The organism is Pseudomonas sp. Z5-35 (assembly GCF_051131945.1).
GTDB classification, from domain to species: Bacteria; Pseudomonadota; Gammaproteobacteria; order Pseudomonadales; family Pseudomonadaceae; genus Aquipseudomonas; species Aquipseudomonas marvdashtae.
Genome location: NZ_CP071640.1, coordinates 877,645 through 1,108,330, shown reverse-complemented (window position 1 = coordinate 1,108,330; position 230,686 = coordinate 877,645). Strand labels below are relative to the sequence as shown.

The 230,686-nt window shown below is 59.7% G+C and carries 205 protein-coding genes, 3 tRNA genes, 1 other RNA gene and 7 pseudogenes (1 of these 216 cut by a window edge); 88 read left to right on the top strand and 128 right to left on the bottom strand.

Annotated elements, in window-relative coordinates:
* From cyoB to hmpA, 4 genes are all read right to left on the bottom strand, one after another.
* Positions 1-1,652, bottom strand: the 5' portion of a protein-coding gene (gene cyoB / locus J3P95_RS05245; protein ID WP_434578407.1) for a cytochrome o ubiquinol oxidase subunit I. Its footprint begins 379 nt before the window's first position; 1,652 of the gene's 2,031 nt are visible here — the first part of the coding sequence; its start codon is at positions 1,650-1,652; its stop codon lies beyond the left edge, outside the window.
* A 3-nt stretch (positions 1,653-1,655) separates the two neighbouring features.
* Positions 1,656-2,603 (bottom strand): ubiquinol oxidase subunit II, encoded by a 948-nt coding sequence (gene cyoA / locus J3P95_RS05240; protein WP_434561269.1) that lies wholly within the window; start codon positions 2,601-2,603, stop codon positions 1,656-1,658.
* A gap of 784 nt (positions 2,604-3,387) precedes the next feature.
* Positions 3,388-3,897, bottom strand: a complete 510-nt coding sequence (locus J3P95_RS05235) for a disulfide bond formation protein B (RefSeq protein ID WP_186611021.1) — start codon at positions 3,895-3,897, stop codon at positions 3,388-3,390.
* A 227-nt stretch (positions 3,898-4,124) separates the two neighbouring features.
* Positions 4,125-5,306, bottom strand: coding sequence for an NO-inducible flavohemoprotein (hmpA, locus tag J3P95_RS05230; protein WP_434561267.1), 1,182 nt, complete (start codon positions 5,304-5,306; stop codon positions 4,125-4,127).
* Between the two features lie 150 nt (positions 5,307-5,456).
* Between hmpA and norR the strand changes: the two genes are divergently transcribed.
* The 5 genes from norR (at position 5,457) to J3P95_RS05205 (ending at position 10,401) form a co-directional block, all read left to right on the top strand.
* Complete coding sequence (gene norR, locus J3P95_RS05225; protein WP_434578409.1) at positions 5,457-7,010, top strand: nitric oxide reductase transcriptional regulator NorR; 1,554 nt, start codon at positions 5,457-5,459, stop codon at positions 7,008-7,010.
* 157 nt (positions 7,011-7,167) lie between these two features.
* Complete coding sequence (locus tag J3P95_RS05220; RefSeq protein ID WP_030139917.1) at positions 7,168-8,070, top strand: chemotaxis protein CheV; 903 nt, start codon at positions 7,168-7,170, stop codon at positions 8,068-8,070.
* A gap of 97 nt (positions 8,071-8,167) precedes the next feature.
* A complete protein-coding gene (locus J3P95_RS05215) occupies positions 8,168-8,494 on the top strand; it encodes a hypothetical protein (RefSeq protein WP_434578411.1) in 327 nt (108 codons plus the stop codon).
* 83 nt (positions 8,495-8,577) lie between these two features.
* Positions 8,578-9,327: a YkgJ family cysteine cluster protein gene (locus tag J3P95_RS05210; RefSeq protein WP_434578413.1), complete on the top strand. Its 750-nt coding sequence runs from the start codon at positions 8,578-8,580 to the stop codon at positions 9,325-9,327.
* A 102-nt stretch (positions 9,328-9,429) separates the two neighbouring features.
* Complete coding sequence (locus tag J3P95_RS05205; RefSeq protein WP_434561259.1) at positions 9,430-10,401, top strand: 2-hydroxyacid dehydrogenase; 972 nt, start codon at positions 9,430-9,432, stop codon at positions 10,399-10,401.
* Between the two features lie 75 nt (positions 10,402-10,476).
* Here J3P95_RS05205 and J3P95_RS05200 read toward each other — a convergent pair whose 3' ends face one another.
* A complete protein-coding gene (locus J3P95_RS05200; RefSeq protein ID WP_434578415.1) occupies positions 10,477-11,376 on the bottom strand; it encodes a DMT family transporter in 900 nt (299 codons plus the stop codon).
* Between the two features lie 139 nt (positions 11,377-11,515).
* Here J3P95_RS05200 and J3P95_RS05195 point away from each other — a divergent pair, with 139 nt between their 5' ends.
* The 4 genes from J3P95_RS05195 (at position 11,516) to fecA (ending at position 16,412) form a co-directional block, all read left to right on the top strand.
* The gene (locus tag J3P95_RS05195; RefSeq protein ID WP_434578418.1) at positions 11,516-12,391 is read left to right on the top strand and encodes a helix-turn-helix domain-containing protein; all 876 of its coding nucleotides are present in this window, start codon (positions 11,516-11,518) and stop codon (positions 12,389-12,391) included.
* A gap of 127 nt (positions 12,392-12,518) precedes the next feature.
* Entirely contained in the window at positions 12,519-13,007 is a 489-nt protein-coding gene (locus J3P95_RS05190; protein WP_434578420.1) for a sigma-70 family RNA polymerase sigma factor, read from the top strand.
* An 8-nt stretch (positions 13,008-13,015) separates the two neighbouring features.
* The gene (locus J3P95_RS05185) at positions 13,016-13,963 is read left to right on the top strand and encodes a FecR domain-containing protein (protein WP_434578422.1); all 948 of its coding nucleotides are present in this window, start codon (positions 13,016-13,018) and stop codon (positions 13,961-13,963) included.
* Positions 13,964-14,072: 109 nt separating this feature from the next.
* The gene (gene fecA / locus J3P95_RS05180) at positions 14,073-16,412 is read left to right on the top strand and encodes a TonB-dependent Fe(3+) dicitrate receptor FecA (RefSeq protein WP_434578424.1); all 2,340 of its coding nucleotides are present in this window, start codon (positions 14,073-14,075) and stop codon (positions 16,410-16,412) included.
* Positions 16,413-16,495: 83 nt separating this feature from the next.
* On the opposite strand, the gene J3P95_RS05175 is transcribed toward fecA, so the two are convergent.
* Positions 16,496-16,906, bottom strand: a complete 411-nt coding sequence (locus J3P95_RS05175) for an HPF/RaiA family ribosome-associated protein (protein WP_305496719.1) — start codon at positions 16,904-16,906, stop codon at positions 16,496-16,498.
* Between the two features lie 507 nt (positions 16,907-17,413).
* On the opposite strand from J3P95_RS05175, the gene J3P95_RS05170 reads away from it, so the two are divergent.
* Entirely contained in the window at positions 17,414-17,731 is a 318-nt protein-coding gene (locus J3P95_RS05170; RefSeq protein WP_434578426.1) for a DUF3509 domain-containing protein, read from the top strand.
* Here J3P95_RS05170 and J3P95_RS05165 read toward each other — a convergent pair.
* A complete protein-coding gene (locus tag J3P95_RS05165) occupies positions 17,728-18,228 on the bottom strand; it encodes a phosphate-starvation-inducible protein PsiE (protein ID WP_186611035.1) in 501 nt (166 codons plus the stop codon). The two genes, J3P95_RS05170 and J3P95_RS05165, sit on opposite strands and share 4 nt — an antisense overlap.
* Before the next feature lie 294 nt (positions 18,229-18,522).
* On the opposite strand from J3P95_RS05165, the gene J3P95_RS05160 reads away from it, so the two are divergent.
* Positions 18,523-18,783: a YebG family protein gene (locus J3P95_RS05160; protein ID WP_434578428.1), complete on the top strand. Its 261-nt coding sequence runs from the start codon at positions 18,523-18,525 to the stop codon at positions 18,781-18,783.
* 69 nt (positions 18,784-18,852) lie between these two features.
* Here J3P95_RS05160 and J3P95_RS05155 read toward each other — a convergent pair whose 3' ends face one another.
* Positions 18,853-19,872, bottom strand: coding sequence for a Glu/Leu/Phe/Val dehydrogenase dimerization domain-containing protein (locus J3P95_RS05155; protein WP_434561243.1), 1,020 nt, complete (start codon positions 19,870-19,872; stop codon positions 18,853-18,855).
* A gap of 186 nt (positions 19,873-20,058) precedes the next feature.
* On the opposite strand from J3P95_RS05155, the gene J3P95_RS05150 reads away from it, so the two are divergent.
* Positions 20,059-20,862 carry a SirB1 family protein gene (locus J3P95_RS05150; RefSeq protein ID WP_434561241.1) on the top strand — a complete coding sequence of 268 codons (804 nt, stop codon included), beginning with the start codon at positions 20,059-20,061 and terminating at the stop codon, positions 20,860-20,862.
* A 24-nt stretch (positions 20,863-20,886) separates the two neighbouring features.
* Here J3P95_RS05150 and maiA read toward each other — a convergent pair whose 3' ends face one another.
* Genes maiA through hmgA form a run of 3 tightly spaced genes read right to left on the bottom strand, consistent with a single transcriptional unit; the run spans position 20,887 to position 24,144 of the window.
* The gene (gene maiA, locus J3P95_RS05145; RefSeq protein ID WP_434561239.1) at positions 20,887-21,522 is read right to left on the bottom strand and encodes a maleylacetoacetate isomerase; all 636 of its coding nucleotides are present in this window, start codon (positions 21,520-21,522) and stop codon (positions 20,887-20,889) included.
* A gap of 9 nt (positions 21,523-21,531) precedes the next feature.
* Entirely contained in the window at positions 21,532-22,836 is a 1,305-nt protein-coding gene (gene fahA, locus J3P95_RS05140) for a fumarylacetoacetase (RefSeq protein WP_434561237.1), read from the bottom strand.
* Positions 22,837-22,839: 3 nt separating this feature from the next.
* Positions 22,840-24,144 carry a homogentisate 1,2-dioxygenase gene (gene hmgA, locus J3P95_RS05135; protein ID WP_434561235.1) on the bottom strand — a complete coding sequence of 435 codons (1,305 nt, stop codon included), beginning with the start codon at positions 24,142-24,144 and terminating at the stop codon, positions 22,840-22,842.
* A 150-nt stretch (positions 24,145-24,294) separates the two neighbouring features.
* On the opposite strand from hmgA, the gene J3P95_RS05130 reads away from it, so the two are divergent.
* A complete protein-coding gene (locus tag J3P95_RS05130; protein ID WP_434578431.1) occupies positions 24,295-25,116 on the top strand; it encodes an IclR family transcriptional regulator in 822 nt (273 codons plus the stop codon).
* 100 nt (positions 25,117-25,216) lie between these two features.
* On the opposite strand, the gene J3P95_RS05125 is transcribed toward J3P95_RS05130, so the two are convergent.
* From J3P95_RS05125 to J3P95_RS05115, 3 genes are all read right to left on the bottom strand, one after another.
* Entirely contained in the window at positions 25,217-27,772 is a 2,556-nt protein-coding gene (locus J3P95_RS05125; protein ID WP_434578432.1) for a LuxR C-terminal-related transcriptional regulator, read from the bottom strand.
* A gap of 203 nt (positions 27,773-27,975) precedes the next feature.
* A complete protein-coding gene (locus tag J3P95_RS05120) occupies positions 27,976-29,343 on the bottom strand; it encodes a DUF1329 domain-containing protein (protein ID WP_434561229.1) in 1,368 nt (455 codons plus the stop codon).
* A gap of 22 nt (positions 29,344-29,365) precedes the next feature.
* Positions 29,366-31,159, bottom strand: a complete 1,794-nt coding sequence (locus J3P95_RS05115; protein WP_434578433.1) for a DUF1302 domain-containing protein — start codon at positions 31,157-31,159, stop codon at positions 29,366-29,368.
* Positions 31,160-31,807: 648 nt separating this feature from the next.
* Here J3P95_RS05115 and J3P95_RS05110 point away from each other — a divergent pair.
* Positions 31,808-32,572 carry an N-acetylmuramoyl-L-alanine amidase gene (locus J3P95_RS05110; RefSeq protein ID WP_434581294.1) on the top strand — a complete coding sequence of 255 codons (765 nt, stop codon included), beginning with the start codon at positions 31,808-31,810 and terminating at the stop codon, positions 32,570-32,572.
* A 40-nt stretch (positions 32,573-32,612) separates the two neighbouring features.
* On the opposite strand, the gene J3P95_RS05105 is transcribed toward J3P95_RS05110, so the two are convergent.
* The 4 genes from J3P95_RS05105 to J3P95_RS05090 all read right to left on the bottom strand — a co-directional run bounded on the left by J3P95_RS05105 (position 32,613) and on the right by J3P95_RS05090 (position 35,954).
* Positions 32,613-33,524, bottom strand: coding sequence for an SDR family oxidoreductase (locus tag J3P95_RS05105; RefSeq protein ID WP_434561225.1), 912 nt, complete (start codon positions 33,522-33,524; stop codon positions 32,613-32,615).
* A 125-nt stretch (positions 33,525-33,649) separates the two neighbouring features.
* Positions 33,650-34,552 (bottom strand): alpha/beta fold hydrolase, encoded by a 903-nt coding sequence (locus J3P95_RS05100; RefSeq protein WP_434578434.1) that lies wholly within the window; start codon positions 34,550-34,552, stop codon positions 33,650-33,652.
* The gene (locus J3P95_RS05095; protein WP_434578435.1) at positions 34,552-35,334 is read right to left on the bottom strand and encodes a class II aldolase/adducin family protein; all 783 of its coding nucleotides are present in this window, start codon (positions 35,332-35,334) and stop codon (positions 34,552-34,554) included. Before J3P95_RS05095 ends, J3P95_RS05100 begins: the two co-directional genes overlap by 1 nt.
* 164 nt (positions 35,335-35,498) lie before the next feature.
* Positions 35,499-35,954, bottom strand: coding sequence for a flavodoxin (locus J3P95_RS05090; protein ID WP_434561219.1), 456 nt, complete (start codon positions 35,952-35,954; stop codon positions 35,499-35,501).
* Positions 35,955-36,108: 154 nt separating this feature from the next.
* Between J3P95_RS05090 and J3P95_RS05085 the strand changes: the two genes are divergently transcribed.
* On the top strand, positions 36,109-36,585 hold the full coding sequence (locus J3P95_RS05085) for a PAS domain-containing protein (RefSeq protein WP_434578436.1): 477 nt from the start codon (positions 36,109-36,111) through the stop codon (positions 36,583-36,585).
* 38 nt (positions 36,586-36,623) lie between these two features.
* The gene (locus J3P95_RS05080; protein WP_434561215.1) at positions 36,624-37,229 is read left to right on the top strand and encodes a hypothetical protein; all 606 of its coding nucleotides are present in this window, start codon (positions 36,624-36,626) and stop codon (positions 37,227-37,229) included.
* A 7-nt stretch (positions 37,230-37,236) separates the two neighbouring features.
* Here the strand turns inward: J3P95_RS05080 and J3P95_RS05075 are convergent, their stop codons facing one another.
* Positions 37,237-38,196 carry a MerR family transcriptional regulator gene (locus J3P95_RS05075; RefSeq protein WP_434578437.1) on the bottom strand — a complete coding sequence of 320 codons (960 nt, stop codon included), beginning with the start codon at positions 38,194-38,196 and terminating at the stop codon, positions 37,237-37,239.
* 222 nt (positions 38,197-38,418) lie between these two features.
* Here J3P95_RS05075 and J3P95_RS05070 point away from each other — a divergent pair, with 222 nt between their 5' ends.
* From J3P95_RS05070 to J3P95_RS05020, 11 genes are all read left to right on the top strand, one after another.
* Positions 38,419-38,988: an antibiotic biosynthesis monooxygenase gene (locus J3P95_RS05070; RefSeq protein WP_434578439.1), complete on the top strand. Its 570-nt coding sequence runs from the start codon at positions 38,419-38,421 to the stop codon at positions 38,986-38,988.
* Between the two features lie 96 nt (positions 38,989-39,084).
* Complete coding sequence (gene folM / locus J3P95_RS05065) at positions 39,085-39,798, top strand: dihydromonapterin reductase (protein ID WP_434561209.1); 714 nt, start codon at positions 39,085-39,087, stop codon at positions 39,796-39,798.
* A gap of 20 nt (positions 39,799-39,818) precedes the next feature.
* Positions 39,819-40,376 (top strand): GTP cyclohydrolase I FolE, encoded by a 558-nt coding sequence (folE, locus tag J3P95_RS05060; protein ID WP_434561207.1) that lies wholly within the window; start codon positions 39,819-39,821, stop codon positions 40,374-40,376.
* Entirely contained in the window at positions 40,377-40,757 is a 381-nt protein-coding gene (folX, locus tag J3P95_RS05055; RefSeq protein ID WP_186611060.1) for a dihydroneopterin triphosphate 2'-epimerase, read from the top strand.
* 97 nt (positions 40,758-40,854) lie between these two features.
* Positions 40,855-41,151 carry a DUF1244 domain-containing protein gene (locus J3P95_RS05050; RefSeq protein WP_434561203.1) on the top strand — a complete coding sequence of 99 codons (297 nt, stop codon included), beginning with the start codon at positions 40,855-40,857 and terminating at the stop codon, positions 41,149-41,151.
* Entirely contained in the window at positions 41,144-41,482 is a 339-nt protein-coding gene (locus J3P95_RS05045; protein WP_434561201.1) for a HopJ type III effector protein, read from the top strand. Before J3P95_RS05050 ends, J3P95_RS05045 begins: the two co-directional genes overlap by 8 nt.
* A gap of 277 nt (positions 41,483-41,759) precedes the next feature.
* Complete coding sequence (locus J3P95_RS05040; protein ID WP_434578441.1) at positions 41,760-43,010, top strand: 2-aminoadipate transaminase; 1,251 nt, start codon at positions 41,760-41,762, stop codon at positions 43,008-43,010.
* Between the two features lie 132 nt (positions 43,011-43,142).
* Complete coding sequence (locus J3P95_RS05035; protein WP_434578442.1) at positions 43,143-44,117, top strand: amino acid ABC transporter permease; 975 nt, start codon at positions 43,143-43,145, stop codon at positions 44,115-44,117.
* 69 nt (positions 44,118-44,186) lie between these two features.
* A complete protein-coding gene (locus J3P95_RS05030; protein ID WP_434563700.1) occupies positions 44,187-44,915 on the top strand; it encodes an amino acid ABC transporter ATP-binding protein in 729 nt (242 codons plus the stop codon).
* Between the two features lie 45 nt (positions 44,916-44,960).
* Complete coding sequence (locus J3P95_RS05025; RefSeq protein ID WP_434561197.1) at positions 44,961-45,794, top strand: transporter substrate-binding domain-containing protein; 834 nt, start codon at positions 44,961-44,963, stop codon at positions 45,792-45,794.
* A gap of 56 nt (positions 45,795-45,850) precedes the next feature.
* Positions 45,851-47,134: an NAD(P)/FAD-dependent oxidoreductase gene (locus tag J3P95_RS05020; RefSeq protein ID WP_434578443.1), complete on the top strand. Its 1,284-nt coding sequence runs from the start codon at positions 45,851-45,853 to the stop codon at positions 47,132-47,134.
* Positions 47,135-47,203: 69 nt separating this feature from the next.
* Here J3P95_RS05020 and trxB read toward each other — a convergent pair whose 3' ends face one another.
* On the bottom strand, positions 47,204-48,166 hold the full coding sequence (gene trxB, locus J3P95_RS05015) for a thioredoxin-disulfide reductase (protein WP_186615763.1): 963 nt from the start codon (positions 48,164-48,166) through the stop codon (positions 47,204-47,206).
* A 312-nt stretch (positions 48,167-48,478) separates the two neighbouring features.
* Between trxB and cysZ the strand changes: the two genes are divergently transcribed.
* Both cysZ and J3P95_RS05005 read left to right on the top strand, forming a co-directional pair.
* Complete coding sequence (cysZ, locus tag J3P95_RS05010; protein WP_434578446.1) at positions 48,479-49,234, top strand: sulfate transporter CysZ; 756 nt, start codon at positions 48,479-48,481, stop codon at positions 49,232-49,234.
* A 40-nt stretch (positions 49,235-49,274) separates the two neighbouring features.
* Positions 49,275-50,474 carry a glycosyltransferase family 4 protein gene (locus J3P95_RS05005; RefSeq protein WP_434578448.1) on the top strand — a complete coding sequence of 400 codons (1,200 nt, stop codon included), beginning with the start codon at positions 49,275-49,277 and terminating at the stop codon, positions 50,472-50,474.
* Positions 50,475-50,503: 29 nt separating this feature from the next.
* Here J3P95_RS05005 and J3P95_RS05000 read toward each other — a convergent pair whose 3' ends face one another.
* The 3 genes from J3P95_RS05000 to J3P95_RS04990 all read right to left on the bottom strand — a co-directional run bounded on the left by J3P95_RS05000 (position 50,504) and on the right by J3P95_RS04990 (position 52,846).
* Positions 50,504-51,607 (bottom strand): NADH:flavin oxidoreductase, encoded by a 1,104-nt coding sequence (locus tag J3P95_RS05000; RefSeq protein WP_434561189.1) that lies wholly within the window; start codon positions 51,605-51,607, stop codon positions 50,504-50,506.
* 155 nt (positions 51,608-51,762) lie between these two features.
* Positions 51,763-52,245, bottom strand: coding sequence for a glutathione peroxidase (locus tag J3P95_RS04995; RefSeq protein WP_434578449.1), 483 nt, complete (start codon positions 52,243-52,245; stop codon positions 51,763-51,765).
* A 115-nt stretch (positions 52,246-52,360) separates the two neighbouring features.
* Positions 52,361-52,846, bottom strand: coding sequence for an FKBP-type peptidyl-prolyl cis-trans isomerase (locus J3P95_RS04990; protein WP_434578450.1), 486 nt, complete (start codon positions 52,844-52,846; stop codon positions 52,361-52,363).
* Here J3P95_RS04990 and J3P95_RS04985 point away from each other — a divergent pair.
* From J3P95_RS04985 to J3P95_RS04975, 3 genes are read left to right on the top strand one after another with little or no spacing between them, the layout of a single operon-like run.
* On the top strand, positions 52,815-53,153 hold the full coding sequence (locus J3P95_RS04985; protein ID WP_434578452.1) for a DUF3565 domain-containing protein: 339 nt from the start codon (positions 52,815-52,817) through the stop codon (positions 53,151-53,153). The genes J3P95_RS04990 and J3P95_RS04985 overlap by 32 nt on opposite strands.
* Before the next feature lie 49 nt (positions 53,154-53,202).
* Positions 53,203-55,302 (top strand): phosphate acetyltransferase, encoded by a 2,100-nt coding sequence (gene pta / locus J3P95_RS04980; protein WP_434561181.1) that lies wholly within the window; start codon positions 53,203-53,205, stop codon positions 55,300-55,302.
* Positions 55,303-56,211: an acyltransferase gene (locus J3P95_RS04975; RefSeq protein WP_434578454.1), complete on the top strand. Its 909-nt coding sequence runs from the start codon at positions 55,303-55,305 to the stop codon at positions 56,209-56,211.
* Between the two features lie 93 nt (positions 56,212-56,304).
* Here J3P95_RS04975 and cysN read toward each other — a convergent pair whose 3' ends face one another.
* From cysN to J3P95_RS04955, 4 genes are all read right to left on the bottom strand, one after another.
* Positions 56,305-58,203: a sulfate adenylyltransferase subunit CysN gene (gene cysN / locus J3P95_RS04970; RefSeq protein ID WP_434561177.1), complete on the bottom strand. Its 1,899-nt coding sequence runs from the start codon at positions 58,201-58,203 to the stop codon at positions 56,305-56,307.
* Between the two features lie 53 nt (positions 58,204-58,256).
* Positions 58,257-58,598, bottom strand: coding sequence for a four helix bundle protein (locus tag J3P95_RS04965; RefSeq protein ID WP_434563698.1), 342 nt, complete (start codon positions 58,596-58,598; stop codon positions 58,257-58,259).
* Between the two features lie 103 nt (positions 58,599-58,701).
* A complete protein-coding gene (gene cysD / locus J3P95_RS04960) occupies positions 58,702-59,619 on the bottom strand; it encodes a sulfate adenylyltransferase subunit CysD (protein ID WP_434561175.1) in 918 nt (305 codons plus the stop codon).
* A gap of 145 nt (positions 59,620-59,764) precedes the next feature.
* Positions 59,765-60,523 (bottom strand): Nif3-like dinuclear metal center hexameric protein, encoded by a 759-nt coding sequence (locus J3P95_RS04955; protein WP_434578457.1) that lies wholly within the window; start codon positions 60,521-60,523, stop codon positions 59,765-59,767.
* Positions 60,524-60,627: 104 nt separating this feature from the next.
* Between J3P95_RS04955 and algW the strand changes: the two genes are divergently transcribed.
* From algW to J3P95_RS04940, 3 genes are all read left to right on the top strand, one after another.
* The gene (gene algW, locus J3P95_RS04950) at positions 60,628-61,788 is read left to right on the top strand and encodes a Do family serine endopeptidase AlgW (RefSeq protein ID WP_434561171.1); all 1,161 of its coding nucleotides are present in this window, start codon (positions 60,628-60,630) and stop codon (positions 61,786-61,788) included.
* A 236-nt stretch (positions 61,789-62,024) separates the two neighbouring features.
* Positions 62,025-64,127: a TonB-dependent siderophore receptor gene (locus tag J3P95_RS04945; RefSeq protein ID WP_434578459.1), complete on the top strand. Its 2,103-nt coding sequence runs from the start codon at positions 62,025-62,027 to the stop codon at positions 64,125-64,127.
* Between the two features lie 11 nt (positions 64,128-64,138).
* Positions 64,139-64,858 (top strand): DUF4198 domain-containing protein, encoded by a 720-nt coding sequence (locus J3P95_RS04940; protein WP_434578460.1) that lies wholly within the window; start codon positions 64,139-64,141, stop codon positions 64,856-64,858.
* A gap of 47 nt (positions 64,859-64,905) precedes the next feature.
* Here J3P95_RS04940 and hisC read toward each other — a convergent pair whose 3' ends face one another.
* From hisC to J3P95_RS04890, 10 genes are all read right to left on the bottom strand, one after another.
* On the bottom strand, positions 64,906-65,958 hold the full coding sequence (gene hisC / locus J3P95_RS04935; RefSeq protein WP_434561165.1) for a histidinol-phosphate transaminase: 1,053 nt from the start codon (positions 65,956-65,958) through the stop codon (positions 64,906-64,908).
* A gap of 1 nt (position 65,959) precedes the next feature.
* Positions 65,960-67,297, bottom strand: a complete 1,338-nt coding sequence (gene hisD, locus J3P95_RS04930; protein ID WP_434561163.1) for a histidinol dehydrogenase — start codon at positions 67,295-67,297, stop codon at positions 65,960-65,962.
* Between the two features lie 124 nt (positions 67,298-67,421).
* On the bottom strand, positions 67,422-68,057 hold the full coding sequence (gene hisG, locus J3P95_RS04925; RefSeq protein WP_053178222.1) for an ATP phosphoribosyltransferase: 636 nt from the start codon (positions 68,055-68,057) through the stop codon (positions 67,422-67,424).
* A 128-nt stretch (positions 68,058-68,185) separates the two neighbouring features.
* Positions 68,186-69,451, bottom strand: coding sequence for a UDP-N-acetylglucosamine 1-carboxyvinyltransferase (murA, locus tag J3P95_RS04920; protein ID WP_434561161.1), 1,266 nt, complete (start codon positions 69,449-69,451; stop codon positions 68,186-68,188).
* Between the two features lie 22 nt (positions 69,452-69,473).
* Positions 69,474-69,713 (bottom strand): BolA family protein, encoded by a 240-nt coding sequence (locus tag J3P95_RS04915; protein ID WP_434561159.1) that lies wholly within the window; start codon positions 69,711-69,713, stop codon positions 69,474-69,476.
* Between the two features lie 113 nt (positions 69,714-69,826).
* Positions 69,827-70,132, bottom strand: a complete 306-nt coding sequence (locus tag J3P95_RS04910; protein ID WP_434563696.1) for an STAS domain-containing protein — start codon at positions 70,130-70,132, stop codon at positions 69,827-69,829.
* Between the two features lie 8 nt (positions 70,133-70,140).
* Positions 70,141-70,791: an MlaC/ttg2D family ABC transporter substrate-binding protein gene (locus J3P95_RS04905; RefSeq protein WP_434578463.1), complete on the bottom strand. Its 651-nt coding sequence runs from the start codon at positions 70,789-70,791 to the stop codon at positions 70,141-70,143.
* A gap of 11 nt (positions 70,792-70,802) precedes the next feature.
* Entirely contained in the window at positions 70,803-71,270 is a 468-nt protein-coding gene (mlaD, locus tag J3P95_RS04900; protein WP_186613429.1) for an outer membrane lipid asymmetry maintenance protein MlaD, read from the bottom strand.
* A complete protein-coding gene (mlaE, locus tag J3P95_RS04895) occupies positions 71,270-72,067 on the bottom strand; it encodes a lipid asymmetry maintenance ABC transporter permease subunit MlaE (protein WP_434561153.1) in 798 nt (265 codons plus the stop codon). The genes mlaD and mlaE overlap by 1 nt, the downstream gene beginning before the upstream one ends.
* Entirely contained in the window at positions 72,067-72,876 is an 810-nt protein-coding gene (locus J3P95_RS04890) for an ATP-binding cassette domain-containing protein (protein ID WP_434578466.1), read from the bottom strand. Before J3P95_RS04890 ends, mlaE begins: the two co-directional genes overlap by 1 nt.
* Positions 72,877-73,149: 273 nt before the next feature.
* Here J3P95_RS04890 and J3P95_RS04885 point away from each other — a divergent pair, with 273 nt between their 5' ends.
* The 10 genes from J3P95_RS04885 (at position 73,150) to J3P95_RS04840 (ending at position 80,188) form a co-directional block, all read left to right on the top strand.
* Positions 73,150-74,124, top strand: coding sequence for a KpsF/GutQ family sugar-phosphate isomerase (locus J3P95_RS04885; RefSeq protein ID WP_434561149.1), 975 nt, complete (start codon positions 73,150-73,152; stop codon positions 74,122-74,124).
* Entirely contained in the window at positions 74,124-74,648 is a 525-nt protein-coding gene (locus J3P95_RS04880; RefSeq protein WP_434578468.1) for a KdsC family phosphatase, read from the top strand. Before J3P95_RS04885 ends, J3P95_RS04880 begins: the two co-directional genes overlap by 1 nt.
* Before the next feature lie 7 nt (positions 74,649-74,655).
* The gene (gene lptC, locus J3P95_RS04875; protein ID WP_186613420.1) at positions 74,656-75,225 is read left to right on the top strand and encodes an LPS export ABC transporter periplasmic protein LptC; all 570 of its coding nucleotides are present in this window, start codon (positions 74,656-74,658) and stop codon (positions 75,223-75,225) included.
* Positions 75,212-75,760, top strand: coding sequence for a lipopolysaccharide transport periplasmic protein LptA (gene lptA, locus J3P95_RS04870; RefSeq protein WP_434561147.1), 549 nt, complete (start codon positions 75,212-75,214; stop codon positions 75,758-75,760). The genes lptC and lptA overlap by 14 nt, the downstream gene beginning before the upstream one ends.
* The gene (gene lptB, locus J3P95_RS04865) at positions 75,760-76,485 is read left to right on the top strand and encodes an LPS export ABC transporter ATP-binding protein (RefSeq protein ID WP_047228667.1); all 726 of its coding nucleotides are present in this window, start codon (positions 75,760-75,762) and stop codon (positions 76,483-76,485) included. The genes lptA and lptB overlap by 1 nt, the downstream gene beginning before the upstream one ends.
* 196 nt (positions 76,486-76,681) lie before the next feature.
* Positions 76,682-78,175 (top strand): RNA polymerase factor sigma-54, encoded by a 1,494-nt coding sequence (locus tag J3P95_RS04860; RefSeq protein WP_434561145.1) that lies wholly within the window; start codon positions 76,682-76,684, stop codon positions 78,173-78,175.
* A gap of 76 nt (positions 78,176-78,251) precedes the next feature.
* Positions 78,252-78,560 (top strand): ribosome hibernation-promoting factor, HPF/YfiA family, encoded by a 309-nt coding sequence (gene hpf, locus J3P95_RS04855; protein ID WP_039592236.1) that lies wholly within the window; start codon positions 78,252-78,254, stop codon positions 78,558-78,560.
* 12 nt (positions 78,561-78,572) lie between these two features.
* The gene (gene ptsN / locus J3P95_RS04850) at positions 78,573-79,037 is read left to right on the top strand and encodes a PTS IIA-like nitrogen regulatory protein PtsN (RefSeq protein WP_186613414.1); all 465 of its coding nucleotides are present in this window, start codon (positions 78,573-78,575) and stop codon (positions 79,035-79,037) included.
* 2 nt (positions 79,038-79,039) lie between these two features.
* Positions 79,040-79,897: an RNase adapter RapZ gene (rapZ, locus tag J3P95_RS04845; RefSeq protein WP_186638038.1), complete on the top strand. Its 858-nt coding sequence runs from the start codon at positions 79,040-79,042 to the stop codon at positions 79,895-79,897.
* Positions 79,898-79,912: 15 nt separating this feature from the next.
* A complete protein-coding gene (locus J3P95_RS04840; RefSeq protein WP_434561143.1) occupies positions 79,913-80,188 on the top strand; it encodes an HPr family phosphocarrier protein in 276 nt (91 codons plus the stop codon).
* 36 nt (positions 80,189-80,224) lie between these two features.
* Here J3P95_RS04840 and J3P95_RS04835 read toward each other — a convergent pair whose 3' ends face one another.
* The 6 genes and pseudogenes from J3P95_RS04835 to pmbA form a co-directional block, all read right to left on the bottom strand.
* The gene (locus J3P95_RS04835; RefSeq protein WP_434578472.1) at positions 80,225-81,115 is read right to left on the bottom strand and encodes a ZIP family metal transporter; all 891 of its coding nucleotides are present in this window, start codon (positions 81,113-81,115) and stop codon (positions 80,225-80,227) included.
* A gap of 30 nt (positions 81,116-81,145) precedes the next feature.
* On the bottom strand, positions 81,146-81,757 hold the full coding sequence (locus J3P95_RS04830; RefSeq protein WP_434578474.1) for a superoxide dismutase: 612 nt from the start codon (positions 81,755-81,757) through the stop codon (positions 81,146-81,148).
* Between the two features lie 2 nt (positions 81,758-81,759).
* Positions 81,760-82,199: pseudogene (locus J3P95_RS04825) on the bottom strand (hypothetical protein).
* A gap of 27 nt (positions 82,200-82,226) precedes the next feature.
* A complete protein-coding gene (locus J3P95_RS04820) occupies positions 82,227-83,603 on the bottom strand; it encodes a class II fumarate hydratase (protein WP_434578476.1) in 1,377 nt (458 codons plus the stop codon).
* Positions 83,596-83,991, bottom strand: a complete 396-nt coding sequence (locus J3P95_RS04815) for a FagA protein (RefSeq protein WP_434578478.1) — start codon at positions 83,989-83,991, stop codon at positions 83,596-83,598. Before J3P95_RS04815 ends, J3P95_RS04820 begins: the two co-directional genes overlap by 8 nt.
* A gap of 241 nt (positions 83,992-84,232) precedes the next feature.
* Positions 84,233-85,579, bottom strand: a complete 1,347-nt coding sequence (gene pmbA / locus J3P95_RS04810) for a metalloprotease PmbA (RefSeq protein ID WP_434578479.1) — start codon at positions 85,577-85,579, stop codon at positions 84,233-84,235.
* A 108-nt stretch (positions 85,580-85,687) separates the two neighbouring features.
* On the opposite strand from pmbA, the gene yjgA reads away from it, so the two are divergent.
* Positions 85,688-86,212 (top strand): ribosome biogenesis factor YjgA, encoded by a 525-nt coding sequence (gene yjgA, locus J3P95_RS04805; RefSeq protein ID WP_434561129.1) that lies wholly within the window; start codon positions 85,688-85,690, stop codon positions 86,210-86,212.
* 156 nt (positions 86,213-86,368) lie between these two features.
* Here yjgA and tldD read toward each other — a convergent pair whose 3' ends face one another.
* The 8 genes from tldD to mreB all read right to left on the bottom strand — a co-directional run bounded on the left by tldD (position 86,369) and on the right by mreB (position 97,514).
* Positions 86,369-87,811: a metalloprotease TldD gene (gene tldD / locus J3P95_RS04800; RefSeq protein WP_434561127.1), complete on the bottom strand. Its 1,443-nt coding sequence runs from the start codon at positions 87,809-87,811 to the stop codon at positions 86,369-86,371.
* A 5-nt stretch (positions 87,812-87,816) separates the two neighbouring features.
* Entirely contained in the window at positions 87,817-88,680 is an 864-nt protein-coding gene (locus J3P95_RS04795; protein WP_434578482.1) for a carbon-nitrogen hydrolase family protein, read from the bottom strand.
* 44 nt (positions 88,681-88,724) lie between these two features.
* Positions 88,725-92,528 (bottom strand): YhdP family protein, encoded by a 3,804-nt coding sequence (locus tag J3P95_RS04790; RefSeq protein ID WP_434578483.1) that lies wholly within the window; start codon positions 92,526-92,528, stop codon positions 88,725-88,727.
* A 58-nt stretch (positions 92,529-92,586) separates the two neighbouring features.
* Positions 92,587-94,044, bottom strand: a complete 1,458-nt coding sequence (rng, locus tag J3P95_RS04785) for a ribonuclease G (RefSeq protein ID WP_434578485.1) — start codon at positions 94,042-94,044, stop codon at positions 92,587-92,589.
* Positions 94,045-94,100: 56 nt separating this feature from the next.
* Positions 94,101-94,697, bottom strand: coding sequence for a Maf family protein (locus J3P95_RS04780; RefSeq protein ID WP_434578487.1), 597 nt, complete (start codon positions 94,695-94,697; stop codon positions 94,101-94,103).
* Between the two features lie 43 nt (positions 94,698-94,740).
* Positions 94,741-95,229: a rod shape-determining protein MreD gene (gene mreD, locus J3P95_RS04775; RefSeq protein WP_186638006.1), complete on the bottom strand. Its 489-nt coding sequence runs from the start codon at positions 95,227-95,229 to the stop codon at positions 94,741-94,743.
* A complete protein-coding gene (gene mreC / locus J3P95_RS04770; RefSeq protein WP_434626636.1) occupies positions 95,226-96,335 on the bottom strand; it encodes a rod shape-determining protein MreC in 1,110 nt (369 codons plus the stop codon). Before mreC ends, mreD begins: the two co-directional genes overlap by 4 nt.
* Before the next feature lie 141 nt (positions 96,336-96,476).
* Entirely contained in the window at positions 96,477-97,514 is a 1,038-nt protein-coding gene (mreB, locus tag J3P95_RS04765) for a rod shape-determining protein MreB (protein WP_002555108.1), read from the bottom strand.
* Between the two features lie 214 nt (positions 97,515-97,728).
* On the opposite strand from mreB, the gene gatC reads away from it, so the two are divergent.
* The 6 genes from gatC to J3P95_RS04735 all read left to right on the top strand — a co-directional run bounded on the left by gatC (position 97,729) and on the right by J3P95_RS04735 (position 102,990).
* Positions 97,729-98,016, top strand: a complete 288-nt coding sequence (gene gatC / locus J3P95_RS04760; protein ID WP_434561119.1) for an Asp-tRNA(Asn)/Glu-tRNA(Gln) amidotransferase subunit GatC — start codon at positions 97,729-97,731, stop codon at positions 98,014-98,016.
* A gap of 16 nt (positions 98,017-98,032) precedes the next feature.
* A complete protein-coding gene (gatA, locus tag J3P95_RS04755; RefSeq protein ID WP_434561117.1) occupies positions 98,033-99,484 on the top strand; it encodes an Asp-tRNA(Asn)/Glu-tRNA(Gln) amidotransferase subunit GatA in 1,452 nt (483 codons plus the stop codon).
* Positions 99,485-99,494: 10 nt separating this feature from the next.
* Complete coding sequence (gene gatB / locus J3P95_RS04750; RefSeq protein WP_434626358.1) at positions 99,495-100,940, top strand: Asp-tRNA(Asn)/Glu-tRNA(Gln) amidotransferase subunit GatB; 1,446 nt, start codon at positions 99,495-99,497, stop codon at positions 100,938-100,940.
* A 184-nt stretch (positions 100,941-101,124) separates the two neighbouring features.
* On the top strand, positions 101,125-101,502 hold the full coding sequence (locus J3P95_RS04745) for a septal ring lytic transglycosylase RlpA family protein (protein ID WP_434561113.1): 378 nt from the start codon (positions 101,125-101,127) through the stop codon (positions 101,500-101,502).
* A 49-nt stretch (positions 101,503-101,551) separates the two neighbouring features.
* The gene (locus tag J3P95_RS04740; RefSeq protein WP_434563692.1) at positions 101,552-102,613 is read left to right on the top strand and encodes a calcium/sodium antiporter; all 1,062 of its coding nucleotides are present in this window, start codon (positions 101,552-101,554) and stop codon (positions 102,611-102,613) included.
* Positions 102,610-102,990: a carboxymuconolactone decarboxylase family protein gene (locus J3P95_RS04735; RefSeq protein ID WP_434561111.1), complete on the top strand. Its 381-nt coding sequence runs from the start codon at positions 102,610-102,612 to the stop codon at positions 102,988-102,990. Before J3P95_RS04740 ends, J3P95_RS04735 begins: the two co-directional genes overlap by 4 nt.
* 15 nt (positions 102,991-103,005) lie before the next feature.
* On the opposite strand, the gene J3P95_RS04730 is transcribed toward J3P95_RS04735, so the two are convergent.
* The 5 genes from J3P95_RS04730 to kdgD form a co-directional block, all read right to left on the bottom strand.
* Positions 103,006-103,947, bottom strand: a complete 942-nt coding sequence (locus J3P95_RS04730) for an AEC family transporter (protein ID WP_434561109.1) — start codon at positions 103,945-103,947, stop codon at positions 103,006-103,008.
* Positions 103,948-104,051: 104 nt separating this feature from the next.
* Complete coding sequence (garD, locus tag J3P95_RS04725; protein ID WP_434561107.1) at positions 104,052-105,605, bottom strand: galactarate dehydratase; 1,554 nt, start codon at positions 105,603-105,605, stop codon at positions 104,052-104,054.
* Positions 105,606-105,617: 12 nt separating this feature from the next.
* Positions 105,618-106,982: an MFS transporter gene (locus tag J3P95_RS04720; protein ID WP_434561105.1), complete on the bottom strand. Its 1,365-nt coding sequence runs from the start codon at positions 106,980-106,982 to the stop codon at positions 105,618-105,620.
* Between the two features lie 83 nt (positions 106,983-107,065).
* Positions 107,066-108,511 carry an aldehyde dehydrogenase family protein gene (locus J3P95_RS04715; RefSeq protein ID WP_434561103.1) on the bottom strand — a complete coding sequence of 482 codons (1,446 nt, stop codon included), beginning with the start codon at positions 108,509-108,511 and terminating at the stop codon, positions 107,066-107,068.
* A gap of 129 nt (positions 108,512-108,640) precedes the next feature.
* On the bottom strand, positions 108,641-109,552 hold the full coding sequence (gene kdgD / locus J3P95_RS04710; protein WP_434561101.1) for a 5-dehydro-4-deoxyglucarate dehydratase: 912 nt from the start codon (positions 109,550-109,552) through the stop codon (positions 108,641-108,643).
* Positions 109,553-109,924: 372 nt separating this feature from the next.
* Here kdgD and J3P95_RS04705 point away from each other — a divergent pair, with 372 nt between their 5' ends.
* Positions 109,925-110,308 carry a hypothetical protein gene (locus J3P95_RS04705; RefSeq protein WP_186613369.1) on the top strand — a complete coding sequence of 128 codons (384 nt, stop codon included), beginning with the start codon at positions 109,925-109,927 and terminating at the stop codon, positions 110,306-110,308.
* Positions 110,309-110,499: 191 nt separating this feature from the next.
* Here J3P95_RS04705 and J3P95_RS04700 read toward each other — a convergent pair whose 3' ends face one another.
* From J3P95_RS04700 to J3P95_RS04685, 4 genes and pseudogenes are all read right to left on the bottom strand, one after another.
* Positions 110,500-111,246: a FadR/GntR family transcriptional regulator gene (locus J3P95_RS04700; RefSeq protein WP_186613367.1), complete on the bottom strand. Its 747-nt coding sequence runs from the start codon at positions 111,244-111,246 to the stop codon at positions 110,500-110,502.
* Between the two features lie 253 nt (positions 111,247-111,499).
* A pseudogene (locus J3P95_RS04695) lies at positions 111,500-113,227 on the bottom strand (ABC transporter ATP-binding protein/permease).
* 92 nt (positions 113,228-113,319) lie between these two features.
* Positions 113,320-113,880 (bottom strand): response regulator transcription factor, encoded by a 561-nt coding sequence (locus J3P95_RS04690; protein ID WP_003177957.1) that lies wholly within the window; start codon positions 113,878-113,880, stop codon positions 113,320-113,322.
* Positions 113,873-115,135: an ATP-binding protein gene (locus tag J3P95_RS04685; RefSeq protein ID WP_434561097.1), complete on the bottom strand. Its 1,263-nt coding sequence runs from the start codon at positions 115,133-115,135 to the stop codon at positions 113,873-113,875. The genes J3P95_RS04690 and J3P95_RS04685 overlap by 8 nt, the downstream gene beginning before the upstream one ends.
* 195 nt (positions 115,136-115,330) lie before the next feature.
* Between J3P95_RS04685 and J3P95_RS04680 the strand changes: the two genes are divergently transcribed.
* A complete protein-coding gene (locus tag J3P95_RS04680) occupies positions 115,331-116,047 on the top strand; it encodes an SIMPL domain-containing protein (protein ID WP_434578493.1) in 717 nt (238 codons plus the stop codon).
* Between the two features lie 185 nt (positions 116,048-116,232).
* Here J3P95_RS04680 and J3P95_RS04675 read toward each other — a convergent pair whose 3' ends face one another.
* Entirely contained in the window at positions 116,233-116,616 is a 384-nt protein-coding gene (locus J3P95_RS04675) for a DUF6124 family protein (protein WP_434578495.1), read from the bottom strand.
* Between the two features lie 506 nt (positions 116,617-117,122).
* Complete coding sequence (locus J3P95_RS04670) at positions 117,123-117,506, bottom strand: DUF6124 family protein (protein WP_434578497.1); 384 nt, start codon at positions 117,504-117,506, stop codon at positions 117,123-117,125.
* A gap of 627 nt (positions 117,507-118,133) precedes the next feature.
* On the opposite strand from J3P95_RS04670, the gene J3P95_RS04665 reads away from it, so the two are divergent.
* From J3P95_RS04665 to J3P95_RS04625, 9 genes are all read left to right on the top strand, one after another.
* Positions 118,134-119,735, top strand: coding sequence for an ABC transporter substrate-binding protein (locus J3P95_RS04665; RefSeq protein WP_434578499.1), 1,602 nt, complete (start codon positions 118,134-118,136; stop codon positions 119,733-119,735).
* A 255-nt stretch (positions 119,736-119,990) separates the two neighbouring features.
* Entirely contained in the window at positions 119,991-121,616 is a 1,626-nt protein-coding gene (locus J3P95_RS04660; RefSeq protein WP_434578500.1) for an ABC transporter substrate-binding protein, read from the top strand.
* Positions 121,617-121,906: 290 nt separating this feature from the next.
* The gene (locus J3P95_RS04655) at positions 121,907-123,508 is read left to right on the top strand and encodes an ABC transporter substrate-binding protein (RefSeq protein WP_434578502.1); all 1,602 of its coding nucleotides are present in this window, start codon (positions 121,907-121,909) and stop codon (positions 123,506-123,508) included.
* A gap of 169 nt (positions 123,509-123,677) precedes the next feature.
* Positions 123,678-125,099 carry an OprD family porin gene (locus J3P95_RS04650; RefSeq protein WP_434561075.1) on the top strand — a complete coding sequence of 474 codons (1,422 nt, stop codon included), beginning with the start codon at positions 123,678-123,680 and terminating at the stop codon, positions 125,097-125,099.
* 75 nt (positions 125,100-125,174) lie between these two features.
* Complete coding sequence (locus J3P95_RS04645; protein ID WP_434578505.1) at positions 125,175-126,770, top strand: ABC transporter substrate-binding protein; 1,596 nt, start codon at positions 125,175-125,177, stop codon at positions 126,768-126,770.
* 75 nt (positions 126,771-126,845) lie between these two features.
* Complete coding sequence (locus J3P95_RS04640) at positions 126,846-127,856, top strand: ABC transporter permease subunit (protein WP_305496852.1); 1,011 nt, start codon at positions 126,846-126,848, stop codon at positions 127,854-127,856.
* Positions 127,857-127,866: 10 nt separating this feature from the next.
* Positions 127,867-128,778: an ABC transporter permease subunit gene (locus J3P95_RS04635; RefSeq protein ID WP_434578506.1), complete on the top strand. Its 912-nt coding sequence runs from the start codon at positions 127,867-127,869 to the stop codon at positions 128,776-128,778.
* Positions 128,779-128,788: 10 nt separating this feature from the next.
* Positions 128,789-129,757: an ABC transporter ATP-binding protein gene (locus J3P95_RS04630; protein ID WP_434578508.1), complete on the top strand. Its 969-nt coding sequence runs from the start codon at positions 128,789-128,791 to the stop codon at positions 129,755-129,757.
* Complete coding sequence (locus tag J3P95_RS04625) at positions 129,757-130,737, top strand: peptide ABC transporter ATP-binding protein (protein ID WP_434561067.1); 981 nt, start codon at positions 129,757-129,759, stop codon at positions 130,735-130,737. Before J3P95_RS04630 ends, J3P95_RS04625 begins: the two co-directional genes overlap by 1 nt.
* A 183-nt stretch (positions 130,738-130,920) precedes the next feature.
* Here the strand turns inward: J3P95_RS04625 and J3P95_RS04620 are convergent, their stop codons facing one another.
* The 5 genes and pseudogenes from J3P95_RS04620 to J3P95_RS04600 all read right to left on the bottom strand — a co-directional run bounded on the left by J3P95_RS04620 (position 130,921) and on the right by J3P95_RS04600 (position 135,733).
* Positions 130,921-131,172, bottom strand: coding sequence for a hypothetical protein (locus tag J3P95_RS04620; protein ID WP_434561065.1), 252 nt, complete (start codon positions 131,170-131,172; stop codon positions 130,921-130,923).
* Between the two features lie 707 nt (positions 131,173-131,879).
* Positions 131,880-133,136 (bottom strand): annotated as a pseudogene (locus J3P95_RS04615) (IS256 family transposase).
* Positions 133,137-133,239: 103 nt separating this feature from the next.
* Positions 133,240-134,829 (bottom strand): peptide chain release factor 3, encoded by a 1,590-nt coding sequence (locus tag J3P95_RS04610; protein WP_434578510.1) that lies wholly within the window; start codon positions 134,827-134,829, stop codon positions 133,240-133,242.
* Positions 134,830-135,042: 213 nt separating this feature from the next.
* Positions 135,043-135,372 (bottom strand): XRE family transcriptional regulator, encoded by a 330-nt coding sequence (locus tag J3P95_RS04605; RefSeq protein ID WP_186729511.1) that lies wholly within the window; start codon positions 135,370-135,372, stop codon positions 135,043-135,045.
* Positions 135,373-135,376: 4 nt separating this feature from the next.
* Positions 135,377-135,733 (bottom strand): type II toxin-antitoxin system RelE/ParE family toxin, encoded by a 357-nt coding sequence (locus tag J3P95_RS04600; protein ID WP_186612145.1) that lies wholly within the window; start codon positions 135,731-135,733, stop codon positions 135,377-135,379.
* A gap of 418 nt (positions 135,734-136,151) precedes the next feature.
* On the opposite strand from J3P95_RS04600, the gene J3P95_RS04595 reads away from it, so the two are divergent.
* The 5 genes from J3P95_RS04595 (at position 136,152) to J3P95_RS04575 (ending at position 141,262) form a co-directional block, all read left to right on the top strand.
* Entirely contained in the window at positions 136,152-136,868 is a 717-nt protein-coding gene (locus J3P95_RS04595; RefSeq protein ID WP_186612146.1) for an ABC transporter permease, read from the top strand.
* 24 nt (positions 136,869-136,892) lie between these two features.
* Complete coding sequence (locus J3P95_RS04590) at positions 136,893-137,795, top strand: glycine betaine ABC transporter substrate-binding protein (protein WP_434578513.1); 903 nt, start codon at positions 136,893-136,895, stop codon at positions 137,793-137,795.
* 15 nt (positions 137,796-137,810) lie between these two features.
* The gene (locus J3P95_RS04585; RefSeq protein WP_434578515.1) at positions 137,811-138,464 is read left to right on the top strand and encodes an ABC transporter permease; all 654 of its coding nucleotides are present in this window, start codon (positions 137,811-137,813) and stop codon (positions 138,462-138,464) included.
* A complete protein-coding gene (locus tag J3P95_RS04580; RefSeq protein WP_434578517.1) occupies positions 138,461-139,612 on the top strand; it encodes an osmoprotectant ABC transporter ATP-binding protein OsmV in 1,152 nt (383 codons plus the stop codon). Before J3P95_RS04585 ends, J3P95_RS04580 begins: the two co-directional genes overlap by 4 nt.
* A 486-nt stretch (positions 139,613-140,098) precedes the next feature.
* Complete coding sequence (locus tag J3P95_RS04575; RefSeq protein WP_434561047.1) at positions 140,099-141,262, top strand: type III PLP-dependent enzyme; 1,164 nt, start codon at positions 140,099-140,101, stop codon at positions 141,260-141,262.
* A 6-nt stretch (positions 141,263-141,268) separates the two neighbouring features.
* Here J3P95_RS04575 and J3P95_RS04570 read toward each other — a convergent pair whose 3' ends face one another.
* Positions 141,269-141,580: a hypothetical protein gene (locus J3P95_RS04570; RefSeq protein ID WP_434578519.1), complete on the bottom strand. Its 312-nt coding sequence runs from the start codon at positions 141,578-141,580 to the stop codon at positions 141,269-141,271.
* Positions 141,581-141,584: 4 nt separating this feature from the next.
* On the opposite strand from J3P95_RS04570, the gene J3P95_RS04565 reads away from it, so the two are divergent.
* A complete protein-coding gene (locus J3P95_RS04565; protein WP_434578521.1) occupies positions 141,585-141,935 on the top strand; it encodes a hypothetical protein in 351 nt (116 codons plus the stop codon).
* Positions 141,936-142,028: 93 nt separating this feature from the next.
* A complete protein-coding gene (locus J3P95_RS04560) occupies positions 142,029-144,554 on the top strand; it encodes a PepSY domain-containing protein (RefSeq protein WP_434578523.1) in 2,526 nt (841 codons plus the stop codon).
* A 59-nt stretch (positions 144,555-144,613) separates the two neighbouring features.
* Here J3P95_RS04560 and J3P95_RS04555 read toward each other — a convergent pair whose 3' ends face one another.
* The 4 genes from J3P95_RS04555 to ptsP all read right to left on the bottom strand — a co-directional run bounded on the left by J3P95_RS04555 (position 144,614) and on the right by ptsP (position 151,825).
* Positions 144,614-146,155 (bottom strand): alkaline phosphatase D family protein, encoded by a 1,542-nt coding sequence (locus J3P95_RS04555; RefSeq protein ID WP_434578525.1) that lies wholly within the window; start codon positions 146,153-146,155, stop codon positions 144,614-144,616.
* 105 nt (positions 146,156-146,260) lie between these two features.
* On the bottom strand, positions 146,261-148,006 hold the full coding sequence (locus J3P95_RS04550) for a PTS fructose-like transporter subunit IIB (RefSeq protein WP_434578527.1): 1,746 nt from the start codon (positions 148,004-148,006) through the stop codon (positions 146,261-146,263).
* A gap of 13 nt (positions 148,007-148,019) precedes the next feature.
* Positions 148,020-148,961 (bottom strand): 1-phosphofructokinase, encoded by a 942-nt coding sequence (gene pfkB, locus J3P95_RS04545; protein WP_434561037.1) that lies wholly within the window; start codon positions 148,959-148,961, stop codon positions 148,020-148,022.
* Positions 148,961-151,825: a phosphoenolpyruvate--protein phosphotransferase gene (gene ptsP / locus J3P95_RS04540; RefSeq protein WP_434578529.1), complete on the bottom strand. Its 2,865-nt coding sequence runs from the start codon at positions 151,823-151,825 to the stop codon at positions 148,961-148,963. The genes pfkB and ptsP overlap by 1 nt, the downstream gene beginning before the upstream one ends.
* A gap of 289 nt (positions 151,826-152,114) precedes the next feature.
* Here ptsP and cra point away from each other — a divergent pair, with 289 nt between their 5' ends.
* Together cra and J3P95_RS04530 are read left to right on the top strand one after the other, a co-directional pair.
* Positions 152,115-153,110: a catabolite repressor/activator gene (cra, locus tag J3P95_RS04535; protein ID WP_434561033.1), complete on the top strand. Its 996-nt coding sequence runs from the start codon at positions 152,115-152,117 to the stop codon at positions 153,108-153,110.
* A gap of 20 nt (positions 153,111-153,130) precedes the next feature.
* Positions 153,131-153,907 (top strand): TatD family hydrolase, encoded by a 777-nt coding sequence (locus tag J3P95_RS04530; protein WP_434578531.1) that lies wholly within the window; start codon positions 153,131-153,133, stop codon positions 153,905-153,907.
* Positions 153,908-153,932: 25 nt separating this feature from the next.
* Here the strand turns inward: J3P95_RS04530 and J3P95_RS04525 are convergent, their stop codons facing one another.
* From J3P95_RS04525 to J3P95_RS04505, 5 genes and pseudogenes are all read right to left on the bottom strand, one after another.
* Positions 153,933-154,637, bottom strand: a complete 705-nt coding sequence (locus J3P95_RS04525) for a methyl-accepting chemotaxis protein (RefSeq protein WP_434626633.1) — start codon at positions 154,635-154,637, stop codon at positions 153,933-153,935.
* A 153-nt stretch (positions 154,638-154,790) separates the two neighbouring features.
* Positions 154,791-154,994: pseudogene (locus J3P95_RS04520) on the bottom strand (HAMP domain-containing protein); the annotation flags it as partial.
* A gap of 1,267 nt (positions 154,995-156,261) precedes the next feature.
* Complete coding sequence (gene ampE, locus J3P95_RS04515; RefSeq protein ID WP_434561029.1) at positions 156,262-157,098, bottom strand: regulatory signaling modulator protein AmpE; 837 nt, start codon at positions 157,096-157,098, stop codon at positions 156,262-156,264.
* Positions 157,095-157,655 carry a 1,6-anhydro-N-acetylmuramyl-L-alanine amidase AmpD gene (gene ampD / locus J3P95_RS04510; protein WP_434561027.1) on the bottom strand — a complete coding sequence of 187 codons (561 nt, stop codon included), beginning with the start codon at positions 157,653-157,655 and terminating at the stop codon, positions 157,095-157,097. The genes ampE and ampD overlap by 4 nt, the downstream gene beginning before the upstream one ends.
* 64 nt (positions 157,656-157,719) lie before the next feature.
* Positions 157,720-159,930, bottom strand: a complete 2,211-nt coding sequence (locus tag J3P95_RS04505; RefSeq protein ID WP_434578534.1) for a DUF1631 domain-containing protein — start codon at positions 159,928-159,930, stop codon at positions 157,720-157,722.
* 234 nt (positions 159,931-160,164) lie between these two features.
* On the opposite strand from J3P95_RS04505, the gene nadC reads away from it, so the two are divergent.
* Positions 160,165-161,013, top strand: coding sequence for a carboxylating nicotinate-nucleotide diphosphorylase (gene nadC / locus J3P95_RS04500; RefSeq protein WP_434561023.1), 849 nt, complete (start codon positions 160,165-160,167; stop codon positions 161,011-161,013).
* A 132-nt stretch (positions 161,014-161,145) separates the two neighbouring features.
* Here nadC and J3P95_RS04495 read toward each other — a convergent pair whose 3' ends face one another.
* A complete protein-coding gene (locus J3P95_RS04495) occupies positions 161,146-161,451 on the bottom strand; it encodes a DUF6388 family protein (protein WP_434578535.1) in 306 nt (101 codons plus the stop codon).
* 349 nt (positions 161,452-161,800) lie between these two features.
* On the opposite strand from J3P95_RS04495, the gene J3P95_RS04490 reads away from it, so the two are divergent.
* On the top strand, positions 161,801-162,052 hold the full coding sequence (locus J3P95_RS04490; RefSeq protein WP_434578537.1) for a type II toxin-antitoxin system HicA family toxin: 252 nt from the start codon (positions 161,801-161,803) through the stop codon (positions 162,050-162,052).
* Complete coding sequence (locus tag J3P95_RS04485; RefSeq protein ID WP_434561017.1) at positions 162,049-162,390, top strand: type II toxin-antitoxin system HicB family antitoxin; 342 nt, start codon at positions 162,049-162,051, stop codon at positions 162,388-162,390. The genes J3P95_RS04490 and J3P95_RS04485 overlap by 4 nt, the downstream gene beginning before the upstream one ends.
* Before the next feature lie 22 nt (positions 162,391-162,412).
* Here J3P95_RS04485 and J3P95_RS04480 read toward each other — a convergent pair.
* The 16 genes from J3P95_RS04480 to rlmE all read right to left on the bottom strand — a co-directional run bounded on the left by J3P95_RS04480 (position 162,413) and on the right by rlmE (position 177,950).
* A tRNA-Thr gene (locus tag J3P95_RS04480) sits at positions 162,413-162,485 on the bottom strand.
* Positions 162,486-162,611: 126 nt separating this feature from the next.
* On the bottom strand, positions 162,612-164,717 hold the full coding sequence (pnp, locus tag J3P95_RS04475) for a polyribonucleotide nucleotidyltransferase (protein ID WP_434561015.1): 2,106 nt from the start codon (positions 164,715-164,717) through the stop codon (positions 162,612-162,614).
* 194 nt (positions 164,718-164,911) lie between these two features.
* The gene (rpsO, locus tag J3P95_RS04470; protein WP_003177875.1) at positions 164,912-165,181 is read right to left on the bottom strand and encodes a 30S ribosomal protein S15; all 270 of its coding nucleotides are present in this window, start codon (positions 165,179-165,181) and stop codon (positions 164,912-164,914) included.
* A 144-nt stretch (positions 165,182-165,325) separates the two neighbouring features.
* Positions 165,326-166,243: a tRNA pseudouridine(55) synthase TruB gene (gene truB / locus J3P95_RS04465; RefSeq protein ID WP_434561013.1), complete on the bottom strand. Its 918-nt coding sequence runs from the start codon at positions 166,241-166,243 to the stop codon at positions 165,326-165,328.
* A 3-nt stretch (positions 166,244-166,246) separates the two neighbouring features.
* Complete coding sequence (gene rbfA / locus J3P95_RS04460; RefSeq protein ID WP_186612165.1) at positions 166,247-166,648, bottom strand: 30S ribosome-binding factor RbfA; 402 nt, start codon at positions 166,646-166,648, stop codon at positions 166,247-166,249.
* A gap of 159 nt (positions 166,649-166,807) precedes the next feature.
* Positions 166,808-169,336 (bottom strand): translation initiation factor IF-2, encoded by a 2,529-nt coding sequence (gene infB / locus J3P95_RS04455; RefSeq protein ID WP_186639532.1) that lies wholly within the window; start codon positions 169,334-169,336, stop codon positions 166,808-166,810.
* A gap of 27 nt (positions 169,337-169,363) precedes the next feature.
* Positions 169,364-170,845 (bottom strand): transcription termination factor NusA, encoded by a 1,482-nt coding sequence (gene nusA / locus J3P95_RS04450; RefSeq protein WP_047229054.1) that lies wholly within the window; start codon positions 170,843-170,845, stop codon positions 169,364-169,366.
* 59 nt (positions 170,846-170,904) lie between these two features.
* Positions 170,905-171,363 (bottom strand): ribosome maturation factor RimP, encoded by a 459-nt coding sequence (gene rimP, locus J3P95_RS04445; RefSeq protein WP_025211790.1) that lies wholly within the window; start codon positions 171,361-171,363, stop codon positions 170,905-170,907.
* Between the two features lie 139 nt (positions 171,364-171,502).
* Positions 171,503-171,579 (bottom strand) — tRNA-Met (locus J3P95_RS04440).
* A 97-nt stretch (positions 171,580-171,676) separates the two neighbouring features.
* A tRNA-Leu gene (locus tag J3P95_RS04435) sits at positions 171,677-171,762 on the bottom strand.
* A 21-nt stretch (positions 171,763-171,783) separates the two neighbouring features.
* The gene (secG, locus tag J3P95_RS04430) at positions 171,784-172,167 is read right to left on the bottom strand and encodes a preprotein translocase subunit SecG (protein ID WP_025211789.1); all 384 of its coding nucleotides are present in this window, start codon (positions 172,165-172,167) and stop codon (positions 171,784-171,786) included.
* 4 nt (positions 172,168-172,171) lie between these two features.
* A complete protein-coding gene (gene tpiA, locus J3P95_RS04425) occupies positions 172,172-172,927 on the bottom strand; it encodes a triose-phosphate isomerase (protein WP_434578543.1) in 756 nt (251 codons plus the stop codon).
* Positions 172,928-172,993: 66 nt separating this feature from the next.
* Positions 172,994-174,331 carry a phosphoglucosamine mutase gene (gene glmM / locus J3P95_RS04420; protein WP_434561009.1) on the bottom strand — a complete coding sequence of 446 codons (1,338 nt, stop codon included), beginning with the start codon at positions 174,329-174,331 and terminating at the stop codon, positions 172,994-172,996.
* Between the two features lie 16 nt (positions 174,332-174,347).
* Positions 174,348-175,199 carry a dihydropteroate synthase gene (gene folP, locus J3P95_RS04415; protein ID WP_434561007.1) on the bottom strand — a complete coding sequence of 284 codons (852 nt, stop codon included), beginning with the start codon at positions 175,197-175,199 and terminating at the stop codon, positions 174,348-174,350.
* Positions 175,200-175,207: 8 nt separating this feature from the next.
* Positions 175,208-177,118: an ATP-dependent zinc metalloprotease FtsH gene (gene ftsH, locus J3P95_RS04410; protein WP_434561005.1), complete on the bottom strand. Its 1,911-nt coding sequence runs from the start codon at positions 177,116-177,118 to the stop codon at positions 175,208-175,210.
* Between the two features lie 199 nt (positions 177,119-177,317).
* The gene (gene rlmE, locus J3P95_RS04405) at positions 177,318-177,950 is read right to left on the bottom strand and encodes a 23S rRNA (uridine(2552)-2'-O)-methyltransferase RlmE (protein ID WP_434561003.1); all 633 of its coding nucleotides are present in this window, start codon (positions 177,948-177,950) and stop codon (positions 177,318-177,320) included.
* A gap of 108 nt (positions 177,951-178,058) precedes the next feature.
* On the opposite strand from rlmE, the gene J3P95_RS04400 reads away from it, so the two are divergent.
* Positions 178,059-178,367, top strand: a complete 309-nt coding sequence (locus J3P95_RS04400; protein WP_181287543.1) for a YhbY family RNA-binding protein — start codon at positions 178,059-178,061, stop codon at positions 178,365-178,367.
* A 10-nt stretch (positions 178,368-178,377) separates the two neighbouring features.
* Here J3P95_RS04400 and J3P95_RS04395 read toward each other — a convergent pair whose 3' ends face one another.
* From J3P95_RS04395 to grpE, 8 genes are all read right to left on the bottom strand, one after another.
* Positions 178,378-178,782, bottom strand: coding sequence for an MFS transporter (locus tag J3P95_RS04395; protein ID WP_434561001.1), 405 nt, complete (start codon positions 178,780-178,782; stop codon positions 178,378-178,380).
* Positions 178,783-178,810: 28 nt separating this feature from the next.
* Complete coding sequence (gene greA / locus J3P95_RS04390; RefSeq protein ID WP_434563688.1) at positions 178,811-179,287, bottom strand: transcription elongation factor GreA; 477 nt, start codon at positions 179,285-179,287, stop codon at positions 178,811-178,813.
* A 2-nt stretch (positions 179,288-179,289) separates the two neighbouring features.
* Positions 179,290-182,511 carry a carbamoyl-phosphate synthase large subunit gene (carB, locus tag J3P95_RS04385; RefSeq protein WP_434560999.1) on the bottom strand — a complete coding sequence of 1,074 codons (3,222 nt, stop codon included), beginning with the start codon at positions 182,509-182,511 and terminating at the stop codon, positions 179,290-179,292.
* A 105-nt stretch (positions 182,512-182,616) separates the two neighbouring features.
* The gene (gene carA / locus J3P95_RS04380; RefSeq protein WP_434578547.1) at positions 182,617-183,753 is read right to left on the bottom strand and encodes a glutamine-hydrolyzing carbamoyl-phosphate synthase small subunit; all 1,137 of its coding nucleotides are present in this window, start codon (positions 183,751-183,753) and stop codon (positions 182,617-182,619) included.
* 255 nt (positions 183,754-184,008) lie between these two features.
* Positions 184,009-184,815, bottom strand: a complete 807-nt coding sequence (gene dapB, locus J3P95_RS04375) for a 4-hydroxy-tetrahydrodipicolinate reductase (RefSeq protein ID WP_434560995.1) — start codon at positions 184,813-184,815, stop codon at positions 184,009-184,011.
* 9 nt (positions 184,816-184,824) lie between these two features.
* Entirely contained in the window at positions 184,825-185,949 is a 1,125-nt protein-coding gene (dnaJ, locus tag J3P95_RS04370) for a molecular chaperone DnaJ (protein WP_214963795.1), read from the bottom strand.
* Between the two features lie 319 nt (positions 185,950-186,268).
* Complete coding sequence (dnaK, locus tag J3P95_RS04365) at positions 186,269-188,185, bottom strand: molecular chaperone DnaK (RefSeq protein WP_186612177.1); 1,917 nt, start codon at positions 188,183-188,185, stop codon at positions 186,269-186,271.
* A 101-nt stretch (positions 188,186-188,286) separates the two neighbouring features.
* Positions 188,287-188,853: a nucleotide exchange factor GrpE gene (grpE, locus tag J3P95_RS04360; RefSeq protein ID WP_039592327.1), complete on the bottom strand. Its 567-nt coding sequence runs from the start codon at positions 188,851-188,853 to the stop codon at positions 188,287-188,289.
* 242 nt (positions 188,854-189,095) lie between these two features.
* Between grpE and recN the strand changes: the two genes are divergently transcribed.
* Complete coding sequence (gene recN / locus J3P95_RS04355; RefSeq protein ID WP_434560989.1) at positions 189,096-190,769, top strand: DNA repair protein RecN; 1,674 nt, start codon at positions 189,096-189,098, stop codon at positions 190,767-190,769.
* A gap of 75 nt (positions 190,770-190,844) precedes the next feature.
* On the opposite strand, the gene fur is transcribed toward recN, so the two are convergent.
* Positions 190,845-191,249, bottom strand: a complete 405-nt coding sequence (gene fur, locus J3P95_RS04350) for a ferric iron uptake transcriptional regulator (RefSeq protein ID WP_186612180.1) — start codon at positions 191,247-191,249, stop codon at positions 190,845-190,847.
* A 97-nt stretch (positions 191,250-191,346) separates the two neighbouring features.
* Here fur and J3P95_RS04345 point away from each other — a divergent pair, with 97 nt between their 5' ends.
* Positions 191,347-191,874 carry an outer membrane protein assembly factor BamE gene (locus tag J3P95_RS04345; RefSeq protein ID WP_186643933.1) on the top strand — a complete coding sequence of 176 codons (528 nt, stop codon included), beginning with the start codon at positions 191,347-191,349 and terminating at the stop codon, positions 191,872-191,874.
* A gap of 61 nt (positions 191,875-191,935) precedes the next feature.
* Here J3P95_RS04345 and J3P95_RS04340 read toward each other — a convergent pair whose 3' ends face one another.
* From J3P95_RS04340 to J3P95_RS04330, 3 genes are read right to left on the bottom strand one after another with little or no spacing between them, the layout of a single operon-like run.
* Positions 191,936-192,238 carry an RnfH family protein gene (locus J3P95_RS04340; protein WP_434578551.1) on the bottom strand — a complete coding sequence of 101 codons (303 nt, stop codon included), beginning with the start codon at positions 192,236-192,238 and terminating at the stop codon, positions 191,936-191,938.
* A complete protein-coding gene (locus J3P95_RS04335; protein WP_434578553.1) occupies positions 192,235-192,678 on the bottom strand; it encodes a type II toxin-antitoxin system RatA family toxin in 444 nt (147 codons plus the stop codon). The genes J3P95_RS04340 and J3P95_RS04335 overlap by 4 nt, the downstream gene beginning before the upstream one ends.
* A gap of 7 nt (positions 192,679-192,685) precedes the next feature.
* The gene (locus J3P95_RS04330) at positions 192,686-194,089 is read right to left on the bottom strand and encodes a sodium-dependent transporter (RefSeq protein ID WP_434560981.1); all 1,404 of its coding nucleotides are present in this window, start codon (positions 194,087-194,089) and stop codon (positions 192,686-192,688) included.
* A gap of 118 nt (positions 194,090-194,207) precedes the next feature.
* On the opposite strand from J3P95_RS04330, the gene smpB reads away from it, so the two are divergent.
* On the top strand, positions 194,208-194,690 hold the full coding sequence (smpB, locus tag J3P95_RS04325) for an SsrA-binding protein SmpB (protein ID WP_186639510.1): 483 nt from the start codon (positions 194,208-194,210) through the stop codon (positions 194,688-194,690).
* Positions 194,691-194,741: 51 nt separating this feature from the next.
* Here the strand turns inward: smpB and J3P95_RS04320 are convergent, their stop codons facing one another.
* On the bottom strand, positions 194,742-195,509 hold the full coding sequence (locus J3P95_RS04320; protein WP_434560979.1) for an FCD domain-containing protein: 768 nt from the start codon (positions 195,507-195,509) through the stop codon (positions 194,742-194,744).
* A gap of 262 nt (positions 195,510-195,771) precedes the next feature.
* Between J3P95_RS04320 and J3P95_RS04315 the strand changes: the two genes are divergently transcribed.
* The 8 genes and pseudogenes from J3P95_RS04315 to J3P95_RS04280 form a co-directional block, all read left to right on the top strand.
* Positions 195,772-197,466: a lactate permease LctP family transporter gene (locus tag J3P95_RS04315; RefSeq protein ID WP_434578556.1), complete on the top strand. Its 1,695-nt coding sequence runs from the start codon at positions 195,772-195,774 to the stop codon at positions 197,464-197,466.
* 150 nt (positions 197,467-197,616) lie between these two features.
* Positions 197,617-198,441 (top strand): (Fe-S)-binding protein, encoded by an 825-nt coding sequence (locus J3P95_RS04310; RefSeq protein WP_434560975.1) that lies wholly within the window; start codon positions 197,617-197,619, stop codon positions 198,439-198,441.
* The gene (locus J3P95_RS04305; protein WP_434578558.1) at positions 198,438-199,892 is read left to right on the top strand and encodes a LutB/LldF family L-lactate oxidation iron-sulfur protein; all 1,455 of its coding nucleotides are present in this window, start codon (positions 198,438-198,440) and stop codon (positions 199,890-199,892) included. The genes J3P95_RS04310 and J3P95_RS04305 overlap by 4 nt, the downstream gene beginning before the upstream one ends.
* Entirely contained in the window at positions 199,892-200,563 is a 672-nt protein-coding gene (locus J3P95_RS04300) for a LutC/YkgG family protein (RefSeq protein ID WP_434578560.1), read from the top strand. Before J3P95_RS04305 ends, J3P95_RS04300 begins: the two co-directional genes overlap by 1 nt.
* Complete coding sequence (locus tag J3P95_RS04295) at positions 200,560-203,427, top strand: FAD-binding and (Fe-S)-binding domain-containing protein (RefSeq protein WP_434578562.1); 2,868 nt, start codon at positions 200,560-200,562, stop codon at positions 203,425-203,427. The genes J3P95_RS04300 and J3P95_RS04295 overlap by 4 nt, the downstream gene beginning before the upstream one ends.
* Before the next feature lie 97 nt (positions 203,428-203,524).
* Positions 203,525-203,812: a hypothetical protein gene (locus J3P95_RS04290; protein ID WP_039592339.1), complete on the top strand. Its 288-nt coding sequence runs from the start codon at positions 203,525-203,527 to the stop codon at positions 203,810-203,812.
* A 96-nt stretch (positions 203,813-203,908) separates the two neighbouring features.
* Positions 203,909-204,302, top strand: a transfer-messenger RNA (tmRNA) gene (gene ssrA, locus J3P95_RS04285).
* Between the two features lie 186 nt (positions 204,303-204,488).
* A pseudogene (locus tag J3P95_RS04280) lies at positions 204,489-204,851 on the top strand (integrase arm-type DNA-binding domain-containing protein); the annotation flags it as partial.
* 58 nt (positions 204,852-204,909) lie between these two features.
* Here J3P95_RS04280 and J3P95_RS04275 read toward each other — a convergent pair.
* The 4 genes and pseudogenes from J3P95_RS04275 to J3P95_RS04260 form a co-directional block, all read right to left on the bottom strand.
* Positions 204,910-205,182, bottom strand: a pseudogene (locus J3P95_RS04275) (amidohydrolase family protein); the annotation flags it as partial.
* Positions 205,183-205,480: 298 nt separating this feature from the next.
* Positions 205,481-206,083, bottom strand: coding sequence for a gamma carbonic anhydrase family protein (locus J3P95_RS04270; RefSeq protein ID WP_434560967.1), 603 nt, complete (start codon positions 206,081-206,083; stop codon positions 205,481-205,483).
* Positions 206,084-206,107: 24 nt separating this feature from the next.
* A complete protein-coding gene (locus J3P95_RS04265) occupies positions 206,108-206,920 on the bottom strand; it encodes a class I SAM-dependent methyltransferase (RefSeq protein ID WP_434578564.1) in 813 nt (270 codons plus the stop codon).
* Positions 206,904-207,419, bottom strand: coding sequence for a GNAT family N-acetyltransferase (locus J3P95_RS04260; RefSeq protein WP_339437611.1), 516 nt, complete (start codon positions 207,417-207,419; stop codon positions 206,904-206,906). The genes J3P95_RS04265 and J3P95_RS04260 overlap by 17 nt, the downstream gene beginning before the upstream one ends.
* 609 nt (positions 207,420-208,028) lie before the next feature.
* On the opposite strand from J3P95_RS04260, the gene J3P95_RS04255 reads away from it, so the two are divergent.
* Positions 208,029-208,586, top strand: a complete 558-nt coding sequence (locus J3P95_RS04255; protein WP_434560961.1) for a helix-turn-helix domain-containing protein — start codon at positions 208,029-208,031, stop codon at positions 208,584-208,586.
* On the opposite strand, the gene J3P95_RS04250 is transcribed toward J3P95_RS04255, so the two are convergent.
* The 17 genes and pseudogenes from J3P95_RS04250 to J3P95_RS04170 form a co-directional block, all read right to left on the bottom strand.
* Positions 208,542-209,306 carry a thioesterase II family protein gene (locus J3P95_RS04250; RefSeq protein WP_434560959.1) on the bottom strand — a complete coding sequence of 255 codons (765 nt, stop codon included), beginning with the start codon at positions 209,304-209,306 and terminating at the stop codon, positions 208,542-208,544. The two genes, J3P95_RS04255 and J3P95_RS04250, sit on opposite strands and share 45 nt — an antisense overlap.
* A complete protein-coding gene (locus J3P95_RS04245; RefSeq protein ID WP_434560957.1) occupies positions 209,281-210,216 on the bottom strand; it encodes a DMT family transporter in 936 nt (311 codons plus the stop codon). Before J3P95_RS04245 ends, J3P95_RS04250 begins: the two co-directional genes overlap by 26 nt.
* A 13-nt stretch (positions 210,217-210,229) precedes the next feature.
* Entirely contained in the window at positions 210,230-210,886 is a 657-nt protein-coding gene (locus J3P95_RS04240; RefSeq protein WP_434560955.1) for a hypothetical protein, read from the bottom strand.
* Between the two features lie 14 nt (positions 210,887-210,900).
* The gene (locus J3P95_RS04235; RefSeq protein WP_434560953.1) at positions 210,901-211,842 is read right to left on the bottom strand and encodes a chlorinating enzyme; all 942 of its coding nucleotides are present in this window, start codon (positions 211,840-211,842) and stop codon (positions 210,901-210,903) included.
* Between the two features lie 13 nt (positions 211,843-211,855).
* Positions 211,856-212,089 (bottom strand): acyl carrier protein, encoded by a 234-nt coding sequence (locus tag J3P95_RS04230; RefSeq protein WP_434560951.1) that lies wholly within the window; start codon positions 212,087-212,089, stop codon positions 211,856-211,858.
* Positions 212,090-213,640, bottom strand: a complete 1,551-nt coding sequence (locus tag J3P95_RS04225) for an amino acid adenylation domain-containing protein (RefSeq protein WP_434578567.1) — start codon at positions 213,638-213,640, stop codon at positions 212,090-212,092.
* Positions 213,641-213,976: 336 nt separating this feature from the next.
* A pseudogene (locus tag J3P95_RS04220) lies at positions 213,977-214,180 on the bottom strand (hypothetical protein); the annotation flags it as partial.
* A gap of 394 nt (positions 214,181-214,574) precedes the next feature.
* Positions 214,575-214,901 (bottom strand): SMI1/KNR4 family protein, encoded by a 327-nt coding sequence (locus tag J3P95_RS04215; RefSeq protein ID WP_434626630.1) that lies wholly within the window; start codon positions 214,899-214,901, stop codon positions 214,575-214,577.
* Between the two features lie 126 nt (positions 214,902-215,027).
* Positions 215,028-215,474, bottom strand: a complete 447-nt coding sequence (locus J3P95_RS04210) for a hypothetical protein (RefSeq protein WP_434578571.1) — start codon at positions 215,472-215,474, stop codon at positions 215,028-215,030.
* Positions 215,475-216,024: 550 nt separating this feature from the next.
* Positions 216,025-216,483 (bottom strand): hypothetical protein, encoded by a 459-nt coding sequence (locus tag J3P95_RS04205; RefSeq protein WP_434560945.1) that lies wholly within the window; start codon positions 216,481-216,483, stop codon positions 216,025-216,027.
* On the bottom strand, positions 216,483-217,169 hold the full coding sequence (locus J3P95_RS04200) for a hypothetical protein (RefSeq protein WP_434578572.1): 687 nt from the start codon (positions 217,167-217,169) through the stop codon (positions 216,483-216,485). The genes J3P95_RS04205 and J3P95_RS04200 overlap by 1 nt, the downstream gene beginning before the upstream one ends.
* A 261-nt stretch (positions 217,170-217,430) precedes the next feature.
* Positions 217,431-217,772 (bottom strand): DUF6124 family protein, encoded by a 342-nt coding sequence (locus tag J3P95_RS04195; protein ID WP_434578574.1) that lies wholly within the window; start codon positions 217,770-217,772, stop codon positions 217,431-217,433.
* 181 nt (positions 217,773-217,953) lie between these two features.
* Positions 217,954-218,331 (bottom strand): hypothetical protein, encoded by a 378-nt coding sequence (locus J3P95_RS04190; protein WP_434578576.1) that lies wholly within the window; start codon positions 218,329-218,331, stop codon positions 217,954-217,956.
* Positions 218,318-218,827: an HNH endonuclease gene (locus J3P95_RS04185; RefSeq protein ID WP_434578577.1), complete on the bottom strand. Its 510-nt coding sequence runs from the start codon at positions 218,825-218,827 to the stop codon at positions 218,318-218,320. Before J3P95_RS04185 ends, J3P95_RS04190 begins: the two co-directional genes overlap by 14 nt.
* A gap of 213 nt (positions 218,828-219,040) precedes the next feature.
* Positions 219,041-219,466 (bottom strand): hypothetical protein, encoded by a 426-nt coding sequence (locus J3P95_RS04180; RefSeq protein WP_434578578.1) that lies wholly within the window; start codon positions 219,464-219,466, stop codon positions 219,041-219,043.
* Positions 219,453-228,680 (bottom strand): hemagglutinin repeat-containing protein, encoded by a 9,228-nt coding sequence (locus tag J3P95_RS04175; protein WP_434578580.1) that lies wholly within the window; start codon positions 228,678-228,680, stop codon positions 219,453-219,455. Before J3P95_RS04175 ends, J3P95_RS04180 begins: the two co-directional genes overlap by 14 nt.
* Before the next feature lie 24 nt (positions 228,681-228,704).
* A complete protein-coding gene (locus J3P95_RS04170; protein ID WP_434578582.1) occupies positions 228,705-230,411 on the bottom strand; it encodes a ShlB/FhaC/HecB family hemolysin secretion/activation protein in 1,707 nt (568 codons plus the stop codon).
* Positions 230,412-230,686 lie beyond the last annotated feature (275 nt).

The following is a 230,686-nucleotide window of genomic DNA, read 5'->3' as shown; positions in this document are numbered from 1 at the left end:
AACGGTGGTGGCGAAGAAGTCGACCATTCCAGGGTATGGGCATTCCACGGGTCACCGTGTTCGCACATGTTTTCCGGCTTCTTGCGGTCACGCACACTGACGTACAACTGGATCAACTGGCAGGCGATGCCGACCGCGATCATCACCGCACCGAACATGGCGACGTACAGGTACGGCACCCATTCAGGGTTGGTGGTGGCATTCAAGCGTCGGGTCATGCCCATGAAACCCAGTGCATAGAGCGGCATGAACGCGACGAAGAAGCCCGAGATCCAGAACCAGAACGCTGCCTTGCCCCAACCTTCGTGCAGCTTGAAGCCGAACGCTTTCGGGAAGTAGAACGCAAAGCCCGCGATGTAGCCGAACACGGCGCCGCCGATGATCACGTTGTGGAAGTGCGCGATCACGAACAGGCTGTTGTGCAGCACGAAGTCCGCACCCGGGATGGCCAACAGTACGCCGGTCATGCCGCCGATGGCGAAGGTCACCATGAAGCCCAGGGTCCATAGCACGTGGCTGGTGAAACGCAGGCGGCCCTGATAAATGGTGAACAGCCAGTTGAACAGCTTCACACCCGTCGGGATCGAAATCAGCATCGTCGCCAGGCCGAAGAAGGCGTTGACGCTCGCCCCCGAACCCATGGTGAAGAAGTGGTGCAGCCAGACCATGAAGCCCAGCACCGAGATCGCGCCGGAAGCGTAGATCATCGAGTGGTGGCCAAACAGTTTCTTGCCAGAGAACGTCGAGATGACTTCGGAGAAAATACCGAACGCCGGCAGGATCAGGATGTACACCTCAGGGTGACCCCAAGCCCAGAACAGGTTGACGTACATCATCGGATTTCCACCCAGCTCATTGGTGAAAATGTGGAAATCCATGTAGCGGTCAAGCGTCAGCAAAGCCAGGGTAGCGGTGAGGATCGGGAACGAAGCGACGATCAGCACGTTGGCCCAGGTGCAGGTCCAGGTGAAGATCGGCATGTCCATCAGCTTCATGCCCGGGGTGCGCATTTTCAGCACGGTGGCCAGGAAGTTGACCCCCGTCAGCGTCGTACCCAACCCGGATAGCTGTAGCGCCCAGATGTAGTAATCCATCCCCACGCCCGGGCTGTATTGCAGGCCCGACAGCGGCGGATAGGCAACCCAACCGGTCTTGGCGAATTCGCCGACGCCCAGGGAGAGGTTGATCAGCACCACGCCGGACACCAGCAGCCAGAAGCTCAAGGAGTTCAGGAACGGATAGGCCACGTCACGCGCGCCGATCTGCAGCGGCACTGCGAGGTTCATCAGGCCGGTGAAGAATGGCATCGCCATGAAGATGATCATGATCACACCGTGGGCGGTGAAGATCTGGTCATAGTGTTCAGGCGGCAGGTAGCCGGGCGAACCCTCGGTGGCCATGGCCAGCTGGGTACGCATCATGATCGCGTCGGCAAAGCCGCGCAGCAACATGACCATGGCGACGATGATGTACATCACGCCAATCTTCTTGTGGTCGACCGACGTCAACCACTCGGTCCACAGATAGGTCCACTTCTTGAAATAAGTGATACCTGCAAACAATGCCAGACCACCGAGCGCGATGATGGCGAGGGTCACCATGACAATCGGCTCGTGGAACGGGATCGCTTCCCAACTTAATTTACCAAACATCGTTTACTCCTCTGCCCCGGCAGCTGAATGCGAGCTCATGTCCATCCCTTCCATGTTGTGGACCACTTCCTTCTCGTGCTTCTCGTGATGCATCGGCTTGCCCGGATTCATCCCTTCATACTTATCGATGATGGTCTGGAACAGGTTCGGCGTGACCGACGAGTAAAGTTCGACTGGGTTGTTCTGGCTCGGCTTGGAAAGGGCTTCGTATTCAGCTTTTTCAAGCTGTTTAGGTGCCTTCTTCACATCGTTGACCCAGGCGTCGAAATCTTCCTGGGTCGTGGCGATTGCTTTGAACTTCATACCGGTGAAACCCGCGCCGCTGTAGTTGGCGGAGATACCGTCGAGTTCGGCGTTCTGGTTGGCGATCAGGTGCAGCTTGGTCTGCATGCCGGCCATCGCATAGATCTGGCCGCCCAGGCCCGGGATGAAGAACGAGTTCATCACGGTGTCGGAGGTGACCTTGAAGTTGATCGGCGTATGGGCCGGGAACACGATCTTGTTGACCGTGGCAATGCCTTGTTCCGGATAGATGAACAGCCACTTCCAGTCCATCGAGACCACTTCGATGGTGATCGGCTTGACGTCGGAGTCCAGCGGGCGGTACGGATCCAGGGCGTGGGTCGACTTGTAGGTGATGTAACCCAGGGCAATGATGATCAGTACCGGAATGGTCCACACCGCGATTTCGATTTTGGTCGAGTGGGACCATTTCGGGGTGTAGGTGGCACTGGTGTTGGACGCGCGGTATTTCCAGGCGAACAGGAACGTCATGACGATAACCGGCACGACGACCAGCAACATCAGCAGCGTGGCGGTGATGATCAGGTTTCGTTCATCCAGGCCGACCTGGCCCTTGGGATCGAGCAAGGTCATATTGCAGCCTCCCAGCAGCAACGTGCCGAGCAGCGGCAACAAGCCTAGTAATCGGGGGTACCTGTTTTTACTCATCTCACGACCTCTAAAGCAGCTTGCGCAATGCAGTTGGGTTTTGATCGCCAACACTTCACCCTGCCAAGGGTTGGCATTTTCTTGGATTGAATAAGGGCTGCCCTTCGAACGTCAGACGCTGTTCGACACATCCTGGGCCAGCAGTGAGTTCTTATTCGTTGGTCAAAGGCCTAGTTCAAGCCCAATTCCATTTGGTGCGGGTAGTTGGAGGCACCGACACCTGGGGTCGCATGGGGCGCTCGCGCCCTTCGACCACTCTCGTGCTCAAGCCTGAGCCGGGTCGGAAAATCGGTGCGGGCGATTGTAGTGAGCTGGAGCCTTGGAGACCATGTCTTAACCCGAAATAATTTTTATCCGATCCGGCAACAATCTGTCGCCGCTATTGCAACGGGCCAGCATGTTATCGAAATTAATTCTCAACAAGAACCCCAAAAATCGTAGGGCTACTACGCCCGATTTAGACAGCTCCAGGGCATCCCATCGGACCTGAACGCCCTTAATGCGCCCATTTTTCGGGGGCTGTACGGCAGGATGCTTCGCTGTTAAAAATGCCTGCTCCAACAGAGAACTGGCGAGCGAACCAGGGCCAATCCGGCTGTTTTTTTGTTGCAGGATCGGACGCCTATTCACGCCTTGAAAGGTCGCCGGGGGCGAGATATGTGACAACGTGTCGCACGTTGTCGCAGGGCATTCTTGTCCCGGATCAAGGCTGTCTCCCGCTGGGACTGAAATGCAAAACGCCCCGGCTCCTGAAAGAAGAAACCGGGGCGTCTCAAGCGTTTCGTCAGCGAAGCGGCTTGCGATTACGCGACACCAGCAAAGGCACCAGCACCACGGTCAACACGAACGCCACCAGCGCCCATTGCGCCAGCGACAGACCGAGGATCGGTGGATACGGGGTGGAGCAGAAACCATCGACCTGGAAGCCCAGCGGGAAAATCTTCGCCAGCGGCAGGTCGTCCACAATCGGTTGCAGGACGTCGACGCCACAGCTGACCGCGGGGAAAAACTGGGTGTACACGTGATGACCCGCCACGCCTGCCCCGGCCAAGGCACACAGCACCACCAGGCCTTCGAAAATCGTCAGGCTGCGGCGCGTGCGCATGGCGGCACCGATGAAGGCGAAGATGGCGATCAGCAACAACGCATAGCGCTGCAGGATGCACAGTGGGCATGGCGCTTCGCCGAGTACCACCTGCATGTACAGCGCACCGCCGATGAGCCCCAGGCAGATCAGCCCCAGCAGCACGAGGTAGCGCCGTTCTCGGCCTAACCGCATCATTTCCTCACTCATTGCGTTTCCCTTTATAGACATGGATCGACGCGCGACCTGGCGGCACCCGGCGCGCTATCGGATGGCCGAAGTCTACACGCAGACCATGGCCGTGAACGAGCCGCCGTCGGCAACATCAAGGGAATAGACAGGAAGAGAGTTAACTGTGGATTAATTCTGGCTGGGGAAGGCTCTTTGGAATGGGGCCGGACAGTGCCGCCCCCATCGCGAGCAGGCTCGATGCTGTCTTATTCCAGCGCCGCTGCCGGACCAAAGAACTCGTAGCGGCTCTGTTGCGCTGGCACGCCCAAGGCCTTGAGGTGACGCTTGACGGCCGCCATGAAACCCTTCGGTCCAAGGAAGTAGGCATCGACGTCCCGCTGCTCCGGCAGCCATTGCGCCAACTGTTGCTCGCCCAACAACCCGACCTTGTCAGCCACGCGACCGGAACCGTCGTCTTCGTCGTAGCAATAAAAACGCTTGAGTTGCGGGTGACGCGCGGCCAGGTCGTCGATCCAGTCGCGGAAAGCGTGGACGCCGCCGTTGCGCGCACAGTGGATGAAATGCACCGGCCGCTCGGTTTGCAGCGCCGCCTGCAGCATCGCTAGGGTTGGAGTGATGCCAACGCCGCCGCTGATCAACACCAGCGGCTTATCGCTGGCCGTGAGGTAAAAGTCCCCGGACGGCGGGAAGAGCTGGATGCTGCTGCCCACCAGGAAATCGTCGTGCAGGTAATTGGACACGCGACCGCCCGCCTCGCGCTTGACGCTGATGCGGTATTGACCGTTGTCCGCCAGGGCCGACAGCGAATAATTGCGCCGCACTTCTTCGCCGCCCAGCACCAGCTTCATGCCGATGTACTGGCCCGGCTCCGCTTGCAGAATCGGCCCGTTGTCCGCCGGCTCGAAGTAGAACGAGGTGATCTCCGAGCTTTCCGGCACCTTGGCCGTCAGGATGAACTCGCGCTCGCCGCGCCAGCCGCCTGGTGCCGCGGCCTTCTGGTCATACAGCCCGGCTTCGGCGCCGATGAGGATATCGGCCAACTGGTTGTAGGCGGCGCCCCATGCCGAAATCACTTCAGGCGTGGCGATTTCCTCGCCCAGCACCTCGGCGATTGCCCGCAGCAGGCATGAACCGACGATCGGATAGTGTTCCGGTTGAATCTGCAAGGCGACATGCTTGTTGACGATTTTCGCCACCAGGTCGCCCAACTGGTCGAGCTGATCGATGTGCCGCGCATACATCAGCACACCGTTGGCCAAGGCACGCGGCTGGTCGCCACTGGCCTGGTGGGCCTGATTGAACAGCGGCCGCACTTGCGGGTACTCAGCCAGCATCATGCGGTAGAAGTGAGTGATGAGCGCTTCACCACCGCTTTCCAGCAATGGGACGGTGGAGCGGATAATGGTGCGTTGTTCTCGACTCAGCATGGGTGACTCCTCGCTTGGAACTGATAACAGATGCCTAGGTTTATCAGTTTCCGTGCCAATAATTTATTCCTTTAATTTCAATAGATTGAGAACAAGATAGTCATAACGACACGCTACCGTTTATAGTCAATATGACCAGATGGAGTCATTATGACCGCAACCTCCTTGCTCACCTCGCTGCTGCCCCTGGTGGCGGACCTGTCCCGCGAACTGCCGGAGAGCGAGCGCTACCGCCGCCTGCTCGGCGCCTTGCGCGCCCTCCTGCCTTGCGATGCCGCCGCACTGCTGCGCCTGGACGGCGACTGCCTGGTGCCGTTGGCGGTGGATGGCTTGAGCGCCGACACGCTGGGTCGGCGATTCCGCATCAGCGAGCATCCGCGTTTCGAGGCGTTGCTGGCCAGTGCGCAGCCGACTCGCTTCGCCACCGACAGCGATCTGCCCGATCCATACGATGGGCTGGTCGAGGGGCTGGACGAGCATCTCGAAGTCCACGATTGCATGGGGTGCCCGCTGTTCGTCGATGAGCGGCCCTGGGGATTGCTGACCCTCGACTCCCTGGACCCGGAACGTTTCGAGCCCATCGACCTGAGCGCCTTGCAAGCCTTCGCGAGCCTCGCCGCCGCAACGGTCAGCGCGGCCCAGCGTATCGAGCACCTGGCCTTGAGGGCCGAAGACGAACACCACCGTGCCGAGGTTTATCGCCAGGCCAGCGGCCAGCAGCACCGCGACATGGTCGGCCAAAGCAAGGCCCATAAACGCTTGGTGGAAGAAATCAATTTGGTGGGTGGCAGCGACCTGACGGTGCTGATCACCGGCGAAACCGGGGTCGGCAAAGAGTTGGTGGCCCAGGCGATCCACGCCGCCTCCCAGCGCGCCGACCAGCCGCTGATCAGCCTCAACTGCGCGGCCCTGCCGGACACTCTGGTTGAAAGCGAGCTGTTCGGCCATGTACGGGGCGCTTTCACCGGGGCCACGAACGACCGACGCGGAAAGTTCGAACTGGCCGATGGCGGCACGTTGTTTCTCGATGAAGTCGGTGAACTGTCCCTGACCGTCCAGGCCAAGCTGTTGCGTGTGCTGCAGAGCGGGCAGTTGCAGCGGCTCGGCTCGGACAAAGAACACCGCGTCGATGTGCGCCTGATCGCGGCGACCAATCGCGACCTCGCCGAGGAGGTGCGCAATGGCCGTTATCGGGCCGATTTCTACCATCGACTGAGCGTGTACCCGCTGCAGGTGCCACCGCTGCGTGAGCGCGGACGCGATGTGCTGTTGCTCGCCGGGTTCTTCCTCGAACAGAACCGTTCGCGCATGGGCCTGGGCAGCCTTCGCCTGACCAGCGATGCCCAGGCCGCATTGCTAGCCTACGATTGGCCGGGCAACGTGCGCGAGCTGGAACACCTGATCGGTCGCAGCGCCTTGAAGGCACTGGGTCATTGCAAAATACGGCCGAAGATTCTCAGCTTGAGCGCCGGGGATCTTGACTTGCCCCATGCCACCGCAGATAACGTCCCAACGATCAGCCCTGCGCCGCAATCCACGGTGACGGTGTCCGGTGACTTGCGCCAGGCCACGGAAAATTATCAGCGACAAATGATCGGCGCCTGCCTGGAACGCCACCAGCACAACTGGGCCAGCGCCGCCCGGGAGCTGGGCCTGGACCGGGCGAACCTGGGGCGCATGGCGAAGCGCCTGGGCCTCAAGTAGTGGCCGAGGGCGCCACCTTTCACCAGTCCCCGTTATAGCGATCCTTGTTGTCGATGGTTTTCGTCCTAAAGCCTGCCCCCGACAAGTCGATAACCCATTATCAAAGCTGTCTTGGCGATGTTCCCGCTCGCCTCACCTTTTTCCACAGAAGGTTTTTATGTCTTCAAACAAAGCCCGCGCAGATTCACTTTCGCTTCTGCTGTTTACCTTGCGCAGCGGCAAGCTGATGGCGATCAATCTGCTCAAGGTCAGTGAAATCATCCCCTGCCCGCCGCTGACCAAGCTGCCGGAGTCGCATCCGCACGTCAAAGGCATCGCCACGCTGCGCGGGACATCGCTGTCGGTGATCGACCTGAGCCGCGCCATTGGCGAACGGCCGCTGGAAGATCCGGACGGCGGCTGCCTGATCGTCACCGATGTCAGCCGCTCCAAACAGGGCTTGCACGTACAGGCCGTGAGCAAGATCGTGCATTGCCTGACCACTGACATCAAACCGCCGCCCTACGGCTCCGGCGGTGTGCGAGCGTTCATTACCGGCGTGACCTCGGTAGACGGTACGCTGGTGCAAGTGCTGGACATCGAAAAAGTCATCCATGGCATAGCGCCCGCGCAGATCGAGACAGCACCGACCGAGCTGAGCATGGAAGACGCCGAAGTGCTGGGCAACGCGCGCATCCTCGTGGTCGATGACAGCCAGGTGGCGCTGCAACAATCGGTGCATACCCTGCGTAACCTCGGCCTGCAATGCCACACCGCCCGCAGCGCCAAGGAAGCCATCGACTGCCTGTTGGAGCTGCAGGGCACCGCACAAGAGATCAATCTGATCGTCTCCGACATCGAGATGTCGGAGATGGACGGCTACGCCCTCACCCGCACGCTGCGCGAGACGCCGGACTTCGCTCACCTCTACGTGTTGCTGCATACCTCGCTCGACAGCGCCATGAACAGCGAAAAGGCCAGGCTGGCCGGCGCCAACGGGGTACTCACCAAGTTCTCTTCACCGGAATTGACCAAGTGCCTGATCACGGCGGCCAAGGCGGTTGCCGAACAAGGTCGCTGACCGCTGCCCGCTTCGAGGCTGCGGTGTTTGCAGCCTTTGAGCCGGGCCATCCTCAGGCATACTCCAGTCCTTGCCTTCCCAAACAAGGACTTCGCTGATGAAAACCCCGGCCCTGACGCTCTTCGGCCTTATCGCCGCAATGACCCTCCAGGCTCACGCTTCCAGCCCCGACGCCTGGGCTGCCTACGACAAAAAAGTGCTCGCCAGCTGCCTCAAGGCCAGCACCCTGAAAAACCCCGAACCGATCGGCAGCGCCGCGCAATTCGACGACCGGGTGGGCTACACCGCGCTGTTGCTGCAAGGCCAATACCCGCAGGCCCACATGAAAGGCGCGAGCGGCACCGAGCTGTGTCTCTACCGCAAGAAAACCAAGACCGCGTTCGTGACCGAATGGGATTCGATCCGCCCGGCTGGCAATCCATGATGGCTGGCGCATAACTTGCTTCGCAGGGCGCATCGCGGCGCTTTTCTGTCGCTGCTTTCAGCCCATTTGTCTTCGGTCGATCAATGAACACAACGTTTTCCTGTGTAGGGTGCGGCAAATGCTGTACCGGTCATCACGTTCCCCTGACCCTCGACGAAGCCAGGATGTGGGCGAAGGATGGCGGGCAAGTGATCGTCCTGGTCGAGGCCTTCCTGGCCAATGGCCTCGGCCTGCCCGTGGCACAACGCGAGCACGCCGAACGGCGTTCGGCGGTGGTGCGCAGCGGCACGAGCGAGGCCCTCGTGGCGATCACGTTTGCCGCCTACAACGCCGGCCCTTGCCATAATCTGGACGCCGACAACCTGTGCCGCATCTATGAGCGCCGCCCCTTGGTGTGCCGCATCTATCCGATGGAAATCAACCCGCACATCCCGCTCGACACCGCCACCAAGGATTGTCCGCCGGAGTCGTGGGAAACGGGGCCGCAGTTGATTGTCGGCGGTCAATTGGTCGACCAGGAGCTCGCTCGGCTGATTGAGCGCTCGCGCCAGGCCGATCGTCAGGAGATCGGCATGAAGGAACGCATTTGCGTGGCCCTGGGCATTCACACCACTGCGCTCAAAGGTGATGGGTTCACCGCGTACCTGCCGGACATGAGCGCGTTCGCCGCTGCCATCGATCAGGCCCGCTCGCAGCCGCTTGAGCAAGCGGCAGGAGAATGGCAGTTCCATCTGTCCGGTGATGACATCGCCAGCCAGGTCAAAGCCGCCGGCGCATGCGTCGTCACTGAAACGCCGATGAACTACGCCTTTATTTCGCTGCGGGCGGCATAGCCTCCATAGGGAGTTGCGGTGCACCAAAAACACCGCCCCCCTCGCCTAACCCGCGCCAGGAATGTTAGCGTGCTTGGTATTCCCTGCAGAGAGCCTTGCACGATGAAAAAAACCGTACTTGCCTTCAGCCGCATCACGCCGCCTATGATTGAGCGCCTGCGACAGGACTTCGACGTGATTGTGCCCAACCCGTCGAACGGCGACATCAATGCGCAGTTCAATGAAGCCTTGCCCCACGTCCACGGGTTGATCGGTGTCGGCCGCAAGCTCGGCCGCGAGCAACTGCAAAATGCCGCGAAGCTGCAAGTGGTGTCCAGCGTGTCGGTGGGCTATGACAACTATGACCTGGCGTACTTCAATGAACGCGGAATCATGCTCACCAACACACCCGACGTGCTCACCGAAAGCACCGCCGACCTGGCGTTCGCGCTGCTGATGAGCAGTGCCCGTCGCGTCGCTGAACTGGACGCCTGGACCAAGGCCGGACAGTGGCAAGCGACGGTCGCGCCACCGCTGTTCGGCAGCGATGTGCATGGCAAGACCCTGGGTATCGTCGGCATGGGTAATATCGGCGCAGCCATTGCCCGACGCGGCCGGCTCGGGTTCAACATGCCGATCCTCTACAGCGGCAACAGCCGCAAGACTGAACTGGAAACCCAGCTGGGTGCGCAATTTCGCGAACTGGACCAGCTGCTGGCCGAAGCCGACTTCGTCTGCCTCGTGGTGCCGTTGAGCGAGAAGACCCGTCACCTGATCGGCCAACGCGAGCTGGGCCTGATGAAACCCAGCGCCATCCTGGTCAACATCTCCCGTGGCCCGGTGGTGGACGAGCCGGCGCTGATCGAAGCCTTGCAGAACAACCGCATCCGCGGCGCCGGGCTGGATGTCTATGAGAAAGAGCCGCTGGCCGAGTCCCCGCTGTTCCAGCTGAAAAACGCCGTGACCTTGCCGCATATCGGTTCGGCTACCCATGAAACCCGTGAGGCCATGGCCAATCTGGCCGTGGAGAACCTGCGCAGCGCCTTGCTGGGCGAGCGACCAAAGAACCTGGTCAACTCGCAAGTCTGGAAATAACCGCGGACACCACGAGGAACACACCGTGGCGAGGGAGCTTGCTCCCTCCACGGGATTAACGTCAGACGTAATGGCTCAGCGAGCTAGCGAGACTTGCGCGGCCACGGGTCGCGGCTTGCGGAACACCAGCACGTTGCCCAGCATCACCAGCACCAGCCCGACCAACGCTGGCGCCGTCCATTGATAACCCTCGGCAAACGCCGAGACGTTCAATGCCACCACCGGGAACAGCACCGTGCAATACGCCGCCCGCTCTGGGCCCATGCGCCCTACCAGCGTCAGGTAGGCGGTAAAGCCGATGACCGAACCTGGAATGACCAAATACAACAGCGAGCCCACGTAACGCGTGTTCCATTCCATGTCGAACGGGATGCCGTGAAACAGACACCACACGGACAGCATCGCGGCCCCGTAGGCCATGCCCCAAGCGTTGGTCGTCAGCGGCTTCAGGCCGGCTTTCTGTTGCAGGCTCGACAGCATGTTGCCCGCCGAGAAACACAACGTTCCCAAGAGCGCCAATGCCAATCCGAGCAACGTTTGCGGGCTTGCGCTGTGACCGGCCAGCTCCGGCCAGAACAATAGCGCCAGCCCGAACAGCCCCAGCGCACCGCCCAGCAACACGTTACGGGCAATCCGCTGACTGAAGAAAACCCGCGCATTCAGGGCGTTCCAAAGGGTGGCCGTGGAGAACACCACGGCAATCAGCCCGCTGGGAATCCACTGACTGGCGGTCAGGAAACACATGAAGTTGATGCAGAACAGGCACAAGCCCTGGGCGACGCAAATCAGATGGCCGCGCCGGTTCATCACCTGCAAGCGCCGGCTGAGCAAAAGCATCACGAACAGAATCAGCGCCGCGAGGCCAAAGCGATAAACGATCGACACCGGGATGGCGACCACGCCCAATTGCAATTTCAGCGCAATCCACGTGGTGCCCCAGATGATCACGGTAAGCAGGTACAGCGAGAGGTTCATGACGGCGACTCCTGGCAATGGTTCCCAGTGTCACGCCGTCATTGACCTGGCGCTTGCGTAAACTTGCGGTTTTGTCGGCTGGCAGGCTGGCACGGATCGGCCGACGGAGTAGGATGCAAGGCGTTGGAGAGAACCGATCATGTCCACACTGCAAACCTTGCAAGTCTTTCAAGCCCTCAACAGCTCGCCCAACGCTCGCCTTGAGCACAGCGCCGAGCTCGGGGACGGCTTGGCGGCCGCTTTGTGGAGCAATCACCATGACGCCCGTGACTACGAGGCGCCAACCCACCATACGCTGTCGTGCTACATCGCTGGCGGCACCGGCACGTTTCGCCGCGAACGACCCGACGCCACCGGGGCACCAGACAAGCTCTGCGTGCTGCCGGCCGGGCATGAGTCGGCCTGGGTCATCAATGGTGACATTCGCCTCGCCCACCTGTATTTCAGCCCCGAACAGTTCGCCCTCGGTTGCGTCACGTTGCTGGATCGTGAACCTCGGCAAGTGCAATTGCATGAGGCAACGTTTCTCGACGACCCGCAACAGGCCCAGCGCTTTCGCCAGTTGATCGCGCTGAACTGGAACGAACCCGCCGAACGCCTGCTCTGCACCAGCCTGGCCCATGACCTGCTCAGTCATTTGCTGCTGAGTCAGGTCGGCCTGCGCCAGGGGCTTCGCCTCAAGGGCGGCCTGGCTGCCCATCAACGGCGTATGCTGGTGGACTACATCGACAGTCACCTGGCCGAGGGCATCAGCCTTGGGCAACTGGCGGCGCTTTGCGCCTTGTCCGAATACCATTTCGCCCGAATGTTCCGCGAGAGCTTCGGGCTGCCTCCCCACCAGTATGTGCTGGCACGACGCTTGTCACAGGCGCGACACTTGCTGCGCAGCACTTCACAAGCGCTGGGCGATGTTGCGCTGGCCTGCGGGTTCGCCAGCGCCAGTCATTTCGCCAACCGTTTTCGCCAAGTCGTGGGCGCCACGCCCGGGGAATATCGACAGGCGTTTCTGTGCTAGTCGCCGTCGCGCCCCGGTCCAACAAATAAGCAGACACGCATCCCGATTGCCGTAGCCCCCGCCGCACCCCTACAATGCGAACAATTCTTGTTCTCTAGCGCAGCCGATCGCTGTCGGAGTGTTCCTGTTGCCGTCCGCCCCTACCGTCGAAGTGCTTTATATCGCCCATCACAACTGGCTCAACGGCTGGTTGCGACGCCGCCTCGGCTGCCCCGAAAGCGCCGCCGACCTGGCGCAAGACACGTTCATACGGGTACTGGCGGCACGCGATCCCCAGCCAATTCTCGAACCGCGGGCCTTTCTTACCACCATCGCCAAGCGTGTGTTGTTCAACCATTACCGCCGTCAGGACCTGGAGCGCGCCTACGTTGACGCGCTTGCCCAACTGCCCGAACAGGTGGCGCCTTCGGAAGAGGACCGCGCGATCATCCTGCAAACGCTGCTGGAGCTGGATCAACTGCTCGATGGCCTGCCGCGTGCGGTCAAAAAGGCGTTCCTGCTGGCGCAGATCGATGGCCTGACCTACAACGAAATCGCCCTTGAACTGGGTATTTCCCTGGCGACGGTCAAGCGCCACCTGAACAAGGCAGCGATACGCTGCTACTTCGCCCTGTGAACCCGCCGATGCCAAGCGCGCCGAACGTCAGCGCGCAAGTCGCCGAGCAGGCGGTGCACTGGCTGCTGGAAATGCAGCAAGGGCCGCTCGATACGCGCCAGCAGCAAGCCTGGGAACAGTGGCTCAATGCACATAGCGAACATCGCCGCGCCTGGGAGCACATCCAGCGGGTCAACCAGCGGCTGCGCAATGTGTCCGCTCCGTTAGCCCATGCGACGCTCAACACCCCCAGGGCTGCAACGCGGCGTCGGGCGCTCAAGATGCTGTTGCTGCTGGGTGCCGGCTCGGCGGTGACCTGGGGCCTGCGTGAACGCCAATTGTTACCGCCATTGCTCGCCGATTTCCGCAGCCCTGTGGGCGAGCGGCGGCGCCTGGGACTGGATGACGGCAGCCAGTTGCAGCTCAACAGCGGCAGCGCGGTCGATATTCGCTTCGACGCTCAACGCCGCCTGATCCGCCTGCTGGAAGGGGAACTGTTGTTGACCGCAGCCCAGGACCCGCGCCCCCTGCAAGTGCTGACCGCCCATGGCCTGCTGGAAAGCCACGACGCCCGCTTCAATGTACGCGAGTATGCAGACCACACTCAGGTAGCGGTGTTTGCCGGCCAGGTGGACATTCGCAGCGGGCACGGCCCGGCTTTTCTGCTGACGGCTTCACGACAAGCGTCCCTTGGCATCAACGGCACCGGGCCCGCCACCGCGCTGGACGCCAACAGTGGTGCCTGGACGGAGGGCATGTTGGTCGCCGCGCACATGCGCCTGGCGGATTTCCTTGATGAACTGGGCCGCTACCGACGCGGCCAACTGCACTGCGACGAGGCGGTGGCCAACCTTCTGGTCTCCGGGACTTATCCGCTGGACAACAGCGAACGAATCCTCGATCTGCTGGAAATCAGCCTGCCGGTAAAAGTGCGGCGCTTCACTCGCTATTGGGTCACGGTCGAAGCTCGCGCTTGAGTCATCGCCACCCACCGAAAAAAAATGCTGCTCCAGTGAGCCGTTTTCCACACCTCGGGTGACAGAGAAGGAAAGCCACTTCGATATAACCTTCTCGGGACTCCCATCCATGCCGCAGCAACCCACCCGTCTAACCCCGCTCGCTCGCGTCGCGCGTCAACTGCTCCTGGGGGCCAGCTTGAGTTTCGTCGCACTGCCCGCCGTGCTGGCTGCAGAGGCCAAGGCCTATCACATCGCGCCGTCGTCGCTGGAAAACGCTCTCAATCAGTTCGGCCGCGAAGCCGGCGTGTTGATCTCCTTCGGCTCGCAACTGACCGGAGGCCTGCAGAGTCGCGGCCTGGAAGGCAGCTACAGCCCCGAGCAAGGGCTGAGCGCGCTGCTTGAAGGCACAGGCCTGCAAGCCCGGCCCGAGGGGGACAATGCTTTCAGCCTGCAGCCGGTCAGCAGCACCGCGTTGGACATCGGCACCACGACCGTGGTCGGCGACTGGCTCGGCGACGCCGCGCAGACTAATGTGTTCGAGCACCCGGGCGCCCGTGACGTCATCCGCCGCGAAGAATTCGAGCGCCAGGGCGCGACGCAGGCGCGGGACGTGCTCAATCGCATTCCCGGCGTCAACGCACCGGAAAACAACGGCACCGGCAGCCATGACATGGCGCTGAACTTTGGCATTCGCGGCCTCAATCCGCGCCTGGCCTCGCGCTCCACGGTGCTGATGGACGGCATCCCGGTGCCCTTCGCCCCATATGGCCAACCACAGCTGTCGTTCGCCCCAGTCAGCATGGGCAACGTGGACGCGGTAGACGTCGTGCGCGGTGGTGGCGCGGTGCGCTACGGCCCGCAAAACGTCGGCGGCGTGGTGAACTTCGTGACCCGGGCGATTCCCGATGCGCCGACGGTCAAGGGCGGCGTGCAGACCGAGACGAGCCCGTCATCCAGCCACGACGGCTTCAAGACGACTTCCAATCTGCTGGCCGGTGGCACCGCCGACAACGGCTTGGGCGGTGCGCTGCTGTATTCCGGCACCCGCGGCGGCGACTGGCGCGAACACAGCGACACGCAAATCGACGACCTGATCCTCAAGGGCAACTATCAACTGGACGAAGCCAACAGTTTCAGCGCCATGGCCCAGTATTACGAAGGCGAGGCCGATATGCCCGGCGGCCTGAATGTCGCCGACTACGACGCCGACCCATACCAGTCCACTCGTCAGAAGGACCGATTCTGGGGCCGTCGTACCCTGGTCAATTTCGGCTACCGCTACCAGCAGGACCGGCGAGAATTTACCGCCAATACATTCTTCACCAAAACCTTGCGCAGCGGCTATCTGGACCAGGGCACGTTCCTGTCCCTGTCACCCCGCGAATATTGGGTACGCGGCCTGGAAACCCGTTTCGCCCAAGGCTTCGACCTCGGCCCGACCAGCCACGAGGTCGGCGTCGGCTATCGCTATATCAACGAAGCCGGCCATGAACTGCGTTATCGCACACCCATCGCCAGCAACGAGTTGCCGACCACCTCCAGCCGCAACGACCGCGATACCCGTGGCGGAACCGAAGCCAATGCATTTTTCATCGATGACCGGATCGATATCGGCAAATGGACGATCACGCCCGGTATTCGCTACGAAATGATCGAGTCGCAGCAAACCAACAACTTGACCAACGTGAAATACAAGGGCGACTACAACACCGCCCTGCCGGCGCTGAACGTCCTGTATCACCTGACCGATCAATGGAACCTGTACGCCAACACCGAAGGTTCATTCGGCAGCGTGCAGTACAGCCAGATGCCCAACCGCGTCAGCAGCGGCGAAGTGAAGCCGGAGAAGGCCCGCACCTGGGAACTCGGCACTCGCTATGACAATGGCAACCTGCGGGCGGAAATCGGCGCTTTCCTGATCAACTTCGACAACCAGTACGAAAGCAACCAGACCAATGACTCGGTGATCGCCCGGGGCGAGACTCGCCACCAAGGCATCGAAACCAGCATCAACTATGCTCTCGACGGCCTGAGCCCGGCGCTGGCCGGCTTTGATGTGTACGCCACTTATGCGTACGTCGACGCCACCATCCGCGAAGACGGACCGAACAAGGGCAACCGCGTGCCATTTTCCTCCACGCACAAAGGTACGCTGGGCGTGGGCTACACGGACGGGCCATGGCAGCTGAACCTGGACAGCACCTACCAGAGCGCGCAGTTTGCCGACAATGCCAATACCCGCGCTGAAAGCGCCGATGGCAGCACCGGCAATATTCCTGGCTACATGCTGTTCAGCAGCCGCGCCGCCTATGACTTCGGCCCGCAACTGTCGGACCTGAACGTAGCGGTGGGCGTGAAGAACATCTTCAATACCCAGTACTTCACCCGCTCGTTCGACGACAACAACCGGGGCAAGTACGTAGGGGAACCGCGCACGTTGTATGTGCAGACGTCCGTGGCGTTCTGATTCGGGCCACGGTGAATAGCTGAAACAAGACGGGCCTGCGATTGCAGGCCCGTCTGTTTGGTGGGTCATTTCAGTGATCGGGTTTAGCCGTTAAGCGCAGCCCGTTCGTTCTCGAGGAATTCTTCTTCCAGCATGGCATCAGCCAGTGCAATCGACTCGGTCTGGCCGTTGGTGGCGGCGCGCTTGCCGCGCAGTTTGCCAAACAAGTGTTCCAGCGCATGTTCCAGCTTCTCGGCTGCGCCGTCGAGCGCCAGCTCCAGGGTATCCGCCTTGTGCGTCACGGATATTGGTTGATGGCCCTTTGGCCGAGCCTCAATTTGGCAACGCAAGTCATGGGGACCAGGCTTGTCACCGTTCTCATCCCCCAAATGAACCTCGACCCGTGTCAGGTCTTCTTCGTAACGTTCGAGCGTGCTTTCAATGGTAGTACGTACCCACTCCTCCAGTCGGATGCTGCCTTGAATATGGTTATCGCTGTTGACTTGGATTTGCATAGTTCATCCCTTATTTCAGCTAGCTCGCCGGGAGCCGTCGACGTTGATGCAACGGCTCCTTGAATACAGAGTCGGGCTGGCGGAAGAACAATTCAACCCCCGAAAAAAGATAAATATTCATTTGCAAATAAAGCCGGACAACGAGCAATAGCACTGTTAATGTCGGGAGTTGTCTCGCCCCGCTTGTTCATTCCAATCCGCCTGCGTGCCCTGCACCGTCAGCGAACATCGGCCCGCCAGTGCCCCGAAACGGGCCGCCGCCATAACCGCATTCCAGAGCATTGCGCGTCCAGGCGCCGTGATCATTGTCCGACAGTTTTTCCGGCATGCCCCTTGCTACTTCCCTTGCAGGAGGCGCCGCGGGCTGCGATCTGTTGGTCAGCCGCCTGCCCGCCTCGGGAAGCTGGCGATGGATACGATCATGGAATGGCCGATGGTCCGGTGTTGCGAACTAATCCTGATCATGGCCGGTCAACAACTGCACGTTCAATCAGGCGGTGACGCATCATGGACAACCCTTTTCAGATCATTACGGACGCCTTCGCGCCGCAATACCAGATCAACCTGAGCATCCAGGGCCTGGACGGCAGCATCATGCTGACCTTGTCCAAGGCCGGGCGCGTCGTTGCCAAGCGCATGATCAGCGCGCAACAACGCAACGACCCGGAACGGCTCAAGCGCCTGGTGCAGAGCATTCAATTCGGCATTGCCATCGAGCAGGGCCACAGCGCCGTGGCCATCCTCGAAGCCATGACCGGCGGCGACACCATCAAGGTGCCGCCGCTGCAGGTCCAAGGCCAGGCCTGCAGCGCCGCCGGTCTCTAGATTTCGCCCTTTTCCACTTCAGCATGCTCGCTCGAACCCGCGCCGACCTTGCGGTGCGGATGTTCGATCTTCACTGAGGGAAACTGCGAGGACGCATAGCGCACTACCAGGATCGCGAATGCCAGCAGCAGGATGCCACCACACAAGTAGATAATTCCCAGGTCCGGCGGGCTGTGGTGGGAAACATTGGAAATCAGCAGGCGCGTCAGCGCGGTGATTGCCACGTAGATCAGGAACCGCACCGGCATGTGGTTGGTCTTGAAGTAAATCCCGACCATTGCCCCCAACTCCAGATAGATGAACAACAGGAGGATGTCGTCGATCTTGATGTGCCCCTCCTCGATCATCTGCAGGAACTCCATCACCGCCGCCCACGCGGTCACCGCACCAATGGCGAACAGCGCCAGGTAGTGGAAGGTCTCGACGAACAGGTTGCCCAGGGATTCGGCCAGCTGGTGTACGTTCTGGCGCAGGTTCTCGGCCCAGTTGATTTTCACGATGTAGTTTTCCTTAGGTCGGCTCGACCGGATGATGCGGGTTAGACGTGACGGTTGTTCTGCATGCAGAAAAAAGGCCAGCGACCGGAATGAGATGGCACGGGGCTGGCATTCGACACGTGGGCGACATCGAACGGCCTCGTCGCGGACACGTTTGTCCTAGGCGACAAACCTAGAAACCGGTCTACATTAAAAAGCCACTATCCAAAGCATCAGGATTCGCTTATTCTTTTGCCTGTATATAAATACAGTAGTCGCATAGACAAACCAATGTGAAGGCATGTGAGGTGGTGAATGGCCGTCGAAGTGGTATACCGCAGCAGCCGAGATCTGGAGCGCTTGTTCATGGATAAAGCCGAAGCTGACCGTCATGACAAAATGCTGGAACTCGCCGAATTGCTGGCCGAGGTGTTGCAAAAAGCCGTGCCTTCGCTGAGCGAGAAACAAGTGGAAGAAGCCGGGATCTACATGGCGAAGAATCGCGATGTGTTTGCCAAGGCCTTCAAGAGCCAGCCAGACGCGTTATCCGAACTGCTCAATCCGTCGGACGATTGAGCAAAAAGACCGCAGCATGTGACAGCTGATACACGAGGTGTATCAGCTGTCACATGCTGCGGTCTTTTTTTATCGGTACAACAAACGCTCCGCCAACTCATCGGCTACCCGGGCTGGTGAGCGCTTCTCCGCCTGGGCATGGGCGAAGACTTCAGTGAGCCGGGCACCGATCTTCGACAAGTGCGCGGTGATGGTTGGAAGTTCCTCGCCATGATGTTTCAGGGCGACGTAGATCAGCCCGCCCGAGTTGATCACGTAATCCGGCGCATAGAGTATCCCGCGTCTTTCCAACTGATCGGCTACTTGCAGATTGCTCAATTGGTTGTGGGCCGAGCCTGCAACCGCCGAGCAGCGCAGTTGCGCCACGCTCTGGCTGTTGAGCACTGCGCCGAGGCCGCAGGGAGCCAGGATGTCGCAGGGAGTACTGAGCAGCGCGTCGTTGGCGATCGGATGGGCACCCAGTTGCTCCATCGCCAATTGCACCTTGCCAGGGTCGATATCGCTGACCAGCAGTTCGGCGCCCGCCGCATGCAGCTGTTCGGCCAGCGCATAACCGACATTGCCCAAGCCCTGGATGGCCACCCGCAGGCTTTCCAGGTTATCGCTGCCCAGGCGAGCCATGGCCGTGGCGCGAATCCCGGCGAACACGCCCATTGCCGCATGGGGCGCCGGGTCTCCCGCAGCGGTGGTGCTGGTGACATGGCGGGTTTGCTGGGCGATGCAGTCCATGTCCGCTACCGATGTGCCGCTGTCGATGGCAGTGATGTAGCGGCCGTCCAGTTGCTCAACGCAGCGACCGAAGGCTTCGAACAGCGCCGCCCGGCTCTCGACGTGCGCCGGACGCATGATGACTGCCACGCCACCGCCCACTGGCAGGCCGGCCAGGGCGGCCTTATAACTCATGCCTTGGGCCAAGCGCACGGCGTCGGCCACGGCGGCTTCATCGTCGGGGTAGGAAAGATAACGACAACCACCCAGGGCAGGCCCAGGACGGCTGCAATGAATGGCAATCACCGCCTTCAACCCGGTCGCCGGGTCCACGCTCAAGTGCAGCGATTCAAGGCGGGAGCTTTGCATGAGAGCGAACATCGACAGGCTCCCGAATCACTTTTTGTCTGTCTCGCCAGTATAGGCGTGCGGCCGAAAATTGCTGGAGCACGCCGGAATAAGCCTGGGCGGTAGTCAGCTTTTTAGGCATAACCTGTTACTGCGTATTTGCGAGACTGGACGAAAGCCCATGGCAGCGCTAAAACGAGACATAGTCCGGAGACTGTGATGAAGCCGCGCCAAGCCTTTTTTGAATGTCTGCACCGCTCGCCACCGGCGCTCTTCGAAGCCGCGCTGTGGATCGCCGCCGAACATGATCCTGAGGCGGACGTACCGGCGTTGCTCAAGGATTTCAAGGATCTGCAGCAGTTGGTCAGCCACGGCCTGCCGATGTTACCCGTCAGCGAACTGGGCCAACCTTTGCTTCGACGCCTTAATGACCTGGGTTTCGCCCAGGACGACTTCACACCGCTACGCCCTCGCGCGGCGTTGCTGGACAAAGTCCTGGCCCGTAGACGAGGCCAACCCCTGGCCCTTGGCCTGATTGCGCTGGAGCTGGCCCGAGGGCTGGAAATCCCGATGGCCGGCGTCAATTTCCCCGGTCATTTTCTGCTGCGCGTACCCGGCGCCGATCACCTGCTCGACCCGTGCGGTGGCCGTCGGTTGTACCCCAATGACTGCCGGGAGCTACTGCAACGCCAATATGGCTCGAACGTGCCGCTCAAGGCCGAGCACCTGGTCAACGCCGAGCCGATGCAAATGCTGCAACGGCTGTCGCGCAACCTGCGGCAATTGCACCTGGCGAACGATGATTACATTGCGGCGCTGATCGACGCCGAACGGGTATTGGAAATGGGCAACGCCAATGCCGCCGATTATCTGGCCCGCGCCAGCCTTTACCAGCGGCTGGACTGCCCCAACGCCGAACGCTTCGATCTTGAGCACGCCTTGATGCTCAGCGACGATCCGATCCAGCGGATCCGCTTGACCGAGCGACTGGGGCATCTGCCGCCGAACTCCATCGTGCATTGAGCTCCATGCCGCCGACAGACCATTCTAAGGCGTGTCAGACTGATTCGCCGGATGCGCCTGCTGGAACGCAACATGCCCAGCCGCCAGCGCCGCAACCCGACGGATCCGCGGGTACGCTTGCAGCGAAACATTGAACCGCTCGGCGGCGTACAGCTGCGGGATCAGGTAAACATCTGCCACCCCTGGCGCGGCGCCGAAACAATAGCCTTCGTTGCCAATCAACTGCTCCACCGCTGCCAGCCCTTGGCCGATCCAGTGCCCGATCCACTCCGTCACCTGCGTTTCATCGTGGCCCCACTGTCGCAGCTTGTTGAGCACGCTGACGTTATGCAAGGGATGAATGTCGCAACCGATCAGCGCGGCGACGCCACGTTCGTGAGCACGAATCGCGAGGTCACCGCTGAGTAGCGGCATCTGGGGGTAACGCTCCTCCAGGTATTCGATGATGGCCGGTGATTGCACCAGCAACGCCCCCTCCTCGGTGCGCAACGCCGGCACCCGCCCCTGGGGGTTGATTCCCAGGTAGGCCGGCTGGCGATGCTCGCCCCCCGGCGGGGCGATCAGGTTGACCGGCAGGGCCTGGTAATCCAGGCCCTTGAGTGCCAAGGCAATACGCACCCGGTAGGACGAGGTGGAACGGTAGTAGGTGTAGAGTTCCATGCCCCGTCCTCAACGCGCCGGCAGAATCTTGCCGCGGCACTCGCCAAAGCCTATGGACGCGCCCGCCTCGCCTTTGCAACGGGCGCGCAGGATGATCTCGTCGCCATCTTCCAGGAACTTGCGGACCTCGCCGGACGCCAATTGGATCGCTTTTTTGCCACCCTCGGTGATTTCCAACAAGCTGCCGAACTGACCGCTCTCAGGCCCCGACAACGTGCCCGAGCCAAACAAGTCGCCAGACTGCAATTGGCAGCCGTTGACGCTGTGGTGCGCAACCATCTGCGCCACGGTCCAATACATGTATTGGGTATTGCTCAGCGTCAATCGATGGGCCGGCAGGTTCTGCTCACGCATGGCTTCGGTCAGCAGCAGCACTTCCAGTTCGATGTCGAATGCACCGCCAGCCTGGTCGCGCTTGTCCAGCAGATACGGCAACGGTTGCGGATCGCCCTCGGGACGCGCCGGTTGAGGGCGTCGGAACGGTTCAAGGGCCTCGGCCGTCACTACCCATGGCGAGACGCTGGTCAGGAAGCTCTTCGACAGGAACGGCCCCAGCGGTTGGTATTCCCAGGCTTGGATATCCCGGGCCGACCAGTCATTGAGCAGGCAAAAACCGGCTATGTGTTCGGCGGCGTCGCCAACAGCAATGGGCTCGCCCAGTGCATTGCCTTTTCCGATCCAGATACCCAGCTCCAGCTCATAGTCCAGGCGCGCACAGGGGCCGAACGTCGGCTCGGTCTGACCGGCCGGCAAGGTTTGGCCGTTCGGTCGGCGCACGTCGGTGCCAGACGGACGAACCGTCGAGGCACGACCGTGATAGCCAATAGGGACGTATTTGTAGTTCGGAAGCAGCGGATTGTCAGGTCGGAACAATTTACCGACATTTTGCGCGTGCTCGATACCGACGTAGAAATCAGTGTAATCGTTGATCTTTGCCGGCAGATGCATCTGGCAATCGGCTGCCGGAGGCAGCAACGTTTCGCCCTCGGCCTGAATCTTCTCCCGCAGGGGGCTGTCTTCGCGCAGCAGTTCCAGGAGTCGTTCACGCAAGGCGACCCGGGCGGTGCGACCCAAATCGAAGAACGCGTTCAACTGGCCGTTCTGCATCGCCGCGACGGCTTTGCCTGCGGCGCCATCGAACAAGCCGGCTTGCAGCGCCGCCTGTAAATCGAAAATCCGCTCGCCAATGGCCACACCGCTGCGTGGAGCTCCGCCAGCAATACTGAAAATGCCCAGCGGCAGGTTCTGCAGGGGGAAGTCGGTATGGCCGTTGGCGGATTCGACCCAGCTACGGGTGAAGGAAACTTGGGACATGGGTTATCTCCGGGTCGGATCAAAACTGACCGGCAGCGAGGCCCAGCAGGCGTCGTAGTCAGTTTGCAATTGCGGGCAGTCCAAGGCGAAACGGCTCGGACGCAGCACTTGGCTGGTCTCGAACATGAAGGCCATGGTGTTGTCGATTTTTGCCGGCTTGAGCTCGGCATTGATCGCCTTGGTGCAGGTTTCGCCATCAGGACCATGAGCACTCATGCAACTGTGCAACGACGCGCCTCCCGGCAGGAAACCTTCGGCCTTGGCGTCATAGGCGCCCTGGATCAGTCCCATGAACTCGTTCATCAGGTTGCGATGGAACCAAGGCGGACGGAAGGTGTTTTCCGCCACCATCCAGCGGGGTGGGAAGATCACGAAGTCGAGATTCGCCAGGCCGTGAACACTGGTAGGCGATGTCAACACAGTGAAAATCGACGGGTCCGGGTGGTCGAAACTGACCGTGCCGATGGTGTTGAAACGGCGCAGGTCGTACTTGTAGGGGACGTTGCTGCCGTGCCAGGCCACAACGTCGAATGGCGAATGATCCAGCTCGCAGGCCCATAACTCCCCCAAGAACTTCTGCACAAGCGTGGTCGGTTGTGTGAGGTTTTCGTAATGGGCGACCGGCGTCAGGAAGTCGCGTGGATTGGCCAAGCCATTGCTTCCGATAGGCCCTAGGTCCGGCAGCCGCAATGGCGCACCGTGGTTCTCGGCGATATAGCCGCGGGCTTGCGAGTCGAGCAATTCGACGCGAATTTTCAAGCCCCGAGGCAAGACGGCGATTTCCAGCGGCGCCACTTCCAGCACGCCCAATTCGGTGGTGATCCTAAGCCGCCCCAATTGCGGGACGATCAGCCATTCGCCATCGGCATTGAAGAACACCCGCTCCATGGAACGGTTGGCCCGGTAATGATAAATGCTGATGCCAGCCGGTTTGTCAGCGTCAGCATTGGCCGCCATGCGCACCAGCCCATCGATGAAATCGGTGGGCTCGGAAGGGATCTCCAACGGGTTCCAGCGCAGGCGATTAGGCGTGACGTCACCCAGCGGACCACCCGCCAATTGCGCGCCAAGCTTGGCAAACGCTGGATGATGAGCCGATGGCCGGATGCGGTACATCCAGGTCCGGCGCGCTTCGCTGCGGGCCATGGTAAAGGCAGTGCCGGAAAACAGTTCGGCATACAGGCCATACGGAGCTTTTTGCGGGGAGTTCTGGCCGACAGGCAATGCGCCGGGCAGCGCTTCGCTGGCGAACTCATTACCAAAGCCGGACAGATAAGCCAGTTCCGACGCGGTGGAATCGAGGTTCATGGAGCCTCCTGGGATGCGGCCCGTCATTCAACGAAAGCTTGAGGCGCACCGGGTTATTTTTATCGTAATCAAATTACGCATAACGTAATTTGCTCGGCAGCGACCGTCAAGCTATAAAGACGCCCATTCGCCTCTCCGGACCTGCCTTCCATGGAAAACCCGCCCAGCAACGGTAAACAGAAAGTCCGCTCCGCCGAGGTCGGCACCGACATCCTTAAAGCGTTGGCCGAGCTGTCTCCCTCAACGTCGCTATCGCGCTTGGCCGAACATGTGCAAATGCCGGCCAGCAAGGTCCACCGCTATTTGCAAGCGTTGATCGCCAGCGGATTTGCCGAACAAAACACAGCCACCAATCACTACGGCCTGGGCCGCGAGGCATTGCGGGTGGGCCTGGCGGCGTTGAATGGAATGGACGTATTGCAAGTGGCCGCCCTGCCCTTGGCCGAACTGCGCGACGACTTGAACGAAACCTGTTTCCTGGCGGTATGGGGTAATCACGGCGCAACGGTGGTGCGAATCGAACCCGCCGTGCGAGCCGTGACCGTGGTGACGCAACTGGGCTCGGTGCTGCCGTTGCTCAGCTCTTCCACGGGGCTGGTTTTCGCGGCTTATCTGCCAGAACGGGAAACCATCGAGCTGCGTGTGGATGAAGTAAAAAGTACCAGCGGCCATGCACTGGCCGATGACCAGGTCTATGCGCTCTTGTGCGAGCAGATTCGCAGCCGTGGCCTGCATCATGTGCATGGCTTGCTGATGCCCGGTGTAGATGCCTTGTCCGCCCCGGTATTCAACGCCGTCGGCCAGGTGACGGCGGTGATGACCATCGTCGGTCCGACTTCGCTGTTCCACGCCGACGAAAACGGCCCGGCGGCGCAGCGTCTGTTGGCAGCGACCCGGGCCGTGAGTTGGCGGATGGGGTATGAGGCAACGCCCGGATCAGTCCAGGAAGTCCGGGACGATACGTATCACTAGATCATTCAGATGATGGATACCCCACCGCGGATGCAGACCGCGGTCTTCCCTACTGAAGGCAGCCGTATAAATACCAAAGGGCCTCAGCGACCGCTTGTATTCAATTCATGACCCCCATGAGTTTTGCCTTCGCTACCGCTTGAGTACGCCGTTGTACACCCAACTTGCTGTGGATTCGACGCGAGTGTGTTTTTACAGTGTGCAACGAGATGAATAGTTGCTCGGCGATCTGCTGATTCGAATACCCCTGCGCGATCAGCTCAAGCACTTCCAGCTCGCGCTGACTGAGCACGGTTTCTTCAGCCATGGTTATGGGGGGCGCGACTTGCTCTGGGGATTGGATCGCGCCGCGCACCAGGTCAGGTTGGCGCAGACACAGTTCGCGCAGCGCTTGTTGCGCCCGCCAGCAGGCGACACGTTCGGTCCCTTCTTGCAGGAGAGCCCGCGCCTGGGGATGGTCAGCGGACAACCAGACCACTTGCGCCAACACCAGATGCAGTTCGGTTTCCAGGGCATGCATCTCGCAGCGTTGCGCCTGGGCAATCATTTCCCTGAGGCGAGCTTGTGGATCCTGTGCCCGACGCAGGTAGACCTCGGTCAACACCAACAAGTATTCAAGACGCGGAATCAGTTCCAGGGTTGCAGGTGGCGCCTGCTTGGCCTGCGGCCCGCTAAAATGCCGCAACACACGGGTCAAGACTTCATGGGCCAGTTCCGGTCGACCCTGCTGCAACCAGAATTGACAGCTGGTTTGCAGCAATACGCCTCGATATACCGTATCGGGAATATGCCGTTGTTGCATGATCCGCTCGGCGTCACGTAGTTGCATGAACGCCTCGCCGTAGTCACCCTGGTTGGCTGCCAGGCAGGCCTTGCCGAGAAAGCCATAGAGCACCTGTTTGTCATGATTGCGCAGGCCCGCTTCGAGGCCCGCCTGGAAATGCTCGGCGGCCTGCTCGTCAAAGCCCATGCGTAACGCCAAGCGCCCTCGTCGCAAGGCAATCCGCCCCAGCAGCGCGGAAAAATCCTGCCCCGGCTTATCGAGCAATGCCTGGACGGCGTCCAGTAAATGGTCGGCCCGGTGGGGGGCGCCGCGCTGCTCGAGAATCTGGGCGTGATCCAACTCCAGCAGCCCTTCAAACACCAGTGAACCTTGCGCGCGGGCCACGCATAACGCTTGGCGGTTGATCCATTGCGCAGACGTCAAGTCACCTGCCAGCAGCGCCTGTTGCGTCTGTCCGATCAGGCACAGCACTTTCAGGGCCCAGGCCTGCGGATCCAAGTCGATCTGGGCCTGGAGGAAATGTTCACGTGCCTGCCCGCCATCGCCGCGCAGGTGCAACAACCAACCGCGCAAGACCTGCCATCGGGCGATCAGTTGGCGCTGCTGGCAAGCCAAGGGTTGCGGCATGAAGCGGGCCAGCTGTTCGATGCAAGCCTGCGCCTGGTCGAAGCGTCCGGCAAACAGCAAGGCGGTGGTGACCAATCCCACCGACTGCGGCGTCCCGAGTGACAGCGCGTCACCCTGCTGGTCATGCAAGGCCAGCAATAGCTGGGCGTTACTGCCCTGTAGCACATGTTCAAAGTTCAGATGCTGCAAAGAACTGACGGCGGCCTCGAACTCACCGGCCTGCATGGCCTGCGCGAACGCCATTGGCCAGTCCTGCTCGGCGGCGAACCACTGGCAGGCCCGTCGATGCCAGGAACGGCCCTGCGGCCAGGGCTCGTCCCGCACCAGCCGGGCCAGGGGCGGAAAAATTTGCAGCCAGTCCGAGGATTGCTCCCAAGGCTCGATAAAACACCCAAGGTCCAGCAGCAACGGCAGGCATTCGACGCCCACCGTGTCGCCGAACAAATGCGCGCAGAGACGGGCGTTGAAGCGCGGCAGATGCGCCAGCACGCGCCAGGCTTGAGCCAGCTCTGGAGTCAACGTGCCAAACAGTTCGTATTCGAGGTAGTCGAGCAATGTGCCGGCCCGACCCGGCGCAGCGTGCCGACGCGCCCATTCACAGCGCTCGAGCAATGTGATGCGTACCCCGGCACACCAGCCACCGCTGCGCTGTATCACTTCACGAGCCGTACGCGCCGCCAACGGCTCGGGCAAGTGACTGAGCAACTGCTGGACATCAATATCGGTGAACACCAGGGTCTTGGCATCGAACTCGTACAATTCGTCATCGAGCAGCAAGCGCGGCCAATTGCAGTGAGGACGACGGCGGCCGTTCAACCACAGGTGCACCATCGGACTGCTGGCGTTCAACAAACGGTCGAGCAGCTGGTCGAGTTCCGGATTGGGCACCCGGCAATAGTCATCCAGAAACAGCCAGGTAGGCGTCTGCAAACGCGCCAGATGGGCCACCAGACTCGATTCATCCGTGACCGGTAATCCGAGGGCCTGGGCGAGGCATTCACACAGTTGCGCCGCATCCATCGCGGCACCCGCCAACGGCAGCCAATGCAACCGGCACTGCGCTGGTGCCTGCAGGAAACATTCGGCGAACAAGGCGCTCTTGCCACTGCCAGCCGGTGCGCAAAGCAGCTTTACGCGGGCCTCGCAAGCCAGCAAAGGTTCGCTCAACGACTTGCGCGGCACATGCGTCGAAGACAGCCGCGGCAGCAGCCCGGGACGGTCCGGACACGGGGTCATGGCGGTCATTGTGCAAGGTCCCTTTTATTGTTGTTCCTTCACCCTAGCCTGTGTCGACCACCTTAGGAGAAATATTCAGCGCGCTGATTGGCGCCCATAAAAAAATGACCGGCAGCCTGGCTACCGGTCATCGGTTTTCTGATTATCCCTGGCGGCGCTTGGGGCCGCCGCGCGGCCCAGCAGGAGCAAGCTCCCTCGCCACAGGGGACGCCTTAGCGCACGCCACTCGAACGCAACGCCGCCGGGGTGTAGTCGGCTGCCCGTGCCTCGAAACCGTACTCGTAGGCGTGTTTCTCTTCGTTCTTCATGCCCAGCGCGATGTAGCGACCGGCAATGATGTCGTAGAGCGCCTCGAGCGTGTAGCCCGGGTTCTGGTGGTCATAGTAGAACTGGGCATGACCTTCCGCCACGCGCCATAACTGGCCGCGACCGTCATAGTGGTCCACCAGCGCCGCTTGCCAGCTGTCTTCGTCGAAGTACATGTGGCGCTTGGCATAGATGTGCCGTTCGCCGGACTTGACCGTACCTACTACTTCCCAGACCCGATGCAATTCGTAGCGGGTCAAGTCCTGGTTGATGTGGCCGGCCTTGATCACGTCATCGTACTTGAGGCTCGGGGAATCGAGTTTGTAGCTGTTGTACGGGATGTACATCTCCTTCTTGCCGACCAGTTTCCAATCGTAGCGATCCGGCGCGCCGGAAAACAGGTCGAAGTTGTCGGAAGTGCGCAAGCCGTCCGCAGCGGTGCCCGGGCCGTCGTATGCCACTTGTGGGGCGCGACGCACGCGGCGCTGGCCGGCGTTGTAAATCCACGCCAGGCGCGGTTCCTTCACCTGGTCGAGGGTTTCATGCACCAGCAACACGTTACCGGCCAGTCGCGCCGGGGCCGTTACCGACTGTTTGAAATAGGTCAGCACGTTGCTGGCCTTTTCCGGATCGGCGTCCTTGATCAGGAACGGCACGGCGATTTCTTCTTCGAAGCGGATCGGCGTGAAGCCACCGTTGGTTTGCGGCGTGGCCTGGGTGATGATGCGCCGCACGTTGCCGCCGTGATAACGGGTGACGTGGTTCCAGAGCACTTCCACCCCGCTCTTGGGAATCGGGAACGCGTAGTAACGGTTGCCAGTGAAATTGGCCAAGCCGTTGCCTTCGTTGATGGCGTTCACATTGAGCGCACTGCGCTTGGCCGACTCGTAGATTTGCGGCGGCAGGCCAACGCTGCGATGGGTCGGGTAGACCGGAATTTTGTAGGTCTCCGGATAGCGCTTGAACATCGCGACCTGGCCTTCGGACAGCTTGTCCTTGTATTTGTCCACGGTCGCGGCAGTGATGGTGAACAGCGGCTTTTCATTGGCGAACGGGTCAGCCAGGAAGCCTTTGCCGTCCACGGCACCGGCGTTTTTCGGGATACCGCCGGTCCAGGCCGGAATCGAGCCATCGGCGTTGCCGGCCTTTTCGGCGCCCAGCGGCGTGAGGCTGGTGCCCAGTTTGTTCGCTTCCTCCGGCGAAACCGCCGCCATCACATTCGCTGCCAGCAGGCTCAGGGCCAGGGCACCGCACTGCAGGATCATCTTGCGCATTGGGTTTTCCTTGTCAGCCAGATCAGAAGTTCACGCCGAAGCTCAGCGCGAGGAAGTCGCGGTCTTCGAGAACGTTGTAATCGCCGCCGAAGAAATCGGTGTAGCTCAGGCTGGCGGTGTAGGTGTTGCGGTAATCGGCATCGACACCCAAGCTGACCGCCTTGGCGCCTTCGTTGAACAAGCCGTTGGGGCCATAGCCGGCCACGTCATGGGACCAGGACACGTTGGGCTTGAAGTTCACCCCACCGATGACGTTGGAATAATCGAGAATCGCCCGGGCGCGGTAGCCCCAAGAGGTCGAGGTGACGAAACCATCAGTGTCGCCGTTGAAACCATACTGGCCGTAGACCGAATCGCGGCCATAACGCAGTTGGTCTTTCGATTCGAGTCCACCGACATGCACGACTGCCGCCTCGCCCACTACGGTCAGGCGATCGGCGCCCAGTACCTGGTCGAAGAAGTGGGTCAGGGTGCTCTGGACCTGAGTGACTTCCTTGCGGCGGTAGCCGGTGTTATCGGCACCCGGCGAAGTGGCGATGGGTGACGCGGCGCCACCGGCAATCGGATTCACCAATGCGAGGGTCAGGTCGTTGGTGCTGATCTGCACCGGTGCGTTGGGGCGATAGCTGATTTCGCCGGTCCATGCGGTACCGGTGGGCAGCGTGGTGGAGAAACTGGCGCCGTACAGGCGGATGTCTTCAGGGTATTCAAGGTAATACCCACCGCGCCCCAGCATCACGCTTTGCGCCAGGCCGGCGCCGCTGCCAGGGGCGATGGCGTTTGCAGTCGCGACCATCCGTGGCAACGCAGCCAGCGTAGAGAGCCCCGCCGTAGTGGTGCCAACGGTCGGCGTGCGGCTGTGATAATTCATGAAGTACAGGCCGTACTCGGTGTCATCGCCGAGCCAGCGCAACGCCGTGCCCCACTGGCCGGAGTCCCGCGCATCGCGGTCACCGCCACGGGGAATGACCACGCCTTCGCTGGTCACTTGGATGCCCTGGCCGAATGCGGTGGTCAACGGCACGAACGGTGCAATCGCCGGGCTGCCTACGGTATAGCCATCGGTGCAACCATCGGCGACCACGTCGTTACCGAAGAAGGTGCCGCAGTTGTCCACAACCGTCTGGTCCCACTCCAGTTGATAGAAGCCTTCAACGGTAAGCTTGTCGGTCAAGCCCTGGGAGGCGAACAGCATGTTCACCGGAATCAGGCCTTCCTTGATCTCCGCCCCCGGGCGACGGAACGCGGACACGTCCACCGGATTGATGCTGTTGATGGAGTTGCCGATGAAAGTACTCTCACCCCAACTGACCACCTGCCTGCCGGCGCGCACCGTGCCTGGCAAGTCGGCAATGGAGTAGTTGTGATAGACGAAGGCATCGAGAATCTGTGCCCCTGACGACTTGGCGCCCTCCTTGCGATTGCTGTCGCTGATGTCCTTGAACTCGCGGTTTTCATCCTTGAGTTCGAAGTCATACCAATACTTGCCCCGCACGAACACGCCAGTGTCGCCGTACTTGAGTTCCAGGTCATGCAGGCCCTTGAAGATTTTCGAAAAGGTCTCGCCCTTCTTGAAGTTCAACCGCCCATCGTCACCGGTAGAGGACTGGCCCCGACCGCCGTTGACCGTGCCGACAAGGTCACTGTCGGCATCGCGCATGCCCCAGCTCGCGCCAACCGACAGCGAAGAGTCGAACTGACCCTCGATTTCGCCAATATTGAAAGAAACGGCCTGCGCCTGGGCAGAGCAACCCAAGGCCACCGCGACGGCCAGCGCCTGCGGCTTGAAGATGGCGCGCATTGTTATTGTTGTCATGCGTCTTCCCCGGTGAGTGACAGAGGCTTCACCCTACTGCCGCACGCCATGGGCGATAAGCGCACCAAGGAGGTATTCGCGCTGTACCTAAAAAGGATGACAGCCCATGCAGGACTGGCGTCTGCGCGGCGCATGAACGGAACGGATGATGGGTTATCAGCGCCGCGCATAACTGTCGGAGTGCTTGCAACTGTTGCGCGCACTGCAACAGTGCATGTCCGGATCCGGGCTGTTTCCCGAGACACCTGATCCTTATGCTGGCCGGGCTTGCAGGACAACGGGCCTGCAAGTGCCAAGTCGTCATGGCGTCCCTTGCGCCCGGCGCACCGTCATTCGGGTGGATTGCGCATCAATCCATCAGCCCCGTGTTCACTGACGTTGATTTGTAGCTCCTTTACAACGTCACGCTTAGGCCGCTGCTTTTTGCAGCGGCTTTTTTTATGGGCGGGTTATTTAACGCAGGGGAACTCTTCTTTCCTACACGGTTGTCGGAAACGTCCACCGCGCCAGCCACAGCGAAACTTATGGCCTGTTGTATCTTCCTACAACAAAGCCAGAAGCCAACTACGCATGCTTTTAAAACTCACTGTTACGCTGAAATCGTTCGCAGCATTTCGCTTCGATTTAATTACAGCGAGTCGTTTAAAAATGCAGATAAACAACCAAAGCTATCGTTCAAAAAAAGGTTATAACAGCCGCGTTCGTTTTTTGGTCTTCCATTACACCGCCGGCAACTTTGCATCGTCCATCAATGCATTAACCGGCCCTTCCGTCAGTGCCCATTACCTCATCCCGGACTTTGCCGATCCGACTTACCTGAAGGCCTGCTTCAAAGAACCACACATCTTCAACCTGGTGGACGAGAACCAGCGAGCCTGGCATGCCGGCGTGAGCAGTTGGGGTAATCGCAACAATCTGAACGACACTTCGATCGGCGTGGAGATTGTGAACCTGGCCACCGATAACCAAGGTCAATTTACTTTTCCGCCCTACAAGGCCCAGCAAATAGAGGCGATCGAATACCTGGCGGCAGACATTCTCAAGCGATATCCGGACATCAGCCCGGTCAATGTGGTGGGCCATTCCGATATCGCCGCCGGGCGAAAGAGTGATCCTGGCCCGATGTTTCCGTGGCACGTACTGTACCTCAAGGGTATCGGCGCGTGGTTCGATGACGCGACTCAGAAGTCTTTTGAGCAGGCGTACCTGGCCAACGGAATCCCCCTGCGGGAACAATTGCTCGGCCTATTCAAGAGGTATGGCTATGACACTTCGGCTGCCACGACAAGTGCCGGCTTCGAGCGTTTGGTAAGGGCTTTTCAGTTGCACTTTCGCCCGGCCAGGTATGACGGTGTGATGGACATCGAGACGGCCGCGAACCTGGCAGCCCTGGTGAAAAAGTACTTTCCGTGAGCCGATTGCTGCTGGCAGCAACCGGCCTGGGCAATAAGACTTAAATGGCGTGGCGTTGCAGGTTCGCCATCATCTCTTTCAAGGCTTCCAGATTGTCGTTCGGGTGTACCGCATCCTGGAAATCGCAGATCTGCTGCCAATGGGCGGCGACGTCTTCAGGGGAAAAACCTTCGCGCGGATCGAACCCCGCGCCCAGGCTGCGCTCCCAGCGCACCTTGCCCATCCAGCCGCCGCCCACTTCGAACAGCCCGGAGGTTTCCTGGCAGGCCTCACTGGCTAGATACACGACCAGCGGACTGACAAGTTCAGGCTTGAGTTGCTCGAACACCTGCGGCGGGATCAAGCCTTCGGTCATGCGCGTGCCGCCCGTTGGCGCGATGGCGTTGACGAGAATGTTGTTCTTGCGGCCCTCGATGGCCAGGGTACGAGTCAGGCCATAAAGGCCAAGCTTGGCCATGCCGTAGTTGGACTGCCCGAAGTTGCCGTAGATGCCGGAGGTGGAGGCGGTGAAAATCACTCGTCCGTAGTTCTGCTCGCGCAGATGTGGCCAGGCGGCACGGGTGACTTTATAGGCCCCCTCGACATGAACGCGGTAAACCAGGTCCCAGTCGGCATCGTCCATCTTGTGGAACGTCTTGTCCCGCAGGATCCCGGCGTTGTTGACGACCACATCAACCCGACCGAACGCATCCAGCGCGTTCTGCACAAGCTTGTCACCGTCGGTGACAGAGTCGTGGTTGGCCTCGGCGATGCCGCCGGCCTCGCGGATTTCTGAAACCACGCGATCGGCTGCCGAAGCGTTGGCGCCCTCCCCTTGAGCCGAGCCGCCCAGGTCGTTGACCAGTACTTTTGCGCCATGCCTTGCGAACAACAGCGCATGGGCACGCCCCAGGCCACCACCGGCTCCCGTAACGATTACGACTTTATCCTCGAAGCGCACAGACTCATTCATGGAAGAACTCCAGCAGGCCAGTAAGACGATGAACAGGAGTGTCCGGTACAAACCCGCCGGTCACAATCAACTCGGCTGAGAGTGAATAGCGCGCAATAAGGTGAGGGGATGATGCAGGCGATACGTCACGAGCAAGCCATTTGCCTGCAAGTCGCGGCAATGACTTCGCGAAACGCCAGGTAATGCTTGAGGACCTGTACCGGTGCCTCGGTGTGCGGATAGTGACCAATGTCGGGCAGTAGCACCGTGTCGGCATTCGGGATAAGGGCGCGGTAACGCGCGACCATATGCGCACCGGAAATCGGGTCGAACGCGCCATCGATGACCCGCATGGGCACACCACCCCTCTGCATCGCATGGACCCAGCGATCACGCTGCACGCGACGCTCCGGAACATACGTGATGAGTCTGTGCATGATCCGCGGACCGCGATGAGTTTCGACCAGGCTCCAGTAATCATCCAGCTCGCTTTCGGAGGGGCCGGTCCTGGGACCGAAGATCTGCCGGAAGCTTTTAACCAGGCCGTCCCGTGAAAACGCCCGGCCAATCAGCCAACCCAAAGGGCTGAGCAACAGTCTTTGCATCAGCACGGGACGATGGGTTTCCGGGAACAGGCCACCGTTGAGAAACACACAACTGGCGACATCGATGCGCGCCTCGCCATGCCGGGCGATCAACTCTTGGGCCACGCTGTCGCCATAATCATGGGCCAGCACGTGGACCCCTTGCGTCACCTTCAGGTGCGCGAGCAAGGCCTGCTGCAAATCCGCCTGTTCCAGCAGGCTGTAGACGTGATCTGCCGGTTTGGCGGAATCACCAAAACCGAGCATGTCGCAGGCAATCACCTGGTAACGCTGTGCCAGTGGCTGCCACAGGTAATGCCAATCCCAACTGGCGGTGGGAAAGCCGTGAATCAGCAATAGCGGCTCGCCGTGCCCCGCCGTCCAGTAGCGGATCGCGTGGCCGCGAAACATGAACGTCTGGCCGCGCTGACGCCAGATACGCAGGGGAATCTGGACCATGGGCATCAGCTTTTATAACCCGTGTCTTGCTGATCGAGCTTACGCAGCAGCGCCGGCCAGGCCAGCGCGCCGCCCATTCCCTGCGCGCTTTTGGTCACCCCGGCGACCATCGCTCGAGCCCCGGCCAGCACCTGTGGCTCGATGGCGATCAACTCGGCACCACCCGTCTGGGCCAGCACCTGGATATCGCAGGCTCGCTGAAAAATGAACATCATCAGAAAGGTATCGGCGATGGTGCCGCCGCAGGTCAGCAGGCCATGGTTATGCAGCATGAGGAAGTTCTTGTCGCCCAGGTCCGCTTGCAAACGAACCTTTTCTCCAGGATCAAGGGCAACCCCTTCATAGGGGTGATACGCCAGGCTCGACAGCACGAACAGCGACTGTTGGCTGATCGGCAGCACCCCTTGCTTCTGTGCCGAGACCGCGACGCCGGCTGCGGTGTGGGTATGCAGCACGCACACCACATCGTGCCGCACCTCGTGCACCGCACTGTGGATGGTAAAACCGGCAGGGTTGATTTCGTAGGGACTGTCCATCAGCTTGTTGCCGGCCTGATCGATCTTGACCAGGCTCGACGCGGTGATTTCATCGAACATCAAGCCGTACGGGTTGATCAGGAACTCTTCAGTGCCAGGAACCTTGGCGGAGATATGGGTGAAGATCAGATCGTCCCAGCCATGCATCGCGACCAGCCGATAACACGCGGCCAGATCGACCCGTGTTTGCCACTCCGCCGCACTGACCTGATCCTTGATACCGGGTGTCGATTGAATGGGGGTTACGCTCACGGCTATGACCTCTGGCTTCTTTTTATGGAAAAGATATCGACGATTTTCGCGAACAAGAAAACCAGTCTAGTCAGCCCCGGCCAGGTCGGTAGTTGCGTTGGCAGCCAGCTTACTGGCCGAGCGAGTCAGCCCGAGCCTGTTTCACATGCGCAGGCTATGTCCTTTCAACCGCGCAACGCATCGACCAGCTCGCCCAGCCAGGGCTCGGCATCGGTCTCAGGTGTCACGCTTTCGCTGGCATCGAGGCGCAACATTGGCAGCACTTCGCGTATCCCCAACTCGGCGAACAACTCGCGCATCTGCTCGCCACCACCGCAGAACGTATCGCCATAACTGGCATCCCCCAGGCCGATGACGGCGCCGGGCAGAGCGCGAAACGACGCGGGCAATTGGTCGCGAATCGTCGAGTACAGTGGCATCAGGTTGTCAGGCAGTTCACCCATGCCCGTCGTCGATGTCACCGCCACCATGGCTTGCGGTTCGAACGCCTGAATATCCGCCAGTGTCGCCCGAGGATTGTGGAATGTTTCGAAACCGGCATCACCCAGCATTTTGGCAGCATGCCGGGCAACTTCTTCGGCCGTGCCGTATACGGAGCCGGAAAGGATGGCGACTTTCATCAATGTGATCCTGGAACTCAATTCAAAGAGTGCGAATAGTAACAGGGCTGTGCGCTTAAGCTGAGATTGACTCTCGACAATCAATGCTGGCAATTGGACACTCTGCGAGATTCTTCTAGAATGCAGCGCACACGGATGTCTAAGGGGAATTTCCATGATTAACGCGCACCTGATGCAGCTCGTAATCAACGCTTCGAATGACGGCATTGTCATTGCCGAAAAAGAAGGCGATGAAGACAATATCCTGATTTACGTCAACCCGGCATTCGAGCGGCTGACGGGCTATAGCCGCGACGAAATCCTCTATCAGAACTGCCGCTTCCTGCAGTCGGGCGACCGCGATCAGCCAGCTCTGGAACAGATCCGTATGGCCCTGAAGTTAGGAGGCTCATGCCGGCAAATATTGCGGAACTACCGTAAGGACGGTACGCCGTTCTGGAATGAGTTGTCGCTGTCCACTGTCAAGAACGAGGCGGATGGCCACACGTATTTCGTTGGCGTACAGAAAGACGTAACGGCTCAAGTAAAGGCTCAACAGCGCGTCGCTCAGCTGGAATCAGAGCTGGCCGAAGCCCGGGCGACCATCGCGCGACTCAATACGACGAATGGTGCAAACAAAACGGCGAATTAACGGTCAGTCACTACACTCAACCGTGAAAGTGGCACCTTATGCAGCGCGACGCCCTTCTGACCCAGGATGAGCTGGACTTCATCCGGACCATGCAGCACAACCCGCAGCTCAACGAGCGGGATGTCACGTCGAGCTTGCTGGTAAACGGCGGGTCGCAGATCCGGGATCTATTGACGCGCCTGGCGGCGAATGAACAAGTCACTTTGCAGGCGAATTTCGAAAACCAGCAGATGACGTTTCCGTTGCATCTGGTTGAAGATGAATTCCACGCCATGCACCTTCGCCTGGGTGTGCCGAGCATCTATGAGGACGGACCGAAAATCCGCCCCTGGCGCCTGGCGCTCGACGAGCCGGTAGCCTTGGAAAATGCCAAGGGTCAGCCGGGGGCTTTATGGGTGCACGAAGTGTCTTGCAAGGGCGTACTGCTGGAAATTCGCAACCGTACCAAACCACCCAGACAATTCGTCTCGTGGTTCAGCCCGTCAGGCTACGAGAGGATTTCACTGCGCGGTACGTTCGAGCGAGAAACAGACCAAGGAATGTATGCCTACCATCTGAGCCAGCATGATCAGGACGAAACCGAGCGCCTGCGTCAGTACATCCTTCAACAGCATCGCCTGACCCATCCGACGATGCATCTCTAGCGGTGGTTCAAGTGTCCAGGTTGCCGGTCAGGAATTGACACAAACGCTGGCGCATCACCGTACCTTCATTTCCCAGACAAGCGATCGCTGACCCCCCCAGACTTTCCTGCGCCAGGTCGGACGCATCGCCGGCGAGCATGACCGGGCAATCCAGGCTCATCGCCAACCGGTTAAGGCGTTTAGGCAGCTCGGCAACTGGCGCATGGTTGGAAACCAGTACCAGCGCCAAAGGCTGCATTTTCTGGCAAACCAGGGTCAGCTCGTCAAAAGGTTGGCCGACCGTCATGACCCTGACGCCGACCTCAACCTTGGACACATACAGCGCCGTTACCAGCAGCTCCAACTCCCGACACTGGCCCGCGATGGCGCTGACCAGCACACGTCTCGATGAGAAATCTCGCTTGAGCAGCAGTCGCTGCGTTACGCGCGAACGCAGGAAACCATCGAAAAACAGCCATTCACTCGTCTGTCCGAACTCATGTTGGCGTTGCAGTAGCTCTCGCCAGAGCGGCATCAAGATGTCTTGAAATACGACCGGCACGGCATAGCTGGAAAAAATCTGACCGTAGACGCGATCGAGTTCCACGTCGTCAAAGTTACCGACTGCGTCCAGCACCTGGTATTGCCACTGACTATAATCGGCGCGTACCAGATCGGAAGAAATGAATTTGGAAACCGGCTGTGCCGATTCTGCCCTGGCGAGGATTTTTCCTACCTTACTCACGGCTACGCCGCGCTCGATCCAGGCAATGATACGGCGGACTTTTTCGACATCGCCCATGGAATACAAGCGATGGCCGCTTTCGGTGCGAGTGGGTTGGATCAGACCATAGCGTCGCTCCCATGCACGCAAGGTCACTGGATTAACACCCGTCAACCGCGCCACTTCACGGATAGGAACCAGGTCTTCGCGCGCCAAGGCGTCGGACACCTGGAACGCGATGTTATCCTCGGTGTTTACGCTCATTCGCGTCGTTTACCCGACTGGAAAATGGGATCCCATTTTAGCTCCCCCCAAGCACGTCATGACAAGGGCATAACGCGATCAACGCGCGCAATTGTTGTTTTTTACTCGACAGGGAATAATCCTTGCCTACGACTTGCAATCAGACGCTGCCCATTACCCATGGGGCGTATTCCCCGCGAACCTCTTATCCGGAGCGCCGCACTTGTAACATGGAGATACAAAATGTCTACCTCTCCCGTCACGCTAATGGTCGCCCGTCGCGTGGCCCATGGGCGCTACCAGGATTTGATTGCATGGTTGCGTGAAGGCGAGCAATTGGCCACCGATTTCGCCGGTTACTTGGGCTCGGGCGTGCTCGCTCCACCGCCCGGCGACGACGAATTCCAGATCATTTTCCGTTTCGCCGACGAGCAGACCCTGCATGCCTGGGAGTACTCCGCCTCGCGCACGGCCTGGCTGGAACGGGGGAGCGAGCTGTTTGCCCAGCCGTCCGAACATAGGGTGCGAGGTATAGATGGCTGGTTCGGCGCGATCGGCCAACGTCCGCCACGCTGGAAACAAGCGGTGGCTATCTGGCTCGCGTTCTTTCCTGTTTCGTTATTGTTCAATTTCCTCTTGGGACCATTGCTCAACGAACTGGGTTTGCTGAGTCGCGTCTTCATCAGCACCCTTATACTGACGCCGCTGATGGTCTACCTGTTTATCCCGATGTCGACTCATTTATTGGCGAGCTGGCTCACTGGCGCATCGCAACGGCCCTTGCCAACCAAGCCTTCCACGCAGAATCATTGAAGCGACACTAAACCGGTGGGAGCCACCGCGCTCCCACGGACTCGTCGCGGCGCCTCGCCTGAAGACTCCAGCCGCTCGTCATAAAGGAACGTATTCGTGAAACAGGGCACAACCGCTCCGATCCTGATCACTGGCGCAGCCCAGCGCGTCGGCTTGCATTGTGCCCGGCGGCTGCTGGAAGACGGGCACCCGGTGATCGCGACGTATCGCACCGAACGTCCGGGCGTACAGGCGCTGCGAGATTTGGGGGCCACGGTTCTGTTTGCCGATTTTGCCAGTGAATCGGGGATTCTCGCGTTTATCGATCAGCTCAAGCAGCATACCCACCAGCTGCGCGCCATTGTGCACAACGCCTCGGCCTGGCTGGCCGAAGCCCCGGGCGGTGAAGCGGACGCCTTCCACGCCATGTTCGGCGTGCACATGCTCGCGCCTTATTTGATCAATCTGCATTGCGTCCAGTTGCTGGAACGGTCGGTACCGGCGGACATCGTGCACATCAGTGACGACGTGACGCGCAAGGGTAGCAGCAAGCATATCGCCTATTGCGCCACCAAGGCCGGGCTCGAAAGCCTGACCCTGTCCTTTGCGGCCAAGTACGCGCCTGCAATCAAGGTCAACGGTATCGCCCCGGCCCTGCTACTGTTCAATCCCGACGATGATGCGGCCTACCGTGCCAAGGCGTTGGCCAAGTCCGCGCTGGGCATCGAACCCGGCAGCGAAGTGGTTTACCAGAGCCTGCGTTATCTGCTGGATAACCCTTACGTTACCGGCACGACGCTCACCGTGAACGGCGGACGGCACATCAAATAGTCCTGTTTCGAGGAAGCACCATGGCGTTATCGCCCCAGCATTACCGCGAGATCCTGATCGGCCTGGGCGAAGATCCGGAGCGCGAAGGCCTGCTGGACACCCCGGTGCGCGCAGCCAAGGCCATGCAGTATCTTTGCCACGGCTATGATCAGAGCGTCGAGCAGGTGGTCAATGGCGCTTTGTTTGCCTCCGACAGCGATGAAATGGTGATCGTTGCCAATATCGAGCTCTACTCACTGTGCGAACATCACCTGCTGCCCTTCATCGGCAAGGCCCATGTGGCTTATATTCCTACGGGCAAGGTCCTGGGACTGTCGAAGATCGCCCGGCTGGTGGACATGTTCGCCCGCCGCCTGCAGATCCAGGAAAACCTCACCCGGCAAATCGCTGACGCGGTGCAACACGTCACCCAGGCCACCGGTGTGGCGGTGGTGATCGAAGCCCAGCACATGTGCATGATGATGCGCGGTGTCGAGAAACAGAATTCGACCATGAACACCTCAGTGATGCTCGGCGCCTTTCGCGAGTCCAGCAACACCCGCCAGGAGTTCCTGCAATTGATTCGACGGAGCCAATAAATGCCACAACTTCAGCCCGCCATGGCGCGTATCAAGGTCAAGGACCTGCGCCTGCGTACGTTCATCGGCATCAATGAGGATGAGATTCTCAACAAGCAGGATGTGTTGATCAACCTGACCATTCTCTACGCCGCCCAGGATGCGGTGCGCGACAACGATATCGAGCACGCGCTGAACTACCGCACCATCACCAAGGCGATCATCGCCCACGTGGAAGGCAACCGCTTCGCCCTGCTCGAACGCCTCACCCAGGAGCTGCTTGACCTGGTCATGGCCAACGAGTCGGTGCTGTACGCCGAAGTCGAAGTGGACAAGCCGCATGCCTTGCGATTTGCCGAGTCGGTGTCGATTACCCTTGCTGCAAGTCGGACTACTTCGTAGCCGCTACAAGCCTCAAGCTGTAAGCTTCAAGCCTGACCACCGCAAACCCACCTACAGCTTGAAGCTTGCCACTTGAAGCTGTCTCGCAGAGACCTCCATGAACGACCAACAACGCCTCGAACTCGAAGCCGCCGCTTTCCGTCGGCTGGTTGCCCATCTGGACAGCCGCAAGGATGTGCAGAACATCGACCTGATGAACCTCGCCGGTTTCTGCCGCAACTGCTTGTCCAAGTGGTACAAGGCCGCTGCCGACGAGCGCCAGATCGAGGTCAGCCTCGACGATGCGCGTGAGGTCGTCTACGGCATGCCGTACGCCGAGTGGAAAGCCCAATACCAGAAAGAAGCCAGCGTCGAACAGCAGGCGGCGTTTGCCAAAGGAACTCCCGATGCCTGACCTGAACACCTTCCGCGCCAGCCTCAAAAGTGGCGAACATGTCTTTGCCGATACCCTGGCCTTTGTCGCCGATGGCTACGACTACCAGCCCCGGGCTTTCAACAACGGCGGTGTTGAAAACGTCGCCGGGCAGAATGAAGGTTCGTGCAAGACCCTGGGCCTGGCCCTGCTTGAAGGCTTGAGCGATGAAGAAGCACTCCAGGCGTTTGGCGAGCATTACCGCTCGGTGCTGGCCACGCCCGAAGGCAGCGACCACGGCAATATCCGCGCGTTGATGGCCCATGGTCTCGCCGGCGTGAAGTTCGAGGCGCAACCACTACAGCGTCGCTGATCCGCTTTTCGTGGCGAGGGAGCTTGCTCCCGCTGGGCTGCGCAGCAGACCCAAGCAGTCAGATTCAATTTGCCTGACACACCGGGTTGTGAGATTTCGGGGTCGCTTCGCGCCCCAGCGGGAGCAAGCTCCCTCGCCACAGAAGCGGTTCTGGCAAGCTTCGCACTTATCCACATCCCGACTTTTAAGATTGACCCGGCAACTTTATTTCGTTTGCCGGCTCTCCCTGCTCACGGCTTAGATAAAGGACATCTTTCCTCCGCCGAGCCGTCCATCCATGAGCAGCAAAACCATCAGCCAATCGATTTCCTTCGTTCACCCCGTCAGCCTCAGCCACGGCAGGAACGCCGAAGTCTGGGACGTTGACGGCAAGCGCTATATCGATTTCGTGGGTGGCATCGGCGTGTTGAACCTCGGCCATTGCCACCCACGCATCGTCGAGGCGATCCGCGAGCAAGCCACCCGCCTTACCCACTACGCCTTCAACGCCGCGCCCCATGAGCCCTATATCCAGCTGATGGAGCGCTTGGCCGCATTCATCCCGGTGGATTACCCGATCAGTGGCATGCTCACCAACAGCGGGGCGGAGGCTGCAGAAAACGCCTTGAAAATCGTCCGCGGCGCCACGGGTCGCACCGCGGTGATCGCTTTTGACGGCGGTTTCCACGGTCGAACCCTCGCCACGCTGAACCTCAATGGCAAGGTCGCCCCATACAAACAAAAAGTCGGCGTACTGCCCGGGCCGGTTTATCACCTGCCCTACCCCAGCCAGGACAACGGCGTGACGTGCGCCGAGGCGTTGAAAGCCATGGACAGGCTGTTCAGCGTCGAGATCGACGTGAACGATGTGGCCTGCTTCATCGTTGAACCGGTGCAGGGCGAAGCCGGGTTCCTGGCGATGGACGTGAGCTTCGCCCAGGCGCTGCGACAATTTTGCGACGACAAGGGCATCGTATTGATCGTCGATGAGATCCAGTCCGGCTTCGGCCGCACCGGCCAGCGCTTTGCATTCCCTCGACTGGGCATCGAGCCCGACCTGATCCTGCTCGGTAAAAGCATTGCCGGTGGCGTCCCGCTGGGGGCGGTGGTGGGGCGTAAATCACTGCTGGACACCTTGCCCAAGGGCGGGCTCGGCGGCACTTATTCGGGCAACCCCATCGCCTGCGCCGCCGCCCTGGCGACCCTGGACGAAATGACCGATGCGAACCTGCGGGCCTGGGGCGCCCAGCAGGAAGAAGCGATTGTCAGCCGTTACCAGTCATGGCGCAGCCGTGGCCTGTCACCGTACCTGGGCCGGTTGACCGGCGTCGGCGCGATGCGCGGCATCGAGCTGGCCAACGCCGACGGCACCCCGGCGACAGCACAACTGACCCAACTGCTGACCCTGGCACGGGACGCGGGTTTGCTGCTGATGCCCAGCGGTAAGTCGCGGCACATCATTCGCCTGCTGGCGCCATTGACGACTGAGCCGACGGTGTTGAAAGAGGGGTTGGATATTCTGGAGGACTGCCTGGCGAAGCTGTCCTGAAATCCAGGATGCGCTGAGGGACTGACATAACGAATTATGTTCGCTTGTGGTAGCCGATTACGGCTGGCAATACTGGCCAACTGTCCTTGTTGCCGGAAGAGATCGCTGCCACCCCACACGCCCGAGGCATCCATGTATCACGACAATATAATCTATAAGAAAAAGTCCAATGATCCTCGATTCCTGCTGGGTGTAGCCGTGGTGCTGTTCCTGGGTTCATACGTGATGAACCTTGGCAACAGCGCCCTCAGCCACTTTCTGCAACCGCTGCTGGGGAGCGCACCGGACAGCCTCGGCGCGCGCAACATCGCCATCGGCCTGGGGATCGCCCTGCTGGGCACGCTGAATTTCCACGTCCTCGGTCGGCTGAAATTCAAGGTGCAGACCACCGTGGTCTGGGTCGAGTTGCTGGTACTGTTCCTGGCGTTCTTCGACACCTTCAATCTCTCCTACAGTTTCATCCTCGACAAGGTCGGTTTCCTGATCATTCAGGGCGCGGCCACCACCCTCTACATCTCAGCCATCGCCATCGTGATTGCCTTTGTCCTGGCCCTGGTCGGCGCAGTCGCCAAGCTGTCCAACAACGGTCTGGCCAATGCCTTGGCCTCGTTCTATACCTCGTTCTTTCGTGGCGTGCCGCTGCTGATCCAGATCTACCTTATCTACCTGGGCCTGCCGCAACTGGGTTATGTGGTCGATGCGGTGCCCGCCGGCATCCTGGCCCTGGCCCTGTGCTACGGCGCCTACATGACGGAGATCTTCCGTGCAGGCATCCAGAGCATCCCGGTGGGCCAATGGGAGGCCTCGCGGGCACTGGGCATCAGCCCATTCAAGACCCTGAGCCGGGTGATCATGCCCCAAGCCCTGCGCGTCATCATCCCGCCTACTGGCAACCAGTTCATCGCGATGCTCAAGGACAGCTCCTTGGTGTCGGTGATTGGCGTCTGGGAACTGATGTACCTGGCCAAGACCCAGGGTCGCGCGGACTTCCGCCACTTGGAAATGCTGATCACCGCCGCGATGATCTACTGGGCCCTGTCGTTCGTACTTGAACGGGTGCAGGCGCGGATTGAAAAACGGGTCAATCGATCCACTGCAAGGGGTTGATGCGTGATGACTCGAACCGATACCGCCCGGCATCTCGACCCGGCAACCACTGCCCAGGCCGACGCACCGATGATTGCCATCAAGGGGCTGAACAAGTGGTATGGCAATTTCCATGCGTTGCGTGACGTCGACCTGACTGTCGCACCTGGCGAAATCCTGGTGGTCTGCGGCCCGTCGGGCTCGGGCAAGTCGACGATGATCCGCTGCATCAACCACCTGGAAAACTTCCAGAAAGGCCAGATCCAAGTCAACGGCATCGTCCTCACCAGCGAGGCCGAGAGCGTCAGCGCCGTGCGCCGCGAAATCGGCATGGTGTTCCAGAGCTTCAATCTTTTCCCGCACCTGAGCGTCATCGACAACCTGACCCTTGCCCCGCAACTGGTCCAGGGCGTGTCCAGCGCCGACGCGAAAAAACGCGCCCGGGTCTACCTGGAGCGGGTGCGCATCGCCGAGCACGCCGACAAATACCCCTCGCAATTGTCCGGCGGCCAGCAGCAGCGCGTGGCGATCGCCCGCGCGTTGTGCATGAACCCGAAAGTCATGCTCTTCGACGAGCCCACCTCGGCCCTCGACCCGGAAATGGTCCACGAAGTGCTGGACGTCATGGGCGAGCTGGCCGGCGATGGCATGACCATGATTTGCGTGACCCACGAAATGGGCTTCGCCAGCAAGGTCGCCGACCGGGTGCTGTTCATGGACCAGGGCCAGGTGATCGAACAAGCCACGCCCGCCGATTTTTTCAACAACCCGCAGACCGAACGCGCGCAAAAATTCCTGTCGCAGATCATCGGTCACTGAGAACCGCTTTACCCCGCATAACAATAACGAAAAGTGGAGATGCACATGCTCAGTCAAAAACGCGCAATCACCCTGGCAGCCGCCCTGTCCCTGCTGTTCGTCGGCGCCGCCAACGCCGGGGCGGTCCTGGACAAGATCCAGAGCAGCAAGCAAATGACCGTCGCCACCTCGGCGACATGGCCGCCCCAAGGCTTTATCAACGACAAGAACGAAATCGACGGTTTCGACATCGACGTGTCCAAGGAAATCGCCAAGCGCCTGGGCGTCGCGGTCAAGTTCGTGACGCCGGATTGGGACGTCATCACCGCCGGCAAGTGGAACGGCCGCTGGGACATGTCCGTGGGCTCGATGACCGCCACCACCAGCCGTGCGCGCATCCTCGACTTCCCCGCCACGTACTACTACGTGCCCTATGTGTTCGCGGTCCACAACGACTCGACCCTGACTAACCGCCAGGCACTCAACGGCAAGACCATCGGGGTCGAGGGTGGCACAACGTCCGAAGACTACCTGAACCAGCATCTGGCGATCGAAGCGACCGACATGCCGCCGGTCAACTATGACGTGAAGGCCGGAAAGATGAAGACCTACGCCGGCTCCCTTGGCCCGCTGGATGACCTGCGCCTGGGTAACGGCGTGCGCCTGGACGCGATCCTTACCCAGCGCAGCACCCTGGAAGCGGCCGTCAAGAAGAACTACCCGTTGCGGGCCGTCGACGCGACGGCGGTGTTCTACGAACCGCTGGCCATCGCGACCGACAAGGGCGACCCGGAGCTCAAAGCCAAGCTTGCCGAAATCATCGGCCAGATGCACAAGGACGGCACGCTGACACAGTTGTCGACCAAGTGGTACGGCGTCGATTATTCGGTCGTCAAATAACACCTCGTGCGGGAGCGGGCGTGCTCGCTCCCACTCAATGACTTCAAGGATCGATCATGTCCTTTCCCGGCACCTGGTACTCCCAAACCTCGCTGCCCCGTACAGCCAGGCCAGGACTCGGCAGCGCCGAAGCCTGCGACGTCTGCATCATAGGCGCCGGTATCGCCGGCCTCACGGCGGCGCTGGAACTGACGCAGCGCGGCAAACGCGTGATCCTGCTGGAAACCCATCAAGTCGGCTGGGGCGCGTCGGGACGCAACGGCGGCGTGGTGTCGGCGGGCTGGGCCGAAGGCTCGGCGGCCATTCGTAAAAAAGTCGGGCTGGAGCAGGCCAAGGCACTGTTTCAGATGTCGGTGGAAGGCGTGGAGATCGTGCGCCATAACATGACTAGCCTGGCATTGACCGGTTGCGATCCGTCCGCCGGCACGATCCGGGTCAAGCGCTACGATGACAGCGCCGGTGTAAAAGCCCATATCGAAAACATGCGCCGGGATTTCGGTTACGAACTCAATTTTCTCGACGTCGGCCAAGTGCGTGAACGGGCCCACACCCGCCGCTACTTCCAAGGCATCGAAGACCCCAACGCCCTGCATTTTCATCCCCTGAACTATTGCCTGGGGCTGGCTTCGGTCATCGAAGCGGCTGGCGGGCGGATCTATGAGAACACCAAGATGCTCGCCTGGCACCGCGAGGGGGTCGACAAAGTCATCCGCACCGCCCAGGGTTCCGTGCGCTGCCAGGACCTGGTGTTCTGCGCAGGCGGCTACGGCGGCCCGGAACTGCAAAAGCTCAGCCGCGCCTACTTGCCTATCGCGACCTATGTGGTACTGACCGAGCCGCTGGGCGAATTGATCAAACAAGTTCTCAATTGCAGCGCCGCCTTTTCCGACGACCGTCGCGCCTCGGACTACTATCGCGTCGTCGACGGTGATCGCCTGCTCTGGGGCGGACGCATCACCACCCGCAACGAACAGAACGAAACGGCCCTGGCGGCCATGCTCAAGGCCGATATGGTCTCGGTTTATCCGCAACTGGCGTCGGCGAAGATCGAGTTGGCCTGGTCCGGACTGATGGGTTACTCCACCAACAAGATGCCCAACCTGGGCATGCTGGAACCGGGCGTGTGGGCCTGCACATCATTTGGTGGACATGGCCTGAACACCGGCTCCATCGGCGCCCGGGTCATCGCCGAAGCCGTGTGCGGGGAGAGCGAACGCTACAAGGCCTTCAGCCCTTATTGGCTCGACTGGAACGGCGGGCCGTTCGGGCGCGTCGCGGCGAACGCCATCTATCAATCGTTGAAGGTGATGGATTTTGTTCAGGAGCGGTTACGCGGGTGACGGGCCTCGCTCGGTTAACCACCGCCCATGAAAAAACCGGCCGAAGCCGGTTTTTTTGTGCCTGACGGATCAGAACGAAACGTTTTGCAGGCCGTCCAGGTAGCGCTCGGTGTCCAGGGCCGCCATGCAACCGGCGCCGGCCGAGGTGATGGCCTGGCGATAGACGTGGTCGGCCACATCGCCGGCGGCGAAGATGCCTTCGACGCTGGTGGCGGTGGCGTTGCCGTCGCGGCCGCCCTTGACCACCAGGTAGCCGTCCTTGAGTTCCAGCTGGCCTTCGAACAACGAGGTGTTCGGGGTGTGGCCGATGGCGATGAACACGCCGTCGACTTTGATCTCGTCAAAGCTGCCGTCGTTGTTCTTCAGGCGAGCACCGGTCACGCCCATGTTGTCACCCAGCACTTCGTCCAGGGTGGCGTTGAGCTTGAGGATGATCTTGCCTTCGGCGACGCGCGCGTTCAGCTTGTCGATCAGGATCTTCTCGGCGCGGAAGGTTTCGCGACGGTGGACCAGGGTCACGGTGCTCGCGATGTTGGCCAGGTACAGGGCTTCCTCGACCGCAGTGTTGCCGCCACCGACCACGGCCACGGGCTTGTTGCGGTAGAAGAAACCGTCGCAGGTAGCGCAGGCGGAAACACCTTTGCCCATGAACGTTTCTTCCGATGGCAGGCCCAGGTAGCGAGCGCTGGCGCCGGTGGCGATGATCAGGGCGTCGCAGGTGTAGGTCGCGCTGTCACCAGTGAGCGTGTACGGCTTGGCGGCGAAATCGACGGCATTGATGTGATCGAAAACGATCTCTGTCTCGAAGCGCTCGGCGTGTTCTTTCATGCGCTCCATCAAGGCAGGGCCGGTCAAGCCGTGAACATCGCCCGGCCAGTTGTCGACTTCGGTGGTGGTGGTCAATTGACCGCCGGCCTGCATGCCGGTGATGAGCAACGGCTTGAGGTTGGCACGGGCCGCATAGACCGCGGCGCTGTAACCGGCAGGGCCGGAACCGAGAATAATCACTCGCGAATGACGGACTTCAGACATGACCTGCTCCTGTTGACCGGACCTGTGAGGTCCGGAACGCCGGCTGAGCGGCGGGAATAAAAAAGGACTGTTGATGCACTTGGGGAAGGCTTTGGTTCGACAGTCCTGAAAAAGAATGGGTGCAGCGTATCGAGGGAGCGAAGATTAAGGAAATACGGTTTAACAATCCAGCTCATAGGTGAGCTCTATCCGCTGGCGCTTATTCAATAGGTACGATCCTTCAGTAAACCTTGTTACACGTGATGTCGTAGCTTTCCCGCGCCGGGCAAAGCCGGTAAGGTCGGCGCGTCCATCATTCCCTCGGAGCCACCTATGCCCGCCCCCGTCTTGTCCGGTCCGCAATATTTGCGAGAAGGTCTCAAGCTGGTCCTGAGCCCCGGCTTGCGCCTGTTTGTATTGCTGCCGCTGACGATCAACCTGGTGCTGTTCGTCGGGCTGATCTACCTGGCCGGCCACCAATTCAACCTCTGGGTCGACACGCTGATGCCGTCGCTGCCGGAGTGGCTGAGCTTCCTGAGCTACATCCTCTGGCCATTGTTCGTCGTACTGGTGGGGCTGATGGTGTTTTTCACCTTCACCATGCTCGCCAATATCATCGCGGCGCCCTTCAACGGCTTTCTCGCTGAGAAAGTCGAAGTGGTGGTGCGCGGCACTGATGATTTTCCGGCGTTCAGCTGGGGCGAACTGATCGCCATGGTTCCCCGCACCCTGGCCCGGGAAGCGCGAAAGCTCGGCTATTTCGTGCCGCGTGCCCTGGGGCTGTTCGTGCTGTCGTTCATCCCCGTGCTCAATATCGTCGCTGCGCCGCTGTGGCTGTTGTTTGGCATCTGGATGATGGCGATCCAGTACATCGACTACCCGGCGGACAACCACAAGCTGGGCTGGAACGAAATGCTCGCCTGGCTGCGGGAGAAACGCTGGCAGAGCCTGGGCTTTGGCGGCAGCGTGTACCTGGTGCTGCTGATCCCGGTGGTCAACGTCCTGATGATGCCGGCGGCGGTCGCCGGGGCGACGTTGTTCTGGGTGCGCGAGCAAGGTGCCGAGACGGCGTTGGCCCGGCAGGGCTGATCCCGTCACAAATCCGTCATCGTGGCGTCACAACGACGAAATGGCCTCGGTCGACACTGGGGCCATGACCACACTCCTGCACGTCACCCTCGTCACTGAAACCTTTGCACCGGAAATCAATGGCGTCGCCAATACCCTGGGGCGCCTTTACGACGGCTTGCGAGCCCGTGGACACCGCGTTGAGCTGATCCGCCCCCGCCAGGCCGCGGATCAAGGCCAGGCCAGCGACGATCAACTCCTGCTGTGCCGAGGCTGGCCTTTGCCGGGATATCCGGGCTTGCAGTGGGGGCAGGCTTCGATGCACAAGCTGCTCAGGCGCTGGAAACGTCATCGCCCGGACGTCTTGTATATTGCCACCGAAGGCCCCTTGGGCTTGTCGGCGTTGCGGGCAGCGCGGCGCCTGGGTATCTCGGTGGTCAGCGGCTTCCACACCAACTTCCAGCAATACACCCAGCAATATGGCCTCGGCTTGTTGAGTCGGCTGTTGACCCATTACCTACGCTGGTTTCACAACCGCTCGAGCCTGACCCTGGTGCCCAGCGTCAGCCAGCGCCTGGAGCTGGAACGCCGGCATTTTGAACGCGTGGCCTTGTTGTCCCGCGGCGTGGACAGCCGACTGTTTCATCCGGCCAAACGCTCGGCCGCTCTGCGCGAAGCCTGGGGCCTGGACGAAGGTGATATCGCAGTGATCCATGTCGGACGCCTGGCACCGGAGAAAAACCTGGGCCTGCTCACGCGCAGTTTCGACACCCTGTGTAACGCTTTTCCGACACAGCGAATCAAACTGGTGATCATTGGTGACGGTCCGCAGCGGCCTGCCCTCGAACAGCAATCGCCCGGGGCGATCTTCTGTGGCGCCCAGCGTGGCGAAGCGTTGGCGGCCCATTACGCGTCCGGGGACGTATTCGTTTTTCCGAGCCTGACCGAAACCTTCGGCAACGTCGTGCTGGAAGCGCTGGCATCCGGACTGGGCGTGGTGGCCTACGATCAGGCCGCGGCGGCGCAACACATCCGTCACGGTTATAACGGGGTGCTGGCGATGCCGGGGGATGAAGATGCATTCTGCGACGCGGCCCGCTGGCTGCTGGAAGAGCGCGAGGCCTTGCGTTGCGTGAGGCTCAATGCGCGCCAACATGCCAGTCGCCAGGGCTGGGCCTCGATCATCGAGCAGTTCGAGACGCTGTTGCGCGCAGTGTGCGTCGGCGAGCAGGGCCTGCCCGCTGCGCCGACGGTGCGCTGAGTGTTCGGAAAGGTCGGTTCAGGCGCTACTCAAACCAGCGTCATCAACGCCTCGCGGCTGAACGGCAGGATCTCTTGCTCGCGCCCTTCCCGGACTTTTTGCGCCCAGTCCGGATCCACCAGCAATGCGCGTCCCACTGCCACGAGGTCGAACTCTTCGTTGTTCAACCGCTCCAGCAGGTTTTCCAGGCTGGCCGGCTGGGCAATTTTATCGGTGTTGACCATGAACTGGAGGAATTCGCCATCCAGGCCGACGCTGCCGACGGTGATGGTCGGTTTGCCGGTGAGCTTGCGCGTCCAGCCGGCCAGATTCAGCTCCGAGCCTTCGAACTCCGGTTCCCAGAACCGGCGTGTCGAGCAGTGGAAAATATCCACGCCTGCGTCAGCCAATGGCTTGAGGAATTCTCCCAGCGCTTCGGGCGTCAGCACCAGACGCGCTGCGTAATCCTGCTGCTTCCATTGAGAGAAGCGGAAAATGATTGGGAAGCCCTCGCCCACCGCCGCGCGCACCGCGCGAATCAACTCGATCGCAAAGCGCGAACGGTTGGCCAGGCTGCCGCCGTAGCCGTCAGTGCGCTGGTTGCTGCCTTCCCAGAAGAACTGGTCCACTAGGTAGCCGTGGGCACCGTGGATCTCCACGCCGTCCATGCCGATGCTCTGGGCGTCTTTTGCCGCTTGGGCAAAGGCGGCGATGACTTCATTGATGTCCGCCTGGGTCATGCCATGAATCACGACCTGGCCATCCTTGAGTTTTTCGCTCGGACCATAGCCCGGCACGGCGCCATCCGGCTCGGTACCGAGGCGGCGCACATTACCCACATGCCACAGCTGGGGAACGATCTTACCGCCCTCGGCGTGCACCGCATCGACTACTTTTTTCCAACCGGCCAGTGCGGCGTCGCCGTAGAAGTGCGGTACGTTCGGATAGCCGTTGGAAGCCTTGTGGCCGACGGTGGTGCCTTCGGTGATGATCAGGCCGACCCCTGCCGCCGCTCGGCGACGGTAGTATTCGATAACCTTGGAGTTCGGCACGCCGCCCGGTGAAAACGAACGCGTCATCGGCGCCATCACGACCCGGGTCGGCAGTTCCAGCGCGCCGAGATGGAAGGGTTTGAACAGGGCTTTTACAGGCATGGGGCACTCCATGAAAACGAGGTCACAGGTCGGATATGACGACGATAATATGAGGCATGCACAGCGCTGGGTAGCACTATTGATTGGAGTGATTAAGGATCAAAAGGGGACGGTGAGGTTGTGGGTTCAAGCTCCCTTGCCACAAAGGCTCCGTGCTAGGCCAATGCTTTTTCAATCGCCTGGATGACCGAAGGATCATCCGGCGCGGTGCGCGGGGAAAAACGCGCCAGCACGCGGCCGTCCTTGCCGAGCAGGAATTTTTCGAAGTTCCAGGTGATGTCCCCGGGAAACTCCGCGCCTTCGCCCGCCAGCAGGCGGTAAAGCTGGTGACGGTCGTGGCCGTTTACTTCCAGTTTGCTCGACAGCGGGAACGTCACGCCGTAGTTGAGGCTGCAGAATTCCTGGATTTCCTGCTCGGTCCCCGGCTCCTGGCCGGCGAACTGATTGCAGGGCAGGCCCAGCACGCTGAACCCCTTGTCTTTGTATTGCTGATAGAGGTTTTCCAGCGCCGCGTATTGAGGCGTCAGGCCACATTTGGAGGCAACATTGACCACCAGCACGACTTGCCCTTTGAAGGGCGCCAGAGGAAGCTCCTGACCATCCAGCGCTGTCAGTTTAAGGTCGTGGAAAGCACTCATGACGAACTCCAGGGTTTGCGGATCTTTTCGAAACAGCCATGGGTGATGCTAACAGCAAGCGACTAAAAAGGCGCCATAGGGCGCCTCTCCAGTCAATCTGAGCGTAGCGCAGAAATCAATGCTGATGGCCGCCTTCACCATGGACGTGGCCATGGGCGATTTCTTCCTGGCTGGCGTCACGAATGTCGACGATCTTGACTTGGAAGTTCAAGCGCTGGCCGGCCAATGGGTGGTTGCCGTCAACGGTGACGTCGTCGCCTTCCAGGTCGCGGATGGTGACGATCTGCATCTGGCCGTCCGGCGCCGAAGCGTGGAATTGCATGCCCACTTCCAGCTCATCCACGCCTTCGAACATGCTGCGGCTGAGGGTGCTGACCAGTTCGGCGGAATATTCGCCATAGGCGTCTTCCGGCTCAACGGCAACGTTCAGCTCGTCACCGGTGGTTTTGCCTTCCAAGGCTTTTTCCAGGCCCGGGATGATGTTGCCTGCGCCATGCAGGTAGACCAGCGGAGCGCCGCCGGCGGAGCTGTCGATGACCTCACCAGCGTCGTTGGTCAGGGTATAGTCGATGGAGACAGCCTTATTGGCGGCGATCAGCATGGGGCGAGACCTTTTGCATAAGAATGAAGAACGGACAAGTCTAAACAAGGATTTGCCTGAAAGCGAACGGAACCCGGACAAACGGGCCTGCTCGAACAGACCAACGGTCACGGGTTTCCATCAGGATGAGGACGGGCACTGGGTGGCCGAGCTGTCCTGTGGCCACACCCAGCACCTGCGCCACCAGCCGCCGTGGCAATCCCGGGCCTGGGTGCTGGACCCTGCGCAACGTATTGAAAAAATAGGCCAGCCCTTTGATTGTGGCTGGTGCGCCCAAGGCCCGGTTAGCGATAACCTTGACGACTGAATTGATGGTAGACGGCCAGCCATAGGCCGCGCCTTGCTAGGGAAACCGCATGCAAACTTTTTTTATCGCGCCCACCGATTTTGGTGTGGGCCTGACCTCCATCAGCCTCGGGCTGGTGCGTACCCTCGAACGGGCCGGGCTGAAAGTCGGCTTTTTCAAACCCATCGCCCAGCCTCACCCCGGCGATACCGGGCCGGAACGCTCCACCGAACTGGTGGCCCGTACCCACGGCCTCAAGCCGCCACAACCCTTGGGCCTGGCCCATGTGGAACGCATGCTGGGCGACGGCCAGCTCGATGAACTGCTGGAAGAAATCATCACCCTCTACCAGCAAGCCGCCATCGGCAAGGACGTGCTGGTCGTCGAAGGCATGGTCCCGACCCGCAGCGCCAGCTACGCCGCCCGGGTCAACCTGCACTTGGCCAAGAGCCTGGACGCCGAGGTCATCCTCGTGTCAGCCCCGGAAAACGAAGTGCTGACCGAGCTGTCCGGCCGCGTCGAGTTGCAGGCGCAATTGTTCGGCGGGCCGAAAGACCCGAAGGTTCTTGGCGTAATCCTTAACAAGGTCCGCACTGACGAAAGCATGGAAGCGTTCTCCGCACGCCTCAAGGAGCACTCGCCCTTGCTGCGCAGCGGCGACTTCCGTCTGCTCGGTTGCATCCCGTTTCGCCCCGAACTCAACGCCCCGCGCACCCGCGACGTGGCCGACCTGATGGGCGCACAGGTGCTCAACGCCGGCGATTACGAGACCCGGCGCATGAGCAACATCATTATCTGCGCTCGCACCATGCGCAACACCGTGGAGCTGCTCAAGCCAGGCGTCTTGGTCGTCACGCCTGGCGACCGCGACGACATCATCCTGGCCGTGAGCCTGGCGGCAATCAACGGCGTGCCGCTGGCCGGCCTGCTGCTGACCAGCGACACCCTGCCCGACCCACGCATCATGGATTTGTGCCGGGGTGCGCTGCAGGCCGGGCTGCCGGTGCTGTCGGTGAGCACCGGCTCGTACGACACTGCCAACTTGCTCAACAACCTGAACAAGGAAATCCCGATCGACGACCGCGAGCGTGCGGAAATCATCACCGATTTCGTCGCCGGCCACCTGGACGCCAAATGGCTGCACCAGCGCTGCGGCACGCCTCGGGAAATGCGCCTGTCGCCGGCGGTGTTCCGCTATCAACTGATCCAACGCGCGCAGGCGGCGAACAAACGCATCGTGCTGCCTGAAGGCAGCGAACCGCTGACCGTCCAGGCCGCTGCCATTTGCCAGGCCCGGGGCATCGCCCGTTGCGTGCTGCTGGCCAAGCCGGCCGACGTCGAGGCGGTGGCGCGCGCCCAGGGCATCGAACTGCCGCCGGGACTGGAGATCCTCGACCCGGATTCGATTCGCGAGCGTTACGTCGAGCCGATGGTGCGGTTGCGCAAGAGCAAAAGCCTGAACGCGCCGATGGCCGAGCAACAGCTGGAAGACACCGTGGTCATCGGCACCATGATGCTGGCGCTGGACGAAGTGGACGGACTGGTCTCCGGTGTCATCCACTCCACCGCCAACACCATCCGCCCGGCGCTGCAACTGATCAAGACCGCGCCGGGATGCTCGCTGGTGTCCTCGGTGTTCTTCATGCTGTTTCCGGAGGAAGTCCTGGTATATGGCGACTGCGTGATGAACCCGCACCCGAGCGCGACGGAACTGGCGGAAATTGCCCTGCAAAGCGCTGATTCCGCGGCAGCCTTCGGCATCACGCCACGGGTGGCGATGCTCAGCTATTCCAGCGGCGAGTCGGCCAGCGGCGAAGAAGTGGAGAAGGTCCGCGAGGCCACCCTGCTGGCCCACGAGGCACAACATGGCCTGTTGATCGACGGCCCGCTGCAATACGACGCCGCCGCCAACGAAGCCGTGGCGCGGCAACTGGCACCCAACAGCCAAGTCGCGGGTCGGGCGACGGTGTTTATCTTCCCGGACCTGAACACCGGCAATACCACCCACAAGGCCGTACAGCGCAGCGCCGATTGCGTCAGCCTCGGGCCGATGCTGCAAGGCTTGCGCAAACCGGTGAACGACTTGCCGCGCGGCGCCCAGGTCGACGACATCGTGTACACCATCGCCCTCACCGCGATCCAAGCCGCCAACCGACCTCTGGATATTTAAATGCTGGATTTCCTGCCTGCCCACCTGCGTGGCGTCATCGCTTCATTGCTGTTGGCGCTGAACACCATCGCCTGCTGCACACCGCTATTCGTCGTGGCGATTTTCAAGCTGTTGCTGCCCTTCCCCGCCGCCCAGCGCTTCACCGACTGGCTGATGAGCCACATCCACGAAGCCTGGATCAGCAACAATAAGGCCTGGATGAATCTGCTGCGCCGCACGCGCTGGCACCTCAGCGGCCTGGAGGGCCTCGACTACCAGCACTCATACCTGATCACCAGCAACCACCAGAGCTGGGTCGACATCATGGTGTTGCAGTACGTGTTGAACCGGCGCATCCGGCCGTTGAAGTTTTTTCTCAAGCAAGAGCTGATCTGGGTGCCTGTGATCGGCCTGGCCTGGTGGGCGTTGGGCTTTCCATTCATGAAGCGCTATTCCAAGGCATACCTGGAAAAGCACCCGGAAAAGAAAGGCAAGGACTTGGAAACCACGCGCAAGACCTGCGCGAAGTTTCGCAACAACCCCGTGGGCATTTTCAACTTCGTCGAAGGCACGCGCTTTACCGAAGGCAAGCATGCCCAGCAGCAATCGCCGTTTCGCTACCTGCTCAAGCCCAAGGCCGGTGGCATCGCGTTTGTGCTCGACGCGATGGGTGAACAGTTGGAATCGATTATCAACGTGACCATTCATTATCCCGGCGGGCGTCCCGGCTATTGGGACCTGCTCTGCGGCAAGGTCGATGAGGTGGTGGTGCATTTCCAGGAGCTGAAGATCCCCGCGCAATTCATCGGCATGAACTACGACCAGGATGGCGCCTATCGCCTGGAATTCCAGGGCTGGATCAACCAGTTGTGGCAGGACAAGGATGCGCTGCTTGCGCAGATGCATCGCGAGTATCCAGACCGCCACTGATGCCCGTTGACGATTCTGTAGTCACAAAAAGCCCGCCGATGATCACTCATCGGCGGGCTTTTACTTGAAGCTTGAAGCTTGAAGCTGCTCCCCTTATATCACCCCGTGCTTGCGTAGCAGCTCCAGCACCTGCTTGACGCTTTCCTCCAACGTCAGGGACTGGGTGTCGATCACCAGGTCGGCGTCCAGCGGCACGTCGTACGGGAAGGACTCGCCCGGGATGTTATCGCCGGCAGCGGCGTACAGCCCTTGCGGATCGCGTTGGGCGCACACCGCTGGCGACGCCTGGACGTAGACCGTCAGCAGACGCTCCCTGCCGATCAGGTCCTTGGCCTGCTCACGCCCTTCGGCACTCGGCGCAACGAACGCGGCGAGGGTCAGCAGGCCGGCTTCGTTGAACTGGCGTGCGACGTGAGCCGCACGACGCCAGTTCTCGGTACGCCCGGCACGATCCTGCGGCAGGCCTTTGTTCAAGTCATGACGCAGGTTCTGGCCATCGAGCACGAACACCCCACGGCCCTGGTCGAACAGCTTGCGCTCCACGGCGTAGGCCAGCGTGCTTTTGCCCGCGCCGGACAAGCCGCTGAACAACACCGTGGCCGGTTGCTGGCCGAAGCGCTGGGCGCGCTCTTGCACCGACACATGGGCCAGTTTGCCGTGATGCGTGCTGCTGCCATGGGCCAGCGGCTGGGCGACGATCATGCCCGCGCCAACGGTGCCGTTGGTCAGGCGATCAATGATGATGAAGGCGCCGGTGGTGCGGTTGCTCTCGTAGCCGTCCAGGGCAATCGGCGCGTCCAGGGCGATCTTCACCTTGCCGATTTCGTTGAGTTGCAGCGCGCTGGCCGGGCCTTCTTCGAGCGTGTTCACATCGACCTTGTTGACGATGCTGGCAATCGAGCCCGGCACATAACTGGTGGCGCGCTTGATGTCGTATTTCTTGCCCGGGAGCATTGGCTCTTCGGCCATCCACACGAGCATCGCTTCGAAGCTGTCGGTGACCGGCGGGACGTTATCGGCGTGCACCAGCAAGTCGCCACGGGAGATGTCGATCTCGTCTTCCATGGTCAGGGTTACGGCCTGACCTGGACCGGCGTGCTCCAGTTCGCCCTCGAAAGTGACGATGGATTTCACCCGGCTGCTCTTGCCCGACGGCAGCACCACCACTTCGTCGCCCTTGTGCACGACGCCGCTGGCGAGGGTGCCGGCGAAACCGCGGAAGTTCAGGTTCGGACGGTTGACATACTGCACCGGGAAACGCAGGTCGGTGAAGTTACGGTCACCGGCCACTTCCACGGTTTCGAGAATTTCCATCAGCGACTGGCCGGTGTACCACGGCGAGCGCTCGGACTTGTTCACCACGTTGTCGCCCTTGAGGGCCGACATCGGCACGAAGTGCATGCTGGTGGGCTTCAATTTCAAGCCTTCGGCGAACTTCAGGTAGTCGGCCTTGATCGACTCGAACACGCCTTGGTCGAAGTCCTTGAGGTCCATCTTGTTGATGGCGACAACGATGTGCTTGATGCCCAGCAACGAGGCGATGAAGCTGTGGCGACGGGTCTGGGTCTGCACGCCGTAGCGGGCATCCACCAGGATGATCGCCAGGTCACAGGTGGAGGCACCGGTGGCCATGTTGCGGGTGTACTGCTCATGGCCGGGAGTATCGGCAATGATGAACTTGCGCTTGGCGGTGGAGAAATAGCGGTACGCAACATCAATGGTGATGCCTTGCTCGCGCTCGGCCTGCAGGCCGTCGACCAGCAATGCCAGGTCGATGTCGTCACCGGTGGTGCCGACTTTCTTCGAATCGCGGGTGATGGCTTCCAAGTGATCTTCGTAGATCATCTTGGAGTCGTGCAGCAAGCGCCCGATCAGGGTGCTCTTGCCGTCATCGACGTTACCGCAGGTCAAAAAGCGCAGCAGTTCTTTACGCTCGTGCTGGCCCAGGTAGGCGAGGATGTCCTCGCTGATCAAATCAGATTGATGGCTCATTGTGTTCAAGCTCCGAGCTGTAAGCTTCAAGCGGCAAGCTTGTCGGCGTACAGCTAGTCAGAAATTTTGTTGATCAAGCCGCGAAGCATTTTTGAGAGCTCGCGAGTTTCTGCAATCCAGTTATCTGCCAGCGGCTGGGCGATGTAAGCAATGTCGCTGCCGATGAGGATCTGTGTTCGTAACTCTCCACAAGAAGCCTTCGCGATCCAAAGAAAACGTACCTTTTCCTTGGCGCTGTAACGCTCCATGCCTTCTGCGATATTGGAAGGCACCGAAAGTGCGGAACGGGTAATTTGGTCTTTGAAGCCGAAATCCCCACAGCGCGCAAACTCTCTATAAATTCCCACCGCCAAACATTTGCTTCGTTGCCAAACAATCAGCTTCTCGAAATCCATTGCGATCATCCGATGACGGCTCGCAACAACCGGCTGCAAGCACCAAGCTGCAAAATTACGCATACCGCCTTTAACTTGCAGCTTGCCGCTTGTAACTCGAAGCTTAAAAGTACCCCTGACGTTTCTTATCTTCCATCGAGCCTGCGCCATCGTGGTCGATGACCCGGCCCTGGCGCTCGGAAGTTCGCGTCAGGAGCATTTCCTGAATGATGTCCGTGAGGCTTTCGGCCTCGGACTCCACCGCGCCCGTCAACGGGTAGCAGCCAAGGGTACGGAAACGCACTTTCTTCTTGACGATGCGGGCTTTGTCTTCATCGGAGAGGTGCTCGAGGATGCGCTCGTCGTCGATCATGATCAGCGTGCCGTTCTTCTCGATCACTTCACGCTCGGCGGCGAAATACAGCGGCACGATCGGAATGCCTTCGAGGTAGATGTACTGCCAGATGTCCAGCTCGGTCCAGTTCGACAGCGGGAACACGCGAATGGATTCGCCCTTGTTGACCTTGCCGTTGTAGACGTTCCACAGCTCCGGACGCTGGTTCTTCGGGTCCCAGCGGTGTTTGCCGTCGCGGAAAGAGTAGACGCGCTCCTTGGCGCGGGACTTCTCTTCATCGCGACGGGCGCCGCCGAAAGCTGCGTCGAAACCATGCTTGTCGAGCGCCTGTTTCAGGCCCTCGGTCTTCATGATGTCGGTGTGCTTGGCGCTGCCATGGGTGAACGGGTTGATATTCTGCGCCACGCCGTCCGGGTTGATATGGGTGATCAAGTCCAGGCCAAGCTCCTCAACCATGCGGTCGCGGAACTTGTACATCTCCTGGAATTTCCAGCGGGTGTCGACGTGCATCACCGGAAACGGCAGCTTGCCGGGGAAAAACGCCTTGCGTGCCAGGTGCAGCATCACGGCGGAGTCTTTACCGATGGAGTACAGCATCACCGGGTTGTCGAACTCGGCGGCCACCTCGCGGATGATGTGGATGCTTTCCGCCTCCAGCTGTTTCAGATGCGTCAGTTTGTCGACCATGGCTACTCACGAAAACATTCTTATGAACGGCCAGCGGGCCGTGTTCGAGCGGGGAATCCTAGCACAGCGACCTCTTCTAATCAGGGCGCCGGCTAGATCGAAACAGCATATGGATATGCCTGCGGGTTCGGGGGCCGAAGGCGTGTCAAATGGGGTTCGGGCAGTCGATAAAGATGTGTTCCAATGCAAAACGTCGCGCCAGATAGTCGCCCAATGCCTTGACGCCGTAGCGTTCGGTCGCATGGTGACCGGCGGCGATGAAGCTGATGTCGTTTTCCCGGGCGCTGTGAAAAGTCTGCTCGGACGCCTCGCCACTGAGGTACAGATCAACCCCGGCCAGCACTGCCTGTTCGATATAGCCCTGCCCCCCGCCCGTGCACCAGCCAACGCGACGGATCATGTGCTCGCTTTCGATCAACAACGGCTCGCGGCCCATGGCCTCTTGGACCTTGCGGGCGAAATCCCGCGGCGTCATCGGCTCGGACAAGGAGCCGACCAAGCCGACGATTTTCGGGTTATCCGGATCCAGCGGCCCTTCGACGGTGATATCCAACTGCCGGGCCAGTTGCACGTTATTGCCGACCTCGGGGTGCAGATCCAGCGGCAAGTGGTAGGCCAACAGGCTGATGTCGTGCTTGAGCAAGGTTTTCAGGCGCCGCTGCTTCATGCCGGTGATGCACGGGTTCTCACCCTTCCAGAAATAACCATGGTGCACCAACACCAGGTCGGCGCTGGCCTCCACGGCGGCGTCGAGCAGCGCCTGGCTGGCGGTCACGCCGCTGACGATGCGCATCACCTGCGGCGCGCCCTCGACCTGCAAGCCATTGGGGCAGTAATCGGTGACCCGGCTGCTTGCCAGGTATCGGTCCGCTTCTTCAACCAGGGTGCTCAGGGCTACGGCCATAAAAAGACTCCTAAATATCCCGTTCCGAGGCGTGCGCGGCCTCGTATAATGCGCGACATTATGGGCGGTCTCATCCCGCCTGCAACCATCGTAGGACGTGCTTAATGCTCAAGGCGCTGCGTTTTTCCGGCTGGCCGCTATTGGCCGGCGTGCTTGTCGCTCTATTGATTATCCAGCGCTACCCGGAATGGGTCGGGCTGCCAAGCCTTGACGTCAACCTGCAGCAGGCGCCGCAAACCAAGGCCCCGCAGCAGGGGCCGGTGTCCTATGCCGACGCAGTGACCCTGGCCGCGCCGGCGGTGGTCAACCTGTACACCACCAAGGTCATCAACAAACCCAACCACCCGCTCTTCGAAGACCCACAATTCCGGCGTTTTTTCGGCGACAACTCGCCCAAGCAGAAGCGCATGGAGTCGAGCCTGGGTTCGGGTGTGATCATGAGCCCGGAAGGCTATATCCTGACCAACAACCACGTCACCAGCGGTGCCGACCAGATCGTCGTGGCGCTCAAGGATGGCCGTGAGACCCTGGCACGGGTGATAGGCAGCGATCCGGAAACCGACCTCGCCGTGCTCAAGATCGATCTGAAAAACCTGCCGGCGATCACCATCGGCCGCTCCGACAGTATTCGCATCGGCGACGTGGCCCTGGCGATCGGTAATCCGTTCGGCGTCGGCCAGACCGTGACCATGGGCATCATCAGTGCCACCGGGCGCAACCAGCTGGGCCTGAACAACTACGAAGACTTCATCCAGACCGACGCCGCGATCAACCCCGGCAACTCCGGCGGTGCACTGGTGGATGCCAACGGCAACCTCACCGGGATCAACACCGCGATTTTCTCCAAATCCGGCGGCAGCCAGGGCATCGGCTTCGCCATCCCGGTGAAACTGGCGATGGAGGTGATGAAGTCGATCATCGAACACGGCCAGGTGATCCGTGGCTGGCTGGGCATCGAAGTGCAACCGCTGACCCAGGAACTGGCGGAGTCTTACGGCTTGTCCGGGCGTCCCGGGATCGTTGTGGCAGGGATCTTCCGCGACGGCCCGGCGCAGAAGGCCGGCTTGCAGCTAGGCGATGTGATCCTGAGCATCGATGGCGAACCGGCGGGCGATGGCCGCCGCTCGATGAACCAAGTGGCGCGGATCAAGCCCACCGACAAGGTGACTGTCCAGGTGATGCGCAACGGCAAGGAGCTCAAGCTCACGGCCGAAATCGGCCTGCGTCCACCGCCGGCACCGGTGGTGCTCAAGGAAGAAGAATAACTATCCCCCCGTGGCGAGGGAGCTTGCTCCCGCTGGGTCGCGCAGCGGCCCTAAAAACCGTCACCTCGAAAATACCAGACCGACCGCATCCGATCCTGTTGGGGCTGCTTCGCGGCCCAGCGGGAGCAAGCTCCCTCGCCACGAAAACAATCCGCGAATCAGGAAAATCAGAAATAGCATAAATTCTCATTAGTAGTGTTATATTGTTTCAATACTAAAAATTGGAACAACATAACATGTCATCTTTAAAACGGATTTCCCTCGCCAGCCTGGCCCTGGGCCTGCTGGGCGATCCGGTCTTTGCCGAAGAAAACCAGCCCCTGGAGCTGGACGCCATCAACGTCACGTCCAATTACGAATCCCCCACTGGCCCCGTCTCGGGCTACCGCGCCACCCGTTCCGCCAGCGCCACCAAAACCGACACGGCCCTGCGCGACGTCCCGCAATCCATCAGCGTAATCCCCGCCAGCGTGCTCAAGGACCTGGGCAGCACGAGCGTCGAGCGAGCGCTGGAATATGCCGGCGGCGTATCGAAACAGAACAGCTTCGGCGGGCTGACGCTCTACGAATACAGCGTGCGCGGCTTCACCACTTCAGAATTTTACAAGGACGGTTTCAGCGCCAACCGCGGCTATCCCAGCACGCCGGACGCGGCCAATATCGAGCGCATCGAGGTACTCAAGGGGCCTGCGGCCAGCCTCTACGGGCGAGGCGATCCCGGGGGCACGGTGAACATCGTCACCAAGAAACCCCAGCCTAAAGCGTTCACCACATTGCAGACCAGCGCTGGCAGTTGGGATCGCTACCGCACCGCCCTGGACGTCAATACGCCACTCGACGCTGAAGGCAACGTGCTGTCGCGGGTCAACCTGGCGGTCGAGGACAACCACAGCTTCCGCGATCACGTCGACAACAAGCGTGTCTTCGTGGCGCCTTCCATCAGTTGGCAACTAAGCCCAGACACTCGGCTGCTGGTGGAAAGTGAAATCGTGCGTCACAGCTCGACTTTTGACCGCGGCATCGTCGCGCCAAACAATCGCTGGAGCGGCGTTTCCCGTTCGACTTTTTTGGGCGAGCCCAACGACGGCGACATCGACAACCACAACAACATGCTTCAGGCTGCCCTTGAGCATCAGCTCAACGATGACTGGCAACTGCGCCTCGCCAGCCACTACAAGCAGGGCGAACTCTGGGGATTTGCCTCCGAAGCGCGCCCGCTGAACGCCGACGGCCACACCGTGAACCGCCGCTACCGCGAGCGCGACAACAACTGGCACGACAGCATTACCCAGCTGGAACTGCGTGGCCAATTCGACCTCGGGCCTTGGCAGCATGAAGTGCTGATCGGCACGGAATACGAGGACTACCGCAAGAACGAACGCGTGACCACCATCGCTGGCGCTTACCCCATCGACCTCTATAACCCGATCTACGGCCAGCCAAAACCCAACGGCGTGCGCTCCGGCACGGACTTCTTCGAGCATGTCAAGAGCCGGGCCCTGAACCTTCAGGACCAAGTCATCTTCACCGACAAGCTGCGCGGCCTGCTCGGCGTGCGCTATGAGCATTTCGAACAAAGCGTCGACAACCACGTCAACGACGTGACCAGCCGCCAGCGCCATGACGCCCTGACCCAACGCGCCGGGCTGTTGTATCAACTGACGCCTGAAGTCGGGCTGTTCGCCAACGCCTCCACCTCGTTCAAGCCCAACAACGGCCTGGACGCCAACGACAAGACCTTCGACCCCGAGGAAGGTATCGGGTATGAAATCGGGGTCAAGAGCGAGTTGTTCGATGACCGATTGAGCACCACCCTGGCGGCGTTCCACATAGAAAAGGAAAACGTCCTGACTCAGGTTGCCGGAACCGATTTCAGCCGCGCCGTGGGCGAGGCCCGCAGCCAGGGCATCGATTTGCAGATCACCGGCCAGCTGACCGACGCGGTGCGCATCATCGGCGCCTTCGCCTACATCGATGCCGAAGTGACCCAGGGTGACGAGGAAATTCCCACGGGCAGCCGGATCCTCGGCGTCGCCAAGCGCAGCGGCAGCTTGCTGGGCGTCTACGAATTCCAGGATGGGCATCTGCGCGGTTCGGACCTCGGTGCAGCGTTCACTTATGTCGGTGATCGCTCGGGCGAAGCCGGCAAGGACTTCGAACTGCCGGCCTACCACACCGTGGACCTGCTGGCCCATTACAAGGCCAGCGACAACGTCACCGTCGGCCTGAACCTGAACAATGTCTTCGATGAAAAGTACTACGAACGCTCCTTCAGCAATTACTGGGTCACGCCCGGCGACCCGCGCAACTTCACTGTCAGCCTCACCCTCGATCTGTAAAGGAAGTCAGCATGAAATACCCCAAGACCTTCGCCCTTATCGGCCTGTTTCTCGCCACCCAGGCCTCGGCCCATGGCCTGTGGACCGAACAACGACGCGGCAACATTGAAGTGATCTACGGCCACGGCGCCGAGGACAACGCCTTCAAGGCGAAAAAAATCAGCGGCGCCTGGGCCTACGACCTGGGCGGCAAGATGATCCCCGTTACGGTGGAGCGCCTGCCGGACCATGCGCGCCTGCAACCGCTCAAGCCCCCGGCCGTGCTGGCGGTCGCCCTGGACAACGGGATGTGGTCGCAGACGGCTGACAAAAAGTGGATCAACGAAGGCCGCAGCAAGGTGCCCGGCGCGATTGAGTCGACGCAGACGTTCAAATACAGCCTGGCGATCTATGAGCCGGGGGCGAAACTGCCGAAGCTGGATCCGATCAAGTTCGTAATCGTGCCGGAAGTCGACCCGCTGACCGTCGGTCCCGGCCAGTCACTGCCGGTGCGGGTGCTGCTCGATGGCAAACCAGCGGCTGGGGTGAAACTGGTGGGGGACTACCGTAGCGCGCCGAATACCGTGAGCACTGAAACCGATGCCGAAGGCCGGGCCAAAGTGCTGGTGCGCAATGAAGGTTTGAATGTGATCGCCGCGAGCATGGAAATCGCGCTCAAGGACAACAAGGACGTGGCGACGCGCGGCGTGTTCACCTCGCTGACATTCCTCGGCGAACCGCACCACGAATAGGACACCAAGCGCTGTGGGAGCGAGACTCCCACAGCGACCGCAGGTCTTTAGAGTTCGCCCAAGGCTTCGATCAGGGCCTGGTTCTGCTCCGGCGTGCCGATGCTGATCCGCAGGAACTGCGCAATGCGCTCTTGCTTGAAGTGCCGCACAATCACGCCTTGCTCGCGCAATTTCGCCGCCAGCCCCGCCGCGTCGTGCCGGGGATGACGGGCGAAGATGAAGTTCGCCGACGACGGTAGCACTTCAAAACCCTTGGCTGCCAATTGCGTCACCACCCATTCACGGTGCTCGATGACCAACCGACAGGTCCGGTCAAAGTACTCACGGTCGTCGAACGCTGCCGCGCCGCCGACATTTGCCAGGCGATCCAGGGGATAGGAGTTGAAGCTGTTCTTGATTCGCTCCAGCGCTTCGATCAGCTCCGGATGGCCCACCGCCAGCCCCACCCGCAGCCCCGCCAGCGAACGAGACTTGGAAAGCGTCTGGGTGACCAGCAGGTTCGGATAACGATCCACCAGGCTGATGGCCGTCTCGCCGCCAAAGTCGATGTAGGCCTCGTCGACCACCACCACCGAATCCGGGCTGGCCTTGAGGATCTGCTCGATCGCTTCCAGCGCCAACAGGCAGCCGGTCGGCGCGTTGGGGTTGGGGAAAATGATCCCGCCATTGGGCTTGGCGTAGTCCGCCGGGTCGATCCGGAATTGCTCATCCAGCGGCACCGCATCGAACTGGATACCGTACAGCCCGCAATAAACCGGATAGAAGCTGTAGCTGATGTCCGGGAACAGCAACGGCTGATCGTGTTGCAACAAGCCGTGGAAGATGTGCGCCAGCACTTCATCCGAACCGTTGCCCAGGAACACTTGGTTGGTCTGCACACCGTAATACCGGGCCACGGCGCTTTTGAGCAGATCACTGTTGGGATCCGGATACAGGCGCAGATTGTCGTTCAGCTCGGTCTGCATCGCGGCCAGGGCCTTGGGCGATGGGCCGTAGGGATTTTCATTGGTGTTGAGCTTGACCAGCCGGGTCAGCTTCGGCTGTTCGCCCGGCACGTAGGGCACCAGGTTCTTGACGAACGGGCTCCAGAATCTGCTCATTTCAGTTCCCCTGCCGCTCAATGGATGGCTCGTCAAGAATGCGGTACTCGGCGCTACGCGCGTGGGCGCTCAGGGATTCGCCGCGGGCCAGCACCGACGCGGTCTTGCCCAGTTCGGACGCGCCCTGCTCGGAGCAGAAAATGATCGACGAACGTTTCTGGAAATCGTAAACCCCCAGCGGCGAGGAGAAACGCGCGGTGCCGGAGGTCGGCAGCACGTGGTTGGGACCCGCGCAATAGTCGCCCAGCGCCTCGGAGGTGTGACGGCCCATGAAAATCGCACCGGCGTGGCGAATCTTCGGCAACCAGGCTTGTGGGTCGGCGACCGACAATTCCAGGTGTTCCGGCGCGATACGGTTGGCGACCTCGATGGCCTGCTCCATGTCTTCGACCTTGATCAGCGCTCCACGACCATTGATCGAGGTGTTGATGATCTCGGCGCGGTCCATGGTCGGCAGCAGCTTGTCGATGCTCGCAGCGACCTTGTCGAGGAACTCGGCGTCCGGGCTGACCAGGATCGCCTGGGCATCTTCGTCGTGCTCGGCCTGGGAAAACAGGTCCATGGCGATCCAGTCCGGGTCGGTCTGACCGTCACACACCACGAGGATCTCCGAAGGTCCGGCGATCATGTCGATACCGACCTGGCCAAATACGTGGCGCTTGGCGGTGGCGACATAGATGTTGCCCGGCCCGACCACTTTGTCGACCCTCGGCACGCTTTCGGTGCCATAGGCCAACGCGGCGACGGCTTGGGCACCGCCGATGGTGAACACCCGGTCGACGCCGGCAATGCAGGCGGCGGCCAACACCAGTTCGTTGATTTCACCGCGCGGGGTCGGCACCACCATCACCACTTCGGTCACCCCGGCGACCTTGGCCGGGATGGCGTTCATTAATACCGAGGACGGATAGGACGCCTTGCCACCCGGGACGTACAGGCCGGCGCGGTCCAGCGGCGTGACCTTCTGGCCCAGCACCGTGCCGTCGGCTTCGGTGTAGCTCCAGGAGTCCTGTTTCTGCCTTTCGTGGTAGCTGCGAACCCGGGACGCGGCTTTTTCCAGCGCCTCGCGCTGAGGCACGGTGATCCGAGTCAGTGCCAGCTCCAGACGCTCGCGTGGCAGGATCAGGTCGGCCATCGAGGCGACTTGCAAGCCGTCGAACTTCTGCGTGAACTCCACCAACGCGGCATCGCCACGCTCGCGAACGGCCTTGATGATGTCCAGCACCCGCTCATTGACCGAGTCGTCAGACACACTCTCCCAGCTCAGCAGATGATCCAGATGATGCGCGAAATCCGGGTCGGCAGCGTTGAGTCGGCGAATCGAAGTGGGAGCGGTCATAGCGAGGGCCTCATTAATGGCAAATGCTCAGGCGCCCTAAGCTACCAGTCCATTCGCGTGGGCACCTGAGAAAATTGGCTATGACGCGGATAGACGGGCGCGACGCTAAGGTCGCGCAGGTGAATCAGCCGCGGTGTCGCGATTCCACTGCCTTGCGCAGGGTATCGATCAACGCCTGGATACGGGCGTGCTGCATTTTCATCGAAGCCTTGTTGACGATCAGCCGGGAGGTGACGTCCGCGATGAAATCCTGGGGCTCCAGGCCATTGGCCCGCAACGTATTGCCGGTGTCGACGACGTCGATGATCTTGTCCGCCAGGCCGATCAACGGCGCCAGCTCCATCGAACCGTACAACTTGATGATATCGACCTGACGGCCCTGCTCGGCGTAGTAACGCTTGGCAATGTTGACGAACTTGGTCGCCACCCGCAGGCGTCCCTTGGGCTCAGGTGCGCCGACTTTACCGGCGGTCATCAGCTTGCAGCGGGCGATCTGCAGGTCCAACGGCTCGTACAAGCCCTGACCACCGTATTCCATCAACACGTCTTTACCGGCCACCCCGAGATCAGCGGCGCCATGTTCAACGTAGGTTGGCACATCGGTGGCGCGCACGATCAGCAAGCGCACATCGGCCTGGGTCGTGGGGATGATCAACTTGCGGCTCTTGTCCGGATTCTCGGTCGGCACGATGCCCGCTTCAGCCAGAAGCGGCAGGGTGTCGTCGAGGATACGGCCCTTGGACAGTGCGATGGTCAACATGGGAAGCGTCAGTCCTTATCAAGTACTCATGCCTGGTCGCAAACGGCGCCAGACACACATCGAGGGTGGAACCACCCTCGACGTGAAACGAAATCAGAGGGCACCTCCCTGTGCCCGTTCAGCCGGGACTAGCCCGGTACGCGACGGATCTTGGCGCCGAGCATCTGCAGTTTCTCTTCGATGCACTCGTAGCCACGGTCGATGTGGTAGATGCGATCGATGAGCGTATCGCCTTCGGCTACCAAGGCCGAGATTACCAGGCTGGCCGAGGCCCGCAGGTCGGTGGCCATCACAGGCGCGCCCTTGAGCTTCTCGGTCCCGGTAACGATGGCGGTGTTGCCTTCGACCTGGATCTTGGCGCCCATGCGGTGCAGCTCGTAGACGTGCATGAAACGGTTTTCGAAGATCGTCTCGATCACCGCACCGGTGCCTTCGGCAATGGCGTTGAGGGAGATGAACTGCGCCTGCATGTCGGTCGGGAACGCCGGGTAAGGCGCGGTCCGCACGTTGACGGCTTTCGGCCGCTTGCCGTGCATGTTCACTTCGATCCAGTCTTCACCACAGGTGACTTCGGCGCCGGCTTCCTTGAGTTTTTCGAGGACGGCTTCGAGGATGGTTGGATCAGTGTCCTTGACCTTGACGCGGCCACCGGTGACGGCGGCGGCTACCAGGTAGGTGCCGGTTTCGATACGGTCTGGCATCACTTTATAAGTGGCCGAATGCAGGCGCTCGACGCCATCGATGGTGATGGTGTCGGTGCCGGCGCCGGTGATCTTGGCGCCCATGGCGATCAGGAAGTTCGCCAGGTCGACGACTTCAGGCTCGCGGGCGGCGTTTTGCAGCACGCTGCGGCCCTTGGCAAGGGCAGCGGCCATCATGATGTTCTCGGTACCGGTCACGCTGACGGTATCGAAGAAGAAGCTCGCCCCGCGCAGGCCGCCTTCAGGGGCCTTGGCCTTGATGTAGCCGCCCTCGACGTCGATGATCGCGCCCATGGCTTCCAGGCCACGGATGTGCAGGTCCACCGGACGCGAACCGATGGCGCAACCGCCAGGCAGCGCGACTTCGGCTTCACCGAAACGAGCAACCATCGGGCCCAGCACCAGGATCGACGCACGCATGGTCTTCACCAGTTCGTACGGGGCGATCAGGGTCTTGATGGTGCGCGGGTCGATTTCGACGCTGAGCTTCTCGTCGATCACCGGCTCGATGCCCATGCGACCGAACAGCTCGATCATGGTGGTGATGTCGTGCAGGTGCGGCAGGTTGGCCACGGTCACCGGGCCATCGCACAGCAGCGTCGCGGCCAGGATCGGCAGGGCGGAGTTCTTTGCCCCGGAAATACGGATTTCGCCATCAAGACGAACGCCGCCGGTAATAATCAATTTATCCATAAGAATCTCGAGGCCCTTGGGCTCAGGTGCGCTCGGCCCAGGCCGCGCGACTGAAAAATTTCATCGTGACCGCGTGGATGCTGCCATCGGCGATCCATGGGTTCAAATGGGCATAGATGCTCTGCTGACGCTTCACTGGGCTCAACGCCGCCAGTTCATCGCTGATCACGTTCAACTGGAAGTTGCAGCCTTCGCCTTCAACTTCCACGTTCGTACCAGGCAGCTTTCCTTCTAGGAAGCTCTTCACTTCTACAGCCTGCATGCTCAACCTCAATCGGCGCCCTGTGCGCACGGGTCGCACATCATACAAAAAAGCCCCGCGCCTGCGAACCCCGCGAAGCAGGACTCTGACGGGGGGCCTCCAAAGATGTGGGTTCAGTGGTGCGCCAACAGCTCGGTCAATTCGCTGACCTGGGCTATTTCGCGCATGTCTTCGGGCATTGCGCGGATGCTCCACGTCTTGCCGGCTTCCTTGGCGTCCCGCATGAAGCACAGCAGCAGCGACAGGCCGACGCTGCTGGACTTCTGCACGCCTGAGCAATCGATCACCAGCTCGGCGGTCGTGGCGGACTTGATCAGCGCCTGGCCCTGCTTGCGCAAGCCCGGGCCGGTGCGGTAATCCAGCACGCCGCTGAGCAGCAGCTCGCCGGACTCGCCCAGGCGCACGGCCGACTCACTCACCGACTCGTTCATTGCTGCTTCTCTTGGGCATCTTCGGCAACTTCTTTTGCCTTGGCGACCTCACCGGCCCAACCATTGATGGTCTTGTCCAGGTCATTGCCATTGCGCTGCATCGCATCGGCGAACTGATCGCGGAACAGCTTGCCGATGTTGATGCCATTGATGATCACATTGCGTACCTTCCACTCGCCATTGATCTTCTCGAGCGTGTAGGACACCGGGTAGACGGCACCGTTGTTGCCCTTGACCGTCATGCCGACGCTGGTGCGCTCGCCAGACTCATCCTTGGCCGGGTCGACCGTGATGCCTTGGTTGTTGTACTCGAGCAAGGCGTTGCCATAGAACTGGAACAGGCTGCGCTTGAAGTTTTCCTGGAAGCGGGTCATCTGCGCGGGCGTAGCCTTGCGCGAATACTTGACGGTCATGATGCTCTTGGAAATACCGTCGGCATCCACCACCGGCCCAACGATACGGTTCAAGGATTCATAGAACGCGCCCGGGTCCTGCTTGTACTTTTCCTTGTTGGCTGAAAGATCCGCCAACAGCTGGTCAGTCGTCGTCTTGATGATGTCGTGCGCCGAAGGCGCCGCCAAGGCGTTGCCCATCAGCGGCAGCGCCGCCAGCAGGACCAGCAGGCTGCGTCGCAGGATAGAGATCATTCAAAAGCTCCTCATTTGGCGTCTTTGCTAACGGTATTGAGCAGGAATTTACCGATCAGGTCCTCAAGCACCAGCGACGACTGCGTATCGTGGATGGTCCCGCCGTCCTTGAGCAGGGAGTCTTCCCCGCCCACGCTGATACCGATGTATTTCTCACCCAGCAGCCCAGCCGTGAGGATAGATGCAGTGGAGTCGGTCGGCAGGTTATCCACGCGTTTTTCCAACTGCAGCGTTACCCGGCCAGTGAAACTGTCGCGGTCCAGATCGATTGCCGTGACCTTGCCGATGGTCACACCGGCCATGGTCACCTTGGCTCTGACCGTCAAACCGGCGATATTGTCAAAATAAGCATAAAGTTTATAAGTATCGGTGCTCGCGGTCGGCGCCAGTCCACTGACCCGCAGGGCCAGCAGCAGCAAAGCCAGGATGCCAGCCAGCAAGAAAAGGCCGACACCGATTTCCAGGGTGCGGTTTTGCATCAGAAATCTCCAAACATCAAGGCGGTCAGAATAAAGTCAAGGCCCAGGACGGCCAACGAGGCGTAGACCACGGTCTTGGTTGTGGCACGGCTGATCCCCTCTGACGTGGGCTCACAGTCATAACCTTGAAACACGGCAATCCAGGTCACCACGAAAGCGAATACGGCACTCTTGATCACACCGTTGAGCACATCGTCGAGAAAATCGACGCTGTTCTGCATGTTGGCCCAATAGGAGCCTTCATAGACCCCCAGCCAATCGACGGCAACCCATGAGCCGCCCCAGATCCCCACGACACTGAAGATCATCGCCAGCACCGGCAGGGAAATGAAGCCGGCCCACAGGCGCGGGGCAATAATATATTTGAGCGGGTCGACACCAATCATTTCCAGGCTGGACAACTGCTCGGTGGACTTCATGTTACCGATTTCGGCCGTCAGCGCCGAACCGGCACGCCCGGCGAACAGCAGTGCCGTCACCACCGGCCCGAGTTCACGCAGCAATGTCAGCGCAACCATCTGCCCAACCGCCTGCTCCGACCCGTAGCTGGACAAAATGCTGAAGCCCTGGAGTGCCAGCACCATGCCGATGAAGATCCCGGAGACGACGATGATCACCAGGGACATCACCCCCACCGAATGCAATTGCTTGACCAGCAGGCCAAAACCGCCGCCGGTCGAATTACGACCGAGCAAGGCATGCATCAGGAACAACGATGAACGCCCCAGGACTGCCACCACGTCGATGCCCGAGCGACCAAACAGGCGGACTCTTTCTATTAATGACTTCTTGCGCATCAGCGCTTCCCCAGCAGATCGGTACGGTAATCCGTGGCCGGAAAATGGAACGCCACCGGGCCGTCCGGATCACCTTTCATGAATTGGCGAATGCGCGGGTTGTCCGAATCCAGCAACTCCTGGGGCGTGCCCTGCCCCAGCACCTGACCATCGCCTACAACATAGATGTAGTCGGCGATGCTCGCGGTTTCGGCCAGGTCATGGGAGACCACGATGCTGGTGATGCCCAACGCATCGTTGAGCAGGCGGATCAGGCGCACGAGCACGCCCATGGCAATGGGGTCCTGCCCAACGAAGGGCTCGTCGTACATCAGGATTTTCGGGTCGAGGGCGATCGCCCGGGCCAAGGCCACCCGCCGCTTCATGCCGCCAGACAGCTCGTCCGGCATCAGCTCCAGGGCACCCCGCAGCCCGACCGCCTGCAATTTGAGCAGGACGATGTCGCGAATCATCTCTTCCGGCAGCTGCGTATGGACCCGCAGGGGAAACGCCACGTTCTCGAATACATCAAGGTCAGTGAACAGGGCACCGCTCTGGAACAGCACGCCCATATGCTTGCGCGCATCGAACAGGTCGCTGCGCGATAGCTGCGGAAGATTCTGGCCGTTGACCCAGACTTCGCCGGTGCTGGGGCGCAGTTGTGCGCCCATCAGCCGCAGCAGCGTGGTCTTTCCGCAGCCGGAAGGGCCCATGATGCCGGTCACCTTGCCGCGCGGGATACGAATATCGATGTCATTGAAAATACTGCGCGTCCCTCGCTTGAAGGACAGTCCCTTCAGCTCGACCGCGTAGGCGTTGTCGGCACTCATCTAAACTCCTTGCGATGCAGCCTCATATTCGAATGCCCCGGCCAGCCGACAAACGCCGGTACAACCGGGCACACGAACCGGCGGCGAACTATATCACTGCAACCGCCGGGCGCCCAAGGCCAACCCCATGCCCGTTAAGCCAGACCAGCGATAAAACGCCACAATTTATGTCCGACCTTACAACCGTTCGAATAAAGCATGACGAACTAACGTGAGGGATTCGTTCATTGTCGCTATAATCGCCGCCTTTTCATCGGGCTATACGATTCTGACATGAGCCAATCCAGCGACCTGATTCAATCGGCACAACGTACCATCCGCCTCGAGCTCGAAGCCGTGCAAGGCTTGCTGCCTCATATCGACGCTGATTTCGTACGCGCCTGCGAGATGATTCTGGCCAGCAAGGGGCGCGTGGTCGTGGTCGGCATGGGCAAGTCCGGGCACATCGGCAACAAGATCGCTGCCACCCTGGCCAGCACCGGCACCACGGCATTTTTCGTCCACCCGGCCGAAGCCAGTCACGGCGACATGGGCATGATCACCCGGGACGATGTCATCCTGGCCCTGTCCAACTCCGGCTCGACCAATGAAATCCTCACGCTGCTGCCATTGATCAAACGCCTGGGCATCCAGATGATCAGCATCACCGGCAATCCGGACTCTCCCCTGGCCAAGGCCGCCGAAGTGAACCTCAACGTTCATGTCGAGCACGAAGCCTGCCCGCTGAACCTGGCCCCGACTTCGTCCACCACCGCAGCCCTGGTCATGGGCGATGCCCTGGCCGTGGCACTGCTGGAAGCCAGGGGCTTCACCGCCGAGGACTTCGCTTTTTCCCACCCCGGTGGTGCTTTGGGCCGTCGCCTGTTGCTGAAAGTCGAAAACGTGATGCACGCCGGCGAGGCATTGCCGCAAGTACAACGCGGCACGCTGCTCAAGGACGCGCTCATGGAGATGACCCGCAAGGGGCTGGGGATGACGGTGATCCTCGAAGCCGACGGCAAGCTCGCCGGGGTTTTCACGGACGGCGATCTGCGCCGCACCCTCGATCGCGCTATCGATATCCGCAATGCGACCATCGACGAAGTCATGACCCCTCACGGCAAGACCGCTCGCGCCGACATGCTCGCCGCCGAAGCCCTGAAAATCATGGAAGACCACAGGATCAACGCACTGGTGGTGGTGGACGACGAGGACCGCCCGGTTGGCGCCTTCAATCTGTCCGACCTGCTGCGTGCTGGAGTAATGTAATGACGACCGACCTGCTGCTACGGGGCAAGAATATCAAGCTCGCCGTGTTCGACGTTGACGGTGTGCTCACCGATGGCCGCCTGTACTTCCTTGAAGACGGCAGCGAATTCAAGACTTTCAATACGCTCGACGGCCAAGGCATCAAGATGCTGATGGCGACTGGCGTGCAGACCGCTATCATCAGTGGTCGCAAGACCCCGGTGGTCGAGCGGCGGGCGAAGAACCTCGGTATCGCGCATCTTTATCAGGGCCGTGAAGACAAACTGGTGGTACTGGACGAACTCCTGGGCCAACTCAACCTAAGCTATGAACAGGTCGCCTACCTCGGTGACGACCTGCCGGACCTGCCGGTGATCCGCCGGGTCGGCCTGGGCATGGCCGTGGCCAACGCGGCCGCCTTCGTACGCGAGCACGCCCATGGGGTTACCACGGCGAGGGGCGGCGAAGGCGCGGCCCGTGAATTCTGTGAACTGATCCTGCGTGCCCAGGGCCACCTCGAAGCGGCCCACGCCGCATACCTGTGAGCCATTTATGCTAAGCAAGAAGATTCGCACCATCCTGGTGTTCGGCTGTATCGCAGCGATTTTCGCGGCGGTCGGCTACTGGAACATCAGCCCGGAACGCTTCCTTGACCAGCCGGCGGCCAAGGTCGAGGAAAACATCGACTGGTACGCAACCAATACGCATACGCTGCAATACCTGCCCGACGGCAAGCTGCAGTACGAAATGACCTCCGACAAGGTCGATCACGTAAAGGCCAGCGATATCACCCTGGTCACCAAACCGGACCTGAACATGTTCCGGGGCACTGAATTTCCGTGGCACGTCCAGAGCGAGCGCGCCGAGGTCAATCCCGGTGGCACCGAAGTCGAGCTGATCGACTCGGTACGCATCGCCCGGACCGATGAAAAGAACCGTACGACCATCATTACCAGCAGCCGCATGACGGTCTTTCCGCAGCGAGAATATGCGCAGACCGAGCAACCCGTTAGAATCGACGGCGCCGGCGGCGTGTCGACTGGCGTAGGAATGAAGGCGTATTTGAAGGAAAGCAGGATACACCTGCTATCGAAAGTAAGAGGACAGTATGAAGCTCGCTAAAACCCTCCCTATTTTGCTCAGTCTGGGCGCAGCACTGGGAAGCGCGAGCGCCTGGGCCCTCCCCAACGACCGCGACCAGCCTATCCGCATCCAGGCCGACGACGCGCAACTGGACGACAAGAACGGTGTCGCCACCTATAAAGGTGACGTGATCATCACCCAGGGCTCGATGAAGGTGACCGGCAACACCGTGACCATCACCCGCACCCAGTCCGGCGACATCGACGTGGTGACCTCGGTGGGCAACCTGGCCTACTTTGAGCAGATGCAGACCGCGGGCGACACCAAGCCGGTCCAGGGCTATGGCGTCACCATCCAGTATCACGCGTCCCAGGACCGCGTCGTGCTGATCGACCGCGCCAAGGTTGTCGACAAGGACAACAACGTGACTCAAGGCGAGAAAATCGTCTATGACACCAACAAGAAACTGGCCAGCGCCGGTCGCGCCACTGGCAGCAAGGTCACCGAATCGCGCCCGCGTATCGACATGGTGATCCAGCCGAAAAAGAAAACCGACGAGCAGAAGGCCCAGTAATGGCAACTCTGAAAGCCCAGCACTTGGCCAAGAGCTACAAGAGTCGCCAGGTCGTTCGCGATGTCAGCCTGTCCATCGATAGCGGCCAGATCGTCGGCCTGCTCGGCCCCAACGGCGCGGGCAAGACGACCTGCTTCTACATGATCGTAGGCCTGGTCCAGGCCGACCAGGGCCGCGTCCTGATCGATGACTTGGACGTCAGCCACCAGCCGATGCATGGCCGGGCAAAAGCCGGTATCGGCTACCTGCCTCAGGAAGCGTCGATCTTTCGCAAGCTGTCAGTGGCCGACAACATCATGGCGATCCTCGAGACCCGCAAGGAGCTCGACAAGGCCGGCCGTCGCCAGGAATTGGAAAGCCTGCTGCAAGAGTTCCACATCAGTCACATTCGCGACAACCTGGGCATGAGCCTGTCCGGTGGCGAGCGCCGCCGTGTGGAAATCGCCCGCGCCCTGGCCACCGCGCCGAAATTCATCCTGCTCGACGAACCGTTCGCTGGCGTGGACCCGATCTCCGTGGGCGACATCAAGCAGATCATCCACCACCTCAAGGCCAAGGGCATCGGCGTATTGATCACCGACCACAACGTGCGCGAGACCTTGGATATCTGCGAAACCGCCTATATCGTCAATGACGGCCAGTTGATTGCCGAAGGCGACTCCGCCACCATCCTGGCCAACGAACTGGTCAAGGAAGTGTATCTGGGCCATGAATTCCGCCTTTAAGCACAATGTGCCTGGCGAATGCCCGAGCGATGCCGGCGCTTCAATGCCGACGTTGCGGGGACGCGTTCAATTAATTGAGAGTCCCCCCTAGGCAAACACTTCAGTTTCAGGCATATAATTTGCTTAAGTTTGGCGCTCCGGCGCCCTGTAGTGGATGGCGCATGTGCGCCGGCGAATAAGGTGTTAAGCCCCTGCCATGAAACCATCGCTAGTCTTGAGAATGGGCCAGCAGCTGACGATGACACCGCAGCTGCAACAGGCCATCCGCCTGCTCCAATTGTCGACCCTGGACCTGCAACAGGAAATCCAGGAGGCGCTGGAGTCCAATCCGATGCTCGAACGCCAGGAAGAAGGCGAAGACTTCGACAATACCGATCCGCTGGCCGATAACGTAGAGCAGAAAACTCCCGCCGAAATCCCGGAACCGTCCTACCAGGAAGCCGCCCCGACGGTGGACAACCTCGAGGACGGCGAGTGGAACGAGCGTATTCCCAACGAGCTGCCCGTGGACACGGCCTGGGACGACGTATACCAGACCAGCGCCAGCAGCCTGCCGAGCGGCGATGACGACGAGTGGGATTTCACCACCCGCACCTCCGCCGGGGAGAGCTTGCAAAGTCATCTGCTGTGGCAACTGAACCTGGCGCCGATGTCCGATACCGATCGCCTCATCGCCGTAACGCTGATCGATTGCATCAACAACCAGGGCTACCTGGACGAGACCCTCGAAGAGATCCTGGAAGCCTTCGACCCTGAGCTCGACATCGAGCTGGACGAGATCGAAGCCGTCCTCCATCGCATCCAGCAGTTCGAACCCGCCGGCATCGGTGCTCGCAACCTGGGTGAATGCCTGTTGCTGCAACTGCGCCAGCTGCCCGCCAAGACGCCGTGGCTGGCCGAAGCCAAACGGTTGGTGACGGATTTCATCGACCTGCTGGGCGGCCGCGACTATAGCCAACTGATGCGTCGCATGAAGCTCAAGGAAGATGAGCTGCGCCAGGTCATCGAGCTGGTACAAAGCCTCAATCCGCGCCCCGGCTCGCAGATCGAATCCACCGAACCCGAATACGTGGTACCTGACGTGATCGTGCGCAAGCACAACGACCGCTGGCTGGTGGAACTGAACCAGGAATCGGTGCCCAAGCTGCGAGTCAACGCCCAATACGCCGGTTTCGTGAAGCGCGCCGACACCAGCGCCGACAACACCTTCATGCGCAACCAGTTGCAGGAAGCGCGCTGGTTCATCAAGAGCCTGCAAAGCCGCAACGAAACCCTGATGAAAGTTGCTACCCAGATCGTCGAGCATCAGCGCGGCTTCCTGGAGTACGGCGACGAAGCGATGAAACCGTTGGTCCTGCACGACATCGCCGAGGCGGTGGGCATGCATGAGTCGACTATTTCCCGGGTGACTACCCAGAAATTCATGCATACCCCACGGGGCATCTATGAATTGAAATACTTTTTCTCCAGCCACGTCAGCACCTCCGAAGGCGGCGAATGCTCGTCCACGGCTATCCGCGCGATCATCAAAAAACTGGTCGCGGCGGAAAATCAGAAAAAGCCGTTGAGTGACAGCAAGATCGCTGGTTTACTGGAGGCACAAGGCATTCAGGTGGCCCGCCGTACCGTCGCCAAATACCGTGAGTCCCTCGGGATCGCGCCTTCGAGCGAACGCAAGCGGTTGATGTAACAGGCCACGCCACAGCGTTCCAGTGGCAGGTATTTCTACCTGCCGCTTTATGCACTGGCAACGAAGGAGAAGCTGTATGCAAGTCAACATCAGTGGACACCAACTGGAAGTGACCGAACCCCTGCGCACTTACATCGGCGAGAAACTCGACCGATTGGAAAGGCATTTCGACAAGATTACCAACGTGCAAGTCACGATGAACGTCGAGAAACTGCTGCAGAAAATCGAAGCCACGCTGCATATTCCCGGCGGAGAAGTGGTTGCCAACGCAGAGCATTCAGACATGTATGCCGCGATTGACCTGCTGACCGACAAGCTGGATCGCCAACTCAAAAAGCATAAGGAAAAGACCCAGAGCCTCCTCCAGGGCGCAACCGGTCGTTAACCCCCCCAATCCATGATCCGACTAGAAACCATCCTGACCCCCGGCCGTTCCCAAGTGAACGCGCCGGGCGGCAGTAAAAAGAAAGCCCTCGAACAAATTGCCAACCTGATCCACCGCGAGGTACCGGATCTGGAAATGCAAGACGTCTTCGAGGCATTGGTCGCCCGTGAAAAACTGGGCTCCACCGGTTTTGGCAACGGCATCGCCATTCCTCACTGTCGCCTCAAAGGCTGCACCGCGCCAATCAGCGCGTTGTTGCACTTGGAAGCACCTATCGATTTCGACGCCATCGACGGCGCCCCGGTCGACTTGCTGTTCGTATTGCTGGTCCCGGAAGCGGCGACCGACGCGCACCTGGAGCTGCTGCGCCAGATCGCCAGCATGCTGGACCGCAAGGAAGTACGCGAAAAACTGCGCAGCGCCCCGAGCAACGAAGCCTTGTATCAGGTAGTCCTGGACGAGCAGAACGGCCATTAAACATGCGCATGATCATCGTCAGCGGCCGCTCCGGCTCCGGTAAAAGCACCGCCCTCAACGTGCTTGAGGACAGCGGTTACTATTGCATCGACAATTTGCCAGCAGGCCTTCTTCCAGAATTGGCCGAGCGAGCGCTGATCCACACCGAGCTGGCGCAACCACTGGTCGCTGTGTCCATCGATGCCCGCAACCTGCCCAGCCATTTGTCGCGATTCCCCGAATTGCTCGAAGAAGTGCGCAGCCGGCATATCCAATGCGATGTGCTTTACCTGGACGCCGACGAGGAGACGCTGCTCAAGCGCTTCTCTGAAACCCGTCGACGCCATCCGCTGAGCAACGCCAGCCGCTCCCTCGCCGAAGCCATCCATGACGAAAGCCAGCTGCTCGGCCCCATCGCCGACTTGGCGGACCTGAAGGTCAACACCACCAACCTGAACCTGTATCAGCTGCGTGACACCATCAAGTTGCGCCTGCTGAATCAGCCGGAGCCGGGCACGGCTTTCCTCGTGGAGTCGTTCGGCTTCAAGCGTGGCATGCCGGTGGATGCCGACCTGGTGTTCGATGTCCGGTGCCTGCCCAATCCCTACTGGAAGCCGGAACTGCGCGAACAGTCCGGACTCGACCAGCCGGTAATCGATTACCTGGCGGCCCAGCCGGATGTCGAGGAAATGTACCAGGACATCTCTGGCTATCTGCTGAAATGGCTCCCCCGTTTCGCCGCCAGCAACCGCGCCTACGTCACGATCGCGATCGGCTGTACGGGTGGGCATCACCGCTCCGTCTACCTGACCGAGCGCCTGGGTCAGCTCTTGCAACAATCCCTGAAGAACGTCCAGGTTCGCCACCGCGACCTCAGCTAAAGGATTCACATCGCGATGCCTGCTCGGGAAATTGAAATCATCAACAAGCTGGGCCTGCATGCCCGTGCCTCGGCCAAATTCGTGGGTGTGGCGGGCAAGTTTCCTGATACCACGATCCGGGTCGGGCGTACGCCTGATTCGACGGTCGACGGCAAGAGCATCATGGCGATGATGATGCTTGCAGCGGGCAAAGGCACCAAGATCCACCTGAGCACGGAAGGTGAACAGGCTCAGGAAGCGATGGATGCACTGGTGGAACTCATCAATAACTACTTTGATGAAGGCGAATAGCCGCCCCTCGTCCAAAGACGACCTTTACGGGGAGCTTCACGCCAACGCCGTGTCCATCACCATCATCAGACAAAACCCAACCAGCAGCCCCAGGCTCGCCAGCTTCTCGTGACCATTACGGCGCGATTCAGGGATGACTTCATGGGTTACAACCAGCAACATCGCGCCGGCGGCCAACGCCAATCCCAGGGGCAGCAGCGCCTCGGCCAGGCTCACCAGCCAGGCGCACAGCAGCGCGCACACCGGCTCGACCAGCCCTGACGCGGCGCCGATCAAAAACGCCCTGGCACGGGACATCCCGGCGGCGGCCAGTACCAGCGCGATAACCAGCCCTTCCGGCACGTCCTGCAAGGCGATGCCCATCGCCAGGCTGTCGGCATCCGGCATGCCGCCGCCCGCCGAGACACCGACGGCCATGCCTTCGGGAATGTTGTGGGCGATGATTGCGAACACAAACAGCCAGATCCGCGGCGCAATGATCGAATGGCCCGGCGTCACTAACAGCTTTTCGGGGCTGGCAGATACCTTGCGGTCCACCAGATACAACCCGAACGCCCCAAGCAGAATGCCGAAACTGATGAAACCGCTGGCTGCCCAAGGCGTGAACCCCAGGTGCTCGGCCGCGGCAATGCCGGGCACGATCAACGAAAACGCTGTGGCAGCGAGCATCACCCCGGCGCCGAAACCCAGCAGCGAATCACTCACGGCTTGGGGCATGCGCCGGATCACCAGCACCGGCACGGCGCCCAACGCGGTGCCCAGTGCGCAAAGCCCGCCTCCCTGCAATGCCCGCAGCAGTTTCGGCTCCAGGTCCAGCCATGCCAATCCCTGGGCCGTCAATAATGCCATTCCGGCCAACACCAACAGCGATCCCAAGGCGTAGCGGAACATCCGCCCGCCGCCTATCGCCAGCGCTTCAGTGTCCATAGTCAGCCTTGGATTGTTTTCATGAAGGACTCAAGCAAGCGCAGCCTCATAACGTCGTGCGACTTCCGGCCAATTGATCACGTTATAGAAGGCGTTGATGTATTCGGGACGACGGTTCTGGTACAGCAGGTAATAAGCATGCTCCCAGACATCCAGGCCAAGGATGGGCGTATTCCCGCTCATTAACGGACTGTCCTGGTTGCCACTGCTTTCCACCACCAGGGTCTTTTGCGGGGTCACGCTCAACCAGGCCCAACCGCTGCCGAAACGGGTCAGCGCAGCCTTGGTGAAAGCCTCCTTGAAAAGCTCGATACCGCCCAGTTGCGCATCGATCGCCGCCGCCAGGGCGCCCTCGGGCAGGCCGCCGCCCCGGGGCGTCATCACTTCCCAGAACAACGAATGGTTGGCATGGCCACCGCCTTGGTTGATCACCGCGGCCTTCAGGCTGGGCGGCAACTGCTCCACGCTGGACACCAGTTTTTCGACGGGCCAATCGGCAAATTCGGTGCCGTCCACCGCCGCGTTGAGGTTATTGATGTAGGTCTGGTGGTGCTTGGTGTAGTGGATCTCCATGGTTTGCGCATCGATGTGCGGTTCCAGGGCATCGTAGGCGTAAGGCAAAGCGGGCAAGGTAAAAGCCATGTTCAATGAACTCCGTAATGAAGAGTGGCGTTGCGCTGACGAGGCGCGGCGGCATTGCAGTGCAGCAGGCGCTGGGTGCGTGGGTATTCGCCGTGCTCGCTGATGAAATTCAGCAGTTCGACATAGGTCTTGTGGCTTTGGCGCATCGCGGCTTCACGCAACGCCGGCGCCATGCGCTCGTCCTGCAGGGTCTGCAGCAGGCGCTGGTGGATGGCGCATAGGTACTCGGCGCTCTCCTCCGGCTGGTTCAAGCGCAAGTGCAAGTCCGCCAGGTTGTGATGGGACACGACGCAGGCCGCCACGGCCTCATCAGCGTCAGCCCAGCGCTCGAACAACACCTGCGCCAAGGCCAGGGCCTGCAGTAGGCTTCGCGGGCGTCCACCAGCTCGCCTTGCATGAAACAGCGATTGGCCCGTTCGATCGTACGTTTCCAGTGTTCCATGATGAGTCCTCCACACAAGTGTCGGGGTTACACGCCGCCGGCGGTGAGCTTCTCCGGGTCAAGCAGGACCTCCAGCTCGGTGCGAGTCAGGTCGGTGTGTTCCAGGGCGACATCGATGACCGGGCGACCTTGCCGATACGCCTGCTTGGCGATTTCAGCGGCCTTCTGGTAACCGATGATCGGGTTCAGTGCCGTGACCAGGATCGGATTGCGCGACAGCGCCTCCTTGAGCCTGGCTTCGTTGACCTTGAACGTGGCGATGGCCTTGTCCGCCAGCAAGCGGCTGGCAGTGGACATCAGGGTCATACTGCTCAGCAGATTCTGGGCAATGATCGGCAGCATCACATTGAGTTCGAAATTGCCTGATTGACCGGCGAGGGTAATCACCGTGTCGTTGCCCATCACCTGGGCCGCGACCATTGCGGTGGCTTCGGGAATCACCGGGTTGACCTTGCCGGGCATGATCGAGGAGCCCGGCTGCAAGCCCTCGAGTTCGATTTCGCCCAAGCCTGCCAGCGGCCCGGAATTCATCCAGCGCAGGTCATTGGCGATTTTCATCAACGACACCGCCGTGGTCTTCAATTGTCCGGAAACCGCCACGGCGGTGTCCTGGGAACCGATCAACGCAAACAGGTTCTCGCCTGGAGTGAATTGCACTTGGGTCAGTTGCGTCAGTTGCTGGCTGAACAGTTCGGCAAAACGCGGGTGGGCATTGACCCCGGTCCCGACCGCCGTACCACCTTGGGCCAGCGATTGCAGGCTCGGCTGCAAATCTCGCAGATGGCCGATATTGGCCTTGAGCTGCTGCGCCCAACCGCCGAGCACTTGGCTCATGCGCACCGGCATCGCGTCCATGAGGTGGGTGCGGCCGGTCTTGATGAATGGATGGACCTCCCGGCCCTTGCGCTCGATCACCTGCACCAGATGCTCCAACGCCGGCAACAACTGCTCGTGCAATACCAGGGAGGCACTGACGTGAATGCTGGTGGGAATGATGTCGTTGCTGCTCTGGCCGCAGTTCACATGGTCATTCGGATTGACCGCCTCCCCCAGCAGGCGACTGGCCAGGGTCGCGATCACTTCGTTGGCGTTCATGTTGGAGCTGGTGCCAGACCCGGTCTGGAAAATATCCACCGGAAAATGCGTCATGAAATCGCCTTCGAGCAGGCCTTGGGCGGCATCGACGATGGCCTTGCCCTGGGCCGCACTGATTTGCTCCAACTCCACGTTAGCCCGGGCGGCGGCGGCTTTCGCCAGAATCAGGGCGCGAATGAATTGCGTCGGCATGCGCTGGCCACTGATGGGGAAATTATCCACGGCGCGCTGGGTCTGTGCGCCGTAAAGGGCGTCCAGCGGGACGTGGAGTTCGCCCATGCTGTCACGTTCGATGCGGGTATTACTCATCGGGAAGTCCTTGCTCCAGTTCAATAAGGGAAATCGACGGTGCCAGCGCACAAGTCGCCAACGCCCAGGCATGGCTTTGCCAGCGGTCAAGGCGACAGCGGCAGAGCGATTGCCGCTCCAGTTCACGCAAAGGACGCCAGGCTTGATCGAGACAAAGGTTGCGCCAGTGCCAGGGCAGTGCGACATCAGCGGCCGTGTCGAGCAAAAGCCGGAAGGCAGTTTCGCAAATCATCCACGGAGAAGTGGCGGTGCAGCAGGCCAGATAGCGCCCTTCGGCCAAGTAATGATCGATCAGCCGCGGCTCGTCCGGGCTCATTGCGCAACGGATCTGGCGACTCATCCAGCGCCAGCTTTCAAGATAGGGTTGTTCGTGCAAGGCAGAACTCATGACCGGGGCTCACTCGGCGAATGAGATTCATTATTAGATGATAATAAGAAGCAACACAACCGCAACACGATACAAATTCATCGTGGCGAGGGAGCTTGCTCCCGCTCGGTTGCGCAGCGACCGCAAGATTTTGGGGTCGCTGCGCGGCCCAGCGGGAGCAAGCTCCCTCGCCACAGGATATTCGGGCACAAAAAAAGCGCGTCCCCCAATGGATGACGCGCCTCTTTTGTTGCGATGAGCGTTAGCTACCCGCCACCATCATCCGCTCGATCAGGACCGACCCAGTGCGAATGTTGCTACGCAACTCCAGGTCATTCCCCACGGCAACGATCTGCTTGAACATGTCGCGCATATTGCCTGCGATGGTCACTTCCTGGACCGGGAACTGGATCTCGCCATTCTCGACCCAGAATCCCGCTGCGCCACGGGAGTAATCGCCGGTGACCATGTTCAGGCCATGGCCCATCAGTTCAGTCACCAGCAGGCCGCGACCCATGCGTCGCAGCAAGGCCGCCTGGTCTTCTTCGCCGTGAGTCACGAACAGGTTGTGCACGCCTCCGGCATTGGCGGTACTCGGCATGCCGAGCTTGCGACCCGAGTAGGTGCCGAGGATATAGGAGACCAGCTCGCCGTTTTCCACGAACGGCTTGGCGTAGGTGGCCAGGCCGTCACCGTCGAACGCCGAGCTTCCCATGGCTTGCATCAGGTGCGGGCGTTCGTCGATGGTCATCCATTCCGGGAACAGCTTCTGGCCCAGCGAGCCTTCGAGGAACGACGATTTACGGTACAGATTGCCGCCGGACACCGCCGACAGGAAGCTGCCGAACAGCCCACCGGCCAGTTCGGCAGAGAACAGCACTGGCACTTCACAAGTCGGCACGGGCCGCGCGCCCAGGCGACTGGCTGCACGTTGCGCGGCTTTCTGACCGATGCTCACCGGGTCCGCCAGCAAGGTGCCCTGGCGGCTCACGTCATACCAGTAGTCACGCTGCATCTGGCCGTCGGCCTCAGCGATCATCACGCAACTGAGGCTATGGCGGGTCGATGCATAACCGCCGATGAAACCGTGGCTGTTGCCGTAGACCCGGCAGCCCTGGTGGGTATTGAGCGTCGTGCCATCGGCATTCTTGATCCGGCTGTCGGCATCGAATGCCGCCGCTTCGCAACGCAGCGCCTGTTCAATGGCCTGCTCCGGCGTGATGTCCCAGGCATGAAACAGGTCGAAATCCTTCAGTTCCTTGCACATCAGCGCGGCATCGGCCAGGCCCGAGGCTTCGTCTTCAGAGGTGTGCTTGGCGATTGCCAGCGCAGCGGCGACGGTTTCGCGAATGGCCTCCGGACCGCTCGCCGAGGTGCTGGCCGAACCTTTGCGCTGCCCCACATACAGGGTAATGCCGAAACCCTGGTCGCGATTGAACTCAACGGTTTCCACCTCGCGCTGGCGCACCGACGTCGACAGCCCCTGCTCCAGGGATACCGCCACTTCGCACGCGCTCGCGCCCTGTCGCTTGGCCTCGGCGATGATCTGCTCGACTTGTTCTTGCAGTGCCGGCAATGCTTGCGGGCCGACGCTCTGGACTGCACTCATGGGGTTCTCCACTCAAATTCTATTTTCGGTGGTCGCCATCGAGCGACCGGGCCGGACAAGCGGCCCCCGACTGGTTATCATGGCGGCGTTTCTTTGCGGACTGCCACCATGGTTGATTCTTACGACGACTCCCTCTCCGAGGGTGAAAAAAGCAAATCCCAGGTCAAACGCGAGCTGCATGCTCTGGTTGACCTCGGCGAGCGCCTGACAACACTCAAGCCTGACTTGCTGGCCAAACTGCCACTGACCGACGCCTTGCGCCGGGCCCTGGCCGATGCGCCCAAGCACACCGCGAATATCGCGCGTAAACGGCACCTGCAATTCATCGGCAAACTGATGCGCGATCAGGACACTGACGCCATCCTGGTTCTGCTCGATCAACTCGATGCCTCCACCCGGCAGTACAACGAACGCTTCCACGGCCTGGAACGCTGGCGTGATCGCTTGATCGCGGGCGATGACGGCGTATTGGAAAAATTCGTCATCGACTATCCGGAGGCTGACCGCCAACAATTGCGCTCCCTGATCCGTCAGGCCCAGCACGAACTGGCGCAGAACAAGCCGCCGGCCTCGAGCCGCAAAATCTTCAAATACATCCGTGAGCTGGACGAGACTCAACGCGGCCTGCGCTGATCGCAGACAGCTTGCCTCCCCTGCCAGGGGCGGCAGTTATCGTGGCGAGGGAGCTTGCTCCCGCTGGGCTACGCAGTAGCCCCAATGCGGTTGCTACGCAACCGAGCGGGAGCAAGCTCCCTCGCCACAATGACTCACACAAGCCCCTGGATATTCTCATGCGCCCGTGCCACCCACGGTAATCGCATCGATCTTCAGGGTCGGCTGGCCGACGCCCACCGGCACCGATTGCCCATCCTTGCCACACGTCCCCACACCGCTGTCCAGCGCCAGGTCGTTGCCGACCATCGACACCTTGCTCATCGCCTCCGGCCCATTGCCGATCAGGGTCGCGCCCTTGACCGGTGCGGTAATCTTGCCGTCTTCGATCAGGTAGGCCTCGCTCGTGGAAAACACGAACTTGCCACTGGTGATGTCCACTTGGCCACCGCCGAGATTGGCGCAATAAATGCCCTTCTTCACCGACGCGATGATTTCGGCCGGATCGCTCTGGCCGCCCAACATGTAAGTATTGGTCATGCGCGGCATTGGCAGGTGTGCGTAGGATTCGCGGCGACCGTTGCCGGTGCGGGCCACGCCCATCAGGCGAGCGTTGAGCTTGTCTTGCATGTAGCCTTTGAGAACGCCGTTTTCGATCAACGTGGTGCACTCGGTCGGCGTCCCTTCGTCGTCGACGCTCAAAGAGCCACGACGTCCGGCGAGGGTGCCATCGTCGACGATGGTGCAGAGTTTCGAGGCGACCATTTCACCCATGCGTCCGCTGTAGGCCGAGCTGCCCTTGCGGTTGAAATCGCCTTCCAGGCCGTGGCCGACGGCTTCGTGCAACAGCACGCCTGACCAGCCCGACCCGAGCACCACCGGCAAGGTGCCAGCCGGGGCCGGGATGGCCTCCAGGTTGACCAGGGCCTGGCGCAGCGCTTCGCGGGCGTAGCCCATGGCGCGGTCTTCGCTGAGGAAATAACGGTAGTCGGTACGTCCGCCGCCGCCGTGGCCGCCGCGCTCACGGCGGCCGTTCTGCTCGACGATCACGCTGACGTTGAAACGCACCAACGGTCGTACGTCGGCGGCCAGGCCGCCATCTGTAGACGCTACCAGAATCCGTTCCCAGACCCCGGCCATGCTCACCGATACCTGCTGGATACGCGGGTCGAGCGCGCGAGTGGCGACGTCGATGCGCTTGAGCAGTTCGACTTTTTCGGCGCGGCTCATGACTTCCAGCGGATTATCCGGCGCATACAGTTGGGCCACGTCCTGGCTGCTGAACGCCTGGACCGTGCCGTTCTGCCCGGCGCGGGAGATCGAGCGGGCGGCACGGGCCGCAGCGCCGAGGGCTTCGAGGGTGATGGCGTTGCTGTAGGCAAACCCGGTTTTTTCGCCGGACTGCGCACGCACGCCCACGCCTTGGTCGAGGTTGAAACTGCCTTCCTTGACGATGCCATCTTCCAGCGACCAGGACTCGGAAATCTGACCCTGGAAATACAAGTCAGCCGCATCGATGCCCGGGCCGGCCAGGTCGCCCAGCACGTCTTGCAGGCTTTCCAGGGTCACGCCACCGGGGGCTAAAAGATGTTCACTGACTGAGGACAACAACCCGCTCATAAGTTCTACGCCTTGAATTCGTCGTCTTGGACAGGCCGCCGCCGGGCGCCCTGCGAGAAAAAGCGCCGATGGCTCGCCACCGGCATGCGCGCCCGGATGGACGCTTGTTCATTGCTGTCGCGCTCGGCCAACAGCACGGCCTCACCCTGATCCTGTTGTGCCAGCACGCGGCCCCACGGGTCGACAATCGCGGCATGGCCAAAGGTTTCCCGTGGCCCCGGATGCGTTCCGCCTTGGGTGGCCGCCAGCATGTAGCACTGGGTCTCTATGGCTCGGGCGCGAATCAGCACGTCCCAATGGGCGGCGCCGGTCACCGCGGTAAACGCCGAAGGCGCGGTGATCAATTCGGCCCCGGCCGCCCGCAACTCGCTGTAGAGTTCCGGGAAACGCAAGTCGTAGCAAACCGTCAAGCCAACCCGGCCCACCGGTGTATCGGCGACCACCACGTTGCCGCCGTAAGCATAGTCATCGGATTCGCGGTAGCGCCCGCGATTGTCCGCCACGTCCACATCAAACAGGTGCAGCTTGTCATAGCGCGCCACGACCTGGCCTTGATCATCCACCAACAAAGAGCACGCATGGGCCTTGGCCTCAGGCTGGTCTACCGGCGGCAACGGCAACGTCCCGGCCACAATCCATAACCTGAGGTCGCGGGCGACCTGTTTCAACCAGGGCAGGATCGGTCCCTGACCAAAGGCTTCGGCCCGGGCGATGTCGGCAACGTCCCGCCGCCCCATCGCGGCGAAGTTTTCAGGCAGCACCGCCAGCCTTGCGCCACCGGCGGCAGCCTGTTCCAGCAACACGCGGGCACGGGCCAGGTTAGCGAGTACATCACTTTGGCTGACCATTTGAATCACGGCGACTGGCATGACTCCTCCCGCTATTTCGTTTGTCCGGTGTGGTAGGGCATCGATCAGAACGGTTTGTCGAAGGTGATCTTCGGCTCTTTCCACGGCCCCTTGACGTCGTATCTTACGCTGGCAAAACGCGCCACGCGGTCACCGATCAGTTTATCGATCAAAAACAACGCCCCACCCACTGCCGGTGCGCCGACGATCAGCGCGGCGATCGGCAAGTTGTTGGTCACAGGCAAGGTCACCAACAATTTGGCATCGACCCGGTCGGCCACCATGTCCAGCGTTCCGTTGAGTTCCAGGTTGCTCGACGGCCCCGTCAGGGTGATGGGCTCGCGGGTCACATAAACGCCGTTACTCGCCACCAGCAGCCCCTTGACCCGGTCGTAACTCAGCCCCTTGCCGAACAGGTCGGAGAAATCCAGGCGCAAACGCCGGCCAATGGAGTTGAAATTCAATAGCCCAAATACCCGCAGCGCCTGGGCACTGCCCTCGACTTCGACGAACTGCCCTTTGTTGAGGGACGCATCCAGGCTACCGGAAAAACGCTTGGTGGCCACCCAGGCGGGCGAACCGGGCCAGCGGCCGTCGGCATCCAGATGAAATTCCTGGCTGGTCACGCTCGGCGCGAAGCCCCAGCCTTTGAGCACGTCAGCCAGATTCTTGCCCTTGATACGGCCCTTGTACCAACTGTTGGTTGAGCCGGGCAGGCCTTCCCAGGCGCCATTGCCGTTCAAGACCATGCCCTTTAGCCCCATGTCCAGATCGTTCAGCGCAATGCCCTTGCCGGTCGGGCGTACCTTCAGCGACCACGCACCGATGAGATCGGGGCCTTGGAACAACTGGTCGATGGCAATATCCATGGCCGGTATCTTGCTGGGGTCGACCGAGGCCAGTGGATCCGGGGCATTTTCGTCGGCCTGGACCGTCGGGTCGGCGGCAGGTAGCCGGACGTAATCGAGCTTGATGGCGATGGGAGCAGCTTTGGCATCCGGCAAACTGACGCTGCCCTTGGCCTGCTGGCTGTCAAGCCGCATGCCCCAAGCGTCCGGCTTGCGGTCCAGTTGCACCGACGCCTGGTCCAGCGTCGTGCCCATGGCAGTAAGCTTGCCCACTTTCAGGTCGGCGCTGCTGAGCACTTGCCGGGCGCTACCGCCCGGATCCTGACCGGCGTATTTGCCAACCAGTTCCTGCCAAGGACTCACGTCCAGTTCCGACAGCGTGCCGCGCAATCGCAGACCCTTGGCGCCAGGCAGGACCGCATCGCCCACGCCCAGCAACAATTCGCCGCGACCTTCAGCGAAGTTCCCACTCGGCGCTGCGTAAGTAAAACCGGCCAAGTCGCCGTAATTGACCCAATACCGCCGCTCCGGCCCTTGCAAGGTCATGCGAAACACCGTGTCGCGACCAACATCCGCAGCCATGCCGAAAGGTGCCGGCAGGTCTACGGCTACGCCCTTGAGGCTGGAACTGACCGACAACTGGCTGTCGGCACTGTTCAGGATCACTTGCAATTGGTAGGGCACGACACCGGATACCGGCAACGGCTGGGTGACATTCAGCCAATGGGTGAGTTTCTTGATTTCTACCTGCCCGGACGCGGCGACCCGGGTATTGAGCGCACCGGCACGGCCCTCGGCGAAAATCTGCGCGGTCACGGGGCGGTCGAACACCCGGGCCGCGATGTTCTTGCCACTCAACCCCTTGCCGCTGTCGAAGCGGAAATCGCCTTTGAGCTGGGTCAATTCCAGCGCTGGTTCGCTGAGCTTGAGCCGGGCCTTGTCGGTGGAGAAGTCCACCAGGATCTTCGGCTCCTCGCCTTTGACCAGCGGGATATCGAGCTTCACGTTGCCTTGCAGGTCGCCCTCGCCTTCCCAGCCAGCGAACGTCTCGGCCGTGCCGATCGGCGCGGTCTGGAGGATCTTCAGTCCGTCGCCCAACCCGCCGGCGAAACCGCCGTCCAACAGCAGATGAGAACTCTGCCCGCTGGGTACGTGAGGGATGTTCACCGTGATGTCTTTGACCTGGGTGTTCAGCAGTTGCCCTTCGCTGGCGAAGATGCGTACGCCGCTGTCTTCGACGAACACGTCACCGCTGACCTTGCTGACCGAAGGCCAGCCCGGCTGGAACGCCAGCTCGGCGTCATGCACCTTGAAAAACAGGCTGATGCTGCGGTCCGCGTCCCCGGCACTTTTATTCAGCGAGCCTTGGTACTGGAAAAAACCCTCGTCCACCGCGCCCTTGACGATGGCCGTGCGCAACCATTCGTCCAGCGCCGGGCTGAGGACGGCCGGGAGGTACTTGGCGGTGTAGCGCCCATCACCGTCCACCAGGCCGACCCGCAGGTCCATGTAGTCTTCCTGACTTTGGTCCAGATGCAGGCGGATCAGGAAGTCGCCAGCAATTCGGCCTTCCTCGCCCAGCACCTTCAAATACGGCGCGACCAGGGTGAAGGTCTGCTTGTCGAGTTTCCAGGCCAGCCGGGCGTTGGCCTGCAGATACTGCCAGGGCTTGGCAAAGATCGGGTCCAGGTGCAGGGAGAAATCCTTGCTGTCCATGCGCAGCTCGCCACCGCCGAGGTCGCCGCTGAGGCTGCCCGACACGTTGCGCACTGCTGGGGCACCGCGATAGGCGTCAAAGCCGACGGTGTCCAGGTTGGTCGCAAAGCTGATTTTCTGGTCGCCAGTGTTTTGTGGTCGAAAGTCCACCAGGACGTTGCGCAGACCACCGGTTACCTTGAGCCGGTCAATTGTCGTGGCAAGGCCTTCGGGCAATGGCGCCAGGGCATGGAGCAGTGGCGTGAGCGGTGTCAGGTCGAGACGATCGGCCTGCAAATGCCAGCGCTCCTCGGTCTTGTCGGTGGCGTCATTGTGTTGCAGAAGGAGACGCGATTCCCAACGGGTCTCGCCCAGGTTCATTGCCAGCGTGTCGAAGGTCGCGGTGAATCCCTGGCTGCTGCGCTGCAAATAGGCGTTGAGGGCCAGGTTGTGGATCTGCACCGGCTTGCGGTCGGCATAGGCGCCCTGGAGCTGCGGCGCATTCAAGCGCATGGCCGCGCTTTGCACCGTGCCCTGGCCCCAACTGAGCCAGAACTCGCCGCCGGCCTTGATCTGGGAAAAATTCCATTGCCGGGTCAGGCCCTTCGGCAGCCATTTGGACCAGTCGCTTTGCGGCAGGCTCAAGTAGGCATCCACCTCGCCATTCTTCCAGTCGCTGGCACGAATGCGGGTACGCAGGTTGATCGCCACGGGCTGGCCGTCCGGCAAGGTCAGGCGCGCGTCCAGGCGCTGGCGGGCGCCGCCGGTGCGCAAGCTCAGGCCGACGTAGGTCAGGCTCAACGGAGGATGATCCACCGGCTGCAAAGTGACCTGGCTGTCGAGCACCGACAGCTTCGAAACCATCTGCATCCGATCCAGCAACTGCTGTGGATCGAATGGCTGGTCGTCCCGCACCGGCAGGCCTTCCAGCGCCCATGTGCCGTCGGCGCCTTCCTTGAGGTTGATCTTCAGGCCGCTGACTTCCAGATGAGCGATGCGCACCTGGCGCGTCAGCAGGCTGTCCCAGAGGTTTGGCACGGCCCGGACCTGATCGAGGTGCAAGGCATTCGGGCCCTCGCCGACCACCACGTCGCGCGCGGCCAGTATCGGCGCCAGGGCGCTCCAAGTGCCTTCGAGGCTACCGACCTGCACGGGTATGCCCAACGCTTCGCTGGCCCGAGTCTCGACTTCACTGCGGTATTCGGCCACCAGCGGGACCAACTCCCGGCCGAGGCTGACGTATAACGCCAGCACTACCAGCAGCAGCGCGCACAGGCCCAGGCCCCAGCGTGTCAGCGTCGCCAAAAGGCGTGTCAGACGCTCCATGTCAGCAGTCTCCCCTGGCAAAGGCATTCAGTTGCGCGGCCTTGCCATCCATGCGACTTCAGAGCAACACCACATCGTATTGTTCCTGGGAATACATGGTTTCCACCTGGAAGCGAATCGTGCGGCCGATAAAGGCTTCCAACTCCGCGACGTTGCCGGACTCTTCATCGAGCAGGCGGTCCACCACTTTCTGGTTAGCCAACACTCTATAGCCCGTCGCCTGGTAGGCGCGTGCCTCGCGGAGAATTTCCCGGAAGATTTCGTAACACACGGTTTCCGGAGTCTTCAGCTTGCCTCGCCCCTGGCAGCTGCTGCAGGGCTCGCAGAGGACCTGCTCAAGGCTTTCGCGGGTGCGCTTGCGGGTCATCTGCACCAGGCCCAGCTCAGTGATGCCGATGATGTTGGTCTTGGCGTGATCGCGCTCGAGTTGCTTTTCCAGGGTACGCAGCACTTGGCGCTGATGCTCTTCATCTTCCATGTCGATGAAATCGATGATGATGATTCCGCCCAGGTTGCGCAGGCGCAGTTGCCGGGCGATGGCCGTGGCCGCTTCAAGATTGGTCTTGAAGATGGTTTCTTCGAGGTTGCGATGGCCGACAAACGCCCCGGTATTGACGTCGATGGTACTCATCGCCTCGGCCGGGTCGACCACCAGGTAACCGCCAGACTTGAGCGGCACCTTGCGTTCAAGGGCGCGCTGGATTTCATCTTCTACGCCGTACAGGTCGAAAATCGGTCGTTCGCCCGGGTAGTGCTCGAGGCGGTCGGCGATTTCAGGCATCAGCTCGGCGACAAATTGCGTGGTCTTCTGAAAGGTTTCCCGGGAATCGATGCGGATCTTCTCGATCTTGGGGCTGACCAGGTCCCGCAGGGTCCGTAGCGCCAGGCCAAGGTCTTCGTAGATCACGCTGGGCGTGGCGATGGTCTTGATCTGCACGGCGATCTGGTCCCAAAGCCTTCGCAAGTAGCGGATATCCATCAGGATCTCGTCGGCGCCGGCGCCCTCGGCGGCGGTGCGCAGGATGAAGCCACCGGCCTCCTTGATCCTTTCTTTTTCCACGCAGTCGCTGACGACCTTCTTCAGGCGCTCGCGCTCGCCTTCGTCTTCGATCTTCAGGGAAATGCCAACATGCGCCGTGCGTGGCATGTACACCAGGTAACGCGACGGAATGGACAACTGCGTGGTCAGCCGCGCGCCCTTGGAGCCGATAGGGTCCTTGGTGACCTGCACCACCAGGCTCTGGCCTTCATGGACCAGGGCGCTGATGCTCTCCACCGCCGGGCCTTCGCGCATGGAGATTTCCGACGCATGGATGAACGCTGCGCGGTCCAGGCCGATGTCGACGAACGCCGCCTGCATGCCCGGCAACACCCGCACCACCTTGCCCTTGTAGATGTTGCCGACAATGCCACGCTTCTGCGTGCGCTCGACATGGACTTCTTGCAGGACGCCGTTTTCAACCACCGCCACGCGCGATTCCATCGGCGTGATGTTGATCAGGATCTCTTCACTCATGGCAGGGTCTCGTTCAGGCGTATTCACGATTATGGCCGCATCAGGTCAGACGGCGCTCAGCGCGCGCTCAAGGTTTGCCAACAGGGTATGCCGAAATGGCCGAGTAGTTCTGCGGTTTCGCACAGTGGCAGGCCGACCACGGCTGAATAGCTGCCTTCCAGCCCGGCGACGAACACCGCGCCCAGGCCCTGGATACCGTAGCCGCCTGCCTTGTCCCGGGGTTCGCCGCTGGCCCAATAGGCGAGCGCTTCCTGTTCGGTGATGAGGCGAAAGCGCACCCGGCTGCTAACCACCCGGGTTTCGCAGTGCTGGCCGTCCACAACGGCAATGGCGGTCAGCACTTCATGGTCGCGACCGGACAGGCTCAGGAGCATCGACAGGGCGTCAGCCTGATCCACTGGCTTGCCGAGAATTCGTCCCTCTAGCACTACTGCGGTGTCGGCCCCGAGCATGCAACCTTCGACGCCAGACGCCAAGGCGCGTCGCCCGGCCTCGGCCTTGCCACGCGCCAGGCGCTCGACATAGGCCGATGGGGTTTCTTGGTCGAGGGGAGTTTCGTCGATGTCCGCACCGATGGCGGTGAACGGCACGCCGATCTGCGTAAGCAATTCACGCCGACGCGGCGAACCTGAGGCGAGGTAAAGCGGTTTCATCAAGACATCTCCCTTCCAAGGTGCGGGCCAATGCCTGACCGAATCAGTTGATTTTGAAACGCAGGCGCAAGCCACGCAAACCGAAGCTTATCCACGGCCAGAGCAAGGCACTGACCAAGGCCGGTAGCACCAGCGCCAGGGTCGGCTGACGATTGCCGGTCAGCGCGCTGAGCCATAGCTGTACCAGCTGCGCCAGGCCAAAGATCACCAGGATCACCAGGCACTGTTGCCACATCGGGAACATCCGCAGGCGTTGTTGCAGCGACAGCACCAGGAAGGTGATCAGTGTCAGGATCAATGCGTTCTGACCCAGCAACGTGCCGTAAAGCACGTCCTCGGCCAGGCCAAGGCACCAGGCGGTGACCATGCCGACCTTGTGCGGCAAGGCCAGCGCCCAGAAGGCCAGCAACAGGGCCAGCCACAGTGGCCGGAGGATCTCCATGAACTGCGGCAGCGGTGAAATGCTGAGCAGCAGGCCGATGGCAAAAGTCAGCCAGACCATCCAGCCGTTACCGGATCGAGTACTGCTCATTCTTCTCGTGCTCCCCTGGTGGCAGGCGCAGTGGCGGGCGTCGAGGCCGGCGGTTTGGTTGCAGGTCTTGCAGGCTGGGTGGACGGCTGATGGGCGGGGGTCGCGGCAGGTGCGGCCGGAGGCGTCGTGGCTGGCGGCGTGGCAGCGGGCGTTGCCGCTTGAGGCTTGGGCACCGTGGCCGGAACAGGCACAGGCGCTGGCGCGACTGGTGCGGTCGATTCGCCGCCCTGCCGGTCCTGGGCTTCCTGGGCCACCGCCGCATCGTTGGCGCGCTCTTCAGGCGTGCGGTTGTCGCTGAAAACCAGCAGCAGATAGCGACTGCGGTTCAACGCGGCCGTCGGCACTGCCCGCACGATCGCGAACGGCTGGCCGGAATCGTGGATGACTTCCTTGACCGTCGCCACCGGGTAGCCGGCCGGGAACCGCTGGCCGAGGCCGGAACTGACCAGCAAGTCGCCTTCCTTGATGTCGGCGGTGTCCGCCACGTGGCGCAGCTCCAGGCGTTCCGGGTTGCCGGTACCGCTGGCAATCGCCCGCAAGCCGTTGCGATTGACCTGCACGGGAATGCTGTGGGTGGTATCGGTCAGTAGCAGGACACGGGACGTATAGGGCATCAACTCCACCACCTGGCCCATCAGGCCACGGGCGTCGAGCACCGGCTGGCCGAGGACCACGCCGTCTCGCTCACCCTTGTTGATGATGATGCGGTGGGTGAAGGGGTTGGGGTCCATGCCGATCAGCTCGGCCACTTCCACTTTCTCGTTGACCAGCGCGGAGGAGTTGAGCAACTCACGCAGTCGCACGTTCTGCTCGGTGAGGGCCGCCAACTTCTGCATGCGCCCCTGCAACAGCAGGTTTTCGGTCTTGAGTTTTTCGTTTTCGGCGACCAGTTCGGTCCGGCTGCCAAACTGACTGGCCACACCTTGCCACAACCGTTGCGGCAGGTCGGTGATCCAGTAGGATTCCATCAACACCAGCGACATCTGGCTGCGCACTGGCTTGAGCAGCGTGAAGCGGGCGTCGACCACCATCAGCGCGACCGACAGCACGGTCAACACCAGAAGGCGCACACCCAGTGAGGGGCCTTTGGCGAAAAGCGGTTTAATAGGCCGCTCCTCCCAGGCAAATGTTTTCTTTATTCATACGGCATCAAACCGGCCTGGATACGAATGACAGAAGATAAACGCCAACGGGCAGCACTGCAAAGTGCTGCCCGGGCGCAAACAACATAGACCACTCAGCCAGACTTATTCGCTGGAGAGCAGGTCCATGGTGTGCTTGTCCATCATTTCCAGCGCACGGCCACCGCCGCGGGCAACGCACGTGAGCGGGTCTTCGGCAACGATCACCGGCAATCCGGTTTCCTGGGCCAGCAACTTGTCGAGATCACGCAACAGCGCGCCACCACCGGTCAGCACCAGGCCACGCTCGGCGATGTCCGACGCCAGTTCTGGCGGCGACTGCTCCAAGGCACTCTTGACTGCCTGGACGATGGTCGCCAGTGACTCTTGCAGCGCCTCGAGCACTTCGTTGGAATTGAGGGTGAATGCCCGTGGAACGCCTTCGGCCAGGTTGCGACCGCGTACGTCGACTTCACGCACTTCACCGCCCGGGTAGGCCGTGCCGATTTCCTGCTTGATACGCTCGGCGGTGGATTCGCCGATCAGGCTGCCGTAGTTGCGGCGTACGTAGGTGATGATCGCTTCGTCGAAACGGTCGCCGCCCACACGCACGGATTCGGCGTAGACCACACCGTTGAGGGAGATCAAGGCAATTTCAGTGGTACCACCACCGATGTCGACGACCATCGAGCCGCGCGCTTCTTCCACCGGCAGGCCGGCACCGATGGCCGCGGCCATGGGTTCTTCGATCAGGAACACTTCGCGGGCACCGGCGCCGAGGGCCGACTCACGGATGGCACGACGCTCCACCTGGGTGGATTTGCACGGCACGCAGATCAGCACGCGAGGGCTGGGCTGCAGGAAACTGTTTTCGTGAACCTTGTTGATGAAGTACTGCAGCATCTTTTCGCAGACGCTGAAGTCGGCGATCACGCCGTCCTTCATGGGGCGAATGGCTGCAATGTTGCCCGGTGTACGGCCCAGCATGCGCTTGGCTTCCGTACCGACAGCTACGACACTCTTCTGGTTACCGTGGGTGCGGATGGCCACGACCGAGGGTTCATTCAGGACGATACCGCGCTCGCGCACGTAAATAAGGGTGTTGGCAGTGCCCAGGTCGATGGAAAGATCGCTGGAAAACATGCCACGCAGTTTCTTGAACATGGGAAAGGGACCCTAGGCAACGCGTGGGTAAAAAAGTGCGGCAAACTCTAACAACGACAGGGATTTTGGGCAAGGCGCCAATATGTTAAATTGGCCGCTTTTCTGTGCACCAAACCCCACAATCGCGGGTATAGACCCGTAGAAATGCGGTAGTGTTCCGACAATCTAACACACGGACAGACTGCGTCCGTTTTGTTTTCCACTGGAGAATCCCATGGCGCTTGAACGCTCCGACGTGGAAAAAATCGCTCATCTGGCCTGCTTGGGCCTCAATGAAGCCGATCTTCCACACATTACTGCTGCCCTGAACAGCATTCTAGGGCTGGTCGACGAGATGCAAGCGGTCGATACCAACGGTATCGAGCCGCTGGCCCACCCACTGGAAGCCAGCCAGCGCCTGCGCGCCGACGTCGTCACCGAGTCGAATAATCGCGAGGCCTACCAGTCCATCGCACCTGCGGTCGAAAACGGCCTGTACCTGGTTCCGAAAGTCATCGACTAAAGGGAAAGAGCCTCTCATGCATCACATGACCCTGGCCGAGATCGCCCGCGGACTCGCCGATAAAAAGTTTTCTTCCGAAGAGCTGACCAAGACCCTGCTGGCGCGCATCGCCCAGCTCGACCCGCAGCTCAACAGCTTCATCAGCCTCACCGAAGAGCTTGCCCTGAGCCAGGCCAAGGCCGCCGACGCTCGTCGCGCCAACGGTGAGAGCGGCGCCCTGCTCGGTGCGCCGATTGCCCACAAAGACCTGTTCTGCACCCAGGGCATCCGCACCAGTTGCGGCTCGAAGATGCTCGACAACTTCAAGGCGCCATACGACGCCACCGTCGTCGCCAAGCTGGCCGCGGCCGGCACCGTGACCCTGGGCAAAACCAACATGGACGAATTCGCCATGGGTTCCGCCAACGAGTCGAGCTACTACGGCGCGGTGAAAAACCCGTGGAACCTGGAACATGTCCCGGGCGGTTCGTCCGGCGGTTCCGCCGCCGCTGTGGCCGCGCGCTTGTTGCCCGCTGCCACCGCCACCGACACCGGCGGTTCGATCCGCCAGCCGGCGGCCTTCACCAACCTCACCGGGCTCAAGCCGACCTACGGTCGCGTCTCGCGCTGGGGCATGATCGCCTACGCTTCCAGCCTCGACCAGGGCGGCCCGCTGGCGCGCACCGCCGAAGACTGCGCGATCCTGCTGCAAGGCATGGCCGGCTTCGACCCGAACGATTCCACCAGCATCGATGAGCCGGTGCCGGACTACAGCGCCGCCCTCAATGGCTCGCTGCAAGGCCTGCGCATCGGCGTACCGAAGGAATACTTCGGGGCCGGCCTAGACCCACGCATCGCCGGGCTGATCCAAGACAGCATCAAGGCGCTGGAAAAGCTCGGCGCCGTGATCAAGGAAATCAGCCTGCCGAACATGCAGCACGCCATCCCGGCGTACTACGTGATCGCCCCGGCGGAAGCGTCCTCGAACCTCTCGCGCTTCGACGGCGTACGCTTCGGTCATCGCTGCGAGAATCCGCAAAACCTGATCGATCTTTACAAGCGCTCCCGTGGCGAAGGCTTCGGCGCCGAAGTGCAACGCCGGATCATGGTCGGCGCCTACGCGCTGTCCGCTGGCTACTACGATGCCTACTACCTCAAGGCGCAAAAAATCCGCCGCCTGGTAAAAAACGACTTCATGGCCGCCTTCAACGAGGTCGACATCATCCTCGGCCCAACCACGCCGAACCCGGCCTGGAAACTCGGCGCCAAGAACAGCGACCCGGTCGCTGCCTACCTGGAAGACGTCTACACCATCACCGCCAACCTCGCAGGCTTGCCAGGCTTGTCCATGCCGGCCGGCTTCGTCGATGGCCTGCCGGTGGGCGTGCAGCTGCTCGCGCCGTATTTCCAGGAAGGCCGCCTGCTCAACGTGGCGCACCAGTACCAGCTCAATACCGACTGGCACACCCGCACCCCCACCGGCTTCTGAGGAGAAACACATGCAATGGGAAGTCGTGATCGGGCTGGAGATTCACACGCAGCTCACCACCCGATCGAAAATCTTTTCCGGTAGTTCGACCACGTTCGGTTCCGAGCCCAACACCCAGGCCAGCCTGGTCGACCTGGGCATGCCCGGCGTATTGCCAGTGCTCAACGCCGAAGCGGTGCGCATGGCGGTGATGTTCGGCCTGGCGATTGACGCCGAGATCGGCCAGCACAACGTGTTCGCCCGCAAGAACTACTTCTACCCGGACCTGCCCAAGGGCTACCAGATCAGCCAGATGGAATTGCCGATCGTCGGCAAGGGCCACCTGGACATCGCCCTCGAAGACGGCACCGTCAAGCGCGTCGGCATCACCCGCGCGCACTTGGAAGAAGACGCCGGCAAGAGCCTGCATGAAGAATTCAACGGCGCCACCGGCATCGACCTGAACCGTGCCGGCACGCCGCTGCTGGAAATCGTCTCCGAGCCGGACATGCGCAGCGCCAAGGAAGCCGTGGCCTACGTCAAGGCGATCCACGCGCTGGTGCGCTACCTGGGCATCTGCGACGGCAACATGGCCGAAGGCTCGCTGCGCTGCGACTGCAACGTGTCGATCCGGCCCAAGGGCCAGGTCGAGTTCGGCACCCGCTGCGAGATCAAGAACGTCAACTCGTTCCGCTTCATCGAGAAGGCGATCAACAGCGAGATCCAGCGCCAGATCGAACTGATCGAGGACGGCGGCAAGGTCATCCAGCAGACTCGCCTGTACGACCCGAACAAGGACGAAACCCGTCCGATGCGCAGCAAGGAAGAAGCCAACGACTACCGTTACTTCCCGGACCCGGACCTGCTGCCGGTGGTCATCGAGAACTCGTTCCTCGACGAGGTACGCGCCACCCTGCCGGAACTGCCGCCGCAGAAACGCGAGCGCTTCCAGGCGCAATTCGGCCTGTCGAGCTATGACGCCAACGTCCTGGCCACCAGCCGCGAACAAGCCGATTACTTCGAAAAAGTCGTGAGCATCGGCGGCGACGCCAAGCTGGCGGCCAACTGGGTGATGGTCGAGTTGGGCAGCTTGTTGAACAAGCAGGGCCTGGAAATCGATGAGTCGCCGGTCTCGGCCGAGCAACTGGGCGGCATGCTGCTGCGGATCAAGGACAACACCATTTCCGGCAAGATCGCCAAGATGGTGTTCGAAGCCATGGCCAATGGTGAATGCAGCGCTGACGAGATCATCGAGAAGCGCGGCTTGAAGCAGGTCACCGACAGCGGCGCGATTTCCGCCGTGCTCGATGAAATGCTCGCGGCCAACGCCGAGCAGGTCGAGCAATACCGTGCGGCGGACGAAGCCAAGCGCGGCAAGATGTTCGGCTTCTTCGTCGGCCAGGCCATGAAAGCCTCCAAGGGCAAGGCCAACCCGCAACAGGTCAACGAACTGCTCAAAAGCAAGCTCGAAGGCTGATGGCCATGGAGCCAGTCTTGCTGTCTGGCTCGGTCCCCCGTGGCGAGGGAGCTTGCTCCCGTCGGGCTGCGCAGCAGCCCCCTTTTTCTGGCAGCAGATTGTCGGGGGCCGCTTTGCGGCCCAGCGGGAGCAAGCTCCCTCGCCACGATGACCACTACAACCACACTGATGTGGAATCCCTTACATGAAGCGTCTCCTCGGCGCCTGCGCCCTGCTGTCCCTGCTGGCCGGTTGCGCCAGCCAGAGTGGCACCGTCGATCCACACGGCTACGACCAGACCGGCGTCGCCTCTTATTACGGTGCCAGGCACCATGGCAAGCGCACCGCCAGCGGCGAGCGTTTCAACCAGAATGGCCTGACTGCCGCCCATCGCCAGTTGCCATTCGGCACCCGGGTGAAAATCACCAACCTGAAAAACAACGACAGCGTCGTGGTCCGTATCAACGACCGCGGCCCGTATTCACGCGGCCGCCTGATCGATATATCGCGCGCCGCTGCCGAACAATTGGGCATGCTGCGCAGCGGTACCGCGCGCGTGCGCGTGCAAGCCCTCGACGATTGATAGACGGAGCCCGGCCATTTCCCTACTCACCGCCCTACCGCTGCTCAGCCTGATCGAACTGTTCGGCGCCCTGCTGTTGCTGATCGGCGGCGCCGAACTGCTGGTACGTGCCGCCGTCGGCTTGGCGGCGCGCTTGCAGGTTCGGCCGTTGATCATCGGCTTGAGCGTCGTCGCTTTCGGCAGCAGCGCGCCACAGATGGCCGTCAGCCTGCAGGCGACCCTGGCTCAGAACGCTGACATCGCCGTGGGCAGCGTGATCGGCAGCAGCATCTTCAACATCCTTGTGACCCTCGGCCTGTCGGCACTGATCATTCCGCTGCGCGTCTCGCGTCAATTGGTGCGGTTGGACATTCCGCTGATGATCGGTGCGAGCCTGCTGGTCTTCGTGCTGGCCTGGAACGAGGAACTGACCCGACTGGACGGCGTACTGCTGCTGATAGCCCTGGCGGTGTACCTGGGCCTCTTGCTGCGTCAGTCACGGCATTCGGGGCGACCGCACCCGGTGGGGGGCGACGTTGCCCAAATGTCCTGGATCAAGAGTGTGCTGATGATCGTGTCGGGCCTGGCGATGCTGGTGTTCGCCGGGCATCTGCTGTTGGGCGCCGCGGTCGAAGTGGCGACGGACCTGGGACTGTCGGAGCGCATCATTGGCCTGACCATCGTGGCCGTCAGCACCTCGCTGCCGGAACTCGCGACTTCGCTGATCGCGGCACTGCGTGGCCAACGGGACATTGCGGTGGGCAACGTGATCGGCAGCAACCTGTTCAACCTGCTGGGGGTCCTGGGGGTGACCGCCCTCGCCGCGCCCTCGCCACTGTCGGTGTCGCCGAACGCGCTGGATTTCGACCTGCCAGTGATGCTCGGCGTGGCGGTGCTGTGCCTGCCGGTGTTCTATTCCGGTTATCGCGTCACCCGCGCCGAAGGCCTGCTGTTCCTGGGTTTGTACCTGGCCTACGGGCTGCACGTGGTGTCATTCACCACCGGCATGCCCTTGGCCGGCCAACTGGAACGGCTGATGCTGTTCTACGTGCTGCCGGCCCTGCTCGCGTTTCTGCTGTTCACCTCCCTGCGCGCCTGGCGCCGCCAACATCACAAGAGGGATTTGCCATGACCGACATTCCAAAGACCGGCCTGGACATGCGTCGCCAAGTCATGGGCGACGCCTTCGTCGACCGGGCCCTGGGCAACGCCACCGAATTCACCCAGCCATTGCAGGACTTTGTCAACGAACATGCCTGGGGCAGCGTCTGGAGTCGAGAAGGCCTGCCACTGAAAACCCGCAGCCTGATCACTCTCGCCGCGCTCACCGCGCTCAAATGCCCGCAGGAACTCAAGGGCCACGTGCGTGGCGCGCTGAACAATGGCTGCACGGTGGAAGAGATTCGCGAGGCGTTGCTGCATTGCGCGGTGTACGCAGGCGTACCGGCGGCGATCGATGCGTTCCGGGCCGCGCAGGAAGTGATCGATAGCTATCAGAACGCTGAGTGACCGCTTGAATGAAGGCTAGATCCACCCACCCCACTGCAGCACAAAAATCCCCACATTGGTGGTAATCGCCGCCATCAGCGTAGTGATGACGATGATCGCCGCTGCCAGCTCATGGTTGCCATTCGCCGCCCGGGCCATGACGAAGCTGGCGGCGGCGGTGGGGCTGCCGAAGTACAGGAACAGAATCCCCAGTTCCGCCCCGCGAAAGCCCCAGAGCCAGGCGCCCAGCGTGGCCACCAGCGGCAGGCCAACCATTTTCACCAGGCTCGAACTCAGGGCCATCTTGCCGCTCTTGCGCAGGGCCGCCAGCGACAGCGTGCCACCGATGCAGATCAGCGCCAGGGGCAAGGTCATTTGCGACAGGTACTTGGCCGAGGTCTCGAACCAGTTCGGCAGACCGATCTGCCAATAGGCGAACGGCGCGGCGACGATCACGCTGATGATCAGCGGGTTGCTGACCACACTTTTGCAAATGCTCCACGGGTCGGACTTGATCACCGGGCTGTAGACCGCCAGCACGATGGTCGACAGCGTGTTGTAGAACAGAATCACCAACGCTGCGAGGATCGCGCCCAGGGAAATCCCGTAGTCACCGTACATGCTCGCCGCCAGCGCCAGGCCGATCACCCCGTTGTTGCCGCGAAACGCGCCCTGGGTATAGATCCCGCGATCCTCCCGCGGGCAGCGCCAGATCGCCCAGCCCCAGGCCATCGCAAAACTCGCCAGGGTGGCGATCGAAAAATAAATCAGCAGGTCCGGCTGCAACGCCGCGTGCAGGTCGGCATGCAGGATTCCAAGAAACAGCAACGCCGGCATGGTGACGTTGAACACCAGGGACGAGGCAATGTGGATGAAGTTGTCGTTGATCCAGTAGATGCGCTTGAGCAACGTCCCCAGAAACAGCATGGCAAACACCGGCGCGGTGATGTTCAGGGTTTCGAGGAAAATTGCCAGCATGCCGGGGACCTTGAGAGGGGTGTCGTTAGGTGGCTAATGATAAGCCACTTTCCCACTGATCGTTCCCACGCTTTTGCGTGAGAACGATCCACGACAACGCTATATCAGGTAATCGGCGCGGGGTTGAACAACGTGATGTCGTTGTACAACTTGTGCCGCTCGGCCCAGGTTTGCTTCTTGCCGCTGGCCACGTCCAGGTAATAGTGGAACAGCTCCCAGCCCAACTCCTCGATGGTCGCGCGCCCGGTGGCTATACGGCCGGCATCGATGTCGATCAGGTCTGGCCAGCGTTGGGCCAGTTCGGTACGGGTCGAGACCTTTACCACGGGTGCCATCGCCAGGCCATACGGCGTTCCGCGACCGGTGGTGAACACATGCAGGTTCATCCCCGCCGCCAGTTGCAGCGTACCGCAGACGAAATCGCTGGCCGGCGTGGCGCAGAAGATCAGGCCCTTTTGCTTGAACCGCTCGCCCGGGCCGAGCACGCCGTTGATCGCGCTGCTGCCGGACTTGACGATCGAGCCCAGGGATTTCTCGACGATGTTCGACAACCCACCCTTCTTGTTGCCCGGCGTGGTGTTGGCGCTGCGATCGGCCTCGCCCTTGGCCAGGTAGCGGTCGTACCAGTCCATCTCGCGCACCAGCTCCTCGGCGACTTCGCGGGTTTGTGCCCGGGACGTCAGCAGGTAGATCGCATCGCGCACTTCAGTCACTTCGGAGAACATCACCGTTGCACCGGCCCGCAGCAACAGGTCCGAGGCATAGCCCAGGGCCGGGTTGGCGGTGATGCCGGAAAACGCATCGCTGCCGCCACACTGCATGCCCAGGATCAGCTCCGAGGCCGGCACGGTTTCGCGACGGCGCTGGTCGAGCTTCTTCAGGCGGGTCTCGGCCAGCTCCATGATCTGCTCGATCATCTCGGTGAAGCCGTGACTGGAATCTTGCAAGCGATACAGCCATGGCTCGCTGAGGTCCACCGAGCTGTCGCCCTCATGCATCACCTGCCCGGCCTGCAATTTCTCGCAGCCCAGGCTGATCACCAGCGCTTCGCCACCCAGGTTCGGGTTGCGCGCCAGGTTACGTACCGTGCGGATCGGGATGTACGCGTCGGTGGCGGTAATCGCCACGCCGCAGCCGTAGCTGTGGGTCAGCGCCACCACGTCATCGACGTTCGGGTACTTGGGCAGCAATTCGTCCTTGATGCGCTTGACCGCATGGTCCAGCACGCCGGTCACGCACTGCACCGTGGTAGTGATACCGAGGATGTTGCGTGTGCCGACGGTACCGTCGGCGTTGCGGTAGCCCTCGAACGTGTAGCCCTCCAGCGGCGCATCGGCCGCCGGCACGTCGGTTGACAGCGGCAAGCTGTCCAGCGGTGGCGCAGTGGGCATGCGCAGCTGGTCTTCCTTGACCCAGCTGCCACGGGGGATCGGTTGCAGCGCATAGCCAATGACCTGGCCGTAGCGAATCACCTCGCCGCCTTCGGGAATGTCCTCCAGGGTGACTTTGTGGCTTTGTGGCACGAAGTCGACGGTGACCAGGCCGTCCGGGAATTCAGTCCCGGCCGGTACGCCTTGGTCGTTGACGACGATCACCACGTTGTCCCGCCCATGCAGGCGGATGTAACGGGGCGAATCGGCATGTTCAATCAGATTCATCGACGCCGCTCCTCAGGATTTGGCTTCAGACAGACTGGAAAGGTCGGCATCTCTGGCCGTCGGTTCCTTGAGCACCACACGCTTGATCGGGCCCACGATGACCAGGTAGCTGAACACCGCCATCAGCGCGTTGCAACCGACAAACACCAACGCCCATTTGAACGAGCCAGTGGAACTGATGATGTAGCCGATGACGATTGGCGTGGTAATCGACGCCAGGTTGCCAAAGGTGTTGAACAGGCCACCACTCAAACCGGCGATCTGTTTTGGCGACGTATCGGAGACCACGGCCCAGCCCAGTGCGCCGACGCCTTTACCGAAGAAGGCCAGGGCCATGAAGCCCACCACCATCCATTCGATGTCCACGTAATTGCACGCCACGATGCTGCTGGACACCAGCAGGCCGGCGATGATTGGCGCCTTGCGAGCGAAGGTCAGCGAATGGCCCTTGCGCAGCAGGTAATCGGAAATCACCCCACCGAGCACGCCGCCGATGAATCCACAGATCGCCGGCAAGGACGCGATGAAACCAGCCTTGAGGATGGTCATGCCGCGTTCCTGCACCAGATACACCGGGAACCAGGTCAGGAAGAAGTAGGTGATGCCGTTGATGCAATATTGGCCCAGGTAAACGCCGAGCATCATGCGGTTGGTCAGCAGTTGGCGGATGTAATCCCACTTCGGACCGTCGGTTTTCTTGTCCTTGCCCTTGTCCTGGTCCATATCGACCATCGCGCCGTTGGCGGCGATGTGATTGAACTCGGCTTCGTTGATCATAGGGTGCTGGCGTGGGCTGTAGATCACTTTCAACCAGATCAGCGAGAACACGATACCGATCACGCCCATCACGATGAACACGTGCTGCCAGCCGAAGCGATAGACGATCCAGCCCATCAGCGGTGCGAACAACACGGTGGCGAAATACTGCGCCGAGTTGAAAATCGCCGAGGCGGTGCCGCGTTCCGCGGTAGGAAACCACGCGGCGACGATCCGTGCGTTGCCCGGGAAGGACGGCGCCTCGGCCAACCCCACCAGGAAGCGCAGCATGAACAGCGCAACCACGGCCGTGGACATGCCGAATTCACCGACATAGCCTTGCAGCACGGTGAACAGCGACCAGGTGAAAATGCTCAAGGCATAGATTTTTTTCGAGCCGAAACGGTCGAGCAACCAGCCGCCAGGAATCTGCCCGGCCACGTAGGCCCAGCCGAAAGCGGAGAAGATATAACCGAGGGTGACGGCATCGATGCCGAGGTCTTTTTGCAGGCTGGAGCCTGCGATGGCGATAGTCGCGCGGTCGGCATAGTTGATCGTCGTCACCAAAAACAGCATGAGCAGGATCAAATAGCGGACGCGGGTCGGCTTGGTTTCTTGCATGTAATCTACTTCCACTATTTATTCTTATACGGGAAATCAACTTGTGCGGTCGGCGCCGTTGCCCGGCACCGACGTTGTTGCGTTTACGATCCGATGTAGGAGGTCTTCACCACGGTGTAGAACTCTTGCGCATAACGACCTTGCTCACGCGAACCGTAGGACGAACCTTTGCGCCCACCGAACGGCACGTGATAATCCACGCCGGCGGTTGGCAGGTTGACCATCACCATGCCCGCCTGGGAGTGGCGCTTGAAGTGGTTGGCGTACTTCAACGAGGTGGTAGCAATACCAGCCGACAGACCGAACTCGGTGTCGTTGGCCATCGCCAGCGCCGCCTCGTAGTCCGCCACGCGTACGACGTTAGCCACCGGGCCGAAAATTTCTTCGCGGCTGATGCGCATCGAAGCTTCGCTGTCGGCAAACAGCGTCGGCGCCAGGAAGTAACCCTCGGTGTCGCACGTCACCAAACCACCACCGCTCACCAGCCGCGCACCTTCGCTTTGGCCGATGTCGATGTACTTCAAGTCCTGGTTCAGTTGGGCTTCGGAAACCACCGGCCCGATATCGGTACCGGCTTTCAACGCATGGCCAACCTTGATCGATTGCATGCGCTCAGCCATGGCCGCGACGAACTTGTCGTGGATGCCGGCGGTGACGATCAGGCGGCTCGATGCCGTGCAACGCTGGCCGGTGGAGTAGAACGCGCTCTGCACCGCCAATTCGACGGCTTGCTTGAGGTCAGCATCGTCGAGAATGATCTGCGGGTTCTTGCCACCCATTTCCAACTGGACCTTGGCTTGGCGCGACACGCAATTGACCGCGATCTGCCGGCCTACGCCCACGGAGCCGGTGAAACTGATGCCGTCGACTTTCGGGCTGTTGACCAGCACGTCGCCGACCACTCGGCCGCTGCCCATCACCAGGTTGAACACACCGGCAGGGAAACCGGCACGGGAGATGATTTCGGCCAACGCCCAGGCGCACCCCGGCACCAGCTCGGCGGGCTTGATCACCACGCAGTTGCCGTAGGCCAGGGCTGGGGCGATTTTCCACGCCGGGATGGCAATCGGGAAGTTCCACGGGGTGATCAGGCCGATCACACCCAGGGCCTCGCGAGTGACTTCGACGTTGACGCCCGGGCGAACTGACGGCACGTAGTCGCCGGACAGGCGCAGGCATTCACCGGCGAAGAACTTGAAGATGTTGCCGGCGCGGGTCACTTCGCCGATGGCTTCGGGCAGGGTCTTGCCCTCTTCCCGGGCCAGCAGTTGGCCGAGTTCTTCACGGCGGGCGAGGATTTCGCTGCCGACTTTGTCCAACGCATCGTGACGCGCCTGGATGCCTGAGGTCGACCAGGCCGGGAACGCGGCGCGAGCGGCGTCGATGGCGGCGTTGACTTGGGCTGCGTCAGCCTTGGCGTATTCACCGATGACATCGGACAAGTCAGACGGGTTGATATTGGCGCAATAGTCAGCACCGGCCACCCACTGACCGTCGATGTAGTGATCGAAACGCTTTGAATCTGCCATGGAGCTACTCCTTCTACAAAAGCTGTCGAGGAACGCAAGGCGTCCCTGGCTGCATCCCCACGCAGCGCGTGGAAACGATCAAGCCATACGCAAAAAGCCGCTGATTTCTCAGCGGCCTTGTCGGGTCTGTTACTGCTTGCCTTGCTTGTCGATCAGCGCGGCCAGGGCTTCGTATTCTTCTGGCAGCAGATCGGTCAGCGGCGTGCGCACAGGGCCTGCGTCATAGCCCACGATTTTCGCGCCGGCCTTGACGATGCTCACTGCGTAACCGGCCTTGCGGTTGCGGATGTCCAGGTAAGGCAGGAAGAAGTCGTCGATGATCTTGCCGACGGTTTCGTGATCTTCACGGGCAATGGCGTGGTAGAAGTCCATCGCGGTTTTCGGGATGAAGTTGAACACCGCCGAGGAGTAGACCGGCACGCCCAGGGCCTTGTAGGCCGCGGCGTAGACTTCAGCGGTCGGCAGGCCGCCCAGGTAGCTGAAGCGATCGCCGAGACGACGACGGATCGACACCATCAGTTCGATATCGCCCAGGCCGTCCTTGTAGCCGATCAGGTTCGGGCAACGCTCGGCCAGTTGTTCCAAATGGGTGGCGTTCAGGCGGCAGACGTTGCGGTTGTACACCACGACGCCGATCTTCACCGATTTGCACACGGCTTCAACGTGGGCGGCAACGCCGTCCTGGCTGGCTTCGGTCAGGTAGTGCGGCAGCAGCAACAGGCCCTTGGCGCCCAGGCGCTCGGCTTCTTGAGCGTATTCGATGGCCTGGCGGGTGGCACCGCCGACGCCGGCAAGGATTGGCACGCTGGTGGCGCAGGTATCGACGGCGGTCTTGATGACTTGGGAATACTCGCTGGCGGCCAGGGAGAAGAATTCACCGGTGCCGCCCGCTGCGAACAATGCAGAGGCGCCATACGGGGCCAGCCACTCGAGGCGCTTGATGTAGCTGTCGCGATTGAAATCGCCATTGGCAGTGAAATCGGTGACCGGGAACGACAGCAGGCCAGACGAGAGGATGGACTTCAGTTCTTGTGGATTCATTATTCGAACACCCTGGACGCAAATGTTGTGTTGTAGGAAACGGTTCAGCTTCGTTGAGAAGTTGTAAGTCATCGTACAACTTAAAATACGGACGTCAACTGCATTTCGTCTTTTGTCGGGTGCCGGGGTTGGGGTGTTTGGCGCGGAGCCTTGTAGATTGGGGCTTTGGAGGGAATAGGAAGACAGATGAAACTTGTCGGCCGAGCGTCAGGACCGCTCGTCGCCACTGTCAACTCTGCCAGTAGGCGCCGTTGCGGCATGGGGGGATAACCCACGTACGGCCGTGCCATGCCTGGCCGAAGTTCGTTTCTCAATTTTTTTAGCGAGCCGCCCGTACGCGACGATCAGGGCTGCCTCACAGGGAGTGACATCATGGAAACATATGTGGAGCCAACCGTTCAGAACCACCCAAAAGACACATCCACAGGGACAGTCAAAATCAGCCTGTCAGCGCTGCAAGAAAGTGGACTCACCGTTGTGATTGCGGGAAAGCAAACAGTACCTCTATACGACGATGCCTTTTTGATACTGGGTCCCAACGGGGAAAAACCTGAGTGGACGGGGGTACGTGGATCATTGGTAGACATGAAGGACCCTGAAAATCCCCAGCAAAAAACCGAGAACACATTGATGACTTTGCCCAAGGAGGCCTTGAAAAAGTACGTAGGCAAAGAGGTCCAACTACGCTATCAGACATATGGTGAGTCAGAGGAATACAGGTACTCCAAGCCGCTAACGCTGAAGATCCAGCCGTAAGCTCTTGTCTGCATATCTGCACGTCAGATCGGTACAAGGATCCGAAGTCAAACAAAGCGCCTTTGTGGCGAGGGAGCTTGCTCCCGCTCGGTTGCGCAGCAACCGCCATCAATCTGGGGCCGCTTCGCAGCCCAGCGGGAGCAAGCTCCCTCGCCACAACAGCATTCTCGCTACCCAGGCAGTGAGCGCTTTCAGCCCTGCGCCTGCGCCTCTTCATGAGCCTGGCGCAGCCGTTCGCGACTGTTGGTCAGGTGCAAGCGCATGGCCGCACGGGCCGCGTCGGAGTCCTGGCGGGCGATGGCTTCGTAGATTTCCTCGTGCTCGCGGCTCAGGCGATCCATGTAGTGCTGGTGATCGTCGTGGGCCAGGCGCGCCGAGTTCAGCCGGGTGCGCGGGATGATGCTGGTGCCCAGGTGGGTCATGATGTCGGTGAAGTAGCGGTTGCCGGTGGACAAGGCGATTTCCAGATGGAAGGCGAAGTCCGAGGCCACCGCGTCACTGGCGTGGGCCGCGCTTTCGTTCAAGGCGTCGAGGGCGGCGCGCATCGCGGCAAGTTGCTCGTCGCTGCGGCGCTGGGCCGCCAGCCCGGCAGATTCCACTTCCAGGCTGATACGCAATTCCAGGATCGCCAGCACATCGCGCAACGTGACCACCGTCGCCGGGTCGATGCGAAAGCCACTCGGGCTCGGCGTGTCCAGCACGAAGGTGCCAATGCCATGGCGGGTTTCCACCTGGCCGGCCGCCTGCAAGCGCGAGATCGCCTCGCGCACCACCGTGCGGCTGACGCCATGGGCTTCCATGATCGCCGACTCGGTGGGCAGTTTATCGCCGCGCTTGAGCAGGCCGTCACGAATCTGCTCGGACAGCACCGTCACCAGTTCCTGCGCCAGGCTGCGGCGCTTACGAGGAAGACGTGGGACGTCGATCGGGTTTTCCATGGTTTCTGTGTCTCGGCAAGCGGCTGAATGGCACCATCATAGCGCAACGTGGTTGTACGATCACCGTGCTCCTAGGTGGCCTTGTCAAAGATTAGCGTCATGCACCGTTGTGGCGAGGGGATTTATCCCCGCTGGGCTGCGTAGCAGCCCCCTTGGTCTATCGGCAGATTCGATATCGTGACCTTTGATTTGAAAGGGGCGCTTCGCGCCCAGCGGGGATAAATCCCCTCGCCACAACAATGTTCGACTGTTATCAGGCGATGACGGCTTGCTCCACCAGTTGGCCATTTTCAATACGCACATGTCGTGCATGGAAACGTTTCAGACTGCTTCGGTGGCCGACGCTGATGATACTCAAGCCCGGCAACTGGTCGATCAACGCCTGGTACAGCGTCGCCTCGTCCTCTTCATCCATCGCCGACGTCGCTTCGTCCATGTACAACCAGAGCGGTGCATAAAGCAAGGCGCGGGCGAAAGCCAGGCGTTGTTGCTCGCCGGGCGAGAGCATGCGTTGCCAATGGTTGCTTTCGTCCAACCGCGAAACCAGGTGCGGCAGGCGGCAGGTTTCGAGCACCTGTGCATAACGTTCGTTGGGGTAGAGGTCGCCAGCCTGTGGATAACTCAACACTTCGCGCAGGCTGCCAATCGGCAGGTAAGGCTTCTGTGGCAAGAACAGGTAACGCGCCGAAGGCAACAGAATGCTGCCATGCCCGGCAGGCCACAGATGCCCCATCGCCCGCAGCAAGGTGGACTTGCCGCTGCCGGAACGACCGCTGAGCATCACTCGCTCGCCCGGCTCTACATTCAGTTCGGCGTGGGTCAGCAGATGGCGGCCGTCGGCCAGGTCCAGCCCAAGGTCGCGTACCTTCAATTCGTTGCCCTGGTTCTGCACATCGATCGCCGGTACGCGGTCTTCGTTGTCGCTCATCGCCTGGCGGAAACTCAGCAGACGGTCACAGGTGGCACGCCAGGCGGCGAGAGAGGCGTAAGCGTCGATGAACCAACTGAAGTTCTCCTGCACATTGCCGAACGCCGAGTTGATCTGCATAAGCTCGCCCAGCTGGATCTTGCCGGCGAAATAACGCGGCGAGGCGACCATGAACGGGAAGATGATCGCGATCTGCCCATAGCCGGAGGTGAAGAACGTCAGGCGCTTGGACACCCGCATGATGTCCCAGAAGTTATGCCAGACCAGACCAAAACGCTCGCTCAGGCGCCGATTCTCGTTCGGTTCGCCGTTGTACAACGCAATACTCTCGGCGTTCTCCCGCACCCGAACCATGGAGAAACGCAGGTCGGCTTCGAAGCGCTGCTGGTTGTTGTTCAGGCCGATCAAGCGACGGCCGATCAGATGCGTCAGCCAACTGCCCACCGCCGCATACACCAGCGCACACCAGAACATATAGCCGGGGATGGTGTAGCCGAACACCTCGATGCTTCCGGACACGCCCCACAAAATGATCGAGAACGAGGCCAGGCTGACCACGGTGCGCAGCAATCCCAGCCCCAGGCTCAGCGTGCTGCTGGTGAAAGTGTTGAGGTCTTCGGAAATCCGCTGGTCAGGGTTATCGGTGTAGCCGCCCTGCTCCAGTTGGTAGTAATTTTTATCACCGAGCCAACGGGCAAAATGTTGCTCGGTGAGCCAGGCCCGCCAGCGAATGGTGAGCATCTGCGTCAGGTACAAGCGATACACCGCGCCAAGGATGGCCACCGCCGCGATGCCGCAGAATTACAGGATCAACCGCCAGAATGCCTCAGTGTCCTTCTCTTGCAAGGCATTGTAGAAATCCCTGTACCAACTGTTGACCCACACCGAAATCGCCACGCTGAACAGCGACAGCACAATCACAGCGATCAACAGCGTCCAGGCCTTGCCCTTCTCCTCACTGCGCCAGTATGGCGTGGTCATCTGCCAGACACGGCGGAAAAACTGGCCGCGCACCGCGTCATTGACCGCGGAATATTCAGCGTTCTGATTCATGGTTTAAGGCTCGATAAAGGGAAAACTCGGGCCGATCATAAAGCAACGACCCGATGTGTCGCGAGGGTGGACAGCATTCGTTCAGCGCAGGTTCAGCGACGTACCGGGCGCTTCTGCAATTTGCGCTGCAAGGTGCGCCGGTGCATGCCCAATGCGCGGGCGGTGGCAGAGATATTGCCTTCGTGCTCGGTCAGCACCCGTTGGATGTGCTCCCATTGCAGGCGATCCACCGACATGGGGTTTTCCGGCACCAGGGTGTCAAGGTCGGCGTGCTCGGACAACAACGCGGCCAGCACGTCGTCGGCGTCCGCCGGTTTGCACAGGTAATTGCAGGCACCGCGCTTGATGGCCTCGACCGCAGTAGCGATGCTCGAATAACCGGTGAGGATCACCACGCGCATTTCCGGGTCCAGCTCCAGCAGCTTGGGCAGCAGCACCAGCCCTGAGTCGCCATCCATCTTCAGGTCGAGGGCGGCGTAGTCCGGCAGGTCGGCCTGGGCGATGGTCAGGCCCTCTTCGGCGGAGCCGGCGGTGCTGACGCGAAAACCGCGTCGGGACATGGCCCTGGCCATGACGCGGGTGAAGGTGGCGTCGTCGTCCACCAGCAACAGGTGCGGCAGTTCTTCGCCGTCGACTTGGATCTCGTCACTCATATTCGTCTCCTCGGTCGGCATGAGGCAGGCGCAGCTCGGTGAGCGTGCCGCCTTCCTCATGGGGGTAGAGTTTTACCGAGCCGCCGGCGCGTGTCACGCTGGCCTTGCTCAAGAACAGGCCCAGGCCGAAACCCTTGCCCTTGGTAGTGAAAAACGGTTTGCCGATCTGCTCGGCAATCGCCAGCGGCACACCGGCGCCATGGTCGCGGATGCAGATCGTCAGTTCATAATCGTTCCAGTCCAGCGCCACTTCCAGATTGTCGGGACAGGCATCGGCGGCATTGTTCAGCAGGTTCAACAGCGCCTGGGTCAGGTCCGGCGGCGGCGCCATGCGCGGCACCACGCCCTTGCCCAGGCACTGGAAGCGATAACTGGCTTCGGGGCGCATCAGGTGCCAGCGGTTCAACGCATCGTCGAGCCAGAAGGTGACCGCTTGCATGTCGATGTCCAGCCGGCGGTTGGCCTCGGCGGCACGCACCAAGTATTGCAAGGTCTCCTTGCAGAGTTTGACCTGGTCCTGCAGCACGCTGAGGTCTTCCTGCAACGCTGGGTCGTGATGATCCTGGCGCATTTCCTTGAGCAGCACGCTCATGGTCGCCAACGGTGTGCCCAGTTCATGGGCGGCGCCGGCGGCCTGGGTCGCCACGGCCAGCAATTGCTCGTCCCGCAGGCCTTCTTCGCGACGAATCGCCCGCAACTCTTCCTGACGGCGTAGCTCCTCGGCCATGCGCGCGGCAAAAAACGTGATGACCGCCGCGGCCAAGGCGAAACTCAGCCACATGCCATAGATCTGCAGGTTTTCCCGGGCGATGGGGAAGGTTTCCAGCGGATAGAACCGCGCCAGCAGCAAGGTGTACAGCGCCAGGGCGATACCGGAGAGAATCAGCGAAAAGCGCCACGGCAACGTCACGGCGGCGATGGTCAGCGGCACAAGGTAATAAGAGACGAAGGGGTTGGTGGAGCCGCCGGAGAAATACAACAGCGCACTGTGGATAAACAGGTCGCAGGCCAGTTGCACGGCATACTCAAGCTCGGTCACCGGCCACGAGGTGCGCAGGCGAATCGCCGTCAGAGCACACAGTACGCTTGAGCAAGCCAGGGTGATCGCCAGTTGCAGCCACGGCAGCGGCAGCAGGTCGAACCAATAGGCGAGCCCAACGGACCCGGCCTGGGCCGCGAGGACCAGAATACGGATGAACGTCAGGCGCCAGAGGTTCTGGCGCGAAGCGGAAGTCATTTGTAAAGGGGCGAGCATGAGCTCTCCTGATGAGCGCTCCAGGCGAATCGCACGGAGTATAACCAAGGCGCGGCGGGCAGAGGCAGATATGCGGCAAAGAGCCACAGGAGCAGCTGCAAGCTGCAAGCTGCAAGCTAGAGGCTACAGTTACAAGCTTTTACTTGCAGCTTGAAGCTTGTCGCTAGAAGCTGCACTTTTTCCCAAGGAGCTTTCATGCACACGTTCAGTCGCCCCGCCGCCCTGCTCGCCTTAAGCCTCGGCACCGTCGCCAGCCTGCCGGCCCTGGCCGCCGATGAGCTGCACTACAACCAGATCTCCCTGCGCGCCGAGGCCAGCCAGGAAGTGGCCCGCGACCTGATGATCGTCACCCTCTACACCGAGGAACAGAACACCGACCCGGCGAAACTTGCCGCCGCCGTCAGCACCACGCTGAACAAAGCCATCGGCCAGGCCAAGCAAGTCAAGGACATCAACCTGCGCCAGGGCAGCCGCAACAGCTACCCGGTCTACGACAACAAAGGCGGGAAAATCACCGGCTGGCGCGAACGCGCCGAGCTGCGCCTGGAAAGCGCCGACTTTGCCGCCCTGTCCAAACTCACCGGCGAACTGCTCACCGACATGAAAATGGCCGGTATGGACTTCGCCATCGCCACCGCCACCCGCCAGACCAGCGAAGATGCCCTGCTCAAGGACGCCGTCAACGCCTTCAAGGCCCGCGCCCAACTCGCCACCGAAGCCTTGGGCGGCAAGGGCTACAAAATCGTCAACCTGAACTTCAACACCAACGGTTATCCACAACCGTACATGCGCCCGCAAATGATGATGAAAGCGGCGTCCATGGATGCTGAGGCGGTGACGCCTGAGGTTGAAGCGGGCACCAGCAAAGTGACGATGACCGCGGATGGGGTGGTTGAGGTGTTGATGCAATAAAGTTGGCGGGGTTTCAGCCAGTTCGCTACTGGCTGAAACCCCTGGCCTCTGTGGCGAGGGAGCTTGCTCCCGCTGGGCTGCGCAGCAGACCCAAGCCTGTCACCTCGGCGTGTCAGATGGATGCAGTCGCTGCTGTTGGGGCCGCTTCGCGCCCCAGCGGGAGCAAGCTCCCTCGCCACGGGGGATCACGGTGCTGGGCTGGCCTGCGCTTCAAGCTGATCCAACGCCTTGTCCACCAACAGCTGGCACAACTCCACCAACTGATGAATCCCCAACGCCACACTGCGACGCGTGCCCTCCACTTCGAAAGCGAGGTCCTCAGCCATGGCTTTGATCGAGGCCAGGGTTTCGGAGGTGCTGGTCAGCAACGTGTCGGCGTCGGCTTTGGCAGTGACGGAAAACAGGCTGTCGATGCGCGGATCGGTGCTTGATTCTGGAAGTTTTGGGTTGAGGTAATGATTGAGGGCACGCTCGGCGGCGGCGCGGTCTTTGAGTAGGTCTTCGACGGCGTCGAATTCTGCTAGAGGGTTTGTTCGGTTGAAGGGTGGGTCGGGGACTGACTTATCCATTGATTTATACCTATTTAGTGATGAGGACCATCACTTGCCGTTTCTCACTCGGCAAAGTGGTGGCAGCTGTGTGCAGGGGTGAGAAATCCGAGAATAGGTACCCGGCCAGACCGAAGCCTGCCCGCACACAGCCGCCATAACGCATTTACAGGCAGCGGATAAGCTGACGGCAATTATGCAGGTACAGAGGCTGGATGCCTATTATTCGGGTTTCTCACGCCCGGCCGCTGAATGGCAGCGGCAAGCAAAAGGTTAGAGACCGCACTTCCGAGGTACAACCCTAAAAACATGTCGGATCTTTCGTTTCCCAAGCCCGAATGTTCCTACTCTCGTGAAGGACGCCTGCCACCTAACGGCCCGCCACATTCCCGTGGCGAGGGAGCTTGCTCCCGCTGGGCTGCGCAGCAGACCCAAGCCTGACACCTCGGCGTGTTAGATGGATGCAGTCGCTGCTGTTGGGGCCGCTTCGCGCCCCAGCGGGAGCAAGCTCCCTCGCCACGGGGGGATCACGGTGCTGGGCTGGCCTGCGCTTCAAGCTGATCCAGCGCCTTGTCCACCAGCAACTGGCACAACTCCACCAACTGATGAATCCCCAACGCCACACTGCGACGCGTGCCCTCCACTTCGAAAGCGAGGTCCTCAGCCATGGCTTTGATCGAGGCCAGGGTTTCGGAGGTGCTGGTCAGCAACGTGTCGGCGTCGGCCTTGGCGGTGACGGAAAACAGGCTGTCGATGCGCGGATCGGTGCTGGGCTCTGGAGGCTTTGGGTTGAGGTAATGATTGAGGGCGCGCTCGGCGGCGGCGCGATCTTTTAGCAGGTCTTCGACGGCGTCGAATTCGGCTAGAGGGTTTGTTCTGTTGAAGGGTGGGTCGGGGACTGATTTGTCCATATTCAATGCTCCTGCTTAAAAAAGTTGGAGCCATCCCTGTGTCGTTTCCACGCGACATTAGGTGGCAGCGGTACGCGGGGTGGAAATACCGGTTAGCAGGACCCGGCCAGACCGAAGTCTGCCCACGCACAGCCGCCAAGACGCAGTTTGCAGACGAAACGAGACGTCGGCAACACGAGGTTCAGCCATGCCCTACTAAATTCAGGTTTCCACACCCGGTCGCTGGTTAGGCAGCGACATTCAAAGGTTAGAGAGCGCACTTCCGAGGGACAACCCTAAAAACATGTCGGATCTTTCGTTATCCAAGCCCGAACGTTCCTACCCTTCCGAAGGACGCAGCCGCCTGACGTCTCGATACAAGCCCGTGGCGAGAGAGCTTGCTCCCGCTGGGCTGCGCAGCAGACCCAAGCCTGACACCTCGGTGTGTCAGATTTATGGAGTCGCTGCGATTGGGGCCGCTTCGCGCCCCAGCGGGAGCAAGCTCCCTCGCCACGGGTCTGTGATCGGCCAGCAGTTTTGAGAGTGCTATGCCCAAACCCCACGGTCCCCCTCACTTTTCGATATTTCCAACGCCCCCACCCCAACCGCTACTCTCCAAAAAACCCTCACCAAACCCCAAGGGATTTCATGGACAGAACCGCCTTCAAGCTCCTCCCGCTCGCTGTTGCCCTGATCAGCAGCGCCCCAATGGCCCAAGCCGCCACCACCCTGGTCTACTGCTCCGAAGCCAGCCCCGCCGGGTTCGATCCCAGCCAATACACCAGCGGCACCGACTTCGATGCCTCGGCCGAAACCGTCTTCAACCGCCTCACCCAATTCAAACGGGGCGGCACCGAGGTCGAACCCGGATTAGCCACAAGCTGGGACGTATCACCCGACGGCCTGGCCTACACCTTCCACCTGCGCGACGGTGTGAAATTCCATACCACCGACTACTTCATCCCCACCCGCGAATTCAACTCCGACGACGTACTGTTCACCTTCCAACGCCTGCTCGACCCACAACACCCGTTTCGCCAGGCCTACCCCACCGAGTCGCCGTACTTCACCGACATGGGCCTGAACACCACGATCAAAAGCGTCGAGAAAGTCGACGAGCACACCGTGCGCTTCAACCTGAACAACGTCGACGCCGCCTTCGTGCAAAACCTGGCGATGAGCTTCGCCTCGGTGCAGTCCGCTGAGTACGCGGCGCAGTTGTTGAAGGAAGGCAAGGCCGCCGACCTCAACCAGAAACCCGTCGGCACCGGTCCGTTCGTATTCAAGCGCTACCAGAAGGACTCGCAGATCCGCTACGTCGCCAACAGCGCGTACTGGAAACCTGAGGACGTAAAGCTCGACAACCTGATTTTTTCCATCACCCCGGACGCCGCCGTGCGCCTGCAAAAGCTCAAGAAAAACGAGTGCCAAGTCAGCGGTTATCCGCGTCCAGCTGACATTGAGGTGATGGAACAGGACCAGAACCTGCGAGTGCTCAAGCAGCCTGGTTTCAACTTGGGCTTCCTCGCCTATAACGTCACGCATCCGCCGTTGGACCAGCTCAAGGTCCGCCAGGCGCTGGACATGGCCATCGACAAACCAGCCATCATCAAAGCCGTGTACCAGAGCGCCGGGCAACTGGCCCAGAACGCCTTGCCGCCGGCCCAGTGGTCGTTCGACCCGGCGATCCAAGACGCGCCCCATGACGTGACCAAGGCCAAGGCGCTCCTTGAGGAAGCCGGGGTTGCGCCCGGTACTACCATCGATTTATGGGCGATGACGGTGCAGCGTGCCTCCAACCCCAACGCGCGGATGTCGGCACAGATGATCCAGCAGGATTGGGCCAGGATTGGCATCAAGGCCAATATCGTCAGCTACGAATGGGGCGAGTACATCAAGCGCGCCAAGAACGGCGAACACGACGTGATGATTTATGGCTGGACCGGCGACAACGGCGATCCGGACAACTGGCTCGGCGTGCTTTATAGCTGCGCAGCGGTCAAGGGCAGCAACTACGCCAAGTGGTGCGACCCGGCCTACGACCGGCTGATCCAGCAAGCCAAGGTCTCGACCGACCGCCAGCAACGCATTGACCTGTACCGGCAGGCGCAGAAAATCCTCAAGCAGCAGGTGCCCATCACGCCCATCGCCAACTCGACGGTGTTCCAGCCGATACGCAAGGAAGTGGTCGATTTCAAACTCAGCCCATTCGGCCTTACACCCTTCTACGGCGTGGGTTTGAACAAGTAAAACCCGCCCCAGGCCGGTGCGCCGCGCACTCGCGACGCACCGGCACGGAGCGCCTTTTGCCCCAAAAAAGTCGGCGCAAACGATCAAATGCGTCAAAAGTTATAAGGATGCGACATTAAGGTACGTTCGTGCCACTGTTTCAGACTTGAAACCGCTCTGGATCTTGCATTGGGTATGGGGCCTGCATAAGTATCCGCAGGACGACTCACGAGGTCGCCCTCAAATCCAAAAATGACAACAAATCATGAGGCCAACATGCTTAAACAAGCGGTCATTCCGTTTTTAGTCGGCGCAAGCTTACTAGCCAGCGCTCCTTTCGCTTCCGCCGCGACTAACCTGGTGTTCTGCTCCGAAGGCAGCCCGGCCGGTTTTGACCCTGGTCAGTACACCACCGGAACCGACTTCGACGCCTCTGCAGAAACCATGTTCAACCGCCTGACCCAGTTCGAGCGCGGCGGCACCGCCGTGATTCCTGGCCTGGCCACCCAGTGGGACATCACCGAAGACGGCCTGACCTACACCTTCCACCTGCGTGAAGGCGTCAAGTTCCACACCACCCCGTACTTCAAGCCGACCCGTGAATTCAACGCCGACGACGTGCTGTTCACCTTCAATCGCATGATCAACAAGGATGACCCGTTCCGTAAGGCCTATCCGACCGAATTCCCGTACTTCACCGACATGGGGATGGACACCAACATCACCAAGGTCGATAAAGTCGACGACCACACCGTCAAGTTCACCCTGAAAGATGTTGACGCGGCGTTCATCCAGAACCTGGCCATGAGCTTCGCCTCGATCCAGTCCGCCGAGTACGCCGCCCAGCTGCTCAAGGACGGCAAGCCTGCCGACATCAACCAGAAGCCGATCGGCACCGGCCCGTTCGTGTTCAAGAGCTACCAGAAAGACTCGAACATCCGCTACACCGGCAACAAGGACTACTGGAAGCCTGAAGACGTGAAGATCGATAACCTGATCTTCGCCATCACCACCGACCCGTCGGTGCGTATCCAGAAGCTGAAGAAGAATGAGTGCCAGATCACCCTCTTCCCACGCCCGGCCGACCTCAAGGCCCTCAAGGACGACAAAGCGCTGAAGATGCCTGACCAGGCGGGTTTCAACCTGGGTTATGTGGCTTACAACGTGATGGACAAAGTCAAAGGCGACGACAAGCCCAACCCACTGGCTGACCTGCGCGTTCGTCAAGCCTTGGACATGGCCGTGAACAAGCAACAGATCATCGACTCGGTGTACCAAGGTGCGGGCCAACTGGCGGTCAACGCCATGCCTCCGACCCAGTGGTCCTACGACACCACCATCAAAGATGCCCAGTACGACCCTGAAAAAGCCAAGGCGCTGCTCAAGGAAGCCGGCGTCAAGGAAGGCACAGAGATCGTTCTGTGGGCCATGCCGGTTCAGCGTCCGTACAACCCGAACGCCAAACTGATGGCGGAAATGCTGCAGAACGACTGGTCCAAGATCGGCCTGAAGGTCAAGATCACCAGCTACGAATGGGGCGAGTACATCAAGCGTTCCAAGGGCGGCGAGAACCAGGCCATGATCATTGGCTGGAGCGGTGACAACGGTGACCCGGACAACTGGCTCAACGTGCTGTTCGGCTGCGACTCGCTGGCCGGCAACAACTTCTCCAAATGGTGCGACAAGAAGTTCGATGGCCTCGTCAAGGAAGCCAAGCGCACCACCGACCAGGCCAAGCGCACCGACCTCTACAAACAGGCGCAACACGTCCTCAAGGACGCGGTGCCAATGACACCTATCGCTCACTCGACGGTGTACCAACCCATGCGCGCCAACGTGCAGGACTTCAAGATCAGCCCCTTTGGCTTGAACTCCTTCTACGGCGTCAGCGTCAGCAAATAGGCTCCGGAATCGGCGACGTTCTCAACGTCGCCGTTTTTTTGGCTGAAGTATCGGAATTTTCCCACATCGAATCCCGATATCTCACACGGCGGACGGTTAAGGCGTGTTGCCTTTTCCTACAAGTCTTTAGGACTCAGCGCATTTACTGCCAGACAGACGGCCCCTACCGTCAGATTTGACCAGTGTTTGCGTGAGTGCTCGGTCTGCCACTTGCATGGTTTGGAATCAATACAGCCATCAGATCCCGGGAAGGGATCGGCGTATTGCATAACATTAATAGAGGGAGCGTCATGCGCCATACCTTGGTTTTATCCGCATTGCTGGGCACCGGCCTGCTGGCCGCCACATCCGCAGCCCAGGCCGCCGGCGGCAGCCTGGTGTTCTGTTCCGAAGGCAGCCCCGCCGGTTTCGACACCGCGCAATACACCACGGCGACCGACAACGATGCCGCCGAGCCGCTGTACAACCGCCTGGCCGAGTTTGAAAAAGGCGCGACCAACGTCGTTCCTGGCCTGGCGACAAGCTGGGACATTTCCGAAGACGGCTTGAAATACACCTTTCACCTGCGCGAAGGGGTGAAATTTCATACCACCGATTACTTCACGCCGACCCGGGATTTCAACGCTGACGACGTGCTGTTCACCTTCAACCGCATGCTTGACCCGCAGCATCCGTTTCGCAAGGCCTACCCCACCGAGTTCCCGTACTTCAACGGCATGAGCCTGAACAAGAACATCGCCAAGGTGGAAGCGACCGGGCCGTTGACCGTGGTCATGACGCTCAACAGCGTGGACGCCGCGTTCATCCAGAACATCGCCATGAGCTTCGCCTCGATCCTCTCGGCCGAATATGCCGACCAGTTGCTCAAGGGCGGCAAGCCGAGCGACATCAACCAGAAGCCGATCGGCACCGGGCCGTTCGAGTTCAAGAGCTACCAGAAAGACTCGAACATCCGCTATGTCGCCAACGATAAGTATTGGGCGCCGGAACGGGTGCAACTGAAGAACCTGATTTTCTCCATCAACACCGACGCGTCGGTGCGGGTGCAGAAGCTCAAGGCCAACGAATGCCAGATCACTCTGCATCCGCGTCCGGCCGACGTGCCGGCCTTGAAGAACGACCCCAAGCTGCAACTGATCGAGAAGCCCGGCTTCAACCTCGGCTACATCGCCTATAACACCCGCCACAAGCCATTCGACCAGGTTGAAGTGCGCCGGGCGTTGGACATGGCGGTGAACAAGCAAGGCATTCTCAACGCCGTGTACCAAGGCGCGGGGCAACTGGCGCAGAACGCCATGCCACCGACCCAATGGTCCTACGACGACACGATCAAGGACGTCCCCTACAACCCGGAAAAAGCCAAGGAGTTGCTCAAGGCCGCCGGCGTCAAGGAAGGCACCGAGATCACCCTCTGGGCCATGCCCGTGCAACGCCCGTACAACCCCAACGCCAAGCTGATGGCCGAAATGCTCCAGGCCGACTGGGCGAAGATCGGCCTGAAAGTGAAGATCGTCAGCTACGAATGGGGCGAGTACATCAAGCGCACCAAGAACGGCGAGCACGACATCAGCCTGATCGGCTGGACCGGCGACAACGGCGACCCGGACAACTGGCTGGGCACGCTGTACAGCTGCGACGCCATTGGCGGCAACAACTACTCCATGTGGTGTGACCAGGATTACGACAAGCTGATCAAGCAGGCCAAGGTCGTCACCGACCGCGACCAGCGCACCGTGCTCTACAAACAGGCCCAGCAGTTGCTCAAGCAGCAAGTGCCGATCACCCCTGTTGCCCACTCGACGGTCAACCAGCCGCTGAGCACCAAAGTCGAAGGGTTCAAGGTCAGCCCCTTCGGTCGCAACGTGTTCTCGGGCGTCAGCCTGAACCCATAACCGTTAGCCACACAGCGGGGCCTCCTTTGGAGGCCCCACGCCGACGTCTTGCCGTAATTCGCCGATCAGGCGCCAAGCAAACGTTTGCAAGCTGTAGATGAGTTGTAAACCGATAGCCGAATCACCCAAAAAGATCGGCATAAAAAAGAAAGAAAAAGGAGCGTTACCCATGAAACTGAGCAGCACCGCGATATTGGCGTTGGCCATCAGCAGCGTTACGGCCACGGCTTACGCTGAATCTGTCAGCCAGGAATTCGTTCCTACCGCGCTGGCCGACAGCAGCGCCCAGAGCGAAGCAAAAGGCTTCATCGACGGCCAGAGCCTGGGGGGCACGACGCGTAACTGGTACTCCAACGAGTTGAAACGCCGTGACGACCGCTTCAGCTACAAGCCAAACAGCGTAAAAAATGACCCTACCGTGCCAGCTACGCCGATTGCTCGTCGTATCAACTGGGTCCAGGGCACCATCGTCAACTACACCTCGGGCTTTACTCAGGGCACCGTCGGCGTTAGCACCGAGGTCGCCGCCTACAACGCTATCGTGCTGGACCGGGATCGCAAGCACATTGCCGGTGGTTCCAACCGTACTCTGGCCGACTCCAACGGTGACGCCGTGGACCAGTGGAGCAAGCTGGGCCTGGCCAACGTCAAGTTCCGTGCCTCGAACACGACGCTGACCGCAGGTCGCCAGAACTTCAGTACGCCAATCGTTGATGTCATCGGTAACCGTGCACTGCCTTCGAGCTTCGAAGGTATTAGTTTGCACAGTGAAGAATTCAACAACCTCTCGTTCGATCTGGCCGGTTTCGATCGCGTTTCGCCACGGACCGAGCAGAGCCTGTCGAAATTTCGCACCGAGTATTCCGCCACGGGCGTAGAAACCGACAAAGTCTACACCGCCGGCGTGAACTACCAGCCGTTCAAGAGCCTGAAAACCAGCCTGTATGGCGCCAAGGTCGAAGACTTCTGGAATCAATACTACTTCGGCGCCACCCATGAACTGGGCGATAGCCAGGTGCTCAGCCTGACCACCAGCCTGAACTATTACAAAACCGTCGACGAAGGCAAAAAGCTGATGGGGAATATCGACAACGATACCTACTCCCTGTCGCTCGGCCTTGCTCACCAGGCTCATAGCCTGACGTTCTCCTACCAGGAAGTGAACGGCGACGAGTACTTCGACTACCTGCATGAAACCAACGGCATCTACCTGGCCAACTCCCTGCTGTCGGACTTCAACAGCCCGAACGAGAAATCGTTCCAGATCGCCTACGGCCTGAACATGGCCGAGTACGGCGTACCGGGCCTGAAGTTCAACATCTACCAGGCACGTGGCTGGGGCATCGACGGCACGCATTACCGTGGCACGGCCTACACCGATCCGGGCAAGCAGCGCGGCGACCTGAGCCTGATGGACGGCGAAACTCACTACGAATACGGTGTCGGCGCGTCCTACGCCGTGCAGAGCGGCCCGCTCAAGGCCACCGCAATTCGTGCGACCTACACCACTCACCGCGCCAGCGAAAACCAGGCTGATGGCAACATCAACGAATTCCGCCTGGTCACCACCATCCCGTTCAACATTCTCTAACCTTTCCACCGACGGTCGACCCACAAGGTCGGCCGTTCGGTTTTTTGCCGTTCAACCGATTGCAGAGGATTGACGATGAACATGAACCCACTACGCGCCGCCATCGCCGCGGCGCTGCTGAGTGTCGCCGTTGGCGCCACGGCCAAACCCCTGGTGGTTTGCACAGAAGCCAGTCCGGAAGGCTTCGACATTGTCCAGTACACGACTGCAGTCACCGCCGACGCCGCGGCTGAAACCGTTTTCAATCGCTTGGCCGACTTCAAGCCCGGCACCACCGAAGTGATTCCGGCCCTGGCCGAATCCTGGGACATCAGTGACGACGGTCTGACGTACACCTTCCACCTGCGCAAAGGCGTCAAGTTCCACACCACCGATTACTTCAAGCCAACCCGCGACATGAACGCCGACGACGTGGTCTGGAGCTTCCAGCGCCAGCTGGACCCGAATCACCCGTGGCACAAACTGTCGAGCGTGGGTTTCCCGTACTTTGAAAGCATGGGCTTCAAGGAACTGCTCAAGAACGTCGAAAAAGTCGACGAGCACACGGTCAAGTTCACCCTGACCCGCCGCGAAGCACCGTTCCTGGCCGACGTCGCCATGGCTTTCTCCTCGATCTACCCGGCCGAATACGCCGACCAGTTGCTCAAGGCAGGCAAGGCCGGCGACCTCAACAGCAAGCCGGTCGGCACCGGGCCGTTCGTCTTCCAGCGCTACAACAAGGACGCCCAGGTTCGCTTCAAGGCCAACCCGGACTACTTCCGTGGCAAGCCGCCGGCCGATGCACTGGTGCTGGCCATCGCCACCGATAACAATGTGCGCATGCAAAAACTCAAGACCAACGAGTGCCAGGTCGCGCTGTACCCCAAACCCGATGACATCCCCAGCATCAAGAAAGACCCGAACCTGAAGGTCACCGAGCTGGATGCGATGACCGTTTCCTACACCGCCCTGAACACCAGCCACAAATACATGAGCGACGTGCGGGTGCGCAAAGCCATCGACCTGGCCTTCGACAAGGAAGCCTACGTCAACGCGCTGTTCGGCAAAGGTAACGCCACCGCCGCGGTCAATCCGTACCCGCCGACGCTGCTGGGTTACAACCACGACCTGAAGAACCCGACCCGCGACCTCGACAAGGCGCGCCAGTTGCTCAAGGAAGCCGGCGTGCCGGAAGGCACCGTGTTTACCCTGTTCACCCGCAACGGCGGCGGTCCGACCAACCCCAACCCGATGCTCGGCGCGCAGATGATGCAGGCGGACCTGGCGAAGGTCGGGATCAAGGTCGACATCCGCGTGATGGAATGGGGCGAAATGCTCAAGCGCGCCAAAAACGGTGAGCACGACATGGTCTCCGCCGGATGGGCGGGCGACAACGGCGATCCGGATAACTTCCTGACGCCTATGCTCAGTTGCGAAGCGGCCAAGAACGGCGAAAACTATGCGCGCTGGTGCAACGAGAAATTCCAGGCGCTGCTCGACCAGGCACGCGCCACAGTGAACCCCGAGGAGCGCGCCGAGCTCTATGAGCAGGCCCAGGTGATTTTCAACCAGGACCAGCCATGGATCAGCATGGCCCACACCCGGATGTTCACGGCAATGCGCAAGAACGTAGAGGGCTACGTGATTAGCCCGCTCACCACCAATAACTTCGCCACCACCCAGGTGAAGTAGATAAGAAAGCGCCCTTCGACACTTGACCCAAGCGTCGAAGGGCACGCCTAACCGGCTGATGAGGTACACCTGAAGATGTTTAGTTTTATTGCCCGCCGACTGGGGTTATTGATCCCCACGTTCTTCGGCATCACCTTGCTGACTTTCGCGTTGATTCGCATGATCCCCGGCGACCCCGTGGAAGTGATGATGGGCGAACGTCGGGTCGATCCCGAAATGCATGCTCAGGCAATGGAACGCCTTGGCCTCAATAAACCGCTGTATGCCCAGTACCTGGACTACATCGGCAAACTGGCCCAGGGAGATCTCGGCGAATCGCTGCGTACCCGTGAAAGCGTATGGACCGAGTTCAGCTCGCTGTTTCCCGCAACCCTGGAATTGTCCCTGGCCGCGCTGCTGTTCGCCGGCATCCTCGGACTGCTGGCCGGGGTGATCGCGGCACTCAAGCGAGGATCCCTGTTCGACCACGGAGTGATGGGCATCTCCCTGGCGGGGTATTCGATGCCGATCTTCTGGTGGGGCCTGATCCTGATCATGTTCTTCTCGGTGTCCCTGGGCTGGACGCCGGTGTCGGGACGGATCGACCTGCTCTACGACATCGAGCCGAAAACCGGCTTCATGCTGATCGACACGCTGCTGGCCGACGAGCCGGGTGCGTTCCTCGACGCGTTGCATCACCTGATCCTGCCGGCCATCGTGCTGGGCACCATTCCGCTGGCGGTAATTGCCCGCATGACCCGTTCCTCGATGCTCGAAGTGCTGCGCGAGGACTACATCCGCACCGCCAAGGCCAAGGGCCTGTCGCCATCGCGCGTGGTGTTCGTGCACGGCCTGCGCAACGCGCTGATCCCGGTGCTGACCGTGGTCGGCCTGCAAGTCGGCACGCTGCTGGCCGGTGCGGTCCTGACCGAAACGATCTTCTCCTGGCCGGGCATCGGCAAGTGGCTGATCGAAGCCATCGGCGCCCGGGACTATCCCGTGGTGCAGAACGGCATCCTGTTAATCGCCTGCCTGGTGATTCTGGTCAACTTCGTCGTGGACATCCTCTACGGCTTTGCCAACCCACGCATCCGTCACCAGCGCTGAGATCAAAACCATGAGTACTCCAACTACCGCGGTAGCAGTCGATCAAAGCCTGCTGTACCCGTCCCCGTACAAAGAATTCTGGCAGGCGTTTTCCCGCAACAAGGGCGCCGTGGCCGGGCTGCTGTTCATGATCCTTATCGTGTTCTGCGCACTTTTCGCGCCGTGGGTCGCGCCGCACGATCCGAGCGAGCAATACCGCGACTTCCTGCTGACGCCGCCGGCGTGGCTTGAAGGCGGGCAGATCCAGTTCCTGCTGGGCACCGACGAACTGGGCCGCGACCTGCTGTCGCGCCTGATCCAGGGTTCGCGCCTGTCGCTGCTTATCGGCTTGTCGTCGGTGGTGATGTCACTGATCCCGGGCATCCTGCTGGGGCTGTTCGCCGGGTTCTTCCCGCGCATCCTCGGCCCGACCATCATGCGCCTGATGGACATCATGCTGGCCCTGCCGTCGCTGCTGCTGGCCGTGGCGATTGTCGCCATCCTCGGCCCTGGCCTGATCAACACCGTGATCGCCATCGCCATTGTCTCGCTGCCGTCCTATGTGCGCCTGACCCGCGCCGCTGTGATGGGCGAACTGAACCGCGACTACGTGACCGCCGCCCGCCTGGCCGGTGCCGGCCTGCCGCGCCTGATGTTCATCACCGTGCTGCCCAACTGCATGGCACCGCTGATCGTCCAGGCGACGCTGAGCTTTTCCTCGGCGATCCTCGACGCCGCCGCCCTGGGTTTCCTCGGCCTCGGCGTGCAACCGCCCACCCCAGAGTGGGGCACCATGCTGGCCTCGGCCCGCGACTACATCGAACGCGCGTGGTGGGTCGTGAGCCTGCCGGGCTTGACCATTTTGCTCAGCGTGCTGGCAATCAACCTGATGGGCGACGGGCTGCGCGATGCGCTGGACCCGAAACTCAAGAATGCCGCCTGAGGAGATTCCCATGTCACTGCTAGAAATCAAGAATCTCAACGTCCGCTTCGGCGACGCCACCGCCGTGCCGGTGGTCGACGGCCTCGACCTGAGCGTGGAAAAAGGCGAGGTGCTGGCCATCGTCGGCGAATCCGGCTCGGGTAAATCCGTGACCATGATGGCGCTGATGGGCCTGATCGAGCACCCCGGCATCGTCACCGCCGATGCGCTGAACTTCGACGGCAAGAACATGCTCAAGCTGAGCAACCGCCAGCGCCGGCAGATCGTCGGCAAGGACCTGGCGATGGTCTTCCAGGACCCGATGACCGCGCTCAACCCCAGCTACACCGTGGGTTTCCAGATCGAGGAAGTGCTGCGCCTGCACCTGAAGATGTCCGGCAAGGCCGCCCGCAAGCGCGCCATCGAACTGCTGGAAAAAGTCGAGATCCCCGGCGCTTCCAGCCGCATGGACGCCTACCCGCATCAACTGTCCGGCGGCATGAGCCAGCGCGTGGCGATTGCCATGGCGATTGCCGGCGAGCCGAAACTGCTGATCGCCGACGAACCGACCACCGCCCTGGACGTGACCATCCAGGCGCAGATCATGGACCTGCTGCTGGCCCTGCAAAAAGAGCAGAACATGGGCCTGGTACTGATCACTCACGACTTGGCCGTCGTCGCTGAAACCGCCCAGCGCGTGTGCGTGATGTACGCCGGCCAAGCCGTGGAAGTGGGTCAGGTGCCGGAGCTGTTCGACATTCCGGCTCATCCGTACAGCGAAGCGCTGCTGGCGGCGATTCCGGAACACAGCATGGGCGCCGAGCGCCTGGCGACCTTGCCCGGCATCGTCCCCGGTCGCTACGACCGTCCGCAAGGCTGCCTGCTGTCGCCGCGCTGCCCGTACGTGCGCGATAACTGCCGCCAGGAGCGCCCAGCCCTCGATCCGAAATCCAACAGCCTCGCCCGCTGCTTCTACCCGTTGAACCAGGAGGTGGCGTGATGGCCGTCGTACTTACCGCCCGTGACCTGACCCGTCACTACGAAGTGTCCCGTGGCATGTTCAAGGGCCATGCGACCGTGCGCGCCCTCAACGGTGTGTCGTTCGAACTGGAAGCCGGCAAGACCCTGGCCGTGGTCGGTGAGTCCGGTTGCGGCAAATCCACCCTCGCCCGGGCCCTGACGCTGATTGAAGAACCGTCCTCCGGCTCCTTGAAAATCGCCGGCCAGGAAGTGACCGGCGCCAACAAGGCCGAACGCAAGCAACTGCGCAAAGACGTGCAGATGGTCTTCCAGAGCCCGTACGCGTCCCTCAACCCGCGGCAGAAAATCGGTGATCAACTGGCCGAGCCGTTGCTGATCAACACCAACCTCTCGGCCACCGAGCGTCGCGACAAAGTCCAGGCAATGATGAAACAGGTGGGCTTGCGTCCCGAGCATTACCAGCGCTACCCGCACATGTTCTCCGGCGGCCAGCGCCAGCGCATCGCCCTGGCGCGCGCCATGATGCTGCAACCCAAGGTGCTGGTGGCGGACGAACCGACCTCGGCGCTGGACGTGTCGATCCAGGCCCAGGTGCTGAACCTGTTCATGGACCTGCAGCAGGAATTCAACACCGCCTACGTGTTCATTTCCCACAACCTGGCGGTGGTGCAGCACGTCGCCGATGACGTGATGGTGATGTACCTCGGCCGCCCGGTGGAAATGGGCCCTAACGAGAACATCTACAGCCGCCCGCTGCACCCGTACACCCAGGCGCTGCTGTCGGCCACCCCGACCATCCACCCGGACCCGAACAAGCCGAAGATCAAGATCGTCGGCGAACTGCCCAACCCGCTCAACCCGCCGTCCGGCTGCGCGTTTCACAAGCGCTGCCCGTATGCCACCGAGCGTTGCAAGACTGAAGAGCCGGCGTTGCGGCCGTTGGATAACCGGCTGGTGGCGTGTCACTACGCCGAGCGGTTCCTCGACGGCGCGGCGTGAGACTAAAAGGCAGCAAAGCACTTAAGGCAGAAAAGCACTTGTGGCGAGGGAGCTTGCTCCCGCTGGACTGCGCAGCAGTCCCAAAAAGGGCCGCTACGCGCCCCAGCGGGAGCAAGCTCCCTCGCCACGGGCAATAAAAAACCTCCAGTCCGATCAGGGCTGGAGGTTTTTTATGTCGGATATCTACGTCTGGCTATCGCCCTCGGCATCCTCATCGTCATCCGGCGTGTCGATTGGCGAACCATCATCATCCTCGCCATCATCCGGATCGCCTGCATCCGCATCGGTCGCGGCAAGCATCAACTCGCCCTGCGCCACCGATCCGCTCGATGCATGTTTTTCATGCTCATCGCACTCAGCCCAGGCAACCGTTGAACCGAGGGACAGCATCACCAACACCTTCAACAAAAACATCATGCGTAGCAGCTTATTCATGACCAATTCCTTCTTTTCCGGATTAAAGCCGGGGGGCCGACGGCACTCAGGAAAATCTAGTTCTGAACTGCCCGGTTCACCAGATAAGACGCCACCGAACCACCAGAAATGCCCCCGCACGACAGAATGGTTTCGAATAAGCGTTATCTCAAAATCAACTAACACCCAGAAATCCATGTGGGAGCGAGCCTGCTCGCGAAGAGGCCGGCACATCCAACATTCAGGCCAGCTGACCCACCGCTTTCGCGAGCAAGCTTTGCTCCCACAGGTTGGGTCCACGAGATTGGTGTGAAGACCCCGGCCACTTTAACGGCAAGCATCGAGCCTTACAGACAAATCCCCAGGCACACGGAGTGCTAGTCCCGAGGTTACATCGCCTTGCGCCTTTGCCTACAACTAAGCCAGAATCCGCCCGCTTGTGCGCCTGGGGGCGGGACTCTATGGTTACCGGGTCGCTGAAAATCAGCGGTCGGGTTTAGCGACCTGAACCATAGGCACGTAAGCAGCCATGCTTTATTGCGTAATTTCATCGCAATTACGTTATGGCGGCTGTATGTGGGAGACCTTCGGGTCTGCCGGGTGCCTATGTCCGGTTCGCTAACCTGCGTGCAGTCGCCACCTTTCTGTTTAGCGACAGGTCTTGGCGGGGGAGTGTCAGATTTTTTGTGTGCGGGCCGGTAACGGCCTGCCGTTAGGCAGACCTTCATTTACCACGTCGGCCTGATGAACCGATCCCCGTACAGGATCGCGAACTGATTCATGGCGCTTTTCCAGTCATGGGCTGCACTGCCCCAGTTGCGGTTATATTGCGCAAGCCCAGCCAGATTAACTTGGTGGCAGCTTCATCGGTTGGGAAGTGCCCCCTCGTTTTAATGATCTTGCGCAGTTGAGCGTTGATGCTCTCGATTGCATTGGTCGTGTAAATCACTTTCCGGATGGCGGGCGGAAAGACAAAAAACGGGATGACTCGATCCCAGGCGCGTCGCCAGGCAGCTACGATGGTTGGGTACTGTTTGCCCCAGGGGCCATTTTCGAACGAGTCCAAAGCCGCTTCGGCGGCCTCGGCGTTGATCGCTTGATAGATCGGCTTAAGCGCTTTGGCCAGTTCCCGACGTTTGTCCCAGGCTGCATAGTCGAGGCTGTTGCGGATCAGATGTACGATGCAGGTCTGCAAAGTCGTCTCAGGAAACACCGCGCTCAGGGCTTCTGGCATGCCTTTGAGACCATCGGTCACGGCAATCAGCACATCTTCGACTCCGCGTGTCTTGAGGTCATTGAAGACCTTCATCCAGAACTTGGCGCCTTCCGTTGTCTCGATCCAGATGCCCAAGATATCGCGGGTTCCGTCCGGTAATACGCCCAAGGCCAAGTAGATGGCCTTATTGCGGACCAGTCCTTCTTCCCTGATTTTGACCCGCAACGCGTCGAAGAAGATGACCGGATACATCTGCTCAAGCGGTCGTTGCTGCCAGGCGCCGATCTCCTCCATCACCGCGTCGGTGACCGAACTGATGAAGTCGTGCGAGACATCTGTCCCGTACTGTTCCAAGAGAAACGCGCGAATCTCGCGAACCGTCATGCCCCGAGCGTACATGGCGATGATCTTGTCATCGAACCCGGTAAAGCGGCTCATGCTTGGGAATCAGGATCGGCGCAAAGCTGCCATCGCGATCACGGGGAATCTCCAGACGAAGCGGACCGTCGTCTGTCAGAACGGTCTTGCCGCTTTTACCGTTGCGCTGGTTACTCGACTCCTCGGGACGCTCCGCGCCCTGAGGATAGCCAAGATGGTGGCCCAGCTCTGCGCCCAGGGCTCGCTCGATAAGCGCCTTCTTGAAGGCCATCGACGCATCCTGAATCGCCTCGGCAGTCATTGGGCCTTTGACGAACTGATCAATCAGCTCCTTCGGGATCGAAGGGAGCTCGGCTTTGGCCTCCAAGGCCGTCTTCTTTTTGGTTGGCATACATGCACCTCTTCAGCATGTTATGCCCGAACACAAAATTTCTGACAGTCCCATGAGGGTGGTCTTAACGACCACCCTTTATACATATCCCAACGCTCAGCGCTTAATGATGCTCCCGCGTCGCGCGGAATTTCACGTCCGGCCAGCGCTCTTCCATCAACGCCAGGTTGACCCGGGTCGGCGCCAGGTAGGTCAAATGCCCACCGCCGTCCAGCGCAAGGTTTTCCACAGCCTTGTTGGAAAACTCCTCAAGCTTTTTCTTATCGCCACATTCAATCCAACGAGCGGAATACACGGTGATCGGCTCGTAGGAGCACTCGACCTTGTATTCCTCTTTCAGGCGACTGGCGACCACGTCGAACTGCAGCACACCGACCGCGCCGAGGATGATGTCGTTGCTGCGCTCCGGGAAGAACACCTGGGTGGCGCCCTCTTCGGCCAGTTGCTGCAGGCCTTGGCGCAGTTGCTTGGACTTGAGCGGGTCCTTCAGGCGCACGCGGCGGAACAGTTCCGGGGCAAAGTGCGGGATGCCGGTGAAGCCCAGGGCTTCGCCTTCGGTGAAGGTGTCGCCGATCTGGATGGTGCCGTGGTTGTGCAAACCGATGATGTCACCGGCGAAGGCTTCTTCCAGTTGTTCGCGTTCCGAGGAGAAGAACGTCAGGGCGTCGCCGATGCGCACGTCCTTGCCGGTGCGCACGTGGCGCATCTTCATGCCTTTTTCGTATTTGCCGGAGCAGATGCGCATGAAGGCGATGCGGTCGCGGTGCTTGGGGTCCATGTTCGCCTGGATCTTGAACACGAAGCCGGCGAACTTCTCTTCCACCGGCTCCACGGTGCGCTCGTTGGCGACACGGGCCAGCGGACGCGGGGCCCAATTCACCACCGCGTCGAGCACATGGTCCACGCCGAAGTTGCCCAGGGCGGTCCCGAAGAACACCGGGGTCAGTTGGCCGTCGAGGAATTCCTGCTGGTTGAACTCATGGCAGGCGCCCTGCACCAGTTCCAGTTGCTCGACAAAACGATCGTACTCGTCGCCCAGGTGCGCGCGCGCCTCGTCGGAATCGAGCTTCTCGATGATCTTGACGTCGGTGCGCTCGTGCCCGTGACCGGCGGTGTAGACGATGATGTAGTCATCGGCCAGGTGGTACACGCCCTTGAAGTCGCGGTAGCAACCGATCGGCCAGGTGATCGGCGCGGCCTTGATCTTCAGGACCGCTTCGATCTCGTCGAGCAATTCGATCGGGTCGCGGATGTCACGGTCGAGTTTGTTGATGAAGCTGACGATCGGCGTGTCCCGCAGACGGCAGACGTCCATCAGCGCGATGGTCCGTGGCTCGACGCCTTTACCGCCGTCGAGGACCATCAGCGCCGAGTCCACCGCGGTCAGGGTGCGGTAGGTGTCTTCGGAGAAGTCTTCGTGGCCCGGGGTGTCGAGCAGGTTGATCATGTGATCGCGATACGGGAACTGCATGACCGACGTGGTAATGGAAATACCCCGTTGTTTTTCCATTTCCATCCAATCGGAGGTGGCATGGCGGTCGGACTTGCGGGATTTCACCGTGCCGGCCACCGCAATCGCCTTGCCCATCAGCAAGAGCTTTTCGGTGATGGTGGTCTTACCGGCATCGGGGTGGGAAATAATGGCGAAAGTGCGTCTGGCATTGACTTCATTGACAATTTTGCTGTCGGACATCGTTCAAAATCTCGATTGTGCATGCTGTTATGCACACACTGAAAAATTTGCTTTTGGCCGATTGCACAGGCCAGTACAGGGAACCGCGCATTGTAACAAAGGGCGGACGGGAGTGCTCGGTACGATGCCCAATAGCGCTTGGCTGGAACTGCGCCCTCGCCGAGAGAGGTCGACTGCAAACCAAAAGGCCATCCGTCTGGATGGCCTTTTTTCTTACTTGTAGTCCGCGTTCAAATCACGAAGACCTTCCAGCTTCACGGGGCCACGACCGGGAAGCCGGGCAACCAATTCCAGTGTCCCTCCCATAGCCTCAACGTATTCGCGCAGCGTAGAGAGCAGCATGTCGGTACGCTTTTCCACTTTAGAGACGTTGCCTTGCTTCATGTGGAGAAGGCCAGCCATAGTCTCCTGCGTGAGATTCAGCTCCTTGCGCAGTTCCTGTAGGGTCATCTGCTCTGCAATGAGCTCCGCGCCGCGCTGTTCGATCTTCTGTCGACGGGCTGCGGGAAGCCCTTTCATGATCTCGTCGATTGACTTAGCCATTGCCTTACCCTTTCTTCAGTGTGCTCAGGTGCCGGTCAAAGCGGACATCTGCTGTCTTGATCAAATCCTTATAGAACTTCTTCTGGCTACCGCCTGACTTGTCATCACCAACCAGCAGGACAGCTTTCCTTTCCGGATCGAACGCGAAGGCCACACGCCAGACCCCATCATCCGCCTTGAAACGCAACTCTTTCATATTGGCGTGCTTTGAGCCGTTAAGCGTATCCACCTGCGGGCGCCCTAGTTCCGGACCAAATCGCTCGAGTACTTTGAGCTGGGCCAGCAGCTCATCCTGAACCGCCTCGGCCATGGCCCCGAATTCCGGCTCAAACTCATCACAAAACTCGACAATCCATGGCATTGCAAATATGTCCTTAAGAGAATATTCCGTCAAGTATATAATTCAACCCTACCCGATCCCGGCCGATTCCATACGGCCTGTTTTATCACGGGAAATCGCCTGGCAGGTGATCCAAAAAAGGGCAGAAACTATAGCCCAACGTGTGCCAGGAACCGAACCGTTGAGCACATCAGGGGTGGCCAAATGCTGCTCTGGATGGGAACCTTTTGTCCCGTGGAGGCGTCCACCCCCTGATACGAGCAACCGTCAGGGTCTTGAAAATCAGCAAGTTAGCCTGACGAGGCTGCGCTCATGGCTCGCTTCGACGTCGTTTCACCGGCCTCGAAAAGAGCTGCTTCTCGCGAACGTTTTCCCGGCAACCCATAACGGTTTGCCGCCCGGGAAAGCGTGCGTCGACTGAAAAAAAAGGAGTCCGCCTGTGGCTATCCGCTATGGCAAAGGGCTTATCGGGGGTGCGGTCGTCGTCGCCCTCCTGGCCCTGTTGGTCCACTGGATCGGCATCGATACGATCCACCGTTACCGCGACGACCTGCTGTTTTACCTGCAAGCGCACCTGATGCTTGTATTGGCCTCCATGCTGGCGGCCCTGATCGTCGGCATCCCCGCCGGCATCGCCCTCAGCCGCCCTGGCATGGTCGGGCGTGCCGAACGCTTCATGCAAGTGTTCAACATCGGCAATACCGTGCCGCCCCTGGCCGTGTTGGCGATCGCCCTGGGCATCCTGGGCATCGGCAGCGGACCCGCCATTTTCGCCCTGTTCCTCGCCTCGCTGCTGCCCATCGTGCGCAACACCTACGAAGGCTTGAAGAACGTCCAGGGTTCGCTCAAGGAAGCCGCCGTCGGCATCGGCATGACCCCGCGCCAAGTGCTCTGGAAAGTCGAACTGCCCAACGCCGTGCCGATCATCGTTGGTGGCGTGCGCGTGGCGTTGGCGATCAACGTCGGCACCGCGCCCCTGGCCTTCCTGATCGGCGCCAACAGTCTCGGCAGCCTGATCTTCCCCGGCATCGCCTTGAATAACCAGCCGCAGCTGTTGCTCGGCGCGGCCTGCACCGCCCTGCTGGCGCTACTGCTTGACGGCCTGGTAACCCTGGCCAGCCGCCTCTGGCTGGAACGCGGTCTGCGACCGTCCTGAGCCTGGTTGGATAAAGGAATCGTTATGAAGAAGTTGAGCTTGATCCTGGGCTGCCTGCTGCTGTTCGCGGGATTCGCCCAAGCCGCTGAAAAACCGCTGATCCGCCTCGGTGCCCGGGTGTTCACCGAGCAGACCCTGCTGGCCGAGATCACCGCGCAATACCTGCGCGACAAGGGCTACGACGCTCAGGTCACTGGCGGGCTGGGCAGCAACCTGGCCCGCAGCGCCCATGAAACCGGGCAACTGGATTTACTCTGGGAATACACCGGCGTGTCGCTCGTGTCCTACAACCATGTCACGGAAAAACTCGACAGCGCCCAGTCCTACGCCCGAGTGAAAGAACTCGACGCGAAAAAGGGCCTGGTCTGGCTGGCACCGTCGAAATTCAGCAACACCTACGCCTTGGCGCTGCCGGAAAAAGTTGCGAAGAAGTACCCGCAGATCAATTCCATCAGCCAGTTGAACAGCGTGTTGCAGGCCGAGGCCGAGGAATATCACCTGGTCGCGCTGGACACCGAGTTCGCCAACCGCTCCGACGGCCTGACCGGCATGGTCGAGCGCTACGGCATGAACCTGACCCGCAAGAATATCCGGCAGATGGACGCCGGCCTGGTCTATACCGCCCTACGCAACAGCCAGGTGTTCGCCGGGTTGGTGTACACCACCGACGGCCGGCTGAACGCGTTCAAGCTGAAGTTGCTGGAAGACAACAAGCATTACTTCCCCGACTACACCGCCGCGCCGGTGGTGCGTCAGGCATTCCTTGATGCCCATCCGCAACTGGCCGAACAACTCAAGCCCCTGGCCGAGCTGTTCGACGACGCAACCATGCGCCAGCTCAACGCCCGCGTGGATGTCGATCACGAAAGCCCTTCCGCCGTTGCCGCCGATTTCCTGCGCCAGCATTCGCTGCTCTCAACCCAATGACCTGGAGGAAAAGCCATGGATTTTCTTGACGCCTTTTCCCATCTGGACTGGCCGCTGGTGCTGCACCTGACCTGGCAGCACATCACCCTGGTGGGCATCGCCGTGACCCTGGCGATTGTGGTCGGCGTACCGCTGGGCATTTTCATGACCCGCTTCCCGGCGCTCGCAGGCCCCTTGCAGGCCAGCGCCACGGTGCTGTTGACGATTCCGTCGATTGCGCTGTTCGGCCTGTTGCTGCCGTTCTATTCCAAGTTCGGCCAAGGCCTAGGGCCGATGCCGGCGATCACCGCCGTGTTCCTTTATTCGCTGTTGCCGATCATGCGCAACACCTACCTGGCCTTGACCGGCGTCGAGCCGGGCATTCGTGAAGCCGCTCGCGGCATCGGCATGACCTTCAGCCAGCGCCTGCGCATGGTCGAACTGCCGATTGCCGTGCCGGTGATCCTCGCCGGCGTACGCACCGCCGTGGTCATGAACATCGGCGTCATGACCATCGCCGCCACCATCGGCGCCGGTGGCCTGGGCGTGCTCATCCTCGCTTCCATCAGCCGCAGCGACATGTCGATGCTGATCGTCGGCGCCGTACTGGTCAGCCTCCTGGCCATCTTCGCCGACCTGCTTCTGCAATGGCTGCAACGCACGCTGACTCCTAAAGGACTCCTCAAATGATCGAACTTCAAAACCTCAGCAAAACCTTCAAGAGCAACGGCAAGGATGTAAAGGCCGTGGACTCGGTGAACCTGATCGTCAACGAAGGCGAGATTTGCGTGTTCCTCGGGCCGTCGGGTTGTGGCAAAAGCACCACGCTGAAGATGATCAACCGCCTGATCCCGCCCACTTCGGGCAAGGTGTTGATCAACGGCGAAGACACCACCGGCCTCGACGAAGTGACCCTGCGCCGTAACATCGGCTACGTGATCCAGCAGATCGGCCTGTTTCCGAACATGACCATCGAGGAGAACATCACGGTGGTCCCGCGCCTGCTCGGCTGGGACAAGCAGAAATGCCACGACCGCGCCCGCGAGTTGATGAGCATGATCAAGCTCGAACCCAAGCAATACCTGCACCGCTACCCTCGTGAATTGTCCGGCGGCCAGCAACAACGTATCGGCGTGATCCGTGCCTTGGCGGCCGACGCGCCGCTGTTACTAATGGACGAACCGTTCGGCGCGGTCGACCCGATCAACCGCGAGATGATCCAGAACGAGTTCTTCGAGATGCAACGGGCGCTGAACAAGACCGTGATCATGGTCAGCCACGATATCGACGAGGCCATCAAGCTGGGGGATAAGATCGCGATCTTCCGCGCCGGCAAGCTGGTGCAATGCGATCACCCGGACACGCTGCTGGCGCATCCGGCCGACGAGTTCGTCAGCAACTTCGTCGGCCAGGACAGCACGCTCAAGCGACTGTTGCTGGTCAAGGCCGAAGACGCCGCCGACAACGCCCCGTCGGTCAGCCCCGAAACGCCAGTGGCCGAGGCATTGGAATTGATGGACGAGCATGACCGCCGCTACGTGGTGGTCACCTGTGCCGAGAACAAGGCCCTGGGCTACGTCCGCCGTCGCGACCTGCATCGCCAGACCGGCACGTGCAGCCAATACCTGCGGGAATTCAACGCCACCGCGGCCTACGACGAACACCTGCGGATCCTGTTGTCGCGCATGTATGAGTTCAACCGTTCGTGGCTGCCGGTGATGGACGCCGAGCGGGTCTTTCTTGGGGAAGTGACCCAGGAATCGATTGCCGAATACCTGAGCTCCGGTAAGTCCCGTGGGGGCAAGACCAGTATCGTCTCGCCGGCCGAAACAGCGTAGGCCCATGCGGCGACTGCCTTTGTGGCGAGGGAGCTTGCTCCCGCTGGGTCGCGCAGCGGCCCTAAAAGCGATGGGCGCTTCGCACCCAAGCGGGAGCAAGCTCCCTCGCCACAAGGGCAAGCGCGACATTCAACAGGCTCGGAGACAGATCCAAGGGAACATCAACCTGTCACACCGGTCGGTTACATCATGAGCTGTCGCCGGCCGCACGACGGATGTGTGCAAAAACGCGACATTTTTAGTTGATCTCAGGCCCCTCACGCCCTAAAGTTCGCGCCGAACGTCCATGCTGGAAACGATCCATCCGGCTCAAGTACTGACGACGAGACAGCAAGGCCAAGGGAATCATGTATCCCATGGCCTTTTTGCTTTCGGCGACATGCCTTGGGAAGTAGGCGAACCAAAGTGGGGATACGGAGGACGTTCACGAGGGCTGCTTGCCCTCAAACCCATTGATCCTGATGTTTGCCAGTAGGAGTCCCAAGTATGTCGATCCAGGTCGAAGATTATTTCGCGCGCGAAACCTTCCAGAAAATGAAAGCCTTCGCCGACAAGCAGGAAACCCCGTTCGTGGTGATCGACACCGCGATGATCTCCAAGGCCTATGACGACCTGCGCGCCGGTTTCGACTTCGCCAAGGTCTACTACGCCGTCAAAGCCAACCCGGCGGTGGAAATCATCGACCTGCTCAAGGAAAAAGGTTCGAACTTCGACATCGCCTCGATCTATGAGTTGGATAAGGTCATGAGCCGTGGCGTCGGCCCGGATCAGATCAGCTACGGCAACACCATCAAGAAATCCCGCGACATCCGCTACTTCTACGAGAAGGGCGTGCGCCTGTACGCCACCGATTCCGAAGCCGACTTGCGCAACATCGCCAAGGCCGCGCCGGGCTCGAAAGTCTATGTGCGGATCCTCACCGAAGGCTCGACCACCGCTGACTGGCCGTTGTCGCGCAAGTTCGGCTGCCAGACCGACATGGCCATGGACCTGCTGATCCTGGCCCGCGACTTGGGCCTGGTGCCGTACGGCATTTCGTTCCACGTCGGCTCGCAACAGCGCGACATCAGCGTCTGGGACGCGGCCATCGCCAAGGTCAAGGTGATCTTCGAGCGTCTGAAGGAAGAAGACGGCATCGTCCTGCAACTGATCAATATGGGTGGCGGCTTCCCGGCCAACTACATCACCCGCACCAACAGCCTGGAAACCTACGCTGAGGAAATCATCCGCTTCCTCAAGGAAGACTTCGGCGACGAGCTGCCGGAAATCATCCTGGAGCCGGGCCGTTCGTTGATCGCCAACGCCGGTATCCTGGTCAGCGAAGTGGTGCTGGTGGCGCGCAAGTCCCGTACCGCCGTCGAGCGTTGGGTGTACACGGACGTGGGCAAGTTCTCCGGCCTGATCGAAACCATGGACGAAGCCATCAAGTTCCCGATCTGGACCGAGAAGAAAGGCGAGATGGAAGAAGTGGTCATCGCCGGCCCGACTTGCGACAGTGCCGACATCATGTATGAGAACTACAAGTACGGCTTGCCGTTGAACCTGGCGATTGGTGATCGCTTGTACTGGCTGTCGACCGGGGCTTATACCACCAGTTATAGCGCGGTGGAATTCAATGGGTTTCCGCCGTTGAAGTCGTTTTACGTGTAAGTCTTATCAATAAAACAGGCCCGTGATTACACGGGCTTTTTTTTGGATGAGCTCAATTACAAAATCAGCATTTTGAACAATCTTCATATCCCGGTCCTCGTCGAGGAGTTCAGCGCTCTTCGCAAGGAAACCAGCAACACCTACGACCCTGCGAAACGCGCCATCACCCTGATTCCCGTCTCGTTGCAAACCGATGAGATAGTTTCGTTGCGCAACGCTATGGAAACGTTTCGGGAAAACCCCGCCCTCGAACAGCAGCAAGCCATCGAAAGCCTCAATCAGGATATCCGAGTCGACCGACAGTTTTTCGCTGATCAAGGAATTGCTCCTCACCGCCAGCAACCTTGCCGTAATGAATCCATCCCCTACACAACTCAAGCTCATCCAAGCGGGTATGGACGTCGCCGGTAGACTGCTGGGCCTCGTCTCGGATGCCATCAAGTATGACAACCTGATCGGGGCCAGGCGCCAGGTTCAAGTTGAGCTGGACCGGCGTCGCCAGACGTCGGCGCGCACGCATAACGAACTCCAAACGCTAAGAGATCGCCATCAATTGCTGCTCGAGGCACAACGCGGAAAAACTCGATCCGCGGATACATTTCCTCGTCCACCAACGATGGGCTTGAACAGCATCCACTTTGACGGCTTTGGAAAGCCCCGCTCATGCAAATGACCGGGGCTTTTTGGTGTGTTTATGAATGCTTCTCGATAACACACGGCATAATGCACGCCGTGATAAACAAGTAACGAATGAAAGGCGAGCGACGTGTTGAAGAAAACCCTGTTCCAGTTGCACTGGTTTTTCGGCATCAGTGCCGGGCTGGTCCTGGCGTTGATGGGCGTTACCGGGGCGGTGGTGTCGTTTCAGGATGAAATCCTGCGGGCCTTGAACCCGCAGGTGCTGACGGTCGAGACACAACCGGCCGGCGTCCTGCCGCCCGCCGAACTGGTGGAACAAATTGAAGCCGCGTCCGGCAAGACCGTCGCCATGCTCTGGGTCGAGACCGACAGCGGCAACGCCGCGCGAGCGATCTTCACGGCGCCGCCCGGAGAGAAACGCGGGCCGATGCGCTACTTCAATCCCTACAACGCGCAGTTCATGGGCGATGTGGTGGGCCAGGATTTCTTCGGCCTGATGCTGAGACTGCACCGCGTCCTGACCCTGGACGACGTAGGCCGGCAGATCACCGGGGCCTGCACGCTGATCCTGGTGTTCTTCTGCCTATCCGGGCTGTACCTGCGCTGGCCGCGCCAGTGGAAAAACTGGCGCGCCTGGCTGACCCTCGATTGGGCGAAGAAGGGCCGTAGCTTCAACTGGGACCTGCATTCCGTCGCGGGCACCTGGTGCCTGGTCTTCTATCTCCTGGCCGCGCTGACCGGTCTGACCTGGTCCTACGAGTGGTACAACAAAGGCGTCATTCGCCTGCTGTCCGATTCGCCCGAGGAGGAGCGCGTGCGCAAGACCGGCCCTGCGCCGGACGGGCCAGCGCCGATCGCCGATTATCGGGCGATGTGGAGCAGCATCTACAGCGCCGCCGGTCCCGGCCTGTCCGCCTATAACGTGCGCATGCCGCCCGTGGCGGGTCAGCCGGCAACGGTGTTCTACCTGCTGAAGAATTCACCCCACGACCGGGCGCTGAACCAGATCATGCTCAACCCGGCCACCGGCGTGGTCAGCCGTCACAGTCGCTACAGCGACAAGAGCCTCAAGGCGCAACTGCTGACCAGCATCTATGCGCTGCATGTCGGCAGCTATTTCGGCCTGGTTGGACGGATCCTGGTGACGGTCGCCGCGCTAACCATGCCGCTGTTTTTCATCACCGGCTGGTTGCTGTACCTGGACCGTCGGCGCAAGAAGCGCCAGGTCCGGCAGGCCCGCCAAGCGTTGGCCAGCCCTCCCGGCGATGCCCCGGCGTGGCTGATCGGCTTCGCCAGCCAGAGCGGTTTCGCCGAGCAACTGGCCTGGCAGACTGCCGGCCAACTGCAGGCCGCCGGGTTGCCGGTGAAGGTGCGGCCGCTGGCCGGCGTCAGCGAGCAGGACCTGAGCACCTCCACCCGTGCCCTGTTCGTGGTCAGTACGTTTGGCGACGGCGAGGGCCCCGACAGCGCTCGCGGCTTCGAGCGCAAGGTGCTGGGCCGCGCCATGAGCCTGGAAAGCCTGCAGTACTCGGTGCTGGGCCTGGGCGACCGGCAATATGAAAACTTCTGCGGCTTCGCCCGGCGCCTGCACGCCTGGCTGGCGGAACACGGCGGCAAGACGTTGTTCGCGCCGGTAGAAGTCGACAGCGGCGACCCTTACGCCTTGCGTCATTGGCAACAGCAACTGGCCGAATTGACCGGCCAGGCGCCGGCGGATGCCTGGCAGGCACCGAGCTTCGAGCACTGGACGCTGAGCCAACGCACCCTGCTCAATCCCGACAGCAGCGGTTCGGGCGTCTACCTGCTGGGCCTTACCGCACCCGGCCCGAGCAGTTGGCTGGCCGGCGACCTGGTGGAAATCCTGCCACGCAACGCCCCGTGGGCCATCGAACATTTCCTCGATGGCCTGGGCATCGCCGGGGTCGCTCGGGTGCAGGTCGATGGTTTGCAGCAGACGCTCGAGCAAGCCCTCGCGACGCGCCAATTGCCGGAAAATCGCACCCATCTGGTGGGCCTGCACGCCCAAGCCCTGGTGGACGCCTTGGCGCCCCTCGGCATGCGCGAATACTCCATCGCATCGATCCCGGCCGACGGTGTACTGGAGCTGATCGTACGCCAGGAGTGTCATGCCGACGGCAGCCTGGGCGTAGGCTCCGGCTGGCTCACCGAACATGCACCGTTGGGCCGCGCCATCAGCTTGCGGGTACGCCGCAACAGCAGCTTCCATTTGCCGCCCCAAGGCGTGCCGATGATTCTGCTGGGCAACGGCACCGGCCTGGCCGGCCTGCGCAGCTTGCTCAAGGCCCGCGTCGCCGAAGGCATGCAGCGCAACTGGCTGTTGTTTGGCGAGCGCAACCGCGAGCACGATTTCCACTGCCGCGATGAGCTGCAGGAATGGGTAACCTCCGGCGATCTGGAACGCCTGGACCTGGCGTTCTCACGGGATCAGGAACGGAAAATCTACGTTCAGGACCGCCTGCTGGAATCGGCGGCACTGCTCAAGGAATGGCTGGCCGGCGGCGCGGTGATCTACGTGTGCGGCAGCCTGAAAGGGATGGCCTCGGGGGTGGATCACGTGCTCAACCTGATGCTGGGGCGCGAGGAAGTGGAACGGCTGATCGAGCAGCGACGTTATCGAAGGGATGTCTACTGACAGCCCGCCCTCTTCTGATCGTTCCCTCGTTACGCGCGGGAACGATCAGGCCGCTCAACTCAAACCGGCTGCAACTTCTTCTCGAACACCGCCGTCCCTTCCAGATCCCGCAACACCACGCTCAGCTCCCCGCTCTGCCCGTCGATGTTCACCTCGCCGAAAAACTGATACCCCGCAAACGGCGAAGTGTTCTGGGCCGGCGGAGCTTTCTGGAAAACCACTTCAGGGCCGAAGGTCTTGTCCAAGGCGTTAGGCCCGAAACTGCCGGCATTCAGCGGCCCCGCGACAAACTCCCAGAACGGTTCGAAATCCTGGAACGCGGCGTGTTCGGGGTGGTAGTGATGGGCGGCGCAATAATGGACATCGGCGGTGAGCCAGACGTAATTGCGCACCTGATGCTTGCGCAAGTAGCCGAGCAACTCGGCGACTTCCACCTCGCGCCCCTGGGCAGCGCCTGGGTCACCGTTGGCGACCGCTTCCCAGCGCGGCACGCCGGGGCTGACCTCGCCGTCGGGTACGCCGAGGCCGATGGGCATGTCGGCGGCGATGACTTTCCACTGCGCCCGGGATTGCTTCAATTCGCGCTTGAGCCAATCCAGTTGCTCACGTCCGAGAAAAGGTTTGGCCGCGCCGAGATTGGCATCATTGGCTTCACGGTAGCTGCGCATGTCCAGTACAAATACATCCAGCATCGGCCCATAACCGAGCTTGCGGTAGATACGTGCTGCGCCATCGCCTTTTTGCAAGCGCATCGGCGCGTATTCCAGCCACGCCTGCCGCGCGCGATCTACCAGGCTGTGGATATCTTTTGTCTGGTAGCGCTCGTCCAGTTGCTTGCCGGGCGACCAGTTATTGACCACCTCGTGATCGTCCCACTGCCAGATCTGCGGCACTTCGGCGTTGAAGCGGCGCACATTTTCGTCCATCAGGTTGTAGCGGTAGTTGCCGCGATACTCGTCCAGCGTCTCGGCCACCTTGCTCTTGGCCTCGGTGGTGAGGTTGCGCCAGATACGCCCGCCCTCGGTGGTAAGCTGCGCAGGCACCGGGCCATCGGCGTAAATGGTGTCGCCGCTGTGGATAAAAAAATCCGGCAGGCGCAGGCGCATGGCTTCGTAGATGCGCATGCCACCGATGTCCGGGTTGATGCCGAAGCCCTGGCCGACGGTATCGCCGCTCCAGACAAAACGGATGTTGCGCTTGAGCTGCGGCACGCTGCGCAAATGTCCGAGCCAGGGCTCGCTGGCCACGCCGCTTTGGGCGTCTTCGAAATGCACGCGATAGAAAATCGCCTGGTCGGGCGGCAGGCCGTTGAGTTCGACCCGGGCGGTGAAATCGCTGCGACTGTCAGCCAGCGGCGAGACAAAGCGTCGGGGATTGGAAAAATGGCTACGGGTGTCCCATTCCACCACCATCCGCGACGCACGATCGCTGCGACTCCAGATCATCGCCCGGTCGCCCTGCAAGTCGCCGGACTGCACGCCGTCGGTGAGTAATGGTCGATCCTTGACCGACGCTATCACCGCCGGCGCCAATCCGGGCAACAACAACCCCGCGCCCACGGCTTGCATCACTCGGCGACGGCCCAGGTCGAATTCGCTCATGATGTTTCTCCCAAATGGAAAAACTTAAGCATGGCTGTGTGAATCGGATGTGACAGGTGTGCGGTGACGGGGAGCGGCTTGCCCGCCCCCACGAGGGTGGTTGGCTCAGGCCTTGGCCGGCTCCAGCGCCATTTCCACCACTTCCGGCCGCTTGAGCAGCGCGTACGCCACCGCCGTCACCAGACTGCCCGCGACAATCGCCAGCAAGTACAGCAACGCATGGTTGATGGCGTTGGGGATCAGCATCACGAACAACCCACCGTGGGGCGCCATGAGCTTGCAGCCGAAATACATCGACAGCGCACCGGTCAGCGCGCCACCGGCGAGGCTGGCCGGGATCACCCGCAGCGGATCCTTGGCGGCGAACGGAATGGCGCCTTCGGAAATGAAGCACAGCCCCAGCACTAACGCCGCCTTGCCGGCCTCGCGCTCGGTCTTGGCGAACTTGCGGCGGGCGATGAACGTGGCGATGCCCAAGCCAATCGGCGGCACCATGCCGGCGGCCATGGTCGCGGCCATCGGGGCGTAACTTTGCGACGCCAGCAACCCCACCGAAAACGCATAGGCAGCCTTGTTGATCGGCCCGCCAAGATCGACGCACATCATCGCCCCCAGCAGCACGCCCAAGAGGATCGCGTTGGTGGTGCCCATGCTGTCGAGGAAGTGCGTCAGGCCTTCAAGCATGCCCGCCACTGGTTTGCCGACGATGTAGATCATTACCAGGCCGGTGAACAGGCTCGCCAGCAACGGAATGATCAGGATCGGCTTGAGCGCTTCCAGGCTCTGGGGCAGGCGCGCGTAGCGGTTGATCGCCTTGGCCGCATAACCCGCCAGGAAACCGGCGATGATCCCGCCAATGAAGCCAGCGCCGAGGGTGCTTGCCAGCATCCCGCCGATCATCCCTGGCGCCAGGCCCGGCCGGTCGGCAATGGAGTAGGCGATGTAGCCCGCCAGCAGCGGCACCATCAGTTTGAAGGCGGTGTCGCCGCCGATCTGCATCAGCGCCGCCGCGAGGGTGCCTGGTTCCTTGAAGGCCTCGATGCCGAACACGAACGACAAGGCGATCATCAAACCACCGGCCACCACCATCGGCAGCATGAACGAAACGCCCGTCAGCAGATGCTTGTAGACCCCGCTTTTTTCCGCCTTCGCCGGACCGCCGGAAGCGCCGCTCGCCGCGCTTTCCTGTTGCCCTTCGACCAAGGCTTTTTTCAACGTGGCTTCGGCCTGTTTCAAAGCGATGCCGGTGCCACAACGGTAGATTTTCTTGCCGGCAAAACGCTCTGTGGCGACCTCAATGTCAGTCGCCAGCAACACCACATCGGCCTCGGCGATTGCCTCGGCGCTGAGGGGATTACGCGCGCCCACCGAGCCTTGGGTTTCCACTTGCAGATCGTAGCCCAAACGGGCGGCGGCCTGCTGCAAGGCTTCGGCGGCCATGAAAGTATGGGCAACGCCGGTCGGGCAAGCGGTGATCGCCACCAGGCGCGGGGCACGCTCCGTCGACGCCGGCGGTTCCTCGGCGGGCAAGTCGGCTTCGGCCAGCACCTGGGCCTCTTCGGCGCCGCGACGCAGCACCGCATCAACGTCTTGCAGGGCCACGGCTGGCGTGCTGCGGAACACGCGCTTGCCGACGAACCGCGACAAGTCCACCGGGCCGCTGGCGACCAGCAACACCCACTCGGCCGCTTCCAGGGTGGCGGCTGACAATTGACGCTCCGGATGGGCCGCGTCATGGACTTCGACGCTGGTGCTCCAGCCGTGGCGCTGGGCTGCCGCATCCAGCAGGCGGGCGCACAACACACTGGTGACCATGCCGTTCGGACAGGCCGTCACAATGGCTAATTTCATCTTGCGAACCCTCTTATTGTTCTGTCAGGGGGCGCACGCGCACGCCCTGTTCAAGCGACGCCAGCAACCCGGTGTCATGGATGCCAAAACCGATCTGGGTGACCGCCATGGCGGCGATGGCCGTGGCAGTGCGCAGGGTCTGCTCCGGGGTGTCGGCGCTGAGCAACCCATGCAGCATTCCGGCGAGCAACGAATCCCCGGCGCCCACGGTGCTGGCGACGCTGACCTTGGGCGGCGAGGCGTGCAGCGCCGCGCCGACACTGAACCAATTGACCCCGTCAGCGCCGTGGGAAATCACCACGTGCTCGATGCCCTGGGCATGCAGCCGCTCGGCCGCTTGGGCTTGAGCCAATTCCGTGACCACCTCGCAGCCCAGCGCATCGGCCAGTTCCTCGGTGTTCGGCTTGATCAGCCAAGGCCCAGCCGCCAAGGCCACGCGCAAGGCCTCGCCACTGGTGTCGAGGGCCACATTCAGGCCAAGTTGTTTCAAGCGCGCAATCAACGCCTGCAACCATTGCGGGCTGACGCCACGGGGCAAGCTGCCCGCCACGACCACCACATCGTGGCCGGGGGCAATTTGCTCAAGGAGCGCCAACAACGCTTGCTGCGCGGCTTCATCGACCACCGGCCCCGGGCCGTTGAGATCGGTGATGCGTCCGTCCCGTTCGGCCAGTTTGATGTTGCTGCGGGTTTCGCCGGGGACGCGGATAAAGGCATCGAAAAAGCCCCGCTGGGCGAACAACGTCTCGAACACCTGGGCGTTGTCCTCGCCGAGAAAGCCGCTGACCGTCAGGGTGTGACCGAGATCAGCCAACACCTGGGCCACGTTCACACCCTTGCCGGCGGCGTGGGCGTGCATGGCGTCGCTGCGGTTGACCTGGCCCGGTTCCAGGCGCGCCAACTCCACCGTGAGGTCGAGCGCCGGGTTGAGGGTCAGGGTAAGAATCTTCGCCATTACAGCGCCTCCACTAATGCGCGCACGTCATCGGCGCTGCCCACGGCTAGTGCCGCTTGGGCCAGGATTTGTACTTGCGCCAGGCTCAGCTCGCGAACCCGCGCCTTCACCTCGGCAATGCTGCGGGCCGACACGCTCAGTTCGTCCACGCCCAGGCCCACCAGCACCGGCACCGCCAGCGGGTCCGCGGCCAGCTCACCGCATACGCCCACCCATTTGCCATGGGCATGGGCGGCCCGCACGGTGATATCGATCAATTGCAGCACCCCCGGGTGCAAGCCATCGGCCTGGGCCGACAAGGTCGGGTGACCGCGGTCGATCGCCAGGGTGTACTGGGTCAGGTCATTGGTGCCGACACTGAAGAAATCGACTTCCTTGGCGAACACTGGCGCCAGCAGCGCGGCGGACGGCACTTCGATCATGATCCCCAGCTGCAAGTCCGCCACGGGAATTTCCAGGCGCAGACGCTCGGTCATGTCCCGGGCCTGGCGCCATTCATCGACGCTGCCAACCATGGGAAACATGATCCGCAGTGGACGGTTGTCAGCCGAACGCAACAACGCGCGCAGCTGCGCTTCCATGATCTGTGGACGCTGCAGGGTCAGGCGAATGCCACGCACGCCGAGGAAGGGGTTTTCTTCTTTTGCGATGGGCCAGTATGGCAGCGGCTTGTCTCCGCCGACGTCGAGGGTGCGCACCACCAGCGGCCGACCGGCCAAGCCGTCGAGCACCTTGCGGTATTCGGCTTCCTGGGTCGCTTCGTCCGGAGCCTCGTTGTGGGCCATGAAAATCAGCTCGGTACGCAACAGGCCGATGCCTTCGGCGCCCTGCTCCACCGCGCTGGTAACGCCGGCGCTTTCGCCGATGTTGGCAAACACCTCCACCGCGTGACCGTCACGGGTCACCGCCAGCTGATGCCGCTGCTCGGCGGCGACCTTGAGGCGCTGCTCGCGGGTGTCGCGCTCTTCGGCGGCCCGTTGCAGCGTGGCGGCATCCGGGTCGACATGCAGGCGACCGCGCTGGCCGTCCAGCAGCAAGGAGGTGCCCGGCGCCAGCAACAACACCGCCGCCCCAGCGCCGACCAGCGCCGGGATGCCCAGCGCACGGGCGACAATGGCACTGTGGGCCGTGGCGCCGCCGCGGGCGGTGAGAATCCCCGCCACGCGGGCCGGGTCCAGGCGGGCTACATCGGACGGGCCTACTTCGTCCATCACCAAGATGTAGGGTTGGTCGGGTTCAGCCGGGGTTTCGATGCCGCACAGTTGCGCCAGCACCCTGCGGCCAACGTCCCGCAGGTCGGCCGCACGCTCGGCAAGCAACGCGTCCTGCAAGGCTTCCTGTTCTTTCGCTGCTGCTTCGATCACGCCCATCCACGCCGCTTGCGCGCTCTCACCGAGTTTCAAGCGGGTGTCGACTTCGTCGGTCAGTTCCGGGTCGTCGAGCATTTCTTGGTGAGTGATGAAGATCTCGCGGATGGCCTTGGCCTTGGCGCGCTCTATCAAACCTTGAATGTCGCGGCGAACCTGGCTCAGGGCTGTTTGCAGCCGTTCGCGCTCGATGGCCGGCGATTCGCCGCGCAGCGGGTAGTCGATGTCCTGCAACACTTGAATATGAGCCGGGCCGATGGCAATACCTGGTGCGGCGGCGACAGCCTGGATCAAGCTCCCGGGTTCCGGCGCGAGCATCACGCTGGCGATTTCAGCCATGGGCGTCTCTCGCGGCGCGCTCGGTGGCGGCAGCGGTTCGACCTCTTCACCCAGGCCTTCTTCGATGGCGGCCAGCAGCGCCGGCAACGCATCGGCGGCAATGCTCGGCTCGGCAATAAATTCCAAGACCTGACCGCGACGGGCGCCCAGGCTGAGCAATTTGCTCAGGCTCTTGGCCGACACGGCGCTGTCCTGGCCGTCAACGATGCGCACACGAATCTCGCCTTCGAAGTTTTTCGCCAGCTGCGCGAGGATTTTCGCCGGACGCGCGTGCAACCCGTGGGCATTGGCCAGGCCGATGCGTGCGCTGGGCCAGTCGGCGGGCAACTCGCCACCGAGTACTTCCAGGACTTTGCGGCTGCTGGTGGCGCGGCCCAGCTCATGACCGCGACCTTCGATGAGTAACGCGCAGAGTCTTTCCAGCAAGGCCTGGTGGGCCTCGCCGAGGCTGGCCAGGCAGAATAATCCGCTCAGCGGCTGACCGAGGTAGCGGATGGGTTTGTCCGGCGTGACGAAGGCCAGGCCCGGGCGCTTGACCGTTTGTTCGCTGTGCAACCACCACAGGCCGTCGCCCAATGGCAGGGCCTCGACCTGCTGCAACACACCGGCAAAACCGTTGCTCACGCAATCAGCCTGGCGCAACAGGCGAGCGCCACGCCACACCAGTTCCTCGAAATCGTCGGCCGACACGCCAAGACCGATCATTTGCGCGTCCAGCGCCAGTTCCTGCGGCGCACCTTGCAACAGTTTCAACAAGGCTTCGGCGGACCCGGCGCGGCGCAAAGCCTGGCCCAGGTCGGTCTCGCCGAGGGCGCGGGTCAGCAGTTGCAACAGGCGCAGGTGCTCGTCGGACTTGGCCGCGATGCCAATCGCCAGGTAAACGATCTGGCCATCGCCCCAATCCACACCGTCCGGGAATTGCAGCAAGCGCACGCCGGTGGCATACACCAGATCGCGGGTCTGCGGGGTACCGTGGGGAATGGCAATACCTTGGCCAAGAAAGGTCGAGCCCTGGGCCTCGCGAGCCTGCAAGCCGGCGAGATAACCCTCGGCGACCAGGCCATCGGCCACCAGTTTATCGGCGAGCAATTGCAGCGCGGCGTCTTTATCCACAGCCACCTGGGCCATGGATATCTGCTCTAGAGTGAGCTCGAGCATGCTTTCTCCTTTTTGGCGTCCGGTGGGCGCCAGGTATTGTTTTGAATGAATCAGCTTAGCGTGACAGGACGGCTTTTGGCGGTATCGCGGCAGTGCGGCCAAAAATCCTGAGAGCCTTGAAAATACGCTTGCTGAAACGTTTAATCTAGAAAGATTGGCACGTTACTCGATAATCTCTCATCCTTGAAGTGCAACTTGTCGAAACGGCTCGCAGGATGATCATCGCTGCGAATCGGGTAGGATGAGCCTTCAGTGTCGCGGCATACTCGAAAAAACAAGGAAAACCGGGTTGAAACTCAGTGATATCGCCCAGCTTGCCGGTGTGTCCGTGACCACCGCCAGCTACGTCATCAACGGCAAGGCCGAACAGCAACGCATCAGCAACGCGACCGTCGAACGGGTGCGGGCGGTGGTCGAGGAACACGGCTTCACGCCCAACCCCCAGGCCGCCGGGCTGCGCAGCCGGCATACCCGCACCTTGGGTTTCATCCTGCCGGACCTGGAAAACCCCAGTTACGCGCGCATCGCCAAGCTGTTGGAACAAGGCGCCCGCGCCCGAGGCTATCAGCTATTGATCGCCAGCTCCGACGACGCGCCCGACAGCGAACGCCAACTGTTGCAACTGTTCCGCGCGCGACGCTGCGATGCGCTGATCGTCGCCAGTTGCCTGCCCGCCGAAGACGACAGTTATCGCCAGTTGCAGGCCAAGGGCATCCCGATCATCGCCATCGACCGGGTGATGGAACCCACGCATTTCTGCTCGGTGATCAGCGATGACCGCCAGGCCAGCCTGCAACTGACCCGCAGCCTGTTGGAAACCCATCCACAGCAGATCGCATTGATCAGCGCCCGTCCCGAACTGAGCATCAGCCAGGAACGGACTGCCGGTTTTCGCGAGGCGCTTGCCGGGTTCGACGGCCAGGTGTTGATCGAGCATGGCGAGTCCTTCAGTCGGGAATGCGGTCGACAGCTTATGGACGAAATGCTCGCGCGCCTGGGGCATTTGCCCGACGCGTTGATCACCACCTCCTATGTGCTGCTGCAAGGGGTATTCGACGCCCTGCACGATTTCCCGCTCAAGTCGCGTCCGCTGCGCCTGGGCACGTTTGGTGATACGCAGCTGTTGGACTTCCTGCCGCTGCCGGTCAACGCGATGTCCCAACAGCACCAATTGATCGCCGAAAAAGCCCTGGCGCTGGCGCTGGCAGCTATCGAAAACAATGACTATCAACCCGGTGTACAGGCGATTGCCCGTACGTTCAAGCAGCGTATCCACCCAGGCTGAAAGCTCCCGCGGATCGAAGCATGGAACTGATCGATACTCACACTCACCTGGATTTCCCCGATTTCGATGCGGATCGTCCGGCGCTGCTGGCCGAAAGCCGCGCCTCGGGCGTCCGGCAAATGGTGGTGCTGGGGGTGCATCGGGACAACTGGCAGCGGGTCTGGGACCTGGTGCAAAGCGACTCGGACTTGTATGCCGCGCTGGGCCTGCATCCGGTTTTCCTTGACCAGCATCGCCAAGAAGATTTAACCCTGTTACGCCAATGGCTGAGCCGCCTGGTTGGGCATCGGCAGTTGTGTGCGGTGGGGGAAATCGGCTTGGACTATTACGTCCAAACCCTGGACCGTGATCGCCAGCAAGCACTGTTCGAAGCGCAGCTGGAACTGGCCGTGGAGTTCCAATTGCCGGCGCTGATCCATGTGCGCCGCAGTCACGCCGCCGTGATCGCGACGCTTAAACGTATCTGTCCCGAGCGGGCCGGCATCATCCACGCGTTCGCCGGAAGCTTCGAAGAGGCTCGCGAGTACATCAAGCTCGGTTTCAAGCTCGGTCTTGGCGGCGCCGCCACCTGGCCACAGGCCCTGCGCATGCACCGGGTGCTGCCAAAACTGCCGCTCGACGCGGTGGTGCTGGAAACCGACTCACCAGACATGGCGCCGGCGATGTTTCCCGGCCAGCGCAACAGCCCGGCGCATTTGCCAGCGATTTGCGAGGCGCTGGCGGGGATCATGAATGTCAGCCCCGAGCGACTGGCCAAGGCCAGCACGGCAAACGCCTGCCAACTGTTCAACTGGTGAACCCGCTGTGTGGCGGACCTAGGTTTCACACCCGAAACGCATTGATCAACTGCTTGAGCTGCACCACTTGGGCGGACAGTTCGCGACTGGCGTATTCAGTCTGGTGCGCGCCCTCGGCGGTGCGTTCGCCGGCGCGGTTGATTTCGACGATGTTCTGGTCGATGTCATGGGCCACCGCCGTCTGCTGCTCCACCGCAGCGGCGATCTGTTGGTTCTGGTCGACGATCATGCCGACAGCGCCGAGGATATTGTCCAGCGCCTGCTGGACCTTTTCCGACTGACTGACGGTGCCGCTGGCCATCTCGTGACTGGTGCCCATCGCTTTGACCGCTGCGCCCACGCCACCGTGAAGACGGCTGATCATTGCTTCGATTTCTTCGGTCGATTGCTGGGTCCGCTTGGCCAGGGTTCGCACTTCATCGGCCACCACTGCGAAGCCGCGTCCTTGCTCTCCGGCCCGGGCCGCTTCGATCGCGGCGTTGAGCGCCAACAGGTTGGTCTGCTCGGCAATGCTTTTGATCACGTCCAGCACACGGCTGATGGCCTGGCTGTCGGTCGCCAGCTGATTGATGACCTGCACCGACTGATCGATCTCATTGGCCAACTGGGCGATGCTGCCTTGCTGGGATTCCACCAGGCCGCGTCCGCTGAGGGTTTCGTCATTGACGCTGTGAGCGCTGCTGACCGCCGCGGCGGCGCTGCGGGCAACTTCCTGGGCGGTGGCAGACATCTGGTTCATCGCCGTGGCGACCAGCTCGATCTGGCTGCGCTGCCCAGCAACGGCCTGATTGCTCTGGGCCGACACCGCTTCCACCTGCCCGGCCTGGCGCTCGACCTCGGCAACAGTGCGGCCGACTTGTTCGATCAAGTCATGGATCTTTGCCACCGTGCCGTTGAACACTTCACCCAGCTCGCCCAGTTCGTCTTTGCTGCGGGCCACGAAGTTGACCGTCATGTCGCCTGCTGCGACCTTATCCATCATCGCACCCAGATGTTTGAGGGTGGTGCGCGTCGAGGCGTAGAAGCCAGCGTAAAGATAAAAAATCGATAGGAAAACGACCGCCAATGCCGCGGCTTGCAACACCATATGGCTGCGGTTCTGCTCCAGGCGATGCTGCAACTGCACATCGAGAAAGCCCAGGGTTGCTTCATTCAACCGATAGGTCTGTTCCATCAAGCCGCTGACCTGCTCAAAAAACGCCGGCCAAGGCGCATCCAGCGTGTCCGCCATCACCACTTGTTCTTCGATCAGTTCGGCGGCCTGTTTGAGCGTACTTTTGCTGCCGCCGGCCTGATCGACCAGCGTCTGCCCTGCCGCCTGGCTGGAGCCCAGGACATCCTGCAGTTTCAGGTCATATTCGCCCTGGAGTTTTTCGATCTGTACCAGCAACTCGTCGAACCGGGTGCTCGACGCCGAATTGAGAAAACCCTGCCCCAAGGACGAAGCACCCAACGCGCGACCTTCACCCAGAATCTGAGTGACCTTGGGCGTTACGCCAATAATCAGCTCGCTGAGCTGGCGAATGTCGCCCTGGTTGTCCCGGCTCAAGCCCGCCTGACTGGCGATGATCTGGCCAAACATCTGCGCGTTATTGAGCAATTTACCGATCAAGGCACTTTTGCTTTGCAGAGAGCTTTCGGCCTGCTGGACCTTGAAGGCGGCGATCAATTCGTCGCGCTTGGCATCGAAGGCGCTGACGTGCTCTGGCTCCACGGCCATGGCGCTCATGCTTTGCAGGCGCGAGAGCACTTGTTGCTCAAGGGCGGTGATTTTCGCTTCCACGTCGCCGGCCTTGCCCGACTGGCCCAAGCTGGCGTTGATTTGCACCAGGTTGTTCAGCGTCTCCAGGTCTCGACGCAAGGTGAGGCTGCTGCCCAGCAGGTCGAGGCTTTGCAGCTCCACTTGCGTGCCCTGAAACTCCCGATAGGAGTCGCGCACCAGAAAGAAGTTGGTCACCAGCATCGGCAGCAGGAACAGCACGCTGATCAAGCTGAACTTCATGCCGAAGCTCAGGCGATTCATCAGGGCAACGGCGGGCCAGAGCAAACTCTTCACAAGGAAGTCTCCCGGTAGCTTTTTATTTTTATGGGGCGGGCACGCAGAAGCAGCAGAAAGCCACTACGCGGGCACTGCGTCTGTATAGCCTAAATCATCAGGGAGATTTGTAACTTAAGGTTAACGAGAGGTTGGCCGCAGACCATCGTGGCGAGGGAGCTTGCTCCCGCTGGCCTGCGAAGCAGGCCCCAAGGTTTCTTCAGCAAGATTGCCTTTTCCAGGATTGCGGCTGCTGCGCAGCCGAGCGGGAGCAAGCTCCCTCGCCACAAAAGCACGGCCACAACCCTGTACGCATTGATCAGGCCAACACCGTCCACAACGCAAACCCGGCGTACCAGAGCACCGCAGCGCGCAGCAGCAGTTCCCAGAGCCGATCCAGACTGTTGATGCCGTCCGGGCCGGCGACTGGTTTCGGAATCTCGCCCGCCACCAGTCCCACCTTGTCGATAAGGTCGGCGGCGCTGATGTTCCAATTGAGCAACTCGTGCAGCATGACGCGGCTGACCGCTACGAAGTTGCCCACCAGGGCGAAACTTGCCGCCAGCAACCGTACCGGCACCCAGTCGAAGGCATGGCGCAGTTGCGTCGCCCGCTCGGCCACCTCGGGGTTGTGGCTGTGGTCGGCGGCCAGCGCCAGCAATCGATAGCTCAGCGCAGCCACGGGGCCGAGCAGGAAGTACCAGAAAATGACCGCGAAAAAACTCTGGTAAGCCTCCCACAGCAAATGGCCTTGGACCCGCTCCAGCAACTGCTCGCCGTCGTCGGCATCGATGCCCAGGTCGCGCTTGGCCACATGAGTGGCCGCTTGCAGGTCTTCCCGGCGCCAGGCATCGCGAAACGGACCCAGGTCAGCCAACAGATCGCCGCGTCCCAGACTGTAGATCACCACCAACAGATGCACCGGCAATGCCAGCAACCCATAGGCCACCGGTTCCAACACCCATAGCAACAGTGCCAGCAGCGCCACTGGCAGCAGGACCATGACCACCAGCACCAACCAGGGCCGCTTGACCCAGCGTGGGCTCGCCTCCAGCTTGTTCAGCTCGCCCAGCCAGCCGCCATCACGCTGGACCCGCTGGCGCAAGGCCGAGAACTTCTCGATCCAGACGGCCAGCAGCAACACCAGAAAACTCATTGTCCTTCCCCTTCTATCAGGGCCGCTCGATAGCGCGCCCAGTCGAATGCCGGCCCCGGATCGGTCTTGCGCCCCGGAGCGATGTCGCTGTGCCCGCAGATTCGTTGCACGGTGATCGCCTTGAACGCTGCCTGTAACTGCCGGGTCAGATCCACCAGCGCGGCATACTGTGCGTCGGTAAATGGCAGATCATCGGTGCCTTCAAGTTCGATGCCAATGGAAAAATCGTTACACGTCTCCCGCCCTTCGAAGCATGAAACGCCCGCGTGCCAGGCACGATCCAGGCAGGAGACAAATTGGCTGATGACGCCGTCACGTTCAATCAGGAAATGCGCGGAGACGCGCAGGTCTGCGATACCGGCAAAATAGGGATGTTCCGTGACATCCAGGCGATTCTGGAAAAATTCCTGCACCTTGCCCGTCGCGAACTGTGCCGGCGGCAAGCTGATGTTGTGAATCACCAGCAGGGAGATTTCGCCCTCAGGGCGCGCATTGAAATTAGGCGATGGGCAATGACGCGCGCCATCGCACCAACCGCTTGCGGGGTCCAGCTGCATACAGGTTCCTTCGATGACGACGGTGAATGCCGTCAGTATGCCGCGATCGGCCTCGGCTGCGCGATCACTTGCCGCGATTGAGCTGGCGCAGATTGCCCAGAACCGATTCCAGCGCCCGGTCGAACAGCAGGGTATCGTCCAACAGCCGCGCCGCTCCCCGGCGGAATTCCAAGGCCAGGCTGGTGCGGCTGTGCTCCAGAACCTTGAGGCCGGTGCGGTTGACGAAGACAAACTTGCCGGTGGCCTGGATGATCGCCGCGAGCTTGCAACGAAGGTTGTTGTCTTCATCCTCTTGGAATTCGACCCAGCTTCCCAGGCGCAATTGGTCGACCTGGAGCAGGCCCACATCGTCGGCCGGCAGACGGACAGTCGTCTCCTCCATGGACGCTTTCGGCGCAGTCCGCAGGACGATAGGCTCCGCTACCTCGACCATGACCGGCGAATCGGCCGGTTCAGCCTGCTCGGAAGCCTGGCCCATCCGCTGAAGGGCCTGGACGTGAAGCACTTCCAGTTCGCTGAAAAATTCGCTGGTGGCGAAGGGGTCAAACGCCGAGCGGCTCAAGCCCTCGCGCAAGGCCTTGAGCAATTCCGGCACCATCGCCAGCAAACGCAGGCCCGCATCGGACTCTTCGTGGTGCTGGACACTCCAGACCAATTGTTCGAGCGTCAGCACGTCTGCCTTCCATTCAACGGAATGCTCGCCATGCTTGAAGCCGGTCAGCAGCAACACCTGGCTCCAGGCTTGCTGCACAAAGTCCACCACGGCCTGGGGCAAGAGCTTGCCCAGCATGACCTGGTTCAGCGCGCCTTCGACTCGCTGGCGCGCCAGTTCGGCCTTTGCCCGCCCCTCTTCAGCGTCTCGAATACGTTGTTCCAACAACTCACTGCGGCGACGCTCGTCGCTGGTGAACGCCAGGAACTCGGCCAGTACCTCGGAAAAGATCGCCGGGTCGTCGACAAAATCGTTCAACAAACGCTGCACCACTTGCTCGATGCGCAAGTACAGGGCATCACGCTGATGATCGTCGCATTCGCCCCAGCCCATCGCCGCAGCGGCGATTTCATTGAGCAGACGGCGGGCCGGATGATTACCACGACTGAAAAAGCTCTTGTCCTGCACCGCGACCTTGAGCATCGGAATCTGCAGTCGGCCGATCAAGGCCTTGAGGATATCCGGCAAGTTATGGTCTTCGAGAATGAACTCGAACATCATCGCGATCAGATTGATCACGTCTTCGTCGGCGCCATCAACGACCCGGGACTTGCCGCTCTTGACGCTGACCCGGGTCAGCAACTGTTCCAACTGGCTACGCAGATCGAAATCATCCTGCACCGTAGGCGACGGCACATATTGCTGCAAATGAGACAGCAGTCGCAGCAGGTCTCGTGTCGAGATTGGCTGGGCCGGCGCGCTGGCCTCCAGGGTTGGCGCGACACTGCCACGAACCTGGACCAACAGTTTCTGCAACGCGGCGAACACTTCGTGCACGCTGTCATCGACGTCGTCGATCCTTGGCCTTGCCGCGCCAGCGGCCTTGGGTAGAGAGACCTCTTCAACGCGATCCGAGGCCCGACGCGACGGAGAGGCCTTGAGATCCGGCAAGATGCCCGTGGCAGCCAGCAGCTGATTGGCTTCGGTGTAGAGCTGGTCGCATTCGCTGAGCACATAGCGTTCGAAAAGTTTGAGCAGGATCAACTTGACCTTGATCCCCACACCCAGGTTGCGCCCGGCCTGGAGAAAATGCTCGCACAGCAATGCCGGGCTCAAGGGGTTCTGCTGGTTGGCCAACGGCCGGGCCAGCAACGCACTGAGCCGGGCCGTGAGTTGATCCAGCGAAACGCCATCGCGACTGAGCACCCGCGCGACCATGGTTTCCACCGCCAGGCGACGCTCCAGCTCGTCATGGTTTGGCTGGCTCGGGATCGCTCCCAGCACCGGCGCCAGCGTTGCCTGGGTGAGGTCGTATTGGGCAAGGCTGACGAACGCCTCGAAAAACTGCTCGATAAATTCGCGCTCGATACTTTTGCGTTTAAGCCGCAAGTCGCGCATGGCCTCGAAATAGAGATTCTGCTCAACATCGTTGCGCGCCCGATCGGACATTTCGAACAGTGTGTCATCGGCGTTATCGAACAACCCCTGCAAGCCAAGGCGCAACTGCTGTGCAGCCTTGTCGCGAACCTGAAGCAGAATCACAGGCAGGCGGGCGAGCGGCGAGCGAGTCGCCTGGTCGTTAGGCACCTTGTGCAGAGGCACCACATTCCCGTCATTGTGCATCCTGGCCTCCTGAAAACGGCATGTTCGGTTCGCGACGTCAAAGTCATGACGTCAATCGAAAGGCGGATTATCGGGTAAAAGACGTCAGTCACACCAGCGGCGCTCTGTGACCAAGCTCAAATAGATCGCAATAAGTGACCGGCAAAATGGGTAAATGTTGCAAGGACGCGACCAAATACAAGCCAATCAGTCCCAAGTAGATATAATCGGGCCACTTTGTTTGTGGAGCCCGCTATGCCGAATCTACGTCTCGCCGACCTGACCGCCGAAATCGAAGCCAATGTGCGCCGCGCGTTGCTCGAAGACATCGGCAGTGGCGACATCACCGCGCAACTGATCCCCACCGAACGCCTGGCCAAGGCCACCATCATCACTCGAGATGCCGCGATCATCAGTGGCACGGCCTGGGTCGATGCGGTGTTTCGGCAATTGGACGCCCGCGTCGCGGTGCATTGGCAAGTCCGCGACGGCGACCGGGTGAACCCTGACCAGGCACTGTTCCACCTCGAAGGCCCGGCCCGTTCGTTGCTGACCGGTGAACGTAGCGCGCTGAATTTTCTGCAGCTGCTATCGGGCGTCGCCACTCGGGCTCGTTACCTGGCGGATTTCGTCGCCGACACACAGGTCAAGCTGCTCGATACCCGCAAAACGCTTCCAGGGCTGCGGCTGGCCCAGAAATATGCGATCACCTGCGGTGGCTGCCATAACCACCGCATCGGCCTCTACGACGCCTTCCTGATAAAGGAAAATCATATCGCCGCCTGCGGCGGAATCGCGCAGGCCATCAACGCCGCCCACAAGATCGCGCCGGGCAAGCCGGTGGAAATCGAAGTCGAAAGCCTGGCGGAACTGAAAGAGGCGCTGGCGGCCGAGGCCGACATCATCATGCTCGATGAACTGAGCCTGGACGATATGCGCGAAGCCGTGCGCCTGAACGGCGGCAAGGCGAAACTGGAAGCCAGCGGCGGGATCAACGAAAACACGTTGCGCCCGATTGCCGAGACCGGCGTGGACTACATCTCGATTGGCGCGTTGACCAAGGACGTGAAAGCCGTGGATCTTTCGATGCGGCTCAGTCTCTGAGCCGCTTCGAGCGGCAAGCGGCAAGCGGCAAGCGGCAAGCTTCAAGCTTCAAGCTTCAAGCGGTTCAGCGCTTGGCTTGCAGCTTGCAGCTTGAGGCTTAAGGCTTAAGGCTTAAGGCTTAAGGCTTAAGGCTTAAACGACGAGATTATTCATCTCGCAGTACTCATCCCAATCCACACCCAGTACCTCCGCCGCTTCCTTGTGCAAGACAAGGCGTTGCTCCTCGAACTCTTCCGGTGTGCTGGTGTACTTGAGCGTCAACTCCCAAGGCTGCAGCCCCTGGGCCTCGGCCTCATCCTCGAATGCCCACTGGATCTGGTCTTTCTGGTCATCGGCGGACAAGTCCTTGATCTCATCCCGCAATTGCGGCGTGTCTTTAAGATACTTTTCCAGGGCTTCTTCGTGCCTGGCTTCCTGGGACAATTCTTTAGCGGTCATGGCGTTCTCGCTGATCTGGGAATGGAAGATGGATCTGGATCATCAAGGATCTCTCTGACGCAAAAAACCGTGTAACGCCCGGTTTATCTGGCCTTCAGAACCATTCGGGGATCATCTGAAAACAACGGCATTTATTTTTGGGACTGGGGAATCCTAACAGAGACGCAAGCCAGTGCAACAACCGGAATAAAAGGAGGGCGCGTACGTGCGTGGTTACAGTTTCTCGGTTCCATGCGTGCAATTCGCCCTTTAAATTTCCACCTTCATCATTGAGGTTTCAACGAGCGGAGGCGTTCACATTGACCGTCCAATGACATGCAACTATATTCAGTTGCACCAAAAGGCATTCATGTCAAAAAATGAAAAACTTCTTGCAAAGCTACTCAACGGGCAAAGCACATTCACTTGGTCGGAGCTTGTCACCCTGTTATGTCGGCTTGGCTACTCCCCATTAGAAGGATCGGGCAGTAGGGTCAAATTCGACAAAGGAGACCCGAGCGCAATGATCAACCTGCACAAGCCGCATCCCGGAAACGAGCTCAAAGCGTATGTGAGACGCCAGGTTATTGAGCAATTGAAAACAGGAGGCCTGATTACATGAACTCCCAGCTGCAATACAAAGGCTATGTCGGCTCAATTGAAGCAAGCACCGAGGACAAATGCCTGTTTGGAAAGCTTCTATTCATTAGAGCGCTGGTGAGTTATGAGGGACAAACGGTAGCTGAATTGGAAACAGCTTTCCGCGAGGCGGTAGATGACTATCTACAAACCTGTCAGCAGCTAGGGCAGAAGCCGGAAATCCCGTGCAAAGGATCGTTCAATGTTCGTATCGGTCACGATCTTCATCTAGCAGCCGCTTTGGCGGCAACCCGCCAAAATGTATCGTTGAATGATCTGACACGCCAAGCGCTGAACGAGTACCTACAGCACCACGTATAAAATCGCGGGAAAAAAAGCTTTTTGCCCGAGACAGGAATCGAACCTGCGACCTTCGCGTTACGAGTGCGCTGCTCTACCGACTGAGCTACACGGGCGTGGGGCTAAACCTAGCATTGAGCCAGAGGGCAGGCAACCTGTGACAAATGATTTTTGCGCACACAGCAAAACGCCCCGAACCAGTCGGGGCGTTTGCTTGTTTCAGCGGCTAAGCGAAGGGGTGATTAAACGCCCGACGCCTTGGCTGCTGCGACGTCCTTGATGGACAGCTTGATACGGCCGCGGTTGTCCACGTCCAGAACCAGCACTTCCACTTCCTGGCCTTCCTTGAGGATGTCGGTCACTTTCTCGACGCGAGCATCGCTCAGCATGGAGATGTGAACCAGACCGTCCTTGCCCGGCAGGATGTTGACGAACGCGCCGAAGTCGACGATGCGCTCAACCTTGCCGACGTAGATCTTGCCGATCTCGGCTTCTGCGGTAATGCCCAGGACACGCTGGCGTGCTGCTTCTGCCGCTTCCTTGGTTTCGCCGAAGATCTTGATCGAACCGTCGTCTTCGATATCGATCGAGGCCTTGGTTTCTTCACAGATCGCACGAATGGTCGCGCCGCCTTTACCGATGACATCACGGATTTTGTCGGTGTCGATTTTCATCGCGATCATGGTCGGAGCATTTTCCGACAGCTCGGTACGGGACTGACCAATGATCTGGTTCATCTGGCCGAGGATGTTCAGGCGCGCTTCCAGGGCTTGGCCCAGGGCGATTTCCATGATCTCTTCGGTGATGCCCTTGATCTTGATGTCCATCTGCAGTGCGGTGACGCCCTTGGCGGTACCGGCCACTTTGAAGTCCATGTCGCCCAGGTGGTCTTCGTCACCCAGGATGTCGGTCAGGACCGCGAATTTCTCGCCTTCCTTAACCAGACCCATGGCGATACCGGCAACCGGCGCCTTCATCGGCACACCGGCGTCCATCAGGGCCAGGGAAGCGCCGCAGACCGAAGCCATCGAGCTCGAACCGTTGGACTCGGTGATTTCCGAAACCACGCGAATGGTGTACGGGAACACGTCAGCGGCTGGCAACATGGCCTGGACCGAACGACGGGCCAGACGGCCGTGACCGATTTCGCGACGACCGGCGCCACCCATGCGACCACACTCGCCCACCGAGAACGGAGGGAAGTTGTAGTGCAGCATGAACGGGTCTTTCTTTTCGCCTTCCAGGGTGTCGAGCAGTTGCGCGTCACGGGCTGTGCCCAGTGTTGCAACGACCAGCGCCTGGGTTTCGCCACGGGTGAACAGGGCCGAACCGTGGGTCTTCGGCAGGACGCCGACTTCGATGTTCAGCGGACGTACAGTGCGGGTGTCGCGACCGTCGATACGTGGCTTGCCGTTGACGATGTTTTCGCGAACGGTGCGGTATTCGATTTCACCGAATGCAGCCTTGACGTCGCTGGCCGATGGCTGGCCTTCTTCGCCGGACAGCTTGGCAACGACCTGGTCTTTCAGCTCACCCAGGCGCGCATAACGGTCGGCCTTGATGGTGATGGTGTAGGCCTGGGAGATCGCTTCGCCGAACTCGGCACGGATCGCGCCCAGCAGCTCGGTGGCTTCTGGCTGTGGAGCCCAGGTCCAGGTTGGCTTGGCGGCTTCGGCAGCGAGCTCCTTGACGGCGTTGATCACCACCTGGAACTCGTCGTGGGCGAACAGCACGGCGCCCAGCATCTGGTCTTCGGTCAGCTCCTTGGCTTCGGATTCAACCATCAGCACGGCTTCGGAAGTACCGGCCACGACCATGTCCAGGCTCGACGCCTTCAACTGTTCGTAGGTCGGGTTCAGCAGGTAGCCGGTGCTCTCGTGGAACGCGACGCGGGCAGCGCCGATCGGACCATCGAAAGGAATGCCGGAGATCGCCAGGGCAGCCGAGGTACCGATCATCGCAGCGATGTCCGGATCGGTTTTCTTGCTGGTGGAGACGACGGTGCAGACAACCTGCACTTCGTTCATGAAGCCTTCAGGGAAAAGCGGACGGATCGGACGGTCGATCAGTCGGGAAGTCAGGGTTTCTTTCTCGGAAGGACGGCCTTCGCGCTTGAAGAAACCGCCAGGGATCTTACCGGCAGCGTAAGTCTTTTCCTGGTAGTGAACAGACAGAGGGAAGAAGCCTTTGCCTGGATCGGCTTGCTTGGCACCGACAACGGTCACCAATACGCTGACGTCGTCGTCAACGGTGACCAGCACTGCGCCGGAGGCCTGACGGGCGATACGGCCAGTCTCGAGGGTAACGGTCGACTGACCGAATTGGAATTTTTTGATTACCGGGTTCACGGTGTCCTACCTTCTTTGTGGCTCTTGGGGAACTTGTCTTCTTGCGAAATTCTTGGGCAATGGCGGGAGTCGGCCCGACGCCTGTCCAGGGTAAAACGTGTATCCAGATAAAACTTGAGGCTGGGAGCCTGCCATGCGCCAGCGGGAAACCCACTGACGTACGACAGACCACCAACCTCTAGCGCAATCGCTGATTAGCGACGCAGACCCAGGCGACCGATCAGAGTCTGATAACGACCCAGATCCTTGCCTTTCAGGTAGTCCAGCAGCTTGCGACGCTGGTTTACCATGCGGATCAGACCACGACGGGAGTGGTGATCTTTACCGTTGGCCTTGAAGTGACCTTGCAGCTTGTTGATGTTGTGGGTCAGCAGTGCAACTTGCACTTCTGGCGAACCAGTGTCACCAACAGCTTGCTGGTAGTCAGCTACGATTTGAGCTTTTTCTTGAACGTCGAGAGCCATGAGGCAATCCTTTTTAGTCAGGAAACTGTTTCAAAGAAACAGCTTCAACAGGCCAGGGACAAATCCCTGTATCTATAAATGAGTAGTGACCGTGCCTGTTAACAGCCACACTCGCCAACCTGTTGTTACGCAGGCTGGTTCCGGTCATTCCGACCGAATCAGTCGACGCGGCGCAATGCGCCCGTCTTCGCTCACTTCACCGATACCGATGAAGCGACCGTTGTGATCCTGCACCCGGACCATACCGAACTTCGGTGCATCCGGGGCACGTACTGGCTGGCCATTGAGCCAGTAGAACGCGCTGTGTTCGGAGAATTGCAGTAACGGCCAATCCAGCAAGCCGCTGTCCGAGGGCATCAGGAAACGGTCGACCGCTTCGTTACCACCTTCGGCATGCACCGCTTCCAGCTCTTCCAACGTGACCGTCTGGGCCAAGGTGAATGGCCCGGCCTGGGTCCGTCGCAATTCTGCCACGTACGCGCCACAGCCGAGCTGCTCACCGATATCCTCCACCAGGGTGCGGATATAAGTGCCTTTGCTGCAATCCACGGCAAGCCGCGCAGTATTACCGTCAAAGGCGAGCAATTCCAAGCGCGCAATAGTAACAGAACGCGGTTCACGCTCCACTACTTCGCCGGCGCGAGCTAGCTTGTACAGTGGCTGGCCATCACGCTTGAGGGCAGAGTACATCGGCGGTATCTGACTGATTTTCCCACGAAATCCGGGTAATACCGCTTCCACATCCGCCTGACCAACGGTCACCGGGCGCTCCAGCAAGACCTCACCTTCGGCGTCCGCCGTGGTGGTGGTCTTGCCTAGCTGGGCGACGGTTTCATAACCCTTGTCGGAGTCGAGCAGGTATTGGGAAAACTTGGTCGCCTCGCCGAAGCACAGCGGCAGCACGCCGGTGGCCAGAGGATCGAGACTACCGGTGTGCCCGGCCTTCTCGGCATTGAGCAGCCAGCGAACCTTCTGCAACGCCGCGTTGGAGGTAAACCCCAACGGCTTGTCGAGCAGGATGATACCGCTGACGTTACGACGGATACGTTTGACCTGAGCCACCGTTTACTCCTTGGTGTCTTCGGGTTCAGACGCCGCCGGGTGCTGGCTGTCTTCAGCCACGGCGCGCTCGATCAGGGCCGACAGATGCGCACCCCGCACGACGCTCTCGTCGTAGTGGAAGTGCAGCTGTGGAACGCTGCGCAGTTTCATCTCCCGAGCCAGTTGCATCCGCAGGAAACCAGCGGCCGAGTTGAGCACCTTGATGCTCTGGGCGATTTCTTCCGCACTGTCCTGGCCCATCACGGTGATGAAAATCTTCGCGTGACCGACGTCACGGCTGACTTCCACAGCGGTAATGGTGACCAGGCCGACACGCGGATCCTTGACTTCGCGGCGGATCAGTTGGGCCAGCTCACGCTGCATCTGATCGCCGATTCGTTGGGTACGGCTGTATTCTTTTGCCATGTCTTGTTACCTGTTACTGCCCCACGGTCAAACCCGTGTGGTCTGAAAGCGGCAAACGCCCGGCCTGGCAAAAGCCAGACCGGGCGTTGCGTTTAGAGTCCGCCAACCAGGCAGCGCATGTTCATGCGACTGCCCGGTGCGGCTCTTGAAGTGCGCGAGTCAGAGGCTGCGAGCAACCTGGACCTTCTCGAAGACTTCGATCTTGTCGCCGACCTTGACGTCGTTGTAGCTCTTGACGCCAATACCGCATTCCATGCCGGCACGTACTTCGGAAGCGTCATCCTTGAAGCGGCGCAGGGATTCCAGCTCGCCTTCGAAGATCACGATGTCTTCACGCAGTACACGGATTGGACGGTTACGGTGAACGACACCTTCGATCACCATGCAACCGGCGATGGCACCGAACTTCGGCGAACGGAACACGTCGCGAACTTCGGCGGTACCCAGGATGTTCTCGCGAACATCGCTGCCCAGCATACCGGTAAGGGCTTTCTTGACGTCTTCGATGATGTCGTAGATCACGTTGTAGTAACGCATATCCAGACCTTCCTGCTCGACAATCTTGCGAGCGCCAGCATCGGCACGCACGTTGAAGCCAAACAGTACAGCGCTGGAGGCCAGTGCCAGGTTGGCGTCGGACTCGGTGATACCACCGACACCGCCACCGACCACACGCACTTGCACTTCGTCGTTACCCAGGCCGTTCAAGGCACCGTTCAACGCTTCCAGCGAACCACGGACATCGGATTTGAGGACGATGTTAAGCGTCTTCTTCTCTGCCTGGCCCATGTTCTCGAAAATATTCTCCAGCTTGCCGGCGTGAGCGCGAGCCAGTTTGACTTCGCGGAACTTGCCTTGACGGAACAGAGCCACTTCACGGGCTTTCTTCTCGTCAGCCACCACGCTCATCTCGTCGCCAGCATCCGGGGTACCGTCCAGGCCGAGGATCTCGACAGGGATGGAAGGACCGGCTTCCTTGATTGGCTTACCGTTCTCGTCGAGCATGGCACGTACACGGCCATAGTTCGAACCGACCAGCACCATGTCGCCTTGGCGCAAGGTACCGTCTTGAACCAGAACGGTAGCAACCGGACCACGACCTTTGTCGAGTCGCGATTCAACCACGACGCCTCGGCCAGGAGCCGAAGGAGTCGCTTTCAGTTCCAGAACTTCAGCTTGCAGCAGAACGGCTTCGAGCAACTCGTCCACACCAGTACCGACTTTCGCCGAAACCGATACGAACGGGGTGTCGCCGCCCCACTCTTCCGACGTCACGCCGTGAACCGACAGTTCGCTACGGATGCGATCGAGATCAGCGCCCGGCTTGTCGATTTTGTTCACTGCAACAACCAGTGGAACGCCGGCAGCCTTGGCGTGCTGGACCGCTTCAATGGTCTGTGGCATTACGCCGTCGTCCGCTGCAACGACCAGAATCACAATGTCAGTCGCCTTGGCACCACGAGCACGCATGGCGGTAAACGCGGCGTGACCCGGGGTATCGAGGAAAGTGACCATGCCGCGGTCAGTTTCAACGTGGTACGCACCGATGTGCTGGGTGATACCGCCGGCTTCGCCAGCAGCTACCTTGGCACGACGGATGTAGTCGAGCAGCGAAGTCTTACCATGGTCAACGTGGCCCATTACGGTCACGACAGGCGCACGGGAGAACGTCTCACCTTCAAACTTCAGGGACTCCGCCAGGGAGTCTTCCAGGGCGGTGTCGCTGACCAGGGTCACTTTGTGGCCCAGCTCTTCGGCTACCAGTTGAGCAGTTTCCTGATCAAGCACCTGGTTGATGGTCGCTGGAGTACCCAGTTTGAACATGAACTTGATGATTTCAGCAGCCTTGACCGACATCTGATTGGCGAGATCGCCAACAGTGATGGTCTCGCCGATCTGCACATCACGCACGACAGGGCCGGTAGGGCTCTGGAAACCGTGGGCGTTACGCTTCTTCAGCTTGGCCTTGCCGCGACCACCACGACGGAAGCCATCGCTTTCTTCGTCGGTAGTACGTGGGGCAACGCGTGGAGCAGGCGCTTTCTCTTTGACCGAGGCACGATGCGGAGCGTTTTTGCGCTCACCATCACCACTGCCACGACGACTGTTATCGTCGGCACGTGGTTTGTCCGGACGGCGTTGTTCGTTCTGCTTGTTGCGAACGTCAGCAGACGGTGCTGGAGCAGCGGCTACAACCGGTGCGCTTTCGCGTACTGGCTCGGCAACTACGGCAGGCGCTGCAACGGCGTCGTTAGTAACGGTTTGCCCAGCAGCAGGCTGGCGACGCGCTTCTTCTTCGGCGCGACGCTTGGCTTCTTCTTCAGCCTTCTGACGTGCAGCGTTTTCTACTGCGCGACGCTCTTCCAGCTCGCGTTTACGCTCGGCTTCGATTTCTTCCGGGCTGCGCTGTACGAAGACTTTCTTCTTGCGTACTTCAACGCTGATGCTTTTGCTACCGGCAACACGCAGGGTGCTGGTGGTTTTACGCTGCAGAGTGATCTTGCGCGGTTCTTCCACTTTCGCCTTGTGACTGCTCTTCAAGTGAGTCAGCAGGGACTGCTTCTCACTGTCGGTCACATGTTCCTCAGCGGCGGTGTGCGGCAGACCTGCCTCACGCATCTGCTGCAACAGGCGCTCTACCGGTGTTTTGACCTCATCGGCCAGTTGTTTCACCGTGACTTGCGTCATGCACTTCTCTCCTCAGGCCGCGCCTAATTACTCGAACCAGTGGGCTCGGGCGGCCATGATCAACTTGCCGGCACGATCATCGTCAATGCCGTCGATGTCGAGCAGATCGTCAATAGACTGCTCGGCCAGGTCTTCGCGGGTAATTACGCCGCGCACCGCCAGTTCCATCGCCAAATCCTTGTCCATGCCCTCAAGCGAGAGCAGGTCTTCGGCCGGATGGGCGTCTGCCAGCTTTTCCTCAGTAGCGATGGCTTTGGTCAACAAACGATCCTTGGCCCGAGCGCGAAGCTCGTTGACGATGTCCTCGTCAAAGCCGTCGATGTTGAGCATTTCCTCCACCGGTACGTAGGCAATCTCTTCCAGGCTGGTAAAGCCTTCATCGACCAGCACCTGCGCCAGTTCTTCATCGACTTCAAGCTCTTCGATAAAGTTGCGCAGGATGTCGCCGGTCTCAGCTTGCTGCTTAGCCTGGATGTCCGATTCGGTCATCACGTTCAGTGTCCAGCCAGTCAATTGGCTAGCCAGACGCACGTTCTGACCACCGCGACCGATGGCCTGAGCGAGATTGTCTGCGCCAACGGCGATGTCCATGGCGTGGGCATCTTCGTCGACGATAATAGCCGCCACTTCAGCAGGCGACATGGCATTGATCACGAACTGAGCCGGGTTATCGTCCCACAGGACGATATCCACGCGCTCGCCGCCCAACTCGCCGGATACGGCCTGGACACGCGAACCACGCATGCCGATACAGGCACCTTGCGGGTCGATGCGCTTGTCCTTGGAGCGGACCGCGATCTTGGCGCGCGAACCCGGATCACGGGAGGCGGCCATGACTTCGATCAGGCCTTCAGCAATTTCCGGCACTTCGATACGGAACAACTCGATCAGCATTTCCGGCGCGGTACGCGACAGGATCAACTGCGGGCCCCGGTTCTCGGTGCGGATTTCCTTGAGCAGCGCACGCAAACGCACGCCAACCCGGAAAGTTTCGCGAGAGATGATGTCTTCACGAGCCAGCAATGCCTCGGCATTGTTGCCCAGATCGACGATCACGTTGTCGCGGGTCACTTTTTTCACGGTGCCGGAGATGATCTCGCCCAGGCGCTCGCGATAGGCATCAACGACTTGCGCGCGCTCTGCTTCGCGAACTTTCTGCACAATGACTTGCTTGGCAGTCTGCGCAGCGATGCGACCAAACTCGATGGATTCGATCTTTTCTTCGACGACATCACCTACCTTGGCGCCAGGATGCGTTTCAGCAACCTTGCTCGGCCAGGTTTCGATGGCCGGATCGTCCAGGTCGGCTTCTTCGACTACCGTCCAGCGACGGAAAGTCTCATAGGCACCGGTGTGGCGATTGATCTCCACACGTAAATCAACTTCGTCCTCGAACCGCTTCTTGGTAGCAGTGGCCAAAGCCAGCTCAAGCGCTTCAAAAATAACGTTAGCCGGTACGCCCTTTTCATTGGATACCGACTCAACAACCAGCAGTACTTCTTTGCTCATCGTACGCCTCGCCTTTCGCAAGCCATTGGATCCGCGGGATCCGCAGTATCTGGCACGTATCAGTCAAAACTGGGAATGATGTTGGCCTTGTCGATCATATCGATCGGCAACAGGAACTCATGGTCTTCTACTTGCACCACGACGTCCTGCTCTTCTACACCGCGTAGAAGGCCTTGAAAGTTGCGTCGGCCCTCGAAAGGCGAGCGCAGCTTGATCTTCACTTGTTCACCGGCAAACGAAGCGAACTGTTCGAGTGTGAACAGGGGGCGCTCCATGCCAGGCGAGGAAACTTCCAGGGTGTATTCGGAGGTGATTGGATCTTCAACATCCAGTACACCGCTGATCTGACGGCTGACGATGGCGCAATCATCCACCAACACACCGCCTTCCTTATCGATATAAACGCGCAACAGTGAGTGGCGACCTTGAGCCGAAAACTCAATACCCCAGCATTCATAGCCAAGGGCCACGACCACCGGGGCCAACAAGGCCTGCAACTGTTCTAGCTTGCTCGACACCTGAACCCCCTCGTGCATGTTTGTGCATGCTGTGCAAATAAAAAAAAATGGGCGAATCGCCCATCCCTGAAACGCCGTCGAACAGCGGCGTTGTAAAGTGTCCAGCTAACAAAAAGCCCCTTGGAAGGGGCCCTGAAACTGGTTGCGGGAGCCGGATTTGAACCGACGACCTTCGGGTTATGAGCCCGACGAGCTACCAGGCTGCTCCATCCCGCGACAAAGCTGGGGCGGAAGTATACGACTGATCCCTTACAGGGTCAATGTAACCCTTCCACCTACAAGAAAGCCCGCAATCGCGGGCTCTCCTGATAATTGGTACCGAGAAGGGGACTCGAACCCCTACACCCTATGGGCACAACCACCTCAAGGTTGCGTGTCTACCAATTCCACCACCTCGGCAATACAGCGTTTGAAACCTTCTTACTTCTGCTCTTGAGCTGGAGGCACGTCAGTCGCCGGATTGGCCGACTTTTGCTCTTGAAGCACCGGGACATCATCAGAAGCCGGTTGTTGCTTTGGCGCTTCCAACACCGCCGGGTTTGGCAAACCTACTTGAGTCAGCTCATGAGCTTTCTCTTTAGCAAAGTAACCTAACCCTAAGCTGGTTATGAAGAAACCGGCGGCGAGTATAGCAGTAAACTTACTAAGAAAGGTAGAGGAACCTTGGCTTCCGAATACAGTATTTGAAGCACCTGCACCGAAAGACGCACCAGCATCCGCACCTTTACCCTGCTGCAGCAATACGAGAGCGACTACACCCAGCGCGCCCAGCAGATGAAAAACGACTACGACTGTTTCCAGCATTTTTTCAGTTTCCCGCGGCGCGACAGATCGCACCGAACTCATCTGCATTCAGGGAAGCCCCACCAATGAGCCCCCCATCGATATCCGGCATGCCGAACAGTTCGACCGCATTGGCCGCCTTCACGCTGCCGCCGTATAGAAGCCGCACACCTTGTGCCACTTCAGAATTTTCTGCCGCCAACTGCGCGCGGATGGCTGCGTGCACATCCTGCGCCTGTTGCGGCGAAGCAGTCAGTCCGGTACCGATGGCCCAGACTGGCTCGTAAGCGATGACTGCCTTTGCAAACGCACCGACACCCAGGTCCTCGATGATGCTGCCCAACTGGCGAGCGACAACTTCGAGAGTCTTGCCTGCCTCACGCTGTTCGAGGGTCTCCCCCACGCAAAACACCGGGATCAGGCCACAAGCCTGTGCCGCAGCAAATTTGCGAATCAGGGCCTTGTCCTGCTCGCCCATGATCAGGCGACGCTCGGAATGACCGACCAGGACCAGTGAACATCCAGCATCCACCAGTTGACTCGGCGCGATCTCACCGGTCAATGCACCCTGCATGGATTCCACTGCAGAGTTTTGTGCACCAACCGAAATCGACTTGCCTTTCAAGCCATCAACCACTTGGTTGATATACAGGCAAGGCGGGAACACCGCTACATCAACACCGCTTGGCAAGGCCAGATTGCGAAGGCCTTTGATCAGCTCAGCGACGCTGGCGCGGGTACCGTGCATCTTCCAGTTACCAGCTACCATAGGGCGACGCATGCTGTACCTCGTCGGTCAAAGTGGGCGCAGATGTTACCCAACCGATTCATGACTGGCAAGCCGAATTCAGGCAGAAACTTCAGTAACAAGTTTTGCCAGCTCTTCAGCATAACCGCGGACCTGTGCTTCATCCTCGCCTTCGACCATGACACGCACCAAAGGCTCTGTACCCGACTTGCGCAACAACACGCGCCCTCGCCCAGCCATTGCCTGGGTTACGCGCTCGCTGGCCTGCTTGACCGTCGGGTGCTCGATAGGGTTTGCACCGCCGCCGAAACGTACGTTGATCAGCACCTGCGGACACTTGCGCAATGCCTGTCGCGACTGCGCAAGACCTTCGTTGCGCGCCTTGAGGGCCATCAGCACTTGCAGCGCGGCAATAATCGCATCACCCGTGGTGGTATGGTCGAAGCAGACAATGTGCCCCGAGTTCTCGCCACCAATCACCCAATTGCGCTCCAGCAGCTCCGAGATGACATAGCGATCACCCACATTGGCGCGCACAAAGGGTATGTCCAGGTCCGCCAGGGCCAACTCGAGCCCAAGGTTGCTCATCAATGTTCCAACCACCCCGCCCTGCAGCTTGCCGCGACCGTGCAGGTCGCGTGCGATGATGAACAGCAGCTCATCACCGTCAACGACCGTGCCAGTGTGATCGACCATCAGCACGCGGTCGCCGTCGCCATCGAAGGCGATACCAAGATCGGCATGCTCGGCCAATACCGCCGCCTGCAAAGCCTCGGTATGAGTAGAACCGCAGTTGTGGTTGATGTTCAGCCCATTAGGCTGGGCCGAGAGCACCACCACTTCGGCACCCAGCTCACGAAAAACGCTTGGCGCGACCTTGTAGGTTGCGCCATGAGCACAGTCGACAACGATCTTCAGACCGGAAAAACTGGTACCGGTCGGAACACTGCCCTTGCAGAACTCGATGTAGCGACCCGACGCATCGTTGATCCGGGACACCTTGCCGATCTTGCTCGACTCAACCACGGTCATTGGCGCGTCCAGCAATTCCTCGATCATCAGCTCGATTTCGTCCGGCAGCTTGGTGCCCTTGCCAGAGAAAAACTTGATGCCGTTGTCGTCATGAGGATTATGCGAGGCACTGATTACGATGCCCGCCTGGGCCTGGAACGTTCGCGTCAGGTAGGCGATGGCCGGCGTAGGCATCGGCCCGAGCAGCATGACATCGGCACCCGCCGACGTCAGGCCGGCTTCCAGAGCCGATTCGAACATATATCCGGATATACGTGTGTCCTTGCCAACCAGCACTTTGCACGCGCCCATTTTTCGGAACGCCATCCCAGCGGCCCAGCCGAGCTTGAGCATGAAATCAGGGGTAATGGGATATTCACCGACCCGACCACGAATCCCGTCGGTGCCAAAGTATTTTTTGCTCATAAGTGCTCCATCATTCTTATTCGGCTGAATCCACTGCTGCGATCATCCGCACGACATCCATTGTTTCGACTACATCATGCACCCGCAATACGCGCGCACCTTTTGTAATAGCCAAGGCGGCAAGTGCCAGACCGCCATGCAGGCGCTCTCCCACCGGACGGCCCAACGCGTTGCCTATCATGCTCTTTCGCGAGACACCGACCAACAGCGGCCGGCCCAGGGCATGCAAGGCTTCCATATGCTTGAACAGGCTCAGATTGTGCGCCAACGTCTTCGCAAAGCCGAACCCCGGATCGAGAATGATCCGCTCGGCAGGGATGCCGGCGCCGGCACACTGGCTCATGCGCTCCGCCAGGAACTCACCGACTTCCCGGGTTACATTGCCGTAGTGTGGGTCATTCTGCATGGTTCCGGGCTCGCCAAGCATGTGCATCAGGCACACCGGCAATCCCGTCGCAGCGGCAGCATCCAACGCACCATCACGCTGTAACGAGCGAACATCATTGATCAATCCCGCGCCCAAGCGCGCCGCCTCGCGCATGACCGCAGGCGTGGACGTATCGACTGAGATGATGACATCCAGCTCGCGATGTATGCGCTCGACAATTGGCGCCACTCGCTCCAGCTCCTCGGTAGGCGAAACCGCGCGCGCACCGGGACGGGTCGACTCACCGCCTACATCGATCAGCGTTGCCCCGGCCGATACCATGGCCTCGGCATGCCGCAATGCAGCGTCGAGCTGACTGAACCGTCCGCCATCGGAAAAGGAATCGGGAGTGACATTAAGAATACCCATGACATGCGTATGGGCTAAATCAAGAACCCGGTTGCCGCAAGGCAACCGGGTTGAGGACTGGACAGAAGTCATTTCAAGCCTTAGACGTCGGCAGCCGGACCGCCGATGGGTGTTTCCGGACGCTCGCCCTGCACCGCCGGCGGCGTACCGGAGGTACCCGTGCCACCGGACCAGTCACGAGGCTCACGCGGCGTGCGGCCCGCCATGATGTCGTCGATCTGCTCGGCATCGATGGTTTCGTACTTCATCAAGGCATCAGCCATGGCGTCCAGCTTGTCGCGGTTATCCGTGAGGATCTGCTTGGCCGTCCCGTAGCACTGGTCAATGATGCTGCGAACTTCGGAGTCGATCAGCTTGGCCGTCTCACCCGAGAAGCTTGCATGCTGGCCACCACCACCGCGACCGAGGAACACTTCCCCCTCTTCTTCGGCATACATCAACGGCCCCAGTTTCTCGGACAAGCCCCACTTGGTGACCATGTTCCGGGCGATCTGGCTGGCTCGCATGATGTCGTTCGACGCGCCCGTCGTTACGCCATCGAAGCCCAGCGTCATTTCTTCAGCGATACGGCCGCCGTACAGCGAGCAGATCTGGCTGATCAACGCACGCTTGGACAGGCTGTAGCGATCTTCTTCCGGAAGGAACATCGTCACGCCCAGCGCACGACCGCGCGGGATGATCGAGACCTTATACACCGGATCATGCTCAGGCACTACGCGACCCACGATAGCGTGACCCGCCTCGTGGTAAGCCGTGTTCTGCTTTTCCTTCTCCGACATGACCATCGATTTGCGCTCGGCGCCCATCATGATCTTGTCCTTGGCCAGCTCGAATTCCTTCATTTCCACGACGCGCTTGCCGGAACGGGCAGCGAACAGCGACGCTTCGTTTACCAGGTTCGCCAGATCGGCACCGGAGAACCCCGGCGTACCACGAGCGATGACCGCTGGAGCGACATCATCGCCCATCGGGACCTTGCGCATATGGACCTTGAGGATCTGCTCGCGACCGCGGATGTCCGGCAGCCCCACAACGACCTGACGGTCAAAACGGCCCGGACGCAACAGCGCAGGGTCGAGCACGTCCGGACGGTTGGTGGCGGCGATCACGATGATGCCGTCGTTCATTTCGAAACCGTCCATCTCTACCAGCAACTGGTTGAGAGTCTGCTCGCGCTCGTCATGACCACCGCCCATGCCCGCACCACGATGACGACCGACGGCATCGATTTCGTCGATGAAAATAATGCAGGGGGCGTGCTTCTTGGCCTGCTCGAACATGTCACGAACACGGCTGGCGCCCACACCGACGAACATCTCGACGAAGTCGGAGCCGGAGATCGTGAAGAAAGGCACTTTCGCTTCACCGGCAATCGCCTTGGCCAGCAAGGTTTTACCAGTACCGGGCGGCCCGACCATCAGCACGCCGCGTGGAATACGACCGCCCAGGCGCTGGAACTTGCCCGGATCGCGCAGGAACTCAACCAGCTCGCCGACTTCTTCCTTGGCTTCGTCGCAACCCGCGACGTCGGCCAGGGTGGTTTTGACCTGGTCCTCGGACAGTAGCCGAGCCTTGCTCTTGCCGAAACTCATCGGCCCGCCCTTGCCTCCGGCTCCGCCCTGCATCTGGCGCATGAAGAACATGAACACCGCGATGATGACGAGGATAGGGAAGCTCGCGACCAGAAGCTGGGTCCAGATACTTTGCTGCTCAGGCTGCTTGCCTTCAATCACGACATGGTTGTCCACCAGGTCGCCGATCAGGCCGTTGTCCTGGATTGCCGGACGAATGGTCTTGAAGTTGTCACCATCGGCGCGCTTGCCGGTAATCACATAGCCATCAACGGCTACGCGCTCGACCTTGCCTTCCTTGACCTGCTGGAGGAAGTCGGAATAGTTGAGGGTCTGCGGCTCGTTAGGACTGGAGAAGTTGTTCATCACGGTCACAAGGACTGCAGCGATGATCAACCACAGGATCAGATTCTTTGCCATATCGTTCAATTAACTACCCTCTGAAGCAAGCTCCGCTACTGGCGCGCGCTTCGCATGATATTCACCGGCCTAACTTACTACATTACCTACGACTTGGCAGGCGCCGTCTGTAACCCTTTGTGAAACACTTTCTACACAATATTCGCTAATGCTCACCGGACGAAATACGAAAAACCTATCGCCCCGGTCGAAAAACCTCTTATTCCTCAGTGCGACCACGGAAACCACGGCCCAGCAGGTACTGCTCACGGGAGCGATCACGCGATGACTTCGGCTTGCGCGTCGTGACCTTCTCGAACTGCTTGCGCACGCTCTTGTGGTATTCGTCGAAGCCTTCACCCTGGAAGACCTTGATCAAAAAATCACCACCTGGCTTCAGCACCCGAGTCGCAAGATCCAGTGCCAACTCGCACAGAAACATCGATCGCGGCATATCAACAGACGCCAATCCACTCATATTGGGGGCCATATCGGAAATCACAAGGTCCACCTCGTTTTTTCCGACCGCTTCAAGGATCTGCGCCAGCACGGCGTCCTCGGTAAAGTCGCCCTGAATGAAGGTCACATCCGGGATACTGTCCATTTCCAGGATATCGGAAGCGATCAGTGTACCTTGCCCTCCAATCAGACGACTGGTCACTTGGGACCAGCCACCCGGGGCGGCGCCCAAGTCGATCACGCTCATGCCTGGACGGATCAAACGGTCTCTTTCCTGAATCTCCAATAGCTTGTAGCTGGCACGGGAGCGATAGCCGTCTTTTTGCGCCATTTTCACGAATGGGTCGTTGAAATGCTCTTGCAGCCATTTAAGACTTGTCTTGGAACGGGCCACGGGCCACCTCTGAAATATTAAATCGGGTCGTGATTAACTGGGCGGTCCCGGACTCGCTCGGGTAAACTGGCCGCCGCTTTTTACAAGATCAGACGCAGGGGTCAGATTATGCCGCTCACTCAAGAGCAGAAGAAACAATACAAATCCATTGGCCACCATCTGAAACCGGTTTTGACTGTGGCTGATAACGGTTTGACTGAGGGTGTACTAGCCGAACTGGAGCGCGCCCTGGGTGACCATGAGCTGATCAAGATCAAGCTCAACATCCTGGATCGCGAAGCCCGCCTGGCTGCCGTTGCCGAGCTGTGCAAAGTCGGAAAGGCAGACCTTGTGCAGGTCATCGGTAAAATGGCGCTGATTTATCGCAAGAACTTCAGCGTCAACAAGCAACTGTCGAACGTTCACCGCTTCAAGTGATGCCAAAGGGTCAAGGGTGTGCTTCGCGCACCCTGCCGCTCCAACCCGGAGCCGGCTGCAAGACCAGCACCAATCCGGAAAAACCCAATACCAGATAGCTGAATACCTGCCATTGCGTTGCATCGGGCCAGCCGAGGCGCACCGCCAGGAACATCCCGCACCCATACAACGACATGAGCAGCAATTGCCCACGAATGTCGCGCCAAAGACTGCCAAGGCCCTCGACCTGAACCAGCACCAAAGCCTGAAACAATATGCACGCTGCGGCAAACCCTACCAGCAGCGCCGTCAGCATACCCCCGATTTCATCGATGAGCAGCGGAGCCAGGCCGATTTGGCCCAGCACCGGCAGCAGACCAATGTGCAACAACCAGACGCCGCCCACCCACAACATCTGGGTGAGCTGCCAGATCATGGCGCCGGCACGTAGCGGGCGCCTTCGTTCAGATATGACGGACTTCGACAATCTCGTACTCGATGACACCGCTCGGCGTCTTCACGGCCACAACATCACCCTCTTCCTTGGCAATCAAGGCGCGGGCAAGTGGCGAACCAACGGAGATTTTGCCGAGCTTGAAGTCAGCCTCATCCTCGCCAACGATCTGGTAAGTGACGCGCTCATCGGTCTCGACGTTGGCGATTTCCACGGTGGTGCCGAAAATCACTTTGCCGGTGTGCGGGATCGTCGTGACGTCAATGATCACCGCATTCTGCATGCGACCTTCGATGTCACGTACACGCGCCTCGACCATGCCCTGCTCCTCTCGGGCAGCATGGTATTCGGCGTTTTCCTTGAGATCGCCCAACTCACGCGCTTCACCAATAGCCTGGCTCAAACGCGGGCGCTCGACCTTGGTCAGGAAAGCGTGCTCTTCTTCCAGGGCCTTCGCACCCTGAACGGTCATCGGATACTTGGTTATGCTCATGCCTTCAATCCTGCATGTAGATCCTGCAGGCGACGCACGGTCTTCTCGGGACCGAACTTGAGCGCCTCGCAGATCGCTTCGCCCGCCGCAATGGTCGTTGTGCAGTAAATCTTGTGCTGCAACGCGTTGCGACGAATGGAGTAAGAGTCGGCGATCGACTGGCGACCCTCGGTAGTGTTGATGATCAAGGTGACTTCGTCATTCTTGATCATGTCGACTACGTGCGGACGGCCCTCGGTCACCTTGTTTACGCGGCGCACCTTCAAGCCCGCCGCCTCGATCAACTTGGCGGTACCGGCAGTGGCGACCACTTCGAAACCCAAGTTGATCAGATCTCGGGCCACGCCTGCAACCAGTGGCTTGTCGTCATCACGCACACTGATAAACGCCGTGCCGCCGGTTGGCAGAACTTCGCTGGCGCCCATTTGTGCCTTGGCAAAGGCTTCTCCGAAGGTATCGCCCACGCCCATGACTTCACCGGTGGACTTCATCTCTGGGCCGAGGATTGGGTCAACACCCGGGAACTTGGCGAACGGGAACACCGCCTCTTTCACACTGTAGAAGTTCGGAATGATTTCCTTGGTGAAGTTCAGCTCTTTCAGGGTCTTACCCGCCATGACCCGGGCAGCGATCATTGCCAGGGAGACTCCGATGCACTTGGAGACAAACGGCACGGTACGGGAAGCGCGCGGGTTGACCTCAATGACGTAGATGTCTTCGCCTTGAAGCGCCAGCTGTACGTTCATCAAACCGACGACGCCGAGTTCCAAGGCCATCTTCTTGACCTGCTCGCGCATTTCGTCCTGGATGTGGGCTGGCAGCGAGTACGGCGGCAGCGAACAGGCGGAGTCACCGGAGTGAACGCCAGCTTGCTCGATGTGCTGCATGATCGCGCCGATCACCACATCCTTACCGTCGCTGACCGCATCCACGTCCATTTCAATGGCGCAGTTGAGGAAGTGATCAAGCAGTACCGGACTGTCGTTGGACACCTGCACCGCTTCGCGCAGGTAACGCTTGAGCTCGTCTTCCTGGTAGACGATTTCCATGGCACGACCGCCCAACACATAGGACGGACGCACCACCAGCGGGTAACCGATCTTGCCGGCGGCACGAATCGCTTCGTCTTCGCTGCGCACGGTGGCGTTCGGCGGCTGGCGCAGGTTCAGACGCTCGACCATCTGCTGGAAGCGCTCGCGGTCTTCGGCGCGGTCGATGGCGTCTGGGCTGGTGCCGATGATCGGCACGCCAGCAGCTTCAAGGGCACGGGCCAGTTTCAGCGGCGTCTGGCCGCCGTACTGGACGATCACGCCTTTTGGCTTCTCGACGCGGACGATTTCCAGCACGTCTTCCAAGGTGACTGGCTCGAAGTACAGGCGATCGGAAGTGTCGTAGTCGGTGGAGACGGTTTCCGGGTTGCAGTTGACCATGATGGTTTCGTAACCATCCTCACGCAATGCCAGGGCAGCGTGCACGCAGCAGTAGTCGAACTCGATGCCCTGGCCGATCCGGTTAGGACCGCCGCCGAGGATCATGATCTTGTCGCGGTTCGAAGGTGCGGCTTCGCATTCTTCTTCGTACGTGGAGTACAGGTACGCGGTGTCGGTGGCGAACTCGGCCGCGCAGGTGTCGACGCGCTTGTAGACCGGGAACACGTCCAGCTTGTGACGATGAGCACGCAGGCTCTTCTCGGTTACACCCAGCAATTTAGCCAGGCGCATGTCGGAGAAGCCCTTGCGCTTGAGACGGAACATGGTGTCGTGGTCGATGCTGGACATGCCCAGGGTCTTGACCTTCTCTTCTTCCTTGATCAGGTCTTCGATCTGCACCAGGAACCAAGGGTCGATCATGTTCATGTCGAAGATCTGCTCGACGGTCATGCCGGCACGGAAGGCGTCGCCCACGTACCAGATACGCTCGGCCCCCGGCACGGTCAGCTCACGCTTGAGCTCGCTCATGGCGTCCGGATGGCTCAGGTCCAGCTTCGGATCGAGGCCACAAACCCCCACTTCCAGGCCGCGAAGGGCTTTTTGCAGGGATTCCTGGAAGGTGCGACCAATGGCCATGACTTCACCGACCGACTTCATTTGAGTGGTCAGGCGGGCATCGGCCTTGGCGAATTTCTCGAAGGCGAAGCGTGGCAGCTTGGTCACGACGTAGTCGATGGAGGGTTCGAAGGACGCCGGGGTCTTGCCGCCGGTGATATCGTTCGACAGCTCGTCCAAGGTGTAGCCCACGGCCAGCTTGGCGGCGACCTTGGCAATCGGGAAACCGGTGGCTTTCGAAGCCAGCGCCGAAGAACGGGACACGCGCGGGTTCATCTCGATGACCACCATGCGGCCAGTGTTCGGGCAGATGCCGAACTGAACGTTGGAGCCGCCAGTTTCCACGCCGATTTCCCGCAGTACCGCCAGGGAGGCGTTACGCAGGATCTGGTATTCCTTGTCGGTCAGGGTCTGGGCCGGCGCAACGGTGATCGAGTCACCCGTGTGCACGCCCATCGGGTCGAAGTTCTCGATGGAGCAGACGATGATGCAGTTGTCCTTTTTGTCGCGGACAACTTCCATTTCGTATTCTTTCCAGCCGATCAGGGATTCGTCGATCAGCAGTTCCTTGGTCGGCGACAAGTCGAGGCCGCGGGCGCAGATTTCTTCGAACTCTTCACGGTTGTAGGCGATGCCACCACCGGTGCCGCCCATGGTGAAGGATGGACGGATGATGCATGGGAAGCCAAGGCGTTCCAGGACTGCGTTGGCCTCGTCCATGTTGTGGGCGATGCCCGAGCGCGGGCAGTCCAGGCCGATGGATTTCATCGCCTTGTCGAAACGCGAACGGTCTTCGGCCTTGTCGATGGTGTCGGCATTGGCGCCGATCATTTCCACACCGAACTTCTCCAGGACGCCTTCGCGCTCCAGGTCCAGGGCGCAGTTCAGCGCGGTCTGGCCACCCATGGTCGGCAGCAGCGCGTCCGGACGTTCCTTCTCGATGATCTTGGCAACGGTCTGCCATTTGATCGGCTCGATGTAGGTGGCGTCGGCCATCGACGGGTCGGTCATGATGGTGGCCGGGTTGGAGTTCACCAGGATGACGCGGTAGCCCTCTTCGCGCAGGGCTTTACAGGCCTGGGCGCCGGAGTAGTCGAATTCGCAGGCCTGGCCGATCACGATCGGGCCAGCGCCGAGAATCAGGATGCTTTTTATGTCTGTACGTTTTGGCATGGGTTTGTCACTCAAATCCGCAGGTCAGTCGGCTAGGCCGTCGAACAATCTTTGAAACGCCCGAGGGGGCCGCCGGTTTCGGGGCCACCCTCAGGCTTCACGCGGTCAGCGTCGCTTGGCCATCTCATTGATGAAGCGATCGAACAGCGGCGCCACATCGTTCGGGCCCGGGCTCGCTTCAGGGTGGCCCTGGAAGCTGAACGCGCTCTTGTCGGTACGCTCGATGCCTTGCAGCGTGCCGTCGAACAGCGACTTGTGAATCGCTCGCACGTTGGCCGGCAGCGTTGCTTCATCCACCGCGAAACCGTGGTTCTGGCTGGTGATCATCACCACGCCGGTGTCCAGGTCCTGGACCGGGTGGTTGGCACCGTGGTGGCCGTGACCCATCTTCAAGGTCTTGGCGCCCGAAGCCAGGGCCAGCAACTGGTGACCTAGGCAGATACCAAATACCGGGATCTCGGTTTCCAGCACGTCCTTGATCGCCTGGATCGCGTAGTCACAAGGCTCCGGGTCACCCGGGCCATTGGACAGGAACACGCCGTCGGGCTTGAGGGCAAGGACATCGGCGGCCGGGGTTTGGGCCGGCACTACGGTGACGCGGCAACCGCGCGCTACCAGCATGCGCAGGATGTTCAGCTTGACGCCGTAATCGTAGGCAACGACGTGATACGGCAGCTCGCAAGCATCGATCGTCGCGTGGCTATCGGTTTTCAGGTCCCAGACCGAAGAACGCCATTCATACTGTTTCTGGGTACTGACGACTTTCGCCAAGTCCATGCCCTTGAGCCCTGGGAAACCCTGGGCAGCGGCGATGGCGGCCTCGTCGGAAATATGGTCGCCGGCCATGATGCAGCCGTTCTGCGCGCCTTTTTCCCGAAGAATGCGGGTCAGGCGGCGGGTATCGATACCCGCGATCGCCACGACATTGTTGGTTTTCAGGTAATCGGACAGCGACATCGTGTTACGCCAGTTGCTCGCTACCAGCGGCAGGTCGCGGATGACCAGGCCAGCGGACCACACGCGATCGGACTCAGCGTCTTGCGGCGTGGTGCCGGTATTGCCGATATGCGGGTAAGTCAGGGTAACGATTTGTTGGGCGTAGGAAGGATCGGTAAGAATTTCCTGATAGCCGGTCATTGCGGTGTTAAACACCACCTCACCAACGGTCTGACCGTCGGCTCCAATGGCTTCGCCGCGAAAGATGCTGCCATCAGCAAGGGCGAGTATGGCTGGCTTAGTCAAGAAGACCTCCCGTAAATAAAGCCTGAAAGGGCGATCGCAGGTTGTAAAAAAGCGGAGTGACGTATGGACACGTCACCCCGCTTGTTCACTGAATTATTCTGCGCGCTTTTAGTGGACACACTAAAGCTGTAGCTTACAGAAAAAGGCTTTTTGGGTCCACCGCTAATGAGCCTTGAAGGCAGGGGAATGCGACAGGTCGTCGCGAAGCGGTTTAAAACGGGGCTCAGTATAACCTGAACCCCGCTATTGATGGCATCAACGCAGGTCGAGAACGTCCTGCATGTCGTACAGGCCAGGTTCGCAACCCTCCAGCCACAGCGCAGCCCGTACAGCGCCCTTGGCGAAGGTCATCCGGCTCGACGCTTTATGGGTGATCTCCAGGCGCTCGCCTTCAGTGGCGAACAGCACGGTGTGGTCGCCTACCACATCGCCGCCACGCACGGTCGCGAAACCGATGGTGTCGCGTTCCCGCGCACCGGTATGCCCCTGGCGCCCGTATACGGCCACTTGCTGCAGGTCACGCCCCAGCGCATCGGCAATCACTTCACCCATGCGCAACGCGGTTCCTGAAGGCGCGTCGATCTTGTGTCGATGATGCGCCTCGATAATTTCGATATCCGCATCATCGCCCAAGACCCGAGCGGTCAGGTCCAGCAACTTCAGTGACAGGTTCACGCCCACGCTGAAATTCGCCGCGAACACGATCGGAATATCTTTGCCGGTCTCAGCCAACAATTCCTTTTGTGCCGCATCCAGGCCGGTCGTGCCGATCACCATGGCCTTGCCGGCCTTGCGGCAGATGGCGAGGTTTTTCAGCATGATTTCAGGCAGGGTGAAGTCGATCAATACATCGAACTCGTCGAGGACCTTTTCCAACCCACCGGACATCGGCACGCCGATACGTCCAATCGAAGCCAGCTCGCCAGCATCAGCTCCCACCAGCGTACTGTCGGGCCGGACAATGGCAGCCGTCAGGCCCGACAGCGGCGAACGCTGCTGCACCGCCTCGACCAGCGCCTTGCCCATGCGCCCCGCGGCGCCCATCACAGCTATACGTCGCATGCCCACTCCTTACAGGTCGCCGAAGAAGCGCTTCACGCCTTCGAACCAACCGGTGGTTTTCGGCGAGTGACTGTTGTCATCTGCCAGGGAGCTGCGGAACTCTTCCAGCAATTCCCGCTGGCGCCGACTCAGGTTCACCGGCGTTTCCACCGCAACGCGACACATCAGGTCGCCCGCACCACCGCCCCGCACTGGCGCTACGCCTTTGCCGCGGATCCGGAACTGCTTGCCGGTTTGCGTCCCCTCGGGAATCTTCAGCTTGACGCGACCATCGAGGGTCGGAATCTCAAGCTCGCCACCCAATGCCGCATCGACGAAACTGATCGGCACCTCGCAGAACAGATGTTTGCCGTCGCGCTGGAAGATCGCGTGCTCACGCACGTTGATCACGACGTACAAGTCGCCAGTCGGACCGCCTTGAGCCCCCGCCTCGCCTTCGCCGGAAAGACGAATGCGGTCACCGGTGTCGACACCGGCCGGCACTTTCACCGACAGCGTCTTGTACTCTTCGACACGCCCTTCGCCGTGGCAGGAGTCGCACGGATCGGAAATGATCTTGCCTTGGCCATGGCAACGTGGGCAGGTCTGCTGGACCGAGAAGAAGCCCTGTTGCATGCGGACCTGGCCGATACCGCCACAGGTGGGGCAAGTGACAGGCGAGGAGCCCTTCTTGGCTCCCGAACCGTCGCACGGCTTGCAATTGACCAGCGTCGGAACACGGATATTGACCGTGGTTCCGCGCACCGCCTCTTCCAGATTCAGTTCCAACGTGTAGCGCAAATCGCTGCCACGCTGGGCGCCACCACGGGCACCGCCGCGACCGCCGCCGAAGAAATCGCTGAACACATCGCCGAAGATGTCGGAGAAGTTCTGGCCACCGAAACCGGCACCGCCGCCACCCATGCTCGGATCGACGCCAGCGTGACCGTACTGGTCGTAAGCGGCGCGCTTGCTGGAGTCCGACAGCACTTCGTAAGCCTCGTTGGCTTCCTTGAACAACTCTTCCGACGCTTTATCGTCGGGATTACGGTCCGGGTGGTGCTTCATCGCCAGGCGACGGTAGGCCTTTTTCAGGTCCGCTTCGCTTGAACCACGCTCGACACCCAATACTTCGTAATAGTCACGCTTTGCCATTAGTCTTTGCACTCTTGTAGGACGTTCGGCAAACCCCTCCTGAGCCTCGCCAAACTCGTTGAGCCCCATACAGGCCCGGACCCAACTCACGTCGATTCAACGATCCTGGTCATAAATTTTCAGCCAGGGCACCGGCCAAAACGCGGCGTCTATCGCTCGGAAAGCAGGAGCAGTCCCGATCACACCGCCAGCATCCGAGCGCTGTCGCATGCTGTAAAAATTCACTGGCTCCAGACACGCCAACGCGGGAGCAAGCTCCCGCGCGGCGACATCCTACCAGCCACCGCACAAACGCAGTCAACCGGCCGACAACAAGCGATTACTTGTTGTCTTTCACTTCTTCGAACTCGGCGTCGACAACGTCATCGGCTTTCTGGGCCGATTCGCCTTGCTGCGCTGCACCTTCAGCTGGCTGGGCCTGCTCGGCATACATCTTCTGAGCCACTGGCGCGGAGACTTTGGACAGCTCTTCGATCTTCGCTTCGATGGCGGCCTTGTCGTCGCCTTTGACGGCAGCTTCAAGGGCAACCACGGCAGCTTCGATCGCGGTCTTCTCTTCAGCGGTCACTTTGTCACCGGCATCGGCAACCATCTTGCGAGTCGAGTGAACCAAGGCGTCGCCCTGGTTGCGGGCGCTGGCCAGCTCTTCGAACTTGCGGTCTTCCTCGGCATTGACTTCAGCGTCACGAACCATCTGCTGAATTTCTTCCTCGGACAGACCGGAGTTGGCCTTGATCACGATCGACTGGGTCTTGCCAGTAGCCTTGTCTTTCGCGCCGACGTGCAGGATGCCGTTGGCGTCGATGTCGAAGGTCACTTCGATTTGTGGCACACCGCGCGGAGCCGGTGGAATCTCGGCCAGGTCGAACTTGCCCAGGGACTTGTTCTGGGTAGCCTGCTTGCGCTCACCCTGCAGCACGTGGATGGTCACGGCGTTCTGGTTGTCGTCGGCCGTCGAGAACACTTGGGATTTCTTGGTAGGAATCGTGGTGTTTTTCTCGATCAGCGCGGTCATCACGCCGCCCATGGTTTCGATACCCAGGGTCAGCGGGCTGACGTCGAGCAGCAGAACGTCCTTTACGTCACCGGCCAGAACGGCGCCTTGGATGGCGGCACCCATGGCAACGGCTTCGTCCGGGTTCACGTCCTTGCGCGCTTCTTTGCCGAAGAAGTCGGTAACCAGCTTCTGGACCAGCGGCATACGGGTCTGGCCGCCAACCAGGATCACGTCGTTGATCGAGCCGACGTCGATACCGGCGTCTTTCATCGCAATGCGGCAAGGTTCGATGGTGCGCTGAACCAGGTCTTCCACCAGCGCTTCAAGCTTGGCGCGGGAAATTTTCACGTTCAGGTGCTTAGGACCGGTGGCGTCTGCGGTGATGTAAGGCAGGTTCACGTCGGTCGACTGGCTCGAGGACAGTTCGATCTTGGCTTTTTCAGCGGCTTCTTTCAGGCGCTGCATGGCCAGCGGGTCACCCTTGAGGTTCATGCCGCTTTCTTTCTTGAACTCGTCGACGAGGTAGTCGATCAGGCGGATGTCGAAGTCTTCACCACCCAGGAACGTGTCACCGTTGGTGGCCAACACTTCGAACTGGTGCTCGCCGTCGACTTCAGCGATTTCGATCACCGAAACGTCGAAGGTACCGCCACCCAGGTCATAAACGATCACGGTGTGATCGCCCTTGGCCTTGTCCATGCCGTAGGCCAGCGCGGCCGCGGTCGGTTCGTTGATGATACGCTTGACGTCCAGGCCCGCGATGCGGCCGGCGTCTTTGGTGGCCTGACGCTGACTGTCGTTGAAGTAGGCAGGAACGGTAATGACCGCTTCAGTCACCGCTTCGCCGAGGTAGTCTTCGGCGGTTTTCTTCATTTTCTTGAGGATTTCAGCCGAGATCTGTGGCGGCGCCATTTTCTGGCCGTTCACTTCAACCCAGGCATCGCCATTGTCAGCCTTGGCGATCTTGTAAGGGACCATCTTGATGTCTTTCTGAACGACTTCTTCGTCGAACTTGCGACCGATCAGACGCTTCACCGCGTAAAGGGTGTTATGCGGATTGGTCACAGCCTGACGCTTGGCGGACTGGCCAACCAGGATCTCGCCATCGTTGGCGTACGCAATGATGGACGGCGTGGTGCGCGCGCCCTCAGCGTTCTCAATAACTTTGGCCTTGCCGTTTTCCAGCACGGAGACGCACGAGTTGGTGGTCCCCAGGTCGATACCGATAATCTTGCCCATGTTAACTCTCCCGGAACTTGGATTTTGTTGCCGCAGCAGTGGTGGCTAACTGCGGTAGCACTTAAACGCTTGACTTCTTAATGGGGCCGCTGCGCCCGATTTCAAGCCTGCTCATCAATAGAAGGCGAAACCGGTGCGGGCGCCTTGCTCACCACGACCATGGCCGGGCGCAACAGGCGACCGTTGAGCAGGTAGCCCTTCTGGAATACTTTCAGCACACTGTTCGGCTCGACGTCTGCGCTTTCCTGCATCGCCATGGCCTGATGGTGCTCGGCATTGAAAGGTTCGCCGTGTGGATCGATCGCTTCAAGCTGATAACGCTTGAGGGTGTCCTGGAACATTTTCAGGGTCAGCTCGATGCCTTCGCGCATCGGACGGATGTTCTCGTCGTCCGGGTTGGACAGCTCCAGACCGCGCTCCAAGCTGTCGATGATCGGCAGCAGGTCGCCGGCGAAACGCTCCAAGGCGAATTTGTGGGCTTTTTCCACGTCTTGCTCGGCGCGACGGCGGACATTCTGCAAGTCGGCTGCGACACGCAACGCCTGATCCTGCGCGCCGGCCAGTTGCTCCTCGAGCACTTGTACACGTGCCGCCAGGTCTTCACCCGAATCCTGGGGAGCCTGATTGGCGTCTAGATTTTGCGTGTCCTGCGTCTGTTCGTCAGCCATAGAGATTTCTCCTTTCAACTTCGTCCGCGAGCTCGACTCGCGCTTCTGCCCGGATATATGGGGCCAGCTTTTCCAGCTTCAAGGGCCGCGCGACGAATTAACCTTACAAAAAACAGCTGCATATCCTTCGCTTCGGCGCTAAGAATTTCGATTATCCAAGCAAATCGAGCTAAGCGAGGGCATTGTCAGCCAGAAACAAAACACTGTATAAATAACCAGACCTAATGCCTGGGAGCGGCCTTATGCTGGTGCACCTGTCCGTACACAACTATGCCATCGTCGAACACCTCGACCTCGAACTCGACCGAGGCATGAGCGTGATAACCGGTGAAACCGGCGCCGGCAAATCGATCATGCTCGATGCCTTGGGCCTGACCCTCGGCGATCGCGCCGACAGCGGCGTGGTGCGCCCTGGCGCGGACAAGGCCGACATCCTGGCAACGTTTGACCTGGTCGACATTCCCGAAGCCAGCGCCTGGCTGGCCGAACGCGACCTGGACAACGATGGCCTGTGCATCCTGCGGCGGGTCATCACTGCCGAGGGTCGCTCCCGCGGCTATATCAACGGCACGCCCTGCCCGCTGGGAGACCTCAAGGCCCTCGGTGAATTGCTGATCGACATCCACAGCCAGCATGAACACCAATCCCTGCTCAAGACCGACACCCATCGGCGCTTGCTCGACGAGTACGCAGGGGCCACCGATCTGGCCCGCCAGGTTCATCTGGCAGCCCAGCGTTGGCGCCAGACCCGGCAGGAACTGGATCGTCTCTCCAACTCCGGCGACGAGCAACGCGCCCGCCACCAGCTACTGAGCTACCAACTCGAAGAGCTGGAGAACCTGGCCCTGGGTGAAAACGAGCTGGAGGAACTGGAGCAGGAGCACAAGAACCTGACCAACGCGGAAGCATTGCTAGGCATTTGCCGGCAAGTGGTCGAGCAATGCAGCGAAAGCGATTCGGGCAATGTGCTGAGTGCGCTGACCGCAAGCCTTAACCGACTCTCCAGCGTCAGCAATTCGGTGGGGGCATTGGGCGAGGCAAGCAACCTGCTGACCAGTGCGCAGATCCAGGTCGAAGAAGCAGTCGGGGAGCTGAACCGGTTCCTTGATCATTTCGACGCCGACCCGGCGCGGCTTCAATATCTGGAAGAACGCCTGGACACTATCTATACATTGGCGCGCAAGCATCGTATTCAGCCAACCGATGTCGTCGAACTGCAGCAACGCCTGCTGGAAGAATTGGAAACCCTTAACGCCAACGATGAATCCATCGAACGCCTTGGGGACGAATTGGCCTCCTACGCGCGCCATTACCAGGAAAAGGCCAACGAACTCAGCGAACTGCGCCGGCAAGCTGCAACCGGATTGGCCAGCGCTGTAGAACAGGAAATCCAGCGCCTGGGCATGCCCGGCGGCCGATTTACCATCGAACTGCGCCCCAACGCCGGCGATGAACTTCAGCCCAATGGGTTGGAGCAGGTGGAATTGCTGGTCAGCGCCAACCCCGGCCAACCGCTCAAGGCACTGGCAAAAGTAGCATCCGGAGGTGAGCTGTCGCGCATCAGCCTGGCGATCCAGGTCATTACAGCGCAAACCTCGCGGGTGCCAACGTTGGTATTCGACGAAGTGGACGTGGGCATCGGCGGCCCTACGGCGGAAATCGTCGGCCAGTTGCTACGCAGGCTGGGCGAGCGCGGGCAGGTCCTGACAGTGACCCACCTGCCTCAAGTCGCCGCCCAGGGGCACCAGCATCTGTTTGTCCACAAGGTGCGTGGCGAGGACGCGACTCGTACCGCCGTGTCCAAGCTGAACAAGAACGAGCGCGTGGAAGAAGTGGCCCGGATGCTCGGAGGCATCGACCTGACCAAAGAGTCCTTGGCGCACGCCAAGAAAATGGTGGTGGCGGCGAAAATCTAGGAGACGCCATAAAGCAAGAAGGCGACCCGAGGGTCGCCTTCTTTCGTTTTGGGGGCTTTCACCCACGCGACGAACTTATTTGCGCTTGCGTACATGCAGGACGAGATGGTGATCGATCAGCTCGAAACCATACTCATCAGCAATCGCTTGTTGCAGTTTTTCGATTTCAGGACTGATGAACTCGATAACTTCCCGGGTTTCCACATCCACCATGTGGTCATGATGCTCCCCGTCAGCCAATTCAAAGACAGCATGACCGCCATCAAAATTATGACGTGCCACCAACCCTGCAGCCTCGAATTGAGTCAGGACACGGTAAACCGTGGCCAGACCGACGTCCTCGCCAGCTTCCATGAGCGCCTTGTAGACGTCTTCGGCACTCATGTGGCGTTGCTCGGCGGAATCGAGCATTTGCAGAATCTTGACCCTTGGCAGGGTCACTTTGAGGCCGGCTTTGCGTAGTTCGCTATTTTCAACCATGGTCAGCTTTCTCGCGATGCTGCTTCGCAGCTTCTCTTAATGCGGGTATGATCGGCGTTTACGTTGTCCCAGCCAAGATAGTGGAAGTCGCCCACCGATGCAAAACACCAAGCTCTTGCTAACCAGTTTCACCTTTGTGGGACTGCTCGCACTCGCCGGTTGTTCATTCCCCGGGGTTTACAAAATCGACATCCAGCAGGGCAATGTCGTCACGCAGGACATGATAGACCAGTTACGCCCGGGAATGACCCGCCGGCAAGTACGGTTTATCATGGGCAATCCCCTGCTGACCGACACGTTCCATGCCGATCGCTGGGATTACCTGTACAGCTTGCAGCCAGGTGGCGGCGAGCGGCAACAAGAACGCATCAGCGTTATCTTCAGCCCTGACGACCAACTCGTCAGCCTGTCGGGCGATTTCATGCCTGGCGTGAGCCGTGATGAGGCCATCATGGGCAAGGACAGTGGCACCACAGTCACCGATCCGACCCAGAATGCCGATCAGCCGAAACCGGAAAAGCCGGCCAAGCCAGGCTCGTTGCTGGATCAGATCCAGAAGGACGTGGACAACGTCGAGACCGTACCTGTCCCGACACCAGAACCTTTGGATACCTCGCCGCAATAAATTGCGGTAATAAAAAAACCCGGCATTGCCGGGTTTTTTATTGCCTGCGATCCAGACCAGGTCATTGATCTGCCTGACGAGCCTGGGCTGCCTTGGCCGCTCGCAGGCGACGGATTTCTTTCGGATCAGCCAACAAAGGCCGATAAATTTCGAGTCGATCAGCCGCTTGCACGACCTGCCGCTCCGGATCCGCAACCACTTTGCCGAAGATCCCGACGGGGACAGTGGCCAGATCCAACTCCGGAAACGCATCTGCAACGCCCGATGCCGCCAGCGCGGCGCGAACACTCGTACCCTCCTGCACAGCGAACGCGCGGAGGATCTGGCGCTCGGCGCTGGCATACACCACTTCTATCTCGATCACCGCTTGAGCTCAGCATTCTGCTTGGCACGCTGGCAAAACGCATCGACCAGGGTATTGGCCGCCTGGTTGAACAGCGGCCCCAATGTCGCGCGCACCAGCGGCCCGGCGTAATCGAACGAAAGATCCAGGCTGATCTTGCAGGCCTTTTCACCCAGTGACTTGAACACCCAGACGCCATGGAGCTGGTTGAACGGCCCTTCTTCAAGGTTCATCTCGATGGACTGCCCCGGCACCAAGGTGTTGCGCGTGACGAAGTGCTGGCTCAATCCACCCTTGGCGACATTGAGGCTGGCGCGCATATGGGTTTCTGAGCTTTCGAGCACCTCGGCGGACGAACACCAGGGCAGAAACTCCGGATAACTCTCCACGTCATTGACCAAGTCGTACAGCGCCTGCGCCGGGTAAGGCAGCAACGCTGAGCGTTGAATATGTGTCGTCATGTAAGCGTCACTTCCACAGCTGGGCGGCAAACACTACGAGGATGCCGATGGGCGCCACATAGCGCATCAAGAACAGGCTCAAGGCGAACAATACAGGACTGCGCAGTGACAATTCATCACGCACGGCTTCACGACCCATGATCCAACCCGCGAACACCACGAAGCACAAACCACCCAGCGGCAGCATGATCCGTGATGTAAAGAAATCGATCACGCCGAAGAAATCCAGCCCTCCGGTTGCTCCCCACTGATAGAGGTGGAACAGCCCGTCTTCGTTCACGAAAAACTTGGCCTGCTTCCAAATGTTGAAGGAAAACACGGTCCCCAACCCCACGAACCAGCAGGTGAAGGCCAGCCAGAACGTGACCCAGGCGCGACTGAGGCGGGTTCGTTCAACCAGATAGGCCACCATCGGCTCCAGCAGGGAAATCGCCGAACTCCAGGCGGCAATCGCCACCAGGACAAAAAACACCACGCCCATTACTTGACCGAACGCCATGCTGCCAAAGGCAAACGGCAAGCTGACGAACATCAGCCCGGGGCCCTCGCTGGGGTTCAGGCCAGCGGCGAACACAATCGGAAACAATGCCACCCCAGCCAGCAGCGACACAAAGGTGTCCAGCAACGCAACGCCGACAACCGTCTTGGTCAGCGACGCGCCCTTGGGCATGTAGGCACCGTAGATCATGATCGAGCCAACCCCCACGCTCAGGGAGAAGAATGCGTGGCCCATGGCCGGCAGCAGACCCTCCATGACTTTTTCCGGTTTGAAATCGAACATGAAATGCACGCCTTCCATGAAATGCCCGGTGGTCATGCTGTAGCCCAACAGCACCAGGATCATCACGAAAAGGAGCGGCATCATGATCCGCAGGCTGCGCTCAAGCCCCGCGACCACGCCTCGGGCAATCACCACGGCGGAAAGCACCATGAAAAGTGTGTGCCAGAGTGTCAGCCGCCAGGGATCGGCAATCACATCGCCGAAGTACGCGCCGACCTGATCGGGCGTCGCACCTTGGAAATCCCCACGGCCCATATCGATGATGTAGTCCAGCGACCAGCCACCGACCACGCTATAGAAAGACAAGATCAGCAGCGCCGTGACCATCCCGGCGAACGCGCCCCAAGACCACTTCGGCGAGTGCCCCGCCTCCAATGCGAGCACCTTCAAGGCGTTAGCCGGGCTTTGCCGCGCGCGGCGACCGATCAACGTTTCCGCCAGCATGACCGGCGCGCCAATGAGCGCGATGCAAGCCAGGAACATCAGTACAAAGGCGCCGCCCCCATAGACGCCGACCATGTACGGAAACTTCCAGATACTACCCAGGCCCACGGCCGAACCGGTCGCGGCGAATATGAAGACCCAGCGGCTAGCCCAACTGCCGTGGACAGAAACCTTGTCTGTCGACATCGTGATCACGCCCAAGCGTTGAAAAAAGAGGCCGCATTGTCCGGGATTCATTCAACCTGCTCAAGCACGCAGCTTCACCGTAGCCGACACGCACGCAACTGCCTATAATGCCGCCCCTATGGCTAAACAGAAGAAACATCCCACAGGGACCATCGCGCAAAATAAAAAGGCGCGACACGATTACTTCATCGAACAACGTTTCGAGGCTGGCATGGTCCTGGCCGGCTGGGAAGTAAAAAGCTTGCGTGCCGGCAAGGCGCAACTGGTTGACAGTTACGTCCTGCTCAAGGACGGAGAAGCCTGGCTGCTGGGCAGTCATATCACGCCGCTGACCACTGCCAGCACCCACGTCATTGCCGACCCGACGCGCTCGCGAAAGCTGCTGCTCAACAAGCGAGAGCTGGAAAAGCTCTTCTCGTCCGTGCAGCAGAAAGGTTACGCCTGCGTCTGCACGTCGCTGTACTGGAGCAAGCACCTGATCAAGTGCGAGATCGCGCTGGGCAAGGGCAAGAAGGAATACGACAAGCGCGATACCGAACGCGAACGCGATGCCGGTCGCGAGCTGCAGCGTGCGGTGCGCAACAAGGGCAAGGAAGATTAGCCAGGAATCATCTGTGGGAGCAGGCTCGCTCCCACGATATCCGTGGCACGTTTACATTCCCTTGCGCCGTTCTGCTCGCGCCACGCGCTGTACTTCCTGACGAACCTCTTCCAGCACTTCCTGCACATAAAGGATATGCCGACTGGACACCTCTCGCGCCAGTTCGGCGTGCCCATCCATGATGGCTTGATACAGCTCCCGATGCTGGCTGATCAGCATGTCGCGGGTCTCGCTGCGCTGCTTGTACATGCCGCCGATGTTGGTGACGACGTTGCGCTTGAGCAGGTCGAACAAGCCGCGAATGGTGTGCAGCAAGACCGCGTTATGACTGGCCTCGGCGATTGCCAGATGGAACCGGGCATCCGCCGCGCCCTCTTCCGCCCGACTCACTTCGTCGTGGCGGGAATAACAATCCTGCAACTCGTCGAATGCCGCCGTCAGCCGCTCGCGATCGACATCCGTGGCCCGCAGCGCCGCGTAGTAGGCACAGGACGCTTCCAGCGTGTGGCGGAACTCCAACAAGTCACGTTGTGCCTCGGGGTTGCTCTCCAGCAATAGCAGCAGCGGGTCGCTGAATGTCGAGCCCAGAGAATCCACGACATAGTTCCCCCCGCCCTGCCGACTGACCAGCAGCCCCTTCGCCGCCAGTTTCTGGATCGCCTCGCGCAAAGAAGGGCGTGATACACCGAACTGTTCGGCCAAGGTCCGCTCGGCCGGCAGCCGCTCGCCGGACTTCAACGTGCCCTCAAGGATCATGCCTTCAAGCCGCTCGACAATATCGTCAGACAAACGGCGCTGACGAATTTGATCAAACCCCATAACTCGACTCTCCACGTACCCGACGGCTCGCCGGGCTCTCTATTCTGGCCCATCCGAGCCTTGTCTACACCCATCAAAAACCATCGATGCCTGCAGATCAGATGCGATCTGCGGTGTTTATTCGACGAAAGTTTCAGGGCGGCAAATTGACACACGACAACTAAGGCTTTTACCCTAGCCGACAGCGCTTGTAAATTGGTATTACCAATTATCCAGAATGCTCACCAGTGCCTGACCAACAACAATTAGGGGCTCACCCAATATGCAAACCTGGCAACAGCTTTACAGCCCGCTCGGCAGCCTAGGCTTGTCCGCGCTCGCGGCCGTCATTCCCATCGTATTTTTCTTCCTCGCCCTGGCGGTGTTTCGCCTCAAGGGGCATGTGGCCGGCAGCATCACCCTGGCGCTGGCGATTGCCGTCGCCATTTTTGCCTTCCAGATGCCAGCCGACATGGCGTTCGCCGCCGCCGGCTATGGCTTTGCCTACGGCCTCTGGCCTATCGCCTGGATCATCGTCGCCGCGGTGTTTCTCTACAAACTGACGGTCAAGAGCGGCCAGTTCGAAATCATCCGCAGCTCGGTGCTGTCGATTACCGATGACCAGCGCCTGCAAGTGCTGCTGATCGGCTTCTGCTTCGGCGCATTCCTGGAAGGAGCCGCCGGCTTTGGTGCCCCGGTCGCGATTACCGCCGCGCTGCTGGTCGGCCTGGGTTTCAACCCTCTCTACGCCGCCGGCCTGTGCCTGATCGCCAACACCGCTCCGGTGGCCTTCGGCGCGCTGGGCATCCCGATTATCGTGGCAGGCCAGGTAACCGGGATCGACGCGTTCAAGATCGGCGCCATGACCGGACGCCAATTGCCCTTGCTGTCGTTGTTTGTACCGTTCTGGCTGGTATTCATGATGGATGGCCTGCGCGGCGTGCGGGAAACCTGGCCGGCCGCCCTGGTGGCGGGCCTGAGTTTCGCCATCACCCAGTACTTCACATCGAATTTCATCGGCCCGGAATTGCCCGACATCACCTCGGCCCTGGCCAGCCTGATTGCCCTGACGCTGTTCTTGAAAGTCTGGCAACCCAAGCGCACCGCAGGCGCGCAGATTGCCGGCGCCACCTCCAGCGCAGCCATCACCGCCAGCGTCGGCGGTTTCGGCCAACCCCGCAGCACCGTGGTTTCGCCCTACAGCTTGGGAGAAATCATCAAGGCCTGGTCGCCCTTCCTGATCCTCACCGTGCTGGTGACGATCTGGACCTTGAAGCCGTTCAAGGCGATGTTCGCCGCGGGTGGCGCGATGTACGGTTGGGTATTCAACTTCGCGATTCCGCACCTGGACCAGATGGTGATCAAGGTCGCGCCGATTGTCGTCAACCCGACCGCCATCCCGGCGGTGTTCAAGCTTGATCCGATTTCCGCCACCGGCACGGCGATATTCTTCTCGGCACTGATCTCGATGCTGGTATTGAAGATCAACTTCAAAACTGGTCTTACCACTTTAAAAGAGACCTTCTACGAACTGCGCTGGCCTATCCTGTCCATCGGCATGGTGCTGGCGTTCGCCTTCGTCACCAACTTCTCGGGCATGTCATCGACCATGGCCTTGGTATTGGCCGGAACTGGCGCGGCGTTCCCGTTCTTCTCGCCATTCCTCGGTTGGCTCGGCGTGTTCCTCACCGGTTCCGATACCTCGTCCAACGCGCTGTTCGGCTCGCTGCAAGCGACCACCGCGCACCAGATCGGCGTCAGCGACACGCTGCTCGTGGCGGCCAATACCAGCGGCGGCGTGACCGGCAAGATGATTTCACCGCAATCGATCGCCGTGGCCTGCGCGGCTACCGGGCTGGTGGGCAAGGAATCGGATCTGTTCCGTTTCACCCTGAAACACAGCCTATTCTTTGCAACGATCGTCGGCTTGATCACGTTGGCCCAGGCCTACTGGTTTACCGGCATGCTGGTTCACTAAGCCCTACACGCAATACTGAAAAAACCGACGCCAATTTCAGATTTGGCGTCTGCTATTCACAACCGGGTCTGCAAGGCTGCTGAAAGATTTCCTCTTTATATTCAGCAGCCTCAGCGGACGGATAACCGGGACCACCCGGAGAAACGCCTGATGAGCGAGCTTTTTTACAACGCAGTGCCGAACGCGACCCGTGTCGCCCCGCCATTGCCCGAGCCTCGGCAGTACCCCAGCGAGAAACCCCGACAGGTTTACCTGTTCGGCACGTGCGTGGTTGACCTGTTCTATCCAGAAGCAGGGATGGACGCGATCCATCTGCTCGAGCGCGAGGGGATCCGGGTCGATTATCCACAAGGGCAAACGTGCTGCGGGCAACCGGCGTACACCTCGGGCTACACCGAACAGGCTCGAACTGTGGCGCGGGCGCAACTGGCTTTGTTTGCCGGGGATTATCCGGTGGTCGTGCCGTCGGGCTCCTGCGCCGGCATGCTGCGCGAACACTACGCGGACCTGTTCAAGGACGAGCCCGAAACGCTCAAGCAAGTCCAGGCCCTGGCGGCCAGGACCTATGAGCTGGCCGAGTTTCTGCTGTTCGTCTGCAAGGTGCAGTTGAACGACAGTGGCACGCCGGTGAAGGTTGCGCTGCACACGTCCTGCTCGGCACGACGTGAAATGAACACCCACCTGCACGGCCGTGCGCTGCTGGCACAGTTGCGCAACGTGGAGCGAGTCGAACACAGCCATGAAAGTGAATGCTGTGGTTTTGGTGGGACGTTCAGCGTGCGCATGCCGGATATTTCCGGCGCCATGGTGGCCGACAAGACTCGAGCGTTGAAGGAATCAGGCGCGCATCAGGTGGTTAGCGCCGACTGCGGTTGCCTGATGAACATCAACGGCGCCTTGGAAAAGCAGCAGGAGGTGTTACGCGGCCAGCATCTGGCAAGCTTCCTCTGGCAGCGAACCGGAGGTGCCGCATGAGCACGCCGACGCTGATTCCGACCGTTGAGGTGCAGGACGATTTTCGCGCCCGAGCCCATAAGGCTTTGGACGACACGCAACTGCGAAACAACTTTCGCACTGCGATGGATTCACTGATGACCAAGCGGGCAGCGTCTTTCAGCGATGCCCACGAAAGAGAACACCTGCGGGGGCTGGGCAATGCTGTCCGCGCCCGCGCGCTTTCCAAGCTGCCCGACCTGCTCGAGCAACTTGAAACCAACCTGACCCGCAACGGTGTGACAGTGCACTGGGCGGAGACGGTGGACGAAGCCAATGGCATCGTCCTCTCGATCATCCGCGCTCACGAGGCGCGGCAAGTGATCAAGGGCAAATCGATGGTCAGCGAAGAGATGGAGATGAACCATTTCCTCGAGGCTCGGGACATTGAATGTCTCGAATCCGACATGGGGGAGTACATCGTCCAGCTCGACCACGAGAAGCCTTCACACATTATTATGCCGGCGATCCACAAGAATGCCGGTCAGGTCGCGTCCTTGTTCCACGACAAACTTGGCGTGGAGTACACCAAGGACGTTGACCAACTCATTCAAATCGGTCGCAAAGTCTTGCGGCAGAAATTCTTCGAAGCCGACATCGGCGTTTCCGGCGTCAACTTCGCGGTCGCAGAAACCGGCACGCTACTGCTGGTGGAAAACGAAGGCAACGGACGGATGTCCACCACCGTGCCCCCGGTGCACATTGCCGTGACGGGCATCGAAAAAGTCGTGGAAAACCTGCGGGACGTCGTGCCGCTGCTGTCGCTGCTGACCCGCTCGGCCCTGGGCCAGCCGATCACCACCTACGTCAACATGATTTCCGGACCGCGTAAGGTCGATGAACTGGACGGCCCGCAAGAAGTCCACCTGGTCCTGCTGGACAATGGCCGCAGCCAGGCGTTTGCCGACAGTGAACTGCGCCAGACCCTGAACTGCATTCGCTGCGGCGCCTGCATGAATCATTGCCCGGTCTATACCCGAATCGGCGGCCATGCCTACGGCGAGGTTTACCCGGGGCCTATAGGAAAAATCATTACGCCGCACATGGTCGGCCTGGCCAAGGTGCCCGATCACCCCAGTGCGTCTTCGCTGTGCGGTGCTTGCGGCGAGGTGTGCCCGGTAAAGATCCCGATCCCGGCCCTGCTGCGACGCCTGCGGGAAGAAAACGTCAAGGCAGCAGACAGTCCCAACCCGGTGATGCGCGGCCAGGGCAGCAAATACTCGGCCAAGGAACGCTTCATCTGGAATGCCTGGGCGCGGCTCAACAGCTCGCCGCGGCTGTATCGGTTATTCGCCTTCTTCGCCACGCGGCTGCGCGCCCTGACGCCCCAAGACGTTGGGCCTTGGACGCAAAACCACAGCGCCCCGAAACCCGCCGCCCGATCGCTGCATGACCTGGCCCGCGACCACCTGAACTCGCAGGGAGACCGCTGATGAGCGCCAAGGAAAATATCCTCGCCAAGCTGCGTAAAAGCCTGACCGGCACCACGCCCGTTGCCGACAACTTCGACGTCGAACTGGTGACACAGACCTACCGCTACGCGCCCGAAGAACGCATCCCGCAGCTGCGCAAGCTGATGGAAGCGGTCCACACCGAAATCCATCTGACGTCCGGCGAAGGCTGGCCCGCGTTGCTCGCACAGTTGCTGCGCGACCGCCAACTGCCGAGCCTGCTCATCGCGCCGACAACGCCTCATGGGCAAAAGATCGTACAGTTCTGGGCGCACAATCCGGGCTTGCCACCACTCAAGGCCTACGACCGGCCGGTTGACGAGTGGAAAGCCGAGCTGTTCAACGACACGCCCGCGAGCCTGACCGGCACCCTCGGCGCCATCGCCGCGACCGGCAGCCTGATTCTTTGGCCGACCCGGGAAGAGCCACGCCTGATGAGCCTGGTACCGCCGGTACATTTTGCCCTGCTCAAGGCCAGCGAGATCCGCGACAACTTCTATGAGGTGCAGCAGGAATTCAAATGGGCCCAAGGCATGCCCACCAACGCCCTGCTGGTGTCGGGTCCGTCGAAGACCGCCGACATCGAACAGGTCCTGGCCTACGGCGCCCATGGACCGAAGGATCTGGTGGTCTTGATTCTGGAGGACCTATGACGCTTCCGGCCCCTTTTCTGCGCGACGTACGACAACTGATCCCGCAAAACAGACGCTTTGACGATCCGCTGTCGACGCTGGCCTTCGGCACCGACGCCAGTTTCTATCGGCTGATTCCGAAACTGGTGGTGCGCGTCGAAACCGAAGATGAAGTAGTCGCACTGCTGCAACTGGCCCAGCGCGACCGAGTTCCGGTGACATTCCGTGCGGCCGGCACCAGCCTGTCCGGGCAAGCCATCAGCGACTCGGTGCTGATCGTGCTTGGGGATAACTGGAACGGACGCGAGATCCGCGGGCAAGGCATGCAGATCCGCCTGCAGCCCGGCGTGATCGGCGCCCAGGCCAACGCCTGGCTGGCCCCGTTCGGGCGCAAGATCGGCCCGGATCCGGCGTCGATCAATGCCTGCAAAATCGGCGGCATTGTTGCCAACAACGCCAGCGGCATGTGCTGCGGTACGGCGCAAAACACTTATCACACCCTGGCCGGCATTCGGCTGGTGCTGGCCGACGGCACGCGCCTGGACACCGAAGACGCTGCCAGCGTGGCGGCATTTCGGGCGAGCCATAACGAACTATTGGAACGCCTGGGCACTCTGGGTCGCGAAACCCGCGCCAACACCGATTTGGCCGCCCGAATCCGCCACAAATACCGTCTGAAAAATACCACCGGCCTGTCGCTCAACGCCCTGGTGGACTTCGACGAGCCTGTGGATATCTTGAGCCACTTGCTGGTGGGATCTGAAGGTATCCTCGGTTTCATCAGCGCCGTGACCTACAACACCGTCATTGACCATCCGAACAAGGCTTCGGCGCTGATCGTATTCCCGGATGTGGAAACTTGCTGCAACGCCGTCACCGTACTGAAAAGCCAGCCAGTCTCGGCCGTGGAACTGCTGGACCGCCGCAGCTTGCGCTCGGTGCAGGACAAACCGGGCATGCCGGATTTCGTACAGCACCTGTCGATCAATGCTTGCGCACTGCTGATTGAATCCCGCGCTGCTTCGTCATCGTTACTACAAGAGCAACTGGCCAGGATCATGGCCTCGCTGGCCGATTTCCCGGTGGAAAAACAAGTCGACTTTACCGAGGATCCACGAGAAAACGCCCGGCTCTGGGCGATTCGCAAAGACACCTTCCCCGCCGTCGGCGCGGTGCGCAAGACCGGAACCACCGTGATCATCGAAGACGTGACCTTCCCGGTGGAACAACTGGCCGCTGGCGTGAATCGCTTGATCGAGCTGTTCGACAAACATCACTACGACGAAGCCATCCTGTTCGGACACGCGCTCGAAGGTAATTTGCACTTCGTCTTCACCCAAGGCTTCAACAGCACCGAAGAAGTCGCACGCTACCAGGCGTTCATGGACGACGTGGCGCAGCTGGTGGCCGTGGAGTTTGGCGGCTCTTTGAAAGCTGAACACGGCACCGGGCGCAACATGGCGCCGTTCGTCGAACTGGAATGGGGCAGCGATGCCTACCAGTTGATGTGGCAACTCAAGCGCCTGCTCGACCCCAACGGCATCCTCAACCCGGACGTGGTGCTCAGCGAGGATCCGCAAATCCACCTCAAGCATCTCAAACCGCTGCCTGCAGCCGACGAGATTGTCGATAAGTGCATCGAGTGCGGCTTCTGCGAACCGGTATGTCCGTCCAAGGACCTGACCTTGAGCCCGCGTCAGCGCATCGTCATCTGGCGGGACATCCAGGCGAAAAAGCGCGCAGGCGTCGACACGTCTGAACTGGAGGCCGCTTATCAATACCAGGGCATCGACACTTGCGCGGCCACTGGACTGTGCGCCCAACGCTGCCCTGTAGGAATCAATACCGGCGAACTGGTGAAAAAGCTTCGCAGCCGTACTGCGACGCGTACGAAAACCGCCGATTGGTTGGCAGGCAATTTCGCCGCTGCCATGCAGGGAGCTCGTTTTACCCTGCATGTCGCCAATGGTGCACGAATGCTATTGGGGGCGCCGCGTCTGGCGAAACTTTCCGCCACCTTGACGCGGCTGTCCAAGGGCCAAGTCCCACAGTGGACAAACGCTATGCCGCAGCCGGAAAAGGCCATTCGTTTCAGCCCCGCCGTGTCGGATGCACGCCCCAGAGTGGTCTATCTGGCAGCCTGTGTGTCAAGGGCCATGGGCCCTGCGGCGGCAGACAAAGAACAGATATCGCTGCACGACAAGACCCGAGGCCTGTTGGAAAAGGCCGGCTACCAAGTGGTTTTCCCGGACAACCTGGACAGCCTGTGCTGCGGCCAGCCCTTTGCATCAAAGGGCTACGCCGAACAGGCTGAACACAAACGCCAGGAACTGATCGGCGCGCTGTTGCATGCCAGTCGCGGCGGGCTCGACCCGATCTACTGCGACACCAGCCCCTGCACCCTGCGGCTGGTCCAAGACTTGGCAGAGGTACGCTTGGACCTTTACGACCCGGTGCGCTTCATCCGCACTCACTTGATGGATCGCCTTGAGTTCACACCGCAGGAAGCCGCCATCGCGGTGCATGTCACCTGTAGCACGCAGCACCTTGGCGAAAGCCAGGCATTGATCGATCTGGCGCGCAAGTGCAGTAAAAACGTGGTCATTCCGGAAGGCATCCATTGCTGTGGCTTTGCCGGCGACAAAGGCTTCACCACGCCGGAACTCAACGCTCATTCGCTACGAACGCTCAACGACGCGGTTCAATATTGCACCGAGGGCATCTCTACGAGCCGCACGTGCGAGATAGGCCTGACGCATCATGGAAAAATCGACTACCACGGATTGGTTTATCTGGTGGACCGCGTCACCCGCCCCAGACCCAGCAAAAGCGAGGGAACTGCCATGGAAATCGAAGAAAAATCGAATTCCTGCGCTTCGCTGTAGTCACTTGGATAGGTCCGACTCCGTTGGGCCCTCCCCTAACTCGGGCCTGTCCATGACATTTCGACAGCACCGAGACCATACGTTCAAGGAGATACACATGAAGCGCACCGCACTTGCTGGCTTGTTCATTTCCGCTGCGATGTTGGCCTCTCCGGTGTTTGCAGGAAGCCAGGATGACCTTTGCAAAATCAATCTGCAAAAGATCAGCGACGCCAAAGTCAGCACCGAGCAAATGAGCGAAGGCCTGAAGACCGACATCGACGCCACTGTCGGACAAGCCAAGGCTGAGCACGCCAAAGGCACCAAAGAAGGCACCGAAAATTGCATCTCGCTGACCAACCAGGCCATCCAAAAGCTGCAAAACAACGCGAAAGGCGATCAGTAGCATTGCCTGGGGCCAACCTTCGGGTTGGCCTCAGACGCGGATTGGCGTACACTGCGCATGCCTGCCGCTCCTCCAGCTTCATGGAGCGACAGGCTCGGGGCCGTTTAGGATTCGACGCCGGTTGCGAAACTTTAGGTGCATGCCGAGTTGGTAACAGAACTCGTAAATCCACTGTTGCAACTTCCTATAGTTGCCAATGACGAAACCTACGGGGAATACGCTCTCGCTGCGTAAGCAGCCTTAGCCCTTCCCTTCTGGTACCTTCGGGTCCAGCAATCACCAGGGGATGTCCGTAAACCCAAAGTGATTGTCATATAGAACGGAATCGCCGTGCAGTACGTTGTGGACGAAGCGGCTAAAACTTACACAACTCGCCCAAAGCACCCTGCCAGTCGGGTCGCTGAGGGTTAACTTAATAGACACGGCTAAGCATGTAGTACCGACAGCGGAGTACTGGCGGACGGGGGTTCAAATCCCCCCGGCTCCACCACTTCATCATCTAAAGACGTCCAAGGACGTCTTTTTTTGTGCCTGAAATCCAGTAAATACGAGGATTTCAGCGCTTTTGGGAGCTTTGGAGGATTTCTGAGTTCCAGGCGCTTTGGTATCCCAGGCGGTATCCCGGACTGTCAAATGCTATTTCAGGATACCAAAACGGTGGTGGAGGTAGCCCCCCATGCCTACTAACGCAACCCGCCTCTCCGATCGCAAGATCAAGGCAGTCAAGGCGACTGGTAAAGACTTCGTGCTCAGCGAAGGCGATGGCTTACAGCTTCGAGTACGCGCGAGCGGCTCGATGATGTGGAATTTCAATTACCGCGAGCCCCTGACCAGAAGCCGTATCAATATGGCGCTTGGTCCATATCCCGACCTCTCGCTAGCCAACGCCCGGAGGAAAGCCGCGGAGGCGCGTGAGCTGCTCGCTCTGGGCATTGATCCCAAAACCCAGCATGATGAGGTAAGGCAAGCCAAACTTGCTGAGACTGAACACACTTTCGAGACGGTGGCCACCGCCTGGTTCGAGTTGAAAAAAGACTCGACAGGATAAACGGTGTGTCACGGTAGCGTCGCGCAGGCTCGTCCACCCACATGGCCTGGGCCTGGGCGAAAGACAGCACGGGAGAAGTGGGCCCGATGTGCAGCAGCACTGGAAGGCGATGGGCGTTGCAATACTCGTAGAACGGTGTCAGCAGCGGATCATTGGCTTGGTATCCACAGGGCGGATAGAGTTTCAAGCCGCTGAACCCATACTCCTCGACACCTCGAATGAACAGCTCAAGCCCGTCCCTGCCCCAGCGCGGGTCAACGCCGGCAAACACCTCAAAGCGTCCGGGATGACGCTGGAGAATGTCCCGGTGCTCGTTGAACATTTCTTCTATGCTCAGTGGTGTATCCGGCAATGCAAAGGAAAAGTCTGGCAGTAACAATACCGAGCGATTGACGCCCGCTCGGTCCATGGCGGCGACTTGAGCATCCCCCTGGTGGTCACATAATTCGCGCAGAAACTGGTCGACAATCCTTATTTTTGCAACTGGGTATCCGCTGGCGCGAAGCTTCACTTCGATATTTTCCGCCACGCCTTCCAGGAAACTCAGTGGCGTGAAGTGCGTGGACGCGATGTGGCTGTGGCCGTCAATAACGGTCAGTGCGCGGGTGCTGTCGGAATCATCATTCATCGTCCACCTGCTGCTTGCGCAGGAAGCGTGCGTACCGCTCCATAATTTGCTTGACAACCCCGTCTGTCTCCCGATTAACGCCGAAAACGTAACCCGGGAAATCCAGTTCCTTCTGTACGCTCCAGATTTGCTCGTGCTGGTCCGGAGAAAAGAATTGAGCTGGATCGCCCACGGCGATCCAGCCAATCGGCAGCGTTGCGCCGCTCTCCACCACCGTCTTGATGTGAACGACCGCGTTGATGCGCAACTCCGCGCCCTTGCCGATACGCGCTCCGTTAAACACTGATGCGCCAGTGGCGACAAAAACCTCATCGCCGATACTGCAACCGGTCAAATGGCTATGTGGCCCTACCAACACGTGGTTTCCGATATGGCAATCATCATGGGACGTGCTGCGAATCACGGCATGCTCCATGATGACGCAATCCTCCCCGATGGTCAGTGTACCTCCTTGCGCAACAAGCACCGCGCCGTGGCTTATAACGGTGCCCGCACCGATGGTGATATTGCCTTCCAGAATGGCGCTAGAGGCAACTTGGGCAGTCGAGGCGATTGCCTGGCGTACAACGGCATTGCGTTCGGCTTTGTCAGTCATAAAGTGCTCCATGATTCCATTCAGTTACTGTTTCTCTCCAGAAACAAAGAATACGCCTATGCCTGCCCATCCGCCCGGCCCCTCGATACATTCCTTGATGGCCGCCATTTCACGCTGGGCCCCCTGCAACTCGTTTTCTGGAATCACTTCCATCTTGTAACCAAAGACCAAGTCACAGAACGCCGTCGCACCGATCAATGATGTCGAGACTAAGAGCATGCTGCACCGAATATCAGCGTATCCGGCTTCTTCCAGGTAGCTCGCCAGCTTGCTGCCCACATGTCGATCCCCGCCTCGGGCGGCCTGAGCTCGAGCAACACGTGCCAGGAAGGACTGCAGTTGAGGAGGGTTTGGTGCCGACCCGAACCACCGGTCGTCGATATCGCATATGCACAGGCGTCCTGCGATAGACAGGCTGCGGTGAATGTTGCGCAGGGCCAGCAAGGGATCGGACAAATGCTGGAAAACCAGGCGTGCATAGCTGAAGTCGAAGGACTCAGGTTCGGCCAGGTTATCGTCGTAGAGATTGGCCTGGCGAACCTGAGCCTCGGCGAACCCCTCACTGACCAGTTGCTGGCGCGTCTCCGTTATGCTGGTTTGATTGCAATCAAGCGCCACAAGCCGGCTCGGCTGGGTTCGTAGCGCAATCTGCGTGGTAATGATGCCTGGACCGCAGCCCACATCCAGGACTCGTTGCCCTTGAGCCAACCCTGCTTGTCGCAGGTGTTCGAACTCCAGGTCCAGCGCGATACCCGCCTGTGATTTCAGGCGTCGCAAGGAGTCTTCGTTGTCACGAAAACTGCCCAGCTGATATGACTCATCAACGATCAATGCCATGGGTAGTGCTCTCCATTTTTTTCTGTAGCCAGACTATGTCGACCCGATGATTCTCCAGTCTCGCAATCTGGGGGATGCGTACGCATTCTGAAAAACCCTGGGAGATACAACCGCGCGCACTGGCGTGATTCGGCCCCAGAATAATTGCGACCAAAGACTCGAAAGCCGCGGCCCGCGCGCAGTCCTCAAGGGCGCGCAACAATCGAATACCCACGCCGCGGGCTCGCATGTCACGTCGCACATACACGGCGACTTCAGCCATGGTTTGATCGTCAGGCCGGGCGGAAAACGGCTTGAGCGCACCCCATGCAATGGTGTCGCCCGCGTTAGAGAGATAAACCAGCACGGCAAAGCGCGGATTTTCTCCGAAATAGGTCAATGCGAACTTTTTGATATCGTGATGGGGAACATCACAGTTGGCAAATACCTTATCGGCGATCGCCTGGTTATACGTTTCTACCATCGACGGTAAGTCTTCAGGGACGGCTGGCCGAATCATCTAGAGGAGCTTCCGATAGAAGACATTGATTGCAGGGACGTGTTCGCGCTATCAATAATCCGCTTACCGACAACCTCGTTGACTACGGAGTGATTCGTCCAATCATGCCAGTAGAGGGGTTCCAGATGGCTGCGTTGTGGCATCAAGTCCACTAACTGCCCATCGGCAATGTTCAGCAATGTTAAGCGCTGAGGCTGCACGCTCGAAGCTTTTATATTCAATGACACACGCAAATGCTTCCAGCTGTTGGCGATCTAACATATCGACCTCCTTATAGACCATTAGGCGTTATCGAGTTCGATAACGCACACACATGAACATATTTGTATTCATGGCAATGTTGCCAATACACAATTTCACTTGGCAGTCATCCGAAAAGCCGGACAGGTTGAAGAAGGGATATGCTTTGGGGACCGCAGCTCTCTGTGGAAAGATATTGCAAGCTGACTTAATGTCATGTCTGTATTTTCACGGATACAAATCACGACGCTTGCGGCCTGAGGCAGCAAAGACTACAGCCTAAACAGATGACGATGCAGCGATAGAAGACCATCAACTTTACTAACTCATATTACTTCTATATCATTAGATTTTTATGGAGCCATCAACATGCAACAGAAAGACAGACTCAAAAAGACGTGCACTGATATTGGTAACAAAGTCAAAAATCTGCGAAACATAAGAGGGTTATCACTTAGTGAACTTTCAAAACTTTCCGGGGTATCAAAGGCTGCACTTTCGCAACTTGAATCAGGGAACTCCAACCCCAGAATTGATACTCTTGACTCAGTGGCTATCGCTCTGCGCTTACCCTTGGGTGATCTGCTTTTAAGTCAGGAAAATATGTATCCGCGCCTTGAGCGATTCAAAGAAAAAACTGGCAAACTTTCTCAAGACATGCTTTTTCGGATCAATCTCGGGAACATATCTGAAATCTGGAATCTCCGTATGGACCCCGAAGTAGTTATCAACAGCCCCGCACACAACAGGGGTACAAAAGAGCATATATTTGTTCATGAAGGCATTTTAACGCTGGAAATCGACGGCGTAAAAGAGACCTTAAATAAAGGTGATTTCTACGCATTTTCTGGTGATACTGATCATTCGTATCAAAGTCACAATTTATCCGTTCAGGCGACAGTTGTCATGTCCTATGCTACCGGTTGAAGTGCTGAGTTCGCATATTTCGTAGAAAGCTATCAGCTCGTTGAACACGAGCCGGGAGTGAGACTGAAGAACGAAGTGTCCCCCAGGTACACTGACCAGCTTTATTGATGCATCAAAGAGCTCTTGCCAATTACCCATATCCGATGTTACCAAGGGGTCATCGCGCCCATAAATAATTAGAACCGAAGCATTGCCTAATAAAGGCAAGTTGAAAGGTACCTGATCGGCTACAAGCAAGTCATCGGTCAACTTCCTGAAAAGTTGATTTCTCAGCCAGTCATCTGCCATCACACTTTCCGACACCCCACCCATTTTTCCGCAAAAATCTTTTAGAAAGTCAGTCCGCTTTCTTTCAGGAATACCTCGTAAATAGTATCGGCGCTTATGGATTGGTTCGTTCGCTAACAGAACAAGCGTGATAGACCTTTCCGCCTGCGCTATCCTCAAGTGGTGCGCAACCAACAACCCAAGGTACGCTCCAAAACTATAACCAATAATGACGACAGGGCCAGTTTCAGGGATAACACTTATCAGGTCTGATAACACATCAGCCAGCGCAGTGACAGGCAACTCGCTACGCCTTCGCCCACGCCCTGGCAATTCGTAGGCGGTTACATTGAATCTCCCTTGAAGGACTGCAGAGAACTCACGCAGCTCCGACGCACTGCCGCCCGCATGAGGTATGAGCACGGCATTAATTAGATCGTTTTTGCAACGCATCTCGATTTTCCTCTGCCCATCGCCCTAACAGTGCAGCAGATACAATCATGACGCCGCCCAGCATCTGAACTATATTGAAACTGTCTTTCACGATGAGAACGGCAAACAGCGCTGCGAAGAACGGCTCGAGCGATAAGATGAGTCCGACACGTGTTGAGCTGGAGACCTTTGCAGCGTAGAGCTGCATGATAAAAGCAAATGCGGTCGCAAAAACGCTCAAGAACAGTATGTATGCCCAGATCTCTGCGGTGAGATTGTCAAACTGGGACGCGTCAAAACCTCCGAAGGCAAGAACATTGATAGCTGCCAACGTCGCGACTACGACAAGTTCGATTAGCGTGATATTGGTGAGCGAAAATTTTTCCCCTGGGCTCTTCCTGCCAAACATGTAGATCTGATAGCCCCGAACCAGGGCGGCCACAAGAATGAGCGCATCGCCTGAATTAGCTCCCGAAAATCCGTCCTTCCCAAAACATAGCAATCCACAACCGACAATCGAGATGCCACCCGCCATGAAGACAGCGCTGTGTTGTTTACGCCCCCCCAGAATTCGCTCAAAGAAAGGAACTAGCACGACCGACACGACTATAAGAAATCCCGCGTTTGAGGCCGTCGTGTATTTAACACCAAGGGTTTCGAAAGTGAGAATCACGTACAGCAGTGCGCCGAAGAACACACCGCTGACGACCTCTCCCTTTTTTATATTGAAAATAGATTTTCTCGCCCCTAACGCCATGAACGGTATCGCCAGCAAAAACCTGAGCATAAGAAATAAAGGCACGCCCACACCCGCGTGAACGATGATTTGCATTAACGAGTAGCTGGCTCCCCAGGCGACGGCAACAACAAGAAGTCCAAGATCAATCAGATAAATCGTTGACCGGGGAAGCCTTACACTTACTTCACTCATAGTTCCGCTTCCCTTATTGATGATTGACGTCGTAACTCACCCTCAATACACCCTTTTTCAGCTTTAGGGACTTGATTTGAAACTCGACGAGTCTTGCTGTTTTATCAATATGGGTGCCTGCACATTGCATCGCGTCGAAACCCTCAATCAGGCAATACCTCGACCCCGCTTCATCCCAGGTCTTGACGTCTTTTCCAGAAAGAATCAGCTCCTGAATCCGCTGCTCCACTTTTTGTTTCAGCTCATCACCGACCGGCAGTGCGCCTTGTGCGGCGAAAAACTCAACCCTCGACTCTCCCGGAAAATGGTGACCTGATTTTGCAATCCACCCCATCTCACCCAGCACCCAATTGATCATGTGCCCGGCAGTGTGCAAAGCGGCGTGGCGCTTCCTGAGCTCAGCATCGACTGAAACATCGACGTGCTCGCCAACGCTAAAGACGTGATCGGTATCCACATGGAGCACTACCAGACCATCCTGATGGCGCGAAAATGAAACCGCTTTATCATTTACCCAACCGCAATCGGAAGGTTGCCCGCCGCCCTGCGGATGAAATAAATTATCCTCAAGCGCAATCCATTGCCCTCTATCATCCGTACCCACACCACACACAGATGTGGAGGCGTGATAATGATAGGTATCGCTCAGATAAGTTTGGTGCTGCTCCATGATGGCGTTCTCGATTAGACAGTCAATTTGTTAAAGGGCTTGCCGCGAAGTGTTTTTTCAGCAATGGAATTTTTGGGATTCAGACTTTGCCCAGCAACCACGACACTGCCAAACTTCTCAAGTGATGTTTTGCCGCCATACTCGTGAACGGTATCGGTGTCAGGATAGATATCGACGAAGCTGGGTGCATAGCGCGTTGCGAATCCCATTCGGTCATCTTTTTTTGACGTATTGGGATAAGACGCATGCATTAATGTCGACCAGAAGATCACGCATTGCCCCGCTTTCATGACCAGCGGCACAGCCATCGCCTCGTCCGGCTTCCAGTCAGGATCGACTTGAAGTTCACGGTAGTCATAACCGAAGAATCCGCGCTTTTTCCCTTCTTTCTCAAGCGTATTGACGCTGTCGCCGTCATATTCCATGCGCTTAGTTTCGTCGTAGTTCATCTTGAGATGGGTGCCTGGCATGATTTCGAGACATCCATTTTCGATGGTCGAATCAGTGAAGGCGGTCCAGACAGTCAATGTACCTTTCCCAAAAGCTGACTCGGTTTCACCTGGCCACAAAATTTGCGGCTTACCACTGGCATTGGCAAACGTGTCGGCCTGATGCCAATCGGTGCCTTCATCGCCTGGGTATTTTGGGAAAAACTCTGTGCGCCAGCAGATCACATCGGCCCCCAGAATGCCGGTCACGGGAGAAACAATCTTCAAATTCGTGACGTGCTCCGCGAGCTTGTCGACATCTAGGTGTCGATCGTAGTTGGATATGTTGGTCCCGCTGCCAAAGGAGTCTGCCGGATACGCTGCGCTACTCCGGTCAGGCAGCGCTCGTCTGACTTCATTCCAGATGGCATGCATATCTTCAGGCGTGTAAATCGTCAAAGGTCCGATGAAGCCATTTTTTTCAAAGGAAGCCAGTTGTTCTTCCGTGAGAAAATAACTTTTGTCCATATTCATCTCCCTGTTACTGATTCAACGAATGATTGATGGCGTCCGCAATGCTTTTATTGAACAATTTCTCGATTGAAACTTCAATATTGTACTTTTTACGAAGGCGCTTATTGAGCTCAAGGGCAATCATTGAATTACCGCCAACATCAAGAAAGTTTTCGTCTTGGGCCACCGGGCTTTCCAGTGCCTCTTCAATCCAGGCCGTGTAGTCTGCGGCAATATCCGCCTTCAACGTATCTTCCAACATTCAGAGTCCCTCCAGATTACTTTTGATAACATGCTTGTCAACTTTTCCATTAACGGTCTTTGGAAACACGGGAATTTTCTTGTAACGCAACGGGTGCATGTAACCGGGAAGCATCTTCCTAGCGTATTGCTTTAGTTGCTTGACGGTACTGGCTTCGTCACTGGACGAGGAAAAGCAGCAGAACAGGTAGTCGCCCCATTTAGCGTCTTTAAAAGGAAGCACACAGACTTCAAGCACATCCGCCACCTGCCCAAACGCTGACTCGATATCGCCCAACTCTATCCGGTAGCCATTTATTTTGACTTGCTGATCGGCTCGACCTATATAAATAAGGTCGCCGTTATCCGCCACATCGACTAGATCCCCCGAACGATAAAAGCGTTCGTGACACCCCTCACGCGTTATGAATCTCTCAGCCGTCAACTCGGGCCGATTCAGGTAACCGTCCGCAATCTGAGGACCACTCAGTATCAACTCTCCACCTACAGTGTTCGGCGAATCTTTGAGTATCTGATACGAAAATCCCGGTAACGGCTTACCAATCACGGAAGAAGGCTCTGAGGACTCTTTCTGGGTCACAATATGGAGCGTGGCATGTACAGTAACTTCGGTGATGCCATACATATTGACCAAGACCGGCTTGGAATCGCCAAAAATGCTGAACCAGTTTCGCAGTGTACTCGGATTGAGCCTCTCACCACCAAATATGATGAACCGCAACGCTAGTTCATCAACAGGAAGTCGGACCAACGATTCCGCGTTGATTGCAAACGCAGAAGGTGTCTGGTTAAGGACGGTCGCCTCTTCGGTTTTGATAAATGCAGCAAACCGATCCGGCGATAACTTTATCTCGGTTGTTGGTATCAGCAGCTTGCCCCCGAATCCCAGCGCACTTGATATTTCCCATACAGAGAAATCAAGCGCATACGAGTGATATAGAACAACGACGTCTGCGTGATTGAATTGAAAAGCGGGCTGAGTGCCTTCGAACAAAGCGGCCACATTGCCATGTGTAATCGGTACACCTTTCGGTCGCCCAGTGGTTCCGGAGGTGTAGATGACGTAGGCGCGTTGATGGGAGCCAACAGTCGCAAAGACATACCCGTCATTGTCCGGTTGCACCAACTGAGAAGCCGGTATGAACGTTTTTTCATCCCTAAGCGAGCTGTCAGGCTCTCCAACGATCAGCCTGGGATTACAGTCGCAAAGGATGGCCGTGTTTCTGTGTACTGGAGCGGACTTGTCCAAAGGCACGTAGGCGGCGCCGCAGAGTTGGACCGCCAGTAAAACAGCGATCAAATCAACCGACGGCGTCATTTCGACAGCGACGAAGTCAGACGACATCACCCCCCGTTCACGGAGTCCGCACGCCAGTTGTTTGACTAAACGTGCCAGTTGACCATATGAAAGCTCACAGACCGAGTCCTTCGCAGCCAACGTATCCGGAGAGGTAGCCGCTATGCTGAAGAAGCGCTCGATAATCAGCGATTCGCCTAAAGCGCCGTCGTCACTTCTTACAGAGATAGAATCCGTTTTCTCCGGGGCGTTCATTTTTTGGCATCCGTTCCGCTTAAAAGACGATCGGACACTATAACGAACATTTTTTTAAGTCAAGCCTGACCCATCAAGGTTTTCAGCGGACGATTTCATGGCCAAGACGCTCTGTGTCCCTCAGAAGGATGACCACGCGTTAAACGCTTCAGCAGGTCGTTGCCTGTCGCTAACCGTGACATTGCGGCCGCCGTCCAACGTGACACTGCCACTGGCGGCTTGGCTGGCATTGACCGTCAGGTCTTGCCCCGCCTCCACCACCGACGCGACGTTGGTGCTGTCATAGCTTTCCCGTTGCTCGCTTTTGCTGCGACCAAAGGAGCCTTTGCTTTTCTTCGAGTAATCAGGCTTCTGGAAAAATATAGTTTTTATACTCTGAGCGTTTGCCTTTCCCCACATACGAGCAGCAATGGACGACATGTCAGTGCTTGGCAGGTCCGCCTGCACAAAAACCCCGCCGGCTTGATTCGACTTTTTCTGTATCGCTCGAACTATCTTTGTCGGATCAAGATTCTGCGGCGTATACACATCAATGGAACCGCACAAGAAAGGGGACCAAGAAAGGACCAAGAAAGGGGACAGATTTATTTAAGTACTTAGCGAAAAAAATAAATCTGCCCCCTTTTTTTTTGGTTATTGGGCAGAGCTTGGTCGGGCCCTTTTGCACCATCAACTTACCCAGGAAATGTGATCTCCATCTAAATAATATAGTCCTTCAAGCCTCCCTGAAATTTTAGGCAGCTCGAGAAGAGACTCTGAAATATATGAAAAAGCAAAAGAAAGGGGACAGATTTATTTAAGTACTTAGCGAAAAAAATAAATCTGTCCCCTTTTTTTTGGTCCCCTTTTTTTTATAAACAGCAAAACGCTTCAAACTCCCTATCTAAGAAGGAGCAAGCACATAAATCCGTCCCCTTTTCCTGTTGAAATAAGCTTAAATAAGCTCCGAGATTTTTCTATATGTCAAGCTCATATAGCCCATCCAAAAATCAGAAAAATTACTCGACACCAGTGTCATATTTGAATCGTCAGGCTCTGTTCCATCACATTTTTCTAATTCATGATCCCAAAAATAGACCTTGCCCCTGACCTCCCCTTTAATACCCAAGCAAATTTGGTTGCCTCCAGGGTCACATGCAATTGCTATAAACCCTTCGGGGATACGCCCTCTATACAAGTTGAGATTCCTGACAAAATCATATGTATCACTCCTATTCAAACCGTAAAACCGTTGAACAGATGACCCCTCCTCATTATCGATAAAACGGAAACTATCTGGCTCAGACCAAGAAAGGGGACAGATTTATTTAAGTACTTAGCGAAAAAAATAAATCTGCCCCCTTTTTTTTGGTTATTGGGCAGAGCTTGGTCGGGCCCTTTTGCACCATCAACTTACCCAGGAAATGTGATCTCCATCTAAATAATATAGTCCTTCAAGCCTCCCTGAAATTTTAGGCAGCTCGAGAAGAGACTCTGAAATATATGAAAAAGGAAGTCCACTCCTTAGCTCTTGAGCTCTTGCAGAGTAGTCTGCCCAAGAAGGCTCAATCATCCCATTCCAGAATGTAACAAAGGAGCCATCTTCAAGAAGGATGACAGGTTTTAAGTACTCAACTTCCCCACCACCATCCCAGTACAGATAACCTAAGTAACTAGAACCATTTTTCCCAACAAAACTAGCGCGAACGATTATTTGAGCGTCAGTACAAGTCTCCTTATCAAGCAGAGGACGGACTGTTAGCTGATCTTCCGCAGATTCATCCATAGGAAAGTACCAAACACCAAAATCAGCAAGATCATCAATGGTTAATTCATATATTTGTTTATCAGTCATGTTTGCATACCTATTTAATCAGGTGCTTGATTGAGTCAAACAATTCGGGCCACCCTATATCGCCATAGGATTTCTGCAACCCCGAGCTTATTTGCCCAGGAGTATACGTAGCCGGCTTACCACGTACCATGGGTGGCAAATACTTACTGATAGCTTTATGCATAGCATCAGGATTCACCTTTCCCGTATGAGAGTACTGGGTAATTAGAGTCGCAGGGTGATCTAGCATGTCATTTTTCGTATACCCCAGCATTTTCCCCAAATATTGAGGCAGGGTGTGATGCGCTTGGAATCCTTCAAAAAGGGGACAGATTTATTAAGAACTGAGCAAACAAATACATCCGCCCCCTTTTTTTTTCGCAGATGCTGGGTTACCTTCCGACGTTGCATCAGTAGCAATCGAACAATTAACGCAGCTATAAGTTCACCCAGCGTCTGGATAACCTGGATTGACGTTCCTTATTGAACCTGCAGTTTCGCCCGCCCCCTGTCGCTTTTGCACCATCTAAAAATCACACAAACATCTAATCCATTGCTACGCTTAAAGCGATCAATTTGATATTAGCGTCGCTTTCCACAAGCGTCCATCCTCCGAAAATTCCATGCGTAGAGCGTACGTCTCAAACTCATACTTCAGCCACTGCTGTACATAGCCGATTAACATATCGACTCTACCTGGCGCCTCTTTGCTAGGCGAGCCTAGCTCTGCAATAACATCTTCAACACGCCATGCTTGAGCTATACGACCAAGCACATCTTCCTTATATGCCGAATAACCTTCGTGAGGCTGCACCAAAAAATGAATGTGATTTAATTTTCCCGAACGAAACCCAATCTCTATGCCAGATTTAATAAACTTATAGAATCTTGTCTTACCTTCCGGGTCATTATAGCTATCCGGGGTTTCCGAAACAGCTGGCAACTCTCCGACTCTTCGACATAAGCCGGTGACTATTTCCCCGCTTTCATTTCGACCAAGAGCCTGAACAAAATCCGACCAAGCGTTCATTATTTAATAACTCCCGTATTGCGATTTCTTTCCACTAATTTTTGAACAGTTTCATCTACCAACTTCGAATCATAACCTCTACTGTTCAGATTTGCCCGCAAAGCTTCTGTGTCACGACAGACTGCACCGCACAGATCCGCAGCATCTTGCTGAATCTGAGCAGGAGTGTTCTTCCCGCCATACGTCGGACCTGCAATATGTACATCTCGTGGAACCTCTACAGCAGTAGAGTTTTGGTAGAGAGTCTTGGTCTCCAACTCAGTAAGCGGGCGGCCCAACTCTGCTTCCTTTGCTGTGCGCAACGCAGCAAATGAAGGGATATGGTCGTGTTCTAGACCATCTCCAACAACCTCTCTTGCCTTAAGGTTTTTATAGGCGTCGACCTCAAGTCCTTGAACCGCCGTTTTCGAAGGCACGGATCCTTTTGCACCCGTTCCGTCCACCACCGAAACAGACGTAGGCTCTTTCGCGCCTTTACTTTTCGAAAGTACCCCCGTCAACACCGAAGCCATGAACTGACCGCCGCCGATCAGGTACTTGTCCGTTTCGAATTTTGAATCGAGCTTTGTACCTTCAATCTCGTTGGCGATTTTTTCTCCTACGGCTTGACTGAATTGCTCGGTTTTCTCAAGCAGCGCTTTACCCGGCTCGGTTTCAGAGGCTGCGTTGATGACAGCCAGTTGCACGAGCCCTTTGGGGCCTTGTGCCATCAAGAAAGGGGACAGTTTTATTTAAGTACTTAGCGAAAAAAATAAATCTGTCCCCTTTTTTGCTTAGGTTGGCGGTCAGTGCTCCTCAGGGACAGGCCGCTGGAGTGTTCGACCAACGCCCAATGAATATCGGGTACATGATCCACATGGGAATCCCGCAGGAACAGGCCACGGCTCGAAGAAGCGTTGTCATTTCTCCTTCGTAACGTGGCCTATCCCATGCTAGTTTTCCAGCGCCTATCTAGGGTCAATGACATCCAGTGTCCGGTTTGCCAATAGCTGACTCAGCTCGATCAACTGTTGCAGCCCTAATGCAAAATGCCGTCGAGAATCCTCCAAGTCGAACGCCAGATCACCAGCCATGGCATTGGCAGAGGCGAGGGTTTCGCTGAGATTTGCCAACAGGCTTTCAGCATCGACGCCCTCCACGACAGTGAACAACTGGTCCGGAGGCAGCTTCTTGTCAGGCTGGGCGGGTTTGGGGTTCAGATAGGAATCGATGACACGTTCGGCGTTGGCGTCGGCAGCGATGTCCAGATGCAGCGGAGGAACGGGTGGGTCGGGGATGAGTTTGTCCATGGAGTGCTTCTAACGTAAGTGGGAGCCGCCACGTTCGCTGCTAAACGAGTAGGTGGCAGCCATGCGCAGGTTAGCAGGCCAGCCTTTTTTCATTTTTTACGGGCGTATCAGCTAGTTAGCCGTTAAGTAAGTGCCATTCAAATCTGGCCCCTTTTTCTCTCTTTTTTTCTTCGCACTAAAGCTATAGCTTTATAAAGTCAAAAACCTGATTAAATAGTAGTTCAATTCTTGGTGACGCGTTAAGGAAATCAAGTGCTTCACTTGGGGTTACGGGCATATCAAACGGCTCAAACCCTCGCCGAACGGCGATACCGTACAACGCATATTCGTCATCCTCCTCATGCTCCCAGCAGGGCACATAGCCAACAACTTTATAGAGTTTGAAAATTTCATCATGAAAATCCATCAAGTCATATAAAAATGCTGGAGCAGCATTCAGCGACGAAGCCTGAGCACACCAGACATTAAACTCATCCTTGCTTATAGCTTCACAAAAAAGACAAGTAATAACGAAAGCCATCAACTCATCACTAAAGTACCCTGGCTCATTCAAAATCACATCCCACCTCCCATAGCTTCACCACCGACATGTCCCGTTTTTTTATGATCAACCCAGGAACCAACTGCATCCGCCCACTGTCCTGATGGTGATGCCATGTGTATCCATCGATTTTCTTCGCTCCTGCATTAATCTGCTGGAGCTGCTTAGCAGTAAAGCTTGAGGCTCTCACTTGGCCTTGCTGAATAGCACCCGACAACTCTTTGGTTGCAAGTTTCATTTGCCCTTCATAAGTTGTGGATTTAAAAGCGTCAATCGATATTCGCGTATCGAACGCTGTTACATCATCAAAAATAGGAAAGCCTCTATTGTCAAAAACACCCCCCGTGACAGGATGACGCCGTCCTGCAAGATGCACATTCCGACCATCAACTGGCGGAACCGTAGTAGAAATAACGTCCTCACGCCCATAAACAGACTCAAGCTCATTTCTGGTAGTTTGTGGATTATACGGAGCCTCGGAACCATTGCCTTTTGCTTCCCCTCCTGCCTCCACCCACCCCTTCGGCGGATTCTCCCCAAACTTCTTATCCCAATCAGGATCTCCCCGACCAATCCCCAGCCCGTCGTTCCCCTTCGTTAAACCATCCGTAGACCCCTTCCCAACAATCCCAACGACCTTACCCGCCCCAGCCCCCGCAGCATTCCGACAGTCCAAAAAGGGGACAGATTTATTTAAGTGCCATTCAAGCCTGTCCCCTTTTCGTGCCTAGCTAACTTTCTTCACATGAACATATGTAACAAGACGACTGCCAGCGTCATAATGCACGGCCACTACTAGTCCATCAGTTAAAAACTCATACCCTGGACTGGTAGGAGCGACACCCGGAATACGGACAGATGGTATATCACGTACGGGCTGGCCAAATAAAGCTACTGAGTCTTCAACGGTCGCAATCCCAAAACATGCTTTCTTTGTCTCAGCAGCAGCGGGATAATACTCCCCCACCGCTTGATAATACACTCTGTAGGCTCCGACAAGCCCCTCGCTACCTGCCTGAAAGTAAACGCCACACTCTGGTAGCTTTAAAAACTCGTCACACTCAACTTTAGTGTATTCAACCAAAGGGAACAAATCTTTTAATTCCGCTAACAAACCAATTACCGAGCGACCTACATAATCATTTGGATTCATATTTAACACCCATCCCATCAAATAATTTTTTGTTCAGATCATGAACTTCTTTGCGTGTCATCTCTATTTTACTAGCTGACCAGCCTTCGCTTTTCCAGACGGGGACCCAAGTATTGATATCTGCCTCAGCTGCCTTATAAAGATCAGAGCCATCCTTTTTTATTTTCTCTTGACTATTTCTACCACCAAAAGTTCTTGAATCCGCCATATGACTACAGGTTTTCACTACAACACAGTTAGTACTGTTTCGAAGGGCTTTCAATTCGGCGTCAGTCAACTCAACGCCAAGTTGGCGTAACGCCTCCTTAACAGCTGCAAAAGAAGGGATATGGTCCGGTGTTAAGCCATCACCTACGCTACGAGGTGCCGTCGATCCATAGGTGCCCACTTCGCCTTCAGTTACTTTATCGGTAGTACCCGTACTGCCTTTTGTACTGCCCTCTTCCACCCACCCCTTCGGCCGATTATCCCCAAACTCCTTAGCCCAATCCGGATGTTTCGGATCAATATCCAGCCCGTCGCCCCCCTTCGTTATACCATCCGAAGGCCCCTTACCAACAATGCCAATGACCTTACCCGCCCCAGCCCCCGCAGCATTCCCGACAGTCCCCAACGCGATATTCAGCAGCGTCGTTGCGCCACGAACGTACACATCTCCAGACTGTTTATCCCGGTCCTGCTCGTGGCGAGTCTTGAAGAGATTATCGCTAATCTCCAGGTCAGCCTTATCTTTGTCGCTAAGTTCGCTTGCAATCGATTTCGATATTGAATCTTTTGCCGCAGCGATTTTGTCGCCAAACAGCTTGTCGACCACCACGTTGCCGGCGAGACCGACCGCCATTTTGGCGGGTCCCATGACTGCCTGAATCCCCAAGCCCAGGAGCTGCGCTTGTTCTACTGGTAGACCGTCCAAGTACGTCTGCAATCGCGCGGTTTCTTGCAGCAGCTTTCTGCCCGGCGTGTCGACCCGCACGTCTTCGACCTTCCTCCACTTTAAGGTACCATCGGTATCCCTATACCAAGCAAGAGTACGAGGCTGTTTCTCCGAATCATTTGATACACAGCCCCCCTTGGCATCGCAGCTTTCTTGCAGCGTGGCAAAGTCTGCAAATCTCTTCGCGAAGCTTTGGATAGCGGCTACATCCTCAGGCTTCAGCTCCTTGATATCCCCAGCATCCTTACCATTTCGAACCAGATTCTTCGCAACGTTCAGCGCAACTTCATCCCCCAACGCAGCCCTCGCGGAAGCAGGGACCTCATCAATTGAAACCCGCTGCGCCTGGATGTTGGTCCAGATCTGCTTGGTGGCCTGCACCGGCCCATTGACCAGCTTGAGTGCGTCCTCATACGCTTTTACGGTGCTCTCGGGGTAGCTTTTGATGCTGTTTTTCCAAGCCTGCACCGTCCCGTAAGGATCCATCACCGCGTCTACCGAGGATTTGGTGACGTACAAGTCGGTCCGAGATTCATCATCCTTGGTGATTTCGTAGGCCTTGCTTACATCCCGGTTGAGCGCAACCGTCGAATCGGCCCCGGTTTTAGCATCATTGCGCACCACAACTTCGCCGGCCCCGACAGTGGCCCGGACGGTCTGCTGACGATCCTTCTCATACTCCCAACCGCTGATGCTCCAGCCGTTTTTATCTTTCTCGCCTTTGCCAACTTGACTGCTGTCCTGAGCGCCGCCACCACCTTGGGAGTAGCTGCCACCCACGTTCAGGTAATAGCCGTGCTCCTTGTCCTTACCGGCGATGTCACTGAAGCCCAGGGTTCCAGTGTCCAGTTTGAGGTTGCCGTTATCGGCGGCGATCAGTGCACCATCCAGTTGGGTGTGATCCTCGGTGCGGATGTCGACTTTGTTTTTGCCGGTGATGCTGGTCTGCTGCTCGACCCAATGGGTTTCACCGGTGGTCTGTCCATATCCCACCGAGCCGCTGATGCCAGCCCCTGGACCAACGGTCGCGGTAACGCTGAGGTCGAACTCTTTGCCTTTGACTTCGCCTGTGTCAGGCGCCGAGGAGATATTCAGATTACCGCCGACACGGCCAACGACCTCATCGCCGCGCAGGGTGGCACCACTGATGTTGGTGTCTTGGCCACTGGTGAAGCCCAGGCGGTTGCCCGCGTAGAGGTAGGCTTCTTGCTGTCGGTTACCTTCCCGGTCGAGATTGCCCTTGCCGATGTTCACGCTGACGTAGACGCCTACGCCTTGAGAGCCGAACGTCAGGCCTGCCTCACCACCACCGTTGTGTCGATTGCTCTCACTGTCGCTGGCGTTCTGCGCCGACCGGATGTTCAACTCATTACCAGCATCGAGCGCAATATCTCGCCCAGCCTTGACCTGAGTGCCTATCAGGTTGATGTCGTGGCGGGCGTCCACATTGACATCCCTTCCAGCGGCAACCTGAGTGGCTGTCGAACTGCCGTGAACGCCATCCTCGGTGGCAACACCGTAGCTGCCGCCGACGCCTAGCTTGAAGCCTCCACTGGTGCCCCCATGAATCCCACTCCAGCTTTGGCGATCAGTGCTTTCCTGGCTGACACTTCCCTTCGCTACATCCAGCGTGACGTCGCGACCTTTGACGTTGATATCCCGCCCGGCCTTTAGCTGACCACCTTTAACCGTGACGTCGTTGCCGGCATTGAGATTCAGGTCATTGCCCGCATCGAACGTCGACGCCCGATTGGTCTGCTCAATGACCTGCTGGCTACTGGTTTGCGTGCTGTTGCCAAACTTGACGTCGACGGTCGGTCCGTTGACGAATTGGGCGACGGCATCGACGCCTTTTAGGGTACTGGACGCCTTACTGACGCCGTCCTCCCCTTTCCCTGCGCCACTGACCGCATCCTTGGTGTTGCCGTAGTTATGATTGAACGAAATGCCAAGCCCATTACGACTGGCTTCGCGCTCCTGCTCGGTCAGTTGGGTTTCACGCGCAGCATCCACGTTGATATTGCGTCCTGCCGTGAGGCCTATGTCACGGCTGGCACGCAGATCGGAACCCGTCTGGTTGATATCGCGCTGAGCGTTGATTGCAACATCTTGCCCTGCACTGATCTGGCTAGCGGCAGCGGTTTGCTGTTCCAGACGATTCTTGTTCTTGAGACTATCGGCACCTGCAAAGAAATTAATGCCATTAGCATCCGAAGAAACACCAATCCCAGCCTGCTTGTTCTTCTCCCAATCCCGCTCAGATCGGCTGTTCTGCGCCGCCAGAACATTCACATCACGCCCGGCATTCAGACTGACATTACGCCCAGCCTCGATTCCGCTGCCCACCAGGTTGATATCGCGCTCTGCCTGCAAAGTCGCATCACGATCAGCCGTCACCTGACTGCCAACGCTGGTACTGCTTTGCGCGATCCGGCCCGACTCTTTCGCCGAGGAGAACGACAGGAAGCCGCCCGAGACCGAGAGCCCGGTTTTCTTCTTGTATTGCTCGTTATGGCTGTAAGCGGTGTCATTGGCCGCGACGAGGTTGATGTCGCCGCTGTCCTTGACCAGGCCCGCACGCAGTTCCACGTCATTACCGGCGGTGGTTTCGCTGGCGCGCAAACGCAAGTCATTGCCCGCGACCAGCACCACATCGTTGCCTGCTTCCAGCTCGCTGGCCACTTGGGAGGCCGTGGTTTTCAACTCGCTTTTGCCGCTCTTGGACAAGCCGAGGAAACCCGATTTGGTTTTCTTGCTGTAGGAGCCGTGTTCTTCGATACCCGAGAGCACCGCCACATCACCGGTGGCACCCACCATCAAATCATTGCCGGCGTTCAACTGGCTGCCGATCACCGTAACGTTGCGGCCGCCATCCAGCGTGACACCGCCACTGGCGGCCTGGCTGGTATTGACCGTCAGGTCTTGCCCCGCCTCCACCACTGACGCGACGTTGGTGCTGTCATAGCTTTCCCGTTGCTCGCTTTTACTGCGGCCAAAGGATCCTTTGCTTTTCTTCGAGTAAAACTCTGCGGCTTCGTCCGTTGCAGACAACAGGCTGATGTCGCGTGTAGCGTCGAGCGCAACATTATTGGCCCCTGTCAGGCGACTGGCGACAAGACTCAGGTCTTGCCCCGCCTTCGCGCTGAGGTCCCCGCCCGATTCGACGACTGAGGATTGCTGGCGCACCAGGTCGCTGCTGCTTTTGACTTTTTTGCTCTGGGACGAGCGGTGGCTTTCGTTGGCGGCAGACGTGATCGCGATATCGCGTCCGGCTGTCAGCGCCAGGGCGCTCTGGGCGATGACGTTGCTGGCGACGACCCGCAGATCCTGCCCGGCCGTCACCTTCAGCTCCCGGCCGGCGGTAGCGCTGGAACCGTTTTGGGTGATGGTTTGGTCCCGGTGCCTGCTGCCCATTGTGTTGCTGTCCACCTGCTCGGCGGAGGTGATGTTTACATCGCGCACTGCCTGCAAGCCCATGTTATTACCGCTCTTAACCACCCCTCCCTTGTTGGCGATATCCCGTCCGGCGCCCATTGTCAGGTCATGACTGGCCTCGATCCGCGCCGCACTGTCGGCAAAGTCGCGTTGTTCGGTCTTGTAGCCGGTGCTGCTGGCATGGCGGGTGATGGTGCGTTCGTTGGTCAAATCACCGGCCACGGCAACAACACTGACATCCCGCCCAGCAATAACACCACCAGCCCGGTTGGTAAGATCCTTACCCGCCAACGCCTCAAGCCGATTCCCTGCCTCCAACAACCCGCTGTTAACCAGGCTGTCGCCAGCGCTTGCCCTCAGGTTGCTGGTCGCTCGCAGGGTGCCGGCGTTATTCAGGTTCTGGCCGGCAATCAGGCTCACGTCTGAACCCTGAATCAACGCCCCATTAGCCGCCAAACGATGGTTGGCCTGGGCCAGGTAAAGCACCGGCACCAGCACCTGTTGATTATTCACCGTCCGGTTTTCCATCCAGACGATGTCATGGGTCAGGGCCGCAACCTGTTCGGCGGTCAGGCTGACGCCCAGGGACAAGTTGAGACTGTCCTTGCTGGCGATGGCATTGTTCATCAGGTACTTGAACATGCCGTCGTCGGAGGTCTGGCCGTCGAGGAAGCGTTGGCCGGTGCGGGCGATCACGGCTTGCTGGATCAGGCGTTGTTCGTAGAAGCCGTCACCCAAACGCTTGGCGGCGACGTCGGGGTCGTAGCCCAGGTTCGTCAGCAGGTAGTCAGAGCTCATGAACTGGCGCATGTTGGTCAGCGCCGGATTGGTCTCGATCAGGTATTTTTGCGGGTTGGCCTGGAACGAGCTGTCCGGCAGGCCGCGCACTGGCGTCAGGCCCGTGCTCTGGGTTGGCGTGGCCGAGCCGTCGCCGCTCATGCGGAACAGGCCGTTTTGCCCGGTGGGCAAGTCAAAACCCGGCAAGGCCAGCGGATCGACCTGTTGCTGGGTCAGGTTCGGGGGTAGCTGCCGATTGACGCTGATGCGGGTCGAGAAGGCGTTGTCGGCCTGGGTGTCGGTGCGCGGGCCGGCACCGACGTAGTTGTAGCCGCCACGCACGACGCCGCTGTTGAGGTCGCCCTGGGTAGGAATGTCGATGGCGCCACCGGCCTGGATAATCGCGGCATAGGTTTGGCTGTCGGTGGTGGCTGTCTCAGTACGGAACTGCGGCAGCTCACGTTCGGTTCTGCCGATAAAATGGCTCATCGCCGCTTCAAGACCGCTCAGGTCATTGGCGTTGTAACCGGGGCTCTGCAACCAGTATTTGTTGGTGAAGTCATTGGCGGCGGCGCGCCAGCTACCCGGGCGGCGCGTGCGTTGGGACCTGAAGGTGCGCGAGGTTTCAATCTCGCCGGTCTCGATGCCGATGTTGTTCAGGCTGACGAGGTTGGCGGTCAGTGCGCCGCCGACGCCGATGCTGCTGCTCCGGTTGCTCAGGGTGTCGCCCTGGATATTCAGGTTGCCGCCGGTGGTGATGCTGGAGGCGGCACTGGCCGCGGTGACTCCGAACTTGTCGCGCTGGATGATCTGCCAGACGTGGTTTTGCTTGGGGCCGTCGCAATCACCTGGGACGCAGGCCACTTCCCTGATTGAGGCGGTGTAGATGCCTGCATCGTGGGTGGTCAAGACCTCGCGGACGTTGTCGATAGTGCTGGCCGCCAGGCGCATGTTGCCGTCGCTTTGCAGCGTGCCGGAGCTGTTGAGGATGCGGCTGGCACGTGTGCCGAAGCCGTCGCGATCGATGCTCAGATCACCCAGGCTGTAGATATCGGCATAGCGGTTGGTCAGGCTATTGACGCGCAGGCTGGTAGTGCCGCCGCTGAAGATCAATCCACGCTCGTTGAGCAGGTCGCCGGTCGATACACCCAGCGCCCCGGCGCTGCCAAGGGTGCCGTAGTTGTTGATCGTGGCAGCCGTGACGCTCATGTCCGCCGCCGAGGTCAGGCGACCGTAGCTGTTGAGCACGCCATCGACCACGACGGTCGTGTTGCCGCCGCCCGCGATACTGCCGTTTTGCTCCAGGTTGATCAGCGCGGCCTTGAGGCCCAAGGTGCCGAGGCTGCTCAAGCGGCCGTTGCCTGTATAGGCGCCGGTCAGTTGCAGGTCGAGCGCCCCATCGCTGCCGATCAGCCCGTCGACACGCCAGTTGCTGCCGCGGCCTTCCATGCCATTGGCGCTGAGCAATTGGCCGGTGGCGGTCTGGGTCAATTGGTTGACATGAACGACCAGGTGCCCCGCCTGGATCGCGGTGCTGTTGGTCCAGCTATCGGCCATCACGTTCAGGTTGCCGTAGGTCACCAGGCGGCCACCGGCCTGTCCCAGGTTGGCCTGGCTGATGCCGAACACGCCCAGGCCGGTGTGCAACATTTCGCCACCCACGTTCTGGACGCTGCCGGTATCAAAACCCACATCGCTACTGGCGGTTTCGAGGGTGCCGTCGCTGTTATCGAACAAGCCACCGATGTTGAAAGCTGTGGTGCTGTCTTTGCCCAGTGTGCGCAGTTGGCCTTTCTGGTTGCTCAGGCTCGCGGCAAGAATATCCAGGCTGTCCTGGCTCTCGATGATGCCGGCGTTGTTGTTCAGTGCGCCCGAAAGGTCAAAGTCGATGCGACCGGCACTGACCTGCCCGCCGCCACTGTTGTCCATGGCCCGGCCAATGACCCAGACCTTGCCCGTGGCGTACATCCCGCCGTTGCGGTTGTCGATATCCGCACCGGCATTGCTGATCACGATGTCGCCCGCTTGTGCGGCGATGCGTCCGCCGTCGTTGAACAACCCAGCCAAGGCTTTGATGTTGAGTCCTTGCGCCTGGATCGTGCCGCCCTGGCCATTCGCGTCATAGCCGTTTTTCAGCACACCGGTGGCTCGCGCCTCCAGCGCGCCCTTGACGCTGGCCAGCACGCCGCCGCGGTTGTCCAGATTAGTGGCGAATACATTCAGGTTGGCGTCCTGGGCGATGATGCTGCCGCCCTGGTTACCGATATCGCCCGTGACATCCACGGTCACCAGGCCCTTGCCTTGCAGCGTGCCTTTGGCGTTATCCAGGCTGTCGGCGTGGAGCTCGGCCTGCGCAGCACGGCTGGCGATCAGGCCTCCGTTGGCGTTGTCGACCTTGCCGGTCGCCGTAACCAGCAGCTTGCCATTGGCGGCGACGGTGCCTTTGTTGCTGTTGCCCAGGCTGTCGGTGCGCACGGTCACGAGGCCTTGGCTGGACAACTCGCCGCCCTGGTTGTTGATCGCGCCGGCGTTGGTGATGTCGAGGTTCTGGCCGGCCATGACCAGGCCGGTCAGGTTGTCCAGGCTGCCGAGGATCAGGGTCGCGCTGTTCAGGCTGGAGAGTTCGCCCGCGTTGTTGTCCAGATGGCTCAGGTTGGCAGTCAAAATGCCTTGGCTATTGATCAGGCCGCCCTGGGCGTTCAGCACTTGGTTGGCCGTCAGGTGCAGTTCGGTTTTACCGAGGATCCGGCCTTTGTTGCGGTTATCCACAACGCCGGCGGTGACCGTGGTCTTGCGCTGCCCACTGAGCGTACCGCCCTGATTGTTCAGCGCAGCGGTGGTCGAGACATTCAGGTCGCGGCTGGCAATGACGGTTTTGCCGCTGTTGTTCAGCTGTCTAGCCGAGAGGGTGACATCGCCCAAGGTATTGCGACTGTTATCGACGTTGACCCCGGCCTCGATAATGCCGTTGTTGGTCAGCGTGCCGCCGCTGTCCAGGTGAATGCTGTCACGCGCCACCAGGTTCTGCTGGCTGGTCAGGTCGCCCTGAGTCTTTGCCACCAACCGGCTACCGGCATACACCTCACCCCGGGTTTCCAGGCTTTTCGCCTGGATATCGACCGCACCGGCAGCCGCCGTCTCAGCCAGGCTCAGATGCCCATTGGCATCAAGCTGAATATCCCCGCCACTGGCAACCATCTTGCCGTCCAGCTTCACCCCGACCCCGGCCTCGGTACCCACCAGCTTGATGGCGCCTGCGTACATGCCGCCCAGCGCCGAGGAGTCGATGGCCAGTTCCGGCTTGGCGCTGCCGTCGTCGGCGCGAGCGGTGGCGTTGAGCGTGGTGGCGTTGACGTCGTTGCGACCGGCAACGATTGTCAGGTTCTTGGCCTGGATCTCGGCATTGATCTTGGCGCTGCGGGTAATGATTTCGAAGCGGTCGACGTTGTTGGCGTTAAGGCCCGCGCCTTCGATTGAGACGCTGCCTTGATCCACTTGATAGCGGTTCAGCTGGCCGTTTTCGATGATCGGCTTGCCGGTGGTCAACGTCGCCTTCGGCGTGTTGATAAAACCGCAGCCGTTGCAGGTGATGCCATACGGGTTGGCGACGATGACATGGGCCGATTTGCCCGCCACCTCGGTGTAGCCACGCAACTGGCTCGGGTTGCCGCCATTGACTTCGTTGAGGATGATTTTCGCGGCCGTGCCCTTGAGGTTCGGGTTGCCGAGGATAATCCCGCCCAGTTGCGTGGATTGGGCGGGGTTGGTGGCGTTGTTGAGGATCACGCCGTTGCTGCCGACGTTGTAATCCTTGAATCGGTTATGGGACAGGCCGCTGCCGTTGGGCTTGGCGATGTTGACCACCGGCACGCCGTTGCCGGCCTTGCCGAGACTGGTGCCCGGCGCACTGACCACGATGCCATCCGCCTGGGCCCACAGCGGTTGCCAGAACATGACGTTGATCAACAGGAACGCCAAGCCGCGCTTGGGCATGCCCCAGAAGGCGTCGCGGGTTTGCAGGGCGGTAGAAGGCTGGCGGGCCAGAAAAGCGTATTGGCGGTCGTCCATGATCAGGTCTCGTTGCAGCAAAAATTAGATGGATAAATCCAAGCGGAAGTAGATCGGCGCTTCGCGCTCGGTCAGGGCATCCGGGCGTTCCAGGGAATGGGCAAAGGTCACGCTGGCGCTCAGGTGCTCACCACGGGCGAACAACTCCAGGGAGTTGCTCGACATGCGTCCGTGCTCGCTACCGTTGTAGCGGGTGCCGCGAATAACACCCTGGTCGTAACCGAGGCTGGTGCCGTATTCGGCGAACACCGGGCGCAGCCATTCCAGCGTCACCGGACGACTCCAGCGCAGGTCGTTGCGCCAGTAGCCGCCGCTGTCACCGGCAAGCGTCTGGTCCTTGTAGCCGCGAATCGAGGAGAGCCCGCCCAAGCTCATGCGCTGCGGGCTGAACAGCGCGTCCTCGCTGCGCTGGCCGGTCATCAGGCTGCTGAAACTGAAGGACTCGCCGCCCAGCATGAAGGGCTGCAAGTAACTCAGGGTGGCGGTGTATTTGCGATAGCGCGCATCCGGCAGGCCAGGGCCCGGATCGTGGTCGCCCTGGGCGTCGAGGGCGCCGATACCGTTCTGCATGCCCAGGTCAAGGTTGACGAAGGCGTTACCGATCCGCCGGCCATGGTTGATGCCGAACTGCGCCTCACTGATGCGATTGCTGCTGTCCGTGAGCTTGCTGTCTGCGACGAAATTATTGGTGCGCAGGTACGAAAGGCCCGTATTGAGCGACGTCTTGCTCACGGCATCGCGATGGACCACTCGTTCCAGGACCAACTGGTGATTCTGGCTGTCCCCGCGCTGCTTGAAGTTGAAACCGTTGGCCTGGGCCAATGCCCGGTACTCGCTTTGGCTGTAGGTGTAGCTCAGGTTCCACCAGCCAAACGGCAGGTTGTAATAGAGCATGCCGTTGCGAGAGGTCTTGTCGTGATCGCTGATGGCATCGCGACCGCCACGCAAGGCCAGTTGATCGGCCAGGCCCAAGGGACTGTCCCAGTCCAGGGAAGCGCCCCATTGCTGTTCGCCGGTGCTTTTCTGTCCGTCGTTGTGCCGGGAAAGGCCGGCACGCCAAGGCTTCTGCGGGGTGTTTTTGACCAGCACTTCACTGCCGCCGATGTTCTGCCCCGGCGTCAACTCCATCTGGGCATTGTTGGACGGCAGACGGTTGAGTTGATCGACCATCTGCTCGATGTTCCGCAGGTTGAGCAACTCGCCGGGCTTGCCGGGAAAGCTCATCGCCAGCTCCCGTTCGGACAGGCCGCTGCCTTCGTCACCCTTCAAGCCTTCCAGGCGCCCCTCGACCACCAGCACTTGCAGGTGACCGCTGGACAGGTCCTGTTGCGGCAAGTAGGCGCGACTGGTCACCAGGCCCTTTTCGAGGTAGCGGTCGGTAATGACCTTGAGCAGTTCGTTGAGCTGCGGCACACCGAGGCATTGGCCGATATAGGGTTCAAGCAAACGCTCGCGCTCACGCTCGGACAAGGCGTCGGCGCCTTTGAGTTCGATGGTGGTTATGGGGAAGCAACGGGTATCGGCAGGCTTTGTCGGCTGGGTCGGCTTGGCTTCCTTGCCTGGCAAGTCCTTGAGTTCTTCGAGGCGCCGCCGCTGTTCTTCGAGCAAGCGATTCTGGCGTTCGCGGATCAGGTCCGTGTCGCCGGGGGTGGGCGCGGCGACGGCAGCATGCATCGCTAAAAAACACAGCGACGAAATGATAAGCCTCGTCCCTAAGGCATATACGGACATGTTCAATCCCTCGATACAAAAAGACAGCAAGCTTGCGAGCAGGCGAAAACGGATACCTACTTCGAGCACACCAGACCCTGCATATCGCCTTCGGTTCAAGAGAGCGGACATTTTCTGATCAAAAAAGAGACGTATCTCACAGGACGGGTCCGAAACTTCCTCTCTTGCGAGGATCTTTTTCGTACTGCATGACGCTGCGCCGCATGAACTTTTCTTCACCACACGGGCCCAGGCGATCCGGTACAGTCTCCTCGCTCATTCAAGAAACTAAGGTT

What these genes read in the sequence shown, in the direction of transcription:
- cyoA (WP_434561269.1), bottom strand. Translation starts at nt 2,603, where the DNA reads ATGAGTAAAAACAGGTACCCCCGATTACTAGGCTTGTTGCCGCTGCTC.
- J3P95_RS05235 (WP_186611021.1), bottom strand. Translation starts at nt 3,897, where the DNA reads ATGAGTGAGGAAATGATGCGGTTAGGCCGAGAACGGCGCTACCTCGTG.
- hmpA (WP_434561267.1), bottom strand. Translation starts at nt 5,306, where the DNA reads ATGCTGAGTCGAGAACAACGCACCATTATCCGCTCCACCGTCCCATTG.
- norR (WP_434578409.1), top strand. Translation starts at nt 5,457, where the DNA reads ATGACCGCAACCTCCTTGCTCACCTCGCTGCTGCCCCTGGTGGCGGAC.
- J3P95_RS05220 (WP_030139917.1), top strand. Translation starts at nt 7,168, where the DNA reads ATGTCTTCAAACAAAGCCCGCGCAGATTCACTTTCGCTTCTGCTGTTT.
- J3P95_RS05215 (WP_434578411.1), top strand. Translation starts at nt 8,168, where the DNA reads ATGAAAACCCCGGCCCTGACGCTCTTCGGCCTTATCGCCGCAATGACC.
- J3P95_RS05210 (WP_434578413.1), top strand. Translation starts at nt 8,578, where the DNA reads ATGAACACAACGTTTTCCTGTGTAGGGTGCGGCAAATGCTGTACCGGT.
- J3P95_RS05205 (WP_434561259.1), top strand. Translation starts at nt 9,430, where the DNA reads ATGAAAAAAACCGTACTTGCCTTCAGCCGCATCACGCCGCCTATGATT.
- J3P95_RS05200 (WP_434578415.1), bottom strand. Translation starts at nt 11,376, where the DNA reads ATGAACCTCTCGCTGTACCTGCTTACCGTGATCATCTGGGGCACCACG.
- J3P95_RS05195 (WP_434578418.1), top strand. Translation starts at nt 11,516, where the DNA reads ATGTCCACACTGCAAACCTTGCAAGTCTTTCAAGCCCTCAACAGCTCG.
- J3P95_RS05185 (WP_434578422.1), top strand. Translation starts at nt 13,016, where the DNA reads ATGCCAAGCGCGCCGAACGTCAGCGCGCAAGTCGCCGAGCAGGCGGTG.
- fecA (WP_434578424.1), top strand. Translation starts at nt 14,073, where the DNA reads ATGCCGCAGCAACCCACCCGTCTAACCCCGCTCGCTCGCGTCGCGCGT.
- J3P95_RS05175 (WP_305496719.1), bottom strand. Translation starts at nt 16,906, where the DNA reads ATGCAAATCCAAGTCAACAGCGATAACCATATTCAAGGCAGCATCCGA.
- J3P95_RS05170 (WP_434578426.1), top strand. Translation starts at nt 17,414, where the DNA reads ATGGACAACCCTTTTCAGATCATTACGGACGCCTTCGCGCCGCAATAC.
- J3P95_RS05160 (WP_434578428.1), top strand. Translation starts at nt 18,523, where the DNA reads ATGGCCGTCGAAGTGGTATACCGCAGCAGCCGAGATCTGGAGCGCTTG.
- J3P95_RS05155 (WP_434561243.1), bottom strand. Translation starts at nt 19,872, where the DNA reads ATGTTCGCTCTCATGCAAAGCTCCCGCCTTGAATCGCTGCACTTGAGC.
- J3P95_RS05150 (WP_434561241.1), top strand. Translation starts at nt 20,059, where the DNA reads ATGAAGCCGCGCCAAGCCTTTTTTGAATGTCTGCACCGCTCGCCACCG.
- maiA (WP_434561239.1), bottom strand. Translation starts at nt 21,522, where the DNA reads ATGGAACTCTACACCTACTACCGTTCCACCTCGTCCTACCGGGTGCGT.
- fahA (WP_434561237.1), bottom strand. Translation starts at nt 22,836, where the DNA reads ATGTCCCAAGTTTCCTTCACCCGTAGCTGGGTCGAATCCGCCAACGGC.
- hmgA (WP_434561235.1), bottom strand. Translation starts at nt 24,144, where the DNA reads ATGAACCTCGATTCCACCGCGTCGGAACTGGCTTATCTGTCCGGCTTT.
- J3P95_RS05130 (WP_434578431.1), top strand. Translation starts at nt 24,295, where the DNA reads ATGGAAAACCCGCCCAGCAACGGTAAACAGAAAGTCCGCTCCGCCGAG.
- J3P95_RS05125 (WP_434578432.1), bottom strand. Translation starts at nt 27,772, where the DNA reads ATGACCGCCATGACCCCGTGTCCGGACCGTCCCGGGCTGCTGCCGCGG.
- J3P95_RS05120 (WP_434561229.1), bottom strand. Translation starts at nt 29,343, where the DNA reads ATGCGCAAGATGATCCTGCAGTGCGGTGCCCTGGCCCTGAGCCTGCTG.
- J3P95_RS05115 (WP_434578433.1), bottom strand. Translation starts at nt 31,159, where the DNA reads ATGACAACAATAACAATGCGCGCCATCTTCAAGCCGCAGGCGCTGGCC.
- J3P95_RS05110 (WP_434581294.1), top strand. Translation starts at nt 31,808, where the DNA reads ATGCAGATAAACAACCAAAGCTATCGTTCAAAAAAAGGTTATAACAGC.
- J3P95_RS05105 (WP_434561225.1), bottom strand. Translation starts at nt 33,524, where the DNA reads ATGAATGAGTCTGTGCGCTTCGAGGATAAAGTCGTAATCGTTACGGGA.
- J3P95_RS05100 (WP_434578434.1), bottom strand. Translation starts at nt 34,552, where the DNA reads ATGCCCATGGTCCAGATTCCCCTGCGTATCTGGCGTCAGCGCGGCCAG.
- J3P95_RS05090 (WP_434561219.1), bottom strand. Translation starts at nt 35,954, where the DNA reads ATGAAAGTCGCCATCCTTTCCGGCTCCGTATACGGCACGGCCGAAGAA.
- J3P95_RS05085 (WP_434578436.1), top strand. Translation starts at nt 36,109, where the DNA reads ATGATTAACGCGCACCTGATGCAGCTCGTAATCAACGCTTCGAATGAC.
- J3P95_RS05080 (WP_434561215.1), top strand. Translation starts at nt 36,624, where the DNA reads ATGCAGCGCGACGCCCTTCTGACCCAGGATGAGCTGGACTTCATCCGG.
- J3P95_RS05075 (WP_434578437.1), bottom strand. Translation starts at nt 38,196, where the DNA reads ATGAGCGTAAACACCGAGGATAACATCGCGTTCCAGGTGTCCGACGCC.
- J3P95_RS05070 (WP_434578439.1), top strand. Translation starts at nt 38,419, where the DNA reads ATGTCTACCTCTCCCGTCACGCTAATGGTCGCCCGTCGCGTGGCCCAT.
- folE (WP_434561207.1), top strand. Translation starts at nt 39,819, where the DNA reads ATGGCGTTATCGCCCCAGCATTACCGCGAGATCCTGATCGGCCTGGGC.
- folX (WP_186611060.1), top strand. Translation starts at nt 40,377, where the DNA reads ATGCCACAACTTCAGCCCGCCATGGCGCGTATCAAGGTCAAGGACCTG.
- J3P95_RS05050 (WP_434561203.1), top strand. Translation starts at nt 40,855, where the DNA reads ATGAACGACCAACAACGCCTCGAACTCGAAGCCGCCGCTTTCCGTCGG.
- J3P95_RS05045 (WP_434561201.1), top strand. Translation starts at nt 41,144, where the DNA reads ATGCCTGACCTGAACACCTTCCGCGCCAGCCTCAAAAGTGGCGAACAT.
- J3P95_RS05040 (WP_434578441.1), top strand. Translation starts at nt 41,760, where the DNA reads ATGAGCAGCAAAACCATCAGCCAATCGATTTCCTTCGTTCACCCCGTC.
- J3P95_RS05035 (WP_434578442.1), top strand. Translation starts at nt 43,143, where the DNA reads ATGTATCACGACAATATAATCTATAAGAAAAAGTCCAATGATCCTCGA.
- J3P95_RS05030 (WP_434563700.1), top strand. Translation starts at nt 44,187, where the DNA reads ATGATTGCCATCAAGGGGCTGAACAAGTGGTATGGCAATTTCCATGCG.
- J3P95_RS05025 (WP_434561197.1), top strand. Translation starts at nt 44,961, where the DNA reads ATGCTCAGTCAAAAACGCGCAATCACCCTGGCAGCCGCCCTGTCCCTG.
- J3P95_RS05020 (WP_434578443.1), top strand. Translation starts at nt 45,851, where the DNA reads ATGTCCTTTCCCGGCACCTGGTACTCCCAAACCTCGCTGCCCCGTACA.
- trxB (WP_186615763.1), bottom strand. Translation starts at nt 48,166, where the DNA reads ATGTCTGAAGTCCGTCATTCGCGAGTGATTATTCTCGGTTCCGGCCCT.
- cysZ (WP_434578446.1), top strand. Translation starts at nt 48,479, where the DNA reads ATGCCCGCCCCCGTCTTGTCCGGTCCGCAATATTTGCGAGAAGGTCTC.
- J3P95_RS05005 (WP_434578448.1), top strand. Translation starts at nt 49,275, where the DNA reads ATGGCCTCGGTCGACACTGGGGCCATGACCACACTCCTGCACGTCACC.
- J3P95_RS05000 (WP_434561189.1), bottom strand. Translation starts at nt 51,607, where the DNA reads ATGCCTGTAAAAGCCCTGTTCAAACCCTTCCATCTCGGCGCGCTGGAA.
- J3P95_RS04995 (WP_434578449.1), bottom strand. Translation starts at nt 52,245, where the DNA reads ATGAGTGCTTTCCACGACCTTAAACTGACAGCGCTGGATGGTCAGGAG.
- J3P95_RS04985 (WP_434578452.1), top strand. Translation starts at nt 52,815, where the DNA reads ATGGAGACAGCCTTATTGGCGGCGATCAGCATGGGGCGAGACCTTTTG.
- J3P95_RS04990 (WP_434578450.1), bottom strand. Translation starts at nt 52,846, where the DNA reads ATGCTGATCGCCGCCAATAAGGCTGTCTCCATCGACTATACCCTGACC.
- pta (WP_434561181.1), top strand. Translation starts at nt 53,203, where the DNA reads ATGCAAACTTTTTTTATCGCGCCCACCGATTTTGGTGTGGGCCTGACC.
- J3P95_RS04975 (WP_434578454.1), top strand. Translation starts at nt 55,303, where the DNA reads ATGCTGGATTTCCTGCCTGCCCACCTGCGTGGCGTCATCGCTTCATTG.
- cysN (WP_434561177.1), bottom strand. Translation starts at nt 58,203, where the DNA reads ATGAGCCATCAATCTGATTTGATCAGCGAGGACATCCTCGCCTACCTG.
- J3P95_RS04965 (WP_434563698.1), bottom strand. Translation starts at nt 58,598, where the DNA reads ATGGATTTCGAGAAGCTGATTGTTTGGCAACGAAGCAAATGTTTGGCG.
- cysD (WP_434561175.1), bottom strand. Translation starts at nt 59,619, where the DNA reads ATGGTCGACAAACTGACGCATCTGAAACAGCTGGAGGCGGAAAGCATC.
- J3P95_RS04955 (WP_434578457.1), bottom strand. Translation starts at nt 60,523, where the DNA reads ATGGCCGTAGCCCTGAGCACCCTGGTTGAAGAAGCGGACCGATACCTG.
- algW (WP_434561171.1), top strand. Translation starts at nt 60,628, where the DNA reads ATGCTCAAGGCGCTGCGTTTTTCCGGCTGGCCGCTATTGGCCGGCGTG.
- J3P95_RS04945 (WP_434578459.1), top strand. Translation starts at nt 62,025, where the DNA reads ATGTCATCTTTAAAACGGATTTCCCTCGCCAGCCTGGCCCTGGGCCTG.
- J3P95_RS04940 (WP_434578460.1), top strand. Translation starts at nt 64,139, where the DNA reads ATGAAATACCCCAAGACCTTCGCCCTTATCGGCCTGTTTCTCGCCACC.
- hisC (WP_434561165.1), bottom strand. Translation starts at nt 65,958, where the DNA reads ATGAGCAGATTCTGGAGCCCGTTCGTCAAGAACCTGGTGCCCTACGTG.
- hisD (WP_434561163.1), bottom strand. Translation starts at nt 67,297, where the DNA reads ATGACCGCTCCCACTTCGATTCGCCGACTCAACGCTGCCGACCCGGAT.
- hisG (WP_053178222.1), bottom strand. Translation starts at nt 68,057, where the DNA reads ATGTTGACCATCGCACTGTCCAAGGGCCGTATCCTCGACGACACCCTG.
- murA (WP_434561161.1), bottom strand. Translation starts at nt 69,451, where the DNA reads ATGGATAAATTGATTATTACCGGCGGCGTTCGTCTTGATGGCGAAATC.
- J3P95_RS04915 (WP_434561159.1), bottom strand. Translation starts at nt 69,713, where the DNA reads ATGCAGGCTGTAGAAGTGAAGAGCTTCCTAGAAGGAAAGCTGCCTGGT.
- J3P95_RS04905 (WP_434578463.1), bottom strand. Translation starts at nt 70,791, where the DNA reads ATGATCTCTATCCTGCGACGCAGCCTGCTGGTCCTGCTGGCGGCGCTG.
- mlaD (WP_186613429.1), bottom strand. Translation starts at nt 71,270, where the DNA reads ATGCAAAACCGCACCCTGGAAATCGGTGTCGGCCTTTTCTTGCTGGCT.
- mlaE (WP_434561153.1), bottom strand. Translation starts at nt 72,067, where the DNA reads ATGCGCAAGAAGTCATTAATAGAAAGAGTCCGCCTGTTTGGTCGCTCG.
- J3P95_RS04890 (WP_434578466.1), bottom strand. Translation starts at nt 72,876, where the DNA reads ATGAGTGCCGACAACGCCTACGCGGTCGAGCTGAAGGGACTGTCCTTC.
- J3P95_RS04885 (WP_434561149.1), top strand. Translation starts at nt 73,150, where the DNA reads ATGAGCCAATCCAGCGACCTGATTCAATCGGCACAACGTACCATCCGC.
- J3P95_RS04880 (WP_434578468.1), top strand. Translation starts at nt 74,124, where the DNA reads ATGACGACCGACCTGCTGCTACGGGGCAAGAATATCAAGCTCGCCGTG.
- lptC (WP_186613420.1), top strand. Translation starts at nt 74,656, where the DNA reads ATGCTAAGCAAGAAGATTCGCACCATCCTGGTGTTCGGCTGTATCGCA.
- lptA (WP_434561147.1), top strand. Translation starts at nt 75,212, where the DNA reads ATGAAGCTCGCTAAAACCCTCCCTATTTTGCTCAGTCTGGGCGCAGCA.
- lptB (WP_047228667.1), top strand. Translation starts at nt 75,760, where the DNA reads ATGGCAACTCTGAAAGCCCAGCACTTGGCCAAGAGCTACAAGAGTCGC.
- J3P95_RS04860 (WP_434561145.1), top strand. Translation starts at nt 76,682, where the DNA reads ATGAAACCATCGCTAGTCTTGAGAATGGGCCAGCAGCTGACGATGACA.
- hpf (WP_039592236.1), top strand. Translation starts at nt 78,252, where the DNA reads ATGCAAGTCAACATCAGTGGACACCAACTGGAAGTGACCGAACCCCTG.
- ptsN (WP_186613414.1), top strand. Translation starts at nt 78,573, where the DNA reads ATGATCCGACTAGAAACCATCCTGACCCCCGGCCGTTCCCAAGTGAAC.
- rapZ (WP_186638038.1), top strand. Translation starts at nt 79,040, where the DNA reads ATGCGCATGATCATCGTCAGCGGCCGCTCCGGCTCCGGTAAAAGCACC.
- J3P95_RS04840 (WP_434561143.1), top strand. Translation starts at nt 79,913, where the DNA reads ATGCCTGCTCGGGAAATTGAAATCATCAACAAGCTGGGCCTGCATGCC.
- J3P95_RS04835 (WP_434578472.1), bottom strand. Translation starts at nt 81,115, where the DNA reads ATGGACACTGAAGCGCTGGCGATAGGCGGCGGGCGGATGTTCCGCTAC.
- J3P95_RS04830 (WP_434578474.1), bottom strand. Translation starts at nt 81,757, where the DNA reads ATGGCTTTTACCTTGCCCGCTTTGCCTTACGCCTACGATGCCCTGGAA.
- J3P95_RS04820 (WP_434578476.1), bottom strand. Translation starts at nt 83,603, where the DNA reads ATGAGTAATACCCGCATCGAACGTGACAGCATGGGCGAACTCCACGTC.
- J3P95_RS04815 (WP_434578478.1), bottom strand. Translation starts at nt 83,991, where the DNA reads ATGAGTTCTGCCTTGCACGAACAACCCTATCTTGAAAGCTGGCGCTGG.
- pmbA (WP_434578479.1), bottom strand. Translation starts at nt 85,579, where the DNA reads ATGAGTGCAGTCCAGAGCGTCGGCCCGCAAGCATTGCCGGCACTGCAA.
- yjgA (WP_434561129.1), top strand. Translation starts at nt 85,688, where the DNA reads ATGGTTGATTCTTACGACGACTCCCTCTCCGAGGGTGAAAAAAGCAAA.
- tldD (WP_434561127.1), bottom strand. Translation starts at nt 87,811, where the DNA reads ATGAGCGGGTTGTTGTCCTCAGTCAGTGAACATCTTTTAGCCCCCGGT.
- J3P95_RS04795 (WP_434578482.1), bottom strand. Translation starts at nt 88,680, where the DNA reads ATGCCAGTCGCCGTGATTCAAATGGTCAGCCAAAGTGATGTACTCGCT.
- J3P95_RS04790 (WP_434578483.1), bottom strand. Translation starts at nt 92,528, where the DNA reads ATGGAGCGTCTGACACGCCTTTTGGCGACGCTGACACGCTGGGGCCTG.
- rng (WP_434578485.1), bottom strand. Translation starts at nt 94,044, where the DNA reads ATGAGTGAAGAGATCCTGATCAACATCACGCCGATGGAATCGCGCGTG.
- J3P95_RS04780 (WP_434578487.1), bottom strand. Translation starts at nt 94,697, where the DNA reads ATGAAACCGCTTTACCTCGCCTCAGGTTCGCCGCGTCGGCGTGAATTG.
- mreD (WP_186638006.1), bottom strand. Translation starts at nt 95,229, where the DNA reads ATGAGCAGTACTCGATCCGGTAACGGCTGGATGGTCTGGCTGACTTTT.
- mreB (WP_002555108.1), bottom strand. Translation starts at nt 97,514, where the DNA reads ATGTTCAAGAAACTGCGTGGCATGTTTTCCAGCGATCTTTCCATCGAC.
- gatC (WP_434561119.1), top strand. Translation starts at nt 97,729, where the DNA reads ATGGCGCTTGAACGCTCCGACGTGGAAAAAATCGCTCATCTGGCCTGC.
- gatA (WP_434561117.1), top strand. Translation starts at nt 98,033, where the DNA reads ATGCATCACATGACCCTGGCCGAGATCGCCCGCGGACTCGCCGATAAA.
- gatB (WP_434626358.1), top strand. Translation starts at nt 99,495, where the DNA reads ATGCAATGGGAAGTCGTGATCGGGCTGGAGATTCACACGCAGCTCACC.
- J3P95_RS04745 (WP_434561113.1), top strand. Translation starts at nt 101,125, where the DNA reads ATGAAGCGTCTCCTCGGCGCCTGCGCCCTGCTGTCCCTGCTGGCCGGT.
- J3P95_RS04735 (WP_434561111.1), top strand. Translation starts at nt 102,610, where the DNA reads ATGACCGACATTCCAAAGACCGGCCTGGACATGCGTCGCCAAGTCATG.
- J3P95_RS04730 (WP_434561109.1), bottom strand. Translation starts at nt 103,947, where the DNA reads ATGCTGGCAATTTTCCTCGAAACCCTGAACATCACCGCGCCGGTGTTT.
- garD (WP_434561107.1), bottom strand. Translation starts at nt 105,605, where the DNA reads ATGAATCTGATTGAACATGCCGATTCGCCCCGTTACATCCGCCTGCAT.
- J3P95_RS04720 (WP_434561105.1), bottom strand. Translation starts at nt 106,982, where the DNA reads ATGCAAGAAACCAAGCCGACCCGCGTCCGCTATTTGATCCTGCTCATG.
- J3P95_RS04715 (WP_434561103.1), bottom strand. Translation starts at nt 108,511, where the DNA reads ATGGCAGATTCAAAGCGTTTCGATCACTACATCGACGGTCAGTGGGTG.
- kdgD (WP_434561101.1), bottom strand. Translation starts at nt 109,552, where the DNA reads ATGAATCCACAAGAACTGAAGTCCATCCTCTCGTCTGGCCTGCTGTCG.
- J3P95_RS04705 (WP_186613369.1), top strand. Translation starts at nt 109,925, where the DNA reads ATGGAAACATATGTGGAGCCAACCGTTCAGAACCACCCAAAAGACACA.
- J3P95_RS04700 (WP_186613367.1), bottom strand. Translation starts at nt 111,246, where the DNA reads ATGGAAAACCCGATCGACGTCCCACGTCTTCCTCGTAAGCGCCGCAGC.
- J3P95_RS04690 (WP_003177957.1), bottom strand. Translation starts at nt 113,880, where the DNA reads ATGAGTGACGAGATCCAAGTCGACGGCGAAGAACTGCCGCACCTGTTG.
- J3P95_RS04685 (WP_434561097.1), bottom strand. Translation starts at nt 115,135, where the DNA reads ATGCTCGCCCCTTTACAAATGACTTCCGCTTCGCGCCAGAACCTCTGG.
- J3P95_RS04680 (WP_434578493.1), top strand. Translation starts at nt 115,331, where the DNA reads ATGCACACGTTCAGTCGCCCCGCCGCCCTGCTCGCCTTAAGCCTCGGC.
- J3P95_RS04675 (WP_434578495.1), bottom strand. Translation starts at nt 116,616, where the DNA reads ATGGATAAGTCAGTCCCCGACCCACCCTTCAACCGAACAAACCCTCTA.
- J3P95_RS04670 (WP_434578497.1), bottom strand. Translation starts at nt 117,506, where the DNA reads ATGGACAAATCAGTCCCCGACCCACCCTTCAACAGAACAAACCCTCTA.
- J3P95_RS04665 (WP_434578499.1), top strand. Translation starts at nt 118,134, where the DNA reads ATGGACAGAACCGCCTTCAAGCTCCTCCCGCTCGCTGTTGCCCTGATC.
- J3P95_RS04660 (WP_434578500.1), top strand. Translation starts at nt 119,991, where the DNA reads ATGCTTAAACAAGCGGTCATTCCGTTTTTAGTCGGCGCAAGCTTACTA.
- J3P95_RS04655 (WP_434578502.1), top strand. Translation starts at nt 121,907, where the DNA reads ATGCGCCATACCTTGGTTTTATCCGCATTGCTGGGCACCGGCCTGCTG.
- J3P95_RS04650 (WP_434561075.1), top strand. Translation starts at nt 123,678, where the DNA reads ATGAAACTGAGCAGCACCGCGATATTGGCGTTGGCCATCAGCAGCGTT.
- J3P95_RS04645 (WP_434578505.1), top strand. Translation starts at nt 125,175, where the DNA reads ATGAACATGAACCCACTACGCGCCGCCATCGCCGCGGCGCTGCTGAGT.
- J3P95_RS04640 (WP_305496852.1), top strand. Translation starts at nt 126,846, where the DNA reads ATGTTTAGTTTTATTGCCCGCCGACTGGGGTTATTGATCCCCACGTTC.
- J3P95_RS04635 (WP_434578506.1), top strand. Translation starts at nt 127,867, where the DNA reads ATGAGTACTCCAACTACCGCGGTAGCAGTCGATCAAAGCCTGCTGTAC.
- J3P95_RS04630 (WP_434578508.1), top strand. Translation starts at nt 128,789, where the DNA reads ATGTCACTGCTAGAAATCAAGAATCTCAACGTCCGCTTCGGCGACGCC.
- J3P95_RS04625 (WP_434561067.1), top strand. Translation starts at nt 129,757, where the DNA reads ATGGCCGTCGTACTTACCGCCCGTGACCTGACCCGTCACTACGAAGTG.
- J3P95_RS04620 (WP_434561065.1), bottom strand. Translation starts at nt 131,172, where the DNA reads ATGAATAAGCTGCTACGCATGATGTTTTTGTTGAAGGTGTTGGTGATG.
- J3P95_RS04610 (WP_434578510.1), bottom strand. Translation starts at nt 134,829, where the DNA reads ATGTCCGACAGCAAAATTGTCAATGAAGTCAATGCCAGACGCACTTTC.
- J3P95_RS04605 (WP_186729511.1), bottom strand. Translation starts at nt 135,372, where the DNA reads ATGGCTAAGTCAATCGACGAGATCATGAAAGGGCTTCCCGCAGCCCGT.
- J3P95_RS04600 (WP_186612145.1), bottom strand. Translation starts at nt 135,733, where the DNA reads ATGCCATGGATTGTCGAGTTTTGTGATGAGTTTGAGCCGGAATTCGGG.
- J3P95_RS04590 (WP_434578513.1), top strand. Translation starts at nt 136,893, where the DNA reads ATGAAGAAGTTGAGCTTGATCCTGGGCTGCCTGCTGCTGTTCGCGGGA.
- J3P95_RS04585 (WP_434578515.1), top strand. Translation starts at nt 137,811, where the DNA reads ATGGATTTTCTTGACGCCTTTTCCCATCTGGACTGGCCGCTGGTGCTG.
- J3P95_RS04580 (WP_434578517.1), top strand. Translation starts at nt 138,461, where the DNA reads ATGATCGAACTTCAAAACCTCAGCAAAACCTTCAAGAGCAACGGCAAG.
- J3P95_RS04575 (WP_434561047.1), top strand. Translation starts at nt 140,099, where the DNA reads ATGTCGATCCAGGTCGAAGATTATTTCGCGCGCGAAACCTTCCAGAAA.
- J3P95_RS04555 (WP_434578525.1), bottom strand. Translation starts at nt 146,155, where the DNA reads ATGAGCGAATTCGACCTGGGCCGTCGCCGAGTGATGCAAGCCGTGGGC.
- J3P95_RS04550 (WP_434578527.1), bottom strand. Translation starts at nt 148,006, where the DNA reads ATGAAATTAGCCATTGTGACGGCCTGTCCGAACGGCATGGTCACCAGT.
- pfkB (WP_434561037.1), bottom strand. Translation starts at nt 148,961, where the DNA reads ATGGCGAAGATTCTTACCCTGACCCTCAACCCGGCGCTCGACCTCACG.
- ptsP (WP_434578529.1), bottom strand. Translation starts at nt 151,825, where the DNA reads ATGCTCGAGCTCACTCTAGAGCAGATATCCATGGCCCAGGTGGCTGTG.
- J3P95_RS04530 (WP_434578531.1), top strand. Translation starts at nt 153,131, where the DNA reads ATGGAACTGATCGATACTCACACTCACCTGGATTTCCCCGATTTCGAT.
- J3P95_RS04525 (WP_434626633.1), bottom strand. Translation starts at nt 154,637, where the DNA reads ATGTCTGCCACCGCCCAGGAAGTTGCCCGCAGCGCCGCCGCGGCGGTC.
- ampE (WP_434561029.1), bottom strand. Translation starts at nt 157,098, where the DNA reads ATGAGTTTTCTGGTGTTGCTGCTGGCCGTCTGGATCGAGAAGTTCTCG.
- ampD (WP_434561027.1), bottom strand. Translation starts at nt 157,655, where the DNA reads ATGCAGCTGGACCCCGCAAGCGGTTGGTGCGATGGCGCGCGTCATTGC.
- J3P95_RS04505 (WP_434578534.1), bottom strand. Translation starts at nt 159,930, where the DNA reads ATGCACAATGACGGGAATGTGGTGCCTCTGCACAAGGTGCCTAACGAC.
- nadC (WP_434561023.1), top strand. Translation starts at nt 160,165, where the DNA reads ATGCCGAATCTACGTCTCGCCGACCTGACCGCCGAAATCGAAGCCAAT.
- J3P95_RS04495 (WP_434578535.1), bottom strand. Translation starts at nt 161,451, where the DNA reads ATGACCGCTAAAGAATTGTCCCAGGAAGCCAGGCACGAAGAAGCCCTG.
- J3P95_RS04490 (WP_434578537.1), top strand. Translation starts at nt 161,801, where the DNA reads ATGTCAAAAAATGAAAAACTTCTTGCAAAGCTACTCAACGGGCAAAGC.
- J3P95_RS04485 (WP_434561017.1), top strand. Translation starts at nt 162,049, where the DNA reads ATGAACTCCCAGCTGCAATACAAAGGCTATGTCGGCTCAATTGAAGCA.
- rpsO (WP_003177875.1), bottom strand. Translation starts at nt 165,181, where the DNA reads ATGGCTCTCGACGTTCAAGAAAAAGCTCAAATCGTAGCTGACTACCAG.
- rbfA (WP_186612165.1), bottom strand. Translation starts at nt 166,648, where the DNA reads ATGGCAAAAGAATACAGCCGTACCCAACGAATCGGCGATCAGATGCAG.
- infB (WP_186639532.1), bottom strand. Translation starts at nt 169,336, where the DNA reads ATGACGCAAGTCACGGTGAAACAACTGGCCGATGAGGTCAAAACACCG.
- nusA (WP_047229054.1), bottom strand. Translation starts at nt 170,845, where the DNA reads ATGAGCAAAGAAGTACTGCTGGTTGTTGAGTCGGTATCCAATGAAAAG.
- secG (WP_025211789.1), bottom strand. Translation starts at nt 172,167, where the DNA reads ATGCTGGAAACAGTCGTAGTCGTTTTTCATCTGCTGGGCGCGCTGGGT.
- tpiA (WP_434578543.1), bottom strand. Translation starts at nt 172,927, where the DNA reads ATGCGTCGCCCTATGGTAGCTGGTAACTGGAAGATGCACGGTACCCGC.
- glmM (WP_434561009.1), bottom strand. Translation starts at nt 174,331, where the DNA reads ATGAGCAAAAAATACTTTGGCACCGACGGGATTCGTGGTCGGGTCGGT.
- folP (WP_434561007.1), bottom strand. Translation starts at nt 175,199, where the DNA reads ATGACTTCTGTCCAGTCCTCAACCCGGTTGCCTTGCGGCAACCGGGTT.
- ftsH (WP_434561005.1), bottom strand. Translation starts at nt 177,118, where the DNA reads ATGGCAAAGAATCTGATCCTGTGGTTGATCATCGCTGCAGTCCTTGTG.
- J3P95_RS04400 (WP_181287543.1), top strand. Translation starts at nt 178,059, where the DNA reads ATGCCGCTCACTCAAGAGCAGAAGAAACAATACAAATCCATTGGCCAC.
- J3P95_RS04395 (WP_434561001.1), bottom strand. Translation starts at nt 178,782, where the DNA reads ATGATCTGGCAGCTCACCCAGATGTTGTGGGTGGGCGGCGTCTGGTTG.
- carB (WP_434560999.1), bottom strand. Translation starts at nt 182,511, where the DNA reads ATGCCAAAACGTACAGACATAAAAAGCATCCTGATTCTCGGCGCTGGC.
- dapB (WP_434560995.1), bottom strand. Translation starts at nt 184,815, where the DNA reads ATGCGACGTATAGCTGTGATGGGCGCCGCGGGGCGCATGGGCAAGGCG.
- dnaJ (WP_214963795.1), bottom strand. Translation starts at nt 185,949, where the DNA reads ATGGCAAAGCGTGACTATTACGAAGTATTGGGTGTCGAGCGTGGTTCA.
- dnaK (WP_186612177.1), bottom strand. Translation starts at nt 188,185, where the DNA reads ATGGGCAAGATTATCGGTATCGACCTGGGGACCACCAACTCGTGCGTC.
- grpE (WP_039592327.1), bottom strand. Translation starts at nt 188,853, where the DNA reads ATGGCTGACGAACAGACGCAGGACACGCAAAATCTAGACGCCAATCAG.
- recN (WP_434560989.1), top strand. Translation starts at nt 189,096, where the DNA reads ATGCTGGTGCACCTGTCCGTACACAACTATGCCATCGTCGAACACCTC.
- fur (WP_186612180.1), bottom strand. Translation starts at nt 191,249, where the DNA reads ATGGTTGAAAATAGCGAACTACGCAAAGCCGGCCTCAAAGTGACCCTG.
- J3P95_RS04345 (WP_186643933.1), top strand. Translation starts at nt 191,347, where the DNA reads ATGCAAAACACCAAGCTCTTGCTAACCAGTTTCACCTTTGTGGGACTG.
- J3P95_RS04335 (WP_434578553.1), bottom strand. Translation starts at nt 192,678, where the DNA reads ATGACGACACATATTCAACGCTCAGCGTTGCTGCCTTACCCGGCGCAG.
- J3P95_RS04330 (WP_434560981.1), bottom strand. Translation starts at nt 194,089, where the DNA reads ATGTCGACAGACAAGGTTTCTGTCCACGGCAGTTGGGCTAGCCGCTGG.
- smpB (WP_186639510.1), top strand. Translation starts at nt 194,208, where the DNA reads ATGGCTAAACAGAAGAAACATCCCACAGGGACCATCGCGCAAAATAAA.
- J3P95_RS04320 (WP_434560979.1), bottom strand. Translation starts at nt 195,509, where the DNA reads ATGGGGTTTGATCAAATTCGTCAGCGCCGTTTGTCTGACGATATTGTC.
- J3P95_RS04315 (WP_434578556.1), top strand. Translation starts at nt 195,772, where the DNA reads ATGCAAACCTGGCAACAGCTTTACAGCCCGCTCGGCAGCCTAGGCTTG.
- J3P95_RS04310 (WP_434560975.1), top strand. Translation starts at nt 197,617, where the DNA reads ATGAGCGAGCTTTTTTACAACGCAGTGCCGAACGCGACCCGTGTCGCC.
- J3P95_RS04305 (WP_434578558.1), top strand. Translation starts at nt 198,438, where the DNA reads ATGAGCACGCCGACGCTGATTCCGACCGTTGAGGTGCAGGACGATTTT.
- J3P95_RS04300 (WP_434578560.1), top strand. Translation starts at nt 199,892, where the DNA reads ATGAGCGCCAAGGAAAATATCCTCGCCAAGCTGCGTAAAAGCCTGACC.
- J3P95_RS04295 (WP_434578562.1), top strand. Translation starts at nt 200,560, where the DNA reads ATGACGCTTCCGGCCCCTTTTCTGCGCGACGTACGACAACTGATCCCG.
- J3P95_RS04290 (WP_039592339.1), top strand. Translation starts at nt 203,525, where the DNA reads ATGAAGCGCACCGCACTTGCTGGCTTGTTCATTTCCGCTGCGATGTTG.
- J3P95_RS04270 (WP_434560967.1), bottom strand. Translation starts at nt 206,083, where the DNA reads ATGACTGACAAAGCCGAACGCAATGCCGTTGTACGCCAGGCAATCGCC.
- J3P95_RS04265 (WP_434578564.1), bottom strand. Translation starts at nt 206,920, where the DNA reads ATGGCATTGATCGTTGATGAGTCATATCAGCTGGGCAGTTTTCGTGAC.
- J3P95_RS04260 (WP_339437611.1), bottom strand. Translation starts at nt 207,419, where the DNA reads ATGATTCGGCCAGCCGTCCCTGAAGACTTACCGTCGATGGTAGAAACG.
- J3P95_RS04255 (WP_434560961.1), top strand. Translation starts at nt 208,029, where the DNA reads ATGCAACAGAAAGACAGACTCAAAAAGACGTGCACTGATATTGGTAAC.
- J3P95_RS04250 (WP_434560959.1), bottom strand. Translation starts at nt 209,306, where the DNA reads ATGCGTTGCAAAAACGATCTAATTAATGCCGTGCTCATACCTCATGCG.
- J3P95_RS04245 (WP_434560957.1), bottom strand. Translation starts at nt 210,216, where the DNA reads ATGAGTGAAGTAAGTGTAAGGCTTCCCCGGTCAACGATTTATCTGATT.
- J3P95_RS04240 (WP_434560955.1), bottom strand. Translation starts at nt 210,886, where the DNA reads ATGGAGCAGCACCAAACTTATCTGAGCGATACCTATCATTATCACGCC.
- J3P95_RS04235 (WP_434560953.1), bottom strand. Translation starts at nt 211,842, where the DNA reads ATGGACAAAAGTTATTTTCTCACGGAAGAACAACTGGCTTCCTTTGAA.
- J3P95_RS04230 (WP_434560951.1), bottom strand. Translation starts at nt 212,089, where the DNA reads ATGTTGGAAGATACGTTGAAGGCGGATATTGCCGCAGACTACACGGCC.
- J3P95_RS04225 (WP_434578567.1), bottom strand. Translation starts at nt 213,640, where the DNA reads ATGAACGCCCCGGAGAAAACGGATTCTATCTCTGTAAGAAGTGACGAC.
- J3P95_RS04210 (WP_434578571.1), bottom strand. Translation starts at nt 215,474, where the DNA reads ATGACTGATAAACAAATATATGAATTAACCATTGATGATCTTGCTGAT.
- J3P95_RS04205 (WP_434560945.1), bottom strand. Translation starts at nt 216,483, where the DNA reads ATGAACGCTTGGTCGGATTTTGTTCAGGCTCTTGGTCGAAATGAAAGC.
- J3P95_RS04195 (WP_434578574.1), bottom strand. Translation starts at nt 217,772, where the DNA reads ATGGACAAACTCATCCCCGACCCACCCGTTCCTCCGCTGCATCTGGAC.
- J3P95_RS04180 (WP_434578578.1), bottom strand. Translation starts at nt 219,466, where the DNA reads ATGAATCCAAATGATTATGTAGGTCGCTCGGTAATTGGTTTGTTAGCG.
- J3P95_RS04175 (WP_434578580.1), bottom strand. Translation starts at nt 228,680, where the DNA reads ATGGACGACCGCCAATACGCTTTTCTGGCCCGCCAGCCTTCTACCGCC.
- J3P95_RS04170 (WP_434578582.1), bottom strand. Translation starts at nt 230,411, where the DNA reads ATGTCCGTATATGCCTTAGGGACGAGGCTTATCATTTCGTCGCTGTGT.